Here is a 223,663-nt window from a genome sequence, read left to right as displayed (position 1 = left end):
GTGGCGTTCATGCGGCTGGGGCGCGTCACGTGGGCAGGGCCGCGCTCGGAAGTGGACAGCGAGCGGCTGACCGCCGCCTACCTGGGGGTGCGGTGAACATGCTGGCCGTGGAGGGCGTGTCGGTGGCGTTCGGCGGGGTCAGGGCGCTGGACCAGGTGTCGTTCGAGGTCGCGGCGGGTCAGGTGTGCGGCGTGATCGGGCCGAACGGGGCAGGGAAGACGACGCTGTTCGACGTGGTGTCGGGGCTGCGCCGGCCGAGCGAGGGCCGGGTCAGCGTGGCGGGCCGGGACCTGACCGGGGTGTCCCCGGTCAGGCGGGCCAGGGCCGGGGTGCGGCGCACGTTCCAGCGGACCCAGGTCTTCGGCCGGCTCACCGTGGCCGGCAACGTGCTGGCCGCGCTCGACTGGCACGGCGGGGGTGGCGGGCTCGCCGCCGACCTGGTGGGTTGGCCCGCCCGCCGGCGGCTGGAGCGGGAACGCGGCGAGCGCGTGGCCGAGGTGCTGGAGCTGTGCGGGCTCACCCCGCTGCGCGACGCGTACGCCGCCGCGCTCCCCGTCGGGCAGCGCCGGCTCGTCGAGCTGGCCAGGGCCCTGGCCGACCGGCCCCGCCTCCTGCTGCTGGACGAGCCCACCTCGGGCCTGGACGCCTCCCAGACAGCACGCCTGGGAGAGGTCGTCAAGGCCCTGGACACGACCGTGCTGCTGGTCGAGCACGACATGGGCTTCGTCATGGACACCTGCGACCGGATCGTCGTGCTGGACCTCGGCAAGGTGATCGCCGCCGGCGCGCCGGGCGAGATCCGGGAGGATCCGGTCGTCAGAGCCGCCTACCTAGGCTGAGTGGCGCTCGGTGAACGACAGGATGCGGCGCCAGGAGTCCTGGCACGCGTCCTCCCACTCGGCGTACGTGCGGTCGAAGTACGAGTGCGGCGCGCCCTCGTAGACGACCTTCTCGTGCTCCGTCCCCACCCGGTCGAGCGCCGCCTCGAACGTCTCGAACTGCTCGGGCGTGGTCGCCGTGTCCGCGCCCGCGAGCAGCATCAGGAGGGGCGCGCCGGGCCCGGTCGCCGGCTCGTCGATGGCGCGCAGCGCGCCGTAGAAGCCGATGCCGCCCGCCAGGCCGTTCCCCTCGTACGCCTGCCGCCACGAGTGGGCGCCGCCCATGCAGAAGCCGACCGTGAAGACCGGGCCGTCGAGCTGCTCGGTGGCTGCCCTGGCGTCGGCCCTGACGTGCTCGGCCTTGAGCTGCCCGACGTGCTTCATGTAGTCGAAGTCGTCGTCCCGCTCGCCGAGACCCGCCGTGCGGCCGAAGTAGTCGATCGCGATCGTACGGAAGCCCGCTTCGGCGAAGCGCACCGCGAGGTCGCGGTAGTACGGGTGCAGCCCGCGCACGTCGGGCAGGATCACCACGCTGCGGCCGTTCGGCTCGGCGGGCTCGGCCCGGTAGGCGAGCAATCGGTTGCCGTCGGCGGCCGTCAGCTCTATCTGCTCGTGAGAGGCCACCTCGCCCTGGATCGGCGGTGCGGGCGGCCTGCTGTCGGTGGAATGGCACATGAGGTCAGCATGCCCGCCGTGATTCCGGCTATCCAGGTACTCGGAGTGGCAGGTTCGGCGTGTCCCGGCAGGGCTCTCCACGGGCAGACTTGTACCCATGAACCGGGAACTCGGGGCATTTCTCCAGGCCCGCAGGAACGAGGTCACGCCCGAGGACGTGGGCCTGGCGAGCGGGCCGCGCAGGCGGGTGCGCGGGCTGCGCCGCGAGGAGCTGGCCGAGCTGGCGGGCATCAGCGTCGAATACCTCGTACGCCTCGAACAGGGCCGTACCGCCCAGCCGTCCGCGTCCGTGATGGACTCGCTGGCCAGGGCGCTGGACCTGAGCGAGGCCGAGCGGACGCACCTGTTCGACCTGGCCGCGCCGCGGCCCCGCAGGCCGCGGCCGTCCGGCGGGGTGCGGCGGGAGCTGGTGGAGCTCATCGACCGGATGACGGACATCCCGGCCATGATCTTCGACCACCGCCTCGACCTGCTCGCCTGGAACCGGCTGGCCGACGCGCTCTTCCCCGGCCTCTGCCGTCCCGGCGCCAACCTGGCCAGGTACAACTTCCTCGCCGAGCCCGACCTGTACGCCGACCGCGAGGAGGTGCTCCGGGCCACGGTCGGGCAGCTCCGCCTGGCCACCGGCCGCCACGCCGACGACCCGGCCCTGACCGCCCTGATCGGCGAGCTGTCGGTGCACAGCCATCGGTTCCGCACCCTCTGGGCCGGCCGCGTCGTCAAGGAGCGCACCAACGGGGTCAAGCGCTTCACGCATCCGGTGGTGGGCGAGCTGGCGCTGCGTTACGAAACGTTCGACCTGCCGGGCGGGTCGGGGCAGCGGCTCAGCCTGCTCCACCCCGAGCCGGGCGGCGCCAACGAGGAGTCGCTGCGGCTGCTCGCCTCGTGGTCCGCCTAGCAGGGTCCGCCTAGTACGTGGGGGCGGTGCGGAACGCCTCGATGAGGTGCGCGCGTACCCTGGCCACCGCGGGCTTGGCCAGCGCGCCCGAGCGGACGGCCAGGTAGCCGGTGTTGATCGGGGCCTCGTCGGGCTCGGCGAGCGTGACGAGCGTGCCCGCCGCCAGGTCGCGGCGGCACAGGTAGGCGGGCAGCACGGAGACGCCCATCCCGGCCCGGACGGCGCTGAGCACGCCGCGCAGGTCGGGGATGACGACCTGCGCCGCCATCGCGGGCCGCCTGCCGAACACGGAGCGCCAGTAGCGGCGCACGATGGGCAGGTCCTCGGCGTAGGCCACCAGCGGCACCGCCGCCAGCTCCCTCGGCCCCACCCCGGCGAGCCCCAGGGACGGGGCGGCGATCAGCAGGAACTCCTCGTCGTAGAGGGGGTCCGCCTGGACGCCGCGCACCCGGGGCCGGATCGTGGAGATCACCAGGTCCAGGCGCCCGGCCGCGAGGTCGGCCAGGAGGTCGTCGGACAGCCCGAGCGTCGTGCGGAGCCGCAGCCCGGAGCGCACCAGCGGGGCGAGCATCGGCATCACCTCCTCGCACAGGAACTCGGCGGGCCCGCCCAGGTGCACGGCCGCGTCCGAGGGCAGCTCCGACTCCACCACCCCGTCGAGGGCGTCCAGCGAGGGGGCCACCCGGCGGGCCAGCTCGTCGGCGGCCGGCGTGGGCGCCACCCCGCGCGGCAGCCGGTCGAACAGCGGCCGGTCCAGCACCGACTCCAGCGTCTTGACCTGCGCCGTCACGGCCGGCTGCGACAGGCCGAGGGTCTGCGCGGCGGCCGTGATGGAGCCGGTCCTGTGCACCGCGAGGAACGTCCGCAGCAGGTCGAGCGAGATTGGCGACATATCACTATTCTGATACCTAAGACGATATTTCGTTATTTGTTACTTATGGCGGGACGGGGCGACGATGTGAGGCATGAACAAGCGCATTCTCATCGCCCTGACCAGCCATGACGACCTCGGCGGCGTCGAGCGGACCGGATACTACGTGCCCGAGGCGGCCCACCCCTGGGAGATCTTCCGCAAGGCCGGCTACGAGGTGGACGTCGCCAGCGTGCGGGGCGGGCAGCCGCCCCAGGACGGGTTCGACGCCGGTGACCAGACCCAGGTGGCCTTCCTCGCCGCGATCGGGGAGCGCGACACCGACCGCCTCGCGGACGTCGACGCCTCCCGTTACGACGCCGTGCTCTACGCCGGAGGCCACGGCACCATGTGGGACTTCCCCGACGACCCGGACGTCATCCGCGTCGGGCGCGAGGTGTACGAGCGGGGCGGCGTGGTCGCGGCGGTCTGCCACGGCCCGTCCGCGCTGGTGAACCTGACCCTCTCCGACGGCTCGTACCTGGTGGCGGGCAAGCGGGTGGCGGCCTTCACCAACGAGGAGGAGCGGCTGCGCGGCGTGGCCGACGTGGTGCCGTTCCTGCTGGCTGACAAACTGGTGGAGCGTGGCGCCGAGCACGAGCCGGGCGCCAACTGGCAGGCTCAGGTCGTCGTGGACGGCAGGCTCGCCACCGGCCAGAACCCGGCCAGCGCCGCGCCCCTCGCGGAGCGCGTCCTCGACGTCCTCGCCGAACGGCGGGACTGAGGAGCGGAATCGCCGCCGGATGGCGGTTGTCTGCCACGGCGCGGGCTCTGACCATCGAGGAGTGGCCCCATAGAAGGGATATCAGATGGCATTCCACCCCAACCTCGACCCAGAGATTCGCGCCTTTCTCGAGCAGACTCCGCTCCCGACGTTCGACACGGCGAACCTGACGCCCGAGGAACTGCCCGGGCACCGTGCGCAGATCAACGCGTTCCTCGCCGCCGCGCCGCCGGCCGGCAGCGACGTGGTGATCGAGGACCGGCACGTGCCGGGGCCCGACGGCGCTCCCGACGTCCGGGTACGGATCTACCGCCCCGCGGGCGGCGGTGAGGGACGCCCGGGTCTGTACTGGATCCACGGTGGAGGGATGATCATCGGCACGCCCGAGATCGACGAGGCGATGATGATCGGCTACGTCGAGGAGCTCGGGTGCGTGGCGGTCTCCGTCGACTACCGGCTGGCGCCCGAGAACCCCCATCCCGCGCCGGTCGAGGACTGCTACGCCGGGCTGGTGTGGACCGCCAAGGCGGCGGGCGAGCTGGGCATCGACCCGGCCAGGATCGCGGTCGGCGGCGCCAGCGCGGGCGGCGGGCTCGCCGCCGCCACCGTGCTGCTGGCCCGCGACCGGGGCGGCCCCGAAGTGGCGTTCCAGCTGCTCGTCTGCCCGATGCTGGACGACCGCAACATCACCCCGTCCAGCCACGAGTTCACCGAGGCGGTGGTCTGGGACCGCAGCGCGAACCTCTTCGGCTGGACCGCCCTGCTGGGCGACCGGATCGGCACCGACGACGTGCCCCCGTACGCGGCTCCTGCCCGGGCCACGGACCTGGCCGGGCTGCCGCCGGCGTTCATCGACGTCGGTGAGCTGGAGGTGTTCAGGGACGAGGACGTCGACTACGCGCTGCGGCTGTCGCAGGCGGGCGTGTCCACCGAGCTCCACCTCTACCCGGGGGCCTTCCACGGGTTCGACGGGATGGTCCCGGACGCCGAGCTGTCCAAGCGGGCGCGGGCGGCCCGGCTGGCGGCGCTCAGGCGGGCGTTCACGGTCTGAGGTTGGCGCGCAGCCGTACCAGGGCGAGGGCCAGGTGGGCACGCAGGCGACCGGCCGCGTCGGCGAGCGAGAAGCCCAGCACGGACTCGGCCCTGGCGATGCGCGCGGCCATCGAGCTGTGGTGCAGGTGCACGGTGGCGGCCGCGCCGCGGACCGAGCCCGCCAGGCACAGCGCCCGCACCGCCGCCAGGGACTCCTCGCCGAGCCGCTCCATCGCCCGGACGTCGGCCAGCCCCGCGACCGCCGGCTCCGGCAGGTCGGCGAACAGCGCCAGGGCCCCCAGCTCCGACCAGCGCATCACGCGGTCGTGCGGGCCGGTGAAGCGGAGCGCGGTCCGCGCGCCGGCCCACGACTCGGCCGCCCGCGCGCCCGGCAGCTCGGGCCCGATGCCCACCCGCGACCCCTCCGGAAGGTCGCGGGGCAGGGTGGTCGCCACCAGGACCGCTTCCGTGTCGCCGATCCTGGTGGCGCGCACCTGGTGACCCATGGCGCGCAGGCCGGCGGCGAGTTCCCGGTCCGGCCCCCGGTCCGGCCCCCGGTCCGGCAGGGCGATCGCCAGCGCCTGGAGCGGGGTGGAGGGGGCGAAGCCGAGCAGGCGCAGGGCGCGGGCGCGTTCGGCCTCGCCGGTCTCGGCCGACAGCACCAGCTCCACCAGCGCGGGGTCCTGCCCCGCGCGCGCCAGCGCGGCCGCGCGCTCCAGGGTGACCTCGGCCGCCACCGCGTACCGTTCGAGGACGATCTCGTCGAGCCCGTGCGCCGGCCCCTCGCGCTCCATCCAGACCGCCCCGAGCCCGTCGCTCAGCTCCCTGACCTGGTCCGGGGCCTCGCCGGGCGTGTCCACGGCGCCGCGGGGCGACGTGCGGGTGCGGCGGCCGGTGGCCGCGTCGAGCAGCCCGACCGGGCATTGCGCCAGCCGCGCCGTGGCCGCGAGCAGCGTGGGCACGCTCACGTGGTCGCGAAGCAGCGAGTCGAAGTAGGCGATCACCCGCACCGCGCTCTCCGCGTCGGCGTCGAGCGTGGACAGCTTCAGCAGCAGTCCCTGCATGGCCAACAGACTATGTCCGTAAACCGCTGTTCGGGTTACCAAGCGTGCGCTAGGTTGGTTCTGTGGATCTCGACTTCTCCCCGGCCGAGCAGGGCTTCCGTGCCGAGGTTCGCGACTGGCTGCGCGCGCACGTGCCGGGACCGCTGCCGTCCATGGACACCCCCGAAGGCTTCGCCGCGCACCGCGCCTGGGAGGCGCTGCTGGCGGACGCGCGGCTGTCCGTCGTCTCCTGGCCCGAGGAGTACGGCGGGCGCGGCGCCTCCCTGATCGAGTGGCTGATCTTCGAGGAGGAGTACTGGGCCGCCGGAGCCCCCGCCCGGGTCACCCAGAACGGCATCTTCCTGCTGGGCCCCTCGCTGATGCGTTTCGGCGCGCCCGAGCAGCGCAGACGGTGGCTGACGAGAATGGCCAGAGGCGACGACGTGTGGGCGCAGGCCTGGTCGGAGCCGGAGGCGGGCAGCGACCTGGCCGCCCTCACCTCCCGCGCCGAGCCCGTGCCCGGCGGCTGGCGCCTGTACGGGCACAAGACGTGGAGCTCGCGGGCCGCCTACGCCACGCACGGGTTCGGCCTGTTCCGCACGTCGGGGACGCGGCACAAGGGGCTGACGTACTTCCTCTTCCCCCTCTCCGACGTCGCCGTGCGGCCGATCGCGCAGCTCGACGGGCTGCCGGGGTTCGCGGAGCTGCACTTCGACGGGGTGTTCACGCCCGATTCGATGGTGCTCGGCGAGGCCGGCGAGGGCTGGCGGGTCGCGATGGCCACCACGTCCTCCGAACGCGGCCTCACCCTGCGCAGCCCCGGCCGCTTCCTGGCCACGGCCGACCGGCTGGTCGCGCTGGCCCGATCCTCGGGCGACCCCGTGGCGGCCGACCGGGCCGCCAGGTGCTGGACCGAGGCGGAGGCGTACCGGCTGCACACGTTCGCGACGGCGCGGCGGCTCATGGCGGGGGAGGAGATCGGGTCCGCGGCCAGCATGGGGAAGGTGTTCTGGTCCGAGCTGGACCTGCGCATGCACGCCCTGGCCATGGAACTGCTCGGGGACCGGGCGGGGGAGGAGGGCTGGCTGGACGGGTTCCTGTTCTCGCTGGCCGGGCCCATCTACGCGGGTACGAACGAGATCCAGCGCAACATCATCGCCGAACGGGTCCTGGGGCTGCCGAGATGAACTTCGGATTCACGGACGAGCAGCTCGCGCTGGCCGCCACTGTGCGGGACGTGCTGCGGGCGCACTGCCCACCGGCCGCGCTGCGGTCCGAGCGGCGGCCGGCGTGGGAGCGGCTGGCCGCGCTGGGGTTCTTCGGCCTGCTGGCGCCTCCCGAGTCCGACGGGCTGGGGCTCGGACTGGCCGACGTCCTGCCCGCGCTGGAGGAGACCGGGCGGGCGTGCCTTCCTGGGCCGGTCGTCGAGACCGCCGTGGTGGCGCCGTACCTGCTGCCGGACAACCCCAAGCTGGCCTCCGGCGCGCTGTGCGTCGCCGTGCTGCCGCCGGGGCAGGCGTACGCGCCGGACGCCGACCTGGCCGACCTGCTGCTGGTGGCGGGGGACGGCGGGTGGCGCCTGGTCGCCAGGGAGTCGGTACGCCTGGTGCCCAGGACCGGGGCGGACCCGTGCCGTCCCGTGTTCGAGGTGGCCTTCGACGAGTCCGAGGAACTGGGCGGCCCGGCCGCGCCGGCGCTGCGGCGGGCCGCGGTGGCGACGGCGGCGCAGCTCATCGGGGTCGCCAGGGAGCTGCTCGCGGTCACCGTCGCGTACGCGCGGGTGCGGACGCAGTTCGGTGCGGCGATCGGGTCGTTCCAGGCGGTCAAGCACCAGCTCGCCGACGCGGCCGTGGCGGTGGAGTTCGCCGCGCCGCTGGTGCACCGGGCGGCCCTGTCGGTGGACCGGGCCGCCGAGAGCGCCGACCGGGATGTGAGCGCCGCCAAGGCCGCCGCGGGTGAGGCCGCCGTGCTGGCGGCCCGGGTGGCGCTGCAGGTGCACGGCGCGATCGGCTACACCGAGGAGCTGGACCTGCGGTTCTGGCTCGCGCGGGCCTGGTCGCTGTCGGCCGCGTACGGCACCACGGCGGCGCACCGGGAACGCGTCCGAACCGCTCTCCTGGGCGGCGACCTGCGGAGGTGGCCATGAAGTTCGGAGTGCCGCTCGGACTGGTGCACCCGGACGCGTGGAAGGACGTGGCGGTGGCGGCGGACGAGCTGGGGTTCGAGTCGGTGTGGCTGCCCGAGCACCTCGTCTTCGCCACCGACCTGTCGCTCGCCCATTACCCGGGCACGTCCGACCCGGGGATCAAGCCCGGCACGCCGCTGTTCGACGCGCCCGCGTACCTGTGCTGGCTCGCCGCCTTGACCTCCCGCGTCCGGCTCGGTACGGCGGTGCAGCTCCTCGCGCTGCGCCACCCCTTCGTGTCCGCCCGCGCGTTCGCCACCCTGGACGTGGTCTCGTCGGGACGGGCGATCTGCGGGGTCGGCGCCGGCTGGTACCGGGGCGAGTGGGAGGCGGCCGGCGTCGAGTTCCGCACCCGGGGAGCCCGGCTGGACGAGGCGATCGAGGTGGTCAGGCGGCTCTGGAGCGAGCCGGTGGTCACCCATTCCGGGAGGTTCTACTCGTTCCCCGAGGTCGCGTTCGAGCCCAAGCCGGTGCAGCGGCGGCTGCCGGTGCTCGCGGGCGGCGAGTCGGCCGCCGCGCTGCGCCGGGCCGCCCGGCTCTGCGACGGGTGGATCAGCATGCCGCACACCCTCGAGTCCATCAAGCCGCAGCTCGACCGGCTGGGGGCGGGGGTGCCGGTGACCGCGCACGCGTACGCGCTGGCCTCGCCCGACGAGGTGCCCGCCTGGGCGGCGCTGGGCGTGGAGCGGCTGATCGTACGGCCCTGGAGCCGCAGCCGGGACGCGGTGTCCCGGCTGGCCGCCTTCGCCGCCGACTACGGGGTGGGGGCCGCCCCGTAAAGGTCGCTTCGTGAGGGTCGCCCCGTAAGGGTCGCTCACGCGCGGTGGCGGCCCCGCCTCCGGGGCTGACCGGGCGTGCTCCGGCCGGGCTGGCCGGGGGCGCTCCTGCCAGGCTGACTCGGGGCGCTCCTGGCCGGGTGGCTGGAGGCGCCCCTGCCGGTGCCGCCCGCGCCGACCAGCTGGCGCTCGTCCTCGCGCCGGTGCGGCTGCGGTGACCCGGCGGAGGCGTGGCGGCGGCCCGCCAGCGGGGCGTCCTGCGCGAACGGCTGCGCGCCGCCGATGTGCACGCCCTGGGTGGGCGCCGGACGGCGGTGCCGGCGGCCGCGCAGCGGGAGGTCGGTCGTTCCTGGCTCGTCGGAGGGGCGCCCGAGGCGGCGGCGACGTCCCTGGTACGTGGCGCCGATGTCGAAAACGTCGTCGCTCCTGCCGTCGGTCGGGCTGAAGGCGTCGAACGCGCTGGTCGCCTGGGGGATGACGATGCGCTCGAACGGCCCGGTGTCCACGAAGCGCTCCAGCGGCCCGGTGTCCACCAGGATCTCGACCGGCCCGCTCCGGGCGGGCTCGGCCGGCCGGGAGGCGAAGAAGGCGTCGAAGGGGTCGGCGTCCGTGGCGAGGTCGAAGGGACGCGTGTCGAGCGGGCGCCTGCGGCGTCCGGTGGCCCGGGCGGCGGGCTGGACGGCTTCCAGGGCCGTAACCGGCTGGAGGGCTTCCAGGGCGGCGGTGTCCAGGGTCGCGGTCGGCTGGAGTGCGGCCGTTCGGCGGCTCGTACGGACCGGCTCGACCTCGACCGCGAGCTTGCGGCGGCGACGGCGGCGGTTGGCGGCAGGGCTGGGCGTCGTGGCCCCAGCGGTGACCGGGGCGGCCCGCAGGCGGCGGGTCTTGGCCACGGCGAGCAGGGCCAGGGCCGCCACCAGGGCGGAGCCGACCAGCGTCGGCGAGGAGATGGCCGGCATCGGGCCGGTGGCCGAGGCGTCCGCGTGCGTGGGGATCGGTTCGGCGGTCGCCGCCGTGGTGTCGGCCGTCGCCGGCTTGGCGTGCTTGGCCTTCTTCGGCTGCTTGGGGCTCTCGGCGGTCGTGCCGTCCGAGGCGGAGCCGGTGGCGACCTTGGGGGAAGCGGGCGTGGGAGCGGCCTGAGGCTCCTTCTTCGCGGGGGAGCTTCCGGTCTCAGGGGCCCGGGCGGGCTCCTGGATCTCGCTTTGGGGGATCAGGGAGGTGAGCAGCTCGTTCCCGGAGAGCTGCTGGAGCGCACCGACGTCGGTGCCCGGCCCCGGCTGCAGGGCGGCCTGCTCCTCGGCCTTCTTCTGCGCCTCGCGCTGCTGCCGGGCCGCCTCCTCGTCCAGGCGGGACTTGATGCGCTCCGGGTAGCCGTACCCGACGACCTTGCTTGTGTCACGTTCCTTGCGCTTGGCGACGCCGCCGTCGATGTTGCCCTCGATGGTGAAGATCGTGTCACCCTCGACCCTCGTCACGATGCCGACGTGGTCGATGTTGTCGATGCTGTTCGAGCCGCTCCAGTCGTAGAAGACGAACGCCCCGGGCTTGGGCTTGTGGCCCCACGCCCCCTGCTCCTTGAACCACTCCGCGTGCGACACCGTCCACGCGAACTGCCCGATCCAGTCCTCGTACCCGAGCTTGTGCGCGGCCCACGAGAGGTACATGTCGCACCATGGGGCGGAGCTGTAGTCGGCGTCGAACTCGACGTTCTTGCCGTACCAGTTGCCGAACTTGGTGTACGCCCCTGATTTCTCGGCATACCCGAGCTGGCTCTCCAGCAACTCGATGTACTTCTGCATCTCTGGCGTCATGGAAGTATGGGGACACCTTCCGGGCAAGCCGGTTTGTCCGCATAGATCCCGGGTAAAGGGACACCCTGTGACTACTGGGACAAAACCGGAGGCTTGTCGTCTTCCGTGATGAGCGAGGCTACCGTGCCGTCCCGGCAGGTCAAGCCAGTACCAAGAGACGTTCAAGCTTTCCTAGACCAAGAACCCGCTGGTCAAAGATGCTGCCAGAAATGTCCAAGCTAAGGAGGTTTAATCCAAAAAGATCTACCTTGTCCCAGGTGAGAGGCTTGCCCCGAGTCAGTACCCCGCGCCCGTGAGCAGCCCGCCGTCCACCGTGAACTCGCTGCCCGTGCAGTAGCTGGCCCGATCCGAGGCCAGGAAGGCCACCACGTGGGACACCTCCACCGGCTTGGCGAAGCGCTTGATGACCATGGACTTCACGAAGGCGTCGGCGTCGACCTCGTTCATCATGTCGGGGTCCATCGCCATCGAGGTGTTGATCGCGCCGGGATGCACCGAGTTCACCCGGATCTTGAACCGGGCCAGCTCCCGTGCCGCCGACTTGGTCAGCCCGCGCACCCCGAACTTCGACGCCGAGTACGCCGACAGCCCCTCGGCCCCGACGTAGCCCTCGATCGAGGAGATGTTCACGATGGCGCCCCGTCCGGCCGCCTTCATGGGGTCGATCACCGACTTGATCCCGAGCCAGGTGCCCTTGAGGTTGACGCCGATCACCCGGTCGAAGTCCTCGGGTGACATGTCGCTGATGCGCCGAAATTTCAGGATCCCGGCGTTGTTGACCAGTACGTCCAGCCGGCCGTGCAGCTCGGTGGCCGTCGCCACCGCCCGATCCCAGTCCTCGACGCTCGTCACGTCGTGATGGACGAACGCGGCCCCCGTCTCCTCGGCCAGCGCCTTCCCCTCCTCGTCCAGCACGTCACCGAACACCACCCGAGCCCCCTCCTCAAGGAACAGCCGCACGTGCGCCGCCCCCATCCCGCGAGCGCCACCGGTGATCAACGCGACCTTGCCCTCAAGCAACCCCATAACGCCCTCCAGCCGCGACGGCCACCGCCGCCGACTCCATGGAGCGGTAGACGGGGATCCCCGCCTCCGCCGCGATCCGCCTCACTTCGTCCTCGACCCCCGGGGGCGCGCACTCGCCGTTCCTGGTGACGAGGGTGATCCTGGTGCCCGGCAGCGCGGCCTGCGCCTGCGCCACGGCACGCGTGTAGGCGTACAGGGGCTCCGCCGCGTCCCCGTACGTGAAGAACGCCTGGACGTTCACGTGCAGGACCACGTCGCCGTACGGCCTGCACCGCAGCAGCGCGGAGACCACCTCGGGCACGAGCCCGGCCCGGCCCAGGGGCCCGACCGGCACTTCGAGCGGGTTGCCGGAGGCCACCACCCCGAGCCCGCGCAGCGCCTCCAGCGCGTCCGGGGGCAGCGGGTCCAGCCGTACCCCCGCCAGGTCGAACGCGTCCGCCGCCAGCACGCTCGCGCCCCCGCTCGGCCCCACGACCAGCACGCCGCCGGAGGCGGCGCCTGAGCGCGAGCCGTGCGCCTGGAAGTACGCCAGCACCCCGATCAGATCGTCCTGGCCGGCGACCAGCACCGCCCCCGCCTGCTCGGCCACCGCCTCCCACACCCGCCGGTCGCTCACCATGCCGCCCGTGTGGGACGCGGCCGCCTCCTGCCCCTGCCCGCTCCGCCCGCCGACCAGCAGCACCACCGGCAGCTCCGCGGCGCGCAGCGCCTCGAACAGCTCGCGCCCGTCACGCGGGTCCTCCAGGTACAGCCCGACGGCCCGCGTCTCCTCGTCCCGGGCGAGCCAGCGCAGCAGCTCGGCGGGGGTCACGTCGGCCGAGTTCCCCACGGTGACGACCCGGCTGAACGCCAGCCCGCGCCGCTCCCCGACCTTGATCACCTCGCCCGCGAGCCCGCCGCTCTGCGAGATCAGCGCCACCGTCCCGGCGGGTCCGAGCCCGCCCCCGACGAACGTCTGCCGTCCCCGAGGGCTGTACACGCCCATGCAGTTGGGCCCCAGCAGCCGCGTGCCCGCCGCCCGCGCCGCCTCGACCAGCCCCTCCTCCAGGTCCGGCCGGCCGGTCTCGGCGAACCCGCCGCTCATCACCTGCACGAACGGCACCCCGCGCGCCTCCCGCAGCACGTCGGCGCAGCGTTCGGCGGGCACGGCCACGAGGGCGTAGTCCACGTCCGCCTCGGCGAGGGACGGCACGGCCGGCACCCCCGCCACCTCGGCCGCCGTCGGATGCACGGCCACCAGCGGGACGCCCGCGGCGCGGTAGAAGCCGAGGAACATGTTCCCGAAGTTCGGCCTGGTCGTGGAGGCCCCGACGACGGCCACGGCCTTGGGCTCGAAGAGCGGCAGGAAGTCCGTCGCCGCGCGGGACGCGCCCGCCACGGGTCCCGGGGAAGGCAGGTAGCGGGCGTCGACCGCGATCACCCCGGAAGGGCCGGCGATGACCGGGTTCAGCTCGAACTCGCCCAGTTCGAGCCGTTCCCACAGCCCACCCGGGCCGCCGACCGTCATGAGCAGCTTGACCACCGCGTCCACGTCCACCGGCGGGCCGCCGCGGCTCCCGTACAGGACGGAGGACCCGCGCAGCGACGCCAGCATGCGCCGCGCGTCCTCCTCCGAGATCGGGCAGAGCCGCAGCGCCGTGTCGCGCAGCGCCTCCGTCCACACCCCGCCCAGCCCGGCGAGGAGCACCGGCCCGAACCCGGGGTCCCGCACCAGGCCCACGATCAGCTCCACGCCGGCCTCGGCCTGTTCCTCGACGAGGAAGCCCGCGACCTCCAGCCTGGCCCGCATGGCGGCCGCCGCCGCGGCGAGGTCCTCCCTGGAGAGCCCCAGCGCGACGGCGCCGACGTCCGACTTGTGCACCAGTCCCGGGCCGAACGCCTTCAGCACCAGCGGCTCGGCCAGCTCCCTGGCCCGGTCGAAGTCCAGGTCGTGCACCACCACCCCGCGCGGCACCGGCACCCCGGCCGCGCTGAGCAGCGCCTTGACCTCGTGCTCGTACGCGCTCACCCGAGCAGCTCGCGGATCTTCCCGCGCAGCAGCTTGCCGGGACCGCCGGAGGCGTCCTGCGAGTGCGGCAGCGCGTCGGCCACCACGATGTGGTCGGGCCGTTGATGGGCCGGCAGGGTGTCGGCCAGCGCGAGCGCCAGCTTGGACGCGTCCAGCGTGTGGCCCGCCCGCGGCACGACCGCCAGCAGGACCTCCTGCTCGGAGGCCCCTTCGGGCACTCCCACCGCGCCGGCCTCGGCCACGCCGTCCAGCGCCGAGACCGCCTCCTCGATCACGACCGGCTGCGTCCAGACGCCGCCCTTGAGTATCGAGTCCTCCCGCCTGCCCAGCACGCGCAGCACGCCGTCGGGGGAGAGCGTGCCGAGGTCGCCGCCGACGTACCACTCGCCGCGCAGCACCTCGGCCGTCCGCTCGGGCAGGCCGTCGTAGCCGGTCATGCGGTGCGGTCCGGCCAGGTTGATCTCGCCCACCTCGCCGACCACGCGCTCGCCGTTCGGGTCCGTGATGCGCACCGCGTTGCCGGTGCGGGGACGGCCGGAGGAGCCGAGCGGGATCGTGCCGTCGTCCACGCGGCCCATGCACGTGTACGGGGCCTCGGTCTGGCCGTAGTAGGAGTACACGCCCGCCTGCGGCAGCCTGGCCTTGATCCGTTCGAGCATGGTCGCGGTCAGCGGCTCGCCGCCCAGCATGATCACCTGGATGGACGACAGGTCCACGTCCTCGTGCTCGGGGGACGCGAGCAGCGCCGCGTAGAACGAGGGGATCTGCGAGAGATGCGTGACCCGTTCGCGGGGGACGACACGCAGGAAGTTCGCCGGGCCCCAGTCCTGCTCCAGGACCAGCCGCATCCCGGCGTACAGGGCGGGCCCGACGATGGCCGGGAAGCCGATGCCCCAGATGATCGCGCCCGTCCCGAACACCGAGTCGGGGCCGCGCGGCACGTCCAGCCAGATCTGCGCCGTGGCCAGCGACGACGCGTGCGTGTGCACGACCGCCTTCGGCAATCCCGTCGTGCCCGAGGTGTAGTAGAGGGCCAGCGGGTCGTCGTACCAGCCGCTGATCGGCGGCTCCTCGTCGGAGGCGCCTTCGAGCTCCCGCACGTCGATCCACGTGGTCACGCCGGGCAGCGAGTCCCTGATCTGCGCGACCACGCCCTCGACCGTCGCGTCGTACACGAACGCCGTGCACCCCGAGGCCGCCACCACGTCACGCAGCGTCTCCACCGGCCAGTACGGGTTCAGCGCCGCCGTCACCGCCCCGATCTTGGCCTGCGCGAGGTAGACCTCGGCCACCCGCAGCGTCTCGTTGAGCAGCGCCGCCACCCGCCGGCCCGGCCCGACCCCCTTCTCCAGGAGGGCGTGGGCGCGGCGGTTGACGTTCCTGTTGAGCTGGTCGTAGGTGAAGCTCTGCTCGCCGCAGTACGTGAGCGCGACCTGGTCGGGCGTGCGCAGCGCTCCGGCGGTCAGGATCGCGTGGCCGTAGTTGCCGTAAGGTGATCGCGCCATGGGGGAGGCCTCCAGTCAGAGGGGCTGATAGAGCACGAAGACGTTTCCTGAGGGGTCGCGCAGCACCGCCCGGATCTCGTGCGGCCCCTTCTCGGGCTCCCGCACCACCTCGCCGCCGCGTTCCGTCAGCCCCCGCACGGCGTCCGCCACGTCGTCCACCTTGTACGACGGCGCGACCGAGGTCGTGACGTGCTCCGCGGGCCCGGCCAGCGCCACGGTGACCCCGCCGCCGTCGAGCGCCGCGAACCTGTCGCCGTCCCTGAACTTCACCGGCAGCCCGTAGAAGGCGATCGCCTCGTCCAGGTTCGCGACGGGGATGAGCACGTTGCCGAGCTTCACACGGGCCTCCAATGGGGGAGTTCGTCGATGAACGTCACGCGTACCGGCATGCCGACGCGTACCTCGCCGGGGGCGCACCCCACCACGTGCCCGAACGCCCGCACGCCGGCCGGCAGGTCCACCCAGGCCATCACGTACGGCTCCCGGCCCCGGTAGGCGGGGGCGAACGAGCGGTGCACGACGGTGAAGGTGTGCACGACGCCCTCGCCCTCGACCGGCTCGAAGACGAGCTCCCCGCCACCGCACCAGGGGCAGGCCGCCTCGGGGAGGTGGACGCGGCGGTCGCAGGACGTACAGCGCTGGACGACCAGCTCGCCGCGCCTGCAGGCGGCCCAGTACGCAGAGGTGTCACCGCTCATCGCTTGCCAAGCTAGCGCACGCTTGGTTGCCCCACAAGGCCCTCACCCGGCCGCTAAAGGGGTGGCTCCTCCTCGGGCGTCGAGAGGAGCATCATGGGCTCCTCGGAGGGCCGGCCGGTGGGCTCGTCCGACGATCGGGCGAAAGATTCCTCCGACGGCGTAGGCGTCCCGACGGCCGTCCTGCTGTGCTCCTCGCTCGGCGTAGGCGTAGGTGTAGGCGGGTGGGGAGTCGGCGTAGGCGTGGGGCAGGCGGGACCGTCGACGGCGACCTCGCTCACCTGCGGCCCGTTCCCCGCCGCCGGCTCCGTCATCACCACGATCCCGACATACGCCCGCTTCCCGCAGGGAACGCCCCCAGGGTCATGCGTGACGGCACTGGTGTAAGCCGTGCTCCCCCGTAGGGTCCGCGTCTCCTGCCGCACCGTCCGGGCCGCCCCGCCCTCCCCCTCCCGCCGCGTGTACGAGATCCGCAACCGTACGGGCCCCGTGCCGTCCGCCGAGACCGTGATCGCCCCCGCCGTGCCGCTCCACCCCACGATTCCGGCGGCCCGCACCGCGGTCGGACGCGGCACCGAGGTCCCGCCCTGCCGCACAGTGGGAGGAAGGCTGGGAGGAGGGCTGGGGGGAGGGGAGACCGTGCGCGCGGGCGTGCTGCGCCGGGGAGCCGCGGAGGTCCGGGTCCGGGTGGGCGTGGCCGCGTCCACGGGCTCCGGCTCGGTCTGTGCCGTCTTGGGCGGCGGCATCAGGATCGTGCCAGGCCCGGGAGGCATGCGCCCGCCCGACATCATGAGCGAGATCGCCACGGCGGCCACCGTCGCCCCCGCCACCCACAGGTACGGCGGCAGCCGGGGCATCCGCAGCACCCGGTCCCGGAGGGTGGTCGTGACTCCGGAGGCCCGCTCGGTCCTGGCCAGCGGGAAGCGCAGGGCCAGCAGCGTGGCCAGCTCGCCCAGATGCCGCCGCCCGCGCTTCTCCCAGTCCGGGCCGTACCCGGCGACCGCGTCCTCCTCCAGCTCCGCCGCGAACTGCCGGGCCGAGGCGTACCTGGTCGCCGGGTCCTTGGCCATCCCGCGCCTGAGCAGGTCGCGCAGCGAGTCGGGCGCGACCTCCAGCGGCACCGGCTCCACCAAGTGCTTGTCCCGCACGGCCGGGACGTCCAGCGCCCCGTCCTCGCCCTCCCTGACGGCCCGGTACGGCGGACGCCCCCTGACCGCCTCGAACAGCACGCACGCCGCCGCGTACACGTCCGCCGGTGGCCCCGCCCGGTCCTGCGTCCACAGCTCGGGCGACATGTACTCGGGGCTGCCCGCGGGCACGCCCGGCTCCTCCGCGTGCACGACCACGCCGAAGTCGGCCAGCTTGCTGGTGCCGTCGGCCTGGACCAGGATGTTCTCCGGCTTGACGTCGCGGTGCGGCACCCCTCGCTCGTGCGCGGCGGCCAGGGCCAGCAGCGTGCTCTTCAGCACGGTGAGGGCCGCCTCCGGGCTGATCCCGCGGTGCTCGTCCAGCAGCGTACGCAATGACACGCCGTCCACCAGCTCCATGACGACGGCCGCTCTGGTGGGGGTCTCGACGTACTCGTAGAGCCGGACCACGTTGGGGTCGTCGATCTCGACGAGCTCGTGGGTGTCCGACCGGAAGCGGTCCATGAACTCGGTGTCCCTGCGCAGGGTGGCGTTCAGGTACTTGATCGCCACGTAGGCGCCGGTCTGCTGGTAGGTGGCGAGGAACACGCGGCCGGTGCGGCCCGCGCCGAGCTGGCGAACTTCACGGTAACCAGGGACCAAGTCGAACCCCCATCAGCAGCCGTCATCGATTCGACGGTCTCACCCGGGGTTCGGGTTGTCACGACTGGAGATATTTCGCCGGGCGTTAATGCGAAATAACCCTGTGGCGCGGGTGATATGCTGAGGCGTCCCAAGCAAGCGCTCGGCTAAATCGACGGAGGTCGCCTGTGGAGCGCGTGGCCGTGCTGGTGATGGAGATGCAAAGGGGCGTCGTCGGCGATCTCACGAAATTTCCGGATCTGGTGGAGGCCTGCGCGCGGCACGACGTCGTCGCCAACGCCGCCCGCCTCCTCCACACGGCCAGGTCGGCCGGCATCCCGGTGATCCACTGCACGGCGGCCTTCCGCCCCGACCGGTCCGGCTCCCACGCGGACAACTGCCCGTTCATCGTGGCCCTGCTCAAGGACCCCGGCCACATGCTGGAGGGCACGGCCGCCACCGAGGTCCTCCCGGAGCTGTGGGACGGCGGCGACCTGGAGAGCCGCCGCCACCACGGGTTCTCCCCGTTCACCGGCACCTCGCTCGACATGACGCTGCGCTCCCTGGGCGTCTCCCACGTGGTCGCGCTGGGGGTCTCGCTCAACCTCGGCATCCCCGGGCTCGCGCTGGAGGCGGTCAACCTGGGCTACCGGGTGACCGTGGTCAGGGACGCGGTGGCGGGCATCCCGGAGGAGTACGCGCAGGCCGTACTGAAACACACGATCAGCCTCCTCGCCACCCGCGCCACCACCGCCGACCTGGTGGAGATGTGGAAGTGATGGACGGGCTGCGCCTGGACGGGCGCGTCGCGGTGGTCACCGGGGGAGCGGGCGCGATCGGCGCGGCCATCGCCACGGACCTGACCGCGCTGGGCGCGGAGGTCGTCGTCGCCGACGTGGACCTGCCGAACGCGGAGAAGGTGGCCTCCGGCCTGCCCGGCGCGCGGGCGCTGGCCGTCGACCTGACCTCGCCGGCGTCCGTCGCGGAGTTCGGCGGCGCCGTGGGTCCCGTGGACATCCTGGTGCACAACGCCGGGGTGTCGATCGTGGAGCCGTTCACCGAGAGCGACCCGGCGAACTGGGACCTCATGTGGCAGGTCAACCTGCGCGGGCCGATGCTGCTCACCAAGCTGCTGCTGCCGGGGATGGCGGCCAGGGGGCGGGGGCGGCTGGTGTTCATCTCCTCGGACGGGGCCAGGGCGGGGTCGGGCGGCGAGGGCGCGTACGCGGCGACCAAGGCGGGCCTGTTCGGCCTGGCCAAGACGATCGCCCGGGAGGCCGCCAAGGCGCACGTCACCTCCAACGTGGTCTGCCCGGGCCCCACGGACACGCCGATGCTCCGCCGGGTGTCGGCGGCCGAGCCGGGGCTGGTGGACAGGATCGCGCGGGGCATCCCGCTGCGCCGCCTCGGCACGCCCGCCGACGTGGCGGGCCTGGTGTCCTACCTCTGTACGGACCGCGCCGCGTACATCACCGGGCAGACGCTGTCGGTGAGCGGCGGCGTCACGATGCAGTGAGCGATCATGCGGCGGTCAGAGCGAGTCGTAGACGGCCTGCACCAGGCGCAGGCCGCGCAGGTTGCCGGAGACGGCGTTGGCCATCTTGTTCATGACGTAGCCGATGCCCAGCCCGCGCTCCGGGTCGCCGACGCCGAGGGAGCCGCCCAGCCCGGAGTGGCCGAACGCGGTCTCGGACGGCATCGGGAACGTCATCGACGGCCGCATGTAACCGAGGCCGAACGACGTGTCCAGGAAGAGGACCCGGTCGGGGCCGTGCACGCGGGGGCGTACGGCGTCCCGCAGCGTCTCGGGGCGCAGCAGGTCGCCCGCGATCAGCGACCGGTAGAACCCGGCCAGCCCCCTGGCCGTGGTGACGACCCCGGCCGCGGGCCAGCCGGCGCGCAGGATGACGGGGTGGTTCGCGCCGCCTTTGAGCCGGTGCATGCCGGGATTGCCGAGCGCCCGGTTCATGAGGCTGTGCGGATCGAGCGCGGCCTTGGCCATCTCGGCCTGTCCTTCGGTAGGTGCTGGGCCCGCACCCGTTTGGGGGCTTTCGCCTGCTTTGAGGCGGGCCGTACGGGCGATCACCGTGTCCGGCGCGCCCACCCACAGCTCCAGCCCCAGCGGCCCGGCGATCTCGGCGGACACCAGCTCGCCGACCGACTTGCCCGTCACGCGCCTGATCACCTCGCCCACCAGGAACCCGTACGACAGCGCGTGATACCCGTGCGCCGACCCCGGCTCCCACAGCGGCGCCTGATCGGCGAGCCGGGCGGCGATGGCCGCCAGGTCCCCGAACTCCTCCACCGGCACCGGCTCCTCCACCACCGGCAGCCCGCTCTGGTGCGTGAGCAGGTGCTCGACGGTGATCGCCCCTTTGCCCCGGGCCGCGAACTCCGGCCACACGTCCGCGACGGCCCCCGGGACGTCCACCAGCCCCCGCTCGGCGAGCCGCAGCAGCACGGTGGCGGTGATCGCCTTGGTGCAGGAGTAGGCGAAGGCGGGCGTGTCGTGCTCCCACGGCCGGCCCGTGTGCCGGTCGGCGACGCCGCCCCACAGGTCCACGACCAGCTCGCCGTCCAGCTGGACGGCGAAGGCGGCGCCCAGCTCCGCCCCGTCGGCGAGCTGCCGCTCGAACACCTCGCGCACGCGGGAGAACCGCGGATCGCAGTGCATCACACCTCCGTGTGAGACAGGAGAAAGGAAGCGCTTACTTGGTTCACGAGCCTAACAACTGGGGACGATTCGGCCCAGACGATCAGCGTGGCACCCTCAACCTCCTCACCCCGGCCGTGGTGCTCGACGCGCTGCGCAGCGCCACCACGGGCGAGGTGCTGAGCCTGGCCATGCCGATCAGGGGCGCCACCTCCTCGCCCGCCCCCACGACGGTGCCGCACCTGCCGGGCCGCCCGCTGCCGCAGCACTTCATGTCCGTGGACGGCGGCGACTACGCGGCCGGCGCCCGCGCGATCGGGGAGGGCCTGTACGTGGCCGACGACGCGCTGGTCGTCAGCCACCACGGCACCACGACCCACATGGACGCGCTGTGCCACATGTGGTCCGGCGACGAGCTCTACAACGGCCACCCGGCGGCCCGGGTCCGCTCCTACGGGGCGACCAGGTGCGGCATCGAGCAGGTGGGCGGCGTGGTGGCCAGGGGAGTGCTGTTCGACGTGCCCCGGCGACTCGGCCTCGACCACCTGCCGGCCGACTTCCGGATCCCGGCCGAGCTGCTGGCGGAGATCGCCACGCCGCGGCCGGGGGACGCCGCGGTGATCCGTACCGGGTGGCCCGCGGTGTGGGGGCGCTCGCGCGAGGAGTACTGGTCGGGCCAGCCCGGGCTGTCGGCGGAGGCGGGCCGCTGGCTCGCGGCGCACGACGTGTCCGTGGTGGCCTCGGACAACGCCGCCATCGGCGGGCTCAACGCCCGCGGCCTCGCCGACGAGGGCCTCGCCGACGACCTGCACCTCATCCTGCTGCACCGGCACGGCGTCCACCTGATCGAGATGCTGTGGCTGGAGGAGCTGGGGGAGAGGGGGTGTACGGAGTTCGTGTTCGTGGTGGCGCCGCTCAGGATCGAGGGCGGCACGGGCAGCCCGGTGACCCCGCTGGCCATCCTCTGACGTTCCCGCATATTTCCTAGCTCGTTTGGATATTTCGTGATCGACCGTTAACCCCTGACTTCGATGGTCTGTCCCGGTAAAACCCCCTTGCTAGGAGACCCATGCGCCGCCTCGCCCTCGTTGGCCTCGCCGCCACCGCCCTGACCGCGCTCGCGTCCGTACCCGCCGCGGACGCCACCACAGCCGCCACCACGGCCGGACGCGGGAACCTGCGGATCAACCAGATCCAGACCATGGCCACCCACAACAGCTACCACCGCGAGCTGACCGACGCCGAGAAGGACGTGCAGCGCAGGACCGACGCCAACTGGTGGAACCTGCAGTACTCGCACACCGCCCTGCCGAACCAGTTCGGCGCCCAGCACGTGCGCGGCATCGAGCTGGACGTCTTCCCCGACCCGCAGGGCGGCCTCTACGCCAACCCGCTGGTCAGGCGGGACGCCGGGCTGCCACCGCTGAACGACCCCGCGCTCGCCAAGCCCGGCTTCAAGGTGCTGCACTGGGCCGACCACGACTACGGCACCAACTGCTCGGCCCTGGCCACCTGCCTGCGCCAGGTGCGCGAATGGTCCGACGCGCATCCCGGGCACGTGCCGCTGACGATCCTCACCGAGTTCAAGAGCACCGACCCGGCCAAGGAGGCGATGGGTGGCGCCAAGAGCCCGGCGTGGGACACCGCGCTGATGGACGCCCTGGACGCCGAGATCCGGTCGGTGTTCCCCGGCGATCGGCTCATCACGCCCGACGACGTCCGCCGGCCGGGGCTCACCCTCGAACAGTCCGTGCTCAAGCACGGCTGGCCCGAGCTGTCCTCCTCGCGGGGCAAGGTCATGTTCTTCATGGACAACCAGGGCGAGAACATCCAGACGCCCTACAAGGCGGGCCGGCCGAGCCTGGAGGGGCGGGTGCTGTTCACGAACTCGCGTCCGGGCCGCCCCGACGCCGCCTTCGTCGGCTGGAACGAGCCGCAGGGCGCCAACACCGCGCAGATCCAGGACCTCGTACGGAAGGGGTACTACGTCCGCACCCGGTCCGACGTGCCCTTCACCGAGGCCAGGTCGGGCGACACGAGCAGGCTGAAGGCGGCGCTGGACAGTGGCGCGCAGATGGTCAGCACCGACTTCCCTGTGATCGGCCTGTCCGCCAGGAACGGCAGCGACTACGTGGCGGAGCTGCCCGGCGGCGCCACGGCCCGCTGCAACCCGGTGAACGCCCCCTCCGGCTGCCGCGACCAGACCCTGGAGCACCTCAGCCGATAGCCGGCCAGGTCACCTTTCAGTCAGCAGTCGGCCAGGTCACAGGTAGGCATCTCACCCCGTACACCGAGGCGTCGTGCTTCAGCGGCACCTCGGTGGCGGGGACGGCCAGCCGCAGGCCGGGGAAGCGCTCGAAGAGCGCCCGGTAGCCGATGCGCAGCTCGTTCCTGGCGAGCTGCTGCCCCAGGCACTGGTGCACGCCATGGCCGAACGCCAGGTGCCGCCGCGCGTCCGGCCGGTCCAGCCTGAGCGCGTCCGGATCCTCGAACACCGCGCCGTCACGGTTGATCACGGGCAGGGACAGTGCGACCGTCTCCCCCTTCCTGACCAGCTCGCCCGCCACCTCCACGTCCTCGAGCGCCGCCCTGGACGGCGCTCCCTGGTGCAGGATCGACAGCCAGCGAAGCAACTCCTCCACGGCTCCCTCCACTGGGCCCTCTTCGAAGGGCAGTCCCTCCTTCAGCAGCGCGAACACGCCCAGGGCCAGCATGTTCGCGGTCGTCTCGTGGCCCGCCACGAGCAGGATCAGCGCGACGTAGGTCAGCTCCTCGTCCGTCAGCTCGCCGGTCAGGCCGCTGATCAGGTCGTCGCCCGGCTCGACCCGCTTGCGGCGTACCAGCTCGCCGAGATACGCGGTGAGGTCGGCCGTCGCCTGCGCGCCGTCCCTGTCGGGGGTGACGAGGGCGGCGCTGCGGTCCTGGAAGAAGTCGTGGTCGCTGTACGGCACACCGAGCAGCTCGCAGATGACCAGAGACGGGATCGGCAGGGCGTAGGCCGTCACCAGATCGACCGGCGGGCCCGCCTTCGCCATGGCGTCGAGATGGTCGGCCGCGATCTGCTCGATGCGCGGCTCCAGCAGGCGCATCCTGCGCACCGTGAACTGCCCGGTGAGCAGGCGGCGGTAGCGGGTGTGCTCGGGCGGGTCGGTGGCGGCGAAGAACCCCGGCGGGGCGGGCCGGGCGGCACCGCCGGGGCGCACCACGTGCACGGCGGTGTGCTTGAGCTCCTGCCTGGCGCTGAACCTGGGGTCGCCCAGCACGGTGCGGGCCGCCGCCATCGTCGTGGCCAGCCAGCCCTGATGCCCGTCGGCCATCTCCAGCCGGGCCATCGGCGGCAGGTCGCGCAGCCGCGCGGGCGGGTCGAAGGGGCACTCCTGGTTGCGTTCGATGGGAAGTTTCATAATTTTGAGAGTAGACTCTCAGTTAAGAGTTGTATAGCAAATCGTCGTCTTCTCCTGCGATTGGACTCGGGAGGCCGTACACCGGAGAATGCGGAGTCTTGGCTTTCCCCTTGTGGATGAGGGGTTTCTACGGTCACCCGTGGAAGTTCCTGTTTCATCGCCGGTCGCCCGCCTGAGAGGACTCTCGTTGAGGTCTTACACCAGCTCCGCAGGCGTTTTACTTGTCCGCCAGCCCGGCGGCCAAGAGGTTGCGGGCCGCGTTCACGTCCCGGTCATGGATCGCGCCACACACGCAGACCCATTGCCGGACGTTCAGCGGCATCTCGGTTTGCGTGCCCCCGCACGCCGAACACAGCTTGGAGGAGGGGAACCAGCGATCCACCACGACCACCATCCGCCCATACCAGGCGGCCTTGTACTCCAGCATGCCCCGCAACTCCCGCCACGAGGCATCGGAGATCGCGCGGGCGAGCTTGCCGTTCTTCACCATGTTGCGGACGGAGAGGTCCTCGATCACGACCGTTTGGTTCTCACGGACGAGCCGAGTGGTGAGCTTGTGCAGGAAATCCCGGCGACGGTCGGCGATCCGGGCGTGGACGCGAGCGACCTTGAGCCGGGCCTTGACCCGATTGGCGCTCCCCTTGGCCTTGCGCGCAAGCGCCCGCTGTGCTCTGGCCAGCTTGCGCCGGTCGCGGCGTTTGTGGCGGGGATTGACGATCTTCTCCCCGGTGGACAGCGTGGCCAGAGCGGTGATGCCCGCATCCACCCCCACCGCCTGCTCCACCGGCGGGAGGGGAGTGAACGTTTCTTCCACGAGCAGGGAGACGAACCAACGGCCCGCCGCATCGCGCGAGACGGTCACCGTGGACGGGGCGACGCCCTCCGGCAGCGGACGCGATCAGCGAATGTCGAGCGGCGCGTCCATCTTGGCCAGCCACAGTCGGCCTTCGCGCCAGCGGAAGGCCGAGCGGGTGTATTCGGCCGACACTCGCGACTTCTTGCGCGATTTGAACGTCGGGTACTTGGCCCGCTTGGCGAAGAAGTTCGCGAACGCGGCCTGCAGGTGGCGAAGCGCCTGCTGCAACGGCACGGAGGAGACCTGCGACAGAAAGTCGTGATCGCCGCTGCGTTTCCATGCTGTGAGGACCGCCGATGACTCCCCGTAGGAGACGCGACGCCCTTCGATGGCGTAGGCGCGAGTGCGCTCCTCCAGCGCCTTGTTGTAGACGAGGCGGACACAACCGAACGTCCGGGCAAGCTCGTCAGCCTGCTCGGGGGTCGGGTAGAAGCGGTATCGGTAGGCCCGCTTCACGATCTGCGCCACAGTTAAAATTCTAGTACGCGATCAGTTACGCGCTGTGCATATGTTAGATGCCGCTGCATTGTTTCCACGTACCCCCGCCCTGAAGGACGGGCTTCCTTGCTCAAGGAGATTTGATGAGCGATCGTCCGGGCCTGCGCGAGCGGAAGAAGGCCAAGACCAGGGCGCTGATCCAGAAGGAGGCGCTGCGGCTCTTCCGGGAGCAGGGGTACGCCGCGACGACGGTCGAGCAGATCGCGGAGGCGGCGGAGGTGGCGCCGAGCACCGTCTTCCGCTACTTCGCCACCAAAGAGGACCTGGTGCTGGTCGACCAGTTCCCGCCCTTCATGCAAGCGCTCCAGTCCGTCCCCGCCCACCTCAAGCCCGTCCCGGCGATACGGGCCGCGATGCGGGTGATGCTGGCCGGGCAGACGGCGGAGGAGTTCGCGGAGAGCATGGAGCGGGAGAAGCTCATGTTCACGGTGCCCGAGCTGTGGGCGGCCAGCCTGGACAACATCAGCGGCGTGGTCAGGACCATGCACGAGCAACTGGCAGCCCGGGAGGGCCGGCCGGCCGACGACCCGGAGCTGCGTAATGTCACGGGGGCGATCGTGGGGGTGCTCATGGCGGTCTGGCTTGACTTGGTAAAGGACCCGGCTCTGGACGCCTCGGTCGAACTCGACAAAGCCCTAGCTCATCTAGAAGCGGGCCTCCCCCTGTAACCACCACCCACCTGGCCCCAATCCGCCCCGCCCAAGCCCACCCGGAGGCCCACCCGGCCACGCCTGCCCTCACGCGCGCATGCCCGCTCGCAGGCGCTGGCCGACGGGCACTCCGCCTGGCTGTGCCCTCCCATCCGCCCGAGCCCGTCCCCCTGCCCTCACCCGTAACCGTCCGGGCATCGCTTGCCCGCTCGCGACCGCCCGCTTAACGACGCCCGTCCACCCGCGCCCGTGCGGCCGTTGGCCGGTAGCGGCAGCCTGGGGTCAGGTGCCCGGGTAGTTGCCGCCGCCGTGTGCCGAGTCCAGGGCGTCGTAGTCGGGCGTGAAGCCGCGCTTCGGTATCGCGTCCACGAACGCCACGTGGCCCGGCTTCTTGTACGACGCCAGCCGCGTCCTGACGTGCTCGACGAGCTCGTCCGCCGTGGCGGTGGCGTCGGGTTTGAGCGCGACGACGGCCTTGACCGCCTGATGCCACGTGGGGTCGGGGACGCCGATGACGGCGGCGTCGGCCACGGCCGGGTGGGATTTGAGGGCGCGTTCCACCTCGGCCGGGTAGATGTTCTCGGCACCCGATTTGATCATCCGGAGCTTGGGGCCGATGAAGGTGATGGTGCCGTCGGGTTCGCGGCGACCGAGGTCGCCGGTGTGGTGCCAGCCGTACGCGGACTTAGCCGTATTTAAGTCGGGCCGGGCGAAATATCCGGAAAAGAGGGTCTTGCCGCGGGCGCAGATCTCGCCCACCTCGCCGGGCGGCAGCTCGGTCCCGTCCGGGGCCAGGATGCGTACCTGGACCAGCGGAGAGGGGCGTCCCGCGAACCCCGAGCCCCCATCGGCCAGCCCGAGGAACGTGAGCATCCCGCCGACCTCGGTCTGCCCGTACCCGCCCATCTTGGACCGGCACCAGGGAGAGTCGTCCACCGTGATCATGCTGTCCCACTCGGCCGAATGGGAGACGAACCTCAGCGACGACAGGTCGTACTTGCCTCCGGCGTTCGCGGACGTCACCGCGTCGATCATCGGCCCGAACAGGAACGCCTGCGTCACCCGCTCGGCGTCGATCAGGCGGCAGACCTCTTCGGGGTCGAAAGCGGGCGTGAACACGTTCGTGCCGCCGATCTGGAACGTGGCCAGGCAGAACATCATCGTGCCCACGTGGAAGAGGGGGCCGTTGTTGAGGAACGTGAAGCCGGGCTCCATCTGGCGTACGACGAGGAGTGAGGCGCTGTGGGCGACCAGGGCGGCGCTGCTGAGCAGGGCCGCGTTGGGGCGTCCGTCGAAGGCGGCGGTGTAGAGGGCGAGGACCGGCTCGCCGTCGTCCACCTGCGGGAAGTCCCTCGGGGATCCGCCGGCCACCAGCTCCTCGTACTCGTCCCCGGCCCGCACCCACGTGCTCTCGGACACGGCCGTGGTGGCGTCCGAAGGCTCCCATACGACGATCTTTGGGGTCATATCGGACAGTACGAACCGCAGCTCGTCCTCCGACTGCCGCCAGTTGGCCGGGCAGAGGATCGCGCCCAGCCGAGAGCAGGCCAGCAGCAGCTCCAGCACGGCGTGGGAGTTCTGGCCGAGCCACACCACCCGCTCCCCGGCCGCCACACCCCGCCCCGCCAAGGCGTCAGCGAGCCGGGTCACCCGGGCGTCGAGCTCGGGGTACGTACGCCGTACATCCCCGTCCACCACCGCCGTGACCTGGGGACGGCTGCGGGCGTGATCGGCGAGGAGGTCCGACAGGGACAGGCTGTGGATCATCTGAGCCTCCCGAGGGGTTACCGGAACGCGGGCATGACTTCGGCGGCGAAGAAGCGCATGATCCGCTTCATGTCCTCCAGCGGCATCGGGCGGGTGCTGCCGAAGTCGCACAGGAGGTTCGAGAAGCCGGAGTCCCGCAGGAGGGAGATCTGCTGGATCACCCGCTCCGGGTCCCCGATCACGTCCAGTTGCTCCCACCGGAAGTCGGTCGACAGCGTGCCGCCCTTGAGGTAGCGGTCCTGGTAGTACTCGAAGCCCTGCGCGGCCCGGCCGGTTTTCGGGTCGATGGGGGCGCTGCGCTCGTTGAAGATCCGCGAGCGGTCGAACGACGCCTCGAACCGCGCCTGGTCCTCGCGTGCCTGTTCCAGTGTCGGCGCCACGTACACGCTGCGCGCCACCACCAGCTCCGCGCCCTCGGGGTGGCCCGCCTGCGCGGCCGTCTCCCGCCAGGTCTCCGCCGCCTTGACGACCTTGCGGAACGGCGCCGCCGGGTCGGCGAGAATGGGCAGCCCGCGCTCGGCGTACATGGTCACGGTCTCGGGAGAGACGGCCGCCACGTGCAGCGGCGGGTGCGGCGACTGCAGCGGCCTCGGGACGAGGCTCACCTCGGAGCCGGTTTTGTAGAACTTCCCCTCATGCTGGTACGAGTCCTGCGTCCAGAGCCCGAGGATCACCTCCAGCGCCTCGTTGAACCGGTCGCGCGCCTCCGCCAGGTCTATCCCGAACCCCTCGAACTCGAAGCTCTGATACCCCCGCCCGATCCCCAGGTCCAGCCGCCCTCCGGAGAGCACGTCCACCATCGCGGCCTCCTCGGCCACGTGAACCGGATTGTGCAGGGGCAGTACCACGATGCCCGTGCCGAGCCGGATGCGGGAGGTGCGGGCGGCGGCGTGGGCCAGCATCGTGAACAGGTTGGGGACGACGCCGTAGTCCCGGAAGTGGTGCTCGGCCAGCCGTACCCCGTCGAACCCCAGTTCCTCGGCCAGCTCGACGAGCTCCAGATGGTAGTCATAGACGTCCTTGAAGCCATGGCCGTCGAAGCGGTGGAAGAGGTGGAAGGTCGAGAACTTCATGCGGCGACCTCTCGGCAGGCAACTAAACCAAGCGCTCGCTTGGGAGCGTACCACGCCACCCAGGGTTGCCCTAGGGAGTACCGGGCGAAACGCAAGCTCCTCCGCCAATGGGCGCGCTCCGCGCGACGGGAGCTCCAGGCAGCGCCTCCCAGGAGGGGTTCCACCCCCCTTCGACCCGCTCGCTTCGCTCGCCACCCGACCGCCCGTTGCGTGGTTACCGGATGGGCCCGCTGGAGCCCTCTCCCGCCCGCGAGAGGACGGTCAGCCTGCAGGGCGTTGAGGCGCAGTGCCTCCTCGGCGTACTCCTGGGCAGGTGTAAGGCCCCCAAGCCGCCGCAGCGCCTCGGCGTGTCGCCCACGATCGGCCAGCGGGCGATGTCGGATTCGCTGTTGGCGGTGCCGGCGGGGGCGCGGGTCTCGGAGCTGGACCGGTTGAGGTGCGGGCCGGTGCGGGTGTCCTTGAGCCGCTGAAGGCCGGCGTTCTGCGGGTATCTTCGATGGTGCTGCTCACCTTGCCGCCACACTTTGCAGTCGAGCCGGTCAAGGGGCCGATATGCGCCAAGGGGGTCGATCGATGAGGGCGGGATATCCGAAGGGGCGACGGCGACGTGCTGAGATCGTCGAGGCCGCGTTCGCCAAGTTCGCCTCGGTCGGATACCGCAACGCGAGCATGGTGCAGATCGCCGCGGACTGCGGAGTATCGCGGATGGGCCTGGCGCATCACTTCCCGACGAAGGAAGCTCTCCTCGCCGCCGTGCTGGAAGAGCGGGATCGGGTCAACGGCGAGTTGTTCTTCGCCGAATTCGACGCGACGGCGGATGGCTTGGACTATTTCTCCCGGCTGGCGCGACTGGTGGAATGCAACGCGACAGTGCCGGAGCTCGTGCGACTGTACGCCATGCTGTCGGTCGAGGCCGCTGATCCGGCGCATCCCGCGCATGCGTACTTCGTCAACCGGTATACGAATATCCGCCGGGATATTCGCGATGCGCTTGAGGAACTCCACGCCCGAGGGCTCGTGCGGCCGGGAGTGAGCATCGCGGGCGCCGAGTCGGATCTCATGGCGTTGCTCGACGGCCTGCAGGTGCAGTGGCTCCTCGACCCGACCAGCGTGGACATGGGTGCCCGCTTCCGGCAGCGGCTCAGCGAGATGCTCCTGGTCGAGGTGCCCTGATGACCGCTACGCGGCGGCTCGCGCCCCTGGGATCGCAGGTTTGCCGAACCTCCACAGCAGGCCGGCGGCGACCACGACCGAGATCGCTTCACCGATCGGCAGGCTGATCCAGATCCCTCCCGGCCCGCGCATCCCGAGCGCCAGGACAAGCGGCGCCTTGATGATCACCAGCGTGCCGATCGAGATCAGATACGACGGCATGGCTCTGCCGAGGGACTGGAAGTAGGCGGAGATCAGAGGCGGGACGCCGGCGAAGACGAATCCGATCGCGATGATGCGCAGCGCATCGACCGTGACGGCCGTGGTTGCCGGATCGCCGATGAACAATCCCACGAGCGGCTGCGCGAGCAGGGCGATGAGCGCCGCTGTCATCGACCCGTAGATGACGGTGGCTCGCATGGCCAGCGTGAGAGTCCGGTCGACACGGCCGGTCAACCCGCGGCCGGCGTTGTAGCCGACGATCGGCTGAATACCCTGGGTGATGCCGATCTGCGGCGTGAACACGAAGGTCTGCAGCCGCGCGCACACCGCGTAGGCGGCCAGAGCGACCGCGCCGGTCGCGGCGAGAGTCGTGTTGATCAGTGCTGACAGCAGCGTGGCGCCGAAGCCGGCGAGGAAGGAGGGGGCGCCCACCGCGAGCACGGCCCCGATCGTCGCCGGGTGCGGGCGCAGGTCAGCCAGCCGGATCCGGTACGGCCGCCCGCGCTGAACGAAGAAGAACCACACCGCCATGCCCGCCGACACGGCCTGGCCACCGACCGTGCCGAGCGCCGCGCCGGCGACACCCAGGCCGCAGACGAAGATCAGCAGCGGATCGAGGACGATCTGCACCAGCACGGGTACGACCCACAGCATCGTCGAGAACCGCAGCCGCCCTTCCGCGCGCACCAGAGCCGAGAACCCGGTCGAGAAGATCGACCCGCCGATGATCACTGCCGCGTAGGGCCGCGCGTATGCGATCGTCGGACCGGATCCACCCAGCAGGGTCAGCAGCGGATCGAGCGCGAGAAGACCGGCCACGGTGACGGACAACGCCACGAGCCAGAACACGACGAACGCGTTTCCCGCGGCGCGTGCGGCCTGATCGGGCCGGCCGGCACCGAGGCTGCGCGAGACCACGGACGCGCCGCCGACGCCGACGGTCGTCGAGACCGCACCCAGCATCAAGATGACCGGTGCGACGAGGTTGACCGCTGCCAGCGCTGTCTCGCCGACGCCTCGGGCGACGAACCAAGCGTTGGTGAGTGCGTAGATCCCGTAAACGCCCACCGAGAGCGTCGTCTGCGAGCAGGTCCACCACAGCAGCCGCCCGATCGGGCGGCTGCCCAGCGATTGCGTGTGATCGCGCACCGCCGGTCCGCGCCGGCCCATCAGCGTGTCACCGGGTACGGCCGAACTGCGCCATCAGCAGATCAAGCTGCTCACGGCCGAAGTCGTAGGTCGTGGCGTCGGTGTGACCGCGGTACTTCGTCTCAACGATCATGATGACGGCCAGGTACAGCGAGTACAGCCGACGGCGCACGCGTTGCGCCTCGGACAATTCGCCGAGCCCGTATCCCTGCATGAAGTCGGTGGGATCTCCGAAGACCGGCAGGTCGATCCCGGTGAGTCCGGCCTCCATGAGCGGATCGCCGTAGACGGCACGCTCGTGGTCGAGGATGGACACGATCTGACCGTCGCGGATCATCGAGTTCTTCGTCCAGAGATCGACCTCGATGAAACGGGGCTCGGTCACGGCATCGAGCGCGCTCGCGTTCTTGGCGAGCACAGCGCGGATCTCGTCGTAGTCCCAGCCGATGTCGACCTGGACGTGGGCGCCATCGGTGAGCGTGTCCTCGATCATCGCGGTGAACGCTTCTCGCCAGGTTGCCGATCCCGGGCCTTCCAGCGGCCCGAAGTGCGGCCCCACGATGGAGTTCAGCTCCCGGTTGAGCGCGCCGAGTTGTCGTCCGCCTGCAGTGATGACCTCGGCTGTCAGGCGACCATCTGCCGCCGCGAGGCCGAAGTTGTCGGCATCGACGTACTCCATGAAGAAGTAGTCCGCGTCGATCAGCTCCCGCGACAGATCCGCGTGATCGACCCGCGGCACCGGAACCCCGGTGCGGTCCCGGACCAGCGCCATCGCGGCAAGCTCGTTGCGCATCATGTTCTGCTCACGGGTCAGCACTGCCACATCCCCAGGAGGGGCGATTTTCAGCACCACCTGCTGCCCGTCGCGGAGCCGGATGTGGTAGATCACGTTGAACCAGCCGTGCGTGATCTCCTCGGCGAATTCGTCGCTGTCGGGCACCCGGGCTGCCCCGTAGGCTCGCTCGATCATCGCCCGAAGCGTCTTCAGCGGCTGCCGGTTCTTCGTAATGCTCTCCATCGGAACTCCCATCCGGCCGCCATTGTCGAGCCTCAGCTCGATTGCCTGCCGAGGGATACTACAAGAAACCGGCAGGAGTGACGGGATTTGCCTTGCGCGCACCGGTGGAGGGTCCGGCCCCAGCTCAAAACCCAAATGGAGCGGTGAGCCGGGTGGGGCCGACGATTCGGCATGGTTCGCCGCTGGGAACTGGCGCCCCGTTTCAGCCCTCAGTGTCGGCATCGCCACCCTGTTCCGCCGCTTTTCCCGCCAAGGAAGACCTGGTCGCCGCCGTCTTCGCCGACTGCATCGACGTAGGCGTCCATGCGGTCGCCACCGCCCTGGCCGACTCCGACTCCTGGCACGGCTTCACCGGCTACCTCCACACGGTGTGCGCCATGCAAGCCGCCGACCGTGGCTTCGCCGACGTACTGACCATGACCTTCCCCACCGCCAAGGCCCTGGAGGGCCGCCGCAGCCAGGCCTACGACGGCGTGGTGAGCCTCATCGACCGCGCCAAAGCCGCAGGCCACCTGCGCGACGACTTCACCCCGCAAGACGTGGCCCTGCTGCTCATGGCCACCGTCGGTGTCATCACCGCCACCGCCGACGCCGCCCTCGACGCCTGGCGCCGCATCCTCGCCCTGATGATCCAGTCCTTTCAGACCCCGGCCCGTGGCCCGCTCCCTGCCCCGCCCGCGCACACCGCCCTGTACCGGGCAATGATCAACCTCGGACGCGCAGACTCCCCTTCCCGCGCATCGACCAGAAGCTGATCTCGGTCGGGCGCTCTCGCAAGGCCGCCATGCCCTGGCTCGGCGGATCTTCCACGGCGCTCTCGCTGCTTGCGCCCGCGGTCATCCCGCCGCTCGTGCGTGCCGTGTCGTGGCCGGTCCGGAGTGGAGCGATCGGCATGCTGGTGCGCCAGGGCGCATTGACCGCTGTGCGGCGCACCGCCTCGACAGCGGCGCCGGTGCAGGTCACGGTCGGTTTCGCAGTGCTGGTCACCGGGATGGTGGAAACCAACGTCGGGGCCAACGGGCTGCGCCGCATCGCGGCCGTCCAGGCCGACTGGGTGCTCGCGCCGCAGGACACACCGGGGCCTCACCGACGCCGTAGTCTCGGCCGTGCAGGGCTCCTCCACCTTGCCGACCACTGTCTACACAGGCGACAGACCCTTCAGCGCGATCGGCGTGGCGGGCCGGACCAGGGGGTGGGATGTGATCGCCGGTGACCTGCAGGACCGGACCTGCGAGGCGGCCAGACGATGGCCGTGGCCGAGTGGGCCGCTCACGAACGGACCGGCGGACACCCTGATACGCGGGTGAAGAATTTGCTACCCGGGTGGAAGATCCTCCGCTCTGGATGCAGAACACCATACCCGCGCCAGGCCAATCGCTTTGTGCCGCGAGCCATTTCCGGGTTTCGGCCACACGACCGCATGCTCCGAAGGCTGACTGGTCGGCACGTCCCCGCCACACGTTGAGGCGGGAAGTGGCGGGGCGGTTTCTAGAGCCGTCCTTTCGGCGCGGCGCCGCAGCTTGCCATAGCCGTTCATCCAGGCATGAGGCCGTTCCGCCACCCATCTTCGCCCGGCGGCGCCATTCAGCGCGCCGGATCATTTGTCGGATCCAGGCGATAAGGTCCTCGCGTCCGGAACGGAACGTCATCGGAGACGTGAATGATGGCCCGCCATACTCCGCCTCGGCCGGTAGCTGTGGAGGAACTCTTTCCCGAGCTGAAGCCGCTCGGCAGGAACGCGCTCCGGCTGCATCCGCGTGCGGGAAACCCGTCGTACCAGGACAGTTCTGTCGGAGGGCCGCTGAGGTGGCCGGCCGACGAGCCCTGGCCGTGGTGCGCCGAGAACCACTACTTCGACGACGGTCTGGAGGACGCCACCCGCCACGAGGCCGTGGTGCCCATGGTGCCGGTCGTGCAGCTCTACGCGGCGGACGCGCCCGGTGTGCCGTTCCCGCAGGGAAGCGATCTGCTCCAGGTGCTGTGGTGCCCGTTCAACCACGGGGAGGAGCCCGCCGAGCGCTGCCCCCTTCCGCAGGTGCACTGGAGGAACGCGGCTGACGTCCGCCGTGTGCTCGTCACACCCCCGGCACCCGCTGACGCTCCCGAGGGCCACGTTCCCATCCCCTGCGTGGTGCACCCGGAGCAGGTGACGGAGTACCCCGACTGGGACGACATATCGCAGGAAGTGCACAACGAGATCGACGACCGGCTGCGCCGGTTCGAGGAGACTGCCGGGTGGTCGTACTTCTACCACCTCAGTGCGGCCCCCGGAACCAAAGTCGGCGGTCATCCGCACGGATGGAACGGCCCGACGACCTGGTTCAGCTGCGAGAGGTGCGGGCAACCCATCCAGCATCTTCTGACCGTGGCCTGTGATGAGTTCGACGGGGAGTCCTGGCGGACCTGGCTCCCGGTGGAGGACCGGCCCGACGACGACAGCGGGCCGGAGATCTACCTTTCGAGGTCCGAACGAGCCGAGGCCGCGCACAATCCGCCCGGCCTGATGGTGTCGGGCGGGGGCAGTGTCTACCTCTTCGAGTGTCGTTCCTGCCCCGATCGCCCAGTTGAGCACCTTTTCTTTCTCGACTGAGCAAGGCGAACAGGACGACGGAGTGATGGCCGATGGCTCCTGTCTGGGGTCGCATCGAGGTCCGGCCGCCGGGACGCCGCCTCGCCCTTGACCAGCTGCGGGAAGTCCGAATGCTGCCGGTCGGCGCTGAACCGCCGGTCGTTCAACACGGTTCGCACGTCTTCGTGGCGGCTGACCCCCCAGGCCCACCCGCCGTCGGGCAGACGAACCCGCGAGACCGGCTCTCCTTCGCGGATCTCTTCGTACGCCGGCGGCGGCGTGAACGGGCACGTACGGGCCATGGGGAACCGGTAGTCATGACTTTTCCACGACGTCACGGACAGGCGCTAGAGGCTGGACAGCGAAAAGCCGTGTGTGAACGGCAGTTGCTCGACCGGTGCGACCGGGTTTGGCTCTGGGATGCGGCGGACCAAGGAGCCGCAATGAACCACCGGGACCGACGACATCGGTAAATTCAGACTCGACCCGTCCCCTCGCGGGCGAAGTTCGGTTCCGCCGCTTCCAGTCGCGGTACCGAGATGCCCAACCGTCGTGCTTCGGCCAGGGTGTCCCGGCAGACCTCACGCGGCTCCTCGGCGTCGGGGTCGGAGTGCGCCGTGAGGCTCACGCGCGCGGGCGCGACATGAGCAGTCAGCCAGGCGAGCACGGGTGCTGTCAGCCAGGTGGGCGCCCGGAACAGCAGCACACCGCCCCGGTGCCGTCGCAGGTCGAGGCCGCGCGCCTGGAGGAGCGGCAGCAGTTCGCGGCCGGCCAGCAGCGCCTCGCGCAGGTCGCCCGTTGCCCCGGCCAGTTGGGACAGGGATCCCAGCCGCAGGCCCTGCGAGAACATGCCGGCATCCGACGCGAAATGGACCCACAACCAGCCGCGGAAGTCAGGCCGCTCCTTGATCCGGAGCCCGGCCTCGCGAAACGCCTGGCGCGCGGCCCGTTCCCGGTCGGTCGGGGGCTGGCCGAGTGTGCCGAAGATGACCGACGGCAGCAGTGCCCCGTGGAGCACGCCGTCCGCGCCGAAACCGCCACCGGCCTGGGGAAAGCCCCAGGCGATCTGGTCGGCGGGGAGTGCGCCGATCGCGGCGAGCGGCTCGGTCCAGAGGTTGCCGAAGATCAGCACCGTGGCCTGGCCGACACGCGGGGCCAGGAAGGCCGTCGCCTCCGCGAGGCGGTGGTGGGGCACGCTGAGCACGATCAGGTCGAAGTCGTGGTCAGGCTCCAGCGCCTCGCGGTAGCGCACCGGCCACTTCTCGGCGACGCGCTGCCCCCACACTCGCCGCCGCATATCGAACAGGTCGAGGTCCACCGCGTCCCCGTACGTCGCCGCGCGACCCGGTCGGACGTAGAACTCGACGTCATGCCCCGCCTGTTGCAGGGCCCAGCCGTAGACAGTGGCGATCACGCCTCGGCCGAACATCAGGATCTTCACGCTGCACCTCGTGGGGTACGATCGATTTGGAGGCCATCTCCACTTTTCAAAATATGGAGGTCATCTCCACTTGTCAACGCGAGGTAGCGCATGACCACCGACAAGCCGCTGCGGGCCGACGCCCAGCGCAACCGCGAGGCCCTGCTCGCCAAGGCCCGGGAGGTCTTCGACGCCGGAGACTTCTTCGACCTGCGCTTCGACGACTTCGCCCGCCTGGCCGGGGTGGGCACCGGCACGCTGTACCGCCACTTCCCCACCCGGGAGGCACTGGCCGAGGCGGTCTACCACGGGGAAGTTGCCACGCTGTGCGACCGCGCCCGCCGGCTACAGGCCACGCTGCCCGCAGCGGAGGCTTTGGCGACCTTCCTACGCGGCATGGTCGACCACATAGATGCCCACGAGGGTCTGGCCCGGACGCTGGCCACGCTCATGACCGATCGCTCGGGTGTCCTCGCCGAGGGCAGCCGGGCGCTGGAGCAGGCTGTCACCGACCTGGTGGCCGCCGCCGTGCGGGACGGCACTGTTCGCGACGACGTGGATGCCGGGGCCGTGATGATGGCGCTGCACGGCATCGGTGCGGCCCATGACCGCCCCGACTGGCGGGCCGAAGCCGACGGCGTCATCACCCTCGTGCTGGACGGGCTGCGCCGCCCGCTATGACAAGGTGCGACACGAGGTCGCATGCTGCGAGCGAAGGATCCGGTTAGTGGTAAGGCGGCGAAGATGCGGTCCGGGTGGTCACCCGGCTGATGCCGGCTACGCCTGTGAAGTTTCAGGATGTGTGCGAGAGCGATGAGGGCGCGGCCCTGCCAGTTCTGACGCTCTTGTCGAAATCCGCCTACGTCGCCGAAGGTGAGACTGGTCTAACCCTGTGTAGCGAGCTGTGGTGCGACAGCTTTGTGTCTGCGACACCCTGCCTGTTGACATAACCACGGGCTCCTTCTGAAGGAGGAGTGCGAGCAAGGTCGGCAGGTTGTCAGGGTTGGGCGTCGACACGGACGGCTCTTTCCGGGGGAGAGGTGCGGGAAGGGCGCAGGACAGGGGCGAGCAACGTCAGCAGCACGACCACGCACGTGATCAGCGCGAACGCGGCGGGGTAGCTGAGCGCGCCCGCGACCCAGCCCGTCACGGCCGGGGCGATCAGGCCCGACAGGTACGTGATCGTCGCGACGCCCGCCACGCCCTCGCCGGGAGTCGTTCCCGCGTTGCCCGCCGCCGCGATCACGAGCGGCACGATCACCGCGATCCCCAGTCCGACCAGGGCGAACCCGGCGATGCCGAGCGCGGGCGTGCGGGCCGCGACCACCAGGACGCCGCCGGCCGCCGCCACGGCACCGCCCGCCCTGACCGTCGCCGCCGGACCGAGCCGGCGGATGACGTGGTCGCCCAGCAGCCGCGCGCTCGCCATGCAGAGCATGAAGACGGTGTATCCGGCGGCGGCCAGCCCGGGGCCGGCGTCGGTGACGGCGGTGAGGTAGACGGCGGACCAGTTCGAGCTGGCGCCCTCCGCGAACGTCGCGCAGAACCCGACCAGCCCGATCACCAGGATCCCTCGCGTGGGGAGCGCGAAGCGCCGCGGCGCAGGCGCGTCGCGTACGGAACCCGTCATCCCGCTGTCGGGGAGGAGGCCGCGCCCGGCCGCCGCCCCGAGGCCGAGTAACGCGAGCGACATGACCCCGAGGTGGATCCGGGCGTCAATGCCCGCGTGCGCGGCCAGGGCGCCGAGCCCGCCGGCGGCCAGGCTGCCGACGGACCACATGCCATGCAGTCCCGACATGATCGAGCGGCCCAGATGCCGTTCGAGGAGGACGGCGTGCGCGTTCATGGCGACGTCGCACATGCCCGCCGACGCCCCGAACAGCAGGAACGCCCCGAACAGCCACACGGGCGACGGCGAGAGCGCGGGGAGGGCCAGGCCCGCGCACCACAGCGCGAGGAGGACGCGTGTGGCGGCGCGGTTGCCGAAGCGGTAGGCGAGGCGGCTGGCCATCGGCATGCCCACGAAGGCGCCGATCGACGGGCACAGCAGCGCGAGGCCGAGGGCGCCTGGGCTGAGGTGCAGGTGCTCCTGGATCCAGGGGATGCGCGTGGACAGGCTGCCGGCTACGGCGCCGTGCGCGGCGAAGACGGCCGCGATGGCACGGTGGTGGCTCATGACCTGAAAATTATCAGGCAGGGTTCCTGATGAAAAGAGGTTTCAGGCAGGGTCCCTGATTATTATGAGGACCGTGAAGACCGCCACCCCCGCCCTGGCCCGAGCGATCAACGACCGGCTGGCCCTCGACCTGCTGCTGGAGCACGGTCCGCTGACCGCGCCGCAGCTCCGCACGCTGACCGGGTTGTCCAGGCCCACCGTGTCCGACCTGATCGAACGGCTCATGGCAGGCGGCCTCGTCGAGGTCACCGGCGAGAGCGGCGAGGACCGGCGGGGCCCGAACGCTCGCCTGTACGGACTCGTGGCGGACCGGGCTCACGTGGCCGGGGTGGACGTACGGCGCGACGCCGTCAACGTCACGGTCGCCGACATCACCGGGCGAGTGGTCAGCGAGGCCAGCACGACGATCGGCGCGAGAGCCGACCTGGCGGCCCTCATCGCGAAGGTGGTCGGGGGCGCGGTGGGGCGGCGCGCGCTGGACACAGTCGTGGTCGGGGCACCGGGGCTGGTCGATCCGCGTGACGGGGAGCTGGTGTCGCCCAACGACGTGCCGGGGTGGCGGCCCGGCATGATGGCGTCCGTACGCGAGCGCCTGGGCGTGCCCGTGATCCTGGAGAACGAGGTCAACCTGGCCGCCATCGCCGAGCTCCGCACCGGAGCCGCCGCCGGGAGCGAGGACTTCGTGCTCCTCTGGCTGGACGACGGGGTGGGAGCGGCGGTCGTTCTCGAGGGCCGGCTGCGCCGGGGTGCGTCGGGCGGCGCGGGGGAGATCGGGTTCCTGGAGGTCGGGGGCGTGGCGTTCTGCGAGCTGTTGAACGCCGAGATCATACGGAGGTTCGACCGGGACGAGCTCGCCCGGCGGATCGCCCAGGGTGCCTTCGCCTACGCCACCCTCCTCGACCCCGGCCTCGTCGTCCTCGGCGGGACGACGGGGCATGAGGGCGGGGACGGGCTGGCCGAGCTGGTGGCCGACCACCTGCGCGCCCTGGCCCCGGCGCCGACCGAGGTCCGCGCCAGCACGGTCACGGGCAACGCAGTGCTCCAGGGCGCCGTGCTGACCGCCCTCGACCTGGCCCGCGACCGCGTCTTCGGCTGACGCCACCCACTGCCACGTCGCGCCTGACGGTCAGAGCGTGGATCGTGTCTTCGGCTGACGCCTCTGCCACGTCCCGCCTGATGGCCGGACTGCGGCCGCGTCTTTGGCTGACGAGGCCACATCCCGCCTGATGGTCAGCCCGCGACCGCGTCGTCGGCTGACGCCTCGTGTCCCGCCTGATGGTCAGAGCGCGGGCGCAGGATCGGGCCGCGTTTGCCGCGCGGGCCGTTGACGCACCGCGCCCCGCCCGGAAGGGCTGCCCCACCCCGAGGCGCAGGACAAGGCGGGCGCTGGCGGTCCGGGCGGAGACCCCGGTCGAGGGCGCGCGTGGCAGTGGATCAGCGACCCATTGAACAGGCGGCTGTCAGGCGAGGGCGGTGATCAGGCCCATGGTCAGTGCCGTGCGCTCCGCGATGTGCTCCACCAGCACGTGCTCGTGCCGCGCATGCGCCCCGTCCCCCACCGCGCCCATCCCGTCCAGCACCGGCCGGCCCAGTGCCGAGACGAAGTTCCCGTCGCTGGCGCCCCCCACCGACACCTCGTCCAGCAGCCATCCGAACCCGGCCGCCACCTCCCGCGCCTCCTTGAACAGCCGCTGGGAGGCCGCGTTCGGCGTCATGGGCGGGCGGTTCCACTCCCCGGTGGCCGAGATGGTCACCCGGGGGTCCGACGCCTTCAGGCCGGCGAAGACGTCGTCGATGCGTCCCATCTCCGCCGGATCCGTGACGCGTACGTCGATTCCGCAGCTCGCGTCCCCGGCCGTCACGTTCCGCCCGGTGCCGCCGCTGATCAGGCCGACGTTCACGGTGGTGCCGCGCTCGCGGGAGCCGGCCCGGGCCAGGGTGGTGACGATCTCGGCCAGGGCGTGGATGGCGCTCGCCCCCGCGTACGGGTCGAGCCCCGCGTGCGCCTCCACCCCGGTCACGCTCACGTTGAACAGCCCCACGCCCTTCCTGGCGGTCTTGAGCGCTCCCTCCTGGGAGGCCTCGAAGACCAGGGTCGCCAGCGTGTCCTCGCTGGCCGCCTCGATGTGCGCGCGGGAGGCGGGGCTGCCGATCTCCTCGTCCCCGTTGAAGAGGTAGCGCACGCTCGGATGCGGCAGCCCGAGTTCGCGCAGCCCGCGCAGGGCCCAGATCGACTGGACGAGGCCCGTCTTCATGTCGAACACGCCGGGCCCCGTCGCCTTGCCGTCCACCACCGCGAACGGCCAGGCTGCCAGCGTCCCAGTCGGCCAGACGGTGTCGTAGTGGCTGAGCATGAGCACGGTGCCGGGCGCGGTGCCCCGGTAGGTCAGCTCCAGGATGTCGCCGTAGGACCCGCCGTCGTGCAGGACCTCCTCGTCCGGCGTCCCGAGGCGTTCGACGGCCCGGCCGCGGATCTCGCGCAGCCCCTTGACCAGCATGGCCTTGTCGTAGCTGTGGGTTTCCAGCTCCACCGTGGCCTTGAGGTCGTCGAGCATGGCCGGGAGGGCCTGCCGGGCCCAGTCGGTGATCAACACGAGGTCCTTTCTAAGGAATCGGCGCTCCGGGGCCGAGCGGGATGCCGAGCCACCAGAATGCGAAGAACAGCAGCGTCCAGACGACGAGCAGGGTGAACGAGAGCGGGATGGTCATCGAGGCCAGTGTGCCGATCCCGGCCGAGCGCCGGTAGCGCTGGAGGAAGCCGAGCGCCATCACGAAGTACGGGCTCATCGGCGTGATCGCGTTGGTGCACGAGTCGGCGATGCGGTAGAGGGCCTGGGTGTATTCGGGCGGGATGTTCAGCAGCATCAGCATCGGCACGAAGACAGGGCCGACGAGCGCCCACTGCGCGGACCCGCTGGTCACCACCAGGTTGATCAGGGTGACCACGACCAGGATGCCCAGGAACACCACGGGCCCGCTCACCCCGGCCGACTTCAGCAGGCCGGCTCCGTCGATCGCGATGATCTCGCCGATGCCGGTCCACTTGAAGTACGCCAGGAACTGCGAGATCGCGAAGAACAGCACCAGGATCGGCGCCATCTCGCGGAACCCGTGGGCCATGAAACCGGGGATGTCCCGGCTGCCGGTGATCGTCCCGGCGGCCTTCCCGTACGCCCACCCGACGGCCAGGAACGCCAGCGCGAGGAAGATCGCGATGGAGGTGAGCAGCGGCGACTGCACGATGCCGCCGTCCTTGCCGCGCAGCGGCGACCCGGCGGGCAGCACGGCCGCCACCACGGCGGCCACGTACACCACGAGCGCGATCAACGCGGCCCGCAGCCCCTTCCGCTCCGAGGCGCTGAGCGCCAGCGCGCCCAGATCCTCGTCGAAGGAGGTGGAGGAGCCGGTGGAGGTGGAGGAGGCGGTGGAGGAGCCGGGGGAGGGCTCCGGGTCGATGGGCATCGACTCGACCCGGCGCGCCAGCACGCGCTCGGTGACCAGGGTGATCGTGGCGGCCAGCACCAGGGAGGAGGCCAGCGAGAAGAAGTAGTTGGCCAGCGGCGTGACCGTGTAGGCGGGATCGACGGTGTGCGCGGCGGCCGTGGTGAGCCCCGACAGGATGGCGTCGGTCGGCGTGATCAGTGGGCTGGCGTCGTAGCCCGCCGAGATCGACACGAACGCCACCACGATGCCCAGGATCGGGCTGCGCCCCACCGCGCGGAAGGCCAGCGCGCCGAGCGGGATGAGCACGACGTACGCGGCGTCGGAGGCCACGTGCGCCACCATGCCGGTGAACGCCAGCGCGAATGTCACCCACTTCGGCGACACCCTCGACACCCCGGAGCGCAGCACGGCGGCCAGCAGCCCCGAGCGCTCGGCGACCGCGACGCCGAGCATGACGACCAGGATCGTGCCGAGCGGCGGGAACGAGGTGTAGTTCGTGACCGCGTCGCCGACCATCATCCGGACGCCGTCGGCGGACAGCAGGTTCTTGGCCACGACGGTCTTGCCCGTCGCCGGGTTGACCGCCGACACCCCTGCCGCCGCCAGACCCCAGCTGACCAGCGCCAGTAACGCGGCCAGGATGACGAACAGCCAGAACGGATGGGGCAGCCTGTTGCCCAGCCGCTCGATCCCGCCCAGCACCCGGAGGAGGCCGTTCAGGGACCGCGAACCTGTCACCGTCTCGGACGCGCTCACGGGCACGCCTCCTTCCCGCATTTCGGTCAACCATTACACGCGGTAAGGAAGCGTCCTGACAAGAGTAAGGTCAAGAGACGGCGACAACCGGCTCCCGGAGCGGCAGCCGTACCTCGAACCAGGTCTCGCCCGGGACCGAGCGCACCTTGATCTCCCCGCCGTGCCGCCCGGCCACGATCCGGTACGAGATGTCCAGGCCGAGACCGGTGCCCTGACCCACGCTCTTCGTCGTGAAGAACGGCTCGAAGATCCGGTCCTTGATCGCCTCGGGCACGCCGGGGCCGGTGTCGCCGATCTCGACGATGGCCTCGTCCTCGTCGTGCGCCGTGCGGATCGTGAGCGTGCCCCCGTCGCCCATCGCGTCGAGCGCGTTGTGGATGAGGTTCGTCCAGACCTGGTTGAGCTCGCCCGCGTAGCAGGGGATGGGTGGCAGCGTGCGGTCGTAGTCGGTGGCCACCGTGATGCCCGGGGGGATCTTGCCGCGGAAGATCGCGACCGTGCTGTCGAGCAGATCGTGCACGTCGGCCTGCTGGAACGGCGCCCGGTCCATCTGCGAGTACTGCTTGGCCGAGCCGATCAGCGACGTGATGCGCTCGGTGGCCTCGGTCACCTCGTTGAGCATCTGGGAGATCTCGATCGCCTTGGCCAGCCACTGGACCGCCGAGGGAGCGCGCTCCTCACCCACCTTGGTGCGGATCTTCTCCAGCGCCTCGGGCGTGAACCCGGCGATGACCAGCGCGGGAGCCAGGTCCCACGCGTCCTCGACGCCCAGCTCGTCCAGCGCGTCGCCCAGCTCGTCCTCGGCGTCGGACATCTCCAGCGGGCTGCGCTGGGGCAGCTTGCCCAGGTTGTCCGTGCAGGACTCCTGCCACTCGATCATCATGCGCAGCTTCTCCGGCGGGATGCCCTCCTCGGCGAGCTGGGCGAGCTGCAGCCGCGAGGTCTTGATCAGCGAGCGCAGCTCGCTCGCGGCGCGCACCGCCGCGGCGGCCGGGTTGTTCAGCTCGTGCGTGAGCCCGGCCGTGATCGTGCCGAGCGCCGTCAGCCGCTGCCGCCGGTCGATGACCTCCCTCTGCATCCGCCCGCCCGACAGCATGCCGTCGAGCAGGTGCATCGCCATCGGGAACCACTCGGCCACGATGTAGGCGAACTTCTTGGCCGGCAGCATGAACATCCGCGTCGGCGCGGTGGTCCGCAGCGTGTGCTGGTACGTCTGCGGCGCCCGGTCGCCGAGGTAGGCGCTGGTGGCGCCCCCGTAGACGCCGGGCTGCGACGCACGCGGCATCGCCACGGTCCCGGCGCTGACCGTCTCGCTGATCATCTGGATCTCGCCCTCGAGCAGCACCGCGAAGCACTCGGCCGGGTCGCCCTGCTGGAGGATCACCTCGTCCTGGCCGAACGTAAGCACCTGGCCGCTGTTGGCCAGCTTGGTGAGCTGCTCGTCGTTCAGCCGCTCGAAGAGGAAGAGTTTGCGCAGTTCATCGATGTCGATGTTGGTCATTGCTTCTCCAGGTAGCGATGCACGAGCGCGACGGCCATCGCGCCCTCGCCGACGGCGGAGGCCACTCTCTTGATCGAGTCGGCGCGTACGTCACCCGCGGCCAGCACCCCGGGCACGTTCGTCTCCAGGAAGTACGGCTCGCGCCGCAGCGGCCAGTTGCGCGGCCGCTTCCCGCCCTGCACCAGGTCGGGCCCGGTCAGCACGAACCCCTTCTCGTCGCGTTCGACCGTCTCGCCCAACCACGACGTGTACGGCTCCGCCCCGATGAACACGAACAGCCACTGCGCGTCGACCGTGCGCTGCTCGCCCTTGGTCGAGAGCGTCAGCCGCTCCAGGTGGTCGTCGCCTTCACCGCCGACGACCTCCGTCTGGAGGTGCACCTCGATGTTGGGGATCGCGGCGATCTGCTCGATGAGGTAGTGCGACATGGACTTCTCCAAACCGTCACCCCTCACCAACAAATTGACCTTGCTCGCGAATCCCGACAGGTAGACGGCCGCCTGCCCGGCCGAATTGGCCGCGCCCACGATGTACACGTCGGTGTCCTGGCAGGACGGCGCCTCGGTCAGGGCGGCGCCGTAGAAGACGCCCCGGCCGGTGAACTCGTCGAGCCCCGGCGCGTCCAGCCGGCGGTAGGTGACGCCGGTCGCCAGGATCACCGCGTGCGCGGCGATCTCCCCGCCGTCCTTGAACCCGACCACCCGCGCCTGCCCGCGCGGCTCCAGGGAGACCACCTTGCGCGCGGTCAGCAGCTCCGCCCCGAACTTCAGCGCCTGCCTGCGCGCCCGGTCCGCGAGCTGCTGGCCGGAGACGCCGTCGGGGAAGCCCAGATAGTTCTCGATCCTGGAGCTCTGCCCCGCCTGGCCGCCCGAGGAGTAGGCCTCGACCAGCACGGTCCGCAGCCCCTCCGAGGCGCCGTAGACGGCCGCGCCGAGCCCGGCCGGCCCGCCGCCGACCACGATCAGGTCGTAGAAGTCGGTGGCCGGCGTGGTCGACAGGCCCACCGCCGCCGCCAGCGTGGCCTGGTCGGGCGACTCCAGGGTGGTGCCCTCGGCGGTCACCACGAGCGGCAGGTGGCAGCCCTCGCCGGCCGCCTTCACCAGCTGCTCGCCCTCCGGGTCCTCCGACAGCATCCACCGGTACGGCACGTGGTTGCGGGCCAGGAAATCACGCACCTTGTACGACTGAGCCGACCACCGGTCGCCCACCACCCGCAGCTCGGACCGCTCGATCCGGTCCGTGCGCATCCAGGCGTCGAGCTGGCCGTCGATCACCGGGTAGAACTTCTCCTCCGGCGGATCCCACGGCTTGAGCAGGTAATGGTCCAGGTCCACCACGTTGATCGCCTGGATCGCGGCGTCGGTGTCGGCGTAGGCGGTCAGCAACACCCTGCGCGCGTACGGATACAAGTCCATGGCGGCCTCGAGGAACTCCACGCCGTTCATCTGCGGCATGCGGTAGTCGGCCAGGATGGCCGCCACCTCGTCACCCCGCAGCCGCATCTCCCGGACGGCCTCGATGCCGTCCCGGGCCGCCTCGGCGCGGACAATCCGGTATTCCTGGCCGTAGCGGCGTCTCAGGTCGCGGGCCACCGCCCGTGAGACGCCCGGATCGTCATCAACGGTAACGATGACCGGCTTGTCCATGTCTTCTCCCCACTCGTCCCTACTGGAAGCATGTCATGTGCGGGGGAGTCGGTAGGCACTCGCTCATATCATGGTCGGATGCGTACACGCGATCGCATCATCGACGCCGCCGAGCAGGCGATTAGGGAGTTCGGCATCGCGGGTGCCACCACCAAGCGTATCGCCCAGCAGGCAGGCTGCTCCGAGGCGTTGCTCTACAAGCACTTCGCCGGCAAGGAGGCGCTGTTCCTCGCCGTCCTGCTGGAGCGGCTGCCCGCGCTCGGCCCCGCGCTGGAGCGGCTGCGGGAGAGCACCGGGCAGGGCGACCTGGCCGGCAACCTGGCCGAGTTCGCGCTGATGGCGCTGGAGTTCTACACCAAGGCGGCGGCCATCGCCTCCGGCCTGCTGGCCGACCCGTCGCTCATGGCGGGGTTCAGGGGCATGCTGGCCGCCAGCGACATGGGCCCGCACCTGCCGATCCGGGCGCTGGCCGAGATCCTCCGGGCCGAGCAGCGCGGCGGCCGGCTCGACGAGGGGATCGACGCCGACGCCGCCGCGTCGATGCTGATGGGTGCCTGCTTCCACCGGGCGAACCTGACGTACTACGTCGAGCTCCCGGAGGCGGACGAGCCCTGGGCCGCCGCGATCGCGCGCACGCTGGTGCGGAAGTGACGCCCGTTACGCGATGACGCGGCTCTCGCCGCCGTCCACGAGCATCGAGATCCCGTTCACGAACGAGGCCCGCTCGCTGGCCAGGAACGCCACCACGTCACCGACCTCCTCCGGGTTGCCGACGCGCCCGATCGGCACCGCCTCGCCCCGCCGGGCCAGCCCCTCCTCGTCGCCCGCCAGCGTCCGCAGCCGATCGGTGTCGATCGGGCCCGGCATCACGTTGTTGACCAGCACGCCGTCGCGGGCCACCTCGCGGGCCAGCGTGCGCACGACGCCGGCCACGGCCGAGCGGGTGGCGTTGGACAGCGCCAGGCCGTCCAGCGCCTCGCGGGCCGACCTGCTGGTGATCGTGACGATGCGGCCCCAGCCGCGCGAGCGCATCTCGGGCAGGACCGCGTACATCAGGCGTACGGTGCCGAGCAGGTTGCGCTGGACGGCGACGTCCCAGTCGGCCAGGCTCGTCTCGTCGAAGCGGCCGGACGGCGGCCCGCCGGAGCTGGCCACCAGGATGTCGATCGGGCCGAGCACGTCACGCGTCTCCTCGACCACCCGCCGGGCCGCGGCCGGGTCCTCCACGTCGGCCAGCACGGCGTGCACGACCTTGCCGTACTCCTGCAACTGCACGACCGCCTCCGCGAGCCGCTCCGGGTTGCGGGCGGCGACGCAGACGTCGCAGCCCTCCCGAGCCAGGCTCTTGGCGGCGGCGAGCCCGATGCCCGCGCTGCCTCCGGTGACGAGGGCGACCTTGCCCGAGATGCCGAGATCCATAGGGGCGACTATAGATCGTGCGGGAGTGCCGCGACCTCTGCGTCGGGGGTGACGCGGGTGAGCTTGTCGGGGTTGAGCAGGCCGTAGATGCGCGTGATGAGGCCGTCGTGGACGTCGATCAGCACGACCTGGCGGTGGCCCGCGACCCGGGTCCAGAGGGCCGGCTGGCCGTTGAGCTCGATCAGCCGGGAGTCGGCGAAGTCGTAGCGGCTGAGCAGGCCGTTGAGGAAGGCCACCACCTTGCGGCGCCCGAGGATCGGCCGCAGCGCGGCCCTGACCTTGCCGCCGCCGTCGTTGTAGGACACGACGTCCTCGTGCAGCAGCTCCGTGAGCGCCGCGAGGTCGCCGCCCGCCGCCGCGTCCATGAACTTCGTCAGCAGCTCGGTGTGGTCCTCGGCCGACGGGTGGAACCGGTCGCGCCCCTCGGCGAGCCGGACGGAGGCCCGGCGGTGCAGCTGCCTGGCGTTGGCCACGGAGATGCCGACGATCTCCGCGATCTCGTCGTACGGGAGCTCGAACGCCTCCCGCAGCACGAACACCGCCCGCTCCGGCGGCGACAGCCGCTCCATCATGTGCAGGGTCGCGTACGAGACGGTGTCCCGCAGCTCGGCCGTGTCCAGCGGCCCCGCCTGCGCCGTCATCACCGGCTCGGGCAGCCACGGCCCCGTGTACGCCTCGCGCTTGACCCGCGCCGAGCGCAGCTGGTCGAGCGCCAGCCGCGAGACCACGGTCACCAGGAAGGCGCGCGGCTCCTTGATCTCGCTCCGGTCGGTGCCCTGCCAGCGCAGCCAGGCCTCCTGTACGACGTCCTCGGCGTCCCACATGCTGCCGAGCAGGCGGTAGGCCAGCCCGAGCAGCATGGGGCGGTGCTCCTCGAAGTCCACGGTTGGCATCATGCCCGGTCACCGGCGAGGGTGCAGAAGTGGGGCCAGCCGACGCTCCATGGGTGGAAAAGCCGCGGTAAGCATGATGAGCTTGGCGGGTGGCGAGAAATCTGATCCTGTCAGGAGGCCCGTTCCACGACTTCGCCGCCACGTCGGCAGCGCTCGCGGGAGTGCTGGCCGAGGTGGGGGTCGAGTCGGAGATCACCGAGGACATCGCGGGCGCGCTGAGCGAGCCGTCGGAGGTCCAGCTCATCACCGTCAACGCGCTGCGCTGGCAGATGGACCACGACCGCTTCGCCGACCTGCGTGACGAGTGGCGCTTCGCCTTACCGGCGCAGGCCCGCACCACGCTCCTCGATCACCTCGACCGGGGCGGCGGGCTGCTGTGCATGCACTCGGCGTCGATCTGCTTCGACGACTGGCAGGGCTGGCCGCGCGTCCTGGGCGGCTGCTGGACCTGGCCCAAGTCCCACCATCCCCCGCTGGGGTGGACCGGCGTGCGGGTGCACGGCGATCACCCGGTGGTCGAGGGACTGCGGGACTTCGACGTGGTGGACGAGGTCTACAGCGACCTCGACATCCTGCCGGACGTCGAGCCGCTGGCGTCCTCGAACGGCCAGCCGCTGGTCTGGGCGCGGCCGGTGCGGCGCGGCCGGGTGTTCTATGACGCGCTGGGCCACGACACCAGGTCGTACGACAACGAGGTGCACCGCGCGATGCTCCAGCGGGCCGCGCTGTGGCTGCTGAAGCGGCCCGTCACCATCACGGAGTGAACGACCAGCCGCTCCAGCGGGTCACGTCCACGAGGATCACGGGGCCGCCGGGCCGGTGCTCGCGATACTGGCCGTACTTGGCCGCCAGCGCGTCGAGCGCCGGCTCGCGCTCCGGCCCCTCCTCGACGACTGTGGCCAGGCCGTCGGCGCGGGCCCACCACAGCCGGGCCCAGTCGTCCTCGTAGTGGTCGGCCAGCAGGCTGACCCGCGGGTTCTCCCGGATGTTGCGCACCCGTCTCAGGTCGGTGGTGGTCTTCGGCTTGTGATCGATCGCGGTCACCACCCGGTCCGCGACCACGGCGAAGGTGACGGGCACCAGGTGGGGTGTCCCGTCGCCGCTCGCCGTGGCCAGCCGCGCCACCCGCTCGCCCCGGAACCTCGCGCGGGCCCGCTCGCCGTCCATGCGCCCATTCTCACCGCCGGCGGATCGGTCCGGAACTTACAAGACCGCATGTCGCCGACGTGGGCACGATGAGTTCATGAACGTGAACCTTTCCGCGATCCCCGGCTTCCTCGCCGGGCACGCACGAGTACTGGACCGCCGCCGCTACGACCTGCTCATGGGCGACGGCGACGCCGCCTCCGCGCTGGGCGCGCTGGAGGCCTACCGCAACCCCGACGGCGGCTACGGCTGGGGCCTGGAGCCGGACCTGCGCTCACCCGAGAGCCAGCCGGGGGCCGCGCTGCACGCCTTCGAGGTGTTCGCGGACGTCGCCCCCGTGACCTCGCCCCGGGCCGCGGCGCTGTGCGACTGGCTGGACTCGGTCACGCTGCCGGACGGCGGGGTGCCGTTCTCGCTGCCGCTCACCGTCGGCGAGGCCACCGCGCCCTGGTGGGCGGGCGGCGACGCGGACACCTCGTCCCTGCAGATCACCTCGATCTCGGCGGCCGCCGCCCACCGCGTCGCGGCCCACGACCCGGCCGTCGCCGCGCATCCGTGGCTGGAGCGGGCCACGCGCTACTGCCTCGACGCGATCCAGGAGCTCGACAAGGCGCCGCACGCGTACGTGCTGGCGTTCGCGGTGCGCTTCCTCGACGCCGTGTACGACACCCAGCCCAGGGCGGCCGACCTGCTCAAGCGGCTGGCCGCGCACATCCCCGCGGACGGGCGGGTGCCGGTCGAGGGCGGCACCGAGTTCGAGACGCTGCGGCCGCTGGACTTCGCGCCCCACCCGGGCGGGCCGGCCCGCGACCTCTTCGAGCCGGACGTGATCGCGGCGGACCTCGTACGGCTGGCGGGGCAGCAGAAGGACGACGGCGGATGGGAAGTGGACTACGCGCGCATCTCCCCGGCCGGTGCGCTCGACTGGCGCGGGGCCGTCACCGTGAACAACCTCGCACTGCTGCGCGAGAACGGCCTCGTCTAGGGGGACAGGCGGCGGGCCGACTCCGACTCCTGGGCCATGCGGCGCAGCGCCTCGAAAGCCTTGCCGTACAGGACGGTGCCGAGCACCAGGGCCTCCACTGCGGCGTCGCGCGGGCCGTCGAAGGGGATGGTGTTCATCTCGACCTCGGAGACGAGCTTCTGCGCGATCTCGACGTACGGCTTCAGGTCGACGGGCAGGCCGAGCTGGCGCATCCGGACGATCGTCTGGGCCAGCTCGTCCCGGGCGGGGGCGGTCGGCGTGACGTCCCAGCCCTGGCCGGCGACGAGGCGGTCCACCTCGTCGCGGGCGATCTGCCACTCCTCGCCGGGCTCGGGCTCGACCGTGGCGCTCAGGGCATAGTGGGCGGTGCCGAGGAGCAGGTGCACGGGGAGCGACTCGTCCTCGACGGCCTCGATGATCTTCTTGATCGAGGCGACGGGGAGCCGGCCCACTTCGAGCAGGGCTCGGATCAGGCGGAGTCTGCGCAGGTGGGACTCGTCGTACTCGGCTCTGGTCGCGGCTGTCTGCTCGCCCGGGTGCAGCAGGCACTCGCGGAGGTAGTACTTGATCGTCGGGATGGCCACACCGGACTTGGCACTGAGTTCGGAGATGCGCATCGCTAGATAATAGCGCTATCCAGAGCGGGCGAGGTGCCGGGCGGCGCTGAGGAGCTCGTGGACGTCCGTCTGGCGGTTCCAGAGGAAGACCACCTCCAGCGGCGGCACGTCTTCTTTTATAGGGACAAATGCGAGTGTGTCGGGGATGGTGGTGCCCTCGTGGACGCACAGCGCGTAGCCCGCGCCTTCCTCCACCATGTTGATGACCAGGTCGTGCGTGGCCGCGGCCGGGCCGAGGCGGGGGTGGAGGCGGTGCCGTACGAACCCCTCCAGGAAGCGGCGGGCCCCGGCGACCGCGTCGGACTCCGGCATCACCAGCGGCTCGCCCGCCAGGTCCGCCAGCGACAGTGCCTCGTACGACGCCAGGGGGTGATCGCGGTGGAGCAGCGCGCGCACCGGGAAACGGTGGACCAGCATGCGGGCCACGCCCCTGGGCAGCGAGCCCGGCGCGTAGCCGAGCCCGGCCTGCAGGGTGCCGTCCGCGATGGAGACGATCTGCTCGGCCGTCCCCATGGGGGCCACGCGCAGGTTGGAGGTCTGGAGCTGGGAGAGCAGCCGGGCCACCACGTCCGCCAGCCCGTCGGCCACGCCCAGGCGCGCGGTCGTGACCCTGTTCCTGGCGGCGGCCACGGCGCGGTCGAAGGCGTCGACCGCCACGGTGGCCTGGGCCAGGAAGGCCTCGCCCGCCTCGGTCAACTGCACGCCGCTGGACGACCGGCTGAACAGCTCGACGCCGATCTCCTTCTCCAGGGCTCTGAGCTGCTCCGACAGCGTGGGCTGTGCGATGTGCAGCGCGGTGGCGGCGCGGCGGAGACTGCCCGCGCGGGCGATCGCCATCGCGTACCGGACGTAACGTAGATCCATCCCTCACCTCAGCGTGATGATGGGCTTATCGGTTGATCACTCCTCCGTATTACAAGAGGACCTGCCTCCCGTGAAGATATTCAGTTATCCACTGGTGGCGACATTTCCGGATTGGATGTGGTTGCCGAGCAAGCGCTTGTCTCGGCCGTCGGCGCGGGCTAGCGTGCGTCCTACAGAGCGGGCCGACGGCGAGGGAGCGCCGTCGCCTGGACTGAGGAGCGCCGGGAGCGGAGCGACCAGAGCGACGAGGGAAGGCGACGGCTTGAAGCGACCGAGCCCGCCTCACGGAGTGAGGCCATCAACACAGCAGCCGTTCGGGGGGTTGGCGGCGGTGGCCGGGGTCGGGATGACGGCGCTGACCAGGGAGTCCGGGCGGAGCGAGCTGGAGCTGGCGGTCGAGGCGTGCCGGGCGGCGTGCGCGGACGCGGGCATCGGGCCGCGTGACGTGGACGCGGTGCTCAGCTACCACCTGAACGACTCCGCCCCCGTCGTCCAGGTCGCGCGGGCCCTGGGCATCGAGCGGCTCGGGTGGCACAACGACATCGCCGGGGGAGGCACGCAGGCGGCGTCGATCCTGGGCGACGCGGCGATGCTCATACACGCCGGGTTGGCGCGAAATATCGTGGTCTATCGGGCGCTCAACGGCCGCTCCGGCAAGCGCATGAACACCGTCTCCACCGGCCCTCAGGAGGGTTTCACGTACGGGCTGGCGGGCCCGATCCCGCTGTTCGCTCTGGCCGCGACCCGCTACCTGCACGACACGGGCCTCACGGAGGAGCACCTGCACGCGGTCGTCGCCCAGTCCAGGGAGAACGCCAAGGCCAACCCCCGGGCCCTGCGCCGCGAACCCCTGGAGCTCGCCGACTACCTCGCCCGGCCGTACGTGAGCACCCCCCTCCGCACGGTCGACTGCTGCCAGGAGACCGACGGGGCCTGCGCCCTCGTGGTCAGCGGCGTGCTCGAGGGGCCGCGCGTGCGGGCGGTCGTCCGCGGGGGAGGCCCCGGCTGCTCGTCGATGGACCGCGCCCCGGACGTCACCGCGATCTTCTCGGCGTACGTGGCGCCCATGCTCTGGGAGGCGTCCGGGCTGCGGCCGTCGGACGTGGACGTGGCACTGCCGTACGACGCCTACTCGTGGCTCGTGCCCCGGCAGCTGGAGGACTTCGGGCTGGTCGAGCGCGCGGATCTGGGGCCGTACCTGCTGGAGCGCCGGCACGCCTGGGTGAACCCGCACGGCGGGCTGCTCTCGGAGGGCTACGTGCACGGCCTGAACAACGTGGCCCAGGCCGTCAGGGAGCTGCGTGAGGGGCGTGAGGTGGCCCTCGTGACGGGGTTCGGGGGCAGCTACGGGAGCGCCGCCCTGCTCGTACGGTGAAAAATCGGCTGAAATGCTGATGAGGCCTCCGACATGTACGGGGTGATCCGATCCCGACGACCGAGGAGGCCGACCATGGGGACCGCCCGTGGATGACGACCGGAAAACCCGGTTCGAGGCCGTTTACCAGCAGACGTACGAGCACATACTCGGCTACGCCATGCGCCGCTGCGACTCGCCGGAGGACGCGGCGGACGTGGTCGCCGAGACGTTCGCGATCGCCTGGCGCCGCATGGACGCGCTGCCGCCGGGCGGCGCGTCCAGATTGTGGCTGTACGGGGTGGCCAGGAACGTGCTGGCCAACCACCGCCGCGGCCAGGCCAGGCACCGCAACCACAGCATGGAGCTCGACGCCGACCTCGCCGACCTGTACGCGCACTCGCCCGAGACCAGCGTCGAGCTGGGCGCGATCGCGCGGGCGTTCGAGCAGTTGTCCGAGGAAGACCGGGAGCTGATCTCGCTGGTGGCCTGGGAGGGCCTGGACCGGGCCCAGATCGCCACCGTGCTCGGCTGCTCGCGCAACGCCGTCCGCATCCGCCTCCACCGGGCGCGCAAGCGCTTCTCCAAGGCGCTGGCCGCGGCGGGCGTGACCGTCAACTACCTGATCATGGAGTCCGCGTGAACGAGTTGCAGCACCTCGCCAGGGTCCGCGACGAGGATCTGGCGGCCCAGGCGTCCGGCGCGGGGGCGCGGGCGCTCCTCTCCTCGATCACCTCCGAGGCGCCCGCCGCCGAGCCCGCCCGCCGCCGGACCCCTCGGTGGCGTACCCGCCTGGCCGTGGGCGCCGTGGCCGTCACCGGGCTCGCCGCGGCCGCCGTGATCGCCCCCGCCGTCCTCGGCGCGCGCGGCCCCGCCACCTCCTACGCCAGCTCCGCCATCGACATCGAGCTGCGCGGCGACATGTACGTGGCCACCATCAAGGACCCGTTCGCCGACTACGCCAAGTACACCGAGGGCTTCAAGGCCGTGGGCCTGAATGTGAACCTGGAGGTCGTGCCGGTGTCTCCCACCCAGGTGGGCCAGATCACGGGCATGCGGCTGAGCGGTCGGCTGGCGCCCAACGGCGAGTCCATCACCAACGGCACGTCGCCCGAGGGCTGCGCGTTCGGCAGTGCGGGCTGCGCGATGACCGTCGAGGTGGCCCGCGGCTGGACCGGCTGGGCCTCGGTCCGGCTGGGGCGGGCGGCGCGGCCGGGGGAGAGGTACCAGAACTGGCGCTCGGCCATGAAGAAGGGCGAGATGCTGGCGGGCTACCGCGCTGACGGGAAGACCGTGGGCGAGGTCATGGCCGAGGTTCGCCGGCGCGGCCTCGAGGCGGTCTTCCAGATCATCACCCCCGCGCCGGACAACGACGGCTACGGGGTGGACCCGAAGCAGCAGTCGGCCAGGGTCGGCGACGACTGGATGGTCTGGGAGGTCCAGTCGGAGAAGGCCGGAGTCGTGCGCCTGATGGTGACCAAGGAACGGCTGCCGAAGAACCCCGTCTACGGCGACACGAAGATCCTGGACGAGTAGCCGGGATCAGGTGGTGAAGGCGGCGTGCCGGGCCCGTGCCTCGGCCTCCGGGAGCAGGTCCCGGGCCGCCAGCCAGGCCGCCGCCCCCGCCGGGTCCCCCGCCGTGACGGCGTCTGCCAGGAGGTCGTGGACCGCTCGCTGGACCGGGCCCTCCGACGTGAGCACGCCGCCTGCGAGCACGATGGGCAGGCCCGGCTCGTGCACCTGGGCCGCGGTGCCCGCCAGCCGGGCCGCGGCCTCGGCGACGAGGGCCCGCGCTTCCGGGTCGCCCGCCTCGGCGGCCCGGCTGACGAGGGGCGCCAGCTCGGCGAGCGCCAGCGGCGGCCGGGCGTGCACCGCCGCCGCGAGCTGCGCGACCGGATCCTCGCCCACGCCTTCGGGCAGCAACTGCCGGACGACGAGCTCCACCAGCAACCCGCCCCCGGCGCTTCGAGCGGTGAGGGCGGTGAGGGCGGTGAGGGCGCGGACGGTGGCGCGGGCGGCGGCGTGGCCGAGCCAGAAGCCCGAGCCCTCGTCCCCGAGCAGCCACCCGTACCCGTCGGCGGTCGCCGTCTGCTCGTGATCGGTAATTTTTGCCGCGATCGCCCCCGTCCCCGAAATCAGGACGGTGCCCGACGGCGAGGAGGTGCCGGCCGCGAACGCGGTCACGGTGTCACCGACGACCCGTACCGGCAGGCCCTGGGGGAGGAGCGGGCGCAGGACGCGCCCGGCCAGCTCCCGGCACGCCCCGGGATTCCCCGCCAGCCCCAGCACCACTGCGCTGACGTGCGCTAACGAGGATGATGCCGCCTCCTGGACGGCGGCGGTCAGGTGCGCGCAGGCCCGGTCCATGCCGAGCGTCACCGGGTTGGCGCCGGGCGCGTGCCCTCGTCCCACCGGCGCCCCGTCCACCGTGAACAGCGCGGCCCGCGACGAGGTGCCGCCCGCGTCGACCCCGAGTACCAGCATGTCAAAAATTATTGCCCAAATGCCTTGACGGCGCCAGATCCTGGTCATAATTTTCATCGCGTGGAACTACTCAACCGCATCGAGGCCGAGCAGCGCGACATGCCCGAGGCGCTGCGCAAGGTGGCCGAGGTGATCCTGGCCGCGCCCGCCGAGGCCGCCCGGCTGACCATCGTCGACCTGGCCGAGCGGAGCGGGACGTCCACGGCGACCATCACGCGCTTCTGCCGCGCCCTCGGCTTCACCGGGTACGCCGAGCTGCGCGTGGCCGTCGCCACCGAGACCGGCCGCAAGGCCCAGCAGACCTGGCACACCGACATCGGCCAGGAGATCCTCCCCGACGACAGCCTCGACAAGGTGCTCGGCGTCGTGTCCGGCAACGACATCCGCCTGATCCAGGAGACCGCCGACCAGCTCGACCTGGCCGTGGTGGACAAGGCCGCCCAGGCGGTGGCCAGGGCCGGGCGGGTGCTGCTGTTCGGCGTGTCGAGCAGCGCGGCGGTGGCCAGCGAGATGGAGTACCGGCTGCAGCGCATGCGCGTACCGACCTGGAGCAGGTCCGACGCGCACAGCGCGCTGACGGACGCCGCGCTGCTCGGACAGGGCGACGTGGCGATCGGGATCTCGCACAGCGGCCGGACGCGCGAGGTCATCGAGGTGCTCGCGGAGGCGAGCAGCCACGGCGCGATCACCGTGGCCGTCACCTCGCAGCCGCGCTCCCCGCTGGCCGAGGTGGCCGAGCTGGTGCTGACCACGGCCAGCCGCGCGACGAGCTTCAGGTCGGAGGGGTTCGCCGCGATCCACTCGCAACTCCTGGTGCTCGACGTCGTGTACGTGTCGGTGGCCCAACGCACGTACGAGCGCACCAGGCAGGCATTCGACGTGACTGTCCGGGCGGTGGCCGGACATCGGCTCCCGGAAGGGGATTTATGACAGTAGATCCAGCAAAGTTCGCTCAGCACATCGCCGACCTCGTCCGGACGATCCCGGAAGATCCGGAGATCGCCCGAGCCGCCGGCCTCTTCACCAAGGCGGTGAGCGCGGGCGGCGTCATCCAGGCGTTCGGCTCCGGCCACTCGGAGGCCGTCGCGATGGAGATCGCCGGCCGCGCCGGCGGCCTCGTGCCCACCAGCAAGCTCGCGCTCAGGGACCTCGTCCTGTACGGCGACGCCCCCCGCTCCGAGCTGGACCGCTACGACCTCGAACGCGACCCGTCCGTCGCCCGCGCCATTCTCGACCTGGCGCCCGTCCACCCCGGCGACCTGTTCGTCATCATCTCCAACTCGGGCGTCAACGGCGTGGTCGTCGAGCTGGCCACGCTCGTCAAGCAGCGCGGTCACGACCTGATCGCGATCACCTCGCGCGCCCACGGCGAAGCCGTCGCGTCCCGCCACCCCTCGGGCCGCAAGCTCCTCGACCTGGCCGACGTCGTCCTGGACAACCGGGCGCCCTACGGCGACGCCGTGCTCCCCCTGCCCGACGCGGGCGCCTCCGTCGGAGCCGTCTCCACCATCACCTCGGCGCTGCTGGCCCAGCTCGTCGTGGCCCAGACCGTACGCAACCTGCTCGAAGCGGGCGAGGTGCCGCCGGTCTACCTGTCGGCCAACGTCCCCGAGGGTGACGCCCACAACCTCAAGCTGGAGGCGCTGTACGCCGGTCGCATCCGGCGCGGCGCCTGAGTCCTCCGCAAGCTGTCACGAGCTCTGTTCGGCATGCCCGGAATCCGGGGCCGGACCTCGCAAGGAGAACCCCCCATGTACCGAAATATCGGAAAAGTTGTCCTCTCCTTAGCTCTCCCTCTCGTCCTCGTCGTCGTGGCCCTGGTCACCCCGGCCAGCGCCCAGCAGTCCGTACGCCTCCAGTACCGCACCAGCGCCCCTGGAGCCACCACCGCCCAGGCCGAGCCCTGGCTCCAGCTCTTCAACGACGGCACCACCACGATCCCGCTCAACCAGGTCAAGATCCGCTACTACCTGACCGGTGCGGAGACCTACCGCTTCGCCTGCTCCTGGGCCGTGGTGGGCTGCTCGACGGTGACCGGGCAGTTCGTCCGCCAGTCGGGCGCCGACCAGTACCTGGAGGTCGGCTTCACCTCCGGCAGCCTGGCCCCCGGCGCGAACACCGGCGACCTGCAACTGCGCTTCTACCGCGCGGACTGGCAGACGTTCACGCAGAGCGACGACTACTCCTACGGATCCAACACCGCCTACACGAACTGGGACAAGGTCACCGTCCACGTCAACGGCCAGCTCGCGTGGGGGCGGCCGAACGGCACCGAGCCCACCCCCACTCCCACGCCCACGGTCCCCCCGACGGGCTCGGCGGGGGTGCTGTTCGACGACTTCACGTACACGGGGTCGAGCGACCCGCGCCTCGCCCAGCGCGGCTGGACGGTGCGCTCCAGCTCCGGCGGCCCCGGCGTGCCCGGCGCCACCTGGTCGCCCTCGGCGGTCTCGTTCCCCGGCGGCCTGCTGACACTCGACTCCGCCACGGACGGCACCGCCGCCGGCACCGTCCAGACCGAGCTGTCCACCGCGAACCGCAAGTTCTTCGAGGGCACCTACGCCGCCCGCGTCCGCTTCAGCGACGCCCCGGCCAGTGGCCCCGACGGCGAGCACGTGGTGCAGACGTTCTTCACCATCACCCCGCTGCGCTACAACCTGGACCCCGACTACGGCGAGCTCGACTTCGAGTACCTGCCGAACGGCGGCTGGGGCGAGCCGTCCAACATCCTCTACACCACCAGCTGGGAGACCTACCAGGCCGACCCGTGGCAGGCCGTCAACACCCACACCGAGGAGCGCGCGAGCTTCGCCGGCTGGCACGACCTCGTGATCCAGGTCTCCGGCGGCCGGATCAGGTACTACGTGGACGGCCGCCTGTTCGCCGACCACGGTGACATCTACTATCCCGAGACGCCCATGTGGATCATGTTCAACCAGTGGTTCATCGATCTTCAGGCCGCCACGGGGACGCGTACGTACCGGCAGCAGGTGGACTGGCTCTACTACAGCAAGAACGAGGTCGTCCCGCCCGCCGACGTCACCGGCCGCGTCGCCTCCCTGCGCGCCGTCGGCACCGCCTTCACGGACACCGTCCCCAACCCGTGACAAGGATCGCCATGAAGAACCGCATCCTGGCCCTGGCGGCCGTGTTCGCGGTGGCCGCGTGCGGCGCCGCCGAGGAGCCCAAGACGTCCACGGGCCCCGCCAGGCTGACCGTCTGGATCATGGACGGCAGCGTCACGCAGGACCTGCTGAAGAAGTTCGAGACCGAGTACGAGGCGGCGCACAAGGGCGTGGACCTCGACATCCAGATCCAGGCGTGGGACGGCATCGGCGAGCGCGTCACCGCGGCACTGGCCAGCACCGACGCCCCCGACGTGATCGAGGTGGGCAACACCCAGGTCGCCCAGTACTCGGCCAGCGGCGGCGTCACGGACCTGACCGGCAAGGTCGCCGAGCTCAAGGGCGAGGACTGGCTGCCGGGCCTGGCCCAGCCGGGCAAGGTCGACGGCAAGCAGTACGGGATCCCCTGGTACGCCGCCAACCGCGTGGTCGTCTACAACAAGGACCTGTTCGCCGGGGCCGGCATCAAGGAGCCGCCGAAAACGCGGGATGAATGGCTAAATATCACCGCAAAACTAAATAAAAACGGAAATCAGGGCATTTATCTGACCGGGCAGACCTGGTACGCCCTGGCCGGCTTCATCTGGGACGAGGGCGGCGACCTGGCCGTCCAGGAGGGCGGCAAGTGGAAGGGCGCCCTCGACACCCCGCAGGCCCTGGCCGGCATGGACTTCTACCAGCGCCTCCAGGCCCTCGGCAAGGGCCCCAAGGACGCCGACGAGGCCAACCCGCCCCAGCACGAGGTCTTCGCCCAGGGCAAGGTGGCCCAGATCATCGCCGTCCCCGGCATCGCCGCCCGCGTCCTGGAGGTGGACCCCAAGCTGAAGGACAAGATGGGCTTCTTCACCATCCCGGGCAAGACGGCCGACAGGCCCGGCACCGTCTTCACGGGCGGCTCCGACCTGATCGTCCCGGCCGCGTCCAAGCGCCAGGAGGCGGCGTACGAGCTGGTCAGAGCCCTGTCCGGGGAGCAGTTCCAGACCGAGCTGGCCAAGACGATGAGCTTCGTGCCCAACCGCACCTCGCTGGCCGGCGTGCTGGACGGCGACGAGGGCACCGCGGCCATGGCGAAGGGCGCCGCGGGCGGCCGCGCCACCCCGAACACCCCCAACTGGGCCGCCGTCGAGGCCACCTCCGTGATCAAGCAGTACATGACCGCCGTGCTCACCGGCGCCGACCCCGCGACGGAGGCGAAGAAGGTCTCGGAGTCCATCACCACGACCCTGAACAGCGGGTCCTGAATGCGCGGCACCAGGAGCCCGTGGCCCTACCTGCTCATCGCGCCCACGGTGGCGGGCGGGGCCTTCCTCCTGCTCTACCCGATGCTCAAGGCCGCGGTGATCTCCTTCCAGCACTTCCGCATGGGGGAGCTGATCAGGGGCGGCGCGGCCTTCGCCGGTCTGGACAACTACGCCGAGCTGCTGGCCGGCGAGGAGTTCTGGCGGGTGCTGTGGCGCACGCTGGGGTGGACCGCGATCAACGTGGTGCTGATCGTGGTCCTGTCCACCGGCGTGGCGCTGATGCTCGCCCGCCTGCGCCGCGGGCTGCGCCTGGCCCTGATGAGCGCCCTCGCCCTGGCCTGGGCCACCCCGATCATCGCCGCCACGACGGTGTTCCAGTGGCTGTTCCAGTCGGAGCTCGGCGTGGTGAACTGGCTGCTGGTCGCGCTCGGGTTCGACTCCTTCCGCGGCTACCCGTGGTTCGCCGACGGCACGGCCACGTTCGCCGTGCTCGTGGTCCTCGTCGTGTGGCAGTCGGTGCCGTTCGCCGCGCTCACCCTCTACGCCGGGCTGACCACCATCCCGGTGGAGCTGTACGAGTCCGCCCGGATCGACGGCGGCACCGGCCGGCAGGTCTTCTGGAAGGTCACCCTGCCGATGCTGCGGCAGCTGTTCGCCCTGGTCGCCTCGCTGGAGGTGATCTGGGTGGCCAAGTGCTTCCCGCAGATCTGGGTGCTCAGCCAGGGCGGCCCGGACGGCGCCACGACCACCCTTCCGGTGTACGCGTTCAAGATCGCCCGGGTGCTGCACCGGTACGACCTGGGCTCGGCGGTCGCCATGCTCACCGTCGTCATCCTCGCCGTCGCCCTGGTCAGCAACCTGCGAAGGATGGTCCGCCAGTGAAGAGGCTGACGCTCAACGTGGCCGCGGTCGTCGTGCTCGTGATGACGATCTTCCCGGTCTACTGGATGTTCCTGACCGCGTTCAAGCCGACCGGGGAGATCCAGGCGGCCACGCCGACGTTCTGGCCGGCGCACCCGACCCTGGAGCACTTCGTGACGGCGGTGAACGCGCCGGGGTTCTGGACCTACTGGCGCAACAGCCTCGTCGTCACCGTGGTCGCGGTGCTGGTCGCGCTGGTGACGGCGCTGCTGGCGGCGTTCGCGGTGGCCAGGATGCGCTGGCGGGGGAGAGGGGCGTTCGTGATCGCGGTGTTCGCGGCGCAGATGGCGCCGTGGGAGGCGCTGCTGGTGCCGGTGTTCATCATCGCCAGGGACACCGAGTTGCTGGACTCGCTGGCGATGCTGACCGGCGTCTACTTCATGATCACGTTGCCGTTCACGATCGTGACGCTGCGCGGGTTCCTGGCCGCGATCCCGCCGGAGCTGGAGGAGGCGGCGCAGGTGGACGGGTGCGGCCGCCTGGCCGCCTTCCGCCGGGTGGTGTTCCCGCTGCTGGCGCCCGGGCTGATGGCGACGTCGCTGTTCGGGTTCATCACGGCGTGGAACGAGTTCGCGTTCGTGAACGTGCTGATCATCAAGGACCAGGACAAGCGCACGCTGCCGGTGTGGCTGTCGTCGTTCCGCGACGTCTTCGGCACGGACTGGGGCGCCACGATGGCCGCCGCCAGCCTGTTCGCGCTGCCCGCGCTGCTGCTCTTCCTGTTCCTGCAGCGCCGGGTGGGCACCGGGATGACGGCGGGGGCCGTCAAGGGCTGACGGCGGTGAACGCGGCGTGCAGGGCCTTCGCGTCCGCCTCCGGGAGCAGGTCCCGGGCCGCCAGCCAGGCCGCCGCGCCCGCCGCGTCCCCCGCGGTCGTGACGTTCTTGCCCGCCAGGAGCTTCACCACCGCCTGGCGTACCGGACCCTCGCTGGTGAGCACGCTTCCGGCGAGCACCACCGGACCGGACACGTGTACACGTCCGAGCGTGGCGACCAGGCGCTCGGCGGCCTCCCGCGTGACCTTGAGCGCCGCCTCGTCGCCTGCCTCGGCCGCCTGGCTGACCAGCGAGGACAGCGCGGCCAGGCGCATGTGGTCGGCCTGCGCCAGCCGTACGATGCGATCGGCGACGGCACGCGGCGCGGCGGGCCGCTCGTCGCCGAGGAAGTGCTCGACCACGAGCTCGGCCAACGCGCCGGTGGGCGGCGCGCCGCGGTCGAGGGCGCCGACCACCTCCTTGACGGCCTGGCGGCCGATCCAGAAGCCCGACCCCTCATCACCCAGCAGCCAGCCCAGCCCGTCGGCGATGGCGTCGAGCCGGAAGTCCACGATCCTGGCCGCCACCGCCCCCGTGCCCGACAGCAGCAGCGAGCCGTCGGGCTCCGGCGAGCCCGCGGTGTAGGCGATCGGCGTGTCGCCCATGTAGCGCGGCCCCTCCGCGATGCCGTGCCCGGCCCAGACCTTCGCCAGCTCGGGCACCATCTCCGCCACGTGCCCCGCCACCCCGGTCAGCGACGCCACGACCCGCCGGCCGTCATGCGCCCCCAGCGCCTCATCGAGCGCGGCGGCCACGTTGGCCACCGCCTTGCCCAGCCCGTGAGCAGTGGGATTGCCCGCGCCGGCCCGGGCGTAGCCGACCCTGGTGCCGTCGAGCGCGTGGACGGCGACCCGCGTGGACGTGGCCCCGGCGTCGACACCGACCACTAGCGATTCAGTCACGGTCCGAGTCTGGGGGTTGACGCGGACCGGAAGCAAGAATAATTTTCGCCAGAAGACCGGGTATTCGGAAGGAATATTCGTGACTTCAGGAGCGCTTGGGCGCGTCGAAACAGAACTACCCGGTTTGCCGGAAGCTTTGCGCAGAGTCGGCGAGGTGATTCTCGGCGATCCTGCGGAGGCGGCGCGTTCGACCATCATCGCGCTCGCCGAGCGGGCCGGCAGCTCGCCGGCGACCGTGACGAGGTTCTGCCGGGCGTTCGGCTTCTCGGGGTACGCCGAGCTGCGCGTCGCGCTCGCCACCGAGACCGGCCGGGCCGCGCAGGCGGGGTGGGGAGCGGGCGTCGGCCACGAGATCGGCCCCGACGACCCGCTCGACTCGGCCATCGAGGTGATGGCCGCCGCCGACGCCAGGCTCATCCAGGACACCGCCGCGCAGCTCGACCTCGACGTCGTCGCCAAGGTGGCCGACGCGATCGTGGCCGCGCCGCGCGTGCTCCTGGTCGGCGTCTCCACCAGCGGCAACGTCGCCGCCATGTTCGAGGGCCGGCTGCGCCGCATCGGCGTCCCCGGCTGGAGCGCCGGCGACGCGCACGTGGCCCTGTCGGAGGCGGCCCTGCTCAAGGAGGGTGACGTGGCCATCGGCATCAGCCACCGGGGCCGCACCCGCGAGGTCATGGAGGCGCTGGCCGAGGCCGGCAGCCACGGCGCGCTGACGGTCGCGGTCACCTCCTTCGCCCGCTCGCCGCTGGCCGAGCTGGCAGACCTGGTGCTGACCACGGCCAGCAGGGAGACCACGTTCCGGCTCGGCGGGCTGGCCGCCGTCCATTCGCAGCTGTTCGTGCTGGACGCCGTGTACGTGGCGGTGGCCCAGCGCACCTACGAACGCACCAACGAGGCGTTCGAGCGCACGATCAGCGCCGTGGAGAGCCATCGGGTGGAGAGAGGCTGAATGACGTACGCAACCGAGGTCCTCGATCTGGCACGCCAGGTCACGGAGAGCCAGGCCGAGCCGGTTCGGGAGGCGGCCGCGCTGATCGTGGCCTCGATCCGGGCGGGCGGCGTGGTCAACGCGTTCGGCTCGGGGCACTCCGAGGCCATCGCCATGGAGATCGCCGGACGGGCCGGCGGCCTCGTCCCCAGCAACCGCCTCTCACCCAGGGACCTCGTCCTGTACGGAGGCCACGCGCCCGGCGTGCTGACCTCCGAGCTGGAGCGCGACCCGGCCATCGCGCACGAGATCTACGACCTGGCGCCGGTGGCGCCGCAGGACGTGTTCGTGCTGATCTCCAGCTCCGGCGTGAACGGCACGGTCGTCGAGCTGGCCACGCTCGTCAAGGAGCGCGGGCACCCGCTGATCGCGCTCACCTCGGTCAAGCACAGCACTCAGATGACCTCGCGCCACCCGTCGGGCCGCAAGCTGCTCGACCTGGCCGACGTCGTGCTGGACAACGGGGCGCCGTACGGCGACGCCATCCTCGAGCTGCCCGGCGGCGGCACGTACGGAGCCGTGTCCACGGTCACCTCCGCGCTGCTCGCGCAGATGGTGGTCACCCGGGCGGTGGACGAGCTCGTGGCCATGGGCGAGACGCCCCCGATCTACATGTCGGTCAACGTGACCGGCGGCGACGAGCACAACAAGGCGCTGGAGAGCCGCTACGCAGGCCGTATCCGACGCGGATCATAGACAAGTCAGGAGCAGTCATATGCCCAACACCCCCCATATCAGCCGGCGTGAACTCCTTCGCGGCGCCGCACTCGTACCCGTGGCGGGAGCGCTGGCCGCCTGCGCCACGCCGGCCGCCAAGCCCACCGCGTCGTCCTCGGCGGCGCCGGTCGCGACCAGCGCGGCCAACCCGTTCGGCATGGCGGACAACAAGCCGCTGGAGGTGTGGATCTTCGACGGCGGCTTCGGCCAGGACTACGCCAAGAACATCCACCAGCCGCTCTTCAAGAGCAAGCACCCGAACATCGAGATCAAGCACAACGCGACCAAGGAGATCACCAAGGTCCTCCAGCCGCGCTTCGCCGGCGGCAACCCGCCGGACGTGATCGACAACTCCGGCGCCAACGCCATGGACTTCGGCGCGCTCGCCCAGGACGGCCAGCTCCAGGACCTCACCCCGCTGCTCGACGCGCCCAGCTGGGACGACCCTAACACCAAGGTCCGCGACACCATCGACCAGGCCGTCATCGACCTCGGCACGTACGACGGCACCTTCAGCGTGCTCGGCTACGTGAACTACATCTTCGGCATCTGGTACTCGCAGAAAGCCTTCCGCGACAACGGCTGGGAGGCCCCGAAGACCTGGGACGAGTTCCTCAAGCTCTGCGAGACCATCAAGAAGTCCGGCAAGATGGCGCCCTTCACCTACGCCGGGAAGTTCCCGCAGTACCTGTACGAGCCGCTGCTCACCATGGCCGCCAAGATCGGCGGCGCCGAGGTGCTCGTCAACATCGACAACCTCGAGGACGGCGCCTGGAAGAGCGACGCCATGAAGACCTCGGCCACCGCCTGGGCGGAGATCGGCGCGAAGTACCTCATGGAGGGCACCGCCGGCCTCGACCACGTGCAGACCCAGACGGCCCAGAACAAGTACAAGGTCGCCATGCTGCCCTCCGGCTCCTGGCTGGAGAACGAGCAGAAGACGACCACCCCGGCCGACTTCGAGTACGGGATGTTCCCGATCCCCGACTTCGGCAGCTCCGACAAGCTGCCGTCCGGCACCCTGCACAGCCAGCCGAGCGAGAACTTCATCGTGCCCTCCAAGTCCCCCAACCCGCAGGGCGGCATGGAGTACCTGCGGGCCATGCTGTCGAAGAAGGCGGCGGGCGACTTCAGCGAGATGGTCAAGACGGTCTCCGTGGTCAAGGGCGCGGGCGAGGGACGGCAGCTGTCGCCGGGCGCCGAGAGCGCGACCAAGGCGTTCGCCGCCGCGGGCACGAACGTCGTCTACTACCGCTGGCAGACCTGGTACGCCCAGCTCAAGGACGAGGCCATCGCCGCCACCGGCGAGCTGATGACCGGCGGGCTCAAGCCGGACGCCTACCTCGAGCGCCTGCAGAAGAAGGCCGACGAGATCAAGAACGACTCCTCGATCAAGAAGTACAAGCGCTGATGATGTTCAACAGGTATCGCCGCGGGCTGTTCATCACGTCGTTCCTGGCAGCCCCGGTGATCCTCTACCTGGTCTACGTGATCTCGCCGTACATCCAGGCGTTCTACATCGCGATGACCGACTGGCGCGGCGTGACGGCCACGCCCAGGTTCATCGGCCTGGACAACTTCAAGCGGCTCTTCGGCGACGGCACGTTCTGGAAGGCCGTCACGCACAACGGCGCGCTGCTCGTGCTGCTGCCGCTGATCACGATCGTCATCGCCCTGTTCTTCGCCTTCCTCCTCAACGTGGGCGGCGCGCAGGGCACGTCGGGGATCCGCGGGTCGAAGTTCTACCGCGTGGTGTTCTTCTTCCCGCAGGTCCTGGCCGTCACGGTGGTGGCGGTGCTGTTCCAGCAGGTGTTCCGGCCGGACGGCAGCGGCATGCTGAACGGCCCTCTGATGGCGCTCGGGGTCAGGCCGATCGGCTTCCTGTCCGATCCCGATGTGGCGTTCTGGTCGGTGCTGGGCGTCATGGTGTGGCAGGCGGTCGGTTTCTACGTGGTGCTCTTCTCCGCCGGCCTGGCCTCCATCCCCAGGGACATGTTCGAGGCCGCGCAGATCGACGGGGCCGGCCGGGTGAGCCTGTTCTTCCGCATCACGCTGCCGCTGCTCTGGGACACCGTCCAGGTGGCCTGGGTCTATCTGGGGATCGTGGCGCTGGACGTGTTCGCGATCGTCTGGGTGATGACCGACCAGCACGGCGGCCCCGACTGGTCGACCACGGTCATGGCCGCCGAGATCTACCGCAACGCGTTCCAGTACTTCCGCTTCGGCTACGCCTCCGCGCTGGGCGTGATCATGTTCCTCTTCACCGTCGGCTTCGCGATCCTCTCGCTGCGCCTCTCGCGGCGCGAACGAATCGAGTACTGATGACAACGACGATCTCGTGGACGGCGGCGAACTCCCGCAAGCTCGCCCGCCAGGAGCGCAGGCGCCGGCTCGGCCCGCTGGGCGTGCTGACGCATGTCGCGCTGCTGGTCTGGGCGCTGCTGGTGATCGTGCCGATCCTGTGGACGTTCCTGGCCTCGGTCAAGAGCGAGGACGAGATCTTCGGTGACGCCTGGTCGCTGCCGGCCACGCTGCACTGGGACAACTTCGCCAGGGCCTGGGAACAGGCGCACATCGGGCAGTACATGCTCAACAGCGTCATCGTCGTGGCGTTCAGCACGTTCGGGACGATGCTCATCGGGTCGATGGCGGCGTACGTGCTGGCGCGTTATCCCTTTCGCGGCAACCGGGCGATCTACCTGCTCTTCGTCTCGGGTCTGGCCTTTCCCGTCTACCTGGCCCTGACCCCGCTCTTCTTCGTCGTCCAGAACATGGGCAACGTGCCGCTCATCGGCCCCTTCATCGGCCTGAACACGCACGCGGGCCTGGTCCTGGTCTACATCGCGTACTCGATGCCGTTCACGGTCTTCTTCCTGTCGGCGTTCTTCCGCACGCTGCCCACGGCGGTGGGGGAGGCGGCGATGGTGGACGGCGCGTCGCACACCCGCGTCTTCTTCCAGATCATGCTGCCGATGGCCAAGCCGGGCATCATCAGCATCACGATCTTCAACATCCTGGGCCAGTGGAACCAGTACCAGCTGCCCCTGGTGCTGCTGCAGGAGCGCGACAAGTGGGTCCTCCCCATGGGCATCGCCGACATCTCCACCGCCGCCGGATACGACCAGGACTGGTCGGCCCTCTTCGCCGCCCTGACCCTGGCGATCCTGCCGATGCTGGCGGTCTACACGGTCTTCCAACGTCAGATCCAGAGCGGCCTGACCTCTGGAGCCCTCAAGTAGCGGGGGCTTAGGCTGCGGGGTGTGACTGGCGAAATCCGCGCGCTGCTGGCCCGCCATCTCCCCGACTATCGGGTGCGCTCCATCGATCGGCTGGGCCAGGGCCTCGACAACACGGTGTACGAGGTCAACAACGAATTACTGGTACGGCGTAACAAGGCGACGACCCCCGAGGAGAACCGCCAGGAGGTCGCCCGCCTGGCGGCCGTCAGGGAGCTGTCCCCGCTACCGGTCCCCGAGGTGGTCTTCGCCGACGACGAGTCGGGGGCGATCGCGTACAGCAAGCTCCCGGGCGAGCCCCTCAACCGGCACCCCGCCGCCGACCCCCGCCTCCTGGCCCAGCCCCTGGCCGAGTTCCTCAGCGCCCTGCACGGCGCCTCTCCTGACAGGATGCGCGACCTCGCACCGCTGGACACCTACCCGGCGCTGACCCTCCTCCAGGACGCCGAGCTCGACTACCGCGACGTCGAGGCCCACGTCCCGGAGGAACAGCGCCACCTGGTGGAGCGCTTCCTCCGGGAACCGCCGCCGGACGAGGCCGGCGAGCTCCGCTTCTGCCACAACGACCTGGGCACCGAGCACCTGCTGGCGGACGCGGCCACCAGCACGATCACCGGCGTCATCGACTGGACCGACGCCGCCCTCACCGACCCGGCCCACGACTTCGCCCTGATCTACCGCGACCTGGGGCCGGAGATCTTCGAGCTGACGGTGTCGCACTACGCCTTCGCCCTGGACGAGGCGGACCGCGCCCGGGTCCTCTTCTACGCGAGATGCGCACTCATCGAGGACCTGGCGTACGGCCTGAGCACGGGCCCCCACCACTACGCCGAAGCCGCCCTGACCCACCTGGCCTGGACCTTCGGCTAGGTCAAGCAAGCGCCACCCACCCGTCGCCCGATTCCGGGGTGGGCCTGCTGGAGCCCGCCCCGAGCGGTCCTCGCTTCGCTCGTCCCGGGACGCGCGCCTGGCGGCGCGCACGGTCTTCGCCTGGGGCGCTTCGCGCTCAGAGAGCTCAGGCGTTGCCCCCCAGTCGGGCCTGGTCCCGACTCCTGGAGGCCTTCGCTCCGCGAAGACGTCCTTATCCAGGCGCAGGCTTCGCCCGCGCCTGCCTTCAGAAATCCTTGGAAGAGCAGCCCTGAAGACGCGGATGCCGAAGAGCGGCATCTCGCTGGGCGCCGGGTGAGCAGGAGCTCCCTGCGGAGATTCAAGGGCACCGGCTTGCCAAGGTGACAGCGGAGGGTAAAATCTCAGACACCAAGAGCTACGATCGCGGTGTGAGGAGCTGCCGGTCATGGTGCGCCCGATGCCTACACTGGACGTCGTGTCGGCCCCCGTGCCTCTTCGCGGCTCTGCGGCGGCAGTCGCCTATCTGCTGGCGACCGCCCGGGCGACCGGCACGCGTGTGAGCCGCACCAAGCTCTCCCATCTCCTCTATCTGGCTGACCTCCGCGCAGTCGAGCGGGGATTGCCCGCCGGCTCCGGCCTCGAATGGCGTTGGAACCCCAGCGGTCCTCACAGCTTCCGTCTGGTCGAGGTCGAGCGTGACCTTCGTGAGGCGGGCGTGATCATCCTTGATGAGAGTGCGGATCCTTACGCCGGTCGTCGTGAGTGGACCATTCACCTGGTCGATGTTCCTTGGACGGTGGTGAGCGTCGAGTTCGCCATGATCATGCAGGCCGTTCTGGCCGACTACGGGCGACTTTCACCAGGCCAGTTGTGTGACCTCACGTGCCAGACGCTTCCCATGAGGGAGGCGAGTAGACAGCGTCGGGCCGACGCGCGACTTGACCTTGCTGGAGGGCCACCTCTGCCCGACCTGGGCTCCGGACTGGCTTCGCTCCGCCGGTGGGCCGAGCGCAATCCGCTGCCCGAAGACGAGCCTGGTGGTATCGAGGATCTCGCGGAAGAGATCCGGCACCTCGCAGAGCATCGGGCGGAGGCGATCAGCCGCCTCTTGGAGGAGTAGGTGCCGGGGCCCTACATCGTCGGAGGCGTCTATCTCGTCACCGACAAGACGCTTCGTCTCATCCCTGAAGAAGCACGAGTGGTCCACGACGAGCGACGTCCCGTGGTGGTCGTCACCGGAGCTCAGTCCAACAGCGATCCTGAATGGCCGTTCATTCTCGCTTGTCCCATCTCTGGCTCCACGTCGCGCCGGACGCGGTTCGACGTGCAACTCGCCAAAGGCCAGGGTGGAGCTGTCAAGAAATGCTGGATCAGGATCCCCGCCGTGCAGCCCTTACCGAAGTACGCCCTCGAAGACCGCACCGGCGTGCTGGACGAAGACCTGTTGACCCAGGTTCAAGGCCGGCTCGCTCAGTATCTTGGCCTGCTCAACTGACACATCGGCACGTGGCCGAAGACGGCGCCTTGCGGCGCGCACGGTCTTCGCCTGGGGCGCTTCGCGCTCAGAGAGCTCAGGCGTCTCCCCCCAGTCGGGCCTGGTCCCGACCCCTGGAGGTTTTCGCTCCGCGAAGAGGGCCTTATCCAGGCGCAGGCTTCGCCCGCGCGTTCCAGTCGTCCAGCGCGTCCTCGGCTCACATGGACCTGGCCACCACATCAGGGTCAATAGCCTCAGGCGCGGCGCGGAAGGACAGGTACGTCGTTCGGAAAACCAGCATCAGAATGTGTTCTGATTTATTCTGGCGGTGTGAGTACCAGCCCTGCCGACGCTGTCACCTTCTCCGACCTGTCCAGGAATCCTCGCGCCGTCGCTGAACGTGCGGCGCGGCTGGGTCGTGTGCGCGTCACCCACCGTGACGCCCCGGACTTCTATCTGACCACAGCCGACCGTGCGGAGCAGCGGGAGCAGACTCTGGCTACGGCGTCACGTCTGTTCCTCGCCTTGATCAAGCACGACCCCACCGCGCGCACACTGGTCATCGCCATGCCCGAGGTCTTTCCCTGGGTTCGCCACCTCACGGTGGACGAACTGCGCGCCTTCACCCTCGAACTGGTCGAGGCGCTTTCCGACGCTGCTGAGCTGGAAGTCGACACCACGACGCAGGAGGTCATCGCCGGGTGGCGGGCAACAGCCCGCATCAAGGCGGACCCCGTCTGCTACGCCGAGGCCCGCAAGGCCACCAAGGGTGATTTCGGGCCGGTTGAGGTTTCGGCGTGAGCCCGAAGCGCGGCGACCGAGTAACGGTGCCGCCCACGGATGATGAATGGGACGTGCGGTTCGGTGCAGGCGAAGCCGTCAGAGGCTGGGAAGAGTTGTGCCGGCACGCCCTCGCCAACACCCGCCGATGCTTCGAGACATTGCGAAGTGACCCACGCTCACGCGCTAATTACGAGCGTCAACACCGCCTGCGCGGCGACCTCGCGACTCATCGCCACAATGGCCAGGACCTAGAGCTATGGGAATTCGAAGTCACTAGTGGCGGGCGTGTCCGCTATGCCATAGATGACGTCACCCGCACTGTCTGGATCGTGTATGCGTCCCCCCGGCACCCCAAAGACACAGACACCTGACCAGTTCCAAGCGGCAGCGGCTGGGCTGGGAACGTCGGTCTGCGTCGCTTGGGGCGCGAAAACAGTTCGCGATGAGCCCTGCGTCGGCTCATTCCACTTCCTCCAGGTGGCGCTCGGCAGGCGGCACCCCCGCCGTGGACAAGGACGGCGCCGACCTGCTGGATGAGCAGATCGGGGGAGTGCATAGGGGCCTTGGCCAGGGCCAAGCGCTGAAAGCGCGCTCCCCGTCCGTCGATGGTGGTGACTTTGGCCTCCTGGAGCGCGATCAGCCCGACGCGGCCGTTCGGCATGCCTCGCAGGGATGGTGAAAGCATTCCGGCACATCGGGCAATCAGAGGTGACCGCCTTCTCGAACTGGACGGAGAGCAGTGCGTGACCCAATCACGAATGCCGACGGTGCCGCTCGCATGAGCGTCCCCACCCACCTGGGACTGGACCTTGATCAGATCTTCGACGCGTACTTCGCCGAGATCCACCGCTACATCGCTCAGCGGCTTTCCAGAGACGACGCAGACGACCTGGCGGGCGAGGTCTTTCTCATCGCTGCCGGAGGCGGATACGAACCCTCGCGCGGCGAGGTCAGGCCTTGGCTGTACGGCATCGCCACCAAGCTCATCTCGAGACACCGCCGTAGCGAGATCCGCAGATGGAGAGCACTCAGCCGGACATCCGAACGCGAGGCGCAAAGCCACGAGGACACGACGCTCACGCGTGTCACGGCTGGAAGGCTCACTGGCAGGCTCGCGGGGGCGCTTGCCGCTCTGAACAGCGGTGACCGGGACGTGGTGCTGCTGGTGGCGCTGGCCGAATTCACCCACCGGGAAGTCGCAGCCGCCCTGAAAATCCCCTATGGCACCGTCGCGTCCCGGCTCAACCGGGCACGCAAGCAACTTCGCAAGGCACTAGGCGACGTCAACCCGCTAAAGGAGGCGCACGATGGATGAAATTACGCTGCTCGCCCAGGCGATCCCGGATGAACCGCCGCCTTCGGCCGAGACCGTGGCCAGGGCCCGTGCGCGGCTGATCGCCCGCCAGGCTCCGGTACGTCAGCCCCGCCCGCGCCGGCAATGGGGATGGGGCTGGACGGCGGGCGCCGCCGTCGTCACCGCGTCGGTCGTCATGACAGTGGTCATGTTGGTGTCGAACCTGACCGGCGTTCCCGAGCCCGCGCCGCTGGCCCCGCCCGCGGCCCCGCCGGCCTTCGAAGAGCCACCACACGCCTATGAAGGGCTGAAGCGTCTGTCGGCAACGACGGTGCCGCAGTCGGCGACGAAAGAGCGCCTCCGCTTCCGTCCCACAAGCGAAAACATCAAGATCGTGATTTTCTGCCAGAAGCCGGGCTCGATCTTCTTCACCAATGAGGGAACGAGCAGTGCCAGCGGCAAATGCGGCCCAGACGGCGGGCTCAGCATGCTCGCCGACAAGGCGCACGAGCCGGGCTGGCTCGGCCGCGATCACCAAATCACTGTCTGGGTCTTCCCCCCTGATGCCCCCGTCGCGCGCGGAGGCGGTTCGTGCTCACCCAAGGATGCGTGCAAGGGGAGGTACGACCTTTCCGACCCGAAGACAGCCGACCGGCTGGCCGCCGAACTCGGCAAGCGCCCTGGGGCCTGGTCGATCGCGGCGTACGACACCCCGGCCGCGCCAACGGTTTCATCCGTGGATTGAGAGCTGTTTCTCAGGACCTTCCGGCCCAGGCGCCGAAACGACCTTGCCGATGCTCATGTCAGCAATGTTCACGACCACCTCGATGATCGGGCGTCCAGTGATCGGTGCTGCCGGGCACTCCATTGACGCTTAGCGATCTTGAAGGGTGGGGGTCACATGGCGACGGCCACCGCGTGATCGTTCGGGGTTTGTGAAGACAACCGAAGATCGTGTGGTGGCCGCGAGCCACGCCGCACCGCCCGCGCTTGGGGAGACGAGGCGTTCCAGGGAGGCGCCGGCCAGGCAGTGTCAGTCCCAGCGTTGGGCGTTCTGGTCGTTCAGGGAGCCCGGAGGCTGGGGGATGACGCAGAAGGGCAGTCCGGCGGGGTCCTCCATGACGCACCAATGATCGTTGACCAGCCGCAACCGTCGGGCCCCGAGGGCCTCCAGGCGTGCGGTCTCCGCCTCCAGGTCGTCGGTGTGGATGTCGAGATGCACGCGCGCGGGGCCCGTCCCGAGTCGTTGCACGAGCAGGGCGAACACGTCACCAGGTAAGAAAGCGCCGTGGTACTCCGGGTACCGCTCGAACCGGGTCAGCGTCTGACCGGTCGCCTCCTGCCAGAACGTCATCTCCTTGTCGTGATCACCCTCCGGGACGTCGATCACAACCTTGTAGAGCCTGCTGTAGTGCGTCATGTCCCCATCCTCCTGGATGGGGGTCCGGGTTCCTGCCGAGCGGCGGCATGGCAGGCCGGCGCATATGGCTGCGGGTTCGGCGAAGGGCGATTCGTGCAGGGAGTTCGGACGTGCTCCCAGTCGGGCGGCACGGCCAGACCCCTGGGCGTCAGTAGCCGAGGAGGGCGAGTACTCCGGCGCCCAGCGGGCCGAGCCACTGGGCGATGCGGCCCAGGGCGTCGATCAACGTGGCGCCGGCGTCGGCGAGAGCTCCGGCGCGCTCCAGCCCGGAGGTGAGCTCCTGGAGGTGCCGGCCGGCCTGCTCCCTGTCAGGTGTCTCTCCGCCCACCGCGTCCTCGACCGCGGACAGTTCGCGCTCCGCGCTCTGGCGTTCGGCCGCGGACAGCCTCAGCTCGTCCAGGGCGCTCCTGATGGCGTCCAGGTCGGAGTGGAGGCCCTGGCCGGCGAGCTGGTGTCCCGCGACGCCGTGGATGTTCCGCCCGGCGGTCTGGTGATGTCCGCCCACGTACTGTGTGCCGCTCCCGGCGTTCACCGGCCCGCTGACGTTCCCGAAACGGAAGGTCTCCCCCATAACCGTCACCTCTCCCTAGGTCCGCGGCCCGCGCCGCCGCCGTCTGCGCTGCTCCGCGCGCTTGCGCGCGGCCTTGGACATGGACGAGCCGATCCCCGCGAGCACCCCACCGGCCACGAAAAGACCGAAACCCGCAGGTGCCTGGGGAATGCCGGGAATCAACTCCTGCGTCATCGGGTTCGAGAAATCGTTGGAGGTCATGGCGCCGAAGATGAGGGACGACCAAATAGCGAACCCGGCGAGCGCGATCATCGTGCCGAGGACCAAGAGCACGCGCCCGAACCCTTTTCCCTGGAAGACTTCGTCGAACGGCTCGTAATCGGCGTTGACTTGAACGTCATAATTGTCGCCATAAATGTCCCGGCCGGCGTTCTGGTGGTGCCCGCCCACGTACTGGACGCCGCTTCCCGCGTTCACCGGCCCGCGTACGTCCCCGAACTCGTAACCTGCTGACGGACCCGTCCCGGCAGGCTGGACGAACCGCAGCTCCGCGTACCCCATCCGCAACTGGTCCCCGTCATGGAGCACTTGACCACCGGCGATCTTGTGACCGTTGAGCCAGGTGCCGTTTCGCGACCCGAGATCGTTGATGACCACGTGGTCGCCGTTCCGGTCGAGCGACGCGTGCCGCCGGCTGACCCCGTCGACCTCCAGCAGGATCCCCGAACCCCGCATGCTTCCGATCTCGGTGTGCCCGCCGGGAATGTCGAACCTGATCCCGGCCATTCCCCTGCTGACGACGAGCAGCTGGGGCTGAGAACCCATGCGCACCTCCCCATGGCGCCGGCCCCCGAATGGCGAACAGCACAATCAAAGCAAATAATAAAGCTGGATTCGGCGGGTTTTTATAAGGGCCGCCGAATCCCCGCAATAGGACGGTTCCGAAATGCGGCGCATCGGTGAGGGTCCCTTGACCCGGGTGGGCCACTCTCCGGCGGGAAAACCGTTCGCGGCGGTGTGCGGGGGCGTGGTTTGCTGCCGGGCATGACGTCGGCATGGGTAGGTCAGCTCGTCCGGTTGCGCGCCATCGAGCCCGAGGACTGGGAGGCGTTCCACTCCTTCGACGAATACTCCGACGCGGTCAGGAGCGGAGAGCACCTCCACCCGCCGCAGTCGGCGGCGCGGGCCAGGAAGTGGGCCGCCGAGCTGGCCGAGCGGACCCAGGGCCTGGACGAGGTGCGCCTGGTGATCGCCACCCGGGACGGGAACACCCCGGTCGGCATGATGAACACGCACAGCGTCGACCGGGTGCACGGCACCTTCGCGTACGGGATCGGCATCGGGACGCCCCACCACCGCAAGGGGTACGCCGGTGAGGCCGTCGTCCTGCTCCTGAGGTACATGTTCTTCGAGCGCCGCTTCCAGAAGGCCGAGGCGGGGGTCTACGGCTCCAACGAGGCGTCGCTGGCGCTGCACCGGCGGCTGGGGTTCGTCGAGGAGGGCCGCCGGCGCAGGTGCCACTACGCCAACGGCCGTTACGACGACGAGGTCCTGTTCGGGATGACGATCGAGGAGTTCGCCGAACGCTACGCCTCCTGAAGAGCGTCAAGGTCCGCACGGACCCGGCGGGTGGCCGTGACCACATTCGCCAGTGACGCCTCCACCTGCTCGTACGTCCGGGTCTTCAGCCCGCAGTCCGGGTTGACCCAGACCCGCTCCACCGGCAGCGCCGCCAGCGTCCGGCGCAGCAGGTCCTCGATCTCCGAGGCCGCGGGCACCCGCGGCGAGTGGATGTCGTAGACGCCGGGCCCGAGCCCTCGCCCGAAGGTCCCGACCGTGCCCAGGATGCGCGCGCCTGATCGGGCCGACTCGATGGTGGTCACGTCGGCGTCCAGGCCGTCGATGGCGGCCAGGATCTGGTCGGCGTCCGAGTAGCACAGGTGGGTGTGGATCTGCGTGCGGTCGCCGGCCCCCGACGTGGCCCGGCGGTACGCGGCCACCGCCCACTCCAGGTAGTCGGCCTGCGCGGCCCGCCGCAGCGGGAGCAGCTCGCGAAGGGCGGGTTCGTCCACCTGGATGACCGACACCCCGGCCGCCTCCAGGTCGCGGACCTCCTCGCGGACGGCGTCCGCCACCTGGAACACGACGTCGCGCAGCGGCAGGTCGTCGCGGACGAAGGACCAGGCCACGATGGTGACGGGGCCGGTGAGCATGCCCTTGACCGGCTTGTCCGTGAGCGACTGCGCGTACGTGGCCCACCGCACCGTGATCGGCGACGGGCGGCCGACGTCCCCGTGCAGGATCGGCGGCCGGGTGCAGCGGGAGCCGTACGACTGGACCCAGCCGTTCCTGGTGACGGCGAACCCGTCGAGGTGCTCGGCGAAGTACTGCACCATGTCGTTGCGCTCCGGCTCCCCGTGTACGAGGACGTCGAGCCCGAGGCGTTCCTGGACCCGGATGACGCGCTCGATCTCGGCCTCGACCTGCCGCTCGTAGCCGGCCTGCGAGAGCGTGCCCGAAGCGAGCGCGGCCCGGGCGGCGCGCAGCGAGCCGGTCTGCGGGAACGAGCCGATCGTGGTGATCGGCAGCGCGGGCAGCCGCAGGTGCTCGGCCTGCGCCGCCGCCCGGACCGCGTACGGGCTGCGCTCCTCCGGCACCACGGGCGCGGGCAGCGCCACGGAGGGCGCGGTGTGCGGCGCGTCCCGCAGCGGGGACCGCGCGAGCGCCACCACCTCCGCCACCTTCTGCTCGGCGAACGCCAGCCGCCCCTTCAGCGCGGGGTCCAGCTCCGACTCGGCCTCCACGTCGTAGGGGACGTGCAGCAGCGAGCACGACGTGCTGACCACCACCTCCGAGGCGCGTACGGCGCCCAGGGCGGCCAGGGCGCGACCGGGCGAGGTGCGCCACACGTCGCGCCCGGACACCACGCCCGCCACCACGGTCTTGCCGGTCAGGTCGAGCGCGGGCACGGCGCCGCGGACGAGGTCGATCCCGATGGCCTCCACCGGGGTCTCGGCCAGGACCGGGAGGGCCTCACCGAGGTCACCGAAGTAGGAGGCCACGAAGAGCCCGGGTCGGGTGGTGAGGGAGCCGAGCCGCGAGTAGGCGGCGCGCACGGCGGCCAGCTCTTCGGCGGTCCGGTCGCCGACCAGCGCGGGCTCGTCGAGCTGGACCCACGACACCCCCTCGGCGGCCAGCGCGGACAGCAGCTCCTCGTAGCAGGCCAGCACGTCGTCCAGCCGGTCCAGCGCCGAGCCCAGCAGCAGGAACGTCACCGGCCCCACCACCACGGGCCGCGTCTCGTACCCGAGGGCCCGCGCCTCGCGCACCTCGGAGAGCGGCTTGGCCGCGTCCAGCTTGAACACGGTGTCGGGGCCGATCTCCGGCACGATGTAGTGGTAGTTCGTGTCGAACCACTTCGTCATCCGCAGCGGCGCCAGCCCCTCGGTGCCCCTGGCCATCGCGAAGTAGGGGTCGCCGGCCTCGCGGTAGCGCGCGGGCACCGCGCCCAGCAGCACCGCCGTGTCCAGCACCTGGTCGTACAGCGAGAACGTGTTGGACGGCAGCCCTTCCAGCCCCAGCTCGGCGAGCCTGCGCCAGGTGCGCTCCCTGATCTCGGCCCCCACCCGCTCGAGCTCCGCCCGGCTCGACCGCCCGTCCCAGTACGACTCCAGCGCCCGCTTCAGCTCCCGCCGCGGCCCGATCCTCGGATACCCGAGGACGGTGGACTTGGGGAATGGGGACATGTCTGGCTCCCTTGATCTCGTTCGGCTGATCGCAGGCATCCTGCCGAGCACTCGGGAGTTCGTGCATCATGGATTGGTGCTGCTTATGCTCAAGGAGATGCACTGCTTCGCCAGGGTCGCGGAGCGGCTCAGCTTCTCCAGGGCCGCCGCCGACCTGGGGATGTCCCAGCCCGCCATGAGCCAGGCCATCACCCGGCTCGAGCGCGCCGCCGGGGTAAGGCTCTTCGAGCGGACGGCCCGCGACGTGCGGCTCACGGCGGAGGGCAAGGCGCTGCTGCCGTACGCGGAGCGGGTGATCGAGTCGGTCGGCGCCTTCGAGGCCGAGTCGGCCCGGCTGGCCAGGACGACCATTCATCTCGCTTATCCACCGCTCGTCGGGACGCTGGCGGCGCGGATCGTCAGGCGGCTGGCCGGTCGCACTCCGGCGATCGGCGTGGAGCTGCGGGCGGCGGGCCGGGGCGCGGCGGTGCGGGCGCTGGCGGACGGTGAGGTCTCGGCCGCGATCCTGGCCACCCCGGCGCCGGCGCAGTTCGTGACGGCGGCCAGGTTTCACGTGACGGTCGACCACCTGGCCGTGCCCGCGGGTCACCGGCTGGCCTCCAGGACCAAGGTGACCCCTGGCGAGCTGGGCGGGCAGGTGCTGCTCACGCCGGGCAGCCGCCCGTGGCCGGGGCTGCCGGGGCGTTCGCGCATGGCGGCCGACGACGACTTCGCGGCCGCGCTCGACCTCGTGGCCGCGGGCGCCGGGTTGCTGCCGATCCCGCAGCTCCTGGTCAGGACCATCAGGAGGGACGACGTGAGCTTCGTGCCGCTCGACGCCGGCGACCTGCGCATCACGTACGCGCTGGCCTGGTCGAAGGAGCGGGTGACGCCGGAGCTGATGGCTCTGGTGCAGGCCGTCCAGGACGCCCTGTGGACTAGGTGAGGGGGAGGTTCTTGAGCGCCTCGCGGCGGCTCAGGCCCGTGATGCCCTTGGCGTTGACGTAGCGGAGCACTTCGTCGGGGTTGGTCTTGGCGTATTCGCGTAACGCCCAGCCGATCGCCTTGCGTGCGAAGAAGTCGTTGTCCGACAGGCTCGGATCGATGCACGCGTACAGCAGAGCCGTGTCGGTGCGCTCCTTGAACCGGTTCTGGCTGAGGATCGCGGTGCGCCGCTTCCACAGGTCGCGGTCGTGCGCCCACTCCAGCATGAGCGGCCGCATGGAGTCGGGGTAGGTGGTCAGCAGCCCGCCGACGCGGTGGGTGGCCAGCTCGTCGACGAGGTCCCACCAGGCTCCGGTGACGATCATCTCCTCGTACATCGGCACCGTGTAGAGGGTCTGGTAGTCGCGGTAGAGGTGGTAGCCGGACAGCTCGACGGCGGCGTAGCGCTCCTCGCGGTATTCGGCCTCGCGCCACAGCGCCAGCACGGCCCGCCGCCACTCCGGCGCGGTGTCCAGCCGGTGCTCGGCGAACACCCGCCGCAGCGCCGCCCGCCTGCGCACCGCCTGGACACCGAGGAACGGCATCGTCGACTTCATGTACGTGCGCATCGCCTCGGCCTTGCCGGGCTCCGCCGCCTCCTGCAGTGCCAGCCGCACTGCCTTGCCGAGGCTCATCCCTTTTGCGTGGTGCGCTCGCCGGTGGCGAGGCCGTCGAAGAGCACGGTGATGTAGTGCTCGGCCAGCCCGGCCGTGTTGAGCCTGCCGCCGGGACGGAACCAGCGCACCGCGACCCAGATCGTGTCGCGGATCATGCGGTACGTCAGCTTCGGATCGACGTCGGACCGGAACAGCCCGGCCGCCTGGCCCGCCTTGATCTGCGTCACCCAGATCTGCTCGACCTCGTCCTCGGCCTTGACCAGGTAGTTGAACCGCTCGAACTGCCGCAGGTAGTTCCAGTCGTTCTGCATGACGGTGATCGCGGCGCGGTGCGGCTCCAGCGTGCCGAACCCGATGCGGACCATCTCCGACAGCACCGTGCGGGCGTCGGCGCTCGTGTCGACCGCCGCGCGGTAGCGGGCGATGAGGTCGTCGAGGAAGGTGGAGAGCACCTCGTCGACGATCGTCTCCTTGGAGTCGAAGTGGTGGTAGAGACTTCCGGAGAGGATGCCTGCCTCGTCGGCTATCTCACGTACTGTCGTGGCCTGGAAGCCCTTGCGTGCGAAGAGCTCCGCGGCGAGCTTGACGAGGTGGTCGCGGCGCTCGGAGGCGGACCCCGAGCTCGCGCGCTGACGCTTGGCCGGGGTGGTCGTGCTGCCGGAGTTCTTACGCGTGGTCACGACACCATTATGAGCCCTCGCACAATCGCTTGTTCACCTAACTGACGCAGCTCATGCGGCATTCCGTGCTCTACCAAGCGCTTGCTACGATGCGATGATGGTGAACGAGGCGTACATCGTCGGAGCCGTCCGCACCCCCGTCGCGCGCAGGAACGGCGGCCTGGCCGCGGCCCACCCCGCCGACCTCGGCGCGCACGTGCTCAGGGAGTTGATGCAGCGGGCGGACGCCGACCCGGCGGCCGTCGACGACGTGATCTTCGGCTGCGTGGACACGATCGGCCCGCAGGCCGGGGACGTCGCCCGCACCTGCTGGCTCGCGGCCGGGCTCCCCGAGGAGGTGCCCGGCGTCACGGTGGACCGCCAGTGCGGCTCGTCCCAGCAGGCGCTGCACTTCGCCGCCCAGGCCGTGCTGTCCGGCACGAGCGACCTGGTGGTGGCCGGCGGCGTGCAGAACATGAGCATGATCCCCATCTCGGCCGCGATGCTCGCGGGCCGTGCCTTCGGCCACGAGACGCCGTTCGGGGGGTCCAAGGGCTGGGCCGGGCGGTACGGCACGCAGGAGGTCTCCCAGTTCGCGGGGGCCGAGCAGATGGCCGCCACCTGGGACCTGTCGCGCGAGGAGATGGAGCGGTACGCGTACGAGTCGCACCGCCGGGCCCTGCACGCCATCGACGCCGGGCGCTTCGTGCGCGAGATCGCCCCTTACGAGGGCGTGACCACGGATGAGTGCCCGCGCCGGGACACCACGATCGAGCGGATGGCCGGGCTCAAGCCCCTGGTCGAGGGCGGCCGGCTCACCGCGGCCCTGGCGTCCCAGATCTCCGACGGCGCGGCGGCCCTGCTCGTCGCCTCACCCAGAGCCGTACGGGAGCACGGCCTGACCCCGCGCGCCCGCGTGCACCACCTGTCGGCCCGCGGCGCCGACCCGATCGTGATGCTCTCCGCCCCCATCCCGGCCACCGCCCGCGCCCTCGGCATGACGGGCCTGTCCATCGGCGACTTCGACGCGATCGAGATCAACGAGGCGTTCGCGCCGGTCGTGCTGGCCTGGATCAAGGAGACCGGCGCGGACCCCGCCAAGGTGAACCCGAACGGCGGCGCCATCGCGCTCGGCCACCCCCTCGGCGCGACCGGCGCCGTGCTGGCGGTGAAGCTGCTGCACGAGCTGGAGCGCACGGGCGGACGGTACGGCCTGCAGACCATGTGCGAAGGAGGAGGACAGGCGAACGTCACCGTCATCGAGCGCCTGCCTTCCTGAAAGAAGGTGCTGACGTCAGAAAATGACTCTAGCAAATAGGAAACTTTCCTATTAGATTTCGGGTCATGCCCTTGAGCGGTGACCTGCTTCGCCTTGCCGACGCCGTCCTCTTTCCCGGTTTCGCCGGGCACACGCCTCCCGACTGGCTGCGCCACCGGCTCGGCCAGGGGTTGGCCGGCGTGGCGCTGTTCTCGCGCAACATCGCCGACCCGGCTCAGGTGGCCCGGCTGACCGCCGCGCTGCGCGCGGAGAACCCCTCGGTGCTCGTCGGCATCGACGAGGAGTCGGGGGAGGTCACGCGACTGGAGGTGGCCACGGGGAGCAGCCGCCCCGGAGGGTACGCGCTGGGCGTCGTGGACGACGTGGCCCTGACCGAGGCCCTGGCCAGGGATCTCGGCGGCGACCTGGCGGCGGCGGGCATCACGCTCGACTTCGCCCCCTCGGCCGACGTGAACTCCAACCCGGACAACCCGGTCATCGGCCTGCGGGCTTTCGGCGCGGACCCGGTCCTGGTCTCCCGGCACACCAGGGCGTTCGTCCGCGGCCTGCAGTCGGCGGGCGTGGCCGCGTGCGCCAAGCACTTCCCCGGGCACGGGGACACCTCGGTCGACTCGCATCACGGCGTGCCCGTGGTGGCCGACGGGATCGAGGACGCGCTGCTCCCTTTCCGGGAGGCGATCAAGGAGGGCGTCAAGGCCGTCATGACCGGCCACCTCCTCGTGCCCTCGTACGACGCCGAGCTGCCCGCCACGCTCAGCCCGAAGGTGCTCACCGGGCTGCTGCGGGAGGAGCTCGGGTTCGAAGGAATGATCATCACTGACGGCATCGAGATGGCCGCGGTGGCGGGGGTGTACGGGATCGGGGGCGCCTCCGCCCGTGCCATCGCCGCCGGGGCCGACGCGATCTGCGTCGGCGGCGAACGGGCCGACGAGGCCACCGCCGCCGGTATCCGCGACGCGATCGCCACGGCGGTGACCCAGGGACTGCTGCCCGAGGAACGGCTGGCCGACGCCGCTCGAAGGGTCCGCGAGCTGGCCTCGTGGGCCGCCTCCTCGGGCAGCCAGGCGTCCCGCGACGGCTCCGTGGACGGCTCCGTGGACGGCTCCGTGGGCCTGGCCGCCGCGCGCCGGGCGATCCGGATCACCCGCCGGTCCACCGCCCCCGTGCTGCCGCTGACCTCGGCCGCGTCCGTGGTGGAGCTGGCCCCCGCGATGAACCTGGCCATCGACAGGAACACGCCGTGGGGCGTCGGGCAGCCGCTGGCCCGCCTGCTGCCGGGCACCGTGGTGACCCGGCTGGAGGTGGGGGACTCGACGGGTTCGGCGCTGGAGCGCCTGCTCGGGGAGTCCACCGGGCGGCCGCTGGTGATCGTGGTCCGGGACGTGCACCGGCACGCCTGGCAGGAGCAGGCGCTGCGGCACCTGCTCAGTGCCCGGCCCGACGCCGTGGTGGTGGAGATGGGGCTGCCCGAGCGCTCGGACCTGGGCGCCGTGCACATCGCCACGTACGGCTCGGCCCGGGTCTGCGGGCAGGCGGCCGCGGAGGTGCTCACCGGTAGGCTCTGATCCCGTGAACTTCGACGGCGAGGATCTTTCCCGCAAGGCGCTGGCCGATCGGCTCCCGGCGGACGAGACACATGTCTTCCGCGAGTGCGATCTGACGGAGACCGACCTGTGGGGCGCCCCGCTGGCGGGGGCCAGGTTCGAGTCGTGCGTGCTGGACCAGACCGACTTCCGCAAGGCCGACCTCGACGGGGCCTCGTTCACGGGCGGGGGCGGGATGCGGACCCGCTTCAACGACGCCGACCTCATCGACGTGACGTTCACCGACGTGGACCTGTCCTCGGCGCAGTTCGGCGGCGCGCTCCTCACGGACGTCTCGTTCACGGGGTGCCGCATGATCGGCGCCGCGCTGACGGGCTCGCGCGGCACCGGCTTCAAGATCGCCCGCTCCAACCTGACCCTGGCCAACCTCGGCGGGTGCTCCCTGCGCGCGGAGGTCATCGAGGGAGTCCGCTTCGACGACGCCGACCTGTCGGGGTGCGACTTCACGGAGGCCACGTTCAGCGACTGCCGGTTCATCGGGTCGCGCCTGCTCCAGACCAAGTTCAACAAGGCCGATCTACGCGGCGCGGACCTGGGCGAGCCGGACGACGCGAAGCTGCGGGCGTTCGCGGGCGCGATCATCAACCAGACCCAGGCCAACGCCATCCTGGCCGCCCGCGGCATCACCGTGCTCTAGCCTCGGGCGCTCCGAACGTCGCCCATTCGGCTGCCGATAGTCAGATCATCGATATATATTGATCATATGAAATCCATGCAGGAGCCCACGTTCCTGATCCTGACCGCGCTGGCGGCCGGGCCGCAGCACGGGTACGGCGTCATCACCGACGTGGAGCGCATCTCTGACGGACAGGTCCGCCTGCGCGCCGGCACCCTGTACGCCGCCTTCGACCGCCTCCAGGCGGAGGGCCTCATCGAGGCCGACCGGGAGGAGATCGTGGACGGGCGGGTGCGCCGCTACTACAGGCTCACCGGCGACGGCGCGGCCAGGCTGGCGGCGGAGGCCGAGCGGATGCGCAGGCACGCCCGGGCGGCCACCGCGCGCCTGCGCGCCGCGGGGGCGGGAGGCCTGGCATGAGCCCGCTCGAAGCTGATGGCATGAGCCCGCTCGAAGCCCGCTACCGCCGCCTCCTGGCCTGCTACCCGCGCGATCATCGGGAGCGGCACGAGGAGGAGATGATCGGCGTGCTGCTGGCCGGTGCGCGGCCCGGCCAACTCCGCCCGCATCCCGCCGACGCGGCCGACCTGCTGTGGGGGGCGCTGCGCGTGCACGTTCGGCGGGCGTTCGGGCCCGTCTCGGGGCCCGTCTGGCGCGAGGGCCTGACCGTGGCCGTGGCGCTGTGGCCGCTGCTGATGCTGACCGCCGCCCTCGCGATGGCGCTGCTGATGGCGGTCGAGATCGTGGAGTCCGCGCGGACCTTCGGCGCCGACCTGTTCCGGGAACCGGTCTGGCTCCTGCACTTCGTCGAGCCTGTCGCCGTCGCGGCCCTGCCCGCGCTGGCGGTGCTGCTCGGCCGCCGGTGGATCGCCGTGCTCGGCGCGGTAGCGCTCGCGTATCACCTGGCGGACCCCTGGAGCGGGCTGGACCTGTACGTCCTGTCGTCGCCGGACGGTGTGCGGGTCCTGCTGGCGGATCTGGCGCAGCCGAACACGGGCCTGATCCTGCTGGCGCAGGTGGCGGCGGCCGTCATCGCCTTCCTGCCCGGGGCGCACCGGGCGCTCGCGATCGTCCCCCGGAGGTCCCTCCTGCTGTGGGCGCCGCTCGCGCTGGCGGGGCTGACCGCCAGCAAGGCCATCGTGCGCTGGGTGGACGTGATCGACCATCACGACGTCGTGGCCTGGAAACCCGTGCCCTGGCTCGTCGTGGTCTCGCTGGCCGCCGGGTACGCGTGCCGGTCGGCGCTGGGGAGGCGGGTGGCGCTGGTGCTGTTCCTGCCCGCGGCGGCCCTCGGTGACCTCGGCGACCTGCTGCGGATACCCACCTCCATGGTCCTGGCCCAGCTCGGCTGCGCGGCCCTGGCCTTCGCCGCCGGCGCAACCCTGAGCCGCCGCCGCAGCGGCCTGGTCACCGGCGGCATCACCGCGGTCTGAGCCCGGCCGGGCGCGTCAACGCTCCTCGCTCTCCGGAGCGCGGGCGGTCAGGACACCTCCATCGTGCGGCCCAGGTGGGTCAGGGCGGTCTCGGCCTCGGCCATGATGCGCTCGATCAGCTCGCGGCAGGACGGCAGGTCGTCGATCACGCCCACCACCTGGCCCGACGCCATCACCCCGAGGTCCGCCCGGCCCTCCACCATCGCGGCCCGCAGCAGCACCGGCGTGTTGGCCGCCTGCAGCACCTGGGCCCAGGTCAGGTCGCGCGCCTGCCTCATCCGGCGGCCCTCGCGCAGCATCTCGCCCCACGACAGCCCCGACAGCCGCTTGAACCTGGCCCCGTTCACCACCGCCCTGACCAGGCGCGAGCGCTCCAGCGACGCCACGAACGGGGTCAGCAGGACCCGATGGGGCACCCCGTCCACCCTGGTCGTGACGACCGTGTCCCGCGTCGCCAGATAGAGCTTCTTCACCTCGTCGGGCACGGGGGAGTCGCTCGTCAGCAGGAACCTGGTCCCCATGGCGATCCCACAGGCCCCGTACGCCAGCGCCGCCACCAGCCCCCGCCCGTCGAAGAAGCCCCCGGCCGCGATCACCGGGATGTCCACCGCGTCCACGACCTGGGGCAGCAGCAACGTCGTGGCGACGGAGCCGGTGTGGCCGCCGCCCTCGCCGCCCTGGACGATCACCGCGTCCACGCCCCAGCCCGCCACCTTCTCCGCGTGCCGGCGCGCCCCGACCGACGGGATCGTGACCACGCCCGCGTCCTTGAGCCGGGCGATCAGGTCCCGCTTGGGCGCCATCGCGAACGACGCCACGCGCACGCCCTCCCTGATCAGCACCCCGATCCGCTCGGCGGCGTCGTCGGCGTCGGATCGGAGGTTCACCCCGAACGGCGCGTCCGTGCGCTCCTTCACCCGCCTGATCGCGGCGGTCATCTCGGCCACGGACATCGTCGCGGCGCCGATCACGCCGAGCCCGCCGGCCTGGGAGGTGGCCGCCGCCAGCCGGGCGCCCGCGACGTACCCCATGCCGGTCTGCACGATCGGGTGGCGGCACCCGACCAGGGACGTCAGCGCGGTCCTCACGCCGGCTCCCGGTCCCGCAGACGCTCGGGGTCGAGCCGGTCCAGGACCTCCAGCTCCTCGACGGTCGGCCCGCGCGTCCGGGGCACGTTGTCGGGAATGTCCAGCTCGAAGCCGGTCGCCGCCACGACATCGTTCACCTCGACCCCCGGGTGCACCGACACCAGGCGCATGGTCCCGCCGGGGGTGCGGAAGTCCAGGACGGCCAGGTTCGTCACGACGCGGCGCAGGTCGAAGGCGCCCCTGTCGGTCCCGACCCCGCTGACCATGTCCACCGAGGGCACGAACACCCGGGGGGAGTGGCGGGGGATCCAGTAGCTGGTGGGGTCGCAGCGGGTGTTCCCCGGGGCGCCCCGCACGCCCAGCAGCTGCGCCTTGGGGCGGGCCCAGTCGCCGATGCAGGAGATGTTCGTGTTGCCGTACCGGTCGATCTGGCTCGCCCCGAGCATGACGTGCCGGCGCCCGTTCAGCACCAGCCACAGGTGCTCGCGGAACGGCAGCCACCCCTCCACCACCCCGGGCGCCTCGCCCAGCGCGGGCACGTCGCCGGTGAGCAGGCAGGTGCCGTCGTGCGTGAGCAGCTCCGGCTCGAACGTCAGCCGCGCCAGCCGCGCCGCCAGCACCGTGACCGGCCCGCCGATGCCCGCCGCCAGGATCTCGCCGTCGCCCCGGAACGCCTCCGCGCACGCCACCACGCACACGTCAGCCCTGCTGCTCATCGAACTCCTCCCAAGGCGTCTCCACGTAGCGCCGCTGCAGCGCCTCGTCGCGCCCGTAGTCGGGCTCGCACGAGGTGAACCCCGCCCCGCCCGGCGCCTCCACCACCCCCGCCACCATCGACCGGCTGATCAGCAGCGACTGCACGGGCCCTTCCTTCAGCAGGTTCTCCACGACCCGCTCGCACGAGACGTAGCACCGCCGCGCCGCCTTGGCGTAGAGGTCGTCGAAGTACGGGTCGGGCCCCAGGTACTGGGCGTTGCCCCGCGCGTCGGCCCGGTTCAGGTGGACGAGGGCCACGTCCATGGTCAGCGCGGGCACCGCGACCAGCTCCTCCCCGTCCGCGTACGGCGACCGCACCGTCCGCAGCCCGGGGTTGACGCGCAGCACGTCCGACCCCAGCCCCGCCCGCGTCGGCAGGAACGGCAGCCGGTGCGCCGCCGCGAGCAGCCCGAACATGAACATCCCCTCGTCGTACTCCACGAACTCGATCTCCCCGGCCTGCCTGGCCCGCCGGAAATGGGGCTCCAGGGGGATGGAGTCGAGCGTCACGAACGGGGCCACGACCCTGCGCACCTTCTTCGCCGCGCACAGCATGCCCACGTCCGGGCCGCCGTACGAGACGATCGTGAGGTCGGTGGCGGGGGAGCGCAGGAGGGCGCGGACGAGGGCCATCGGCTTGCGCCGCGAGCCCCAGCCGCCGATCCCGATCGTCATCCCGCTCTCGACCGTGCCCGCGACCTCCTCGGCCGACATCAGCTTGGTCACGTGAATCGCTCCCTGTGCCGGTCTCCGGCGCCCATCAGGTTCAGCTCGAAGGTGAAGCCCTGCTCGAAGCGGTAGCTGCGCTTGACGTCCACGGGGTCGATGCCGTTGAGGGACTCCTTGGCGCGGCGGATCACGTACGGGTCCTTCGCGGCGATCTGCCCCGCCACCTCCAGCGCCGCGTCACGCAGCTTGTCGCGCGGCGCCACCTCCAGCACCGACCCGAACGCGTGCAGCTCGGCGGCCGTCACGTTCCTGCACGTGTAGACCATGGCCCGCATCAGGTGCTGCGGCACCAGCCTGGCCAGGTGCGTGGCCGCGCCCAGCGCGCCCCTGTCCACCTCGGGCAGCCCGAAGTACGCGTCCTCGCCGGCCACCACGATGTCGGCGTTCCCCACCAGGCCGACGCCGCCGCCCAGGCAGTGGCCGTGCACCGCCGCGATCACCGGCACCGCGCACTCGTAGACCGCCGCGAACGCGGCGTAACACGCCCGGTTGACCCCGACCAGCGCCTCGTACCCCTCGGCGTCCCGCAGCTCCTTGATGTCGACCCCGGCGTTGAACCCGCGCCCCTCGGCCCGCAGCACCACCACCCTGGTCTCCGGGTCCTCCCCGGCCCGCCGGAGGGTCCAGGCCAGCTCCTCCCAGCCGCGCACGGTCAACGCGTTCACCGGCGGCACGTCCATGACCACCTCGGCGATCGGCCCGGCCCGCAGAGTGATCCCCATGAGACTCCCTGGTTGCACCTAACGCTTGCTTGGTACGGTAGCACCCGTGACCGTGACTTACGACTACGCGGGCAGGGCCGTCCTGGTGACCGGCGGCACCCAGGGCATCGGCGCGGGGATCGCCCGCGCCTTCCGGGAGGCGGGCGCCGACGTGACGGTCTGCGCCCGGCGCGAGCCGGCCGCCCCGGCGCCGGGGATCCGGTTCGCGCGGGCCGACGTGCGGGTGGCCGAGGACGTTGAGCGGCTGATGTCCGGGTTCGACCGGCTGGACGTGGTGGTCAACAACGCCGGCGGCTCGCCGTACGCGCCGCTCGACGGCACCTCGCCGCGCCTGCACGCCCGGGTCGTCGAGCTCAACCTGACGGCCCCGCTGCTGGTCTCGCAGTTCGCGTACCCGCTGCTCGCCGCCGCCGGCGGGGCGATCGTGATGATCGGCAGCGCCAGCGGCGCCCGCCCCTCGCCCGGCACCTCCGCGTACGGCGCCGCCAAGGCCGGGCTGCACCACCTGGCCCGCTGCCTGGCCGCCGAGTGGGCCCCGGAGGTGCGCGTCAACACGGTCGTCGTCGGCCTCGCCGCGACCGGGAACACCACCGGGAACGCCGCCTCCCACTACGGCGGGCAGGAGGACGGGATGGGAGCGGCCATCCCGTCGGGCCGGATGGCGACGCCCGCCGACGTGGCCGCGGCCTGCCTGTGGCTGGCCGCGCCCGGCTATGTCACGGGCGCGGAGGTACGAGTGGACGGCGGCGGCGAGATCCCCGCCTGGCGACACCTGGCCTCCAGCGACATTTCCTGATATCTCTGCATGATCCTTCTGGGAGGTCTGTGTGGGAATCTGTGCTGGCCGCGTGGTGATCGTGACGGGCGCCGGACGGGGGATCGGGAGGGAGCACGCGCTGGAGTTCGCCCGTCAGGGCGCCCGCGTCGTGGTGAACGACCTAGGCACGGGCCCCGGCGGCGAGGGCGCCTCGGGAGGCCCCGCGCTGGAGGTGGTCGCGGAGATCGAGGCGTTCGGCGGCCAGGCGGTGGCCAACTGCGACGACGTGTCCGACTGGGGCGGCGCGGCCCGGCTGGTCAAGACCGCCGTCAGCGCGTACGGCCGCCTCGATGTCCTGGTGAACAACGCGGGCTTCGTCAGGGACCGGATGCTCGTCTCCATGACCGAGCAGGAGTGGGACGACGTCGTCCGCGTCCATCTCAAGGGTCACTTCCTGCCGCTGCGCCACGCGGCGGCGTACTGGCGGGAGAGCGCCAAGGCGGGCGAGCGCGTCACGGGCCGGGTGATCAACACCTCGTCCGGCGCGGGCCTGCTGGGCAGCGTCGGCCAGGCCAACTACTCGGCCGCCAAGGCGGGCATCGCCGCCCTGACCCAGGTCGCCGCGGCCGAGCTGGGCAGGTACGGCGTGACGGTGAACGCCGTCGCCCCCGCCGCCCGCACCCGCATGACCGAGGAGGTGTTCGCCGCGACCATGGCCAGGCCGGAGTCGGGCTTCGACCCCATGGACCCGGCCAACATCGCCCCGCTCGTCGTCTGGCTCGGCTCCGAGGAGTCGGGTCATGTGACGGGGCGGGTGTTCGAGGTGGAGGGCGGCTCGATCGCCCTGGCCACGGGCTGGCGCCACGGCGAGCGGGCCGAGCGCGGCGCCCGCTGGGACCCCGCGGCCGTCGGCGACGCGGTCGCCGGGCTCCTGGCCGCCGCCCCGTCGCCGGAGCCCGTGTACGGGACGTGAGCCGGACGGGTCAGCGCATGGCCGAGCGGGCGGTCGGGCGGAGCAGGATGCGCTCGGGGGCGGCCGTCAGGCGGGGCTTCAGCATCGGGAGGTCCACCTCCCGCTCCTCCTCGGCCGGGTCGAAGCGGGCGAGCCACACGAACACGTTCTCCCCGGTCCGGATCGGAAGACGGGGGAAGTTGTTCTCCGAGTGCTCCGTCTCCAGGCACGCGACGGGCGGCACCCCGGCCTCGGCCAGCACGGGCGCGACCTCACGGGCGAAGAAGGCGGAGAAGCCGTCCTCGACGTGGTAGATCGTGGCGGCGTACAAGGACTTCGGCAGCTCGGTCGCGCCCGCGGGCGGCCGCTCCCAGGCGGGCGGCTCGGCCCCCACGGAGTGCAGGAGGAGCACGTCGTCGCTGTCGATCATGGTGGCGTTGGCGGCGTCCCGGTGGGCCTGCCACACGGGACCGCCGTAGAAGGCCTCCAGCGCGTCCTTGCGCGCCGCCATGGACGGGAACGCGCGGAGCCAGGCGAACCGGTCGGGCGCGCCCTCGTCGCGGAAGGTGCCGGTGACCCGCATGCCCGTCGCCTCCTGGGTCTCCACGAATTCGCGCTCGAACAGCTCGATCAAGGTGTCCCGCTGCCCGGGCAGCAGCGTGTACTGGCGTAGTTCGAAGATCATGCGGCGGACGTTAGGTCCCGGTCACTGACATCCTCTGTCAGCGTATTGGGCGAATAATATTCTGGTAACTCATAGCTACCGATCGACAACTCACGGTTATATGCTCGCTGTGACCTTGATCTCCTGCGGTCAAGGAAGGTCAAAGGGGCGGCGCGCCCGTGCTCGCCGGCCCTGAACCCTACCGGCGAAGGAGCAGAAGTTGATCAAAAGAGTGTGCGCCGCCGCAGCCGTGCTGGCCGCGGCCGTCGGCGGCGCACTCCTGGCTGCCCCGGCTCACGCTGACGACGACTGGTTGGGGCCGCTGAGCGGCGACACCCGCGCCGGCAACTGGAGCGGCAACAGCGACTCGTCCCAGTCCGGAAACAACTTCGGGAACGTCGCCGGCGTCAACCGCGGCAGAGAGTTCTCGACCAACGTCAACAACGTCAACGGCATCGCGCCGACCGCCACCAACGGCGGCATCACGGTGACCTACATCTTCTACTGACCGGCTGACGTCCAAAGCCAACACGATCTGAAAGGACCATGATCATGGTGAAGAAGCTCTGCGTGACCGGTCTCGTCGCCGCCGCCGCTGCCGGGGTGACCCTGCTGGCGGCCCCCGCGTACGCGGACGTCAACGCGGGTAACTCCAGCTCCAACCGCAGCTCCTCGCAGTCGGGCAACAACTTCGGCAATGTCGTCAGCAGCAATGTGAGCGGCCGCGGCGCGACCAGCGTCAACAACGTCAACGGCAACGCCGCGACCGCCGCCAACCGCAGCATCGTGGGCATCGAGGACATGGTCGAGATCGACTAGCCGAGAGGCGCACACCAGCCCCGGACCAGGTCGATCTCGTGGAGAAGGCGCTCGCCGCCGTACCTCAGCCCCTTCTCCACGCCAGGGTCGACCTGGTCCGGCTACCCGGGGCGAGCCTGTGGTCATCGAGGTGGAGCTGACGGAGCCGTATCTCTACCTGCGGTGCGAGCCGCAAGCGTTGGCGAACTTCGCCAAGGCGCTACGCGAGCTGCTCTGAAGTCCTTCTGTCTGACCCCTGCGCGGTCGCGGGGGTTCGGAGCTCTTGGTGTTTGAGTGTGGGTGAAGGTGCATGCTGTAACTCTGCTCACGTCATCGCCAGAGTGCCGACTCGACGGCATGTGCACGCGCAGCGGGTAGTCCCCTCCCACGGCGCTGTCGCGCCGGTGCGCACTCTGCTCGGATTCCGGCTTCATCATCCAGCAGGGTAAACTCTTGGTATCGTTACGGACGCGCAACGTGAAATTCGGGAGGGGCTCGTGCCAGTCACGTCAGCGTGCCCGTTCGGCCTCGATCCACAAGCGCTGACCGTCCGTGTCCCCCGGTCGGCCCCGGACCGCGCCGGCATCGCGCTGGATGGCCTCCAGCGTGGCTGAGCTGTGCCCGATCGCCCCCGCCTTCGTGGTGCCGGGCCCGTCCGGTGTCGCCGTGCGCGACCGGCTCAAGCACCTCACCCCGGTAGACGAGCAGGTGCTGCGTCTGGTCGGTGCGCATCTGGGCGCGCTGGCCTCCTCGGACCTGAAGACCAGGTGCGCCGATGGGCTGGAGCACTGCGCCGGCACTTGGGCGTCGCGCAAGCGCGAGTTGACCGTGCAGTCGTCGGCGCGCTGGGCCGGGGCCATTACCAAGGCGTCCCATGATCAGTGGGCGCTGGCCCGCCGCGGTCAGGCCGATCACATCCGCGATCTCCAGGCCGCCATCGCCATGATCACCCGCCGGTTGTCGCTGCCCATCGGGAAGAAGGGCACCCGCAAGGAACCGGGCGGCTACCGCTCGGCGCGGGAGTGGTTCGCCAAGTCCCGCCGCCTGCACGTCCTGCAAGATCGGCTGAAGCGGCGGAAGGCCGACCAGCAGGCCGGGCGGGTGCGTGTGGTGCGAGGCGGTAAACGGCTGGCCCGTACCCGGCACCACCTGAGGGCCGCCGGGCTGACCGAGGCCGAGTGGCGGCAGACGTGGGAAGCCGAGCGGTGGTTTCTGGCCGCTGATGGCGAGTCCGGCAAACGCTACGGCAACGAGACCATCCGCATCACCCCTGACGGCCAGGTGTCGATCCGGCTGCCCGCGCCGCTGGCGCATCACGCGAACGCGCCGCACGGCCGCTACGTGTTGGCCTGCCGGGTGGCCTTCGCCCACCGGGGCACGGAGTGGCGGGATCGTATCGAGGTCAACCGGGCCGTGGCCTACCGCATCCACTTGGACGCGGCGCGCGGGCGCTGGTATATCACCGCCTCCTGGCAGATTCCCGCGGCCCCGGCCGTGCCCATGGCTGCCGCGCTCGCCGCAGGGGTGATCGGGGTGGACACCAACGCCGACCACCTGGCCGCCTGGCGCCTGGACACCCACGGCAACCCGATCGGCAACCCCCGCCGCTTCATCTTCGATCTGTCCGGCAACGCCGAGCATCGCGACGCCCAGGTCCGCCACGCCCTGACCCGGCTGCTGCACTGGGCAAGAGCCTGCGGTGTGAACGCCATCGCCATCGAGGACCTCGACTTCGCCACGGAGAAGACCCGGGAGAAGCACGGCCGCCGCAAACGCTTCCGCCAGGTGATCTCCGGCATGCCCACGAGCAGGCTGCGCGCTCGGCTGGCCTCGATGGCCAACCAGAGTGGGATCGCGATCATCGCCGCCGACCCGGCCTACACCTCCAAGTGGGGCGCCCAGCACTGGCAGGCCCCGCTGACCTCCACGAAACGCACGACCACCCGCCACGACGCAGCCGCCGTGGCGATCGGAAGACGCGCCCAAGGGCACCCGATCCGGCGACGGACGACACCGCCCCCTGCCCACCGGAGCGATGAGCAGGGGCATCGGACCATCCAGGCCGGACCGGACGTCCGCAGGCGTGAGGGACCCCGCCCCCATATCCCCGGACCACGGACACGATCCGTGCCGCCCGGACACGGCACGAACGCGGGCGACCAGAACGCTCAACACCGTTCGGAGCGTTCGGCTGAGCACGTGCACCTCATGCTCAGTCCATAGGAACGGTCAGACGCCAGGGAGCCGGCCGTTGCGGAACAGGTCGACGAACCGTTGATGGTCTTCCCGGGCCTGTGCCCCGTACCGATGGGCGAAATCCACCAGCATCCCGATAAATCCGGGTTTGTCGTTGCCGATGACCGTCACGATCGCCTCCTCCGTCGAGAAGTCGACCAGGTCGTGACTGGACTCGTCGTCGGCGACCGAGTGCATGCGCGCCACCGCCCGCCCCAGGTCCTGCACGATCGAGCGCAGCTCGGCCGGCTCGTTCACGTCGTCCCAGCCCAGGTCCGCCGAGTACGGGGACACCTCGGCCACGAGCTGCCCCACCCCGTTGAGCGTCGTGTATCCCAGCCAGGGATCGGCGTACGCCTGCAGCGCCCGCTGCGACTCCGCCGTGCGATGCCCCTGGTGCAGGAAGTACGAGGCCACCTTCTCGTCGGTGACGTGACGGGCCACCGCGGGCACGGCCGCCTGCTTCATGTAGAGGATGACGTCGTTCTCCAGCGCCTGCGAGCGCCCTTCGAGCAGCAGGTTGTACGAGGGCAGCCCCGCCGACCCGATGCCCACGCCCTTGCGCAGCGCCACGTCCTTGATCACGTGCTCGACCGGGTTGGCCTGCACGGGCAGCGTGGTCAGGTACTCCTCGAACGCGGCCAGCACCGCCTTCCTGGTCGCCGCGTCCACCGGCTCCCGCCCCTCCATGAGCGCGAACCGCCGGTCGTAGTCGTCGATCACGGTCTCGACGTCCAGCAGCGCCACCCGCGTGCTGAGCCGCGCCGTCTGGAGCACCCGGTGCAGCACGCCGCTGGTGGTCTCCAGGGTGAGCGAGCCGATCGCGTCGTCCCCGCCCGCGGCGAGGGCGCCCAGCTCGACCAGGTACGCGGCGGCGAAGTCGGTGACGAGCACGCTGATCGAGTCGTCGGACAGCGCCTTGGCGTAGCCGATGAGCGCCACGCTGGCGGCGAAGCGCTTGAGGTCCCAGACGTACGGGCCCACGTAGGCCTCGTCGAAGTCGTTGACGTTGAAGACGAGGACGCCGGAGGCGTTCATGTACGTGCCGAAGTTCTCGGCGTGCAGGTCGCCGTGGATCCAGACCCGGCTGGTGGGTTCGTCCAGGTAGGAACGGTCCGCGTAGGACTCGGCCATGTCCGCGTAGAACAGGCAGGCACTGCCCCGGTAGAACGCGAACGGAGAGGCCGCCATTTTCCGAAATTTCCGCCTAAAAGCGGCGGGGTCTCGCTTGATCGACTCGCCGAACTCTGCCATGAGGACATCGAGCAGGAAGGAGGAGCGTGCGCCCATGCCTCGGACACTAGATCCCCTGGACCCTGCCGACCACCCTGATCTTTCCCTGACAGGCCCGCGTCAGGGTAGGCGCGGCGTCCCTCGTCAGGGGTGCTGCGAGGAGACCGAGACCACCTCGCCCGTCATGTACGACGAGTAGTCGCTGGCCAGGAAGACGATCACGTTCGCCACCTCCCACGGCTCCGCCGAACGCCCGAACGCCTCCTTGGCCGCCAGCTCCGCCAGCAGCTCCTCGCTGGTCACCTTCGCCAGGAACGGGTGCACCGCCAGCGAGGGCGCCACCGCGTTCACCCGCACGCCGTGCTCGGCGGCCTCCAGCGCGACGCACCTGGTCAGCGCCATCACCCCGGCCTTGGCGGCGGCGTAGTGCGACTGCCCGCGCTGGGCCCGCCAGCCGATCACCGAGGCGTTGTTCACGATGACGCCGGAGCCCTGGGCGATCATCTGCCTGAGCGCGGCCCTGGTGCAGCGCATGGTGCCGTTGAGGGTGACGTCGATGACCGTGTGCCACTGCTCGTCGGACATCTCCGCCAGCGACGCCGTACCGCCGAGACCGGCGTTGTTGACCACCACGTCGAGCCTGCCGTGCGCCTCCACCACCGCGTCGAACAGCGCCAGCACCTGCGCCTCTGACGTCACGTCGCACGGCACGGCCAGCGGTTTGACGCCGGTGAGCTCGGTCAGCGCGTCGGCGGCGGCGGCCAGGCGGCGCTCGTGCCGGTCCGAGACGACGATCGTGGCGCCTTCCTCGGCACAGCGCCTCGCGGTCGCGTAGCCGATGCCCGCCCCTGCGGCGGCCGTCACGAGCGTCACCTTGCCGTCGAGCAGTCCGTGCGCCTTCGGGTACGGGGGCATCCGTGCTCCAATCAGCGGGGGAGTCCCAGGGTGCGCTCGGCGATGATGTTCCGCTGGATCTCGCTGGATCCGGCATAGATCGTGTCGGCGCGGCTGAACAGGTAGAGCCGCTGCAACTCATTGAACTCGCCCTGCCCGGCCTCACCGGCCCGGCCGTCCTGGGCGTCTTGGGTGGGCTCGGTCACCAGCCCTGCCTTCCCCTGCACGGCCTGTGCCAACTCGCCCAGCCTCCGGTGCCACTCCGACCAGTAGAGCTTGGCGATCGACACCTCGGGCCCCGGGTTCGGCCGCCGCAGCATCCGGAGCGCGTTCAGCCGCATGATCTCCAGCTCCAGCCACGACTGGACGAGCCTGTCACGCAGCACCGGATCGTCGATCGCGCCCGTCCGTCCGGCGGTCTCGACGACCTTGGCCAGCTCCCGCCTGAACCCGATCTGCTGCCCGAGCGTGGAGGCACCCCGCTCGTAGCCGAGCGTGGCCATCGCGACCCGCCAGCCGTCGCCCGGCGCTCCGAGGATGTTCCCCGCCGCCGTGCGCGCGCCGTCGAAGAACACCTCGTTGAACTCCGACGTACCGGTGAGCTGCACGATCGGCCGCACGTCCACGCCCGCCCGGTCCATGGGGACGAGCAGGTACGACAGCCCCTTGTGCCGCTGCGAGCCGGGCTCGGTACGGCACAGCACGAAGCACCAGTCGGCCACGTGCGCCAGCGACGTCCACACCTTCTGCCCGGTGACGACCCACTCGCCGCCTTCCAGGTGCGCCTTCGTCTGCACATTGGCCAGGTCTGAGCCCGCCTCGGGCTCGGAGTAGCCCTGGCACCAGAGCTCGTCGCCGCGCTGGATCGGCGGCAGGAAGCGGTCCTTCTGCTCGTCGGTGCCGAATTCGAGAATGGTCGGGCCGATCAGCCCTTCGCCGATGTGGCCCACCCTGGCGGGGGCGTCGGCCCTGGCGTACTCCTCGTAGAAGGCGACCTGGTCCTCCAGGGACGCGGCGCGGCCGCCGTACCGCTCGGGCCAGCCCAGGCAGGTCCAGCCGGCCTTGCCGAGGTGGCGCTCCCACGCCTGCCGCAGTTCGTGGCCCTCGTGCTCGCGCCCGGGCCCGCCAAGCCCTCTGACGTGCGCGAACTCGCCGCTCAGCGCCTCCTCCAACCAGGCCCGCGCCTCTCCCCGCAGCCCCGGCACCGCACTCTCAGGCCCCATCGCGCCCGTCGAGCTCATAGCGCCCGTCATGCCAGGGGGAACGTGCTCGCTGTGTCCTGACGGTGACGATCCTGCGCGCCCGTCAGAGACGCTCAACGAAGCCTCCGTAGCCCCCGCGGAAGAACAGCAGCGGGCCACCTTCGGAGTGGGTGTCAAGCTGGAGCACCCGGGCCACCACGATCATGTGGTCACCCGCCGGGTGCTCGGCCTCGATCGCGCAGTCGATCCAGGCCAGCGCGCCTTCGAGCACTGGGTTGCCACCGGGGGAGCCGGTCCACTCCAGGCCCGCGAACTTGTCGCCGCCCTTGGTCGCCATCTGGGCGCACACCGCCTGCTGATCCTCGGCCAGCACGTTCACGGTGATGACCTTCGCGCCGCGCACCTTGGGCCAGCTGGTGCTGGTGTAGGCGACGCAGAACGCCACCAGGGGCGGGTCGAGCGAGACCGAGGTGAAGGAGTTGGCCGCCAGGCCGGACGGGAGGCCGTTCATCGGATCGACCGCCGTGATCGCCACCACGCCGGTCGCGAACCTCCCGAGCACCTGCCGGAAGCGGAGGCTGTCGAGGTGACCGTTCGCGCTGTGGGGTGAAGGGCCGGTCGGCATGGCGGCTCCGTTGCGAATCCTGCGCTGAGGGGGCGTCGGAAGGCCGCGACAGCCGTCCGGCGCGACGAGCCGGGCAGCGTGTGTGCTCATGGTCCGCCTCCTAGTCCACCGTCTGCGCTCTATCATACCAAGCGCTTGCTTGGACGGTAGGGCGAACCAGGAAACCATGTCAAGTTCGCATGCCCCACGGGGTGTGACGAACCGCTGGCGCCCGGTCGCGTACCTCACCCGTCCGGTGGGTGGGTGCGTTGACATGGGGGAAATTTCAGGCCTAACGTGACGTTTGTGCCCAAGCGCTTGCTTGACATCCGAGACCGCACTGCGATAGCCGGGGTCGGCTACACCCCCTTCACGAAGGACTCGGGCGTCAGCACCCTCACGCTGGCCTGCCGTGCCGTGCTGGCCGCGCTGGAGGACGCGGGGCTGTCGGTGGACGAGGTGGACGGGCTGGCCACGCACCGCGTCGGTGACTCCGCCGCCCCCACGCTGGTGGCCCCCGCGCTGGGACTGACCGACCTCGCCTGGCATCTCGACCAGTTCGGCGGCGGCAGTGTCTCGCACGCGGTCGTCGGTCAGGCGGTGCTGGCGGTGGCGGCCGGGGTGGCCGAGACGGTGGTGTGCTACCGGGCCATCAACGCCCGTTCCGAGTTCCGCATGGGCGGCACCGGCCGGGGCGTGCCGGCGAGCCCGGAGGTGCAATATCAAGCGCCGTACGGGTACGTGGCGCCGCCGCAGCAGTACGCCATGTACGCCCGAGCGCACATGCTGAAATATGGCACTCAAGCGGAGCATTTCGGGCAAATAGCCGTCACCCAGCGCGCCAACGCGGCCAAGAACCCGCGTGCCCTGATGCGCACCCCCATCACACTGGACGACTACCTGGCGAGCAGGTGGATCGCGGAGCCGTTCCGGCTGCTGGACTGCTGCCTGGAGACGGACGGAGCCTGCGCCGTGGTCGTCACCACGGCCGAACGCGCCCGCGCTCTCCGCCGCCCCCCGGTGCTGATCTCGGCCGCGGCCTGGGGCGGCGGCACGTCCCACCTCTCGGGCCCGTCCGCCGACCCCACGGTGACCGCGGCCGCCGCACTGGCCCCGCGCCTCTACGCGCAGGCCGGGCTGGGGCCGGCGGACATCGACGTGGCCGAGCTGTACGACTGCTTCACGTACTCGGTGATCGTCCAGCTCGAGGACTACGGCTTCTGCGAGAAGGGCGAGGGCGGCCCGTACGTGGCCTCGGGCGCGACGGCGCCGGACGGTCCGCTCCCGGTCAACACCCACGGCGGCTTCCTGTCCGAGGGCTACGTCCACGGCATCAACCACATCGCCGAGGCGGTATCCCAGCTCAGAGGCGACGCCGGGGACCGCCAGGTGCCCGGAGCCGAGGTCGCGCTGTCCACGGCCCAGCCCGGCTACATCCTGCCGGCCACCTCCGCCCTGATCCTGAGGAGATCATGATGACGGCCTACCGGCCCGAACCCGACCGGGACTCCAGGCAGTGGTGGGAGCGGGTCGCCGGGCAGGAGTTCGCCGTGCAGGAGTGCGACGGGTGCGGGGCGGTGCGCTTCCCGGCGCGGGCGTTCTGTCCTGAGTGCCGTACGGAGGCGTGGCACTGGCGGGACGTGGAGCCCGAGGGGGTGGTCGAGAGCTGGATCGTCAACCACCAGCCGTTCATGCCGGGGTTCGGGGTGCCGTACGTGGTGGTGATGGTCCGGCTGGCGGCGGTGCCGGGGTGCTTCGTGTACGGGAACTGGTGCGGCGACGGCTCTCCGGAGCGCGGACGGCGGGTGCGGGCCGCCTACCGCCGGGTCGACGAGCGGTTGACCCTGGTGGACTGGGCGCCGGTGGAGGATGACGGGAATCTGGATGATCATCCGGTCCAGCGCAAATCCTCCCGCTAGTTGACCTTGTTCCGGAAATTGGATTGGTACCGGAAAATCCCACCAGTCCCACCATCACGAAGGGGCCCACAGGTTCGGCTCCGAGGGTTGATGATGATGTCAGAAGGCGTCGACGCGGACGGCTCGGACTGGCGGCGAACGATGACTGATGGGATCTCGGTGACACGCGTGACCTGCGGGTCACGAGTCGCGATCCCGCCTGCCCGCCGGTCCTCGACGGAACCACCCAGCCGGTCGTGCCGTGCCGTGACGGCGCCCGGCCCCGCACACCGGAGAAGCGTCTCCCTGGACGGGGCCCGGCCGTGGTCGGCGGGTGGGGTCGCCCGTGGCGACCGTAAAAGATGGGGTGCGCCGTTCTGGGCGGCGGCGAGTGCTTCGGGGTCGGCGAGGAACCTTGGTGACGTGCGCATCCGGAGGGCGGCGGGCACCTGGGGATCGGCGAGGACCCGAAGGCCGGCGAGCGCCCGGGATTCGGCGCGGACGGCGGTCACCCACGCGCCTGGGGCGCGGGATCCGCCTGGAAGGGCGCGGCCCCCGCCCATGGCGGGAAGGCGCGAGGCCCTGCGTTGGTCCCTTGGAGGAAAACGCGCCCTGGCGGGCGTGGGGGACCCGCCAGGACGCGCTTCCTGTCCCGTGCGCGACGGCGCCAGGACTCCGGCGAGGGATGGAGTCCTAGACCGTTGGTTCGCGCACGGAGTCGATGGGGGAGTGTGAAAGCTCCCGTTGCCGGTAACGTGCGGCGATGCGTTGAGCTGCACCAACCGGGTCATCAATGGGGTGCGTGACGGGGGCGCCACCCTCCTCATTCCAGACAAAGGATCCGTCATTGCACCACACGGTCAGCTCAGTCAACACCGATAGCTCGCGCACACCGATGCCCATGCTCTGGTAGGTGTGGGTGAACCCCTGGCGACGCAACCCGTAACGCAGTAAACGTGTTGCTTCGCAAGGAGAATGCCAGGGCAGGTACGGCGTACCCGTGCGGACCGGCAACACTGGCCTTCACCCCCTCACCGGCCTTTAGATGGATTTGTACCAACGAATGGATGATGGGCCGGTGGAGGCGGTTCGGTCAAGGGGTTGTGGCCTGCTAGAACCAGATCGTCTAAATTGTTGGAACAAAAGGGGTGAAAGTGGCAAGGTCGGTGCTGTATCAGCAGGTGGCTGCGGAGTTGCGTCGGGCCATCTACTCGGGCGTCCTCGGCCCGGGATCACAGCTGCCGACCGAGGCGCAGCTCATGGAAGACCATGGGGTGAGCAGGAACACCGTAAGGCTGGCCCTGGGAGAGCTCGTCAATGAGGGGCTCGTTACGCGCACGCCGCGGCGCGGAACCGTGGTCAGAGACCGCCGACCGCTGCTGATCTATCCGCAGCGGGAGCTGGAGCCACAACCTTCTGGGGAACTGCGGGAAGCCTTCGCCTATGCCGTGGCGCAGGAAGGCCGCGAGCCAAGCCAGTACATCGAGGTGCTGACGGTTTCTCCCGTCGAGGAGATCGCCAGCAGGCTGGAGCTGGCGGACGGGGAATTGGCGGTGGTGCGACGCCGGCTGCGTTTCGTGGACGGCCAGCCGTACAACACCAACGATTCCTACTTCCCTCGTGACATGGTTGCCGACTCCGAGATCGCCAGACCCGGAGACATCGCGCGTGGGGCGAACCGGGTGCTGGAGGAGCTGGGGCATGCGCAGGTGCGCGTCACCGACGACATCTGGGCCCGTATGCCCAACCAGGAGGAGGCCGAGCGCCTCCAGCTCGAGCTCGGCACACCAGTCATGGTGTATGTCCGAGTTGGATACGACGGGGCCGACATGCCAGTGCGTGTCGCGGTGTCGGTGCTGCCCGCCGACAAACATTTGATCAGATACGAGCTCGATGGCCGCTAACGAGCTCGATTGAAGGGGTGATCCCGCCGGCTGGGGCCGGGCGCAGCGAGAAATTAGCCGCCTCGCTGGCCTAGGGGAGTCGTGCATACTCCCCTAAATCGCCATTTATCCATATATATCGGGTTGAGGCCCCATTTTCGGCTACGCGCACCATTGCTTCATCACGCTTTGCGTATGCGCGTAAACCCTACGCAACGGGAGTTGTATTATGCACACCAACACGCTTCTTCACCCGCTCGCGCTCCGCAGAGCTGAGCCCGAGGACCTTCCCGGCGTGCTCACGCTGCTCGCGGACGCCTCCGAGTGGCTCTACTCGCAAGGAGTGCGGCAGTGGCCGCGCGGGGGCTTCGGCCCCGAGCGCATCGTGCCGCTCATCGAGGAGCGGGTGCTGTTCCTGCTCGAAGACGAGCTCAGATACCTGGACCCCGACGAATCGGCCCCGCCGGTGGCCACGATAGCCGTCGACGACAACGCCGACCCCGAGTTCTGGACACTCGACGACGACCCCGGGGCTGCCCTTTACGTCCACAAGCTCGCCGTGGCCCGTCCCTGGTCCGGCAGCGGCCTCGGGGACGCCCTCCTGGACTGGGCCTGCACCTACGCCCACGCGGCCGGCCTGCCGTGGCTGCGCCTGGACTGCGCCAAGGGGAACTGGCGGCTGCAGGAGTACTACCGCAGGCGCGGGTTCCGCCACGTCCGTACGGTGGACCTTCCCCACCGCGCGTCCGGCGCCCTCTTCGAGCGCCCGTCGCGGGACCAGACCACACCGGCCTTCCGTGACCTGACCATGGCCGAACTCATCTCCGCCTGACACCCCGCACTCATGGCCCCGGTCCCACCGGGATCGGGGCCAAGCGCCCGGGGGCGGCCCACAGGGCACGTGGCGGGCTGCGGGCTTGTCCGGTCGGGCCTGGCAGGGGGTTCCGGTTGCGCGTGCGCTGTGGGAGCGTTTGGGGGCCTGGAACGGGCCCTGCGGCGGTGGGGGAGGCCGTTGGCGGGGACTTTTTGGTGTGATCGGCGGCGGAACGGTGCAGAGCACCATATAACCTCTCCTCCATGACCGGATCCCTGCTCGAGGTGATCGCCCTCAACGTGCGTGACGCCGTGGCAGCTGAACAGGGTGGAGCCGACCGGCTGGAGGTCGTCGCCGACATGGCGGCCGACGGGCTGACCCCCTCCCCGGACACGGTTGCCGCGATCGCCGCGGAGTGCCCCCTCCCTCAGATGGTGATGCTCCGCTGTGACGCCAACTTCATCGCCGACCCCGACGTGCTCGACCGCCTGAGGCGGGACGCCAAGGCGTTGGCGCAGGCGGGGGCGGCGGGGTTCGTGTTCGGGTTCCTCGACGGCTCGGGGAAGGTCGACCTCACGGCGACCGAGGCGCTCATCCACGCCGTCTCGCCGCTCCCGTGGACGTTCCACCGGGCGGTCGATCACGCCGCCGACGTCCAGGCGTCCTGGCGGGCCGTGCGACTGCTGCCCAACCTGGCCACCGTGCTCACCTCGGGCTCGCCCAACGGGGTGGGGGAGGGGCTGCCGGTGCTGAGGGCGCGCGCCGACGCCGGTGACGGCTCGATCATCCTGGCCGGGGGCGGGCTGAAGCCGGCGCACGTGCCGGCGCTGCTCGACTACGGCATCCGCGCCTTCCACGTGGGCTCCGCCGTGCGGGCGAGCTGGTCCGACCCGGTGGAGTGGCGCCTGGTACGCCAGTGGCGGTCCCTGGTCGAACGCGACTGACCCCGCCCCTCACGTCAGGGCAGGGCCGCGTCCGCGCGCCTGAGAGCGGCCACCAGCGTGCGGATCGTGGCGGGCTCGTCCATGAGGCCGCCCTCCGCCTCCCGCTGCTCCTCCCACGCTCTCACCCGCTCCTGGTACGCGTCATAGCGCTCCAGATGGAAGGCGTAAACGGTGGCGAACCGGCTCACCAGATGGGAAGGATGCATGTCCCACCCCTGGTAGAAGCCGTGCCCCAGCGAATGCCTGACCAGCTCGGCGTGCCGCCGCCACAGCGCGTGCACGTCACGGGTGAGCCCGGAGGCCGGAGAGGCGGCCAGCGACCCGTCCGACAGCTCCACCCTCGTGCCTGCGAACGCCGTCTGCATCACGTGCCGGGCATGATCGCACGCCGGATGGTCCAGCCGCTGCTCGTGCGGCGGCAGCCCGATCGCGGCCGTGTAGTCGAAGACCCCGAAATGCGCCGCCGCGAGCCGCTCTCCCAGCGACTCCGCCAGGTCCCCGCGCAGGAAGTGCAGCGTCTGCGGCGCCTCCACCTGCATCTCGAACCGCAGCCGCACCTCCAGCTCGTCCTCCAGCCGGGCCAGCACCTCCGTGAACTGACCGAGGTAGGCCTCCATGAGGATCTTGGGAAAGGTCACCGTGAAGCCCGGCGGCAGCTCGCCGGCCCGCCCCATCAGCCCCGAGAGGAACAGGTCGAGCGTGCGCACCGACCGCGCGGGATCCCCGTCGGCGAACGACTTCACCCGAGGCCCCCACCGCCGCGGCAGCGTGCCCGCCGCGTGCATCGTGGCCACCGCCTCGACGGCCTGCCCCACGTGATCGTCCTCCACCAGGTCGGGACGTACGCCGTACCCGTCCTCGAAGTCGATGCGCAGGTCCTCGATCGGCTCCGAGGAGAGCTTCTGGATCACCTTGGGGTGCACGGCGGCGGCCAGCCCGCCGGGCACCCCGAAGACCTCCGCCAGCGCTGCGGGATCGGGCAGATGCGCCTTGACCAGGGACAACGCCTGATCGCGCCACTCGGAGAGTGTGCGGATCGAGAAGCCGTCGGCCGGGACGTAGACGGTGTGGACCGGCTGCCGGTCCGCGCCGGCGGAGGGATAGCGGGCCTGCTGGACCCGGTAGGCCTCGTCGAACCCCTCAGGAACGGAACGCACGGAGCATTGCCTCCAGGCCGACCAGCTTGACGCGTTCGCCCCGGCCCAGCGACCTGGCCAGCTCGGCCTCGGCCGCCTCGATCGCCAGCCAGTCCTCGTACGTCACGGGACGCACCCCGCGCGCGGTCAGCAGCGCGTCGATGGCCCCGCCGCTCACCCGCGGGCGATCCGAGAGGTCGGCGAGGAGCGTGCGGACCGTTTCCGCCGCGTCGGACTTGTTGGTGCCGATCACCCCGGTGGGACCGCGTTTGAGCCAGCCTGCCACGTATTCGCGGTCGCGCACCCGCCCGGCCTCGTTCGGCACGGTCATGGTCTTCTCCGAGAACGGCACCCCGGGCAGCGGCACGCTCTGGTAGCCCACCGAACGCAGCACCATGCCGACCGGCAGCGTCTCGAACTCGCCCGTGCCGACCACGCGCCCCTCCTCCGACAGGCGGGTGCGTTCGAGCTTGAGGCCCTCCACCCGCTCGGTGCCGAGGATCTCCACGGGCCGCAGCCAGAAGCGCACGTCGAGGCGGCGCGGGCGGCCCACCGGGTTGCGGGCGGCCCACGACTGCAGGACCTTGATGTTGCCCTGGACCTGGCGCGGGAAGTCGACGCCCAGGACGACGGCCTCGTCGGGGCGGACGCAGACGTCGGCGTTGGCCAGCTCGCCCAGCTCGCGCAGCTCCTTCAGGGTGAACTTGGCGTGCTCGGGGCCGCGGCGGCCGATCATGTGGATGGCCTTGACCTGGCTCGCCTCGAGGCGTTCGAGCACGTCGTGCGGCACGTCCGTGGAGCGCAGCTCCTCGTGGGTCTTGGCCAGGACGCGTACGACGTCGACCGCCACGTTGCCGACGCCGATCACCGCGACCTCGGAGCTGTCGAGCGTGAACCGCCCAGGATCGACGTCGGGGTGCCCGCAGTACCAGTTGACGAAGTCGGTCGCCGCCACGCTGCCGGGCAGGTCCTCGCCGGGGATGCCGAGCTTCCTGTCGACCATCGCGCCCGTGCAGTAGACGACCGCGTCGTAGGCGCCCAGCAGGTCCTCGACGGAGACGTGCTCGCCCAGCGTGACGCCGCCGAGGAAGCGGACCTCGGGCAGTTCGAGCACTTTCCGCAGGTAGTTCGCGATCGACTTGATCGACGTGTGGTCGGGCGCGACGCCGTACCTGACCAGCCCGTACGGGGTCGGCAGGCGTTCGAGGACATCGACCTCGACGGGCTCGGCCGACTGCTTCACCAGAGCCTCGGCCGTGTAGATCCCGGCGGGGCCCGACCCGATGACCGCCACGTGCAACGCCACGCTGCCTCCTAAGACTCGGTTACACGCGTCCCACCAGATGTAACCGGCCGGTGTGATCCAGGTATCCCCGATCGCCGGTCCGGATGAACCCGTCTCTCGCGAACACCGCATGATCGGTGTTCTTGCCAACGTAGCCGCTCATCACAGCCTCGGAGCGGAGGAGTACCTCGCCTTCGTCCTCATCTGACAGTACGCGTCCGTCGGCGCTTCTGATCGACACGTCCACACCGCCCCGTGGCCTGCCGACACAGACCTCGGCGTCCTCGGGCGGGTCGTCGGGCCGGGTGCCGAGCCCCAGCCCGGCTTCGGGGCAGATGTAGCGGTTGCATACGGGCACGCGGTATCTGTCCCGCAACGCCCGGATCAGCTTGGGCGGGGCGGGCGCGCCGGCGGACAGGACGAGGGCCAGGTCCGGCAGGTCCCCGCCGCAGGCCAGGATGCGCGAGAGCTGGTACGGAGTGCCGTGGAGCACCTCGATCCCGTGCTCGCGGATCACCTTGATCGCGGCGTCCGGGCTCCATTCGGGCAGGACGTGACAGGTCCGCCCGGTCTGCAGGAACATCGGCAGCCGCGTGGCGAACCCGAGCCGGCCCAGCGGATGCGGCACCAGCCGCGCGTCGCCCGTCCCCCAGCGCGTCCCCGCCCCGTGGGCTCGGATCGCCTCCAGCTGCTTGTTGCCGAACACGACCCCTTTGGGCGGTCCCGTCCTGCCCGAGGTGAACGTGATCACGACCGGTCGTGCGGGGTCCGGCGGGAACGGCGGCGGGGGCGGCTCCCGCCTGCACAGGCTCCCGAGCCGGACGGGGCCGCCGCGCTCGATGGGCAGCGTCACCACGTCGAGCCCGGGCAGCGGCGGGAGCACCCCGGGGGCGGTGATGACGATGGCCGGGTCCAGCCGGGCCAGCAGTTCCGGCCGCTCGGTCCCGATGCCGGCCGTCACCGCGTCGATCTTCGCGGCCGCCACGTAACAGATCACGAACTCGGGCCCGTCGGGGAGGGCCAGCGCCACGACGTCGCCGACGCGCGTCCCCCGATGGGCCAGCCCGGCGGCCATCTGGTCGGAGAGCCGGTCCAGGTCGGCGAAGGTCAGGACGGCGGAGCCGGTGACGACAGCGGCGCGCCCCCCGAATCTACGTGCGGCCTCCCCGGCCAACAGGCGCAACATGGCAGCTCCTGGGGCAGATGGCGCTAATTTGACCCTACCCGCCCTGGAGCCCCGGCAGACGTTCTCACCTTGCCGGAGATGGAGTTCACTCCCTCAAGAGAGCCTCGGCCGACGTGCGGAGCGTCAGCTTGTCCACCTTGCCGTTCACGTTCACCGGCAGCGAGTCCACCACCACGACCCGCCTGGGCACCTTGTAGTTGGACATGTTGTCCCTGGCCCAGCCGATCAGCCCCGCCGGATCGACGGCGGCCCCGGGCCGCGGGACGACGTACGCCACCCCCGCCTCCCCCCTGGCCGGGTCCGGCACGCCCACGACCGCCGCCTGCGCCAGCGAACCCTCCCGCAGCAGCAGCGACTCCACCTCGGCCGGCGAGACGTTGAACCCGTTGACGATGTAGAGCTCCTTCTTGCGGTCCACGATGGCCAGGTTGCCCGACGGGTCCAGCACCCCCACGTCCCCCGTGTGCAGCCACCCGTCGCCGTCCACGACCTCCGCCGTCCGCGCGGGCTCGCCCCAGTACCCCCGCATCACGCCGTAGCCCCGCTGCAGGATCTCCCCGCGCTCCCCGGCCGCGACCTCCTTGCCGTCGTCGTCCACGATCCGCACCTCGATCCCGGGCACGGTCCTGCCGGTGGTGTTGGCGATGACGTCGATGGGGTCCCCGGCGCGGGTCATGGAGACGACCGTGCCCTCCATCAGCCCGTACGCGTTGATCATCCGCTCCAGCCCGACCCGTTCCACCAGCCGCGTGATCAGGCGGGCGGGGACGGCGGCGGCGCCGCAGATGGCCACGCGCAGCGAGGACACGTCCCAGGGCCCGCGGTCCAGCTCGTCCAGTATCCGGTGGAAGAGCGTCGGCGGGCCGGCCAGCACCGTGATCCGCTCGGAGGAGATCAGCGACATCACGGCGTCGGGCGTGAAGACGGGGATCGGCATCATCGTGGCCCGGCGCAGGACGCAGGCGATGAGCCCCGCGTTCAGCCCGAACCCGTGGCTGAACGGGGCGACGATCGGATAGCGGTCGCGCTCGTCGAGGGTGACGATCTCGGACCAGTCCCAGTAGCCGCGCAGGACCTGGGCGTGGTCGATCATGACGCCCTTGGGCACGCCCGTGGTGCCCGACGTGGACATGATCTCGCACAGGTCGTCAGGGCGTACGGCGAGCGCCCGTCCCTCGGCCTCTTGAGCGGAGACCCGCGTGCCCAGGGCGCGTAAGTCGTCCGGGCGGTGCAGGCCGGAAAGGGGCGGCAGCAGGTCGGCGAGGGGGGCGGCCGACGGGCCCGCTCCGGTGATGAGCACCTTGGCGCCGGTCTTCTCGATCAGCTGGGCGGCCTCGATGCCCTTGAAACGGGACGAGAGCGGCACGATGACCGCCCCCGCGTCCCAGATCCCGAACGCGTGCCGCACCCAGAACGCCGAGTTCGCCCCCCACATCGCCACCCGGTCGCCGGGTCCGACGCCGAGGGCGATGAGGCCGCGGGCGATCTCGGCCGCCGAGGCCCGCAGCTCGGACAGTGTCGTCCGCGTGCCGCCCTCGGCGACCACGACGGCGCCGGGGTGGTTCTCTGCCTGGTCGCGAAGCATGCGGGGGAGCGTTCCCCAGTCCGGCATCGGTGCCATGTTGCCCCTAGGTGATGAGAGCGCGGTCCCTTCCGAGGTGCTGGCCGCGCAGGTCGTTCACCGTGCCCAGTGTCGGCGTCTCGGAGACGTCCTGGGCGATCTCCACGGTGATCGAGATGGGCGTCAGCGCCTGGACGGCCTGCTGGATCCGCGACTTCCACATGGGGTTGCGGACCAGGCTCTCCCGGCTGAACGTGACCGTGAGCACGGCCGCGTCCAGCGTCCCCTGGCGGCTGATCGACAGGTCCCAGCCGGACACGCCGTCGACCTTGGACAGCGCCTTCTCGATGCGTGGCAGCGCCAGCCACACGCCTCTGACCAGCACGTGGTCGCCCACCGTGTGGGCCGGTGCGGGTATGCCCGCACTGCCCAGCCGGGCGACCTGGCCGGTCCTGAACACGGTGTCGCCGGCCGCGGAGGTGACGACCAGCTCGGCGAGCTCGGCCGCGGGGTCGGGGAAGTCGTCCTTGGTCAGCGCCGCCAGGCCCAGCACGTCGTCGGCGAGCGGGGTGAGCGGCTCGTCCTCCGACGTCCGCCACGCCAGGGCGCCGCCGGTGAACGGGCTCGCGAACACCTCCGTCACCCTGGCCTCGAACTCTCCCGCCAGGTGGGCGATCGTCCGTTTGGAGGCGATCTCGCCGGTGAGGACGATGTTCCTGATCCCGAGGTCCAGCGGGTCCAGCAGGAACTCCAGATGCAGGCGGGCCAGGAAGTCCATCGCGCCCGTCGGGGTGCTGACCAGGGTGGAGGCCTTGAGGGCGGTCAGCGCATGGTGCAGGCGCATCCGGCCGCGCGGGCCCACGTCGGCGGCGGCCTCGGCCACGTCGGCCGCGGCGGCCGTCCAGAGCGCGCCGGCGGGTTCGGCGAGTGCCACCACGACGCGCTCGCGCTCGCCGACCCCGCACTCACGCAGGGCCTTCGCGGTCAGTACGTGGTCGCGGGGGTCCAGCGGGACGGCGCTCGACAGGTCAGGGGAGACGAGCAGGAGTCCGGTGGCGGACCGCGCGGCGGCGCCGAGGTCGTCACGGGTGAGCCAGCGGGCCATCAAAGCACCATCTCCGTACGGTCGGGCGTCCGGGGCGTGGGGCGGGCCGTCAACGTGCCACCTCGGTCATGAACAGCGTCATGGAGTCGCAGACCCGGTCATGCGCCAGCCCGCCCACCTGCGCCTGGATGATGAGGTCCGTCGCGCCCGCCTCGGCGATCCTGGCCAGAGCCTTGCGCGAGCCCTCCACGTCGTCGACCACCACCATCAGGTGCTCGCGCAGCGTGGCCATGGACTCGTCGGGCGGCATCCCGGCCGCGAGCTGCCCCAGCACCCGGTGGGTGGCGTGGCGGGCGTCGTAGTAGTCGGGCGGGGTGACGAGGTTGACCTGGCGGCGGATGTACCACAGGACGGCGTCGGCGGCCGAGGCGGTCGCCTCGTCGCGGGTGGGGGCGACGTACCAGGGGATCATCAGGGCGACGCGGCGGCTCGCGGGGTCGAAGCCGTGCTCCGCCAGACATTCCCGATATTTCGTGATGTCGGAGGCCACGTCGTCGATGCCCTTGAGCATCGTCATGCCGAGCAGGTTGTACCCGTGCCTGGCCGCCGCCAGATAGCCCTCCAGCGAGGTCGACGCCACCCACACCGGCGGGTGCGGCCGCTGGGCCGGGCGCGGGTAGACGGCCACGTCGGGGATCTCGAAGAACTCGTTCGACCGGCTGATCGGCTCGCCGTCGGCCTGCCAGATGGCCAGCGTCGCCTCCAGCGAGTCCTCCCAGATCTGCCGCGACTTCTCGAACGGCCGCTGGAACGCCTGGTACTCCAGGGGCGAGGCCCCCCGTCCCGTGCCGAACTCCACCCGGCCGCCGCTCAGCACGTCCAGCGTGGCGACGCGCTCCGCCGTGCGGATCGGGGACTGGAAGGGCAGCAGCACCACGCCGAGCCCCAGGTGGATGCGCTCGGTGCGCTGCGAAATGGCGGCCAGGACCAGGTCGGGTGCGGAGGAGTGGGAGAAGCCCCTGGTGAAGTGGTGCTCCACGAACCAGGCCGTGTCGAACCCCAGCCGGTCGCCCAGCACGACCTGGTCGACCACGTTCTGGAAGGTCTGCTGCTCCACTTCGCGGGTGCGACCGCGAACCTCCAGCTCATACCCCAGGCTGATCCGTAGGGACGTCATCGCGCCTCCGAAGTAGTGAACCAAGCGCTCGCTTGGTAGAGCGTATCAGCAGCGAAGACTTGCGGGAAGGGCGCGTGCCCGATCAGAGTGGATGGCTGTGAAGCGAAAGCGCGCGCTGCGGCGGCCCGGCCCGTACCCCGATTCCGCCGACGACGACCTCTCGCTCACCAGCGCCCGCAGGTATGAGGCGTTCGGCCGGGTGATGGCCGCGCTGGCGACCGAGGCCGACTTCATCGAGTCGTGCCGCGACCTGACGTGGTGGCGAGGGGCCGATCACAGCTGGCACATCGAGTGGCGCGACGGGCCGTACGCGTCCGAGGTGGCCTCACTGCTGGTCCAGCAGGTGCGCGACCCCGACTACGACGGCCCGCTCGTCGCCGAGGCCGGTCCGGGGAGCAGCGGTTCGGCCGTGCTCGACGTGATGGGCGTGCGGTTCGAGCTGCGCGCCATCGACCCGATCGGGCGGGCCACCGTACGGGAGCGGCCCGGCTTCTGGCGCCTGGCCGAAGCCCTCGACACCACCCGCCGCACCAACACCCGCCACCCCTGGGAAGAACTGCTCGGCGGCTGACCCCGCCCCCGACGGCACTTTTTTGGAGGACCCGCGCCCGGCACCGCCGCCGCCGTGTCCCTCCTCCTACGGGACCCCCGCAACCCCGCTTCCCTCCTCCACCAAAGGGACCTCCGCCGGAGTGCGGCGGGATGCGGGAGCGCTAACCGAGGGCGTGGGCCGCCAAGCGGGCGCGATGGGTTTGCGGCGGCCCGAAAAGCTGAGCATCCGAGGTGGCCCGCTTGAGGTAGCGGTGCGCAGGATGCTCCCAGGTGATCCCGATCCCGCCGTGCACCTGGATGTTCTCGCCCGCCGCCGCCAGATACGCCTCCGTGCAGTACGACCCCGCGATCGCCGCGTACACCTCGTCGGCCGCCGCCGCCCCCGCCGCCGACCTGGCCGACTCCACCACCAGCAGCAGATCGGCGAGCTTGTGCTTGATCGCCTGGAACGACCCGATCGGCCGCCCGAACTGCCGCCGCCGCTTCGCGTGCTCCACCGCCATCTCCAGGCACCGCTGAGCCCCGCCCACCTGCTCGGCGGCCAGCGCCGCGATCCCGAGGTCGCGTACGCGGGGCCACGAAGAGCCGTCGCCGAGCCGCCGTACCGGGGTGTCCTGGAAGGAGAGCTCCTGCAGCGGCCGGCTCTCGTCCATGGTCCGATACGTCCTCGCCCGGGTGGGCACGGCCGCCACCAGCAGCCCGTCCACGTAGACCAGCGCCAGCTCGCCCGCCGGCGCGTACGGGACCACGCCCGTGAGCAGGCCGGACTCCAGCCGGAGGGCACCCTCGCCCGGCGGCACCACGGTCGCGGTCGTGGCGCCGTCGGCCAGCGCCGGGAGGAGGTCGTACGCCCCGCTCGCCGTGAGCGCCTCGACGGCCATCACCGCCGTCTGCAGGAAGGGGTGGGGCGACAGCGCCCGGCCCAGTTCCTCGCTCACGGCAGCCATTTCGGCCGGACCGCATCCCGCGCCGCCGTGTTCCTCGGGGACGAGCAGCCCCGCGATCCCCACGTCGTGCGCGAAAGCCTGCCACGGTGCGTCCGGCCGGTCGGCGAGGTAGTCGCGGACGACGGCGCGGAGCTCATCGGGGAGTGCCATGGGCCAATATTAACCAAGCGATTGTTTGTTTGACATTCGGGTGACCTAAATTTGCCTTTTTTGTACAGTCACATAATCTGGCACTGGTCATCCCAAGGGTTACCCGGGGGAGGGTTGACCAGGGAAATGGATATGGACGACACCAGCATCGACTACGCCGACCTCGCCGAGTACGACCGGCGACAGCGCGGCATCGAACGTCACCTTCTGTCGGCTTTCTTCGGAGGACTCGCCGTCGGGCTCGTCGGCATGCTCCTCGCCGGCAAGGGTCCCGCGTGGGTCGGTCAGATCTATGACCCGTACGTCTACCTCGGCCTGTCGCTGGCCGTGGGCGCCACGGCGTCGGGGTTCGGGTGGGCGTTGCTGACGACGTTCCTGGCCGTGGCGTCGACGCTGGTCGCGGCCATGGGTACGAGCGCGCTGAGCGGCAGTATGGCCTTCGACGTCGTCGGAGGCAGCGCCGCCGGGCTCAACTGGACGCTCGCCCTGCTCGTCGCCTTGGGCCTGCTGGCGTTCACCACCCGCAGGGAGGACGTCTGGGGCGACCTCGCGGCGGGCGCGGTCGGCGCGGCGCTGATCGCGGACGTGGTGGACCGGGCGACGCCGGGGTTCATCGACAGTGAGCGGTCCTTCTGGCCGGTCCCGGCGCTGTTGATCGGGTTGCTGTCCGTCGCGCTGGTGTTCATGCTGCGCAGGAACGCCTGGGGCCGGGTACGCGCGCTGGCGCTGTCGGCGGTGTTCTCCGCTCTGTTCACGGCGTTTCTGGCCGCCTTCGTGTCCGGCTGGTTCCCGTTGACGGTCTGAGTCCTGCGGGACCTGTGGATAAGCTCGCGCGCGACGCCACCCGGAGTCGATAGCCTGTAATCCTTCACATCCAGGTTCGAGCAAGGAGTAGCCGTGTTGCTGCGCATGTCGTCGTTGTTTCTTCGCACCCTGCGGGACGACCCGGCAGACGCGGAAGTGCCGAGCCACAAGCTCCTGGTCCGCGCCGGCTACGTTCGCCGGGTGGCACCCGGCATCTACTCCTGGCTGCCCCTCGGCAAGATGGTGCTGGAGAACGTCGCCAGGATCGTCCGCGAGGAGATGAACCGGATGGGCGGCCAGGAGGTGCTCTTCCCCGCCCTGCTGCCCCGCGAATACTACGAGGCCACCGGCCGGTGGACCGAATACGGTGACACGCTCTTCCGGCTCCAGGACCGCAAGGGCGCCGACTACCTCCTCGGTCCCACGCACGAGGAGCTCTTCGCCGACATGGTCAAGAGCGAATACTCCTCGTACAAGGACTATCCGGTCATCCTCTACCAGATCCAGACCAAATACCGCGACGAGGCCCGGCCCAGGGCGGGCATCCTGCGCGGGCGCGAGTTCCTGATGAAGGACTCGTACTCGTTCGACCTCGACGACGACGGACTCAAGCACGCCTACGAGCAGCACCGCGAGACCTACATCCGCCTTTTCGACCGGCTCGGCATCGACTACAAGATCGTGTTCGCCCAGTCGGGGGCGATGGGCGGGTCGGCGTCGGAGGAGTTCCTGGCTCCCACGCCCACCGGTGAGGACACGTTCGTGGCCTGCCACTCGTGCGGCTACGCGGCCAACGCCGAGGCCGTCGTCACGACCGCGCCCGCGGCCCGTCCGGTCGAGGACGCGGCGCCGCTGCAGGTCATGGACACGCCCGACACCCCGACCATCGAGACGCTCGTGTCGTACGTCAACGAGCACCACGGCCTGTCCGTCACCGCCGCCGACACGCTCAAGAACGTGGTGGTCAAGGTCACCACGCCGGGCTCCGACAAGGTCGAGACCCTGATCATCGGCGTGCCCGGAGACCGCGAGGTCGACTTCAAGCGCCTGGAGGCGGCGCTGGCGCCCGGCGAGCCCGCCATCTTCGAGGCCGCCGACTTCGCCAAGCACCCCGGGCTCGTACGCGGCTACATCGGGCCGCAGGTCTTGAGCTCGCTCGGCATCCGCTACCTCGTCGACCCCCGGGTCGTCACCGGCACGTCCTGGGTGACCGGCGCCAACGAGCCGGGCAAGCACGCCGCCAACGTGGTGGCCGGGCGCGACTTCACCCCCGACGGCACGATCGAGGCCGCCGAGGTACGCGCCGGCGACCCCTGCCCCCGGTGCGGCTCCGGCCTGTCCATCGACCGCGGCATCGAGATCGGCCACATCTTCCAGCTCGGCCGCAAGTACGCCGACGCCGCCGGCCTCGACGCCCTGGGTCCCGACGGCAAGCCGATCCGCATCACGATGGGCTCCTACGGCATCGGCGTCTCCCGGGCCGTGGCGGTCATCGCCGAGCAGGCCCACGACGCGCTCGGGCTCGTGTGGCCCCGCGAGGTCGCTCCCGCGGACGTGCACATCGTCGGGACCGGCAAGGAAAACCAGGTGGAGGCGGCCCTGGAGCTGGGAGCCGAGCTGGAGTCGCGCGGGGTGCGGGTGCTCGTGGACGACCGGCCTTCGGTTTCGCCGGGGGTGAAGTTCAAGGACGCCGAGCTGCTGGGACTGCCGACCATCGTGGTGGTCGGGCGCGGGCTGTCGCAGGGGGTCGTGGAGCTTCGGGACCGGGTCTCCGGGGAGAAGTCGGAGATCCCCCTGTCCGAGGCCGCCGACCGCATCATCGCCGCCCTCGCCTGACCAACGCCTTCGCGCCGGGCCCCACGGGGCTCGGCGCGTCGACCCGCCTCCGGGGGTAACGCGCCCTTGGAGGCCAGGCATCCTCGAACACGGCGATGCGCCCTCGGATGGGGTCGTGCGCCGGGTAGGGATGCGCCCTCGGGAGCCGATGCGCCCGGGCGGTGATGTGTCTCCGGAGACGTCGGGCTCCGGCTCGTGGGGCTTCGGGGCCCGGGAGGCGATGTCGCTTCTTGGGGGCGACGCTGCGCCCACCTCCCGCCACCACGACGTGCCGGGCGCTTGAGCACCGCTCACGTGGTTGGCCGCCGTGCATGTGCGCCGGGCTCCGCCGCACGTCGTCCCGCCGACGCGGCGCGTTCGGGGGGTCTCCCCACGGTTGTGGCGATTGGGGACGTCTCCCACTGCGATGCCGCGTAGCGTCGTACCGACCACCGCCACATCCCGACGCCGCCACCGCGCCGCCGCCACCGCCGTCGCGCCCCGTTGCGCCGTCCCGCTCCGCTTCCGGTGGACGGCGCTTCCCTTGAACGGCGCTGGGGTCGGACGTCGTCGCGTGCCGTTCCGACCGGGTGATGCGGGAAGGCACGCGAGTGACGGGCTCGAAGCGTCAGGCAGCGGGAACGGGGGTTTTGGTGCGGCGGCGGAGCAGGGGTGGGCCGATGAGGCAGGCGGCTGCGATGAGCAGGATGGCCAGGGAGACCGGGCGGGTGACGAAGATCGAGGGGTCGCCCTCGCTGAAGGCCAGGGCGCGGCGGAACTGGACCTCCATCAGCGGCCCCAGCACCGCTCCCAGGATCAGCGGCGCCACCGGGTACCGGGCCCGGTGCAGGATCCAGCCCAGCAGCCCGAACCCGTACGCCACCAGCACCTCGAAGACGCTCTGGGAGATCGAGTAGACCCCCAGCGTGGCGAAGGTCAGGATGGCGGCCGTGAGGAGGGCGGCGGGGACGGTGAGGAGCTTCACCCAGACCCGGATCAGCGGCAGGTTGAGCACCAGCAGCATCACGTTCCCGATGTAGAGGCTGGCGATCAGCGTCCACACCAGCACCGGTTGCTGGTCGAAGAGCTGCGGCCCGGGCTGCACGTTGTAGATCTGGAACGCGATCAGCAGCATGCTCGCCGTGGCCGACGTCGGGATGCCCAGTGTCAGCAGCGGCACCAGGACCCCGGAGAACGCCGCGTTGTTGGCCGCCTCGGGCCCGGCCACGCCCTCGATCGCACCCTGGCCGAACTCCTCCTTGTGCTTGGACAGCCGCTTCTCGACGTTGTAGCTCAGGAACGTGGGAAGCTCGGCGCCTCCGGCGGGCAGCGACCCGATCGGCAGGCCGAACAGGGTCCCGCGCAGCCAGGGCTTCCACGACCTGCGCCAGTCCTCGCGGGTCATCCCCACTTTCCCGGAGACCGTGACCGGAGGTTGCGCCGGCTGGTGCCGGGAGGCGGCCGTGGAGATCGCCTCCGCCACCGCGAACAGCCCCACGGCGACCGCCACCACCGACAGCCCCTCGTAGAGGTCCGGAACGCCGAACGCGAACCGCGGCTGCCCGGTCATCTGGTCGATCCCCACCATCCCGATCGTCAGGCCGAGGAACAGGCTCGACAACCCCCGTACGATCGAGTCCCCCATGAGCGAGGTCACCGTCACGAACGCGAGCACCATGATCGAGAAGTACTCGGCCGGCTGGATCAGCTTGGCGATGTTCGACATGCCGGGGGCCAGGAACGTGATGACGACCGTCGAGATCGTGCCCGCCACGAACGACCCGATCGCCGCCGTGGCCAGAGCCGCCCCCGCCCGGCCGCGCCTGGCCATCGGATAACCCTCGAGCGTCGTGGGGATCGAGGCCGTCTCGCCCGGGATGTTGAGCAGGATCGCGGTCGTCGAGCCGCCGTACATGCCGCCGTAGTAGATCCCGGCGAACATCACGAACGCCCCCACCGGATCGAACACGAACGTCAGCGGCAGCAGCAACGCGATCGTCGTGGCGGGCCCGAGCCCGGGAAGCACGCCGACCAGCGTGCCGACCGTGACGCCGAGCATGGCGAGCAGCAGGTTCTGCAGGCTCAGCGCGTGGCCGAAGCCGTCCAGCAGGTTGCCGAGCACGTCCATCTCAGATCGCCAATCTGACCAGGCCCGGCGGCAGCGAGATGCCGAGGAGCCGGTCGAACAGGAAGTACGTGGCCAGCGCCAGCGCCAGCCCCACGAGCATGTCGCGCACCAGCCTTCTGCTGCCCAGCACCCTGGCGACGGCGACGAAGAAGGCGGTGGTCGCCTGCCAGTAGCCGGCCGGGACCAGGAGGATCGCGTACGCGGCCAGGCTGCCGATCAGGAGGAGGACGGAGGGCCAGTGCGGCTTCTCCGCCACCTCGCCACCGGCATCGGTGGTGGCGGGGGCCGGCTCCCGCGTGCCCGGTCTGAAGGCCTGGACGACCCCGATGACCGACACCACCGCCAGCCCGACCCCCACCAGCAGCGGGAACGCGCGCGGCCCCACCGCCTGGTAGCCCTCGCCCTGCGGGATCGCGAACGCCTGGGCCAGCACCACCACGGCCGCCGCCAGGAAGCCGAGCGAGACGATCCGCTGGGTCACTTGCCGAGCCCCAGTTCGCCCAGGATGGTGGTGACCTGGGTTCGCTGCTGGGCCAGCACCTGGCCGAACTGGTCGCCCGGCTGCCAGTCCTCGACCCAGTTGTTGCGCTCGAGCACCTTCTTCCAGCAGGGGGTCTGGCGCACCTTGTCCAGCAGTCCGATGACGTCCTGCTGCTGCTCCTTGGTCAGCCCGGCGGGAGCGAGCACGCCGGCCAGCGTGGAGATCGCCGCGTTGGCCAGGCCGAGCTCCTTCATCGTGGGCGCGTCGATGCCCGCGACCCGCTGCTCGGAGTCCACCGACAGCACCCGCAGCTCGCCCGCGGAGATCTGCGCGCGCAGCTCGGCGACGGTGTCGATGCCGGCCGTGGCGGCGCCGCTGAGCAGCAGGTTCAGGGACTCGCCGCCGCCCGCCGTGGGCACGAAGTTGACGTCCTTGGCGGCGACGTTCCGCTCCTTGGCGAGGCCCGCCACCGTCATCTGGCCGGGCCCGCCGAGCGAGCCGCCCGTCCACTTGACGCTGTGGGGCTTGGCCTCCATGGCGTCCAGCAGCGACTTCAGGTCCTTGTACGGCGACTTCGCCGCCACCACGATCGCGGTCGGCCCCCGGCTCAGCCCGGCCACGGGGGTGAGGGTGGCCAGGTCGACCGGCGACTTGTTGTTCACGATGCCGCCCAGCATGGTCACGCTGTCCATGACCATGAGCTGGTACGGGTCGCCCTTCTTCTTGGCGAACTGGGCCAGCCCGATGGTGCCGCCCGCGCCGGGCACGTTCGTGACCGTGGTGTCCACGTCGGCCACCTTGCACTCGCTGAGCGTGCTGGCGATGCCGCGCGCCCGCGTGTCCCAGCCGCCGCCGGGGCTGCCCGGCGCCATGATCGACAGGGGCTTGCTGGGATAGCCGCCACCCGAGTCGGTGGCCTCGCCCACGGCGCAGCCGCTGAGCGTCACGGCCACCGCGGCGGCGGCCAACAGCTTGATCTTCATGATGACTCCCGGGGGGTGAGGATCGATGCGAAGAAGTCCTTGACCGGTTCGAGCACCGACATCGGGTCGTGACCCACGCCCGGCACGACGTCGAACCGCACGTCGATGCCATGGGCCTCGAAGTTGTCGCGCAGCGCCTTGAGCCGTTCGATGCGGGTGACCCCGTGGGCGTCGGCGCCGTCCATCCAGTTGGAGTCGCCCTGGTTGTTGATCTCCCAGGTCTCCACGTCCGCACTGCCCACGACCATCTGCACCGGCACGTCACGAAGCTCCTCGAATCTGGGAGCGCTGCCGAACTCCTCCTCGAACCCCTCCAGCCCGATCCACCACGGGCTGCTGTGATCGATGTACGTTATCCGCCCTGGTGCACCGATTGACAATCCGGTGAGCCGGTCGGGGTGCAGGTAGGCGAAGCGGTGCACGAACTGGCCGCCGCCTGAGAACCCGTGCAGGAGGAACCGATCGGTCCGTACGTTGAAGCGCTCGCCGATCTCCTCGACCATGGCCAGCAGCGCGTGGTCGAAGCGGATGTCGCCGTACTTGAGGAACTTGAAGCTGTGCAGGTCGTAGGGGTCGTCGCCGATGCCGGCGGGGAAGAGGGGGGCCAGGACGAGGCAGCCGTGCTTCTCGGCCCACTCGGCGAAGTTGTCCCGGTACTGCGGGCCGCGCCGTCCCGTGCCGTGCTGCAGAACCGCCAGCGGCAGGGGAGCGCCGTCCTGGTCGTGCGCCGACGGGACGTACAAGCAGTAGGAGAGCCTCTGGTCGTACCTCGACGCGAATACGGTCGTCGCACCCGCCGAATAGAAGCCGGTCGGATGCTTGACCACGTGCAGTTCCTCAGCCATGACGCCACAGCCTGGGCAAACGCCGGGTGACTCTCAAGCAGATTGTCGTCAACGCGGTAATGTGCAGGGTGGCCGTCACGCTCCTCCTCGACTCCCCCGGCACCGGATCCGTCGCCGTCCAGCGCTCGCCGCTGGCCGAGCTGTGCGCCTGCCTCCACGTCCTCGACGAGCCTGGCCACCACCCCGGCAGCGCGAGCTGGGTGGCCAGGGCGCACGCCGGGCTCGACAGCGAACTGCTGGCCACGGCCGCCGCCTGGGCACCGCTCTGGAGCGCCTTCCGCGCCCGCTACCTGCTGCCGCTGTCGGCGGGGCCGGCGCGTACGCTGGCCGGCGAGCTGCGGGAGGTGGCCGGGCTGCCCATCGGCGACTTCGTGGCGATGACCGTGCAGGCCCTCATCGGCAAGAACGACACCGAGCTGGCGCCCAGGCTCAGCGACGAGGTGCTGCAGCGGCTGCGGCTGATCTCCACCAGCCGCATGGAGATCGGCGCCCGGCTGCGCGCCGACCCCGAGGCGTTCCGCGGTGAGCTGCTCGGCTTCCTCGCCGACTTCGCCGCCGCGGCCTTCGACGCCGAATGGCCGTCGCTGCGGCCGGCCCTCGATCGCGACCGCGCCGAACGCGTACGCGACCTGCACCGGCGTGGCGCCCTGGTCCTGGCCGACCTCCCGACCGCGTCCACGTCGTCCGGCGCGCGAAGGCCGCTGCGCATCGTGTTCGACAAGCTCTACAACGCCACCGCCCGCGTGGACGAGGGGCGGCCCTGCCTGCTCGTCCCGACCGTGCACGGCCGGCCGCACTTCGTGATCAAGCACTATCCCGGCTACCCGGTCGTCATCCAGTACAGCGCCGACGGCGCCACCACGCCGACGCTGGAGACGGCCAGGCGCCGGCTCGCCGCGCTCCAGGATCCGACCAGGCTGCGGCTGGCGTACGCGATCCTGCGCAACCCCGTCGCCACCTCCGAGCTGGCCATCCAGCTCGGCATGACCGCGCCCCAGGTCTCCAGGCACCTGCGCAGGCTCAGGGAGGCCCAGCTCGTGCACACCCACCGGCGCGGCTCGGTCGTCTACTACCAGCTCGACGCCGACGCCGTCGAACGCCTCGGCCCCGACCTGCTCTCCGTCCTGTACCGATGAAGAGCCCGCGCAGTGCGCAGGGTCAGCCGCCCTCCTGCGACGCCGAGGGCGACGAGGGCGGGGACGGGGGCGGCGCCGCCGCGGGCATGCCGGGGAAGGCCGGGGGCTGGGCGGGGCGGAAGGCGTACGAGCGGGTCGTCGCCTCCTGCATGGCCTGCGCGGCGTAGCGGCGCAGCGAGACGTCCTGCGCGGCGGCCAGCTCGAGGTAGGCGGCCGTGACGCCGGTCTCCAGGTGCACCGCCAGCTTGACCGCCAGCGCCGGCCCGGAGGGGAAGAACGGCAGCGCGTAGGACGCGTCGGGCTCGGCCGGCCGCCCGCCCCGCGCCGTGATCAACGTGCGGAGCTGGTCGCGCTGCGTCCGGTGGGCGTCGAAGGCCGCGCTCATCCTGGCCCGCAGCGACCCCGACGTCCGCGCCCCCAGCAGCCCGTACGCGAACAGCACGGCATGCTCGGCGGCCAGCGCCTTGCGGAGTCTCTCGACGTCGTCGGGGTTCACAGCGACCTCGGCAGGGCGAGTACGTGGGCGGCCTCGCAGGCCCCGATGCTGGCGAGGAGCTGGGCCACGCCCGGTGAGACGCGGTCGAGCTGGCGGATCCGCAGGGCTGCCGCCTTGCGCTCCAGATCGCGCAGGCGCGACAGGGACGGCTTGGGGGCGGAGGTCGGGGCGGAGGTGACAGGCGGGGCCGAGGCCACGGTGACGTATTTGCGAAGCTCGTTCACGTGGGCCTGGTGACGATCACGGAACGGCACCAGTTTCTGCGCCCCGCCGGAGATCAGCGCCGAATAGAGCGCGATCGTCCGCTCCTTCTCCGCGATCAGGTCCTTCAGCAGCGTGGTCTCAGGGGAGTCGGAGGCCCGGACGGACGGCTGCGGCGGGCCGGTGGCGCTGCAGGCGGTGAGAGCGGCCGCTCCGCCCGCCAGCAAGGCTCGCCGGGAGAGGTGACGCGGGCGCACGGGCTAGAACCTCCAGTGACGGTGGAGCCGACCGACGGGAAAGCCGCCCATGGGCAGGCGCACCCGATCGACGCCGCGGCGGCGGGCCCTTCGGGGGCTTTCTCGTCGGTAGCATCGTACGGGCTGGTGCCCGCGATCGCTGTCAGGCGACGCTCCGCCATTCGACCATGACGAGTGGCGCTCTTTCCGTGCCCCCATACAGATAGGGTGTCAACTGTCGTCGCTGGCTGAGCGGCCAGACGGCGGAGAGCCAGAGGCGAGGTCCGCCCGGCTGAGACATGACAATAGGGGAGGTCGATATGGGCAGCGCATCACCCCGCGACCACCTGATGAAGCTCCTTGAGCCTGTGGTCAGCGCGGAGGGCCTCGATCTTGAGGACATCACGGTCACCCAGGCCGGCAAGAGACGGCTGCTGCGCGTGATCGTCGATCGCGACGGCGGCGTGAGCCTCGACGACGTGGCCGACGTGAGCCAGGCGGTCTCCACGGCCCTCGACGACGACGACTCGATGGGCCAGGCGGCCTACACGCTGGAAGTCTCCTCGCCGGGCGTCGACCGCCCGCTCACCGAGCCACGCCACTGGCGCCGCGCCGCGAAACGCCTGGTGAAGGCCGAGATGCGAGACGGCACCGTGGTGGAGGGCCGCATTCTGGCCGCGGACGAGGCCGGTGTCGACCTCGACGTCGAGGGCGGCGCACGCAGACTTGATTACGAGGACCTGACCCGGGGACGGGTACAGGTGGAGTTCCGCCGGATCGACGACGTCGACGTCGACGGCGACGAAGGCTAAGGGGGAGCCGTCGTGGACATCGACATGAGCGTCCTGCGCAGCCTCGAGCGAGAAAAGGACATCTCCTTCGACCTGGTCGTCAAGGCGATCGAGGACGCGCTGCTGATCGCCTACTTCCGCACCGACGGCGCCGCCTCCAAGGCGCGCGCCGAGCTCGACCGCAGCAGCGGTCACGTCACGATCTGGGCCGCCGAGCTGGACGAGGACGGCGAGGTCGTCAGGGAGTACGACGACACGCCCAGCAACTTCAGCCGGATCGCCGCCACCACCGCCAAGCAGGTCATCCTGCAGCAGCTGCGCGACGCCGAGGACGAGATCAACTTCGGCGAGTTCGCCAGCCGCGAGGGCGAGCTGGTCTCCGGCGTCATCCAGCAGGGCAAGGACCCGCGGGTGGTGCTGGTCGACCTCGGCAAGATCGAGGCCGTGCTGCCGCACCCCGAGCAGGTCCCCGGCGAGGACTACGTGCACGGAGAGCGCATCCGCGTCTACGTCGTGCAGGTGAAGAAGGGTCACAAGGGCCCCTCCGTCACCTTGTCGCGCACGCATCCCGGGCTGGTGAAGAAGCTGTTCGCGCTGGAGGTGCCCGAGATCGCCGACGGCACCGTGGAGATCGCCGCGGTGGCGCGCGAGGCGGGCCACCGGACGAAGATCGCGGTCAGGTCGCGCAAGCCCGGCGTCAACGCCAAGGGCGCCTGCATCGGGCCGATGGGCTCGCGGGTGCGCAACGTGATGACCGAGCTGCACGGCGAGAAGATCGACATCATCGACTGGTCGGAAGATCCGGCCGAGTTCGTGGGGAATGCCCTGTCACCAGCGCGCGTTTCCCATGTCGAGGTGCTCGATCTCGAGGGGCGCGTCGCACGGGTGACCGTGCCCGACTACCAGCTTTCGCTGGCCATCGGGAAAGAGGGCCAGAACGCCCGGCTTGCCGCGAGACTCACCGGATGGCGGATCGACATCCGGCCGGATACTCAGGCCGAAGATGCCGCCGGTTCCGTAGATGCGTCGACACGGTAAGCTGGAATATGGTGGCCAAGCGACCCCACAGCGCACCTGTGTGGGCTGCAGGGTTCGTACGGCTAAGTCCGAGCTGCTCCGTCTGGTGCGGGTCGAGGACCATGTGGTCCCTGACCTGCGAGGACGGCTTCCTGGCCGCGGTGCATCGCTGCATCCGTCCTTGAGCTGTCTGGAGCTTGCCGAGCGTCGCCGAGCGTTTCCGCGCGCTTTCCGCGTGGCGGGGCCGCTTGACGTCTCGCGCGTGCGGGCGCAACTGGAGGGAGACCACTCAAATGTCATGTAGGACGCCGAGTTGATGGGCGGAGTCAGATTGCTATGAGCGCCTGATGAGCACGCGGCGATGAAGACGTCAAGTTAGCGACGGTCCGGACGGCATAGCCAGCCTCCCGGGCCGAGTAAGGGAGTGCAGTGGCGAAGGTCCGGGTATACGAGCTCGCTAAGGAGTTCGGCGTAGAGAGCAAGGTCGTCATGGCCAAGCTCCAGGAGATGGGAGAGTTCGTCCGCTCGGCGTCCTCGACCATCGAGGCGCCGGTGGTCCGCAGGCTCACCGAAGCTCTGGGCGCATCGAAGGGTGGGCCCTCCAGAGGCGGCGGACAGCCGTCCAACAGGCCGCAGCCGCCCAAGGCTGCTCCCCGGCCGGCAGAAGGCCAGGCCGGTAACGGCGCCGCACAGGCGCCGGTCCCCTCAGCCCCGCGTCCGGGGCCGGGCCCCAGGCCCGGTCCGGGTCCGCGTCCGGGCCCCGCGGGCGGCGGTCAGCCGCGCCCGCCGGTGCCCATGCCTCACCAGCAGCCGCAGCAGCCCGAGGCTGCTCGCGGTGAGACGTCCGGGGCTCCTCAGGCACGGTTCGAGAGCGGCGCGCCCGCGCGCCCGACTCCGGGTCCGCGTCCCGGCCCTGGTGGCGGTGGCGGTGGCGGTGGCGGTGGCGGTGGCGGCGGTGGCCGTCCCGGCCCCAAGCCGGGCCCCGCGCCCCGTCCGGGGCCCAGGGAAAGGGACGGTGGCGGCGACCGGGGCGAGCGGCAGGCGCCGCGTCCAGGCGCGCCCACCGGTGGCGGTCCCCGCCCCGGTCCGGGTCCCAAGCCGGGCCCGCGTGGTCCGCGTCCCGGTAACAACCCGTTCTCCTCGACCGCCAGCGGCATGGGCCAGTCCCGTCCGCCCCGTCCCGGCGGCCAGCGCGACGGCGGCGGTCCCGACCGCCGCGAGCGCCGCGACGGCCCGCCGCGCGACGGCGCGATGCCGCGCCCGCCGCAGGGCCGCGGTGGCACCGGTGACGCCGGTCCCCGTCCCGGTCCGCGTCCGGGCCCGCCCGGTGCGGGCGGTCCGCGTCCGGGTCCCGGTGCGGGCGGTCCCCGTCCCGGCGGTCCGCGTCCCAACCCGATGATGATGCCGCAGGGTCGTCCTGCCGGTCCCGGCGGTGGCGGCGGTGGCGGTCGTCCCGGCGGTGGCGGCGGTGGCGGTCGTCCCGGTGGTGGCGGCGGTGGCCGTCCCGGCGGTGGCGGCGGCGGTCGTCCCGGTGGTGGCGGCGGCTTCGCCGGTCGTCCCGGCGGCGGCGGTGGCACCGGCCAGCGCACCGGCACCGGTGGTCCCGGTGGTGGCGGCGGCGGTTTCGCCGGTCGTCCCGGTGGCGGCGGTCGCGGTCGCGGCGGCGGCACCGCGGGAGCCTTCGGGCGTCCCGGCGGCCGTCCGGCCCGCGGGCGCAAGTCGAAGCGGCAGAGGCGCCAGGAGTTCGACAACATGTCGGCGCCGGCGATCGGCGGTGTGCAGGTCGCTCGCGGCAACGGCGCGACGATCCGCCTTCCGCGCGGCGCGTCGCTGTCCGACTTCGCCGACCGCATCGGCGCGAACCCCGCCTCGCTCGTGCAGATCATGCTGCACCTCGGCGAGATGGTGACCGCGACGCAGTCGGTGAGCGAGGACACGCTGCAGATCCTCGGCACCGAGCTCGACTACAACATCCAGGTCGTCAGCCCGGAGGAGGAGGACCGCGAGCTTCTCGAGGCCTTCGACATCGAGTTCGGCGAGGACGAGGGCGACGAGGACGACCTCGCCGCGCGTCCGCCGGTCGTGACCGTCATGGGTCACGTCGACCACGGTAAGACCAAGCTGCTCGACGCCATCCGCAAGACCAACGTGGTGGCGCGCGAGGCGGGTGGCATCACCCAGCACATCGGTGCTTACCAGGTCGCCGCCGAGCACGAGGGCATCGACCGGAAGATCACCTTCATCGACACCCCGGGTCACGAGGCGTTCACCGCCATGCGTGCCCGAGGCGCCAAGTCCACCGACATCGCGGTGCTGGTGGTCGCGGCCGACGACGGTGTGAAGCCGCAGACGATCGAGGCTCTCAACCACGCCCAGGCGGCCGACGTGCCGATCGTGGTCGCGGTCAACAAGATCGACAAGGAGGGCGCCGACCCCAACAAGGTGCGGGCCCAGCTCACCGAGTACGGTCTGGTGGCGGAGGAGTACGGCGGTTCCACGCTGTTCGTCGACATCTCGGCGAAGAACGGCACGGGCATCGACAACCTCCTCGAGGCCATCCTGCTGACCGCGGACGCCGAGCTCGACCTGCGGGCCAACCCGACGATGGACGCCCAGGGCATCGCGATCGAGGCTCACCTCGACCGTGGCCGCGGCCCCGTCGCGACCGTCCTGGTCCAGCGCGGCACGCTGCGCGTCGGCGACTCGATCGTCTGTGGCGAGGCCTTCGGCCGCGTCCGGGCGCTGCTCGACGACAACGGCGAGCCGGTCGATGAGGCCACGCCGTCCCGTCCCGTCCTGGTGATGGGTCTGACGGCCGTGCCGAGCGCCGGTGACAACTTCATCGTCGTCACCGACGACCGGATGGCCCGCCAGATCGCCCAGCAGCGCGCGGCGCGCAAGCGCAGCGCCGACATGGCGAAGTCGAGCCGTCGCCGCAGCCTCGAGGACATCTTCAAGGACCTCGAGAAGGGCAGCGTCGACGAGCTCAAGCTCATCATCAAGGGTGACGTGTCCGGTTCGGTCGAGGCCCTGGAAGACGCCCTGCTCAAGATCGATGTCGGCGACGAGGTCAGGCTCCGTGTCCTGCACCGCGCGGTCGGCGCGATCACCGAGTACGACGTCAACCTGGCCGTGGCCGACGACAACGCGGTCATCATCGGCTTCAACGTCCGCCCCGAGCCCCGGGCGCGCGACCTGGCCGAGCGCGAGGGCGTCGACATCCGCTACTACTCGGTCATCTACCAGGCGATCGAGGAAATCGAAGCGGCGCTCAAGGGCATGCTCAAGCCCGAGTTCGAAGAGGTCCAGCTGGGCACGGCGGAGATCCGCGCGATCTTCAAGGTGCCGAAGATCGGCAACATCGCCGGTTCGCTGGTCCGCTCGGGCCGGATCGTGCGCAACAGCAAGGCCCGCCTCATCCGCGACGGTGTCGTCGTGACCGACAACCTCACCGTCTCCTCGCTGCGGCGGGAGAAGGACGATGTCACCGAGGTCCGCGAGGGCTTCGAGTGCGGTATCGGCATCGGCTACAACGATCTCAAGGAAGGCGACGTCATCGAAACCTTCGAGATGCGGGAGAAGCCGCGAGACTAACGCGCGGCGCGGCGCCCGGCGGGAGATCCGCCGGGCGCCTCTCGCACGTCCTGGCCTGGTCCCCACCGCAGCAGGCCGGGCGTGCGTTCACCACACCAGATCAAGCGGTGGTTACCAACGATGTATGTGGGTGCTCTGACCCTGGACATCCTGCTCGGCGACGTCAGGTCGCTGAAGCAGAAGCGCTCTGTCGTACGGCCGCTGATCGCCGAGCTGCAGCGCCGTTATCCCAGCATCGCGGTGGCCGAGGTCGGCCATCTCGACCTGCACCGCAGGGCCGAGGTCGGCGTCGCGGTGGTCTCCTCCTCCGCGGGTAACTGCAACGAGATCATGGACGCCTGCGAGCGGATGGTGGCCTTCCGCCCGGAGATCGAGCTGCTGTCGGCCAGGCACCGGCTCTACAACGACGAAGATTGAACGACTGCACGGCCAGATCGTGCGTGAGGGGGAGCGAACATGGTGGATGCCGCACGAGCGCGGAAGCTCGCCGACCGCATCCAGCAGATCGTCGCCGAGATGCTGGAGCGTCGGATCAAGGACCCGCGCCTGGGCTTCGTCACCGTGACCGACACGCGCGTCACCGCCGACCTGCGCGAGGCGACCGTGTTCTACACCGTGTACGGCTCCGAGGCCGAGCGGTCCGACAGCGCGGCCGCCCTCGAGAGCGCCAAGGGGATCATCCGCTCCGAGGTGGGCCGCCAGACCGGCGTGCGCTTCGCCCCGACGCTGACGTTCAAGCACGACCCGCTGCCCGACTCCGCGCGTCACCTCGACGACCTGATCACCGCCGCCCGGTCCCGGGACGCGGAGGTGGCGCGCCGGGCCGAGAACGCCTCCTACGCCGGCGAGTCCGACCCCTACCGCAAGCCCGAGGAGGGCGAAGCGGACCTGAGCGAGGACGACCAGGCGTGACGCCCGACGTGCGCGACAGGGCGGATCGCCCGTTCCGTGCGGACTCCCGTACGGTCACCGGCGGCGCGATCCCCGAGGCCGCATGGGACCGGGCCCTGCGGCTGATCGGCCGGGCCGACGAGATCGCGCTGGCCTGTCATGTGACGCCCGACGGCGACGCCCTCGGGTCGATGCTGGCCGTGGGGTTCGTGCTGCGGTCGCTGGGCAAGCGGGTCGTCGCGTCGTTCGGCGACCACCACTTCGTGGTGCCGCGGCTGCTGCGCTTCCTGCCCGGCCAGGACATGCTGGTGCCGCCGGCGGACTATCCCGCGGCGCCGGACCTGATGATCACCTTCGACGTCTCGACGTTCGAACGCCTCGGGCTCCTGCGCGAGAACACCGCCAGGGCCCGAGAGGTCATCGTCGTCGACCACCACCCCTCGAACGAGGGGTTCGGCACGCTCAGCCTCATCGACTCCACGGCAGCCGCGACGGCCGTGCTGGCCGAGCAGCTGATGTACCGGCTCGGCGGAGGGCTCGACCGCGACATCGCCGTCTGCCTCTACACCGGGCTGGTGACCGACACGGGGTCGTTCCGGCACTCCTCGACCACGCCCGCCGTGCACCAGATGGCGGCCAGGCTCGTGGCGACCGGGCTGCGCACCGACGAGATCGCCCGTGAGCTGTGGGACCGTTCCCCGTTCGGCTACCTCAAGGTGCTGGCCGCCGCCCTCGACCGGGCGGCGCTGGAGGACGGGCTGGTCTGGACGTACGTGACGCGGGTCGACCGGGCCGCGCACGGGCTCCCGTACGCGGAGCTGGAAGGCATCATCGACATCGTCCGGCGCACGGACGAGGCCGAGGTCGCGGTCGTGCTCAAGGAGGACGACCAGGGCGACTGGCAGGTGTCCACCCGATCCAAGGGCAAGGCCGACGTCGGGGCCGCGTGCGCGGCCCTGGGCGGCGGCGGGCACCACAACGCGGCCGGTTACACCTCGCACGAGACCGTGGAGGCGACCATGGACGCCTTCCGGCGCGAACTTGGGAAGGTTGGATGGTCGAGAGCGGGCTGATCATCGTCGACAAGCCGGGCGAGTGGACGTCCCACGACGTGGTGGCCAAGATGCGGCGCATCGCGGGCACCCGCCGTGTGGGACACGCGGGCACGCTCGACCCGATGGCGACGGGCGTGCTGGTGGTCGGCGTGGAGAAGGCCACCAGGCTGCTCGGCCACCTGACGCTGACCGAGAAGGTGTACGAGGCCACGATCAGGCTCGGCGTGAGCACGAACACCGACGACGCCGAGGGCGAGGTCATCGCCACGGCCCCGGCGTCCGGCGTCACGGCGGCCGAGATCCACAAGGGCGTCGCGGCGCTCACCGGGGAGATCATGCAGATCCCGCCGCAGGTGAGCGCCATCAAGGTGAACGGGCAGCGCGCCTACAAGATGGCCCGCGCGGGCGAAGAGGTCGAGCTGCGGGCCCGGCCCGTCACCGTGCGGACGTTCGACGTGCTCGACATCCGGGCGCACGACGACGTCGTGGACGTGGACGCGGTCGTGACCTGCTCCAGCGGCACCTACATCCGCGCGCTGGCCCGCGATCTGGGCGCGGCGCTCGGGGTCGGAGGGCATCTGACGGCGCTGCGGCGCACCCGCGTGGGGCCCTACGGCCTGTCGCTGGCCAGGACCATCGACCAGCTCACCGAGGAGTGCGTGATCCTGCCCATCGGCGAGGCGGTGGCGGCGGCGTTCCCGCGCCGGGACGTGACGGCCGAGGAGGCACGCGTCATCGGGCACGGGGGACGGCTGGCGGCCACCGGGCTGGGCAAGGGGCCGATCGGCGTCTTCGGGCCTGAGGGCGAGCTGCTGGCGCTGGTGGAGGAGCAGGGCCGGGTGGCCAAACCCCTCGCCGTCTTCGTCTCCTAGACCCCTCTGAGGGCTTCGTAAGGGGTTATGCGGGTTTGCGGGCGACGATGATGTCGCGGACGATCGCCTGGTCGACCCAGTGCTCGAAGTCGGGGTAGTCCATCACCTGGAGCCCCGCCCCCTCGAGGATCTGGGCCAGCTCCGAGCTCTTGCCGCCGTAGGTGTTCCACGAGATCCCCATGGCCCCGCCGGGCCGCAGCAGCTCAGCCCAGCCGGGCACGGCCTGTCGCAGCAGCTCCATCGGGCTGCGCGACAGCCCGCCGCCGCCCTTGCTGCCGTGCTGGACCCCGTACGGGGTGTCGGTCACCAGGGCGTCGAACGAACGCGGCTTGAAGAAGTCCCTGCTCTTGAGGGTGTCGGCGTTGACCACGGCCAGGTGCTGCACGTCGCCGGCCTTGACCGCCTCCTTCGACAGCCCGAAGGTGACGTTGAGCCGCCGCCCGACCAGGGCCCGCTCGCGCCGCACCGGCACGGTCTCGGCGGTGTGCTTGAGCCGCTTGTTGCGCAGCCAGGTCTTGATGAACCCGGAGTACGCCTCGAAGTCCTTGCCGTCGACGTCGAGCCCGTACGCGTCGTAGCCGTACATGAGGGCCTGGTTGAGCGTCGTGCCGCGCCCGCACAGCGGGTCGAAGACCGAGAGCCGCTCGCCCAGCCCCTTGGACCCGGCCAGCAGGGTGACGTTGAGCAGCAGCTTGGTGAAGTGCTCGTTGGTCTTGCCGGCGTATTTCTGGATGGTGATCAGGTCGCTGCTCAGCCGGTCGAGCGACGACATGGAGAGCGGCCGGAGCAGCTCCCCTTCAACCCCGAAAATCGCATAAACAGAGGAAAGATTCGACAAAAGAGAAATATCCGGCTGCGTCAACGGCTCGGATGTCTCGAAAGTCACATACGGCACACCGCCGACGGTGGTCTCCTCGCTGGCGAGGACCTTCCCGTCCAAGCCGTACCTGCTGAAGACCGCCAGCTCACTCCTGGTCAGCCGGATGGAGCTCTCCCCGTAGACCCGGTTGAAGGCAGGCAGGATCAGAAGCGCGTAACGAGGCATGATGCCCGATCCTATCGCCCTCGATTGGAGCGAACGGTGACGCGCGTGGCAGGCTTGTGGGGGATTGATCCGCCACAAGCGAATGGGGCCTAGCGTGCAGGGTTCGGGAAGGTCTGTCGTCACCATCGGCGTGTACGACGGGGTCCACCGCGGGCACCGGCGGGTGGTCGAACGCGCTGTCGCCATCGCCCGCGAGCGGGGGCTGCGCAGCGTGGCCGTCACGTTCGAGCCGCACCCCGACGAGGTCGTGCGGCCCGGGACGCATCCGCTGCGGCTCACCAGCCCGCGGCGCAGGGCCGAACTGCTGGCCGGGCTGGGGGTGGACGAGATCGACGTGGTGGAGTTCACGCTCGACCTGTCTCGGACGAGCCCGGACGACTTCGTCCAGGCCGTGCTGGCCGAGCGGCTGGCGGCGGCCGTCGTCGTGGTGGGCGAGGACTTCCTGTTCGGCCACGAGGCCAGCGGGGACGTCGAGACTTTGCGGACGCTGGGCGACAAGTACGACTTCGAGGTGGAGGCTGTGCCCCTGCTCGACGCCGTCTCCTCGGCCTCGATCCGCGCGCGGATCGTCACGGGCGACGTCGAGGGCGCCAGTGAGCAGCTCGGGCGGCCGCACCGGGTGGAAGGCGTCGTCGTACGCGGCTACCAGCGCGGACGCCAGCTCGGCTTCCCGACGGCGAACGTCGAGACCGCCCAGCACACCGCCATCCCGGCCGACGGGGTCTACGCGGGGTGGCTGGAGTGCGTGCCGATGGCCAATCTGCCCGCGCTCTACCAGGGGGAGCGGTGGCCGGCGGCGATCTCGGTCGGCACGAATCCGACGTTCGAGGGAGTGCCTCGGACGGTCGAGGCTTATGCGCTTGATCGGGATGATCTAGAGCTTTACGGGGTGCATGTGGCGGTCGAATTCCACGCCCGGCTACGTGGCAACACGCGATTCGACTCCATCGACGCGTTGATCGAGCAGATTCACGCCGATGTCGACGCCGCCCGCCGCCTCACGAGCTGAAATCCGCGAAATCGCGACGCGGTTAAAGCCCGGGAAAGGAGCGCCCGAGCACTGCGCGTGAAGTGGTAACCTTGCATGTCGGCTCAGTAGCGGCGCCGCTGCGCGCTGCCCATGACGGCCTTCACGCGGCGACTGTAGGCACGCACGGTCGTTCGCATCTTTCATCATCGTTCACGCGTGCCCGTAGCTCAAAGGAGAGCCGTGTCCCTCGACACCGCTGCCAAGAAGTCCATCATCGGCGAATACGCGACGGCCGAAGGCGACACCGGGTCGCCCGAGGTGCAGATCGCACTGCTGAGCAAGCGCATCAGCGAGCTCACCGAGCACCTGAAGACGCACAAGCACGACCACCACAGCCGTCGTGGCCTGCTTCTGCTCGTCGGTCGCCGGCGCCGCCTGCTGAAGTACCTGCAGAAGGTCGACATCCAGCGCTACCGCTCGCTCATCGAGCGGCTGGGCCTGCGCCGATAGCATGAAAGGGAGCGGCGAACGCGCCGCTCCCTTCTCATATGGGTAGAGCCATATGGTCGGATATGTGGCGATGTGGATACGTTGTCACATCTGACCTACAACTGAAGATCCGAGACACACAGCCCCCGCGTCCGTTCAGCACCATGCGACCCGCGACGCCTGCGGGCCGGTCCTCGGTAGTGGCTTCCGGTAGGAATTTGACAGTGAGACCGGGCGCTTCGATCGAAGACCGGCGCTGCACCTAACGAGGGTGCCGGTGAGAAAAAGGGCGCGGGAGACCGACCACAAGGAGGTCCCCCGTGGAGGGTGTCCACACCGCTGAAGCCGTCATAGACAACGGCTCATTCGGCACGCGCACGATCCGGTTCGAAACCGGTCGTCTCGCGCGCCAGGCGGCTGGCTCCGCCGTCGCCTACCTCGACAACGACACGATGGTGCTCTCAGCCACCACCGCGTCGAAGTCCCCGAAGGAGAACTTCGACTTCTTCCCGCTCACCGTCGACGTCGAAGAGCGCATGTACGCCGCGGGCCGCATCCCCGGTTCGTTCTTCCGGCGTGAGGGCCGTCCCTCCGAGGACGCGATCCTCACCTGCCGCCTGATCGACCGGCCGCTGCGCCCGTCGTTCGTCAAGGGTCTGCGCAACGAGATCCAGGTCGTCGCCACGGTGATGGCGCTCAACCCCGACCACCTCTACGACGTGGTGGCGATCAACGCCGCGTCGCTGTCCACCCAGCTCGCCGGGCTGCCGTTCTCCGGCCCGATCGGTGGCGTGCGCGTCGCCCTGATCGACGGCCAGTGGGTGGCGTTCCCGACGCACCACGAGCTGGAGCGGGCCACGTTCGACATGGTCGTCGCGGGCCGCGTGCTCGAGGACGGCGACGTCGCGATCATGATGGTCGAGGCCGAGTCCACCAAGGACACGCTGAAGCTGGTCGCCGACGGGGCCGTCGCGCCCACCGAGGAGACCGTCGCCCAGGGCCTGGACGCCGCCAAGCCGTTCATCAAGGTGCTGTGCGAGGCCCAGTCGCGCATCGCGCAGGTCGCGGCCAAGGAGACGGCCGAATACCCGGTCTTCCTCGACTACCAGGAGGACGTCTACGCCGCGGTCGAGGCCGCGGTGAAGACCGAGCTGACCGCCGCGCTGACCATCGCGGGCAAGCAGGAGCGCGAGAACGAGCTGGACAAGGTCAAGGCGCTGGCCGCCGAGAAGCTCCTGCCCGAGTTCGAGGGGCGCGAGAAGGAGATCTCCGCCGCGTTCCGCTCGGTGATGAAGAAGCTCATGCGCGAGCGGGTCGTCAAGGAGGGCATCCGCATCGACGGCCGCGGCACCAAGGACATCCGCGCCCTTTCTGCCGAGGTCCACGTGGTGCCCCGGGTGCACGGCTCGGCGCTGTTCGAGCGCGGCGAGACCCAGATCCTGGGCATCACCACGCTCAACATGCTGCGCATGGAGCAGGTCATCGACACGCTCAACCCTGAGCGGACCAAGCGCTACATGCACAACTACAACTTCCCGCCCTACTCCACCGGTGAGACCGGCCGGGTGGGCTCGCCCAAGCGCCGCGAGATCGGTCACGGCGCGCTGGCCGAGCGGGCGCTGATCCCGGTGCTCCCGACCCGCGAGGAGTTCCCGTACGCCATCCGCCAGGTCTCCGAGGCGCTCGGCTCCAACGGCTCCACCTCGATGGGCTCGGTCTGCGCGTCCACGATGGCGCTGCTGGACGCGGGTGTGCCGCTCAAGGAGATGGTCGCGGGCATCGCGATGGGCCTGATCGGTGAGGGCGACACGTACGTCACCCTGACCGACATCCTCGGCGCCGAGGACGCCATGGGCGACATGGACTTCAAGGTCGCCGGCACCAAGGACGTCATCACCGCCCTGCAGCTCGACACCAAGCTCGACGGCATCCCCGCGAGCGTGCTCGCGGCCGCCCTCAAGCAGGCCAAGGGCGCGCGCCTGGCGATCCTCGACGTGATGCAGGAGGCGATCGACTCTCCGGCGGAGATGAACCCGACCGCGCCGCGCATCATCACCATCAAGGTCCCGGTCGACAAGATCGGCGAGGTCATCGGCCCGAAGGGCAAGATGATCAACCAGATCCAGGACGACACGGGCGCCGAGATCACCATCGAGGACGACGGCACGATCTACATCGGCGCCACCGACGGCCCGTCGGCCGAGGCGGCCCGTTCGGCGATCAACGCCATCGCCAACCCGCACATGCCGGAGGTCGGTGAGCGCTACATCGGCACGGTCGTCAAGATCGCGGCCTTCGGCGCGTTCATCTCGCTCCTGCCCGGCAAGGACGGCCTGCTGCACGTCTCCCAGATCCGCAAGCTGCACGGCGGCAAGCGCATCGAGAACGTCGAGGACGTCATGAGCGTCGGCGAGAAGATCCAGGTCGAGATCGCCGAGATCGACGCCCGGGGCAAGCTCTCGCTGGTGCCCGTCGAGGTCATCGAGAAGGAGGCCGCGGAGAAGGAGGCGAAGGCCGCCGCCGCGCCCGCCGAGGGCGACGACGACACCACCGAGGCCCCGCAGGCCGAGGAGGCCGCCGCCGCGCCCGCCGAGGACAAGGCGGAGCGGCCCCGCCGCACCCGCACCCGCGTCCGCACGCGCGGCACCAGCGCCGACGGGGACGACCGGAACTCGTGACCACAACCACGTTGCACCCCGGCCGGGACGGAGCCGGGGTGGTGAGGCGCACCGTCCTCCCAGGTGGGCTGCGCGTGGTGACCGAGACCATGCCGACCGTGCGTAGCGTCGCGGTCGGCATGTGGGTCGGCATCGGCTCGCGTGACGAGGCCCCCGAGCACACGGGGGCCACCCACTTCCTCGAACACCTGCTGTTCAAGGGCACCCCGACGCGCGACGCCATGGAGATCTCCGCCTCCATCGAGGGCATCGGCGGTGAGATCAACGCCTTCACAGCCAAGGAGTACACGTGCTACTACGCACGCGTGCTCGACGAGGATCTGCCGGTCGCGGTCGACGTGCTGGCCGACGTGGTGACCAGCTCGCTGGTGACCGAGGAGGACGTCGAGTCCGAGCGCGGCGTGATCCTCGAAGAGATCGCCATGCACGACGACGACCCCTCTGACGTGGTGCACGAGCAGTTCGCCGCCGCGCTCTACGGCGACTCGGCCATCGGCCGGCCCATCCTGGGCACGGTCGAGTCGATCAACGCCCTCGGGCGCGAGCGGATCGCCGAGTACTACCACCGCTACTACCGGCCCCGCCGCACGGTCGTGTCCGTCGCGGGCAACATCCGGCACGAAGAGGTCGTCGAGCTGGTCACCAGGGCGTACGAGCGGGCGGGCGCGCTGGGCGGGCCGGCCGAGTTCGCGGCCCCGCGCACCAGCGGTCCCGGGGCCGAGATGCGTTCCGGCGTGCGGGTGCTCGACCGGCCGACCGAGCAGGCCAACCTGGTGCTCGGCACGACCGGCCTGTCCCGTACGGACGACCGCAGGTTCGCGCTGGGCGTGCTCAACGCGGCACTGGGCGGCGGCATGTCGTCCAGGCTCTTCCAGGAGATCAGGGAGAAGCGCGGCCTGGCCTACTCCGCCTACAGCTACACCTCCGCCTACGCCGACACCGGCCAGTTCGGGATCTACGTGGGCTGCCTGCCGTCGAAGATCGACGACGTGCTCAAGATCTGCCGGGACGAGGTGTCCAGGGTGGTGGCCGACGGCCTGAGCGCCGACGAGATCATGCGCGGCAAGGGCCAGATGCGCGGCGGGCTCGTGCTCGGCCTGGAGGACACCGGCTCGCGCATGTCGCGCATCGGCAAGAACGAGCTCGTCTACGACGAGCTGATGTCGGTGGACGAGGTGCTGGCACGCATCGAGGCGGTCACTCCCGACGAGATCGACGAGGTGGCGCGGGACGTGCTCAAGCGTCCGCTCACGCTCGCCGTGATCGGCCCGTACGGTGACAAGGACTTCACCGAGGCCGTCCGCCCGTAAGGACGAACCCGCCACATGGGTCCTGAACGGCCACGACAGTGAGCCGGCGGTCCCATGGGCGGGTTTTCCCGCTGGTATAGGGTTGGCCTGTGATCAGGGTAGGTGTGCTGGGCGCCCGCGGGCGCGTCGGCGTCGAAGTGTGCAAGGCGGTCGAGGCGGCTTCCGACATGGAGCTGGTGGCCGCGATCGACAAGGACGACCCCATCGAGGGCCTCGAAGGCGCCGAGGTGGTGGTCGACTTCACCCATCCCGATGTCGTCATGGGCAACCTCGAATGGGCGATCCGGCACGGCATCCACCCGGTGGTGGGCACGACCGGGTTCGACGAGGGGCGGCTGGAGACCGTGCGCGGCTGGCTGGCCGAGTCGCCGGGCACCCACTGCCTGATTGCGCCCAACTTCGGCATCGCGGCCGTGCTCATGATGCACTTCGCGCAGCAGGCGGCCCGCTACTTCGAGTCGGTCGAGATCGTCGAGCTGCACCACCCCAACAAGGCCGACGCGCCGTCCGGCACGGCCCGCCGCACAGCGGAGCTGGTGTCCGAGGCGCGCGCCAAGGCGGGGCTCGGCCAGATGCCCGACGCCACGAGCACGGCGCTCGACGGCGCCCGAGGGGCCGACGTCGGCGGTGTCCCCGTGCACTCCGTGCGGCTGTCCGGGCTCATCGCGCACCAGGAGGTGCTGCTGGGCGGTGAGGGCGAGATCCTCACGATCCGGCACGACTCGATGACCAGGGCGTCGTTCACGCCGGGCGTGCTGCTCGGGGTGCGCCGCGTACGCGAGCTCCCAGGCCTCACCGTGGGCCTCGAGCCGCTCCTCGACCTCTGACCTTCCTGGCCTCGGCAGCGACCTCGGCAGGGGCCGCACACGACGTGCCCACAACCGTACGGTCGCGGGCACGTCGTGAGGAGAGGGTTCCGGCTCCGCACAGCCGGGCCTTACGATCATCAACATTAAAATATGAGCGGCGGGATCCGGCTCCACCATGAGATCGTGTCGGCATGGTGCGATGGGCCGAAGCGGGTGAGCTCCCCGGACTGACCGCGATCGAGCTGGCGGCGGACAAGCTCTTCGAGCAGGTTGACATTGTTTTCCCGCCCGGTACCACCATGATCGAAGAGGTGGACGACCCCCTCAGGGTCCTGGTCGAGGGGACACCTCCCACGGGGTTCGCGCTGATCGGGTGGGTGGACGGCAACCTGCACCTGGAGCAGCTGGCCGTGGATCCCGGTCACATGCGCCAGGGCATCGGCGGGCGGCTGGTCGCGGCGGTGCTCGACCATGCGCGGGCCGCCGGAGCGCCTGCCGTGACGCTGACGACCTACCGCGACGTGCCCTGGAACGCGCCGTGGTACACGCGGCACGGTTTCGCGGTGCTGCCCGAGGAGGAGTGGGGCCCGGAGCTGCGCGCGCTGGTGGAGCACGAGCGGGAGCTGGGCATCGAGATCGCGCCCCGCGTGGTGATGCGCCACTAGGCAGGCTACGGGCGCCGTCCGTGGTCGGGGGTGCGGTTGGCGGCGAACCAGGCGGCGGCGTAGTCGACGGCGGCGGCCAGCGGGAACAACCGGGCCCGCGCCGCGCCGACCGCCCCACACCGTACGTCAACGGCCCGCTCGAAGTCGGCCCCCAGGCGCGCGAAGTCGCTGTCGTCCACCCGCACGTCCTCGAACTCGCACCACGCCCGCCCCTCCCCGTCGTCCACCACGGCGCGGTAGCTGCGGCGCGGCGGGTCCGGGTGGTAGCGGTATTCGGCCAGATGGAACGCGGTGCACCTGTCGTAGCCGACGCCGAGCAGCAGGACGAGGGCGCCGGCCTCGTAGAGCCTGGCCAGCGGGGATCGCTCGCCCAGGAGGCAGTCGCGGGCGTGATCCCCGATGATGTGCGCTGCCCGCGGGCCCACGGCGGCGAAGGACGTCTGCGGGTGCGCGCTGCGGCGGGCGTCCGGTGCGGTGCGGACGCACTCGGGGATCCGGCCCATCCGTACGGACGGGGTGGAGCCGGGGTCGTAGGCGGGCATCCTCGACCGGAAGGCCTCGATCTCCTCCGTCGTCATCCCGGCCACGGCGGCGCGGTAGACCGGGGAGGTGTCGGAGTTGGCCGAGGTGCCGGTGGGCACCGTGAGCGTGCCGTCCGGACCCAGCGACTCCCTGAGCGCCGCGACCACCGTGTGTTCCCCGCCCTCGACCCGGCCGATGCTGCTGAGTGAGGAATGCAGCAGCACGACCTGCCCCGGCTTAACACCCAGAGCGGAGAAATCCCGACTTATGCGGGCATAATTCACCATGACATTCCCTTTTGGGGAGCACACTGACCGGGCACCGCGTCAGCTTAACTTTCGTGCGGCGTGACCATTTCCCGCTTTCCTGCTTTCCCGATTGAGGATGGGTCAGCCGGTCGCGGCGACGTACGCGTCCACCTCGGCCAGATAGGCGTCCTTGAGGTGCCGGGGGAGCCAGGTGATCTCGAAGGCGTTCCGTTCGAGCTGGGCCAGCTCCTCGCGGTTGAGCTGGAGCGCGCCCTGCAGCGCCTCGAGGTTTTCCCCCACGTAACCGGCGAAATAGGCGGGATCGTCGGAGTTGATCGTCACGCGCACGCCCAGGTCCATCAGCTTGCGGATGCCCTCGGCCTTCATCGAGTCGGTGACGTAGCCGTTGGAGATCGGGCAGCAGGTCAGCCCCATGCCCCGCTCCAGGACGACCTCCACGAGCCGCTGGTCCTCCAGGATGTTGACGCCGTGGTCGATGCGGTTGACGCCGATGTCCTCGACGGCCTGGCGGATGTGCTCGATCGAGTTTTCCTGGTCGACGTCGCAGTGCATGGTCAGGAGGTAGCCCTCCTGCCTGGCGCGCTCGTACACGGCCGCGAACTTGACCGGCGGGTTGCCCTTCTCGTCGGAGTCGAGCCCCACGCCCGCGATCCACTCCTTGTACGGCAGCGACTCCAGCAGCGTCGCCATCGCGTATTCGGCCTGGAAGTCACGCAGGAAGCACATGATGAGCTGCGCCCGCACCCCGAGACGCGCCTCCGCGTCCATCAGCGCCCGCCGCAGCCCGCGGATCACCACGTCGAACGGCACGCCGCGCGAGGTGTGGGCCTGCGGATCGAAGAAGATCTCGGCGTAGCGGACGTTCTGCTCGGCGGCCTTGCGCAGGTAGGCCATGGCCAGGTCGTAGAAGTCGGGCTCGGTCCGCAGGACCTGCATGCCCTCGTAGTAGACCGTGAGGAAGGACGGCAGGCTGTCGAAGGCGTAGGCGGCCCGCATCTCCTCGACGGACGAGTACGGCAGCTCCAGGCCGTTGCGCCCGGCCAGCTCGAACTTGAGCTCGGGCTCCAGTGTGCCCTCGATGTGCAGATGCAGCTCGCACTTGGGCAGTCCCGCGATGAAGTCCTTCACACGCCCAAGCTTAGAAGACGATCGCCAGCCCCACGGCGAACAGGAGCCCGTACGCCATCTGCAGCTTGCCCGTCTGCTGCAGCACCGCGATCAGCGCGGGGCCGACGGCCTTGCCCAGCACGGTCCTGATCGGGGGGATCGCCAGCGGCGCGGCCAGCAGCACGAGCGCGGCCCACGGCGTCACCGGGACCATCGCCAGCGCCACCACGAACGGCACCACCTGGCAGGCCACATAGAGCGCCCGGGTGCGCTCGGCCCCCAGCACCACGGCCAGCGTGCGCTTGCCGGCCTGGCCGTCCGTGCCGACGTCGCGCAGGTTGTTGACCACGAGCATCGAGCACGAGAGCAGCCCCACCGGGATCGAGGCGAAGAACGCCGGCCAGCTCAGCGACTCGGTCTGCACGTATGCCGTGCCCATCACAGGCACGATCCCGAAGAACACGAACACGGCTATCTCGCCGAGCCCGCGGTAGCCGTACGGGCGCTTGCCGCCGGTGTAGAACCAGGCGGCCGCGATGCACGCCGCTCCCACCAGCAGGATCCACCACGCCCGCGTGACGACGACCAGGATCAGCCCCAGCACCGCCGCGACCGCGAAGCAGCCCAGCGCGGCGACCAGCACGTCACGCGGGCTCGCCGCCCGCGAGCCCACCAGCCGCATCGGGCCGACCCGCTGGTCGTCGGTGCCGCGGACGCCGTCGCTGTAGTCGTTGGCGTAGTTGACGCCGATCTGCAGCGACAGCGCCACGAACAGCGCCAGGACCGCCCGCCACCACACGAAGCCGCCCTCGCCGATCGCCACGCCCGTGCCCACCATGACGGGCACGACGGCGTTCGGGAGGGTGCGCGGGCGGGCGCCCGCGATCCACTGGCCAGGGGTTGCCATGTCTGTCGTTCGTCCTCTAGCTGATGTCCGTCGTGAGCCTGATCATCCGGATCGGACGGCCCATGTCGAGCACGCGTTCGGCCATGTCCTCGCCCCAGCCGGCCGACTCCAGGAAGCCCAGCACCGCGTAGTTGTCGGCGAACACCCAGGTGACGATCTGCCGGAAGCCGTCCTCACGCAGGTAGTCGACGGTCGCGTTGAGCAGCCGGCTGCCGTGGCCCCGGCGTACGAAATCGGGGTCGACCAGCAGCGTCAGCATCTCGGCCACCACGGTGGGATCCAGGTCGGGATCCTCGGCGGGAGCGTGTGAGGCCAGCCCGACCACGCGTTCGCCACCCCGGGGGGTGGTCAGGGCGGCGCTGCCGCCCGCGCCCAGGGCGGGGAAGCCCTCGGTGTCGAGGATGGTCTCCACCGCCACCAGCACCCGGTGCCTGGGGGTGGGCGGGGCCACGATCGCCTCGTCCCACTGGCGCAGCCACATCTTCTCGGCCGCCGCGCCTGTCATCTGCTCGAGTGGCCCCTCGGGAAGGAAATCCCGATAGCCATAGCGCCAGGCGCGGATCTGACAATTCGCAACCTGGAGCACATCCTCGCGCCGGGCCGCCCGGACGCCTACGTCTGCCATCTCGGCCCGCTCCTTCGCCTGCCGTCCATGCCACAAGGCACGAGTTACACCGTATCGGTGTTTGACCCTTGGAGACGACGCGAACCCCTCTTCGCCGCCGATCTCGCCCAGAGCTTCCTCAGCCGGTTCGAGTCACCTCAGCCAACGCCCCGGCGAGTCGCCGCACCCCCTCGTGCAACTCGGCCAGATGGGCGGCGGCGATGTGCGTCACTCGGATCCTCGGCCCCGGCGGCTCCGACGGGTAGTACAGCCTGCCCGGACTCACCAGCGCGCCGTTCCGCCTGGCGGCCTCGACCAGCGCGTTCTCGTCGACCTCGGCGGGCAGGCGCACCCACAGGTGCATCCCGCCGATGGGCAGCAGGTGCACCTCCGCCCGTGGCATGTGGGTGGCGAGCGCGGCCGCGAGGGCGTCGCGCCTGGTCCTGATCTCGCTGTGCACGGCCGCCAGATGCCGCTGCCAGGCCGGCGACCCCACGAACTCCAGCGCCGTCTCCTGCAGCGGCCGCGCCACGAAGAACGACTCCACGAGCTGGCTGGCCCGCAGCCGGCGCGCGGCCGGCCCCCTGGCGATCACGGCCGCCACCCGCATGCTCGGCGACAGGATCTTCGTCAGCGATCTCACGTGGACGACGGTGCCGTGCTGGTCCATGGAGGCCAGGGACGCCGGCGCCTGCTCGGTCAGGTACCGCGCGAAGTCGTCCTCGACCACGAACGCCCCCGCCGCCCTGGCCACCTGCAACACCTGCTCCCTGCGCTCCACCGGCAGGGTGGCCCCCGTCGGGTTCTGCAGGGTGGGCTGGCAGAAGAAGACCCTCGCGCCCGTGACGGCGAACGCCTCGGCCAGCAGCTCAGGACGTACGCCGTCCCGGTCGACGGGCACGGCCGTGGGCCGCAGCCCGGCCGCCCTGGCCGCTGCGAGCGCGCCCGGGTAGGTGGGCGTCTCGACCAGCACCGGCGTGCCCGGAGCCGCCAGCGCCCGGAACGCATGGGTGAGCGCCGCCTGCCCCCCGCTCACGATCAGCGCGTCGGCGGCGGTCACGTCGCCCCCGGTCTGCCTCGCGAACCACCTGCGCAGCTCCTGAAGGCCCGCCAGGGGCGGCATGGCCCACGCGTCCGGCCTGCGTACCGCCCGCGCCGCCGCGGCCCCCAGCTGCCTGTCCGGCCGCAGGCCCGCCGGCAGATACCCGCCGGTGAGGGGTACGACCCCTTCGGCCGCCGCCCCCAGCAGCGTCGCCACGGGCTCCTCGTCGACCACCCGGTCCCCGAGCGCCACGGTCTGCCACGAGAGATCGACCGGCTCCTGCGCGGCGGCCACCTGAGGGGTCACGAACACCCCGCTGCCGGGCCGCGCGACCACCCTGCCCTCGGCGGCCAGCTGCCCGATGGCCCTGGACACGGTGACGGGGGAGACGTTGTGCCGCCGCATGATCTCCCGGCTGGACGGCAGCCGCGCCCCGGGTCCCGCCCGGCCGGCCTCTTCGCGCAGTATCGCGGCGATCTGGGCGATACTGCTATCGTTGTCCATGAAGAGACAGAATAGCGCTACTGCTCCTGATGGAGTAGCACTCCCTCCCGTTCTGGATCGCGCCGCGCAGGGCACCTCGCTGGCTTTCCTGGGCGTTCTGGCCTTCTCCGGCTCCTTCCCCGCCACCGTTTTTGCCATGGAGGGCTTCCATCCGTGGCTGGTGGCGATCGGCCGCGCAGGCGTAGCCGGATTTATCGCGCTGATTTGCCTTAAATTTGCAAAAATCCCGATAATTCCGCAAAAGCGTGATTGGCCGTCGTACGCGCTCATCTCGCTGGGTGTGGTCTTCGGCTTCCCCGTCTTCAGCGGCCTGGCCCTGGCCCTGGGCGCCAGCACGTCGCACGCCGCCGTCGTGATAGCCCTCCTCCCGGCCGCCACCGCCGCCTGCGCCGTCGTCAGGGCGGCGGAACGCCCCCGTCCGCTCTTCTGGGTGGCCTGCGCGGCGGGCGCCCTGGCCATCACGGCCTTCACCCTCACCCAGCACCAGGGCACGCCCACCTGGCCCGACCTGCTCCTGGTGGGCGCGCTGCTGTCGGCCGCGATCGGCTACACGGAGGGCGGGCGGCTGTCCAGGCGGACCCCGGGCTGGCAGGTCATCTCCCACACCCTCGTCCTCTCGCTCCCCCTCACCGTCCCCGTGACCGTGGCGCTGGCCCTCCTCACCCCCATCACGCCGACTCCCCACGCGATAGCGGGCTTCGCGTACGTGTCCCTGATCTCGATGTTCCTCGGCTTCATCCCCTGGTACGCGGGTCTGGCGCGGGGCGGCATCGCCCGGGCCGGGCAGACGCAGCTCACCCAGCCCCTCCTCACCCTGCTCTGGGCCTGGTTCCTGATGGGGGAGCGGTTCGGCCCGGCCACGGTGGCCACCGCGCTGGCCGTGCTCGTGTGCGTGGCCGTCACCCAGCGTGCCCGTACTTGAAAGGCGTGACGCCTGCACGCAGGATGGGAGAGGAGGTGTCACAACAATGGCGGACCTCACGATCCCAGAGGGCGGCTTCTGGCCCGCGCCGGAGATCCCGCAGCCCAACATCTATCCCATGGAGTGGCGGGTAGAGACCGAGAAACTCGCCGCGATCTACGAGAAGTCCAAGCGCGTGGTCTGGAACCCGGCCGACCTGCCCTGGGACGGCCTGGACCCGGACGACTTCACCCGGGAGCAGCGGCTGGGAATCATGTACTGGTTCGCGGTCCTGGCGAACTTCGACGCTTCGGGGCCGGCGGTGTTCGCCCGCGCCACGATCCAGGCCTTCGAAAAGCACGAAGAGGACCCGGTCAGGAAGTGCTTCTTCTCGATCACCCGTGACGAGATGAACCACGAGGAATGCTGCCAGCGCACCATCGCCAAACTGTGGCCCGGCGGCCCGCTCGACTGGACCCCGTCGGACGATCTCGAAAGGGCCGCCCACAACAACATCGGCTGGCTCTACCACAATGGCGGCCGCTACTGGACCGGCTACACCTCCGCCGTCGGGAAATATTCGCTGCCGGTCCTCTTCACCAGCTTCATGATGGGGGAAATGGCCGCCTCGACGCTGTTCAGAGGAATGTCGTCGGGCACGCAGCATCCGGTCTTCAGCGAGATGTTCCAGCGAATAGGCAGGGACGAGTCCCGCCATCTGCAAATCTGCATGACCATTCTGGAGAACGAATGGCCGGGGCTCACCGACGAGACCCGCACCCTCATCACCCGCCAGCTCAGAGCGGGCTTCGTGTTTCTCAGCATGATTCTGTGGGAGCCGCCCGGGGGTTTCTGGGAGTTGCCGCCGTACTTCCTGCCCAACCACCGCGTTCTCATGGACCACGCCAGGCAGGCGGGCCTGGGCGTGCTGTCGTACGAGGAACAGGCGGAGAACTGGCGCGTGGCCATGGCCAGGATCCGCGCGATCGTGGAACGCTGGGGCATCGCCTTCCCCGCCATTCCCGAGCTGGACCTGGAAGGCGTAGAAGTGGACTTCATCGATCCGGAGGACATCATCCCGGTCTTCTAATATGCGTCCTATGTGGCCACGCATCGACGGACTCAGGGTTCTGGAGTTGGGCACGCCCGGCGAGTTCCGTACCCAGTTGACCGACCTTACTTTGGCGGGCGAGAAAACGGCCACGGCCGGTCTGCTGCCCCTCGACTACCACGCCGAGGGGGAGGAGGTGGAGCACGTCGGCGAGCGCCTGGTCCTCGTGGACGACGCGGGTGCGCAAGTGGCCGAGATAGAGATGACGCGGGTGGAGCTGACCCCGTTCGCGGCGGTCACCTGGGAGTTCGCCCAGGCCGAAGGCGAGGGCTTCCGCTCGGTGGAGCACTGGCGCGAGGGGCACCGCCGCTACTGGAAGAGCCAGGGGTACGAGGTGGACGACTCGACCATGGTGGTGTGCCTGTGGTTTCGCGTCGTGGATCAGGAAGGCGGCCGGCGCTCCTCGGGCGCGACGTAACTGCCGCGGTGCGGGACGGTGAACACCCATCCCTGCTCCCGCAGCAGCGCAATGGCCCGCCGTACGGTCTCGCGGGCGGCGCCGTACTGGCGCACCAGCGTCACCTCGCGCGGCAGCGGCCGGTGCGCGACCAGCTCGCCGGCCTTGATGCGGTTCCTGATTTCGTCGGCGATCTGCTGGTAGAGCGGAATCTGCTCGGCCCCTTCGCCGGGGGAGCTGACGAATGTGCCCTCGCCTTGGCGAGTGTGGACCAGCCCTTGGTTGCGCAGCACCCGAATCGCCCGGCGCGCCGTGGTCCGGGCCACCCGGAACTCCCGCTGGATCCCCGCCTCGCTGATCACGAGATCCCCTGGGGAGAGCTTGCCGGTTATGCGTGACTTGAGGACTTCGCTGATCTGAAGATAGAGGTACGTGTCCCCCGAGCGATCCAGCACGTCTCAATGATATACAAGCGGCCTGACATGGGAGGGGGATTAAGAATCCCTATTCCTGGGCCACTTTTCCGGCTCATTCACAAAAGTGCCCCTATAAGGGACGGTGAACACCCATCCCTGCTCCCTGAGATGCGCGACCGCCTGCCGCACCGTCACCTTGGCTACGCCGTATTGCCGCATCATCACTTTCTCGCCGGGAATAGCCCGGTTCGGCGAGAGCTCGCCCTGGACGATACGCGTGGACACCTCCGTGGAGATCTGCTGATACAGCGGCACCTTCCTGGGTGAACGCGGCGTCCCCGGCCGGCCGACGAACGTCCCCTCACCCTGAATGGTGTGCGCGAGCCCCTGCTCCCGCAGCTCACGAGCCACCCGCCGGGCTGTGGTGCGCGCGATGTCGTAGTCCTTCTCGAGCGTCGCCTCACTGGGCACCGGATCGCCGGCTTTGAGCTCACCCCGCTCGATCTGATCGCGGACCAGGTCAGCGACCTGCTTGTAGATAGGCACGGGACCTTCGCGATCTAACACGGTACGGATCGTAGACGAAACCGTACATACCTGCACAAGGAAAACGTCTAGTGGAAGGGTGGATACGTGCTCTAAACATACGGACCCTGCATGACGCGAGAACCGACGGCTATCCGGGAAGCGCTATCGGTGACTCCGGCCGGTGCCTCCTCGATCGCCACGCCCGGCCTTACCACCAAGCAACAGAAAACCGGTGACTCCGGATCGCGCATCACGAAATCGGAGCAACTCGGCTGGGTGACGACTCGCCGACACCGGGCATTCGCTGGCAGTGGGCACTCGCCGGCAGTAGGCACTCACGGGACGTGGGCACTCACGGGGGCGTGGGCACTCACGGGGGCGTGGGCACTCACGGGGGCGTGGGCGCTCACCGGACGCAGGCACCTGCTGGACATGAGCACTCGTCGGACTCGGGCACTCGTCGGACTCGGGCACTCATCGTCAGTGGGGAGTTGCTGGCAGTGTGGGCTTGCCGCCAGGGGACATGCCGCCGGAGGACTTGCCGGCAGGGGACTTGCCGGCAGGGGGACTTATCGACAGCGGGGGTTTGCTGGCAGTTGCGGCGACTCGCTGGGCATCCACGGCGACCCGCTGGGCCCGCCGCAACGCGACCCTCTTCCATCCCGTCGGCAACGCGCCCCCGGTGACTCGCTGGGCCAGCCGCGGCGAAGATCCCTTCCCACGTCCACTGTCGTATGAGCGGAGATCGGTTTCCTCGCTCGCCGCCGTATGAGCCCATCCCCCGTCCCCGACATCGCTCACTGGGTCCAGTCACAAGGCGCCCCTCCTCCATGACGCCGGCAACATGCCCCCGGCGACCTCCCTCGCCTAGTGAGGCGCCGCACTTACCCAAGGACGCAGCGAGGCACAAGGCGCAGTAGGGCACAAGGCGCAGTAGGGCACAAGGCGCAGTAGGGCTATCGGACGCTCTCGTGCGAGGGCCACTTTCCGGGCTCATTCACATAAGTCCCTCTATAAGGAACAGTGAACACCCAACCCTGCTCCCTGAGATGCGCAATGGCCTTCCGGACCGTGACCCTGGCAACCCCATGCCGCAGCATCAAGGTCGCATCACTCGCTATCGAACAGTTCGGCCGGAGCTTACCGCGCCTGATTTTCGCAGCGATATCATGAGCGATATCCAGATAGAGGGCCCTCTTCGCCCTTATCCGAGGAATACCGATAGGCCCAACAAAGGTGCCTTGGCCTTGCACGGTGTGGACAAGACGACGCTCGCGCAGCTCCCGAACCACGTTGCGTGCGGTCGATCGCGCGACACCGAACCTCGCCTCCAACGCCGCCTCACTCGGCACGGCCTCGCCGGCTCGCAACCGCCCGCCGACGATCTGCTGCTGGATCGCGTCGGCAATCTGTACGTAGATCGGGACCGGCCCGTCGCGGTCGAGCATGATCACAGCGTAGACGTCTGGATACAAGCAGGCGAGCACAGTCAGTCCTGGGGCCACGACTCCTTCGGCGACACGTAACTGCCGCGCTGCGCAACGGTATAGATCCACCCTTGCTCCCGCAGGAGCGCCATCGCGCGCCGCACAGTCTCCCGAGCCACGTCGTACTGCTCCACCAACGCCGACTCACCCGGTATGGAGCGCCGAGGCAAGAAATGTCCCTCCTTGATCTGCTCGGCGATGTCCGTCGCGATCTGTTGGTATAGAGGGACTTTCCGCTGCTTACGAGGCGCTTCGTCTGGCCCGCCGACAAAGGTCCCTTCGCCCTGAACGGTGTAGATGAGCCCTTCCTCGCGAAGTACGTGCACCGCCCGCCTGGCAGTGGTCCTGGCGACGCCGAACTCCTGCTGGATGTCCGCCTCGCTCGGCACCGGGTGTCCGGACGCGAGCCCGGAGACTCGTCGCCGAAGGATCTCGGCGATCTGGAGGTAGATGTGGGTGTCCCCGTCATAGTCGAGCACGCCTGCAACTTAGACCAACAGGTGCAAGACCTCCCATATTGTGCTGTCTATATAGACAGAGCATCCCTACTCACTAGACAAGAGGAGACGACCAGACGTACTGTTCAACCGTGCCCAAGCCCCTCGACTGGCCCTGCTGCCAGATTGCGGCCCACGTGCCGGACCCACAGCCCGATCACGCCGTCATCAAGTGGTATCCCTCGTCGCCGCGCGCCGTACGTGTGAGAGTCCGGGATTACACGTGCGCTTGTAAGCCGACGTTCTACGAGCTGTGCCAGAGCGGCGGCCAGTACTTCATCCGCAGAACTCGTCGCTTTCGTCAAAAGGTGCTGATCGAGGAAAGTCTCTGGAACACCCAGGCAAGCGTGCTGGCTATCTGGACCAGCCTGCTGGACGGCACGGGACGGTAAGAACAACGGTTCTGTCCCGTAATCGGTGGTGGCGCTGGGTGATCCATTGCAGCAGGACGCGGTGGCGCAGAAGGTCGAACCCGCCACGGCCGTGCATCTGTCACATGATGCTCTTGGTCTTGGTGTTCACACTCTCGGGCGCACCGTTGTGAAAGGGCAAGGTGACGGCATCGTGGTCCTGGTCAAGGCCGCGGATGAAGGAGTGCAGGTGAGGCAGATGGGTGGCGTCGGCTGCGGGGATCCACGCATCGAGACGATCAGCATTGCCTTCGCGTGGCCGGAGCAGGTCGGCGAAGCTGCGGATGAGTCCCGCCAGGTCGATCATCTCCGGGCAGGCGACGGTGGGGTCGTCCAGCAGGCTCCGGTGCTCTTCGCTGAGGATGCCGGGCCGGGTGAGCAGCAGTCGGGCAAAGCGGCGCGGGGAGATGGGCAGGCGGTCGACTTCGACGCTGCGGCCTTGGGCGAATGCAGCGGTAGAGAGGTGCTTACCCGTTCTGCAGGGGCGGTCCGGTTTTGGCCGCAGCAGGCGCTTTGGGCGGTGACTTCTTTCAGAACCGCCTCGGCCGAAGTTGTGCCGCAGGGTACTGGTGGGCCGCTGACGAGGTGCCTGCTGAGCAGGTCCTGTTCCAGCGGCCCCCAGCCCGAACGACGCATGCGACTTATCACCGCACGTCGCTCTCCAGTGACTACTCCGTGAGTGCTGGGGCAGGGTTCTTGCCGTGGATGTCCGCGTGACAGTTTCCGCAGACCACGAGGGTTTTGCGGTGACGCGCGGCCATGAGATCTGCCCATGGCGGCCGCTCTCCCGCTCGTCCGAGATCAGCGAGTCTGGCGACGTGGTGGACTTCCACCTGGTCGACATGTCCGCATGCCTCGCATCGTCCGGCCAAGAGCCGGGTGACCAGCTCCTTGCGTTTGATGTTGACCGGGGGCAGCCGACGGTCGGTGATGACCGTCTTCTTGTTCTGTCTCAGCAGGATCCCGCCGAATCGTCCGACCAGTGGCTTCCTGCCGACGCGTTCGACGCGGGCCTCGAAGCACTTGCGCAGCCCGTGCGGTGTGGCGATGGTGGCCGCGTACTTGCGGGCCATCTTCGACACCGTCGAGCGGTGCTTGTTGGCCAACGTCATCAGCATCGAGGTCTCCATGACCCATTGCAGCCGGGCGAGTCGGAAGACGTCGCCGGCCAGCAGGTAGCACTGGACGATGCCGCGGTATTCGGACCCGAAGGTGCTGATGATGACATGGTCGTCTTGGTTCAGCAGTTCGGGCCGACGCGCGGGTTTTCCGCGCTGCATATACTGGGCCTGCTTGGCCACCACCACCGAGCGAGGGACACGCAGACCGATCGTCCCGTTGAGGGATCGCCGTCTGCCGGAGACCTTGCGGTCGTTGTGGTGCACGGTGATGTCGTAGCCGAGGAACCTCGCCGCCCCGGTGCGGGCGTGCGTGATGAGCGTCTTGTCCGGTGACAGTTCCAGCTTGAGGTCGTCACGCAGGAACTGCGCCAGGCGCTGTTTGATTTCCTCTGCTTCTGCCTTTGGTCCGGCGAACCCGAGGAGGGTGTCGTCGGCATAGCGCACATACCGCAGCCGCCGATAGCCGGGATCCTGCGGATCCAGACTGGGCATGCTATGGAGTTGTCTACGCAGCTCGCGCACTGCCGTGCGGTCACCGCGCTTGCTCGCGCGCTGCATCGCGCCCCATATTCGATAGAAGGCGCGATTGCTTTTCCTGACCTTTCCTCGGGTGTATTGAGGGATCAGAGTCTGCTCGACAAATTCATCCAACTTATGCAGGTAGATGTTGGACAAGATAGGAGAAACAACCCCGCCTTGCGGGCTCCCGCTGTGCGTGGCGTTCCATGCCCAATCCTCCATGTATCCGGCTTTCAGCATGTTCCGCATCAGCCGCAGAAACCGGTTATCGTGAATCTTCTCACCCAGGGTTCGGAGCATGACCTCGTGGTCAAGCCGGTCGAAGCACTGAGCGATATCTCCCTCGATGAACCACGTCGACCCCGTCCAGGTATGTGCCACATCGCGTAAGGCGGTGTGGCAGCCTCGGCGGGGACGGAAACCTGGACGCGGCGGTGTCGTGGTCAGCGCCAACGTCGACCTGGCCGCTGCCGGAGGTCAGGTCGTAAATGCCGTACGGGATGGCCTTGCCCGTCACGCCACACCCAGCGGATAGGGCTCTCACCGCTTGCCGCGGGCCTGGAGAGGATGGACAGGTGTCCGGTTCGCGCTTTGGCCGCCGAGCGCGCGAACCGGACACCCTAGGTGATGGCACAACGCAGGTGCCATCGGGGGCGCACCTTGCGATCCCAGGCGACGCGCCTGCCCGAACGCCCGCCGAAGAGCGCCGGGCTTCGCCTGGGATCGGTGCGAGTGTCGGGCATGGTCCCGAGCCCTCCGGAGGCAAGGGACCATGCCGCTGCGAGTAATGGCCGGCTGACGTCCGTAACGGCCTACCCGCGGTATTAGATTCTCATGGCCGTCCCTTGGAAAACTGCAGTTCGGCGCTATACACAGGATGATTCCCTTTGGTGTTCGGTGGGTTCATGGTCCCTAGAGGAATTGATTTATGTAGGGATTCGCCGCCAGGCGGCATCCGTGATGATCAGGTGGTCGAGGAGCCGTAGCCCCACCGTCTCGGCGGCTCGGATGAGTTGGGCGGTGGCCTCGAGGTCGGATTGGCTCGGTTCGAGGGAGCCGGCCGGGTGGTTGTGGGCGAGGCCGAACAGGGCCCCGCTCGCGGTGAGCACCTCCGTGATCACCTCCCGGATCGGCACCGCCGTGTGGTCGGACGCGCCTTCGGTCAGGATCGAATGCTTCAGCACCCTGCCACGGGTGTCGCACACCACAAGGACGAGCCGCTCCTGCTTGCGGCCCCGGAGCAGCGGGGCGCAGTGGTTGGCGAGGTCGGATGTGCTGGTGATCCGCTCGCGCTCCGGCCACGCGTCCGCACGGCGTACGAGATGGAAGGCCGCAGCGACTCGCGCGGCCTTGGCGGGGCCCACTCCGGGCACGGCGAGTAACCGATGCGGGTCCGAACGGCGGAGGCCATCGAGATCTCCGCAGTGCTTGATCACCTGGCTGGCGAGATCCAGGGCACTCGACCCGCGAAATCCCGAGCCGAGCAGCACGGCCAGCAGCTCGCGGTCCGCCAGCGCGGCGGCGCCGCTGGACATGAGCCGTTCGCGTGGCCGGTCGCTCTTGGACAGGTCTTTGACTCGCATCGGCAACCTCCGCGTCCGTTGTATCAGCGCGCACCGACAATCTCTGACCTGCACTTTTGCCGGGAATCCAGCGTTCGTCGCCGGATGGGAAAGATGTGTCAGCCCGGCGCGCGGTCGACCTCGATGATCAAGGTGGAGGCGAGATCGCCCCGCCTGCGTGGCGATCTCGTACGGTGACATCGGCCACCCGTTCTCCGGCCACCACGTGATCGCCTGTACGAAGATCCCGCCGGCCAGCGTCGAGACCAGGCCGCTCGATGTGGGGAGCGGGTCCGCGTGCCGGGCGACCATGTTCGAGAGCGAGGACCGCTTCTTCGCCGCGAACCACGGGCCGTCTTTTTTTACCGAACAATGCGCCGCACAAAGGCTGATATTCGGCGACATATTCAAAGAACGCGGCCCAGTGCTCGATCGAGGGCCGCTCGCCGTCATCGCCCATACTGCCCAGCAGCGCCGCAATGGCCTCGTCGAAGATTTGCTCCATGAGGTGGTATTTACCGCGACAATTCCGATAAAAAGCGACACGGCTCGCCATCGCTCGCTCGGTGATCTCGCCCACGGTGAGACGTTCGAACCCGCGTTCCTCGATGAGATCGACCAGCGCGTCCCGTAGCAGCGGGCACCGCCGCCCCGACTACGTCACTGTCATCCCAGCGAGGCCTCCGCCATGGATTGGTCTCATCCTGGTCGGCGCCGTCCAGCCCACCGTTGCCGTGGGCGCATCAGCGCCGTACGCCTGCGGTCCGCTGCTCGTCGGCGACGGTGTGGGCAGCCTCCGGCTCCAACTCGGCCAGGCCACGGGCACCAAGGTCACTGCCGGCGCCGTAAATGCGCAGTGCCGCCGCGATCTCGGCGCCGCCTACCTGGGTGACGATGCGGCTCGCGGCAGGCCCGGACGAGGACTTCGATGCGATCCTCAACGCTTTCGGCGGTTCGCTGGGTGCGTACCGTCGTCACTTGCTCCCTCGCGGAGGCCGGAGCGTGACCAGGTCTGCGGATGGGATGAGGTTCGAGCTGCCGACGGACCCAGCGTGTGCGCCCGCTCTCACCGTGCTCGCGGAATTCATAGATCAGGGCAGATGCGCCCGATTGTGGGCCAGATTGACCCGCTGGCGAGCCTCGAGGAGGCTCACCGCCCCATCGGAACCGGCCTGTCCGTCCGAAAGGAGGTGATATCCGCTATGCCCGGGCTGAGGGGCTCCGGGCGAGAAGGGGCTTCGCCCGGAGACGCCCGCGTCCGAGAGCTCAGACGGGCATGCTGTACGTGACTCTGAACCGGTCGCCTGGAACGACGATGTCGCTCGTCTCGACGGGACGGTCACCTGCCCAGTGGGTACGCTCGATGTGCAGCACGTGGACGCCAGCCGCCAGATCGAGCGCGTCGCTCTCCGCGGGGCGCGGAACCCGGGTGTGCACGCTCTCGACGACTTCAGTGATCTTTATGCCGTGCGCGTACATCCTGGCGACCAGGCTCCGCCGCTCCTCCTCGGAGTGGGGGGTGAACTCCAGCGGCTCGTACGACGTGGCGAGCTGCAGCGGTTTGCCCTCGCCGCGAAAGATGTAGTGCGTTCTGGTCAGCGTGGTCGACTCGCTGAGGCGCAGGCGTTTGGCGATGTCGGGCCCCGCTTCGGTTGGTTCGCTGTGCCAGTCCCATGTCACGCGTCTGCCCTGTGACTGCAGATCGGCCGCGAACGGGGCGGGGTGATCGAGAAAGCGCCATCGATAGAGCGGGGTGAGGTCGGGGCGATCCCTGACGTAATGGCCCGAGCCCACGCGGCCGATGATGAGGCCTTCACCCGCGAGCACGCGTAGCGCGTGCCGGGCGGCGGTCTCTCCGACCTGATATTTACGGGTCAGCTGCGCTCGTGATGGGATCGGCGCGCCGGGGGGAAGGGTGCCGTCGGTGATCTGCCGCCGAATGTCTTCGACGACACGCAGGTAGACCGGATCTGAGGTGGCCACTAGTCCATCCCTGGGGGTTCGTGTGAGGCGTTGCCCCATGTTGCCGTATTCGGCAGGTAACCGACCGTCATCGATGGTCGTTGGAGCCCCAACTTTGCGATGGCAGAAAATTATCGGAGAAACCCTGTAACGCCGGTGTAAGAGGGGCCGATTCTCCGATAGAGGTCGTCGATGTGTGTACCCCCGAGCACATATCGGCGACCTCTTCCAATTCGCGTACTTGGGGCTGCAGCAGCGCCCTGACCAGTGGGTTGACCTGGCCGAACGCGGCTGCTGGCCCGGTCCCTTGGACGCATCCGCACCGTCCGGCGTCTGCGATGGGCACAGACCTCGGAAGTCCGGTGAGTGCGCTGGCCCTTGAGCGGTCCTGATCAGTGAGACTCCTGGTCGCACGTTACCTCGTGGGGCCCGTGATGGGCGCGGGATTTCGAAACGAGCGGGGCCTGCGCTGTCGCTTGGGTACGCAGTCGGTTGAGTCCGGCGGTGGATGCGGCCTTGGAGCTGCGGTGGCTGCGTTGCGTGCGTGAAACGGCCTGGCCGGTCGGCAGCTGAGTCGGCTGGAAGGCTCTCATGTGAGGCATGCGATGGGCGGGCTGTCGAGGTCCACGGTGGCCGCGATGCCTCTCAAGGCAGCCTTGCTAGTGAGGTGGAGGCTGGTCGGCGCGCTGCCGCGCGAGGCTTGCGGTCAACGTGAGCTTTGGAGGCGGGATGGCCGCGTTGCCTGGTTGAGGCGGCCTTGCTGGCCACGATGTTTTGCAGAGGCCTGATAGCGGCGTGGTCTTTGAGAGCGGGTGGCTGCGTCGCCGTTCGGGACGTGCACTGACCCTTCACCTTGTAGGCGTGCAACAGGCGCCTTGCCGTTCGAGCCGTGCAGTGGACTGCAGTTTTCGACCGGCCGCGTGCGATGGGTGCGCTGCCATTCGAGGCGCGCGACGGATGCACTGCCGTTCGCTGCGGTGCGATGGGGCGCACTGTTGTACCGCGCATTGCCATCCACGTCAGTGCGCGTGGCGACCAACCATCAGGCGCAAGTGGTCTTCTGATATCACCGCCGAGTGGCCGTACCTCACTGGGCCACTTTTCCCTAAGTTGGTGGCACTGACTCCGACATCAATCACTCTCCAGGACATATCCCGCACTGCCCCACCAAGCCACAGCAGACCTGTGCTCCTCGGAGATGTCCAAGCAAGAGGAAGCTTCATGATCGACATAGGCAAGCTCCTTCCATCCGACCGGGATGTCTGGGAGGACTTGTTCCGCGCGTACATCGACTTCTACCAGCGTGTCGAACCGGACAAGATGTACGACCGCGCATGGCAGGAGTTCCAGGCGGACACCCGTCTGCACGCCTTCGGCGCGAGGCTGGACGGCAGGCTCGTCGGCATCACGCATTTCTTCACCCACGCGAACACCTCGGCGCCTGACACCGATGTCTGCTACCTGCAGGATCTGTTCACCGCTCCAGAAGCCCGAGGCAGAGGCGTGGCTCGCGCGCTGATCGAGGCTGTGACCGCTTGGGCCCGGGAGCGCGGCTGCTCCCGCGTGTACTGGAACACGCATGAGTCAAACGCGACAGCACGCCGCTTGTACGACAAGGTGGCTGAGAATCGAGGTTTCATCAGATACCAGATTGACCTGTCCTAGTAGAAGCCTTGCAACATGACCGGGGCAACCGTGCGCAGCCGGGCTCACCTTTGGAAGCTGGGCGAGCGTAACGGCCGCCGCACTCCTCTGGGGTGGCCGCCAGGGCAGGAAAGTCGCTCGCAATTTCCACCTGCGGCTTCCCTCCGGACGAGGGTCGTGGGCGGACGGGGGATACGCGTCGGGATCACCGAAGCCGGCGGCCGCTCAGCCAGCTGGGTACTGCGGACCCAACGTTCACATGCCCGCCGCGGCCTGGTGTGGCTTCGGCCGTCGGATGCGGCACGCTATGCGGCCTGACAGGTGCTCTGGCCGCGGTGGGAAGGTCGAGTACCCGGTGCTGCTGTCGGCTGCGGCGGGGTGCGGAACGCTATACGGCCTGACGGGCGCCTTGGCCGCGCTGGGGAGGTCGGATAGCCGTCGCTCTTCTACGACGCCACGCCCATGACCAGGCCAAACTCGTACACCGCTCTCGTGGACGCAACCGGATGCGGCGCACTAGGCGATCCGACGGGCGTTTCGGCTGCCGCGGAAAGATCGAGTAGCCGGCGCTGCTGTCGGCTATGGCGATGGGACGGCACGCTATGCGGCCCGATGGGTGTTTCGGTTGCAGTGGGAAGATCCGGTAGGCCGTACTGATTTCGGCGGCGACGGTCAGACGTAGCGCTCTTTGCGGCCTGACGGGTGCTTTGGATACTGCGGCCAGGTCCGGCGCTCCGCCTGGCCGCCAGACGGGCGTGCTGGCCAGGCATGGTGCCCCGCCTGGCGGGTGTGGTGGGCAGGTGTGGTGTGTAGCGTGGCCTGCCGGGTGCATCGCTGTGACTTGATGACCAGTGGACGGGTTCCGATGTCAGGTGAGATGGTTGTCGTCGTCAGGGAAGCCTCTGAGATGCCCGCGAAAGGGGGCAAAAAGCGGCTCCAGGCAGGCAAAGCGGGGTGGCGGCGTCCAATGGATTTCTGAATCCAGGTAGCGTTCGCACTATGGCATCGCCAACTGGAACCACAGACGCGCCCTTCGGCCGCATGCTGACCGCCATGGTCACGCCGTTCACTCCTGACGGCGAGGTCGATTATGTGGCTGTGCGACGTCTTGCCACCTATCTGGTGGACGAGCAGCGCAACGATGGCTTGATCGTCAACGGGACGACCGGTGAGTCGCCCACCACGTCGGACGAGGAGAAGCAGCGCATCGTCAGCGCCGTCCTCGAGGCGGTCGGCGATCGCGCGACTGTGGTCGCAGGGGCGGGCACCAACGACACCCGCCACAGTGTCGAGCTCGCGAAGCAGGCGGCACGTGCGGGCGCGCACGGTCTGCTGGTGGTGACGCCTTACTACAACAAGCCCCCTCAAGAGGGGCTGTACCAGCACTTCACCGCCGTCGCCGACGCGACCGACCTTCCGGTGATGTTGTACGACATTCCGGGGCGCAGTGGCGTGCCGATCAAGACCGAAACTCTGCTGAGGCTGGCGCAGCACGAACGCATCGTGGCCGTCAAGGACGCCAAGGGCGATCTGTTCGCCGCCAGCCAGGTGATGAGCGCGACCGAGCTGGCCTTCTACTCCGGCGACGACCTGCTCAACCTGGCCTGGCTCTCCCTGGGGGCGGCCGGGTTCGTCAGCGTCGTCGGGCATGTAGTGGGCGCCGAGCTGGCGCGCATGATCCACCTGCACAAGAACGGTGAGGTCTCCCAGGCCCTGGCCGTACACAGCCAGGTGACCCCCGTGGTAGACGGGATCATGCTGCGCGCCGGTGGCGCGATCATGGCAAAGGCGGCACTGAGCATGGTGGGCGTACCGGTGGGTTCGGTACGACTGCCGCTCGTGGACGCGACAGAGACGCAAATCGCCGAGCTGCGTGCTTGCCTGGTAGCCGGCGGGGTGAAGTTGACAGACGCATAGGAACGGGGAGGAACCGGGAGTTTTGAGAACACGAACTGACCGTGGGGGCCAGGCATGAGCCATCCGCATCCTGAGCTTGGTCCCCCGCCGGTGCTGCCTGACGGCGGCTTGCGCATCGTCGCGCTCGGCGGGTTGGGGGAGATCGGCCGGAACATGGCCGTCTTCGAATATGACGGCCGTCTGCTGATCGTCGACTGCGGGGTACTCTTCCCCGAGCCCGATCAGCCGGGTGTCGACCTCATCCTGCCCGACTTCGAATACATCAGAGACCGGCTCGACGACGTCGAAGCCGTGGTGCTCACGCACGCTCACGAAGACCACATCGGGGCGGTGCCGTACCTGCTGCGCGAGCGGCGCGATATCCCGCTCATCGGATCGAGGCTCACGCTTGCCCTGATCGAGGCCAAGCTCACCGAGCACAGGATCCAACCGACCAAGCTCGAGGTCGTCGAGGGCGAACGGCACGTCTTCGGGCCGTTCGACTGCGAGTTCCTCGCGGTCAACCACTCGATCCCCGACGCACTGGCCGTCGCCATCAGGACGCCTGCGGGCATAGTCCTGCACACCGGCGACTTCCGCATGGACCAGTTGCCAAGCGACGGCCGCCTCACCGACCTCGGCGGTTTCGCCAGGCTCGGCACCGAGGGCGTCGACCTGCTGATGTCCGACTCCACCAACGCCGAAGTGCCAGGGTTCGTCACCAGCGAGCGCGAGATCGGGCCGGTCATCGACGAGGTGATCCGCACCTCCGAACAGCGGGTCATCGTGGCCAGCTTCGCCTCGCACGTGCACCGCATTCAGCAGGTGATGGACGCCGCCGCCAAGCACCGCCGCAAGGTGGCCCTGGTCGGACGTTCGATGGTGCGCAACATGGGCGTGGCCCGCGACCTGGGATATCTCAAGGTGCCGCCGGAGTTGATCGTCGACTCGCGCGACATCGAAGAGTGGCCGCCGCAGGACGTGGTGCTCATCTGCACCGGCTCTCAAGGCGAGCCCATGGCCGCGCTGTCCAGGATGGCCAACCGCGATCATCCGATCCGCATCGCCGAGGGCGACACCGTACTCCTGGCCTCGTCGCTGGTTCCGGGGAACGAGACCGCGGTCAACAAGGTCATCAACGGACTGACCAGGTGGGGCGCCCGCGTCGTGCACAAGGGCAACGCCAAGGTGCACGTCTCCGGCCACGCGGCCGCCGGCGAGCTCCTGTACGTGCTCAACCTGACCCGCCCGTCGAACTTCATGCCCGTTCACGGTGAGTGGCGTCATTTGCGTGCGCACGCCAGGCTGGCCGCTCTCACGGGCGTGCCCGAGGACCACATCGTGATCGCCGAGGACGGCGTCGTGGTGGACCTGGTCGACGGCCGAGCGAAGATCGTCGGTGCGGTTCACGCCGGGTACGTCTACGTCGACGGCTCGTCGGTGGGCGAGATCACCGACACCTCGCTGAAGGACCGCAGGATTCTCGGCGACGAGGGGTTCATCTCGGTGGTCGTCGTGGTCGACTCCAACACGGGCAAGCTCACCGCCGGCCCCGAGATCCACGCGCGTGGTTCCGGCATCGACCCTGCCCAGTTCGAGGAGTTCATCCCGCAGATCGAGCGAGCCCTCGCGGAGAAGGCCGCAGACGGGGTGGTCGACATGCAGGAGATCCGACGGGTGGTCCGCCGTACGGTGGGACGCTGGGTAAGCGACACCTACCGCCGCCGCCCCATGATCATCCCTGTGATCCTCGAGGTCTGAGCTTTCCCACGGTACGGCAGACGCGTTCGTCTGCCGTACCCCCGGGGGAGCAGGCGTGGGACGGGCATCCGACCACATCGCCTGCTCCTTCGGGGGGCCGACCGAAGGCCAGGCGATTCGCTGCCTTCGCCCCTCCGGGCTAGCGGCACTATCGGCCCGGACGATGCGGTGCTGCTGCCTCTTCGGGGCGCTGGCGGTCTGCGGGTTCCAGCGACCTTTCCCTTCGACGTGGGTGCTGGTTGTTACGGGTGTTTGGTGGTCTCGTCCTTCGAGGTGGGTGCTGGTCGTTACCGGTGTTTGGCGGTCTTGTCCTGCGGGGCGGGGCCCGCTCATCACTGGTGCTTGGTGCTCTCGCCCTCCAGGGTGGATGCCGGGCATCTGAGGTGCTTGGTGGTCTCGCCTTCCGGAACGGCCTCTAGCGATTCGGGGGACTTGGCGCCGATGCCCTTTGAGCAGCCGCAGTCGGTGTTGATGGTTCGATGCCATCGCCGGTCCAGATGGCCGCTGAGGGCTGAGGGGTTTGTTGTCCTCGCTGTCCATTGAGTGGGCGCAGGTGCTTTGGATGGTGTGGCGTCGTTCGCCGTTCTGGGTGGCTGCTGAGGGCTGAGGCATTTGCTGTCCCTGTAGCCCCTGCTGCTCCCAGCTGTCCCTGCTGTTCCGGCCGTCCTTGCCACTCGTGAGTGCGACTGGTGGCTTTGGCGCTGATGGGCGCCCCAAGGGGTGGCAGGAACCTTGGCTGCAAAGGGTCGGCGGTGTTGTGAGCGACCCGATTCGTTGGGCGTTCGTCGAAGACGGTTGAGCTCTTCTGGCGCTTTCGTGCGCGGCAGACCGATGGTGCGCTGGTCGGATCGGATGTTGCGGACGACTGGTCTTTCTCGCCTTGCCAGGAAACGGGGAGCCCATGGATCCCGTCGGCGCCTCCGTGCCTGGTGAACGGGCACGCTTGCTTGTCCTGTGGGTCTCGCTGCGACGGTGTTACGGCGTGTTCTTGGGAGACCGATGATGCGGCGGACGAGTTGCCAGGCGCGTCTGAGGAGAGAAGTGGCGCTCGGCCTGACGTGGTGATGGAGTGGTCGCATCAAAGGCCCCAGGGTGGACATCTCAGGCGTCCCTCCGGCCTACCAGCCACATGGCCACTGCCAACGGGCACGCGGCGTACGCGACCAGCACTGCGGCGGCCGCTACGGGAGACAGGAGGGAGCCGTATACCGATGTGGTGATCAGCTCGCCCGTGATTTCGCGGGGAAGTGCGCCGATCATCACAGAGCCGAGGCGTTCACTCCATGGCTCCGGGATGTTGCCGATGATTATGGGGATCACGTAGACGAGGCCGGCCAAGGTGGCGATCGAGGCGGCGGTCGAACGGAAGAGCGCGCCCAAGCCCAAGCCGAGCAACGCGAACGTAGGCACTGTGAGGCTGATGGCAGTGAGGAGTGGCAGTCGGTCCATGAAGGCGTCGGTGTATGCGCCGGAGAAGCGGTCGCCTATCACCCATCGGGTGACGAAGTAGGTGCCGAAGACTGTCACCAAGCCGATGATCAGGCCCAGCGTGCCGACAATGGCGGATTTGGCGACGAGGACGGGCCAACGACGCGGGACGATGGTCAAGCTCGTTCTGATCAAGCCGGTCACGTATTCGGAAGTGATGGCAAGCGTGCCCAGGATGCCCGTGCACAGTTGGGGCACGATCACGATCACCTCCTCCAGATCCGCGATCCGAGCGCCGGGTCGCCGGGCGGCGGGGGCGGTGTCGTACATGTTGGCGGCCATCATGGCGAGCCCGAACCCCAAGGCAACCGTGCCTAGGCTGAGGCTGAGAATCAGGTGCGTGGAGCGGAGGGAACGTACCTTCAGCCATTCCGAGGTAAGAACGCTCATGCTTCCGTCCGCTCCGAGCTGAGGATGCCGATGCGGGTACCCATTCTTCGGATGAGTGTGGTCATGTGGGGTTGGTCCGTTCGTGAGGGAAATGCTCCGTTATGCCTGTTCCTGGGGCAGGAGCGTTCGTGTGGCCTTGCGTTCCAGAGCCATTGCTGTGGTGTGGGAACGTTCGGTCAGGTGATGGTGAGGAAGCTCGTGCGGCCGTCGTTATAGCGCTTACTGAAGAACTTTGAGCGAGAGCGTGCCGCGGCTCCGCCGGGAAACGCTTACGCAAGTGGCTCTTCCTGCTGCTGGGAGATGCTCATATGAGCGTCCCTTCGTAGGGCGAAAGCGTGCTCGGTCGCGTTGTTGCCGCGGTTGGGGCGTTCATGGTCGTTGGTTCTTGGTGGGGGATGCTCGAACGCTCGTGCGTCCTTCGGGCGAGAGCGTTCGTTTCACTGGCTGCTCATTTGGTGAGAGCGGGCTTTGGTGTCCTTGCTCCAGTGCTTAGAGTGGGCTTCGCCGTTCGCGCGCCAGCGGTGAGGGCGGCTTCGCGGCCCGCGCTTCCGTGGTGAGAGTGCGTCTGCGGTTGCTCGATCGTGGCGTAGGGGATGCTCGTGTCACTTCTGGCGCCGCATGCTCCTACGGGTATTTCGGTTCGCGTGGGAGCGCGCCTGCATGGGTGCTCGTTTCGGGGCTGATGGCGCTCTGTCGGAGCTTGTCTCGTTTGTGTGGCGGCGTCTGTGGTGTTCGTCCTGGAAAGGGAAGCGAGGACTCAGACGTCTCTGCGGCTGAGTTGGTAGTAGCCGATGGCGAGGGCGACGAGGGGATAGGCGAGGAGGGCGGCAAGTGCGGCCCAGGGAGGCAGAAGACCGTCGCCCAAGCGCGAGGAGAGGCGCTGGTCGGCTATTTGGGGGACGAGGTTCGGTAGGAGGAGCGTGGCCACGCGGGTGTTCCAGGGCGGGGGCAAGTAGTTGACGACACCTGGGAGCACGAACAGCAATGCCACGATCGAGCCGATTGCTCCCGCTGTTGAGCGGATCGCGGTGCCGAGGCCGAGGCCTACCAGTGCCAGGGCGGTCACCGACAGGCCGGAAGCGAGCAGCATGGGCAGGTCGTCGGTGATCGAGGTGTTGTTGAAGCCCAGCTCGTGACCGCTCGCTATCAAGCGGCTCGCCGAATATGTGACCAGGAGGACCGCGTTCGCGGCTGTCAACGTGGCCAGGCCGACGATGCCGGCCTTGGCCAGAAGTAATGTGCCGCGTTTCGGGACGGCGATCAGACTGGTGCTGATCGTCCCCGTGGCGTACTCGGAAGTGATCGCGAGCACGCCCAGCACCGCCAGGCTGATCTGGACGAGCGGAAGGAAGCCCTGCTCTGGGGCCGCTGCCCGCAGCTCGCCTCGCTCGTCGGCCAGGCCGCTCACATAGAGGGTCCAGGCCACGCCCAGGAGAGCTGTGAGGGCCGCCGTACCCAGGGTCTGGTAGGTGGAGGTCACTGAGCGCAGCTTCAGCCATTCGGCGGAGAGGACCGCTTTCATCGGGACGCTCCGTACTGCACGCTTCCGGCGGTCAGGGCCATGTAGGCGTCTTCTAGCGAGGGGTAGCGCGCTGTCAGCTCCGCGACGGTGGCCTCGGCGATCAGCCTGCCGCGGCCCACGATGATGATGCACTCGGCGGTGAGGGCCATCTCGCTCATCAGATGGCTGGAGAGCAGGATCGTGCGACCTTCGGCGGCCAGAGAACGCATGAGGTCGCGGATCCAGCGCACACCATCTGGATCCAGGCCGTTCACTGGCTCGTCGAACATCAACACGGCCGGATCGCCGAGCAGCGCCGACGCTATGCCGAGCCGCTGTTTCATGCCGAGTGAGAACCCGCCCACCCGTTTTCGGGCCACGCCTGCCAGGCCGACCTGGTCGAGCACCTCGGCCACTCGTGTAGGGCCGATGTCATTGGTGCGGGCCAGGGACAGCAGGTGGTTGTAGGCGCTGCGACCGCCGTGGACGGCACTGGCATCGAGGAGGGCGCCCACCTCGTGCATCGGCTTGGCGATCGACGTGTATCGGCGCCCGTTGACCAGTGCTTGGCCGGAGGTCGGGGCGTCGAGGCCGAGGATCAGGCGCATCGTGGTGGACTTGCCCGCGCCGTTGGGGCCGAGGAAGCCGGTTACGTGACCCGGCTCGACCCTGAACGACAGGTCGTCCACGGCGAGGGTGCCGCCGTAGCGCTTCGTGAGGTGCTGGAGTTCGATCACGCGGTAAAGGATGCGGGACGGCGGGCCGCCCGCGCGTCGGACCACGGTTCGAATCTCAAGGTCAGACCCTGGGTTGACGTGAGGAGACCGCCGCAGCGGCTACCGTTCAACGCGTGGACGACACCCATCCCTTCTTCGCCAGGCGATTGAGCCGTGGCCAGCTGATCATGCTCGATCTGGCGGCGGGGATGTGCTTTGCCTTTGTCTCTTTCACGGTGGCGGTGAACGCCACCGCGCTGCCGCCCTGGATGAGGATCGCCATCCCCTGCTGGCTGGGGCTGCCGCTGGGGCTGCGAAGACTGTGGCCCCTGCCCGTCTTCTGCTTCACGCTTGTGGTCGCCGTCTTCGCCGCGCTGGTCGACGCCGTGGGGTTCGCCTACCTCGCGCCTGCGTACGCGCTTTATATAGTCGCCCTCTCCGACAGGTTCGGGGCCGTGGTCCCGACATCGGCCATCGGCGGGTTGAGCCTGGTCACAGTCCTTGGCTTGGCTCTAGCGGGTGCGCCGCGTGACACCGCTCCGGGATGGCTGTTGCATCTCGACCAGCCACTCATGGGGATCGCAGCGCTGGGCGGCGCTTGGACGGTCGGCCGGGCCGTGCAGGAGCGCCGGCTCTACGCGGCCCGCGACGCTGAGCGGTTGGCGGCGCAGGCGGTGACGGAGGAGCGTTTACGGATCGCTCGCGAGCTGCACGATGTGGTCACACACAGCGTGGGATTGATCGCCGTCAAGGCTGGCGTGGCCAATCACGTGATGGCGACCAGGCCGGATGAGGCGCACGACGCGCTGCGTGTGATCGAGACGGCCAGCCGGAGTGCGCTGGTTGAGATGCGCTATTTGCTCGGTGTGCTTCGATCTTCATCCAAGCCCGACCTTGTCCCCGCGCCTGGTCTGGCGGGGATCGAAGGGCTGGTGGCGCAGGCTCGGCTGGCCGGGGTCGAGGTCAGGCTCGAGGTACGGATCGGGAACGGCGATGGAGACGGAGAAGGGGAGCCCGGCAGGCGAGGGCGGATGCCTGAGGGCGTGGGGCTGTCGGTTTATCGCATCGTGCAGGAAGCGCTGACGAATGTCATCAAGCACGCCGCGCGCGCTCGCTGCCGGGTTTCCGTGGTCGCTGATGGCAAGAAAGTACGGATCGAGGTGGTGGATGACGGGACTGGCAGTCGTACGTCGTCTGCTGCCGGCACCGGGCATGGTCTGATCGGAATGCGGGAGCGGGTCATGATGTACGGCGGGACGTTTGAAGCCGGGCGCCTTTCTGGCCGAGGGTTTCGTGTTTTCGCCGAACTGCCTTATGAGGAGGTCTCGTGATCCGGGTCGTTATCGCCGACGATCAGGCGTTGCTCAGGGGAAGTTTTCGCGTGCTTGTGGACTCCGAGCCGGATCTGGCTGTTGTCGGTGAGGCGGCCACTGGGGTGGAGGCTGTTACCGTTGCTTTGGAGCAGCGGCCGGATGTCGTGCTTATGGATGTTCGAATGCCCGAAATGGATGGGATCGAGGCCACTCGGCGTCTCCGGGATGTTTCCCGAGTGCTTGTCGTGACGATGTTCGACCTCGATTCTTATGTCTATGACGCATTGAGGGCTGGGGCTAGCGGATTCCTGCTGAAGGACACGCCGCCTGCGGATCTGCTCGCCGCTATCCGCGTGGTCGCGAGTGGGGAAGCTTTGTTGGCGCCTACGGTTACGCGCAGGCTGATTGAGGAGTTCACGCGTACACCGGTTCTGCCTCGGGTAAAGGGGTTGGACGGGGTAACGGAGCGGGAGCGCGAGGTTCTGATGTTGATCGCGCGCGGCTTGTCCAATGGGGAGATCGCGGAATATCTTCAGGTGAGCTTGGCTACGGTGAAGACTCATATCACTCGGTTGCTGGCCAAATTGGAGGCTCGGGATCGGGCACAGCTTGTTATCGCGGCATATGAGAGTGGGCTCGTTTCCGCTGCGGGCTAAATTCGCGCGCGCCGGCGCCGAGTCCCGGAGCTGATGTTGGAGCTGTCAGCGCTTGCTAGGGCGATATTGGCGGCCTTGTTTGAGGAATTGGCCGAGGTCTCGAGGGCCAGGGTCTCGGGTGACGTCATAGCGAGATGCGGCGTGGTGGTGAAGTGCGGCGTGATGGTGGGATGCGGCGCGGTGGTGAGTGCCGGGCGGTGGTGCGGTGGGGCGCGGTGGTGGGATGCGGCGCGGTGGTGAGTTGCCGGGCGGTGGTGAGTGCCGGGCGGTGGTGAGGCTTTTCATCCTGGGTCTATTTGAGGCAGTTGCTGGTCCTCAGCTGAGGCGCAGCTTCGACTCGAGTCGTGCGTCGGCTGCCGATGTCGCCGACCGACTGCTGGGGATCTTCGAGGACCGTGACCTCGTTGGTCCGGAAGGCGACGCGCTTCAGGAGATGGCCCGCTTGATGCGGCAGAACGGCACTCGTAGCCGTCGGGCTCGTGGCGCCTTACAGCCGGGATCTCAGGACGTCGACCTCGCAGCCTGGCGAGGACGGGTCGAAGCCGTGCTCGACCAGCCAGCGGATCGCCAGCAGGCTTCGCAGCGACCACCACGCGCGGATCACGTCGAGGTCGACGTCGGTGCCGTAGCCGGCGACGACGTCGCCAAGGTGCTCCTCGTGTCCGAGCGTCAAGGTGGCGAGGTCGAACAGGGCATCGCCCCGGCTCGCCTCGGACCAGTCGATCACGCCGGTGATCTCGTCACCGTCGACGAACACGTGGGTGATCTGCAGGTCGCCGTGCGTGAACACCGGTGTCCACGGCCGGAGCGCAGCCTCGGCGACCTGGCGATTGCGCGTGACCAGGTCGGTGGGAAGGACGCCGTTCGTGATGAGCCACTCGCATTCGACGTCGAGGTGCGATGCGACCTCGTCGAGGCTCCGACCAGGCCATGGCGGCAGTGGCGCGTCATGCAGCATCCGTGCGGCGGCACCCGCCGCGGCCCACGCCGCCGGCGACGCGGTCGACGGCTCGCCGAGGCGGCCGAGTGCCGTGCCTGGGAGGGCGGCGAGCGCGAGCACGGGCGGTTTCCGCCACAGGACCTCCGGCGTCGGGATCGGCGCCATCGCCATCGCCTCGACCTCGACGTCGGTGCGCGTCTGATCGGAGTCGATCTTCAGAAACACGTCACCGACACGCAGGGTTGCGCGCTCGTTATGGGCGACGATGACCTGGACCTCGCCCTCGACCTGGACCTCGCCCTCGACCTCGACCTCGACCTCGACCTCGACCTCTTCCACCTTGGCGATTATCGCGGGGATGACCATCGATGTCACCGGGTTTATCGTGTGCGACTGCGCGGCTGATCCACTCCGGCGCCGGCGGCGTGGGCCTGCCCGGCGGCCTTGTGCACGCCACTGACCGCTGACGGATCGAGCAGCCTGGTATTTCTCATCTGAATGCGCAGGTCATGACCCGATTGCGGATCACCCGGCTTGATCACAAATAGCGAAGCCCCTGGTAGATGGGTTGTCGACCAAGAGCAACGCCATTTCAGGAGCTTCGTGTGCTGTTCTACCGCGCCGCAGTACCGGTGTCACGCCGCTCCCTGGCCCACCTCGCCGGCATCATCCGCCGCCGCCACCGCACCGCCGGCGGCTCACGATGGCGCAAGCTCACCTCTGGCCAGCAGGCATTACTGGTGCCGGCCCACCTGCGCAACGGCGACACTTACGCCCAGGGCGGCTGCGTCCACGCCAAGCTCCGCGGTCTCGACGAGCGCGCGAAAGGCCCAGGTTGTAGAGGCTTCGCTGTAGCCCGTTCAAGGTTGAGCATCTCTGCAAGGTCGTCGCTGGGCTTCACGGTCGGCGCGTTGCCCGTGCCGTATAGAGATGAAAAGGGGTTGTTGGTGGATATTTTGGTGTGGTTTTTCTCGGTGGTTGTAAGGCGTGGCGGTGCGGGTTCTTTTAGTTGGTGGTGAGTTGGTCAGGTGGTTCTGGTGAGCCATTCGAGGTGGGCGCCGCCGAATGGGCCCTTTCTGTGGCCTACTGCGTCGAGTAGCCAGCGGGCAGTGGCTTCTGCCTGGGTGATGAGCTCGGGGGGATAGCCCAGGAGGACCTGATGTTCGGCGAACTCGTCTTCGTCGTCGAGGATGAGCCGGCCGTCTCGCATCCTGATCACGTCGAGGTCGAGGTCGAGCATCGTCACCTCGCCGTCTCTCCACTCGGGAACGGTCGTGACGTCGACGTAGATCTCGCTTCGGTGGGGTGGTGCGTTGAAGGACGCAGTCCACCAGGCGTTTCGAGGGAACAGCATGATCGCAGTGGTCTCCCACGTGACCGGTGGGCCCTCGCCCTTGCGGGCGACCGTTCCGCCGGGGACTTCGGCCCAGACTCCGTGTTCGTCCTCGCCCAGCAGTTGGCCGGGGTGGTTCCAGTGCAGCGCTCCGCCGTACTTTCGGTACACAATTCGCACATTGGTCACGTATGGCAACTTATCTACGGTGCGAGGGCTTCAGCGTTCAGGGCCCTGCGTATTGCGCAGGACCCTGGAGTTCGGTTCTCGGCGGGAGTTCGGGTGGCTGGGTTTGTCGCGTTAGGCGTGCTGACGTAGGGCCTCTGTGATGGCGGCCAGGCGCTGTGGGGAGGCCAGACCGGCGTGGTACAGGTGAAACTCGGTCGCGCCTGCCTTGGCGTACGTACGGAGTTGGTCGGCCAGGGCGGCGGCGTCGGCTGGACGAGGGGGCAGGGCCAGGACGTAGGCGCCGATTCGCTGGCCAGGGGTGGACAGGTCCTTGAGCTGGGCGAGGCGGGTGGCGTCCGTGGCGGGGTCGCCCCAGCAGTTGGCCACCAGCACGTCTGCTCCCGGTTCGCCTGACGGCAGTGGCGCGAAGGCGCCTGCTGCCCAGGGGTTCGGGTTGGCGTGCAGGGTGATGGGGGTGTTGGGGGCGGTGCTACGGGCGACGGCGATCAGGCGGTGGCGGAGAGAGTCGGACAGGTCTACGCGGATGGCGCGGACCTCGTCGGTCAGCTCGCCGAGAGCCTGTTCGATCGTGAGTGGGTGAGTGCTGGGAGTCGTGGTGCCGGCCGTGGTGCTGGTGCCGGCTGTTGTGGCGCTGGCCGTGGTGGCACCGGCCGTGGTGGCGCCGGCCATGGTGTTGCCCGCCGTGGTGGTGCCGATCGTGGTGCCGATCGTGGTGCTGGTGCTGGCGGTGGTGCCGGCCGTGGGGGCTGGGGTGGGTTGTGCGGGGTGGGTGCGGTCGATGGTGGCGCGGACTCTGTCTCGGGTGTCTGCGGGGTAGCGGTCGGCGCAGGCAGTGCAGAAGCACAGGGAGAGGAGGTCCGAGTCGGCGGGTGTCCAGTCCGCACCGGAGGTCTTCTCGTGGACGCTCTGGTGGCCGAAGCCCATGGGGCCGCAGGCCTCCAGGATGAGGCCGTCCGGCTCGCCCACCGTGAGGATCTCCTTGACCAGGAGCTCGCAGTACTCCAGGACGTCCTCGTGGGCGGGGCAGAGCGCGTACGGGTACGGGTCGCCGAAGGCGTTGCGTACGACCAGGTCGGGATTCGCGGTGCCCAGGTGGGAGTTGTGAGTCAGGACGGTCCAGGCGTGCACCTGGAGGCCGACCGCCTTCAGAGCGTCTCGGGCCTGGAGGTACGCGTCCTCCGGGGTCCAGGTGGGGGTCGCGGGGACCAGGCGGGACCAGGACGCCGGGCGGATCGGCAGGTAGAAGGCCGGATAGGGAACGTCGAGTACGCGATGGGACGGGTGGTAAGGCGTGGCCGCTCTCGTCGAGTGGTAGCTCGCTGCCAGAGCCACCGCCTCCACCCCGAGGCCGGCCAGGCGGTCGGGGGCGGAGGGGTCGCCGACGATGTCCCAGGGGTAGACGTAGGCCACGTTCACCAGCGCGGTCTCCTTGCGGAAAAGGTGGGCTCGAAGCGTTGCATGTAACTCGTGTCGTCGCGGGCGGAGATCCCGCACTTCTCGTACTGCTCGTTCATGACGGCCAGCGCGTCACGGTCGAGCTCGACGCCGAGGCCGGGGCCGGTGGGCACGGGGACGGCGCCGTTCACGAAGCGCAGGACGCCGGGCGCCACCACGTCCTGGCCGTCCTGCCAGGGGGTGTGCGTGTCGCACGCGAACGTGAGGTTCGGTGTGGCGGCGGCCAAATGGGTCATGGCGGCCAGGCTGATCCCGAGATGGGAGTTGGAGTGCATGGACAGCGCCAGGCCGAATGTGTCGCACAAGGTGGCGACGTGCGCGGAACGTACGAGACCGCCCCAGTAGTGGTGGTCCAGGAGGAGTACGCCGATCGCGCGGGATGCGATGGCGGGAGGGAGGTGTTCATGGGTGACCACGCACATGTTCGTGGCGAGCGGCATGGGGACGGCGGCGGCCACTTCCGCCATGCCGGAAATGCCGGGAGTGGGGTCCTCCAGGTATTGGAGGGTGCCTTCCAGTTCCTGGCCCACGCGGATCGAGGTCTCGACCGTCCAGGCGGCGTTCGGGTCCAGGCGGAGGGGAACCCCGGGGAATGCCTCGTGAAGCGCGCGGGTTGCGGCTATTTCCTGGTCGGGAGGGAAAACGCCGCCTTTGAGCTTGATGGACTCGAAGCCGTATTCCTTGATGAGGAGGGACGCTTGTTCTACGAGACCCGATTCGTCCAAGGCTGCGCCGAACCGGTCGGGGTCCTGGCCGTGGTGGCCCGCCCACTTGTAGAAGAGGTACGCGCTGTACGGCACCGCATCCCGGACACGGCCGCCCAACAGGTCGCTCACCGGGACACCGGCCGCCTTGCCCCGGATGTCGAGGCAGGTCACCTCGAAGGGGGAGAAGACCCGGTCGATGCTCTTCTCCTTGGTGGCGGCACCGGTCAGTCCGTGCAGGTCGGTCACCGTGTGACCGACGATCGCGCTGATCCGGGCGTACATCGTGTTCGTGGCGTGCACGTCGAGGCCGATCAGGGCCTGCGCGCACTCGCGTATCTTGCCCAGGTGCCCGAGGTCCCCATAGGTCTCTCCCAACCCGGTCAGGCCCTCATCGGTGACGACCTCGACAATGGTACGGAGGGCCCACGGTTCGTGGACTCCGGCGGCGTTCAGAAGCGGCGGATCCCGGAAGGCGACAGGGGTGACGTGGATCTGTCTGATGATCATTTAGACCGCCGTCCAGATATGTGAACAATAGCCAGATTTGTGGACAAGTTGCCGCAACTGTAAGAATCAAGCTGAAGAAGTGTCAAGCTCGGAAGGGCCTTTCGATGATCTACGGACACGACCCCAGGACCGGCGGGACCGTTGGCGCCGCACTGCCGGAGACCGACAGTGCCGGGGTCGACTTGATCGTTTCCGCCGCGGCCGCCGTCGGCGCTGCCTGGCGGGCGACTCCGGCGCCTGAGCGGGCGCTCGCGCTCGAGGCCGTCGCCGACGCGCTCACCGCGCACGTGGACGAGCTGTGGCAGCTCGCCGACCAGGAGACCGCGCTCGGCGAGGTACGGCTGCGCGGCGAGGTCGCGCGTACGGCGGGACAGTTCCGGCTCTTCGCCCAGGTCCTCAGGGACGGCGGTTACGTCGAGGCCATCATCGATCATGCGGATGCCTCGCTCGCGCCGCCGCGGCCCGACGTGCGGCGGATGAAGCACGCGCTGCCCGGCGTCGTCGCCGTGTTCGCGGCCAGCAACTTCCCGTTCGCGTTCTCGGTGGCCGGTGGTGACACGGCGTCCGCGCTGGCAGCGGGATGTCCGGTGGTCGTCAAGGCGCACCCCGGGCACCCGAACACCTCCGAGCGGGTGGCGAAGATCGTTCGTGACGCGCTCCCGTACCCCGACCTGCTGGGTCTGGTGCAGGGCATGCAGGCGGGGATCGATCTGGTGCAGCACCCCGGAGTGGTCGCGGCCGGGTTCACCGGGTCCGTGGCCGGGGGCAAGGCGATCCAGCGCCTGATCGACGAGCGGGAGGTGCCGATCCCGTTCTATGGCGAGCTGGGCAGCGTCAACCCCGTCGTCGTGCTGCCCTCCGCGCCGGCCAAGGACGTGGCCACGGGGTTCGCCGGGTCGCTGACGCTGGGGGTCGGGCAGTTCTGCACGAACCCCGGGCTCATGTTCGTGCCCGAGGGTGACCAGCTGCGCAAGGCCCTGGCCGAGGCGGTCGAGGGGACCAGCGGTGGCCCCATGCTGGCCGAGCGGATCAGGGATGGGTACGTCGGCGGTGTCGAGCGGCTGGGCGAGCTGCAGCTGCTGGCCGAGGGCAAGCCTGGGGAGGGGAGCTGGGCGGTCACGCCCAAGGTGTTCACCGCCGATCTCGACACGTTCGAGGAGAAGCTGCCGCGGATCGCCGAGGAGTGCTTCGGGCCGGCGTCGATCGTGGTGACGTATCGGGAAATTTCCGATTTGCGGCCCGTGCTTGAGCGGCTGGAAGGGTCGCTGACCGCGACCGTCCACGGCACCGATCCTGAGGAGGCCGGCGAGGTCGTCGAGGTGCTCGGGAGGAAGGCCGGCCGGCTCATCTGGAACGGGTGGCCGACCGGGGTGGCCGTGTGCTGGGCGATGCAGCACGGTGGTCCTTGGCCTGCCGCGACCACGACGTCCACCTCTGTCGGGGCGACGGCGATCGATCGGTGGCTGGCGCCTACGGCGTACCAGGACTGGCCGGAGGCGCTGCTGCCGGACGAGCTCAAGGACGACAACCCGCTGTCCGTTCCGCGGAGGGTTGACGGTCGTCTGGAGGTGTGAGCGGGTCACTCCCGAAGCGGGGGTGATGGTGGTCGCGGGCTGACAGGGCTCGTGGCGATGGTTTCGTGCGGCTGACTGGCCGGCTGTGAGGCTGGCTGGTCGGTCGTGGGCCGAGAGGCGGCCATGGGCGACGGCGTGGCAATGGCGACGGCGTGGCAATGGCGACGGCGTGGCAATGGCGACGGCGTGCCAATGGCGACGGCGTGGCAATGGGGCTGGGTCCGGTTGCCCGGGGGCGGGGGTCGGGTGTCGGCTTCGGGATGAGGTGGGGGTGGGGCTGGGCGCCGGCCCTGGGTGGGGTTGAGCGTCGGTGCTGGAGTGAAGGTCAGGCGTTGGCATGGGGCGGGCGCTGCGTCCCGACGCGGTCATACTGCGATCCGTGACCCTTGAAGAGGTACGTGTCCACCACCGCACTGGGCAATGGTGCTCCGGCGTCCGAACAGGCGACAACATCGTGGCCTACGACGTCGAGATCCTTCCCCCGTGGCGGGTTCCCGGCCGCCCCACGACCGATCGCTGCTTCGTCATCGCCGACGAAGGGATACAGCTCCGAAGGCCGGTCACCTTCGTCGACGCACTCGAAGGCGGTTGGTACGTCGACCTGGTCGAACTGGAGGAGGCGGCCCCGAAGCGGCTGGTGGTCCACGACCTCTACGTGGACATCGTCGTGCCCCCGTTCAGCCGGCGCTACGAAGTCCTGGACCTCGACGAGCTCGCTGAAGCGCTGCAGGACGGCGCCATCGACGCCGCCACCGCGGTCAGGGTTCTGCGCAATGCCCAGCGCTTCATCGACAAGCACCTGCGCAACCTGGACCAAGACCCGCCGAGCTCGTGGCCGGACTTCCCGCCGGCAGCCATTCTGAACCTGGCTGAGCTGCCGCCCTTCGACGTCGGCTGAGGCCGGATCAAGGGCCGGTGGGTCAGGCACCGGCTATGGCCAGGCCGGTGGTGATGATGCGCTCCAGGGAGGCCGTGTGCTCGGGGGTCGGGTCCAGCAGGGGAGGGCGTACGCCTCCGACCTCCGCCCCCCGCAACCGCGCCCCCGCCTTCACCAGCGAGACCGCGTAGCCGGGCACGAGATCGCGGAGCTCCACCAGCGGGAGGTAGAAGTCGGTCAGCAGCCGCTGCGTCAGCACCTCGTCCCCACCCGTCACCGCCTTGTAGAAGGCCAGGGAGATCTCGGGCGCGAAGGCGAACACCGCGCTCGAGTACAGGTTGACGCCGAGGCCGCGGTAGGCGGGGACGGTCAGTTCGGCGGTGGGGAGGCCGTTGAAGAAGGTGAAATCCTTGCCGGTGGATCGGCGGACGGTGAGGATGATCCGTTGCAGCAGGTCGAAGTCGCCCAGGCCGTCCTTGAAGCCGATGATGTTGGGCAGCTCGGCGAGTTCGGCGACGGCTGCGGGGGTGAAGCGGGCGGTGCCGCGCTGGTAGATGATGATCGGCAGGTCGACGGTCGCGGCCACCTCGCGTACGTACCGCACCAGGCCCGCGGGCGGGCCGCTGACCAGGTACGGAGGCATGAGCAGCAGCCCGTCGGCGCCCTGGGCGGCGGCCGCGCGGGCGATGGCCCTGGCGGCGGGCAGCGGGCCGCCGGCGCCGGCGAAGACGGGGACGCGGCCCGCGGTGGAGGCGACGGAGACGCCCACCACCCGGGTGTACTCGTCGAGGTCGAGGGCGTTGAACTCACCGGTGCCGCACGCGGCGAACACTCCTCCCGCTCCTGCCGCGACTCCGTCGGCGACGTGCCGGGCCAGCGCGGGTTCGGCGAGGTCGCCATCGGATTCGAAGGGGGTCACCGGGAAGAAGAGAACACCATCCAGCCGCATCGACGGTCCTTTCTAGCGGATGCCCTCCCTGCGCAGGGTGGCAGCCAGCTTGCGGGTGTGTTTGATCGCCGCCTCGGTGATCCGCTCGACCTCGGCGGGCGCCAGCCTCGCGGGCATCGAGCAGCTGATCGCGTCCGTGGCCGGGATGCGGTAGTCGACAGCCACGGCCACGCAGGCCAGGCCGGGGGTGCCCTGCTCGCGTTCGTACGCCCAGCCGCGGGTGCGGACCTGGTCGAGCTCGCCGGTCAGTTTGTTCAGGTCGGTGATGGTGCGGTCGGTGAGCGGGGACAGCGGGTCGGGCAGGATGGCCATGACCTCGTCGTCGGTGAGCTGGGCGAGCAGCACCTGGCCGAGCGCCGTGACGTGGGCGGGCAGGCGCCGGCCCACCCTGGGGATCACGTGGTCGGCCTCGCGTGACTCGCGGGTGGCCAGGTAGAGCACGTGCGCGCCGTCCCGGCGGGCGAAATGGGCGGTCTGGCCGATCTCTGCCCGCAGGTCCTCCAAGGTCTCCTGCGCGAACGGCAGCGCGGGATCCTTGTCGAGGTACGCGGTGCCGGTGAGCAGCGCGTGCGGCCCGATCCCGAACGCGGACCTGGCCGAGTCGGTCTCGACCCAGTTGAGCTCGACCAGCGTCCGCATGAGGGCATGGAGGCTGCTGCGCGGGAACCCGGTGCGCTGCTGGAGCTCCGACAGCGTCAGGCTGTCGTGCGAATCGGCCAGGGCCTCCAGGATGCGCACCGTCCGCTCCGCGGACTTGACCAGCTGAGGCTCCATACTCAATCCCCTCTACTGCTGCGGGTTGACATCCAGGATATGGGATAGCGTCCAGATACATGGACACTTAACCCTTGATGGCGCCGCTTGTCAGACCGCGCATGAACTGCCGCTGGAAGGCCAGGAACGCGATGATCGACGGCAGCAGCGCCAGCAGCGAGGCGGCCAGCAGCACGCCGATCCCGACCTCCTCGTCGGAGCGGAGCGAACGCAGCGCGATGGGCAGCGTCCACATGCTCGACTCGGGCGCGACGATCAGGGGCAGCAGGTACTGGTCCCAGATCATCGTGAAGCCGAACACCCCGATCACGCCGAGCGCGGGACGGCACAGCGGCAGGATGATGGTGGCGAAGATCCGCATTTCCCCCGCGCCGTCGATGCGCGCGGCCTCCTCCAGTTCGACCGGCACCTCCTTCATGAACTCGGTCATGACCAGGATGGAGAAGCCCCAGGCGCCGACCGGCAGGATCATGCCCGCGTACGTGCCGATGAGGTTCACGTGCAGCAGCGGCATGTCGGCCAGGACCAGCGAGAGGGGGATCGCGATGATCTCCTCGGGGAGCATCATCGTGGTGAGCATGAGCAGCAGCACGAACGTCATGCCGCGAAACTTCTTGCGGGCCAGCGAGTACGCGGCGAAGACGCTCACCAGCATCTGCAGCAGCAGGCCGAAGCCCACGACGATGAAGGAGTTCAGCAGGTAGAGGTAGACGTTCTTCTCCTTGGCCTGGACGAAGTTCTCCAGCGTGAACTCGTCCGGCCACAGGGAGAAGGCGGTGGGGTCGAGCGTCTTGCTGAAGGCGCTGACGAGCAGCCCGACCAGCGGCCCGGTGAAAACCACCACCATAAAGCTATAAATCAGGACTTTTCCGCCGACGGCCAGAGGTCCCTTGCGCGACTCCAGCCCCAGCGCGCTGTCGAACCTCATGTCGCCTGCCTCCTGCGCAACATCTGCGCGACCAGGGTGAGCACCAGCGTGGCCAGGAACAGCACGATCCCGCCCGCCGAGGCCACGCCCAGGTCGTTCTTCTGGAACCCGAGCTTGTAGATCAGCGTCATCAGCACCTCGGACGACCCGTTCGGACCGCCGTTCGTCAGGACGTACACCTCGACGAAGACCCGCAGCCCGCGGATGGCGGCCAGCGTGAACAGGATCCAGAACACCGGCCGCAGGGCGGGCAGCGTGATGTGCCGCAGCCGGTGCCAGGTGGAGGCGCCGTCGACGGCCGCGGCCTCGTAAAGCGTGCGGTCGACGCCGACCAGCCCGGCCAGGAAGATCATCATGTCGTACGGGGTGCCGCGCCAGATGCTCATCAGCATGATCGACCACAGGGAGGAGTGCTCGCTGGCCAGCCACGGCTGGGGATCGATGCCGGCCCAGCCGATGATGACGTTCAGCATCCCGCTGTCGGCCGGGTGGAACATGATCCGCCACACCTCGGCCACGGCCGCCATCGTGGTGACGACGGGCAGGAAGGCCGCGGTGCGCACGAACCACAGGTAGCGCGCCGGCCCCTCGATGAGCAGCGCGAACCCCAGACCCAGGACGAGCGAGCCGACCGTGGTGCCCAGCGCCAGCAGGATGCTGTGCCAGATGGCCGCGGCGAAGTCGGCGTCGCTGATGATCGTCTGATAGTTCTGCAGGCCCAGCCACTCGTCACCGAGGAACGTCTGGACCTTGAAGAAGCTCTTCCACAGGCCCACGAACATCGGGATGAACTTGAAGTACAGGAACAGCAGCAGCGCGGGCGCCAGGAACAGCCAGGTGATCAGCGGCCCCCGCCACCGCACCCGCTTGGTGCGGCGGTGGGGGGTCGCCGTACGGCTGCGCGCCTCGGTCAGTGTCGAGGTCATGACGCTTTCTGGCTCTGGAGTTCCTGGGTGAGCTTGGTGTTCAGCTGGTCCATGGCCGCCTTGACGTTGGAGGAGCAGTCGGCCCAGACCGCGTTGATGGAGTCGGCCGAGTCCTGGCGGATGGGCGCCCAGTTCGGCACGGGCGGGGCGTAGACGGCGTTCGCGTAGGCGTCCTGGAACACCTTCCAGCGCGGATCCTGCCGCTCGGCGGCCATGTCGACCTGCGTGTTGACGGGCAGGCGGACGATGGCGCCGTTGGCGTCCTTGTTCATGCCGACCCTCTGGCCGTCAGGGGAGATCGCGAACTCGGCGAACTTCTTCTGCGCGTCCTGCTGGTCGGAGCCGGCCATCAGGTAGACGTTCTCGCCCTCGCCGAGGGTGCCGGGACCGCCGGACGGGCCCTTGGGCAGGGGCAGGACCTCGATCTTGTCGGTGCCGACGCTCTTGACGAACCTGGCCAGCACGTACGGACCGACCAGGTAGATGCCGCCCTGGCCCTTCTCGAACACCTCGTGCGTGACGGTCGTGTCGTTGCTGACGGCTCCGGGGTTGACGGTCTTGGACTTGCAGAACTGGTCCTGCAGATACTGGACGGCCTCGACGGTCTTGGGGTCGCTGACCGTGGACTGGAAGTGGCCGCCACCGGTGCTCTTGATGAAGTCTCCGCCGTTGGCGTAGATGAGGGACGAGGCGTACCAGGAGGCGTAGCCGCGTTTGGTGCCCGCCGGGATGACGAAGCCCGCCGTGTCGGCCTGGCCGTTGCCGTCGGGGTCCTTCTCGGTGAACGCCTGCGCCAGCTTGGCCAGGTCGTCCCAGGTCTTCGGCGGCTCCATGCCGACCTTCTCGCGCCAGTCCTTCCGTACGATCAGCGCGAAGGCCTGGGCGGAGAACGGGGCGGCGTAGAACTTGCCGTCGCTGCCCGTCGCGGCCACCCACGCGCGGTCGGACAGCTTGTCGCCGCCGGCCAGCGTGGCCTTGTCGATCTCGCGCAGCCAGCCCTGCGAGTGCATGTTTCCGAGCTGGGCGGTGTCGTTGATCACAATGTCGGGAAGCTTCTTCTGGGCGGCCTGCTGGTTGAGCTTGGTCTCGAAGTCGTCGAATAGCGCGACGACTTTCGTCTTCACCCCGCTGGCCTTCGTGAATGCGTCGGCGAGTTTCACCGCCGTCTTGGCGGAGTCCGAATCGGGCGCCTGCCTGATCCAGATCTCCAGAGCGTTGTCTGAGCTTGATCCCCCGGAACCGCAGCCTGTCAGCGTTACGGCCAGGGTCGCTGTCATCGCGACCCCGAGCAGACGACGTGACATCAGACCGCCTCCCGTTCACATACGTGGACTTGAGTCGTGGACTTGAACTCGTGGCTGTGAACGTAACTAGTTGCATGGTTCACGGTCAATATTCAAGGATGTGAATTTCGGCCAGAATCGTGTACACCATGAGACATGCGCATTCTTATGACCGGAGCCGCTGGAAAAGTTGGCACGCTGCTCCGCCCACGGCTCGCCCGTGACGGCCGCACCCTGCGGCTTTCCGACCTTCACCCGATCGAGCCGGGCCCCGGCGAGGAGTGGGTGACTGCCGACCTCGCCGACCCGGCCGCGGTGGCCGAGGCGATGAAGGGCGTGGACGCGGTGATCCACCTTGGCGGCCAGAGCCGGGAACATCCCTGGGCGGACATCGTGCAGGCCAACATCAACGGCACGCAAGTGCTGTTGGAGGCGGCGCGCGAGGAGGGCGTCCAGCAGTTGGTGCTCATGGGCAGCCATCACGCGGCCGGTTACCACACCCGCCCCGCTGACGGCTCCGATTTGCCCGACTACGCCTTTCCCCGGCCTGACACCTTCTACGGAGTGAGCAAGGTCGTCATGGAGGCGCTCGGGAGCCTGTACCACGACCGGTTCGGCATGAACGTCACCGTGGTCCGGCTCGGCACCTGCAACGAGGCCTCCGGCGACACGCGCGGGCTGGCCACGTGGATCTCACCTGACGACCTGACCCGGCTGATCGAGGCGGCGCTGACCGCGCCCGGGTACCACGTGGTCTGGGGGGTCTCGGACAACGCGCGGCGGTGGTGGTCGCTGGAGGAGGCCAAGGCCATCGGGTACGAGTCCCGCGACTCCTCCGACTCCCAGGCGGCGGCGCTCATCGCCGAGCTGGGGGAGCCGGATCTTTCTGAGCCGCTCCACAACCGCGCCGGAGGGGTGTTCACCCTCAACGAGCTGGGGGGTCGCTGGTAACCCTGGTTGATCGGCGGCCGCTGCCGTACCGGGCCGGCCGCATCAGCGGAGGGGCCGGCAACCGGTTGCAAGAACCTTGACGACGGGAGGCGCGAAGGTCAAGGTTTATTCTGGCAACCGTTTGCAAGGGAGAACGACGATGGCGGCGACGATCAAGGACGTGGCCCGCGCCTGCGGCGTGCACGTCTCCACCGTGTCCCGCACCTTCTCCGCCCCCCACCTGGTCAATCCTGCCACCAGAAGCCGTGTGCTGGCCGCCGCCGACGACCTCGGTTACCGGCCCAACCGCGCCGCCAGGGCGCTCACGACCGGCCGCACGTTCAACATGGGCCTGATCGTGGCGGACATCGCCAACCCGTTCTTCCCGCCGCTCATCAAGGCCGCCCAGGCGCAGGCCAGGGGCCGCGACTACCACGTGTTCGTGGCCGACACCGACGAGGATCCGCGCGTCGAGGAGGAGCTGATCAGGACGTTCACCAAGCAGGTGGACGGCGTCCTGCTGTGCAGCCCCCGCCTGTCGAACAAGATGATCGAACGGCTGGCCGAGGACGTGCCGTTCGTGGTGGTCAACCGGCGCATCCGGGGCATGCCCGCCGTGCTGATGAACGTCGCCCAGGGCGCCAAGCTGGCACTGGAGCACCTGGTCGGGCTGGGGCATCGCAGGATCGCGCTCGTGTCGGGCCCGATCGGCTCGTGGACCAGCAACGAGATGCAGGGTGCCGCGGCCGAGGCGCCCGGGCTCGACCTCGTCTTCTTCGGCCCCAACCAGCCCACGGAGTCGGGCGGCCTGGCGGTGGCCGCCGACGTGGCGGCCTGCGGGGCCACGGCGGTGCTGGCGTACAACGATCTCGTCGCGCTTGGCCTCATTGAGGGGCTGTCGGAGATGGGGATAGGGGTACCAGACCAGATAAGTGTGATCGGGTTCGACGACATCCTGCCGGGACGGCTCAACCGGCCCAAGCTCACCACGGTGGCCATGCCGGCGGTGGCCGCCGGGAGGATGGCCGTCGACCTGCTGCTCCAGTCGGGGGGCGAGGGCGCGACAGTGACCCTCGACACCGCCCTCATTGTCAGAGAGTCCACGGGAAGGGCCCAATCATGAACTTCGGAACGCTGCCGTCAGGGGAGAGCGTCGAGCTGGTGGAGCTGTCGTCGGGACGGCTGCGCGCCGAGGTGCTCACGTACGGCGCCATCGTGCGCTCGCTGGAGGTGTCCGGCCGCAACGTGGTCCTCGGCCTGGACACGCTGGAGGACTACCTGACCCGCAGCCGCTACTTCGGCGCGGTCGTCGGCAGGTACGGCAACCGCATCGCGAACGGCCGCTTCACCCTGGACGGCGTCGAGTACGAGCTGGCCGTCAACAACGGCACCGCCCACCTGCACGGCGGCATCGTGGGCTTCGACAAGCAGGTGTGGTCCATCGAGTCCAACGACGCCACGTCGGTGACGCTCAGGCTGATCAGCTCCGACGGCGACGAGGGCTACCCCGGCACGCTGACCGCCCGGGTGACGTACACGCTCGAGGACGACGCGCTCCGCATCGACTACGAGACGGAGACCGAGGCCCCGACCGTGGTCAACCTGACCAACCACTCCTACTTCGACCTCTCGGGCGAGGGCGACGTGCGCGACCACGTCGTGCGGATCGACGCCGACCACTACCTGCCGGTGGACGACGCCAAGATCCCTACGGGAGAGCTCGCGCCGGTCAAGGGCACGGCGTTCGACTTCACCGAGCCGCACGCGGTGGGGGAGCGCAACGACGGCGCCTACGACCACTGCTACGTGCTCGGCGGTGGCGGTGCCACGGTGACGGCCGGCGACCTGACCATGGAGGTCACGACGACCGAGCCGGGCGTGCAGTTCTACACCGGCCACATGCTGGACGGGGACGCGACGCCGTACGGGCCCTTCGGCGGGCTGTGCCTGGAGACGCAGCACTTCCCCGACTCGCCCAACAAGCCCCAGTTCCCTTCCACGGTGCTCCGCCCGGGCACGCGCCGCACCTCGACGACCACGTACCGGTTCACGTCCTGACCCTGCTCATGGCCTCACTCCGTGAGGCGGCTCGGTCGCTGGAGCGCCGTCGCCTTCCCTCGTCGCTCTGGTCGCTGCGCTCCCGGCGCTCCTCAGTCCAGGCGACGGCGCTCCCTCGCGGTGCAGGGCGGCGGAGGCCTTGATCACCAACAGGGCCACGTCGTCCTGCGACGGCTCATCGGCGAACGTCTCGACCGCGTGCCGCACGCGTTCGGCCACCGCGTGGGCGCTCAGCCCCGTGCAGCCGGACAGCAGCTCGGCCAGCCCGTCGCCGTCGTCGAGCAGCCGGCCGCCGTTGCGCCGCTCGGTCACCCCGTCGGTGACGCACAGCAGCAGCTCCTCCGGCGCCAGCTCGAACGTCTCGACGTAGAACCTGGCGCCGGACTCGATGCCCAGCAGGAGCTGCGGGCTCGCCATGGGCTCGACCTTGCCGTCCCGCCGCAGCAGGAGTGGGGGAGGGTGGCCCGCGGAGGCGATCGTGCAGAGCGCGCCGCCCTGCGGCAGCGGGGTCAGCTCGCCGCACAGCAGGCTGAGGAACCTGCCCTCCTCACCCTCCTCCAGCAGCGCGTGGTTGAGCCGGTCGAAGATGTCGGCCACCGTGTAGTGCTCCTTGGCCAGCAGGCGTACGGCGTGGCGGGCGAGCCCGGTGACGGCCGCCGCCTCGGGCCCGCTGCCGCAGACGTCGCCCAGCGCGAAGCACCAGTGGTCGGCCACCGTGAACAGGTCGTAGAAGTCGCCCCCGACGTGCGCCCCCTCCTCGGCCGGCTCGTAGACGACCGCGGACTCCAGGCCGGGCATGGGCGCCACGCGCATGGGCAGCAGGCTGCGCTGCAGCACCCGGGAGGTGGTCGCCTGCCTGGCGTACAGCATGGCGGTGTGCAGGTTGAGCGCCACCAGGCGGCACAGGTCCGACAGCAGGTCGGCCAGCTCCAGCGGCAGGGTCGGCTCGGTGCGGCCGATCACCAGCGCCCCGTGCGACCTGCCCTGCGTGAGCAGCGGGAACGACAGCACGGTCTCGGGGCCGACCGGCCAGCTCACCTCGCTGAGGGCGGTGCGCGGGATGGCGGGCAGCGACTTGCGCAGGTCGGCGTTGTGGCGCTCCTCGCTGTGCCAGACGTGGGCGAGCCTGGTCATGCCCGCGAGGTCGGTCAGGTAGACGGCCGCCCAGGTGGCGATCTTGGGTACGACGAGCTGCGCGGTCAGCGCCGCGATCAGCTCCTCGTCGTGCACGCCCGCGAGCAGCTCGCCCGCCTCCGCCAGGAACGACAGCCGCCCCCGGTGCGCGCGGTCCTGCTCGGCCAGCCGCTCGCGCTGCACGGGCACGGCCACCTGGCCGGCGATGTGCTGGAGGCTGACCGTGAGCTCCTGGTCGAAGCGGTCCGGCTGGGCGGCCGTCACCACGATGTAGCCGGCCAGCTCGCCGCCGACCAGCAGCGGCGCGCACGCCAGCGACCTGGCGCGCAACTGCTGGGCCAGCTCGACGTCCACGGCGAGCAGGTCCTCGATCATCGTGGGGGTCGTGCGCTCCGCGCCGAACACGCCGGTGGCCAGCACCCCCACCAGCCCCGCCGTCGCGCCCGCGCCCGCCGCCACGCCGAACCTGTTGCCGCCTTCCGCGGCGAGCAGCACGTACGCGGCGTCGCCCCCGCTGGAGATCTGCACGATCCGGGCGATCGTGTCGAGCAGCTCGGCGAACGGCATGTCCTGGCCGAGCAGGTCCTTGATGCGCCGGCCTGCCCCGCCCAGCTGCGGCGCCGGCGGCGGCGTCAGCACGTAGCCGTGGTCGGCGGCCACCACCATCCAGATCGAGCAGCGCTGCCGCCGGGAGCGCAGGTGGGAGACGTAGACGGGGACGAGCCGGCCGTCCTGGTGCCGCATGCGCGCCTCGCCCCGCCACCGGCCCAGGCCGAGGGTGTCGGCCAGCGACAGCGCGTACGGCCCGTGGCCGCGCCAGGCCACTAACCGCTCCAGGGATCGGCCGACCGCCTGGTCGGCCCGCCAGCCGAGCAGCTTCTCGGCCTCCGGGTTCCACGACCGCACGACCCCGTCGCGGTCGGCGACGATCACGCCGACGTGCAGGGTCTCGATGGGCGCCGCGGTGGGCGGCGGCGGCGCGGGCTCCTGGACGTCGCAGCCGTCCGAGATCTCCATGCGCACCCAGACGCGCTTGGCGGTCCTCGTGTACGTGACGCCCCAGGCGTCGGCCAGCATGCCCGCGAGCGCGAGGCCGCGCCCGGACGCGCGCGTCGGCTCGGGCGCGGGCCCGGCCGCCAGGATCGTCCGCGTGGGGTGGCGGTCGTCGACCTCGATCTCCAGCTTCGGAGGGCTGGCCGTCACGTCCAGGCGGCAGGTGAGCTCGACGCCGGTGCCCGCGTGCACGACGGCGTTCGTGACGAGTTCGCTGGTCAGCAGCACGGCGTCCTCCGCCAGATGGCTCAGGCGCCATTCGCCGAGCACCTGGCGGACGAACTTGCGCGCCTGAGCCGGGGCATGGGGAGTCCCGTCGAAGGCCGTGCTCGACACCCTGGTCGTGTCCACTCTGCGTCCTAGAACATCACTCGATGTGGCAGTACGGTCACTCTCAGAGTGTCAGAATGGTGCCGTTGATACCTCCTGTTGTGAAGAAGGTGGGCCGGACCGGCGCGCTCAGGGCACGAGGGCGGCCCTGAGGCGGTCCACGTGCGCCTTGGTGAGGCCGTTGGCCAGCAGGAGCCGCTCCGCGCCGCCGAGTTCGCCCAGCGCGACCAGGAACGTCCGCATCGCGCTCTCCGGCGCCTCCAGCAGCGCGGCGGGCGCGTCCCGCGACGGCGTCATGTCGAGCATCACCATGACGTCGGGCAGCGCCTTCGCGGTGAGTGCGTAGTCGCGGACGATGGCCTCGTGCTCCACGCCGAGCAGGTCGAGGATCAGCGCGACGACGATGCCGGTGCGGTCCTTGCCGGCGGCGCAGTGGACGAGGGCGGGCAGGCCGTCGGCGATCTCGGCGACGACGCCGGCGAACCAGGTCGTCCTGTGCCGCAGGAGGCCGACGTACAGGTCGCCGAGGGTCAGGTCGGGCGGCAGCGCCGCGAGCTGGGCGGGCGAGGCGTCGGAGGAGCCCGCGCCGAGCAGCGCGTGCCGGACGGCGCCGCCGAGGACGGGCGCCCAGTCGCCGGGGCCCCGCTCGTTGTCGCCGCGCAGGTCGGCGATGAGCCGCAGCCCGGCCACCAGCTTCGCGTCCTCGGCCGTGAGGGTGTGCGGCTGCGCGGAGCGGTAGAGCACACCGGGGCGCAGCGCGGTCTCCGTCGCGATGTCCCGGAGGTTGAGGAGTGGCATAGGACCATTCAGGAAGGAGTTGTCTGCGGCCGTACGGCTTTTACGTGGACATCGGGTGAACCTTCCCGGGATCTTCGTGCCCGTTTGGCGGGGTCGTCGGCGAGCCTCCGCGCGATCCACGGTGTCTCCGACGTACCTTTGGCATCATGGCCACCCGTACGCCGAAAAGCGCATCGAAGGGGCCGGCGAAGCGGTCGACCTCGTCTCGCTCGACCCCCGCCAAGCGCGGGGCCTCGTCGACGGGACGTCCCCGGGCGGCCTCCGGTCGCAAGCCTTCGATGACCCACCCGGACCCGATCAGCTGGGTCTTCACGATGATCGGCAAGCTGATCGTCGGGCTGTGGATGCTGCTCGCCAACGGCATCGGCAGCACGGCTCGCGCGCTGGGCAAGAACGCCCGCGAGCTCGATCCCGCGCACCGGCGCGACGGGGTGGGCCTGACGGTGCTCGCGGGAGCGATCGTGCTGGCGGCCATGACGTGGCGCAACGCCGACGGGGCCGTCTCCGGCGTGGTGAACGCGACCGTGCACGGCGTGTTCGGCTCGCTGGCGTGGGCGCTGCCGCTGCTGTTCGGGCTGCTGGCCTGGCGCTACCTGCGCCACCCCGACCAGAACGCCGACACCGGGCGCATGGTGATCGGGTGGGCCGCGCTGATGGTCGGCGTGCTGGGCGTCATCCACGTGGCCAACGGCACCCCCTACCCGGCCGGCGAGGGCCAGGGCATGGACAGGGTGTCGCAGGCCGGGGGCATGGTCGGGTTCATCGTGTCGGCGCCGCCGATGAGCATCCTGCCGCCGTGGATCACGATCCCGCTGCTGCTGCTCCTGTCCGGGTTCGGCGTGCTGGTGATCACCGCGACCCCCGTGCACCGGATCCCGGAGCGGCTGGCCGAGCTGAAGCACATGCTCTTCGAGCGGCATGCCGAGCCCGCGCCGCGGCAGCCGGGCAAGAAGCGGGTCAGGACCTCCAAGAAGTCCGCCGATGAGGGGGGCGAATCGGTCAAGCCGTACGACACCCCGGTCCTGTCGGACAAGACCGACAAGCGGCCCGAGCACTCGCCCGAGATCGTGCCCGGTCTGACGGACGAGGACGAGGCGCCCGCCGCCGAGCCCGAGAAGCGGCCGGAGCCGCCCCAGCCGACGCCCGCGCCCCGCAAGGTGGAGCAGCTCGTGCTGTCGCCGCAGGCGGGCCCGTACAGCCTGCCCGACCTGCAGTTCCTCAAGCAGGGCACGGCCCCCAAGCCGCAGACCAAGGCCAACACCACCGTGGTCAACGCGCTGACCAGCGTGCTGGAGCAGTTCACCATCGACGCGCAGGTGATCGGGTTCACCCGGGGGCCGACGGTGACCCGCTACGAGATCGAGCTGGGGCCCGCGGTCAAGGTGGAGAAGGTCACGGCGCTCACGAAGAACATCGCGTACGCCGTCAAGTCCGCCGACGTCCGGATCCTGTCGCCCATCCCGGGCAAGTCGGCGATCGGGGTCGAGATCCCGAACGCCGACAAGGACCTGGTGGCCCTGGGCGACGTGCTGCGTGCGCAGGTGGCGCAGGCCGACCATCACCCGATGATCGTCGGCCTGGGCAAGGACGTCGAGGGCCGCACCATCGTCGCGAACCTCGCCAAAATGCCCCACCTGCTCATCGCGGGCGCCACCGGCGCCGGTAAGTCGGTCTGCGTCAACGGGCTGATCACCAGCATCCTGATGCGGGCCACGCCCGACGAGGTGCGGATGGTGCTGGTCGACCCGAAGCGGGTCGAGCTCAGCGTGTACGAGGGCATCCCCCACCTGATCACGCCGATCATCACCAGCCCGAAGAAGGCCGCCGAAGCCCTCGAATGGGTCGTGGGCGAGATGGACCGGCGCTACGACGACCTGGCGGCGTCGGGGTTCAGGCACGTCGACGAGTTCAACAAGGCCGTGCGGGCCGGCAAGCTGCAGCCGCCGCCCGGGAGCGAGCGGGTCTACCAGCCGTACCCGTACCTGCTGGTGATCGTGGACGAGCTGGCCGACCTCATGATGGTGGCCCCGCGCGACGTCGAGGACTCGATCGTGCGCATCACGCAGCTCGCCCGCGCGGCCGGCATCCACCTGGTGATCGCCACCCAGCGGCCCTCCGTCGATGTCGTCACCGGCCTGATCAAGGCGAACGTGCCGTCCAGGCTGGCGTTCGCCGTGTCGAGCCTCACCGACTCGCGGGTCATCCTCGACCAGCCGGGCGCCGACAAGCTGGTCGGCCAGGGTGACGCGCTGTTCCTGCCGATGGGCGCGAGCAAGCCCATCCGCATCCAGAACGCGTTCGTCTCCGAGAAGGAGATCGCCGAGATCGTCACGCACTGCAAGGCGCAGATGCAGGCCGAATACCGCGAGGACGTGGCCGCCGCGCCGGTCAAGCGGGAGATCGACGAGGACATCGGCGACGACCTCGACGTGCTGATCCAGGCCGCCGAGCTGATCGTGACCACCCAGTTCGGCTCGACCTCGATGCTGCAGCGCAAGCTGCGGGTCGGGTTCGCCAAGGCGGGACGGCTGATGGACCTCCTGGAGAGCCGGAACGTGGTCGGCCCGAGCGAGGGCTCCAAGGCCCGCGAGGTGCTGGTCAAACCGGACGATCTGCCGGGTTTGCTGGCCGACCTGCGTGGCGAATGACCCCAATGCGTGCCTGCCGGGTAGTAACTGGTTGAATATAAATCACTACCCATTGTGGTAGCAGGTGCAGGTGCCGTGGGGGAGGCGTTCGTTGTGCAGGAGCAGAGCATCGGGGCCATGCTGGCGGCAGCCAGGCATGCTGCCGGGCTGACCGTCGAGCAGGTCAGCGCGGCCACCAGGATCCGCGAGGCGATCATCCATGGCCTGGAGCAGGATGACGGCAGCCAGTGCGGTGGCGACTTCTACACCAGGGGGCACGTCAAGGCCGTGGCCAAGGCGGTGGGGCTCGATCCGGAGGCCACCGTCCATCTCTACGACCAGCAGCACGGCGGGGCGCCCAGGCCGGTCGCGGCCTCGGCCGTGTTCCAGGCCGACAAGAAGATCAACGTTCCGGAGCGGCGGGGGCCCAACTGGACGATGGCGCTCGGGGTGGCGCTGGCGATCGTGGTCGTCTTCGGCATGATGCGGGTGCTGGGCGGCGCGAGCGACCAGGTGCGGACGGCCGACGTGCAGGTGGCCTCGGCCCGGCCCAAGGTCCCGCCGAACATGCCCGTCCAGCCGAAGCCGGCGGCGGGCAAGGCGGTCAAACGCACGGTGACCGTCGAGATCAAGGCGAAGCGGTCGTCGTACGTCCAGGCTCACGACGCGATGGGGCGCAAGCTGTTCTCGGGCACGCTGAAGGCCGGAAAGTCCGACACGTGGAGTGCGGAAGACAAGGTCAGCGTGCTGCTGGCGGATGCGTCGGCCGTTACGCTGCAGGTGAACGGCAAGAAAGTGAAGCTGGACGCAGGCAGGGGGGAGATGCTGCGGCGCTCGTTCGGGCCACCCAAAACGACCGAGCGATAGCCATCTGGCGGGAGCCCGTGCATCGGGTGGTGGCCAACTCCCGATACCGTAGTGTTCACCATGTCATCCCGCCGAACCGCATCGCTGATCACTCTGGGCTGCGCGCGCAACGAGGTCGACTCCGAGGAGCTGGCCGCGCGACTTGAGGCTGCCGGTTGGCAGCTGGGCGACGACGACCCCGATGTCGTCGTCGTCAACACGTGTGGCTTCATCGACTCGGCCAAGAAGGACTCCATCGACACGCTGCTGGCCGCCGCCGACACCGGCGCAAAGGTGGTCGCAGCGGGCTGTATGGCCGAGCGCTACGGCAACGAGCTGGCCGAGGCACTGCCCGAAGCCAGCGCGGTGATCTCCTTCGACGACTACACGGAGATCGGCGGCCGCCTCGACGACGTCCTCGCCGGGCGGCCGCTGAAGCCCCACACGCCACGTGACCGCCGCACCCTGCTACCCATCTCGCCGGTGGACCGTGCCAGTGCCCCCAAGGCCAACATCCCCGGTCACGGCGATCTGCCCGCGGGCCTGGCGCCCGCGAGCGGCCCGCGCGTGCTGCGCAAGCGCCTGGACGAGAGCCCGGTGGCCTCGCTCAAGCTGGCCTCCGGCTGCGACCGGCGCTGCACGTTCTGCGCCATCCCGGCCTTCCGCGGCTCCTACGTCTCGCGCCGGCCCGACGAGCTGCTGGCCGAGGCCGACTGGCTGGCCCACCGTGGCGTGCGCGAGCTCGTCCTGGTCAGCGAGAACTCCACGTCCTACGGCAAGGATCTCGGTGACCTCCGGGCGCTGGAGAAGCTGCTGCCCGACCTGGCGGCCGTCGAGGGCGTCTCCCGGGTGCGGGTCAGCTACCTGCAGCCCGCCGAGCTGCGTCCTGGGCTCATCGACGTGCTCACGGGCACCGAGGGCGTCGCCCCCTACTTCGACCTGTCCTTCCAGCACGCGAGCGGCACCGTGCTGCGCAGGATGCGCCGCTTCGGCGACCCTGAGCGCTTCCTGGGGCTGCTCGAGACCATCCGCGAGCGCGCTCCCGAGGCGGGCGTGCGCTCCAACTTCATCGTGGGCTTCCCCGGCGAGACCGAGGAGGAGTTCGGCGAGCTGGTGGGCTTCCTGGAGGCGGCCAGGCTCGACGTGATCGGCGTGTTCGGCTACTCCGACGAGGACGGCACGGAGGCCGCCGATCTGCCGGGCAAGCTCGACCAGGAGGTCATCGACGAGCGCGTGCGCGTGCTCACCGAGCTGGCCGAGGAGCTGACCGCCCAGCGCGCGGAGGAGCGCATCGGCACCGAGGTCGACGTGCTGATCGACGACGACCTGGGCGACGGGGGCTACGAGGGCCGGGCCGCCCACCAGGGTCCCGAGGTCGACGGTTCCGTCACGGTTCAGGGGATCGGCCTCGTCAGGGGGCAGATCGTGCGCGCGGTCGTGGTCGACTCCGAGGGGGTCGACCTGATCGCGCGTATCAAGGCAAGTCCATGAAAAGGGACGAGCGCCGCGTCGTAAGCCCGTGGAACATCGCCAACGTCCTCACGGTTCTCCGGTTGGTGCTCGTCCCCTTCTTCGTCGTCTGCCTGTTCCTGCCGGGGACGGGCTGGCGGGTGGCCGCGCTGGCGGTCTTCGCGGTGGCCTCGATCACCGACCACCTGGACGGTGAGCTGGCCAGGCGGTACGGCCTGATCACCGACTTCGGCAAGATCGCCGACCCGATAGCGGACAAGGCGCTCACCGGCGCGGCGCTGGTGAGCCTGTCCATACTCAACGAGCTGCCCTGGTGGGTCACGATCCCGATCCTCACCAGGGAGCTCGGCATCACGGCCCTCAGGTTCCTGCTGCTGCGGCGCGCGGTCATCCCGGCCAGCTACGGCGGCAAGGTCAAGACCGTGCTGCAGATCGCCGCGATCGTGCTCTACCTCCTGCCGGGGGTGCCGGGGCCCGTCCGGTGGGTGGTCATGGGGGCGGCGCTGGTGGTCACCGTGGCCACCGGGGTCGACTACGTCATCAGAGCAATGCGGCTGCGCAAGGTCGCGAAGCAGGTGCGCGGGGAGTGATCGATGGCCGACGTGGCCGAGGTTCTGACGATGCTGGTGGGCCGGTCCGCCACGGTGGCGGTGGCCGAGTCGCTGACCGGCGGGCTCATCGGGGCCGCCATCACGTCGGTCTCGGGGTCGTCGAAGGCGTTCAGGGGCGGGGTGATCTCGTACGCCACCGACCTCAAGCAGGAGCTGCTAGGGGTGCCGGGGGAGTTGCTGCGGCGCGAGGGGGCCGTACATCCTGAGGTGGCCGCGGCCATGGCGGCGGGGGTCGCGCGGCTGTGCGGGGCCACGTACGGGCTGGCCGTGACGGGTGTGGCCGGGCCGGAGCCGCAGGACGGCAAGCCCGTCGGCACCGTGTACGCGGCCGTCTGCGGGCCGGGGGGCAGGATTTGGGGGCGTGAATTGAGACTTGGCGGGTCGCGCGAACGTATCAGGGTAGAGACGGTGGACGAGGCAGTCGATCTACTGTCAGGTGTGCTGAAGGCGAACATAGGGGAACATTCCGGGTGATTACCGTGTTACGTCCCGAGCGAACATGCGAAGCACGGTCTGACGCGGTGTCGGTGGATACGGGTACGGTGGAGCTGTGAGTGAGGTCCGTGAGCCAACTGCAAGCACCGAGCGCCCGGCAGGCGGGCCTGAAGCGTCGCGAGCGGCGGTCCAGGGGCGGCCACGCCCCATGATGACGGCGAGGAGTATGTACGAAGCTAAGAAGACCACAGTGCGGCACGATCCGATCGCGCGGGGCGTGGTGAAGTCATCCGCGCCGGGGAGGGAGCGACAGATGATTCTGCTGCGTCAGCTGCTCGGCGACGTGCTGAGGCGGTTGAGGGTGCGGCAGGGACGCACGCTACGCGAGGTGTCCACCCAGGCACGTGTCTCGCTCGGCTACTTGTCCGAGGTCGAGCGCGGCCAGAAGGAAGCCTCGTCGGAGCTGCTGGCGTCCATTTGCGGCGCACTCGAAGTTCCCCTTTCGCAGGTGTTGCGTGAGGTTTCCGACCAGTTCGCGCTGGCGGAGCTCCAGGCTGCCCCTGTGCTGGCCGACGTGCCCGATCGCGAACGGCTGCCCCTTACGGAGACGGTCCCCGGGTCTATTTCCGACTCCGTGTTCCCCGAAGTCAAGGACATGGTGGCTGCCTAACCCAGCTGGCAGCCAGCACACCACAGGATCAGCCGTTCCTGTGGCTGCGCCCCCATCTCCCCACGGCTGATGCGGGTGCCGCATCGGCGACAGGGCCTCCCTGCCCTGCCGTAGACCCACGTCTGGTTCGCCGGGCGGCGATCACCTGTGGTCACCGTGCCCGCATGCCCCTTGTTCGCGTCCAGCAAGCGCTGGGCCAGTGACACGAGCCCGTTGAGATCCTCGATCTCCCCGACCTTCTTCCACGGCCAGACACCGCGCAGGAACAGGGTCTCGGCGCGATAGATCGTGCCGATCCCAGCCAGGTTGCGCTGATCGAGCAGCGCCTCCCCGATGGTCCTGTCGGGCGCCCCTCGCAGCCTTCGCACGGCCTCATCCGGGTCCCAGTCCGGGCCGAGCAGATCCGGCCCCAGATGGCCGACCAGCCGTGCCTCCTCGCCTGTCCTGACGAGATCCACCATTCCCAGCCTGACCCCCACCGCCTGCCATCGCTCGTTGGCCAGGATCAGCCTGACCTGGTCGCCAGGAGCGGTCCGGCGACCGGCCGCCATGACCTGCCAGCTCCCGTCCATGCGCAGATGGGTGTGCACGGTCAGGTCGCCTTCGACGCGGGTGAGCAGGTGCTTGCCCCTGGAGACCGTGGTGATGACCGTACGGCCGGTCAGGTCGGCCGTGGCGTGCCTGGGGACGCGGAAGTCCGACCTGGTGAGCACCTGACCGTCCAGCGCGCCGCGCAGCTTCGCGGCCGTGCGGTAGACGGCGTCTCCTTCGGGCATCCCTCCAGTCTAAGAACGCGCACCCGCCTCGTGCGCGGCCACCCAGCCGTCCACCAGCGCGCACAGCTGGTCCAGCGCCTCCTCCGCACGCTCGCGCTCGCCGGTCGTGAGGAAGTCGATCTGCAGCCCCGAGTACGCCGAGTTGACCAGCGTGGAGATCCGCATCGCCTCCGCCTCCGGGACGCCCCGATCGCGCAGCAGGCCCGCCACGAACTCCGACCGGTCCGCCAGCAGCCGGGGCACGTGCCCCAGGAGCCGGCCACCGGCCGCCAGCCCCTCGATCTCGCGGATCAGGCGGGCGACCGGCAGATTCTCCTCCCGTGCCTGCCAGTCCCAGGTGCGGCGGATGATCGTGCCCACGCTGTCGGAGCCCGACCAGCCCGGCAGCGCGCGCAGCCATTCGCGGTGCCGCTCGTCCAGGCGCTCCATGGTGGCCGAGAGCAGCGCTTCCTTGTCGGCGAAGTGGTGGGTCAGCACACGGGTGGACTTGCCCAGGTGCTCGGCGAGCGGGCGCATCGACAGGGTCGAGAGGCCATGTCCGGCCAGGTAGTCGACGATCTGGTCGAGCAGTTCGGCCCGGCGGTGCGGGTCGGCGGTCCTGGCCATCGGCGAAATCCCTTTGCGGTCATTGGGGTTACGACTGTTACCTTATATGGGAAACGACTGTTACCCTTATCGAGGGGATACCCATGCCCGCGTGGTTGCTCGCCCTGGTCTTCACCATGTTCACCTTCGCCACCGACGACTACGTGATCGCGGGCGTGCTGCCCGAGGTCTCCGCCGATCTCGGGGTCAGCGTGGCGGCGGGCGGGCAGCTCGTCACCGCCTTCTCGCTGGCGTTCGCGCTGGGGGCGCCCGTGGCCTCCGTGGTGAGCGCCACCTGGTCGCGGCGGGGGCTGTTCACCTGGGCCCTGGCACTGTTCACCGCAGCGAACTGGGCGGCCGCGTTCACGACCTCCTACGCCGTCCTCATGGGGCTGCGCGTGCTGGCGGCGCTGGCCGCGGCTGCCGTCGTGCCCGCCGTGTACGCCCTCGCGACCTCGCTGGCCCCCGAAGAGCGCCGGGGACGTTACCTGGCTCTGGTGATGGGCGGGATGACCGGCTCGCTCATGCTCGGCGTTCCCGTCGGCACGTGGGTGGGCGGCGCGTTCGGCTGGCAGGCCACGTTCGGGCTCGGCGGGCTGCTGGGGCTCGTCGCGCTGGTCGCGATCAGGGCGACGCTGCCCGAGTCACCCCCGGCGGCCGCCATGCCGGTCAGGGAGCGGCTGGCGCCGCTGGCCCGGCCGCAGGTGCTGCTCGGCCTGCTCGGGGTCGTGGGGATCGTGCTGGGCAGCATGATGCTGATGACCTATCTCGCGCCGTTCCTGCGGGACCTGGCCGGGGCCGGGCCGGCGGAGCTGGGGTGGGTGTTCGCGCTGGCCGGGCTCGCCGGGCTGGCGGGCGGACAGCTCGGCGGGTGGGCCGCCGACCGGTGGGGCGCCGACCGGGCGCTGATCGTGGGCATCGCCGGGTTCACGGCGGTGATGGGCCTGTTCGCCGTCTGCTGGGCGCTGCGGCCGCTGCCGCTGCCCGCGCTCCTGCCGCTGCTGCTGGTGTGGGCGGCCGTGTCGTGGTGGATCCCGCCGCCCGCGCAGACCCGGCTGCTCGCCCTGGCCGGCCCGGCCGGGCCGCAGGCGCTGGCGCTCAACAGCAGCGCCGTCTACGTCGGGGTCTCGGGCGGTGGCGCGGTGGGCGGGCTCGTTCTGGAGAGCCACGGAAGTGGCCGGCTGCCCTTGGCCGCGGCCGCCGTCGAGCTGGCCGCCCTCGCGCTCTTCTGGGCGGCCGGCAGGGCACGCCCCCCGGCTACCGTCGAGGATCGCGCGGCGCCGCAGGGTGAGGCGGGCGGTTGATGATCGAGAACGGCTGCGTCGGGGCGGTGGGGGGATCATAATGACGGCGAGGAGTAGGCCTGGCGGAAGGCTGATCGCGGCATGCCGGAGATCACAGGTTTACGCGGGGGCGACCCCGCCGAGATCGGCGGATATCGGCTGACCGGCCGCCTGGGCTCCAGCGTGTACGCCGCACGCTCCCGCTCCGGGGAACCCGTGGCCGTCAGGCTGCTGCCGGCCGAGATGGAGCCCGAGCCCTTCCTCCTCGCCATGGAGCGTCAGCAGGCCGTCTCCGCGGTCACCACCGCGCAGATCCTGGCCACCGGCATGCTGGGCGAGCAGGCGTACGTCGTCAGCGAGTACGTCGAAGGGCCCGCGCTCGAAGAGGCCGGAGGCTTCCTCGGCGAGGTGGGGCTCCACCGGCTCGCCGTCGGGACCATCACGGCGCTGGTCGCGATCCATCAGGCAGGGCTCGTGCACGGCGACATCCGGCCCGGCAACGTGCTGCTCGGCCCGGACGGGCCACGGGTGATCAACGCCGGGCTCGAGCAGGCGATGGCGGAGGCGGCCATCTCCACCCGCAAGGTCGCCGTGCCCGCGTACAGCGCGCCCGAGCGGCTGCGGGGCGCGGGGGCCGAGCCGCCCGCGGACGTGTTCTCCTGGGCGGCCACCATGGTGTTCGCCGCGACCGGGTCGGCTCCGTTCGACGGCGGCTCCATGGCCGCGACGGTCGATCGGATCGTCCGCGACGCGCCCACGCTGCCCGGCAATCTGGGTGAGCTGCACGGCCTGATCGTGGCGTGCCTGGACAAGGATCCGGCGGGGCGGCCCAGCGCCAGCGCGGTGTTGTTACGGCTGGTGGGCCAGACGATGTTCCTGACCGGGCAGGCGGAGCCGCCCGCCCCGCAGCCACCGCCGCCCGACCGGCCGAGGCGTGGGGGAAGGGGACCGGCCGCACTGGCCGCGGCGTTCGCGGCCGGGGCGCTGGTCTCAGGAGCCGGGGTGTACGTGCTGGTCGACGAACCGGCACCGGTCAGGCAGGCGGCCGCGACCACCAGTGCCACGCCGAGCACCACGCCCACGGTCACCTCCTCGCTGAACCAGGTGCCGGTGGAGAAGGTGGAGGCGAAGGCCGCCACGGACACCAAGCTCCCGGCGGTCGGCGCGACCCTGCACGAGAACCCCAAGGACCCCGTCAGGCTGACGGCCTACCTGGAGGTCGCCGGCAAGTTCACCAGCTACGTCAGGGACAGGTCGGGTGCCTTCAAGGCCGTCGGCCTGGCCGAGGAGCCGATGGTCTCGCCCGACGGCGACTGGGTCGCGCTCAACCCGTGGCTGAAGTTCCAGAACGCGGAGATGGACCAGGTGAAGTTCACCAGGCTGTCCACCGGCGAGAGCTTCACCGTCGCCACGGTCAAGAAGCCCTTGCGGACCATGATCCCGGCCTGGTCGCGCGACGGGCGCAGGCTGCTGCTCTCGGTCGTCGACGACGGCAAGCCGCAGCGGATCGTGGGCTTCGTGCTGGTCGACGTGGCCGCCAGGAAGGCCGTGCACGTCGAGACGGCCTTCACCGACAACGCCTCGCTCAACTTCACCTTCACCCCCGACGGCAGGATCGCCAAAGCCTACTTCGACGGCAAGACCAACGGGATCGACTTCTACAGCGACTCAGGTGAGGTGACCAGGTCGATGCACTGGGTGGGCCTGCCGCGTGACCGCGACTGGTACTCGCCGTCGGGCAAGCAGTTCGTCACCGTCTGCCCGGGCGGCCGCAAGGACCTGTGCGTCTGGAACGCCGCGACCGGCGTCAGGCTGAAAACGGTGCCCCGCGCCACCTCGGAGGGCAACCTGCTCGGCTGGTTCGGCGAGTCGCACCTGCTGGTGCAGGAGCCGGGCAAGAAGAAGGGCACGGCCCAGGTCAAGGTCATCGATCTGGTCGGTGCCACCGTCCGCGTGCTCGCCGACGTGCTCCCGCTCAAAGCCTCCATGCAGTTCGCCGCCGCGCCGCGATGACGAAAGCGCTGAGCGCCGGTGATCCCGCCCAGGTGGGCGGGTACCGCATCGTGGGCCGGCTCGGCGAGGGCGGCCAGGGGGTGGTCTACCTCGGTGAGGCGCCCGGCGGAAGACGGGTCGCGGTCAAGATGCTGGGGGCCGGGCTGGACGACCCCGACGCGCGGACGCGCTTCCAGCAGGAGATCGGGTACGCGCGCCGGGTCAAGGCGTTCTGCACCGCCCAGGTGCTGGCCAGCGGCGAGCTGAACGGCAGCCCGTACGTGGTGAGCGAGTTCGTCGACGGGCCCTCGCTGGCGGAGATGATCCGCGAACGCGGCGCGCTGCGCGGAGCGGAGCTGCGCAGGCTCGCCAGCGGCACGCTGACCGCGCTGTCGGCCATCCACCAGGCGGGCGTGGTGCACAGGGACTTCAAGCCCGGCAACGTGCTGCTCAGCAGGGACGGGCCACGGGTGATCGACTTCGGCATCTCCAGGGCGCTGGAGGAGTCGGAGCTGGCGGGGGAGCACCTGGTGGGGACGCCGCCGTACATGGCTCCCGAGCAGTTCGGCGGGCGGGCGGCGGGGCCGGCGGCCGACATGTTCGCCTGGGCCTCGACCATGGTGGCCGCCGCCACGGGCACCCCGCCGTTCGGGGCGGGCGACGTGCCCGCGCTGATCAACCGGATCCTGTACGCCGAGCCCGACCTGGGCGGTCTCGACGAGGAGCTGCGGGACCTGGTGGCGCGGTGCCTGGTCAAGGCTCCGGAGGCCCGCCCCACCGCGGCCCGGGCGCTGCTCGGCCTGCTCGGCCACCACGTGCCTGAGCAGCGCCTCCTGGCCGAAGGGCAGCAGTCGGCGGCACCGCCTCCCGGCCGAGCGCCGGGCCGCCGGTGGTGGCTCGTCGCCGGGGCCGTGACCGCCGCCGTGGCTGTGACGGCGGCCGTGCTGCTCACCCGGCCCGCCCCGCCGCCTGTCGGCACGGGCACCCCCACGCTGATCGCCGCGCCCCTGCCCGCCCCGCGCGAGGGCCGGATGGAGCTCACCTCGACGGCGAAGGTGAAGATCCCCGACACCAAGATCACGCTGTACGAGAACCCGGCCGACCCGATCTGGGTCTCGTCGTACCACGACCAGCGCGACGGCAGCGGCTACCCGTCGTACGTGCGGGACCCGTCGAACGGGACCTTCGGCTACTTCGGGGGCTTCGAGGAGCCGATCGTCTCGCCCGGCGGCGGCTACGTGGCCTCGCTCTCGGCCACCCGCTTCCGCACGCCGGACTTCGAGTCCGTCCGGATACGCGACCGCGTCACCGGCCAGGACCGGCAGATCCGTACCGTCGACAAACCCGCCACGCTGTTCCGCCCGAACTGGTCGGCCGACGGGCGCCGGTGGCTGGCCACCGTCATCGAGGATCAGGAACAGGACCGCGTGGTGGGCTTCGCGGTCGTGGACGCTGTCGCGGGCACCGTCAAAATCACCAAGGTCGCCGGCGGGAACGACGTCAGGTTCGGGTGGGGCGCGGACGGCAAGAGCGTGCTGTACGAGATGCCCGGCGGGGCCGTGCGGGTGCTGGATCTCGAAGGCAGGGCGTTGCGGACGTTCATGGGAGTGGGCGAGCTTTATGAAGGCGGCGTGGCCCGCACCACGCTCGGGTCAATCTTTTCCACTAAATGCCCCGATATTTCGGCAAATGTCTGTTTCTGGGATGCGGAGAGCGGCGCCAAAAAGGGCGTGGCCCGGCTGCCGAAGGGCGGCGCCTACCACGGGTGGCTCGACGACGCCCACCTCCTGGCCACCACGCCCGTCGGCAAGAACACCGACGTGGTCCTCGCGGACGCCACCGGCCGCACCGTGCGCAAGCTGGCCGCCGGGCCCAAGACCGAGATCGCCCGGGTGGTGCTCTGGTTCACCCGGAAGTGATCAGTCCCAGGCGGCCGGGTCCGCGGCGAGCTGGCGGACCCGCTCGGGCAACGCCCCGGAGGCGACCTGGTCGAGGGTGACCTCCTCCAGGATGGAACGCTCGGTGGCGCGCAACGCGATCCACACCTGCTGCAACGACTCGGCGGGCCCCCGGTAGCCGACATGCTCGGGCCGCTCGCCGCGTACGTTGGCCAGCGGGCCGTCCACGGCCCTGATCACATCGGCCAGCGAGATTTCGGTGGCGGGCCTGGCCAGCACGTAGCCACCCTCGGGCCCACGCTGCCCGCGCACGAGCCCGGCACGCCGCATCTGCAACAGGATGTTCTCCAGGTATTTGGGCGGCATGTCCTGTTCCTTGGCGAGTTCGCCCACGGTAGTCGGCCCTGCACCGGCTGCGGCGAGTTCGGCGGCGGCACGGAGGGCGTAGTCGACACGAGCGGAAAGGCGCATGTTCTCGATTATCCCCCCTGGTCAACATGGTTGGTGCGCTCGTGTGCTGGTTGTGGGGGCGCACGTTGTGCTTGACCTGCATGCGGACAACGGCCAGCGTCTCAGGGAATCTCAGGACATGTTGCCTCCCGAGGCCGACGAAGCCCCGGCCGGACGGCTCGGGGGACGTCGTCGCCTGCGGACGCTTCCAGGTTCGGGAGGAGATCTGGGATGCTCTGCGGCGTGACTGACTCAGAGCACACCTCCAAGCCCGCAGACGCGCCCGGCCCCTTGAACTTTGACCCACTGCGCGTTGGCACCAACGCCTTGTACGCGGGTGCCGGGCTGGCCGTGCTGGTCTTCATCGCCTTCTTGGGACGGCCGCCGTGGCTGTGGATCGCGGCGGCCTTCGGCATCGCGTTGATCGGGGTGGGCTTGCGCATCGAAGCCGCGATTCGGGCTCAGTCGAAACGCTGATGGGAACAGCGGTTCGCGCCGGGGAGAGGCAGAATCGGGTCATGGTGCGGCAGGAGATCGACTGGAGCAGGCTCAAGGTCACGAGCCGGCAGCAGATCGCGGAGTTACGCGTTGCGCGGGCCCATGAGCGGGAGATGCGCGAGGTGCGCAAAAGGGTGCGGCTTTACCAGAATGTCCGCACGGCCTCGATCTTGATCCTCGTGACGGCGTGGGCTGTGGTGGCGGTTCTGCGTGGGGTCGGTGTACTCCCGCCGCTGGTTCCGTAGTGCGCCGCGGGCACCCGATCCGAATGCGCGCGATGGTGAGAGCGCTAAACTTCCAACAACCTTTTCGATAACAGCGGTTCTCATGAGACGGCGGAATTCAGCGTGGAGCGACGCCCTGGTGTGCCCAGACTGCTCAGGGAGATCAACGACCGGGCCGCGCTGGACCTGTTGCTCGCCACAGGCCCCATGACCCGTGGCCAGATCGGCGATCTGACCGGCCTGTCCAAGGTCACGGCCTCGCAGACGCTGGCCAGGCTGGAGGAGCGCGGCCTGGTCGAGGTGGTCGGCGCCCAGGCCGGCGGGCGGGGGCCCAACGCGGCGCTCTACTCGGTGATCCCCTCCAGCGCGTACGTGGCCGGCCTCGAGGTCGGGCCCGAGTTGATCTCCACCGCGGTGGCCGACATCCACGGTCACACGATCGCCGAGGTCACGGTCGACCCCGGCGGCCACGACGACCCTGTCTCGGTGGTCCACGGCGCGATCGTCAAGGCCTGCCGCAGCGCCAAGATCAGCCTCTCCAAGCTGCGCGGCGTCGTGATCGGCACCCCTGGCGTGGTCGATCCGCGCAGCGGCGACGTACGCTTCTCGTTCGACCTGCCGGGCTGGCACGAGGGCATCCACGAGGCCCTGGCCGGCGACCTGCGGCGCGCGGTCACCATCGAGAACGACGTCAACCTCGCCGCCATCGCCGAGCGGGCCGACGGGGCGGCCAAGGGGCTCGACGACTTCGTCCTGCTGTGGTCCAGCCGTGGCCTGGGCCTGGCGATCATGCTCGGCGGCAAGCTGCACCGGGGCCGCTCCGGCAGCGCGGGCGAGATCGGCTACCTGCCGGTGCCCGGCGTGCCACTGCCCGAGGACATCCGCACCGAGCCCGGGCGGCTGCCCTCGCTGGCCGGCGGCCTGCAGTCGCTGGTCAGCGCCGAGGCGGTGGCGGAGCTGGCCCAGACGTACGGGTTCGCGGCCGGCAGCGCGGGCGAGTGCGTCAAGGTCGCGATGGCGGCGGGCGCCCAGGGCGAGCCGCTGCTCGACGAGATCGCCAACCGGCTCGCCCTGGGCGTCGCCGCCGTGTGCGTGATCCTCGACCCCGGGCTGGTCGTGCTGGCCGGGGAGATCGGCCACGCCGGCGGACCCGCGCTCACGTCCCGGGTGGAGGAGGCGGTGGCCAGGATCTGCCCGGTGCGCCCCCAGGTCGTCACCACGAAGATCACCGACGCCAACCCGGTGCTGCGCGGCGCCGTGCTGGCCGCCCTCGACCAGGCCCGCGAGGAGCTGCTGGCGCCTTAGACAGTGAGCGGCTCGACCGGGCCCGCGAGGAGCTAGGCCGTGAGCAGTTCGATCGCGGCCTGGGCGTTGGCCCGGGCGGCCCCGTACGTGGCGATGTAGGCGGCGCTGTCGGGGCGCCACACGGGCAGCCCCATCTCGATCACCGTCGCGTCCGGACGAGCCGCCACCAGCGCGGAGACCAGTTCCTGGCTCGCCTGGTGGCGGTGCGCGTCCTTGACCACCACGACCAGGGACCGGTTCACGGCCTTGGCCAGCAGGTCAGGAACGTCGGCGGCCGCGGGCTTGACCCGGACGATCTCCGCGTCCGGCAGCCACGGGCCCACGCCCCACGGCACGTCGCCCACGGCGATCGTCGGCGGGGTGTCCACCTCGATCACCAGGGGCTCGACCAGGGGCTCCGTCGCTCCGGTCAGCCGCACGGCGCGGCGCGCGGCGTGCAGGCCGACCACGTTCTGCTCGGCGGCGACAGGCGCGGGCGCCCCGAACCAGGCCCGCAGCGCCGCCACCCGCGCCGCCGCCTCCTCCAGCCGGGAGAGCGGCAGCCGCCCCTCGCGCACCGCGGAGACGATCTCCGCGATGATGGCCTGGACGTCGTCGTAGGTCGGCAGCGGCCCGAGGCACAGCAGGTCGGCCCCGGCCGCGAGCGTCAGCACCGCGCCGCCGGCCAGGCCCACGCTCCTGGTGATCGCCCGCATGTCGAGCGCGTCGGTGATGACCACGCCGTCGTAGCCGAGCTCGCCCCTGAGGAGCCCGGTGAGCGCGGCGCTGGACAGCGTGGCGGGCGTCTCGCCCGTCACTGCGGGCACCGCGACGTGCGCGGTCATCACCGACCTGGCCCCCGCGCCGACCGCCGCGCGGAACGGGGCCAGCTCCCGCTCCCGCAGCACGTCCAGGTCCACGTCCACGACGGGGATCGCCAGGTGGGAGTCCACCCGGGTGGCGCCGTGGCCGGGGAAGTGCTTGACGCAGGCGGCCACGTTCACCGACTGCAGGCCCTCCACGGCCGCCACCGTGTGCCTGGCGACCAGCTCCGGGTCGGGCCCGAAGGACCTGGTGCCGATCACCGGGTTGTCGGCCTCGGTGTTGACGTCGGCGCTGGGCGCCATGTCCAGGTTGATGCCGCAGGCGGCCAGCTCCGAGCCGATCGCGCGGTAGACCCGGCGGGTCAGCTCGACGTCGTCCACCGCGCCCAGTGCCGCGTTCCCCGGGTACGGGCTGCCGACGTGGTACGCCAGCCGCGTCACGTCGCCGCCCTCCTCGTCCAGCGAGATGACGGGCTCACCGGCGCCCCGCAGCGCGGACGTCAGGTCGCTCACCTGGCCGGGATCGGCCACGTTGAAGCCGAAGAGCGTGACGCCGCCCAGGCCCTGCTCCAGCTCGCGCAGCACCCATTCGGGCGCCACGGTGCCCTGGAAGGCGACGAGCAGCGTGCCGGCCGCGAGACGGCGCAGCCCCCGATCACTCTGACTCATAGCTCCTCATCGGATTTCAGGCCCAAAGATGGGCAGGGTCGAATAAGGCATTCGCCCTGCGGATGTCAGCCCTTCACGGCCCCGGCGACCAGGCCGGAGACCATGCGGCGTTGTACGAGAAGGAAGAAGATGACGACCGGGATGGTCATCATCGTGGAGCTGGCCATGATGGCGCCCCAGTCGGTGCCCTTCTGCCCGAAGAAGTACTGCAGGGCCACCGGCATCGTGTACTTGGTCGGGTCGTTGATCAGGTAGAGCGCCATGATCAGCTCGTTCCACGCGGTGATGAACGAGAAGATGCTGGTCGCGACCAGACCCGGGGCCACCAGCGGGAAGAGCACCTTCCAGAAGGTGGTGAACCGGCTCGCGCCGTCGATCCAGGCCGCCTCCTCCAGCGACTTGGGCACGGCGGCCACGAACGTGCGCAGCATCCAGATCCCGAACGGCAGCGTCAGCGCGACCTGCGTCACGATCAGACCGAGCAACTGGTCATAGAGGCCCAGCCGCTTGACGCCGAGGAACAGCGGGATGAGCAGCGCCTCGGCCGGGATCATCTGCGCGACGAGCAGCAGGCTCAGGAACGCCGTGCGCCCCTTGAACCGGAACCGGGCCACCGCGGTGGCCGACAGCAGCGCGAAGACCGCGCCGATCAGGACCGTCCCGAGCGCGACGATGGCGCTGTTGCGCATGTAGAGCCAGATCGAGTGCCCGGCCACGCCGTCGGTGAGCACCCGCGTGACGTGCTCGAAGGTGAAGTGCGTGGGGAACGGGATGAATTCGGTGGTGAAGATCTGGTCGTTCGCCTTGAAGCCGGTGGAGACCATCCAGTAGACGGGGAAGACGGCGACCAGGAAGACCAGCACGCCTGCCGCGTTGAGCGTGGCCTTGCCCAGGCGCCTGCGGGCCTGCGGGCTCTTCACAGCTCCTCCTGCTTGAACATCTGGCGGATGTAGGCCGCGGTGACGATGAGCAGGATCACGGTCAGGACCACCGCGATGGCGGCGCCCGATCCCATCTTCGGCGGGGCCTTGAACGCCTCGGTCACCGCGTACATCGACAGGTTGTAGGCCTCCCGGTTGGTGGTGCCGGCCAGCACGTACAGCTGGGAGAAGACCTTGAAGTCCCAGATGATCGAGAGCACGGTCAGCACCGCGAACACCGGCTTGAGCAGCGGGAAGGTGATCTTCCTGAACGTGCGCCAGGCGCCGGAGCCGTCCACCTTGGCCGCCTCGTACAGCTCGGCCGGGATGCCCTTGAGGCCGGCCAGCACCGAGACCGCGATGAAGGGGAAGCCCGCCCAGACGACGCAGACGATCAGCGCCATGTAGATGGACCAGGCGTCGTTGAGCCACGGCTGACCGGTCCAGTCGGCCCGTCCGAACAGGGCTTTGGAGAGCCCGTCGGGCAGCAGGTTGAGCGCCCAGTTGACGATGCCGGCCTCGGCGTCGAACAGCGAGCGCCAGATCATGCCCTGCGCCACCGGCGGGACCGCCCAGGCGAACATGATGCCGATGATGACGAACAGCGACATCTTCTTGCCGAGCCGGTGCAGCAGGACGCCGACGGCGGTGCCGAGGATCAGCGTGAGCGGCACCGCGATCACCGCGAACACCAGCGTGTTGCGCAGCGAGGACCAGAAGATGTCGTTCTCGAAGACCTTGGTGAAGTTCTCGAGCCCGACCCAGGTGGCCGGCTTCTTGCCCGAGATCTGGACGAGTCCCACCTTCTGGAAGGAGATGATCACCATCTGGATCAGCGGCCACAGCAGCAGCGCGCCGATGACCAGCAGTCCCGGGATCAGCAGGACGTAGGGGATCGACCAGGCGGGCAGGCCGCTGGCCCGCGGTGGCCGGTGTGAGCGGCGCCGCCCCGGGGCGGAGGCGCGGCCTCCGCCCCGGGGGGCGAGCGTTGACGTGTTCGTCACAGGACTCAGGAGGCGTTGAGGATGTCTTCGAGTTCCTTGTTGGCAGCGGCCAGCGCGTCATCCGCGCTCGCCTTGCCCTCGATGACCTTGCGGGCCGCGTTCTGCAGCACCGCCTTGGTCTCGTTGGCCTCCGTCCACTGCGGGTCGGCGGGGAAGGCCTTGGCCTTGGCGAAGGCGGCGGCGAACGGCGCCTGCGCGGGGTCACTGGACAGCGCGGCGAGGGCCTCGGGGTAGACGGGGAGCAGACCGCCGTCGGTGGCGTACTTGACGCCCCACTGCTTGTTGGAGGCCAGCTTCACGAACTCCTTGGCCGCGTCCTTCTCCTTCGCGGAGCCCCACACGGCGATGTCGTTGCCGCCGAGGAAGGACTGCGCCTCGCCGCCCGCCTTGGACGGGAGCGGGAAGAAGGCCAGCTTGTCACCCTTGAGCTTGCCCTTGCTGTCCTCCGCGATCCCCGGCAGGTCCCACGACGCGGTCAGGTACATGCCGACCTTGTTGTTGGCGAAGCGGGTGCGGATCTCGGTGGTGTTCTGGTTGAGCCGCGACTTGCTGGACAGGCCGTCGGTCACCAGGCCGGTGTACTGGGCGAAGCCCTCCTTGAAGCCGGGGTCGGTGAGCTTGCCGACCCACTTGTCGCCGTCCTTGGCGGCGTAGTCGCCGCCGGCGGTCCAGGCGAGGGCGCCGAGCAGGTGGTTGGCGTCGGAGCCGCCGTTGAAGGCGAAGCCGTCCACGTCCTTGCCCTTCTTGGCCTGGATCTTCTTGGCGGCCGCCACGAGCTCGTCCCAGGTCTTGGGGATCTCGATCTTGAGCTCCTTGAACCAGTCGGCGCGGTAGAGCACCGCCCGGCTGCCGCCGCCCCATGGCACGGCGTACGTCTCGCCGTCGATGGTCTCCAGCCCCATGAGGTTCTTGGGGATCTGGGCCTGGTCGCCGCCCGCCACGATGTCGGTGATCGGCTCCAGGGCCTCCTGGCTCTGCCACAGCGGCACCTGGTCGTTGCCGATCTCCGTCACGTCAGGGCCGGTGCCGCCGGCGGCCGCGGCCGTGAACTTGTCGTTGACCTGCGGCCAAGGGATCCACTCGACGTTCACCTTGGCGCCGGTCTCCTTCTCGAACTCGGCGACCAGCTCGTCGGTGTACTTCTGCGCGGCGGGGTTGGTGTCCCCGAGGCGCCAGAACGTCAGCGTCTTGCCGGCGTACTTGGGGCCGCTGCTGGCGGGTGCGGCGGCGCTTGGTGAGGACGAGGGGGTCTCGCTCGAGCCACAGGCGGCCAGACCCAGGGCCAGCGCGGCCGTGCTGACCGTAGCGGCTGTGATCTTCGCGATCCTCACAGGGTTCTCCCTTCCCGGGTGCCGGCCTACGTCCGCACCAGGCTGATCGTCAAATGTCGAACAACGCTGCTAAACTAACAAGAAACTTTCTTAAAAGAAACGCCCGTTAGCCATTCGTGACGAGAGGGGTGCGGTAATGAGTCGAAGCCCGGGAGTCCCCCGGCTGCTGCGCAGGTTGAACGATCGCGCGGCACTCGAACTCCTCCTGATGGACGGCCCGCTCACCCGGGCCGAGCTGGGGGAAAGGACCGGGCTCTCCAAGGTAACCGCAGGTCAGCTGCTCGCTCGCCTGGAGGAGCGGGGGCTGGTCGAGGTCGCGGGGGAGCGCGCCGGGGGCAGGGGGCCGCACGCCGCCCTGTACGCCGTCGTTCCCTCCAGCGCGTACGTGGCCGGGCTCGAGGTCCTGCCCGACAGCCTCAAGGTCGCTGTGGCGGACATCACAGGCAGGGTGGTCGTGGAGATCACGCTCAACCCGTCCGACGGCCGCGACCCGGTCAAGGCGGTCCACGAGGCGGTGCAGCGCGCCTGCGACACGGCGAACGTCAGCCTGTCGCGGTTGCGCGCGTTCGTCATCGGCACCAGGGGCGTGGTCGACCCGATCACGGGTGACGTGCGCTGGTCGTACGACCTGCCGGACTGGCACGTCGGCGTGCTGGCCAGCCTGCGCGAGACGCTCGGCGCGTCCGTCACCATCGAGAACGACGTCAACCTGGTCGCCCTCGCCGAGCACAAGTACGGCGCGGCCGTCGGCCACGACGACTTCGTGGTGATCTGGGCCGGCGTCGGCCAGGGCCTCGGCGTCATGCTGGGCGGCAGGCTGCACCGGGGCATCAGCGGGGGAGCGGGCGAGATCGGCTGGCTGCCGGTCCCCGGCGAGCCGCTGCCGACGGACGTCTCCGAGCCGCAGTCGGGCTCGTTCCAGCGCCTGGTGGGCCACGACGCGCTGCGCGGCCTGGCAGATCGGCACGGCGTGACCGGCAGGACGGTGCCCGACCTGGTGCGCGGCGGCGACGAGGGCTACCTGGACGAGGTGGCGGGACGGCTGGCCGTGGGCGCGGCGGCGGTGACCGTCGTGCTCGATCCCGGGCTGATCGTGCTCAGCGGCGACATCGGCCGGGCAGGCGGCGCGCGGCTGGCCGCCAAGGTGCAGGAGGCGGTGGCCCGCGTCTGTCCCAGCCGGCCGACCGTGGTCACGACCCAGGTCGCGGGCAACCCCGTGCTGCGCGGGGCGCTGGTGGCCGCTCTGGAGCAGGCCCGGGAGCAGGTCTTCTCCGATACTGTGTGAGAATTTCTGCTCATGTGGCTGTCCCCCAACGATGTCGTGCTCATCTCCGACCCCAGGGTGACCGCGCTTCCCGTGCGCGAGTGCGGCGAGCCGCTGGCCGACGTGCGCGGGCGGCTGCGGGTCGACACGCGGCTGGCCGACGACGAGGGCGCGTACGCGCACCTGCGCTCCGGCCTGCTCGACCGGCTGGAGCGGGCCGAGCGTTCGCTGCCCGAGGGGTTCCACCTGCTGATCGTCGAGGGCTACCGGCCCATCGCCACCCAGCGGCGGATCTTCGAGACGTACCGGGCAGAACTCCACACCACATTCCCCGAAATTTCCCCCGACGAGTCATATATCGCGGCGAGTCGGTACGTGTCCCCGGTCGAGGTCGCCCCCCACACCGCCGGCGCCGCCGTGGACCTGACCCTGTGCGACCCCGACGGCGTCGAGTACGACATGGGCACCCAGGTCAACGACAACCCGGAGCAGAGCGACGGCGCCTGCTATACGGCCGCCCCCAATATCACCGCCGACGCGCGCGCCCACCGCAAGCTCCTCGCCGCCGCCCTGGAGCCCACCGGCCTGGTCAACTACCCCACCGAGTGGTGGCACTGGTCGTACGGCGACCGTTATTGGGCCATGTCCACGGGATTTGCCCACGCCCTCTACGGGCCCATCTGAGCAATCGTTTGCTCCAGGGGTTTTCCCCTGGGCGTGCGCCGGGCACAACCTTCAGTCGGAGGTTTGGACTCCCAGCGAGGTGTGGGTATGGTTCCGTTGATCGGGATCGAAGAGGAATACCTCGTAGTCGATCCCCGCACCCGCCACGTGGCTCCCCGAGCGGCCGATGTCCTGGCCGCGGCGACGGATGTGCTCGACGTGGTGCAAGAAATCACGCGTTTCCAGGTGGAGGCTCGCACGCCGCCCTCCGCCGACCTCAGCGAGCTCGGCTCGCAATTGCGTTCCGCGCGGCAGGAGGTGGCGTTCGCCGCCCGTTCGTGCGGACTGGCCGTCGTCGCGAGCGGCATCCCCGTGCTGGGGAACGTCATGCCGCCGCCGCTCGCCGACGACGATCGCTATCACCAAGGGAGGACGCTCTATCGCGCACTTCATGACGAGATCAGCATCTGCGCCCTGCACGTGCACGTGGACGTGCCCGACGAGGAGCACGCTGTCTACGTCGGCAACCACCTGCGTCCCTGGCTGCCCACGCTGATCGCGCTGGCCGCCAACTCGCCGTTCTTCGTGGGCCGCGACACCGGCTACGCGTCCTGGCGGGTGATCAGCTGGGGTCGCTGGCCGGTGTCCGGCGCGCCGCCGTACTTCCCTTCGTTCGGCGACTACGAGCTGGCGGTGCGGGCGCTCACGGACTCGGGCGTGCTGCTCGACGCCAAGACGGTCTACTGGGACGCCAGGCCGTCGTCCCGGCTGCCCACGGTCGAGATCAGGGTGGCCGACGTGCCGCTCGACGTGAGCGACAGTCTCACCCTGATCGGGCTCATCCGCGCGCTGGTGGTGACCGCGCTGGCCGCGGTGGAGCGGGGTGACCGTGGGCTGCCGATCCCGGCGGAGGTGCTGCGCGCCGCCTACTGGCGCGCGGCCCGCTACGGGCTGACGGGCGACAGCATGGACGTGCGGCACGGCGCCCTCGTGCCCGCGCCGGTGATGGCGGGCCGCCTCCTGGAGCACGTACGCCCGGCGCTGGCGGAGGCCGGCGACCTGACGTTCGTCCAGGAGGGGCTGGACCGGCTGCTGCGCAAGGGCTCGGGAGCCATGCGCCAGCGCCGGGTGCACGCCAGGGGCCACGACCTGGCCGACGTGGTGGACGACCTCATCGAGGCCACCGTCGCGTAGCGATACCGCCTAACGCAAGGCAAGCGCCACGGCCACACCCAGGCCGAACGCGACAACGACGCCGCGCAGGACCTTGGCCGACATGAGTTTGGCCAGACGCGTGCCCAGGAACCCGCCGACCAGGCTGGCCGGCGCGATCACCGCCACGGCCTGCCACTGCACGGGACCGAACAGGGAGAACGCCACGACCGACACCGTGCTGATCACCAGCGCGAGCGTGGCCCGCACGGCGTTCACCCGATGCAGGTTGTCGTGCAGGAACATGCCGAGCACCGTCAGGAGCAGGACACCCATTCCGCCGTTGAAGTAGGCGCCGTAACAGCCGCCCAGGAAGACCCCGGCGTACACCAGCTTGCTGGGCGGCCCGTCGGCCTCACCGCCGAAGAGCCTGCGCAGCCACGGCTGGGCCAGCAGCGCCAGGCTGGCGAAGGCCACCAGCCACGGCACCAGCGACTCGAACAGCCGGCCGGGCGTGAGCAGCAGCAACGCGCTGCCCACGCCCGCGCCCAGCACGGTCGTGATCGACAACGCCGCCGCCCGGCGCCGCTGGCCGCGCAGCTCGGCCCGGTAGCCGAGCACGCCGCCCAGGTAGCCGGGCCACAGCGCCACCGCGTTGGTCACGGACGCGGTCAGACTCGGATAACCCAGCGCCAGCAGCGCGGGGAACGAGATGAGCGTCCCGCCGCCCGCCAGCGCGTTCACCACACCGGCCAGTAGACCGGCGCCCAGCATGAACAGGAGATCCGTCATCGGCCGACTGCGTAGCCCTGGGCGCCGCGCGGGTTGGCGGCGGCCTTGAGGAACTCGCCGTCACGGGCGACGGCGCTGAGCCTGCCGAGCGTCCACGGGCCCTGCACCTCGACCTCGTGCCCGCGCCGCCGCAGCTCCGCCGGCACGCCCGCGTCCACCCGGTCCTCGACGTGCAGCACGCCGGGACGGGAGCCGCGCGGGAAGAACGAGCTGGGGAAGTGCTCGGAGTGGAACATGGGGGCGTCGATGGCCTCCTGCAGGTTCAGCCCGCCGTGGACGACCGCGAGGAAGAAGTTCAGGCTCCACTGGTCCTGCTGGTCGCCGCCGGGGGTGCCGAACGCCAGCCACGGCCTGCCGTCCCTGAGCGCGAACGACGGCGTCAGCGTGGTGCGCGGACGCGTGCCGGGACGCAGCGAGGCGGGCAGCCCGTCCTGCAGCCAGAACATCTGAGCCCTGGTGCCCAGGCAGAAGCCCAGCTCGGGGATGGTGGGGGAGCTCTGCAGCCAGCCGCCGCTGGGGGTGGCGGAGACCATGTTGCCGTACCGGTCCACGACGTCGAGGTGGCAGGTGTCACCCTTCACCGTGCCGTCGCGGGCCACGGTCGGCTCGCCGACGCCCTGCGGGGAGCGCGCGCCGGAGATACCGGGGGCGTCGCTCGCCGTGCCGGGCGCGGGGTAGTCGGGCAGCCTGGGCACGCGGCCGCCCGGGGCGCCGGGCCGCAGCTCGAAGCTGGCCTGCGCGCCTATGAGCTTGCGCCGCTCTGCGTTGTAGGCCTCGCTGAGCAGGTCGGACACGGGCACGTCGGTGTCGCCGTACCAGGCCTCGCGGTCGGCGAAGGCGAGCTTGGCGGCCTCCGTCACCGTGTGCACGTAGTCGGCGCCGAGGAACTCCATCCCGTCCAGGTCGAAGCCCTGCAGGAGCGCGAGCTGCTGCAGGAACACCGGCCCCTGCCCCCACGGCCGCGTCTTGTAGACGGTGTGGCCGCGGTAGTCGAAGGCGAGCGGCTCCTCGACCGAGGCCGACCACCGGGCCAGGTCGTCGCCGGTGAGCAGCCCGCCGTGCGCCTCGCCGCTGCTGTCCCGCCAGGCCGTCTTGGCGCAGAACTCGGCGATCGCCTCGGCCACGAACCCCTCGTACCAGGCGCGGCGGGCGGCGTCGAGCTGGCCTTCGCGGGTGCTCGACGCGGCCTCGGCCTCGGCGACCACCCGCCGGTAGGTGGCCGCCAGCACCGGGTTGGCCAGCTTCGACCCGGCCGCCGGGACCCGGCCGCCGGGCAGCCAGGTCGCCGCCGACGTCGGCCAGTCGTCGTTGAACAGCCCTTCGACCGACTCGATCGTGGCCGCGATGCGCTCCAGCACCGGCACCCCGTGCTCGGCGTAGTGGATCGCGGGGGCCAGCACGTCGGCCAGCGACCAGGTGCCCCAGCGCTCCAGCATGAGCATCCAGCCGCCGAACGCTCCCGGCACGGTGGCCGCCAGCAGCCCCGTGCCGGGCACGATGTCCAGGCCCAGCCCGGTGTAGCGCTCGACGGTGGCCGCGGCCGGCGCCACGCCCTGCCCGCACACCACGGACACCTTCTGCTCGTCCTCGCTCCACAGCAGGATCGGCACCTCGCCGCCGGGGCCGTTCAGGTGCGGCTCGGCGACCTGGAGCACGAACCCGGCGGCCACCGCCGCGTCGAAGGCGTTGCCGCCGCGTTCCAGCACGCCCATGCCGGTGGCCGAGGCCAGCCAGTGCGTGCTGGCGACCATGCCGAAGTCGCCCGTCAGCTCGGGCCTGGTGGTGAACAAGATCTCTCCTTCTACAGATTGGCGGCCGCGTCGGGGACGCGGTCCACCGTGACAAGATGACACGCGGCCGGATGGCCGTTGCCGCGAGGATCCCGAAGCAGCGGCTCCTCGGTACGGCAGGCGTCGTACGCCAGCGGGCACCGCGTGTGGAACCGGCACCCGGACGGCGGGTCGACCGGGCTGGGGACGTCCCCGCCGAGCACGATCCTGCGCCGCTCCCGCTGCCGGACCGGATCGGGCACCGGCGCCGCCGACAGCAGGGCCTGCGTGTACGGGTGCCGCGGCGCGGCGAAGATCTCGGCCGTCGGACCGGACTCGACGATCTTGCCCAGGTACATGACGGCGATCCGGTCGGCGAGAAACTCCACCACCGACAAGTCGTGCGTGATGAACAGGCACGAGAACCCCATGTCCCGCTGCAGGTCCGTGATCAGGTTGAGCACCGACGCCTGCACCGACACGTCCAGCGCCGACACCGGCTCGTCCGCCACGACCAGCTTGGGCTCCAGGATCAGCGCCCTGGCCAGCCCGACCCGCTGCCGCTGCCCGCCGGACAGCTCGTGCGGGAACCGGGAACGCATCTCCTGCCGCAGCCCCACCTTCTCCAGCATGGCGGACACGCGTCCGGAGACCTCACGCCGGTCGGCCACCTTGTGCCGCAGCAGCGGCTCGGCGACGATCTGCCCGATCGTGAAACGCGGGTTGAGCGAGGAGTAGGGGTCCTGGAAGACCATGTGGACGTCCCTGCGCAGCGGGCGCATGGCCCGGCGCGACAGGTGGGTGATGTCGCGGCCGTCCAGCTCGATGGCCCCCGAGGTGGGCTCGGTCAGGCGCAGCACGCACTTGCCGACCGTGGACTTGCCGCTGCCCGACTCGCCGACCAGGCCGAGTACCTCGCCCTGGGCGAGCTCCAGCGACAGGCCGTCCACGGCGCGTACCTGGCCGTAGTGCTTGACCAGGTTGTCGATCCGCAGGATCACTGCTTGCCTCCCGGGTGGAAACAGGCCGCCAGATGGCCGTCCGCGTGCCGTTCGAGCGGGGGTCTGGCCGCGCGGCAGTCGCCTTGGGCGCGCGGGCAGCGGGCCTGGAACGCGCACTCGTCGGGATCCGACAGCGGCGAGGGCACCATGCCGGGGATCTCGGCCAGGCGGCCGTTGACCGCCGCGGACGGGAGCGCGTTCATCAGGCCCAGCGTGTACGGGTGCCGCGGGTTCGCGAACAACTCGGCCACCGGGGCCTGCTCGACGGCGCGGCCGGCGTACATGACCACGGCCCGGTCGGCGATGTCGGCCACCACGCCCAGGTCGTGCGTGATGAGGATGATCGCCGTGCCGAGCCGGTCGCGCAGGTCGCGGAAGACGTCCAGCACGCCCGCCTGGATCGTCACGTCGAGCGCCGTGGTGGGCTCGTCGGCGATCAGCACCCGGGGCGAGCAGGCCACCGCGATCGCGATCATCACGCGCTGGCGCATGCCGCCAGAGAGCTGGTGCGGGTACTCCTTCATGCGGCGCTGCGGCGCCGGGATGCCGACCAGCTCCAGCAGCTCGACGGCGCGGCTCCTGGCGGCCTGGCGCGAGAGGCGCTCGTGCCTGCGCAGCACCTCGATGATCTGGTAACCGACGCTGAACGACGGGTTCAGCGAGGTCATCGGCTCCTGGAAGACGACCGAGACGTCCTTGCCGCGTACGTGCCGCAGGTCCGCCTCGGGGAGCGTGGTGAGCTCGCGCCCGTCCAGCTTGACCGAGCCGGACAGCCGGGTCGTCTCGGGCGGCAGCAGCCTGGGCACCGACATCGCGGTGACCGACTTGCCGCAGCCGGACTCGCCGCACAGTGCCAGGATCTCGCCTTCGTCCAGCGTGAGCGAGATGTCCCTGACCGCCTGCACCAGGCCGTCCTCGGTGTCGAAGCCGACCCTCAGGTCGGTGATCTCCAGCAGGCTCATCGGCCGCTCCTCGGGTCCAGAACGTCCCGCAGCCCGTCGCCCAGCAGGTTGAAGCCGAGGGTGGCCAGCGCGATCATGATCCCGGGCCAGACGGCCAGCCAGGGGGCGTCGCTCAGATACTGCTGCGCGGTCGTCAGCATCACGCCCCACGAGGGCGTGGGCGGCTGCACGCCCAGCCCCAGGAACGACAGCGTGGCCTCGCCGATGATCGCCCCCGGGATCGCCACGGTGGCCTGCACGATGAGCGGGTTGAGGCAGTTCGGGAGCACGTAACGGAAGATGAGGTGCCCGTCGCCCGCGCCGTCGGCGACGGCCGCGGCCACGTAGTCCATCTCCCTGACCGCCAGCACCTCGCCACGGGTGATCCTGATGACGGCGGGCAGCTGCGAGAAGCCCAGCGCGAACACCACGCCCTTCAGCGAGGGCCCGATGATCGCCGCCAGGCCCACCGCGAACACCAGGAACGGGAACGCCAGCGTCACGTCCACCAGTCGCATCACGACCGGGTCGAGCCAGCGCCGGTAGAACCCGGCGACCAGGCCGATCGGGATGCCCACGACCATCGCCAGCAGCGTGGAGAGCACGCCGGCCTGCAACGACACCTGAGCGCCGTGCGCGATCCTGGCGAACGCGTCGCGGCCCAGGTCGTCGGTGCCCATCGGGTGCGCGCCCGACGGAGGCGCGAGCGTGGCCAGGTAGTCCTGCGCGGTGGGGTCGCCGGTCACCAGCGGCCCGATCAGCGCCAGCAGCACGAACGCGACCACCAGCACCAGCCCGGCCATCGGCATCGGGCGCCGCTTGAAACGCCGCCACAGCCTAGTCATTCGCGCCCCCCGACAGCCTGATCCGGGGGTTGAGGAACGCGTACACGATGTCGACCAGCAGGTTGACCAGCACGTAGCCGATGACCGTGATCAGCACGACGGCCTGGATGACGGGGTAGTTCCTGGTCAGCACCGCGTCCACGGTCAGCTTGCCGAACCCGGGGATCACGAAGATCTGCTCGGTCACCACCGCGCCGCTGATCAGCGCGCCGAGTTGGAGGCCGAGCACCGTGACCACGGTCGTCAGGCTGTTGCGCAACGCGTGCGCGCCCACGACCTTGATCTCGGACAGGCCCTTCGACCTGGCGGTCCGGACGTAGTCGGCCGAGAGCGCGCCGAGCATGGCCGAGCGGGTCTGCCGCATGAGGATGGCGGCGAAGCCGGTGCCGAGCACGAGGGCGGGCAGGATCATGCGCTGGAGGTTCTGGCCGGGGTCCTGGGTGAAGGGGACGTACCCGGAGGCGGGCAGGACCCGCCAGGTGACCGCGAACAGCAGGATGCCGAGCAGGCCGAGCCAGAAGTGCGGCACCGACAGCCCGGCCAGGCCGAACCCGGTGGCCAGGTAGTCGGCGAGCCGGCCGCGCCGGACGGCCGCGACGATGCCCGCGCCCACCCCGACGACGATCGCGACCAGCATGGCCAGGGCCGACAGCTCCAGCGTCACCGGCAGCCGCTCGGCGATGATGTCGATCACCGGAAGCTGGTCCTGCGTGGAGCGGCCGAGGTTGCCGGTCAGGGTCTGGCCGACGTAGTCGAGGTACTGGGCGGGCAGCGGCTTGTCCAGGCCGAACTCGTGCCGGATGGCCTCGATCACGGCGGGCGAGGCCTCCTCGCCCGCCATGACCGTGGCCGGGTCCCCGGGCAGCGCCCTGATCCCGAGGAAGATCAGGACGCTGGCCAGGAACAGCACGATCACGGCCGATCCGCAGCGCCGGAGGATGAACCAGAGCATTACGCGGTGAACCCGGCGGTGACGAAGCGCGGCAGGCCGTCCTTGAAGTACTGGACGCCGGCCACGTTCTTGCTCATGCCCAGGTAGTACTTGTTGTGGTACAGGTACAGGACGCCTCTCACCTCGGCGGCCTTCTTCAGGGCGCCCGCGTAGAGCTCGGCCCGCTTGACAGGGTCCGACTCGGCGGCGGCCTGCTTGATCGGGTCGTCGATGCCCGGGTCGGACATGCCGCTGTAGTTGTTGCTGCCGCGGCTGGTGATGAGGTTCGTGAGGTTGCCGTCCGGGTCGACGCGGCCCGACCAGCCGTTCAGCAGGACGTCGAACTTGCCGGACTTGCCCTGCTCGAGCGTGCTGACGAACTCGGCGGTCTGCACGTTCACGTTGAAGCCCGCCTCCTTGGTCATCTGCTGGATGACCTGCGCCAGGCGCACGTTGGTGGCGTCGTTCGGGCTGGTGAGCGTGACCGGGATCGGTGTCTGCACGCCGGACGCCTGCACCAGTTGCTTGGCCTTGGCCAGGTCACGCGCCGGGCACTGCAGGTCCTTGGCGCGGTACGGGCTGTCCACCGGCACGGGGAAGCAGTCCACCTCGTGCAGGCCGTTGTAGACGGTCTTGTTGATCACGTCGCGGTCGAGGGCCAGCTCGAACGCCTCGCGCAGCTGCGGGCTCTTGGCCAGCGCCGTGTTCACCGTGCCGGGCTTCTCGGTGGAGCCGCCGGCGTTGCCGGTGTTGATCGTGATGCCGTAGTAGCCGAGGCCGCCACCGGACACGACCTTGAGGTTGGGGTCGCTCTGCACGCCCTTGACCGTGGTGGTGGCGAGGTTGTCGCCCACCTGGACGTCGCCGGACTTCAGGTTCGCGGCCCGTACGTTCGGGTCCACGATGATTTTGTATACGAGCTTGTCGAGCTTGACCTTGGCCGCGTCGTAGTAGTCGGGAGCCTTCTCCAGCACGATCTGGCTGCCGGACGTGCGGCTCGCGAACTTGAACGGCCCGACGCAGACCGGGCTCGCCCCGAAGTTGTCGTTGCCCGCGTCCAGGGCCTTGGGCGACATGATCATGCCGGCGCGGTCGGCGAGCTGCGCGGTCAGCGGCGTGAACGCCTGCGTCAGCGTGAGCTTGACCGTCGTGGGGTCGACCACGGTCACCTTGGACACCGCCGCCAGGTCGGCCTGGCGCGCGGACTTCTCCCAGGTGCGGTGCCGGTCCAGCGACTTCTTGACCGCCTCGGCGTCGAACGCCGTGCCGTCGTTGAACTTCACGCCCTCGCGCAGCTTGATCGTCACCTCCTTGCCGTCGCCGGAGACCTCGGGCAAGGCACTGGCCAGCTGCGGGACCAGGCTCGACTGCGCGTCGATGTCGAAGAGCTTCTCGCACATGTTCGCGAACACCTCGCGACCCACCAGCGTGGTCGAGATGCTCGGGTCGAGCGCGTCGGGGTCGGCGCTGAGCGCCACGTTGAGCGTGCCGCCCGCCTTGACCGGCCGGTTGTCGGCCGAGGCGTCGGCTATGGAGGGAGGGGCTGCGGGGGTGCCGCTCGATCCGCCTCCGCCGCAAGCTGTCAGGGCAAGGGGGAGAACGGCGAGCGCCGCGACGAGCCTGGGGGACGGTCTCATGGGGCCTCCGTTGAAAGGTTTAGGAGACTGTATACAAGACCTCACATTTCACTGGTGTTTCCTGACCCTGTGTTGTTATCTGAGTGTTTTCTAATCGTTCGGGGGATTTGCCCTGCGGATCGCCGCCAGGAACGACCGCCTGGCCGCGGCCACGTGCGCGATGGCCCTGGCCTGCGCCTCATCCTCGTCGCCCGCCGCGATGGCCTCGCACAGACTCAGGTGCTCGGTCCAGGAGTGCGGCCCGCGGGCGGCGGCGGTCTGGCTGAAGACCCACTGCGCCCGCAGGAGCATGGGCTTCATCATCAGACTCAGGTACGAGTTGCCCGCCGCCTCGCCGACGGCCAGGTGGAAGGCCGTGTTGAGATCGGCCACCTCCTCCAGCCGCCCGTTCTCCACGGCCTCCTTGGCCTGCTCCAGCACCTGTCGCAGCCGCTCGGCGGACTCGGGGGTGCGCTTGCGCGCGGCCAGCCGCGCCGCCAGGCCCTCGACCGCCATGCGCACGTCGAAGAGCTCCTCACCCTCCGCCGCCGACAGCCGCGCGACGGTGGCGCCGAACCGGGGCACGACCTCGACGAACCCTTCGGCGGCCAGCACCCGGATGGACTCGCGCACGGGGTTGCGCGAGACGCCGAGCAGCGCGGCCAGCCGGTCCTCGACCAGCCGCTCACCCTGGGAGAGCTCGCCGGAGAGTATGCGTCGCCGCAGCTCCTTGGTGACCTCGTCGCGCAAGGTCGGATGGGCCGCGCCCAGCGTCAAATCAGCCATGAGGCGACAATCGTATACAGCCCGGACCAACTCCCCCACCCAGCCCGCCTCACCCCCAACCCCCGCCCCCACACCACCCCGGCCCCGGCCCTCGACCTCCGGCTCCCACACCGCCAGCCCCACATTTCGGCCCCGGCCCTGCCCTGTCGCCTCCGTGCCTCGGGACCCCGCCACCCCTCCGAGCCCTTCGGTCGTTGCGTCGCAGGGGCTCAGGCGCGTAGGCGCAGCCCCCGGGGGGTGGGGTGGAAACCGGCCGCCTCCAGGGCCGCCGCCAGCGGCGACTCGACGATGGCCGTGCCGTCGGCCCGTTCCACGGTCAGCTTCCCGAGCGCCCCGTCCCGCACGGCCAGCGCGAGGGCGTCGACGGCGGGCTGCAGCCGGTCGTCGTCGGCGAACGACAGCAGCGTCTTGCCGCCCCGTTCGACGTAGAGCACCAGGTGCCCGTCCACGAGCACGACCAGCGAACCGGCCTTCCGGCCAGGCTTGTGCCCGAGTTCGCCGGGGTGCTGCGGCCAGGGGAGCGCGGCCCCGTACGGGCTGGCCGGGTCGGCAGAGGCCAGTACCACGGCCCGCCGCCCACCACCGACCCCCGAACCGGCCCCTGCGCCGGGCCACGGGCCACCGACCCCCGAACCGGCCCCAGGGTCGGGCCCCGGACCGCCGGACGGGGCGAGGCCGGGCGCCATGGCGCGCATCCGGTCGACCGCTCCCGGCAGGGCGAACTGCGCGCCCCCGAGGCCCTCGACGAAGTAGCCCCGGCGGCAGCGCCCGCTCTCCTCGTACGCCCGCAAGACCTGATATACGGGCGTAAATCCCCCAGGAAGTCGTTCCGATGTCACCGCGCCCCGCGTCACCACGCCGTGCCGTTCCAGCAGCACCTCGGCCTGAGCGTGCGCCCGCTGGGTGGAGTCGGCGGCGGGCGCGGGCAGCAGCCACCACCGGCCGCCCACCGTGGGCGGCCCGCTCCTGCTCGGCAGCACGGCCCGGCGCCGCCGCGTGGTGGCGGGCCGGTGCGCGGGACGGCCGGTGCCGAGCGTGGCCCGCAGCGGCGCCAGCGTGTCGCCGGAGATCCGCCCCGCCCACACCAGATCCCACACCGCCGCCGCCAGGGTGGCGTCGTCCAGGGACCCGAGCTGGTCGGAGATGCCGCGGAAGAACAGCGCGCCGCCCCCGCCCAGCAACTCCAGCACGCGCTCGTGCAGAGGGGTCATCGTGATCTCGGCGGGCTCGGGCAGCAGCAGCGGCGCGGTGTCGCCGTAGTAGAGCGACACCCAGCCGTCGCCGCCGGGCAGCGAGCCCTGCCCTGCCCACATCACCTCGCCCGACGAGGTCAGCTCGTCGAGCAGCGCCGGATGGTAGCCGGGCACCCGCGCGGGCAGCACCAGCGTCTCCAGCGCGGACGCGGGCACGGCGGCCCCTTGGAGCTGTTCGATCGAGCGGACCAGCGCGTCCATGGCCCGGGCCGCCTCGCTCGCGCCCCGGCCGCCGGCCGCCCCCGCGGCCCCCGAGCCGGTGATGCCGTGCCAGGCGGGCAGGAAGCGGGCCAGGGTCTCCGGCGCGACCGGCTCGACCTCCTTGCGCAGCCGGGCCAGCGACCTGCGCCGCAGCATCCGCAGCACCCCGGCGTCGCACCACTCCTCGCCCCGTCCGCCGGGCCGGAACTCCCCGTTCACGACCCGCCCGGACGCGGCCAGTCGGCGCAACGCGTCCGTCACCACCGCCACGCCCAGCCCGAACCGGGCCGCGGCCGAGCCCGCATGGAAGGGCCCGCGGGTGCGGGCGTGCCGCGCCACCAGGTCGGCCAGCGGATCGGCGACCGGCTCCAGGAACGCGTGGGGCACCCCGACCGGCAGCGGCACGCCCAGCGCGTCACGCATGCGGGCCGCGTCCTCGATGGCCGCCCAGTGCTCCTCGCCGGCGATGCGTACGTGGATCGCGCGACGCGAGCGTTCGAGCTCCGCCAGCCAGGCCGGGTCGCCGCCGCGCACGCTCACGTCGGGCGCGAGCAGCGGCCCGTGGGAGCGCAGCAGGTCGGCGAGGTCCTCCAGGTCGCGCAGCGGCCGGTCGAGCCTGGCCAGCTCGCGCTCGGTGTCGGAGATCACGTCGGGGTCGAGCAGCTCGCGCAGGTCGGCCTGGCCCAGCAGCTCGGCCAGCAGCGTGGTGTCCAGTGCCAGCGCCTGGGCGCGCCGCTCGGCCAGGGGCGCGTCGCCCTCGTACATGAACGCGCCCACGTAATGGAACAGCAGCGACGCCGCGAACGGCGAGGCCTGCGAGGTCTCCACCTCCACCAGCCGCACCCTGCGCGCGGCGATGTCCCGCATGAGCTGGACGAGCCCCGGCACGTCGAAGACGTCCTGCAGGCACTCGCGCATGGTCTCCAGCACGATCGGGAACGAGGCGTACTGCGAGGCCACGCCCAGCAGGTGGGCGGCGCGCTGGCGCTGCTGCCACAGGGGACTGCGCTTGCCCGGCGTGCGGCGCGGCAGCAGCAGCGCCCGTCCCGCGCACTCCCTGAACCGGGAGGCGAACATGGCCGACCCGCCCAGCTCCTCCGTGACGATCTGCTCGATCTCCTCGGCGTCGAACGCGGCCACGTCGGTCGGCGGCTCGGCCAGCGTGTCGGGGATGCGCAGCACGATGCCGTCGTCGGAGTGGACCGCCTGCACGTCGATGCCGTAGCGCTCGCGCAGGCGCCGGTTGATCGCCAGCGCCCACGGGGCGTGCACCCGCGCGCCGTAGGGGGAGTGGATGACCACGCGCCAGTCGCCGAGCTCGTCGTGGAAACGCTCGACGAGGAGGGTGCGGTCGTCGGGGACGTAGCCGGTGGCCTCGCGCTGTTCGTGGAGGTAGGACAGCAGGTTTCCGGAGGCGAACTCGTCGAGCCCCGCCTCCCGCATGCGCTCGGTCGAGCCGTTCTTGGCCTGCTCACGCAGGAACTGCCCGATCGCCTTGCCCAGCTCGGCCGGGCGCCCTGGCGCGTCGCCGTGCCAGAACGGCAGCTTGCCCGGCTGGCCCGGCGCGGGCGAGACGAGCACCCGGTCGGTCGTGATGTCCTCGATCCGCCAGGACGTCGCACCCAGCACGAACACGTCGCCCACGCGCGACTCGTAGACCATCTCCTCGTCCAGCTCGCCCACCCGGGAGGCCTTCTCACCCACCAGGAAGACGCCGAACAGGCCGCGGTCGGGGATCGTGCCGCCGTTGGTGACCGCCAGCCGCTGCGCGCCCGGACGGCCCTGGAGGGTGCCGGTGACCCGGTCCCACACGATGCGCGGCCGCAGCTCGGCGAACTCCTCGCTCGGATAGCGCCCGGCCAGCATGTCGAGCGTGGCCTCCAGTGCGGTCCTGGGCAGCGTGGCATAGGGGGCGGCCCGCTTGACCACGGACTCCAGCTCGTCGACCGTCCACTCGTCGAGCGCGGTCATCGCCACGATCTGCTGCGCCAGCACGTCGAGCGGGTTACGCGGATAGCGCAGCTCCTCGATCTGGCCGCTCTTCATCCGCTCGGCCACCACGGCCGTCTGCACCAGGTCACCCCGGTACTTCGGGAAGATCACACCCTTGGACACCGCGCCGACCTGGTGGCCGGCCCGGCCGATGCGCTGCAGCCCGCTGGCCACGCTCGGCGGCGCCTCCACGCACGCGACCAGGTCGACCGCGCCCATGTCGATGCCCAGCTCCAGGCTGGAGGTGGCGACCACGGCGGGCAGCCGGCCCGACTTGAGCGCCTCCTCGATCTGCGCCCGCTCCTCCTTGGAGACCGAGCCGTGGTGCGCGCGGACGATCTCGGTCACGACACCCTTGCTCGCCCCGGCCTGCGCCATCATGTCGGCAGGCATCCGCTGGGGCTTCTGCGATGATGGGGGTGTCTCCCAGATGGAGAGGTCGATGGCCTCGACCCCGCCGCCCTCCCGTTCGTACGCGAGCTCGTTGAGGCGGGTGCACAGCCGCTCGGCCAGCCGCCGCGAGTTGGCGAAGACGATCGTCGAGCTGTGCGCCCCGATCAGGTCGAACAGCCGGTCCTCCACATGGGGCCAGATCGACCGGTTGCCCGGCTCGGGGGCGAACTCCTCCCCGCCCTCCGGCTGGGGTCGGCCCTCCATCTCCGTCATGTCCTCGACCGGGACGACGACCTCGACCTCGATCCGCTTCTCCGACGGCGGCTGCACGACCGTGGCCGGTCGCGTGCCGCCCAGGAACGCCGCCACCTCGCTCACCGGCCGCACCGTCGCCGACAGCCCGATCCGCTGCGCCGGCCTGTCGAGCAGCGCGTCGAGCCGTTCCAGGCTGAGCGCCAGATGAGCGCCGCGCTTGGTGGCCGCGACCGCGTGGACCTCGTCCACGATCACCGTCTCCACGCCCCGCAACGCCTCGCGCGCCTGGCTGGTGAGCAGCAGGAACAGCGACTCCGGCGTCGTGATCAGGATGTCGGACGGCTTGGCGGCGTAGCGCCTGCGGTCTTCCGAGGGGGTGTCGCCCGAGCGGATCGCCACCGAGATCTCCGGCACCGGCAGCCCGAGCCGGCGCGCCGTCTGCTTGAGCCCGGCCAGCGGCGCGCGCAGGTTGCGCTCGACGTCCACGGCCAGGGCCTTGAGCGGCGACACGTACAGCACCCGCGTCCCCTTCGGCGCGCCTTTGCGCGCGTCGGCGCCCTCGGACGCGGCGGCGCCTTTACGCACTGCGGCGGCCACGGAGACGGCGGGCCCGGCCTCGGGTGTGGCGGCGGGACCGGTCTGCTCGAACGCCAGCCTGTCGAGCGACCACAGGAAGGCCGCCAGCGTCTTGCCCGACCCGGTGGGAGCGACGACCAGGGTGTTGTCGCCGCGCGAGATCGATTCCCACGCCCCCTCCTGGGCGGCCGTGGGAGCTTGGAAGGCCCCGGCGAACCATTGCCTGGTCACCTGGCTGAACTGGTCTAGCGAGCTCACCAGCACATATTGCCTCGCGCCACCGACAGAAAACGCATTTGGCTCCCGGGCGAGCGGTTGAGCGGGGGCCCTGGCGGACATACAGCGACCGTGACCATTGACTATGCGGCCATCGAAGCCCGCCGAGCGGAGATGAGACGGCGCCACGTCTTAGCGCACCGGCCATCGAGCAGCGCTCGGGGCCTGCACCACATGGCCCTGCTCTCGTCGGACGTGGAACGCACCATCAAGTTCTACCAGGAACTCCTGGAGTTCCCGCTCACGGAGATCATCGAGAACCGCGACTACAAGGGCTCGAACCACTTCTTCTTCGACATCGGCAACGGCAACCTGCTCGCGTTCTTCGACTTCCCCGGCCTCGACCTCGGGCCGTACCAAGAGGTGCTGGGCGGGCTGCACCACGTCGCGATCTCCGTCGACCCCGCCACCTGGGAGCGGTTGCGCGGGAAACTGGAGATGGCCGGCGTGCCGCACCAGATAGAGAGCGGCGCCTCCATCTACTTCAAGGACCCCGATGGCGCCCGGCTGGAGCTGCTCGCCGACCATCTCGGTGAGATGTACGGCTCGCGTGTGCTGTGACCGCGGGTCTAGCGCCGCGACGCCCTGCGCGTACGCGGCTTGCCCGCACGGGGCTCCTGCCTGACGCCCGCGTGCCTTTCTGATCGCTCAGACTTCTCCTTCTGTACGGTGAGGCGCAGCGTGTGCAGTAATCGGCGGCGCCTGGCCCTGTGGGCCTTGGTCTCGGCTGTCTTCGGTGGCGAAGACTTGGGGGTCTTTGGCATGGGGATGTCCTACCCACCCCCCAGGCGATTCCATACTTGAATCCATGCGCCTGACCGAGTTCTGGAGACGGATGAACGCTCACTTCGGCGACACGTACGCCGAGTCGTGGGCCCGCGACTACGTGCTCGCGCCGTTGGGCGGGCGGACCGTCATACAGGCGCTGGCCGACGGGGAGAGCGCCAAGACCGTCTGGCGCGCGGTCTGCCAGGTGGAGAACGTCTCACCCAAGCTCCGCTAGCCGCGGCGGCGTCAGGGCTGTGACATGTCCAGGGCCTGCTGCAACGCGGCGGCCGTGAGCTCCAGCTCGTCCACGCTGCCCTGCCCTCCGGGCGACCACAGGAACGTCCATCCGTGGTGTGACGGGGTGGCGAAAATGATCGTCTGACGGCCCGTACGCGGGTGCCAGACCCACAGCACCGGATCGTCGTTGCCGACCATGCGACTGACCAGACCATGATGGGGGAGCACCTCGGCGAGTGCCTCCAGATGGGTGCGCCGTTCCCTGGTGTAGCCCCTCGACACTCGCCGCCTCCAACCTTCGGCCCTGCAGTGAGTCTCCCCAGCTCACTGCCCGGACAACACATTGGCGGCCAACATCAGCGGGGTGTGTTCATGAGGATGAGCATGCGTCCGAAGTCGAACGTGAGCGCATACGGCTTGAAGAACTCGTGCGTGGGCAGGCCCCCGATGCGGAAGCCGAAACCGTGCTCGAACCAGGAGAGGAACGCGCCGGACAACCCGGGCACCCGGCGGCGGGCGACGGACCCGAGCGTCACCTCGTCCACGGTCACCGGGTGAAAGCCGTCGCCCGGGGGGATCGGGATGCCGGCGGCCTCGAAGGTGGCGCGGGGAGCGGTGAACCCGATGTCGGCGCCCCCGGTGTCGACGAGGAACACCGTCCGGTCCAGGCCGTTCACGGTGCTGTGGGACAGCAGGAAGTGGTCGCCCACGTACCACATGGGCACGCTGTGCTCCGGCCGGACCCGGCCGTTCCTGCGTTCGACGGCAAGGAGGACCTGCTGCCGGCGGTCATGCGGCACCGGCTCGAGAGCGAGTCGCGGACGCAGGCGGATCGCCTGCTCCGTGCCGGGCGGCGGCGACCCGCCATCCCGCCGTCCGTGACCAGCTCGTCGCGCTGTTGTTCCCGCCGGGGCGCCCCGGCCGCCACCCCCTTGCGCCTCCCGGCAGCGGGCTGGGGGAGCTCCCGTACAGGCAGGCCGACGCGATACTGAAGTCGCTGGACATCGGCATGCGCCTGCTCACCCTTCTCGCTCCTGAGCAGTGCACTCCGGAGCTGCTCAGGACGGCGCTCGGGCTCCTCACCACCCCCAGGTGTCCCGTGACAGCGAACCTTCAGTTGTGACAGCGAAGTTTGAGCGGTCAGGCCCCCACCTGGCGTGACCCACTCTTGACTCACGCCTTCGCGTCGCCATCGTCGATCGGCTCACCTTCGGCGGTCGGCGCTTGGTCCCGTGGAACCTGCTCAGGAGTGACGGCGCAGGCCGTCGACGATGACGCGCAGGAGGTGATGGGCGCGGGCGTCCCACTCGGCGGGTTCCAGACGGGTCAGGTAGCCGATCAGCAGGATGATGTCGCGGGCGTCCACGTCGGGGCGGACGACGCCCTCGGCTTTGCCCGCGTCGAGGAGCGTGGTCAGCGTCTCGCCGATCGGGCCGAGGCTGTGCGCGGACAGATCCTCCCACACCCCCGCCTCGACAGCTGCGAACACCTCGCGCTTGACCTTCGCGTACTCGGCCACCCGGTCCAGCCAGCCGACCAGGGCGGGCAGCGGCTCGTGTTCGGCGAGCAGTTTCGGCGCGGCGGCCACGAGGTCGTCCACGTCCTTGCGATAGACCTCGGCGAGCAGGGCCTCCCGCGTCGGGAAGTGGCGGTAGAGGGTGCCCTGACCGACGCCCGCCCGCTTGGCGATCTCATTGAGCTTCACCTCGTTCGCGTTCACGATGACCTCTCGTGCGGCCTTGAGGATCCGTGCGCGGTTCTCGGTGGCGTCGGCTCGGCGGCGGGGGGCGTTCATCGGTCCTCTTCATGGCGAGTTGGCTAAGCGGACACGTGTCCGGTACGGTGGGAGCCCTTAAACGGACACGTGTCCAGTTTACTGTGGAGGAAATCCCCATGTCAGCCATCAGGGGCAAGGTCGTGGCCATCACCGGGGCGAGCAGCGGGATAGGCGAGGCCACCGCGCGCCTGCTCGCCGAGCGGGGCGCCGCCGTCGTGCTCGGCGCGCGGCGGACGGAGCGGCTCGACAAGATCGCCCGTGAGATCCGCGACCGCGGCGGGCGCGCCGTCACCCGAGCCGTGGACGTCACCGCCCGCGAGGACCTCGAACAACTCGTCGGCCTGGCCGTGACGGAGTTCGGGCAGCTCGACGTGTTGGTCGGCAACGCCGGCATCAGCAAGATCGGCCCCGTGGCCGACCTTGACGTGGCCGGCTGGTC

Annotated in this window: 214 protein-coding genes and 5 pseudogenes (2 of these 219 running past the window's edge); 111 read left to right on the top strand and 108 right to left on the bottom strand. The window is 70.1% G+C overall.

Features of this window, described 5'->3' with window-relative positions:
• Together ACWDRB_RS19545 and ACWDRB_RS19540 are read left to right on the top strand one after the other, a co-directional pair.
• Window positions 1–96: the end of an ABC transporter permease subunit gene (locus ACWDRB_RS19545; protein WP_449895565.1), read on the top strand. It extends 2,505 nt beyond the left edge of the window; 96 of the gene's 2,601 nt are visible here — the last part of the coding sequence; its start codon lies beyond the left edge, outside the window; the stop codon is at window positions 94–96.
• A gap of 2 nt (window positions 97–98) precedes the next feature.
• Window positions 99–839, top strand: a complete 741-nt coding sequence (locus ACWDRB_RS19540; RefSeq protein ID WP_364240448.1) for an ABC transporter ATP-binding protein — start codon at window positions 99–101, stop codon at window positions 837–839.
• Here the strand turns inward: ACWDRB_RS19540 and ACWDRB_RS19535 are convergent.
• Window positions 831–1,553: a dienelactone hydrolase family protein gene (locus ACWDRB_RS19535; RefSeq protein ID WP_449895562.1), complete on the bottom strand. Its 723-nt coding sequence runs from the start codon at window positions 1,551–1,553 to the stop codon at window positions 831–833. The two genes, ACWDRB_RS19540 and ACWDRB_RS19535, sit on opposite strands and share 9 nt — an antisense overlap.
• 97 nt (window positions 1,554–1,650) lie before the next feature.
• Between ACWDRB_RS19535 and ACWDRB_RS19530 the strand changes: the two genes are divergently transcribed.
• A complete protein-coding gene (locus ACWDRB_RS19530; protein WP_350724444.1) occupies window positions 1,651–2,451 on the top strand; it encodes a helix-turn-helix domain-containing protein in 801 nt (266 codons plus the stop codon).
• A gap of 10 nt (window positions 2,452–2,461) precedes the next feature.
• Here the strand turns inward: ACWDRB_RS19530 and ACWDRB_RS19525 are convergent, their stop codons facing one another.
• The gene (locus tag ACWDRB_RS19525) at window positions 2,462–3,343 is read right to left on the bottom strand and encodes a LysR family transcriptional regulator (RefSeq protein WP_449895560.1); all 882 of its coding nucleotides are present in this window, start codon (window positions 3,341–3,343) and stop codon (window positions 2,462–2,464) included.
• Between the two features lie 73 nt (window positions 3,344–3,416).
• On the opposite strand from ACWDRB_RS19525, the gene ACWDRB_RS19520 reads away from it, so the two are divergent.
• Window positions 3,417–4,085: a type 1 glutamine amidotransferase domain-containing protein gene (locus tag ACWDRB_RS19520; protein WP_355210735.1), complete on the top strand. Its 669-nt coding sequence runs from the start codon at window positions 3,417–3,419 to the stop codon at window positions 4,083–4,085.
• Between the two features lie 85 nt (window positions 4,086–4,170).
• The gene (locus ACWDRB_RS19515; protein WP_449895557.1) at window positions 4,171–5,136 is read left to right on the top strand and encodes an alpha/beta hydrolase; all 966 of its coding nucleotides are present in this window, start codon (window positions 4,171–4,173) and stop codon (window positions 5,134–5,136) included.
• Here ACWDRB_RS19515 and ACWDRB_RS19510 read toward each other — a convergent pair.
• Entirely contained in the window at window positions 5,126–6,181 is a 1,056-nt protein-coding gene (locus ACWDRB_RS19510) for a helix-turn-helix domain-containing protein (RefSeq protein WP_449895555.1), read from the bottom strand. The genes ACWDRB_RS19515 and ACWDRB_RS19510 overlap by 11 nt on opposite strands.
• Before the next feature lie 62 nt (window positions 6,182–6,243).
• Here ACWDRB_RS19510 and ACWDRB_RS19505 point away from each other — a divergent pair, with 62 nt between their 5' ends.
• The 3 genes from ACWDRB_RS19505 to ACWDRB_RS19495 are packed head-to-tail and all read left to right on the top strand — an operon-like array spanning window position 6,244 to window position 9,124.
• Window positions 6,244–7,347 carry an acyl-CoA dehydrogenase family protein gene (locus ACWDRB_RS19505; RefSeq protein WP_449895553.1) on the top strand — a complete coding sequence of 368 codons (1,104 nt, stop codon included), beginning with the start codon at window positions 6,244–6,246 and terminating at the stop codon, window positions 7,345–7,347.
• On the top strand, window positions 7,344–8,306 hold the full coding sequence (locus ACWDRB_RS19500; RefSeq protein WP_449895551.1) for an acyl-CoA dehydrogenase family protein: 963 nt from the start codon (window positions 7,344–7,346) through the stop codon (window positions 8,304–8,306). Before ACWDRB_RS19505 ends, ACWDRB_RS19500 begins: the two co-directional genes overlap by 4 nt.
• Window positions 8,303–9,124 (top strand): TIGR03619 family F420-dependent LLM class oxidoreductase, encoded by an 822-nt coding sequence (locus ACWDRB_RS19495; RefSeq protein WP_449895549.1) that lies wholly within the window; start codon window positions 8,303–8,305, stop codon window positions 9,122–9,124. Before ACWDRB_RS19500 ends, ACWDRB_RS19495 begins: the two co-directional genes overlap by 4 nt.
• A 35-nt stretch (window positions 9,125–9,159) precedes the next feature.
• Here ACWDRB_RS19495 and ACWDRB_RS19490 read toward each other — a convergent pair whose 3' ends face one another.
• The 7 genes from ACWDRB_RS19490 to ACWDRB_RS19460 all read right to left on the bottom strand — a co-directional run bounded on the left by ACWDRB_RS19490 (window position 9,160) and on the right by ACWDRB_RS19460 (window position 17,953).
• Window positions 9,160–10,929 carry a CHAP domain-containing protein gene (locus tag ACWDRB_RS19490; RefSeq protein ID WP_449895547.1) on the bottom strand — a complete coding sequence of 590 codons (1,770 nt, stop codon included), beginning with the start codon at window positions 10,927–10,929 and terminating at the stop codon, window positions 9,160–9,162.
• 276 nt (window positions 10,930–11,205) lie between these two features.
• Window positions 11,206–11,955, bottom strand: a complete 750-nt coding sequence (locus ACWDRB_RS19485) for a glucose 1-dehydrogenase (RefSeq protein WP_449895545.1) — start codon at window positions 11,953–11,955, stop codon at window positions 11,206–11,208.
• Window positions 11,942–13,963 (bottom strand): acetate--CoA ligase family protein, encoded by a 2,022-nt coding sequence (locus ACWDRB_RS19480; RefSeq protein WP_449895543.1) that lies wholly within the window; start codon window positions 13,961–13,963, stop codon window positions 11,942–11,944. The genes ACWDRB_RS19485 and ACWDRB_RS19480 overlap by 14 nt, the downstream gene beginning before the upstream one ends.
• On the bottom strand, window positions 13,960–15,468 hold the full coding sequence (locus tag ACWDRB_RS19475) for a class I adenylate-forming enzyme family protein (protein WP_350724465.1): 1,509 nt from the start codon (window positions 15,466–15,468) through the stop codon (window positions 13,960–13,962). Before ACWDRB_RS19475 ends, ACWDRB_RS19480 begins: the two co-directional genes overlap by 4 nt.
• Before the next feature lie 15 nt (window positions 15,469–15,483).
• Window positions 15,484–15,807, bottom strand: coding sequence for a VOC family protein (locus tag ACWDRB_RS19470; RefSeq protein ID WP_355210710.1), 324 nt, complete (start codon window positions 15,805–15,807; stop codon window positions 15,484–15,486).
• Window positions 15,804–16,166: a Zn-ribbon domain-containing OB-fold protein gene (locus tag ACWDRB_RS19465; RefSeq protein WP_355210707.1), complete on the bottom strand. Its 363-nt coding sequence runs from the start codon at window positions 16,164–16,166 to the stop codon at window positions 15,804–15,806. Before ACWDRB_RS19465 ends, ACWDRB_RS19470 begins: the two co-directional genes overlap by 4 nt.
• A gap of 53 nt (window positions 16,167–16,219) precedes the next feature.
• Window positions 16,220–17,953 (bottom strand): serine/threonine-protein kinase, encoded by a 1,734-nt coding sequence (locus tag ACWDRB_RS19460; RefSeq protein WP_449895539.1) that lies wholly within the window; start codon window positions 17,951–17,953, stop codon window positions 16,220–16,222.
• Between the two features lie 167 nt (window positions 17,954–18,120).
• Here ACWDRB_RS19460 and ACWDRB_RS19455 point away from each other — a divergent pair, with 167 nt between their 5' ends.
• Together ACWDRB_RS19455 and ACWDRB_RS19450 are read left to right on the top strand one after the other, a co-directional pair.
• On the top strand, window positions 18,121–18,711 hold the full coding sequence (locus tag ACWDRB_RS19455) for an isochorismatase family cysteine hydrolase (protein WP_449895537.1): 591 nt from the start codon (window positions 18,121–18,123) through the stop codon (window positions 18,709–18,711).
• Window positions 18,711–19,448 (top strand): SDR family NAD(P)-dependent oxidoreductase, encoded by a 738-nt coding sequence (locus ACWDRB_RS19450; RefSeq protein WP_350725322.1) that lies wholly within the window; start codon window positions 18,711–18,713, stop codon window positions 19,446–19,448. The genes ACWDRB_RS19455 and ACWDRB_RS19450 overlap by 1 nt, the downstream gene beginning before the upstream one ends.
• A 15-nt stretch (window positions 19,449–19,463) precedes the next feature.
• Here the strand turns inward: ACWDRB_RS19450 and ACWDRB_RS19445 are convergent, their stop codons facing one another.
• The gene (locus tag ACWDRB_RS19445) at window positions 19,464–20,606 is read right to left on the bottom strand and encodes a serine hydrolase domain-containing protein (RefSeq protein WP_449895535.1); all 1,143 of its coding nucleotides are present in this window, start codon (window positions 20,604–20,606) and stop codon (window positions 19,464–19,466) included.
• A 38-nt stretch (window positions 20,607–20,644) separates the two neighbouring features.
• Between ACWDRB_RS19445 and ACWDRB_RS19440 the strand changes: the two genes are divergently transcribed.
• Window positions 20,645–21,553, top strand: a complete 909-nt coding sequence (locus ACWDRB_RS19440; protein ID WP_185071702.1) for a cyclase family protein — start codon at window positions 20,645–20,647, stop codon at window positions 21,551–21,553.
• 101 nt (window positions 21,554–21,654) lie between these two features.
• The gene (locus tag ACWDRB_RS19435) at window positions 21,655–22,812 is read left to right on the top strand and encodes a phosphatidylinositol-specific phospholipase C1-like protein (protein WP_350724477.1); all 1,158 of its coding nucleotides are present in this window, start codon (window positions 21,655–21,657) and stop codon (window positions 22,810–22,812) included.
• Between the two features lie 16 nt (window positions 22,813–22,828).
• Here the strand turns inward: ACWDRB_RS19435 and ACWDRB_RS19430 are convergent, their stop codons facing one another.
• Together ACWDRB_RS19430 and ACWDRB_RS19425 are read right to left on the bottom strand one after the other, a co-directional pair.
• Window positions 22,829–23,989, bottom strand: coding sequence for a cytochrome P450 (locus ACWDRB_RS19430; RefSeq protein WP_449895532.1), 1,161 nt, complete (start codon window positions 23,987–23,989; stop codon window positions 22,829–22,831).
• 131 nt (window positions 23,990–24,120) lie between these two features.
• Window positions 24,121–25,313 (bottom strand): annotated as a pseudogene (locus ACWDRB_RS19425) (RNA-guided endonuclease InsQ/TnpB family protein); the annotation flags it as partial.
• Window positions 25,314–25,426: 113 nt separating this feature from the next.
• Between ACWDRB_RS19425 and ACWDRB_RS19420 the strand changes: the two are divergent.
• Entirely contained in the window at window positions 25,427–26,011 is a 585-nt protein-coding gene (locus tag ACWDRB_RS19420; protein WP_449895531.1) for a TetR/AcrR family transcriptional regulator, read from the top strand.
• A gap of 264 nt (window positions 26,012–26,275) precedes the next feature.
• Here the strand turns inward: ACWDRB_RS19420 and ACWDRB_RS19415 are convergent, their stop codons facing one another.
• The gene (locus tag ACWDRB_RS19415; RefSeq protein ID WP_449895530.1) at window positions 26,276–27,760 is read right to left on the bottom strand and encodes an AMP-binding protein; all 1,485 of its coding nucleotides are present in this window, start codon (window positions 27,758–27,760) and stop codon (window positions 26,276–26,278) included.
• A gap of 17 nt (window positions 27,761–27,777) precedes the next feature.
• Window positions 27,778–28,833: an LLM class flavin-dependent oxidoreductase gene (locus ACWDRB_RS19410; RefSeq protein WP_350724484.1), complete on the bottom strand. Its 1,056-nt coding sequence runs from the start codon at window positions 28,831–28,833 to the stop codon at window positions 27,778–27,780.
• 221 nt (window positions 28,834–29,054) lie between these two features.
• On the opposite strand from ACWDRB_RS19410, the gene ACWDRB_RS19405 reads away from it, so the two are divergent.
• Both ACWDRB_RS19405 and ACWDRB_RS19400 read left to right on the top strand, forming a co-directional pair.
• The gene (locus ACWDRB_RS19405; RefSeq protein WP_449895528.1) at window positions 29,055–29,303 is read left to right on the top strand and encodes a hypothetical protein; all 249 of its coding nucleotides are present in this window, start codon (window positions 29,055–29,057) and stop codon (window positions 29,301–29,303) included.
• A 103-nt stretch (window positions 29,304–29,406) separates the two neighbouring features.
• On the top strand, window positions 29,407–30,006 hold the full coding sequence (locus tag ACWDRB_RS19400; protein ID WP_449895526.1) for a TetR/AcrR family transcriptional regulator: 600 nt from the start codon (window positions 29,407–29,409) through the stop codon (window positions 30,004–30,006).
• Window positions 30,007–30,012: 6 nt separating this feature from the next.
• Here ACWDRB_RS19400 and ACWDRB_RS19395 read toward each other — a convergent pair whose 3' ends face one another.
• Both ACWDRB_RS19395 and ACWDRB_RS19390 read right to left on the bottom strand, forming a co-directional pair.
• The gene (locus ACWDRB_RS19395; RefSeq protein WP_449895524.1) at window positions 30,013–31,356 is read right to left on the bottom strand and encodes an MATE family efflux transporter; all 1,344 of its coding nucleotides are present in this window, start codon (window positions 31,354–31,356) and stop codon (window positions 30,013–30,015) included.
• Window positions 31,357–31,384: 28 nt separating this feature from the next.
• Window positions 31,385–32,374 (bottom strand): phosphotransferase family protein, encoded by a 990-nt coding sequence (locus ACWDRB_RS19390; RefSeq protein ID WP_449895522.1) that lies wholly within the window; start codon window positions 32,372–32,374, stop codon window positions 31,385–31,387.
• Between the two features lie 212 nt (window positions 32,375–32,586).
• Between ACWDRB_RS19390 and ACWDRB_RS19385 the strand changes: the two genes are divergently transcribed.
• From ACWDRB_RS19385 to ACWDRB_RS19375, 3 genes are all read left to right on the top strand, one after another.
• Window positions 32,587–33,129, top strand: a complete 543-nt coding sequence (locus ACWDRB_RS19385) for an SbtR family transcriptional regulator (RefSeq protein WP_449895520.1) — start codon at window positions 32,587–32,589, stop codon at window positions 33,127–33,129.
• Between the two features lie 137 nt (window positions 33,130–33,266).
• A complete protein-coding gene (locus ACWDRB_RS19380) occupies window positions 33,267–33,587 on the top strand; it encodes a hypothetical protein (protein ID WP_449895518.1) in 321 nt (106 codons plus the stop codon).
• A gap of 483 nt (window positions 33,588–34,070) precedes the next feature.
• Window positions 34,071–34,964 (top strand): DUF1963 domain-containing protein, encoded by an 894-nt coding sequence (locus ACWDRB_RS19375; protein WP_449895516.1) that lies wholly within the window; start codon window positions 34,071–34,073, stop codon window positions 34,962–34,964.
• 454 nt (window positions 34,965–35,418) lie between these two features.
• Here the strand turns inward: ACWDRB_RS19375 and ACWDRB_RS19370 are convergent, their stop codons facing one another.
• Window positions 35,419–36,384 carry a ketopantoate reductase family protein gene (locus ACWDRB_RS19370; protein WP_449895514.1) on the bottom strand — a complete coding sequence of 322 codons (966 nt, stop codon included), beginning with the start codon at window positions 36,382–36,384 and terminating at the stop codon, window positions 35,419–35,421.
• A gap of 90 nt (window positions 36,385–36,474) precedes the next feature.
• Between ACWDRB_RS19370 and ACWDRB_RS19365 the strand changes: the two genes are divergently transcribed.
• Entirely contained in the window at window positions 36,475–37,044 is a 570-nt protein-coding gene (locus ACWDRB_RS19365; protein WP_449895512.1) for a TetR/AcrR family transcriptional regulator, read from the top strand.
• 316 nt (window positions 37,045–37,360) lie between these two features.
• Here ACWDRB_RS19365 and ACWDRB_RS19360 read toward each other — a convergent pair whose 3' ends face one another.
• Window positions 37,361–38,539 (bottom strand): MFS transporter, encoded by a 1,179-nt coding sequence (locus ACWDRB_RS19360; RefSeq protein WP_449895510.1) that lies wholly within the window; start codon window positions 38,537–38,539, stop codon window positions 37,361–37,363.
• A gap of 73 nt (window positions 38,540–38,612) precedes the next feature.
• Here ACWDRB_RS19360 and ACWDRB_RS19355 point away from each other — a divergent pair, with 73 nt between their 5' ends.
• A complete protein-coding gene (locus tag ACWDRB_RS19355; protein ID WP_449895508.1) occupies window positions 38,613–39,635 on the top strand; it encodes an ROK family transcriptional regulator in 1,023 nt (340 codons plus the stop codon).
• A gap of 364 nt (window positions 39,636–39,999) precedes the next feature.
• Here the strand turns inward: ACWDRB_RS19355 and ACWDRB_RS19350 are convergent, their stop codons facing one another.
• The 4 genes from ACWDRB_RS19350 to ACWDRB_RS19335 all read right to left on the bottom strand — a co-directional run bounded on the left by ACWDRB_RS19350 (window position 40,000) and on the right by ACWDRB_RS19335 (window position 45,886).
• On the bottom strand, window positions 40,000–41,094 hold the full coding sequence (locus ACWDRB_RS19350) for a M20 family metallopeptidase (protein WP_449895621.1): 1,095 nt from the start codon (window positions 41,092–41,094) through the stop codon (window positions 40,000–40,002).
• A 49-nt stretch (window positions 41,095–41,143) separates the two neighbouring features.
• On the bottom strand, window positions 41,144–42,739 hold the full coding sequence (locus ACWDRB_RS19345; protein ID WP_449895506.1) for an AbgT family transporter: 1,596 nt from the start codon (window positions 42,737–42,739) through the stop codon (window positions 41,144–41,146).
• Window positions 42,740–42,809: 70 nt separating this feature from the next.
• Complete coding sequence (locus tag ACWDRB_RS19340) at window positions 42,810–44,240, bottom strand: ATP-binding protein (protein ID WP_449895504.1); 1,431 nt, start codon at window positions 44,238–44,240, stop codon at window positions 42,810–42,812.
• On the bottom strand, window positions 44,237–45,886 hold the full coding sequence (locus tag ACWDRB_RS19335) for an FAD-dependent oxidoreductase (protein ID WP_364240387.1): 1,650 nt from the start codon (window positions 45,884–45,886) through the stop codon (window positions 44,237–44,239). The genes ACWDRB_RS19340 and ACWDRB_RS19335 overlap by 4 nt, the downstream gene beginning before the upstream one ends.
• Window positions 45,887–45,964: 78 nt before the next feature.
• On the opposite strand from ACWDRB_RS19335, the gene ACWDRB_RS19330 reads away from it, so the two are divergent.
• A complete protein-coding gene (locus ACWDRB_RS19330) occupies window positions 45,965–46,537 on the top strand; it encodes a TetR/AcrR family transcriptional regulator (RefSeq protein ID WP_350724507.1) in 573 nt (190 codons plus the stop codon).
• 6 nt (window positions 46,538–46,543) lie between these two features.
• Here the strand turns inward: ACWDRB_RS19330 and ACWDRB_RS19325 are convergent, their stop codons facing one another.
• Window positions 46,544–47,305 carry an SDR family oxidoreductase gene (locus tag ACWDRB_RS19325; protein WP_364240383.1) on the bottom strand — a complete coding sequence of 254 codons (762 nt, stop codon included), beginning with the start codon at window positions 47,303–47,305 and terminating at the stop codon, window positions 46,544–46,546.
• A gap of 8 nt (window positions 47,306–47,313) precedes the next feature.
• Complete coding sequence (locus ACWDRB_RS19320) at window positions 47,314–48,198, bottom strand: RNA polymerase sigma-70 factor (RefSeq protein ID WP_449895619.1); 885 nt, start codon at window positions 48,196–48,198, stop codon at window positions 47,314–47,316.
• 89 nt (window positions 48,199–48,287) lie between these two features.
• On the opposite strand from ACWDRB_RS19320, the gene ACWDRB_RS19315 reads away from it, so the two are divergent.
• Complete coding sequence (locus ACWDRB_RS19315; RefSeq protein ID WP_363967822.1) at window positions 48,288–48,962, top strand: ThuA domain-containing protein; 675 nt, start codon at window positions 48,288–48,290, stop codon at window positions 48,960–48,962.
• Here the strand turns inward: ACWDRB_RS19315 and ACWDRB_RS19310 are convergent.
• Entirely contained in the window at window positions 48,952–49,365 is a 414-nt protein-coding gene (locus tag ACWDRB_RS19310) for a TIGR03668 family PPOX class F420-dependent oxidoreductase (protein ID WP_449895500.1), read from the bottom strand. The two genes, ACWDRB_RS19315 and ACWDRB_RS19310, sit on opposite strands and share 11 nt — an antisense overlap.
• A gap of 76 nt (window positions 49,366–49,441) precedes the next feature.
• Between ACWDRB_RS19310 and ACWDRB_RS19305 the strand changes: the two genes are divergently transcribed.
• Window positions 49,442–50,329, top strand: a complete 888-nt coding sequence (locus tag ACWDRB_RS19305) for a hypothetical protein (protein ID WP_449895498.1) — start codon at window positions 49,442–49,444, stop codon at window positions 50,327–50,329.
• Here the strand turns inward: ACWDRB_RS19305 and ACWDRB_RS19300 are convergent.
• Together ACWDRB_RS19300 and ACWDRB_RS19295 are read right to left on the bottom strand one after the other, a co-directional pair.
• Window positions 50,326–50,946: a MerR family transcriptional regulator gene (locus ACWDRB_RS19300; protein ID WP_449895496.1), complete on the bottom strand. Its 621-nt coding sequence runs from the start codon at window positions 50,944–50,946 to the stop codon at window positions 50,326–50,328. The two genes, ACWDRB_RS19305 and ACWDRB_RS19300, sit on opposite strands and share 4 nt — an antisense overlap.
• Before the next feature lie 15 nt (window positions 50,947–50,961).
• Window positions 50,962–51,810 (bottom strand): LysR family transcriptional regulator, encoded by an 849-nt coding sequence (locus ACWDRB_RS19295; RefSeq protein WP_363967814.1) that lies wholly within the window; start codon window positions 51,808–51,810, stop codon window positions 50,962–50,964.
• A 346-nt stretch (window positions 51,811–52,156) separates the two neighbouring features.
• Between ACWDRB_RS19295 and ACWDRB_RS19290 the strand changes: the two genes are divergently transcribed.
• The 3 genes from ACWDRB_RS19290 to ACWDRB_RS19280 all read left to right on the top strand — a co-directional run bounded on the left by ACWDRB_RS19290 (window position 52,157) and on the right by ACWDRB_RS19280 (window position 54,700).
• A complete protein-coding gene (locus ACWDRB_RS19290; RefSeq protein WP_449895617.1) occupies window positions 52,157–53,185 on the top strand; it encodes a thiolase C-terminal domain-containing protein in 1,029 nt (342 codons plus the stop codon).
• An 88-nt stretch (window positions 53,186–53,273) separates the two neighbouring features.
• The gene (locus tag ACWDRB_RS19285) at window positions 53,274–53,807 is read left to right on the top strand and encodes an RNA polymerase sigma factor (protein WP_449895494.1); all 534 of its coding nucleotides are present in this window, start codon (window positions 53,274–53,276) and stop codon (window positions 53,805–53,807) included.
• Window positions 53,804–54,700: a hypothetical protein gene (locus ACWDRB_RS19280; protein WP_449895492.1), complete on the top strand. Its 897-nt coding sequence runs from the start codon at window positions 53,804–53,806 to the stop codon at window positions 54,698–54,700. The genes ACWDRB_RS19285 and ACWDRB_RS19280 overlap by 4 nt, the downstream gene beginning before the upstream one ends.
• Before the next feature lie 6 nt (window positions 54,701–54,706).
• Here ACWDRB_RS19280 and ACWDRB_RS19275 read toward each other — a convergent pair whose 3' ends face one another.
• Complete coding sequence (locus ACWDRB_RS19275) at window positions 54,707–55,648, bottom strand: N-acetylglucosamine kinase (protein ID WP_449895490.1); 942 nt, start codon at window positions 55,646–55,648, stop codon at window positions 54,707–54,709.
• Window positions 55,649–55,708: 60 nt separating this feature from the next.
• On the opposite strand from ACWDRB_RS19275, the gene ACWDRB_RS19270 reads away from it, so the two are divergent.
• The 6 genes from ACWDRB_RS19270 to ACWDRB_RS19245 all read left to right on the top strand — a co-directional run bounded on the left by ACWDRB_RS19270 (window position 55,709) and on the right by ACWDRB_RS19245 (window position 61,711).
• Window positions 55,709–56,578, top strand: a complete 870-nt coding sequence (locus ACWDRB_RS19270) for a MurR/RpiR family transcriptional regulator (protein WP_355201494.1) — start codon at window positions 55,709–55,711, stop codon at window positions 56,576–56,578.
• Window positions 56,575–57,324: an SIS domain-containing protein gene (locus tag ACWDRB_RS19265; protein WP_350724531.1), complete on the top strand. Its 750-nt coding sequence runs from the start codon at window positions 56,575–56,577 to the stop codon at window positions 57,322–57,324. The genes ACWDRB_RS19270 and ACWDRB_RS19265 overlap by 4 nt, the downstream gene beginning before the upstream one ends.
• 75 nt (window positions 57,325–57,399) lie before the next feature.
• Window positions 57,400–58,755, top strand: a complete 1,356-nt coding sequence (locus tag ACWDRB_RS19260) for a cellulose binding domain-containing protein (RefSeq protein WP_449895487.1) — start codon at window positions 57,400–57,402, stop codon at window positions 58,753–58,755.
• An 11-nt stretch (window positions 58,756–58,766) separates the two neighbouring features.
• Window positions 58,767–60,014, top strand: a complete 1,248-nt coding sequence (locus tag ACWDRB_RS19255) for an extracellular solute-binding protein (protein WP_449895485.1) — start codon at window positions 58,767–58,769, stop codon at window positions 60,012–60,014.
• The gene (locus tag ACWDRB_RS19250; RefSeq protein ID WP_363967799.1) at window positions 60,015–60,896 is read left to right on the top strand and encodes a carbohydrate ABC transporter permease; all 882 of its coding nucleotides are present in this window, start codon (window positions 60,015–60,017) and stop codon (window positions 60,894–60,896) included.
• The gene (locus ACWDRB_RS19245; protein ID WP_449895483.1) at window positions 60,893–61,711 is read left to right on the top strand and encodes a carbohydrate ABC transporter permease; all 819 of its coding nucleotides are present in this window, start codon (window positions 60,893–60,895) and stop codon (window positions 61,709–61,711) included. The genes ACWDRB_RS19250 and ACWDRB_RS19245 overlap by 4 nt, the downstream gene beginning before the upstream one ends.
• On the opposite strand, the gene ACWDRB_RS19240 is transcribed toward ACWDRB_RS19245, so the two are convergent.
• A complete protein-coding gene (locus ACWDRB_RS19240; protein WP_449895481.1) occupies window positions 61,701–62,651 on the bottom strand; it encodes an N-acetylglucosamine kinase in 951 nt (316 codons plus the stop codon). The two genes, ACWDRB_RS19245 and ACWDRB_RS19240, sit on opposite strands and share 11 nt — an antisense overlap.
• Before the next feature lie 79 nt (window positions 62,652–62,730).
• Between ACWDRB_RS19240 and ACWDRB_RS19235 the strand changes: the two genes are divergently transcribed.
• The 11 genes from ACWDRB_RS19235 to ACWDRB_RS19185 all read left to right on the top strand — a co-directional run bounded on the left by ACWDRB_RS19235 (window position 62,731) and on the right by ACWDRB_RS19185 (window position 72,737).
• The gene (locus tag ACWDRB_RS19235; protein WP_350724541.1) at window positions 62,731–63,600 is read left to right on the top strand and encodes a MurR/RpiR family transcriptional regulator; all 870 of its coding nucleotides are present in this window, start codon (window positions 62,731–62,733) and stop codon (window positions 63,598–63,600) included.
• Window positions 63,601–64,335, top strand: coding sequence for an SIS domain-containing protein (locus tag ACWDRB_RS19230; RefSeq protein ID WP_350724543.1), 735 nt, complete (start codon window positions 63,601–63,603; stop codon window positions 64,333–64,335). It abuts the gene before it with no gap.
• Between the two features lie 19 nt (window positions 64,336–64,354).
• Window positions 64,355–65,767, top strand: a complete 1,413-nt coding sequence (gene ngcE, locus ACWDRB_RS19225; protein WP_449895478.1) for an N-acetylglucosamine/diacetylchitobiose ABC transporter substrate-binding protein — start codon at window positions 64,355–64,357, stop codon at window positions 65,765–65,767.
• Window positions 65,767–66,678 (top strand): carbohydrate ABC transporter permease, encoded by a 912-nt coding sequence (locus tag ACWDRB_RS19220; RefSeq protein ID WP_449895476.1) that lies wholly within the window; start codon window positions 65,767–65,769, stop codon window positions 66,676–66,678. The genes ngcE and ACWDRB_RS19220 overlap by 1 nt, the downstream gene beginning before the upstream one ends.
• Complete coding sequence (locus ACWDRB_RS19215; protein WP_449895474.1) at window positions 66,678–67,595, top strand: carbohydrate ABC transporter permease; 918 nt, start codon at window positions 66,678–66,680, stop codon at window positions 67,593–67,595. Before ACWDRB_RS19220 ends, ACWDRB_RS19215 begins: the two co-directional genes overlap by 1 nt.
• Before the next feature lie 21 nt (window positions 67,596–67,616).
• Window positions 67,617–68,462 (top strand): phosphotransferase family protein, encoded by an 846-nt coding sequence (locus ACWDRB_RS19210; RefSeq protein WP_397367564.1) that lies wholly within the window; start codon window positions 67,617–67,619, stop codon window positions 68,460–68,462.
• Window positions 68,463–68,898: 436 nt separating this feature from the next.
• Window positions 68,899–69,561, top strand: coding sequence for a hypothetical protein (locus ACWDRB_RS19205; RefSeq protein ID WP_449895472.1), 663 nt, complete (start codon window positions 68,899–68,901; stop codon window positions 69,559–69,561).
• Window positions 69,562–69,936 (top strand): type II toxin-antitoxin system PemK/MazF family toxin, encoded by a 375-nt coding sequence (locus ACWDRB_RS19200; protein WP_449895470.1) that lies wholly within the window; start codon window positions 69,562–69,564, stop codon window positions 69,934–69,936. It abuts the gene before it with no gap.
• 309 nt (window positions 69,937–70,245) lie between these two features.
• A complete protein-coding gene (locus ACWDRB_RS19195) occupies window positions 70,246–70,716 on the top strand; it encodes a hypothetical protein (RefSeq protein ID WP_449895468.1) in 471 nt (156 codons plus the stop codon).
• Window positions 70,717–71,476: 760 nt separating this feature from the next.
• On the top strand, window positions 71,477–72,013 hold the full coding sequence (locus ACWDRB_RS19190; protein WP_449895466.1) for an RNA polymerase sigma factor: 537 nt from the start codon (window positions 71,477–71,479) through the stop codon (window positions 72,011–72,013).
• The gene (locus ACWDRB_RS19185) at window positions 72,006–72,737 is read left to right on the top strand and encodes a hypothetical protein (RefSeq protein ID WP_449895464.1); all 732 of its coding nucleotides are present in this window, start codon (window positions 72,006–72,008) and stop codon (window positions 72,735–72,737) included. Before ACWDRB_RS19190 ends, ACWDRB_RS19185 begins: the two co-directional genes overlap by 8 nt.
• Before the next feature lie 288 nt (window positions 72,738–73,025).
• Here the strand turns inward: ACWDRB_RS19185 and ACWDRB_RS19180 are convergent, their stop codons facing one another.
• The 3 genes from ACWDRB_RS19180 to ACWDRB_RS19170 form a co-directional block, all read right to left on the bottom strand.
• Entirely contained in the window at window positions 73,026–73,412 is a 387-nt protein-coding gene (locus ACWDRB_RS19180) for a VOC family protein (RefSeq protein WP_449895462.1), read from the bottom strand.
• Between the two features lie 148 nt (window positions 73,413–73,560).
• Window positions 73,561–73,983 carry a hypothetical protein gene (locus tag ACWDRB_RS19175; RefSeq protein WP_449895460.1) on the bottom strand — a complete coding sequence of 141 codons (423 nt, stop codon included), beginning with the start codon at window positions 73,981–73,983 and terminating at the stop codon, window positions 73,561–73,563.
• Window positions 73,984–73,998: 15 nt separating this feature from the next.
• The gene (locus ACWDRB_RS19170; RefSeq protein ID WP_449895458.1) at window positions 73,999–74,709 is read right to left on the bottom strand and encodes an FHA domain-containing protein; all 711 of its coding nucleotides are present in this window, start codon (window positions 74,707–74,709) and stop codon (window positions 73,999–74,001) included.
• A 258-nt stretch (window positions 74,710–74,967) separates the two neighbouring features.
• On the opposite strand from ACWDRB_RS19170, the gene ACWDRB_RS19165 reads away from it, so the two are divergent.
• Complete coding sequence (locus ACWDRB_RS19165; protein ID WP_449895456.1) at window positions 74,968–75,522, top strand: GNAT family N-acetyltransferase; 555 nt, start codon at window positions 74,968–74,970, stop codon at window positions 75,520–75,522.
• Here the strand turns inward: ACWDRB_RS19165 and metE are convergent.
• Window positions 75,510–77,669: a 5-methyltetrahydropteroyltriglutamate--homocysteine S-methyltransferase gene (metE, locus tag ACWDRB_RS19160; protein WP_449895454.1), complete on the bottom strand. Its 2,160-nt coding sequence runs from the start codon at window positions 77,667–77,669 to the stop codon at window positions 75,510–75,512. The genes ACWDRB_RS19165 and metE overlap by 13 nt on opposite strands.
• 85 nt (window positions 77,670–77,754) lie before the next feature.
• On the opposite strand from metE, the gene ACWDRB_RS19155 reads away from it, so the two are divergent.
• Window positions 77,755–78,594 carry a LysR family transcriptional regulator gene (locus ACWDRB_RS19155; RefSeq protein WP_449895615.1) on the top strand — a complete coding sequence of 280 codons (840 nt, stop codon included), beginning with the start codon at window positions 77,755–77,757 and terminating at the stop codon, window positions 78,592–78,594.
• Here ACWDRB_RS19155 and ACWDRB_RS19150 read toward each other — a convergent pair.
• Window positions 78,587–79,267, bottom strand: coding sequence for a DNA alkylation repair protein (locus ACWDRB_RS19150; protein WP_364240329.1), 681 nt, complete (start codon window positions 79,265–79,267; stop codon window positions 78,587–78,589). The genes ACWDRB_RS19155 and ACWDRB_RS19150 overlap by 8 nt on opposite strands.
• Complete coding sequence (locus ACWDRB_RS19145; protein ID WP_449895452.1) at window positions 79,264–79,929, bottom strand: TetR/AcrR family transcriptional regulator; 666 nt, start codon at window positions 79,927–79,929, stop codon at window positions 79,264–79,266. The genes ACWDRB_RS19150 and ACWDRB_RS19145 overlap by 4 nt, the downstream gene beginning before the upstream one ends.
• Before the next feature lie 100 nt (window positions 79,930–80,029).
• Between ACWDRB_RS19145 and ACWDRB_RS19140 the strand changes: the two genes are divergently transcribed.
• The 5 genes from ACWDRB_RS19140 to ACWDRB_RS19120 all read left to right on the top strand — a co-directional run bounded on the left by ACWDRB_RS19140 (window position 80,030) and on the right by ACWDRB_RS19120 (window position 84,840).
• The gene (locus tag ACWDRB_RS19140) at window positions 80,030–81,187 is read left to right on the top strand and encodes an acetyl-CoA C-acetyltransferase (protein WP_449895613.1); all 1,158 of its coding nucleotides are present in this window, start codon (window positions 80,030–80,032) and stop codon (window positions 81,185–81,187) included.
• Window positions 81,188–81,252: 65 nt separating this feature from the next.
• The gene (locus ACWDRB_RS19135; protein WP_449895450.1) at window positions 81,253–82,752 is read left to right on the top strand and encodes a glycoside hydrolase family 3 protein; all 1,500 of its coding nucleotides are present in this window, start codon (window positions 81,253–81,255) and stop codon (window positions 82,750–82,752) included.
• A 4-nt stretch (window positions 82,753–82,756) separates the two neighbouring features.
• The gene (locus ACWDRB_RS19130; protein WP_350724569.1) at window positions 82,757–83,428 is read left to right on the top strand and encodes a pentapeptide repeat-containing protein; all 672 of its coding nucleotides are present in this window, start codon (window positions 82,757–82,759) and stop codon (window positions 83,426–83,428) included.
• A gap of 66 nt (window positions 83,429–83,494) precedes the next feature.
• The gene (locus ACWDRB_RS19125; protein WP_449895447.1) at window positions 83,495–83,827 is read left to right on the top strand and encodes a PadR family transcriptional regulator; all 333 of its coding nucleotides are present in this window, start codon (window positions 83,495–83,497) and stop codon (window positions 83,825–83,827) included.
• 20 nt (window positions 83,828–83,847) lie between these two features.
• Window positions 83,848–84,840 (top strand): hypothetical protein, encoded by a 993-nt coding sequence (locus tag ACWDRB_RS19120; protein WP_449895445.1) that lies wholly within the window; start codon window positions 83,848–83,850, stop codon window positions 84,838–84,840.
• 47 nt (window positions 84,841–84,887) lie between these two features.
• Here the strand turns inward: ACWDRB_RS19120 and ACWDRB_RS19115 are convergent, their stop codons facing one another.
• From ACWDRB_RS19115 to ACWDRB_RS19100, 4 genes are read right to left on the bottom strand one after another with little or no spacing between them, the layout of a single operon-like run.
• Window positions 84,888–85,928: an NAD(P)H-dependent flavin oxidoreductase gene (locus ACWDRB_RS19115; protein WP_449895443.1), complete on the bottom strand. Its 1,041-nt coding sequence runs from the start codon at window positions 85,926–85,928 to the stop codon at window positions 84,888–84,890.
• Window positions 85,925–86,644 carry a CoA-transferase subunit beta gene (locus ACWDRB_RS19110; RefSeq protein ID WP_449895441.1) on the bottom strand — a complete coding sequence of 240 codons (720 nt, stop codon included), beginning with the start codon at window positions 86,642–86,644 and terminating at the stop codon, window positions 85,925–85,927. Before ACWDRB_RS19110 ends, ACWDRB_RS19115 begins: the two co-directional genes overlap by 4 nt.
• Window positions 86,628–87,398 carry a CoA transferase subunit A gene (locus ACWDRB_RS19105; RefSeq protein ID WP_449895611.1) on the bottom strand — a complete coding sequence of 257 codons (771 nt, stop codon included), beginning with the start codon at window positions 87,396–87,398 and terminating at the stop codon, window positions 86,628–86,630. Before ACWDRB_RS19105 ends, ACWDRB_RS19110 begins: the two co-directional genes overlap by 17 nt.
• Before the next feature lie 8 nt (window positions 87,399–87,406).
• Window positions 87,407–88,135: an enoyl-CoA hydratase family protein gene (locus ACWDRB_RS19100; protein ID WP_355201536.1), complete on the bottom strand. Its 729-nt coding sequence runs from the start codon at window positions 88,133–88,135 to the stop codon at window positions 87,407–87,409.
• A gap of 46 nt (window positions 88,136–88,181) precedes the next feature.
• Between ACWDRB_RS19100 and ACWDRB_RS19095 the strand changes: the two genes are divergently transcribed.
• Both ACWDRB_RS19095 and ACWDRB_RS19090 read left to right on the top strand, forming a co-directional pair.
• Complete coding sequence (locus tag ACWDRB_RS19095; RefSeq protein WP_449895438.1) at window positions 88,182–88,931, top strand: SDR family oxidoreductase; 750 nt, start codon at window positions 88,182–88,184, stop codon at window positions 88,929–88,931.
• A 31-nt stretch (window positions 88,932–88,962) separates the two neighbouring features.
• Complete coding sequence (locus ACWDRB_RS19090; protein WP_449895436.1) at window positions 88,963–89,865, top strand: SDR family oxidoreductase; 903 nt, start codon at window positions 88,963–88,965, stop codon at window positions 89,863–89,865.
• A gap of 10 nt (window positions 89,866–89,875) precedes the next feature.
• On the opposite strand, the gene ACWDRB_RS19085 is transcribed toward ACWDRB_RS19090, so the two are convergent.
• Window positions 89,876–90,529, bottom strand: a complete 654-nt coding sequence (locus tag ACWDRB_RS19085; protein WP_350724583.1) for an NIPSNAP family protein — start codon at window positions 90,527–90,529, stop codon at window positions 89,876–89,878.
• 199 nt (window positions 90,530–90,728) lie between these two features.
• On the opposite strand from ACWDRB_RS19085, the gene ACWDRB_RS19080 reads away from it, so the two are divergent.
• The 3 genes from ACWDRB_RS19080 (at window position 90,729) to ACWDRB_RS19070 (ending at window position 93,529) form a co-directional block, all read left to right on the top strand.
• Window positions 90,729–91,016, top strand: a complete 288-nt coding sequence (locus tag ACWDRB_RS19080) for a hypothetical protein (protein WP_449895434.1) — start codon at window positions 90,729–90,731, stop codon at window positions 91,014–91,016.
• A 44-nt stretch (window positions 91,017–91,060) separates the two neighbouring features.
• The gene (locus ACWDRB_RS19075; protein WP_350724587.1) at window positions 91,061–91,327 is read left to right on the top strand and encodes a hypothetical protein; all 267 of its coding nucleotides are present in this window, start codon (window positions 91,061–91,063) and stop codon (window positions 91,325–91,327) included.
• Window positions 91,328–91,912: 585 nt separating this feature from the next.
• Window positions 91,913–93,529: an IS200/IS605 family accessory protein TnpB-related protein gene (locus ACWDRB_RS19070; RefSeq protein WP_449895431.1), complete on the top strand. Its 1,617-nt coding sequence runs from the start codon at window positions 91,913–91,915 to the stop codon at window positions 93,527–93,529.
• Window positions 93,530–93,535: 6 nt separating this feature from the next.
• Here the strand turns inward: ACWDRB_RS19070 and ACWDRB_RS19065 are convergent, their stop codons facing one another.
• From ACWDRB_RS19065 to ACWDRB_RS19050, 4 genes are all read right to left on the bottom strand, one after another.
• The gene (locus ACWDRB_RS19065) at window positions 93,536–94,831 is read right to left on the bottom strand and encodes a DUF2252 domain-containing protein (protein WP_449895429.1); all 1,296 of its coding nucleotides are present in this window, start codon (window positions 94,829–94,831) and stop codon (window positions 93,536–93,538) included.
• Window positions 94,832–94,918: 87 nt separating this feature from the next.
• A complete protein-coding gene (locus ACWDRB_RS19060) occupies window positions 94,919–95,689 on the bottom strand; it encodes an SDR family oxidoreductase (protein ID WP_350724592.1) in 771 nt (256 codons plus the stop codon).
• Window positions 95,690–95,700: 11 nt separating this feature from the next.
• On the bottom strand, window positions 95,701–96,909 hold the full coding sequence (locus tag ACWDRB_RS19055; RefSeq protein WP_449895427.1) for an acyl-CoA dehydrogenase family protein: 1,209 nt from the start codon (window positions 96,907–96,909) through the stop codon (window positions 95,701–95,703).
• Between the two features lie 64 nt (window positions 96,910–96,973).
• On the bottom strand, window positions 96,974–97,585 hold the full coding sequence (locus ACWDRB_RS19050; RefSeq protein WP_449895425.1) for a flavin reductase family protein: 612 nt from the start codon (window positions 97,583–97,585) through the stop codon (window positions 96,974–96,976).
• Between the two features lie 195 nt (window positions 97,586–97,780).
• Between ACWDRB_RS19050 and ACWDRB_RS19045 the strand changes: the two genes are divergently transcribed.
• From ACWDRB_RS19045 to ACWDRB_RS19025, 5 genes are all read left to right on the top strand, one after another.
• On the top strand, window positions 97,781–98,950 hold the full coding sequence (locus tag ACWDRB_RS19045; RefSeq protein ID WP_449895423.1) for a thiolase C-terminal domain-containing protein: 1,170 nt from the start codon (window positions 97,781–97,783) through the stop codon (window positions 98,948–98,950).
• A complete protein-coding gene (locus ACWDRB_RS19040) occupies window positions 98,947–99,393 on the top strand; it encodes a Zn-ribbon domain-containing OB-fold protein (RefSeq protein WP_449895421.1) in 447 nt (148 codons plus the stop codon). Before ACWDRB_RS19045 ends, ACWDRB_RS19040 begins: the two co-directional genes overlap by 4 nt.
• 1,145 nt (window positions 99,394–100,538) lie before the next feature.
• Window positions 100,539–101,276, top strand: a complete 738-nt coding sequence (locus ACWDRB_RS19035) for a GntR family transcriptional regulator (RefSeq protein WP_350724598.1) — start codon at window positions 100,539–100,541, stop codon at window positions 101,274–101,276.
• A 208-nt stretch (window positions 101,277–101,484) separates the two neighbouring features.
• The gene (locus ACWDRB_RS19030) at window positions 101,485–102,087 is read left to right on the top strand and encodes a GNAT family N-acetyltransferase (RefSeq protein ID WP_449895419.1); all 603 of its coding nucleotides are present in this window, start codon (window positions 101,485–101,487) and stop codon (window positions 102,085–102,087) included.
• A gap of 245 nt (window positions 102,088–102,332) precedes the next feature.
• Window positions 102,333–103,013, top strand: coding sequence for a copper homeostasis protein CutC (locus ACWDRB_RS19025; protein WP_350724601.1), 681 nt, complete (start codon window positions 102,333–102,335; stop codon window positions 103,011–103,013).
• 14 nt (window positions 103,014–103,027) lie between these two features.
• Here ACWDRB_RS19025 and ACWDRB_RS19020 read toward each other — a convergent pair whose 3' ends face one another.
• From ACWDRB_RS19020 to ACWDRB_RS18995, 6 genes are all read right to left on the bottom strand, one after another.
• Complete coding sequence (locus tag ACWDRB_RS19020) at window positions 103,028–104,170, bottom strand: DUF6986 family protein (protein WP_449895417.1); 1,143 nt, start codon at window positions 104,168–104,170, stop codon at window positions 103,028–103,030.
• Complete coding sequence (locus tag ACWDRB_RS19015) at window positions 104,154–105,455, bottom strand: FAD-dependent oxidoreductase (RefSeq protein WP_350724605.1); 1,302 nt, start codon at window positions 105,453–105,455, stop codon at window positions 104,154–104,156. Before ACWDRB_RS19015 ends, ACWDRB_RS19020 begins: the two co-directional genes overlap by 17 nt.
• Window positions 105,456–105,474: 19 nt before the next feature.
• Window positions 105,475–106,620, bottom strand: coding sequence for a class I adenylate-forming enzyme family protein (locus ACWDRB_RS19010; RefSeq protein WP_449895414.1), 1,146 nt, complete (start codon window positions 106,618–106,620; stop codon window positions 105,475–105,477).
• 85 nt (window positions 106,621–106,705) lie between these two features.
• The gene (locus ACWDRB_RS19005; protein WP_449895412.1) at window positions 106,706–108,232 is read right to left on the bottom strand and encodes an AMP-binding protein; all 1,527 of its coding nucleotides are present in this window, start codon (window positions 108,230–108,232) and stop codon (window positions 106,706–106,708) included.
• Window positions 108,233–108,248: 16 nt separating this feature from the next.
• The gene (locus tag ACWDRB_RS19000) at window positions 108,249–109,286 is read right to left on the bottom strand and encodes a hypothetical protein (RefSeq protein WP_449895410.1); all 1,038 of its coding nucleotides are present in this window, start codon (window positions 109,284–109,286) and stop codon (window positions 108,249–108,251) included.
• 49 nt (window positions 109,287–109,335) lie between these two features.
• Entirely contained in the window at window positions 109,336–110,403 is a 1,068-nt protein-coding gene (locus tag ACWDRB_RS18995; RefSeq protein ID WP_449895408.1) for an LLM class flavin-dependent oxidoreductase, read from the bottom strand.
• 91 nt (window positions 110,404–110,494) lie between these two features.
• Between ACWDRB_RS18995 and ACWDRB_RS18990 the strand changes: the two genes are divergently transcribed.
• Window positions 110,495–110,974, top strand: a complete 480-nt coding sequence (locus tag ACWDRB_RS18990; RefSeq protein WP_364240284.1) for a hypothetical protein — start codon at window positions 110,495–110,497, stop codon at window positions 110,972–110,974.
• 142 nt (window positions 110,975–111,116) lie between these two features.
• On the opposite strand, the gene ACWDRB_RS18985 is transcribed toward ACWDRB_RS18990, so the two are convergent.
• Window positions 111,117–112,052, bottom strand: a complete 936-nt coding sequence (locus ACWDRB_RS18985; protein WP_449895406.1) for an acyl-CoA dehydrogenase family protein — start codon at window positions 112,050–112,052, stop codon at window positions 111,117–111,119.
• 132 nt (window positions 112,053–112,184) lie between these two features.
• Between ACWDRB_RS18985 and ACWDRB_RS18980 the strand changes: the two genes are divergently transcribed.
• The gene (locus ACWDRB_RS18980; protein WP_449895404.1) at window positions 112,185–112,856 is read left to right on the top strand and encodes a hypothetical protein; all 672 of its coding nucleotides are present in this window, start codon (window positions 112,185–112,187) and stop codon (window positions 112,854–112,856) included.
• 93 nt (window positions 112,857–112,949) lie between these two features.
• Window positions 112,950–114,692, top strand: a complete 1,743-nt coding sequence (locus ACWDRB_RS18975) for a proline--tRNA ligase (protein ID WP_449895402.1) — start codon at window positions 112,950–112,952, stop codon at window positions 114,690–114,692.
• 607 nt (window positions 114,693–115,299) lie between these two features.
• Here ACWDRB_RS18975 and ACWDRB_RS18970 read toward each other — a convergent pair.
• From ACWDRB_RS18970 to ACWDRB_RS18955, 4 genes are read right to left on the bottom strand one after another with little or no spacing between them, the layout of a single operon-like run.
• Window positions 115,300–116,799 carry a tripartite tricarboxylate transporter permease gene (locus ACWDRB_RS18970; RefSeq protein WP_449895400.1) on the bottom strand — a complete coding sequence of 500 codons (1,500 nt, stop codon included), beginning with the start codon at window positions 116,797–116,799 and terminating at the stop codon, window positions 115,300–115,302.
• A gap of 1 nt (window position 116,800) precedes the next feature.
• Complete coding sequence (locus tag ACWDRB_RS18965) at window positions 116,801–117,280, bottom strand: tripartite tricarboxylate transporter TctB family protein (protein WP_449895398.1); 480 nt, start codon at window positions 117,278–117,280, stop codon at window positions 116,801–116,803.
• Window positions 117,277–118,263 (bottom strand): Bug family tripartite tricarboxylate transporter substrate binding protein, encoded by a 987-nt coding sequence (locus ACWDRB_RS18960; protein ID WP_364240275.1) that lies wholly within the window; start codon window positions 118,261–118,263, stop codon window positions 117,277–117,279. The genes ACWDRB_RS18965 and ACWDRB_RS18960 overlap by 4 nt, the downstream gene beginning before the upstream one ends.
• On the bottom strand, window positions 118,260–119,108 hold the full coding sequence (locus ACWDRB_RS18955) for a hypothetical protein (RefSeq protein WP_449895395.1): 849 nt from the start codon (window positions 119,106–119,108) through the stop codon (window positions 118,260–118,262). Before ACWDRB_RS18955 ends, ACWDRB_RS18960 begins: the two co-directional genes overlap by 4 nt.
• A 68-nt stretch (window positions 119,109–119,176) precedes the next feature.
• Here ACWDRB_RS18955 and ACWDRB_RS18950 point away from each other — a divergent pair, with 68 nt between their 5' ends.
• Complete coding sequence (locus ACWDRB_RS18950) at window positions 119,177–120,244, top strand: ArsR/SmtB family transcription factor (protein WP_355201577.1); 1,068 nt, start codon at window positions 119,177–119,179, stop codon at window positions 120,242–120,244.
• A 22-nt stretch (window positions 120,245–120,266) separates the two neighbouring features.
• On the opposite strand, the gene ACWDRB_RS18945 is transcribed toward ACWDRB_RS18950, so the two are convergent.
• Window positions 120,267–120,740, bottom strand: a complete 474-nt coding sequence (locus tag ACWDRB_RS18945; protein WP_449895393.1) for a ferritin-like domain-containing protein — start codon at window positions 120,738–120,740, stop codon at window positions 120,267–120,269.
• Window positions 120,737–121,198, bottom strand: a complete 462-nt coding sequence (locus tag ACWDRB_RS18940; protein WP_449895391.1) for a hypothetical protein — start codon at window positions 121,196–121,198, stop codon at window positions 120,737–120,739. The genes ACWDRB_RS18945 and ACWDRB_RS18940 overlap by 4 nt, the downstream gene beginning before the upstream one ends.
• 299 nt (window positions 121,199–121,497) lie before the next feature.
• On the opposite strand from ACWDRB_RS18940, the gene rimP reads away from it, so the two are divergent.
• The 8 genes from rimP to truB all read left to right on the top strand — a co-directional run bounded on the left by rimP (window position 121,498) and on the right by truB (window position 129,397).
• On the top strand, window positions 121,498–121,989 hold the full coding sequence (gene rimP, locus ACWDRB_RS18935) for a ribosome maturation factor RimP (protein WP_449895389.1): 492 nt from the start codon (window positions 121,498–121,500) through the stop codon (window positions 121,987–121,989).
• 12 nt (window positions 121,990–122,001) lie between these two features.
• Entirely contained in the window at window positions 122,002–123,006 is a 1,005-nt protein-coding gene (gene nusA, locus ACWDRB_RS18930) for a transcription termination factor NusA (protein WP_355201585.1), read from the top strand.
• Entirely contained in the window at window positions 122,990–123,289 is a 300-nt protein-coding gene (locus ACWDRB_RS18925; RefSeq protein WP_449895387.1) for a YlxR family protein, read from the top strand. The genes nusA and ACWDRB_RS18925 overlap by 17 nt, the downstream gene beginning before the upstream one ends.
• A gap of 125 nt (window positions 123,290–123,414) precedes the next feature.
• Window positions 123,415–126,579: a translation initiation factor IF-2 gene (gene infB, locus ACWDRB_RS18920; protein ID WP_449895385.1), complete on the top strand. Its 3,165-nt coding sequence runs from the start codon at window positions 123,415–123,417 to the stop codon at window positions 126,577–126,579.
• Between the two features lie 120 nt (window positions 126,580–126,699).
• A complete protein-coding gene (locus ACWDRB_RS18915; protein ID WP_350724641.1) occupies window positions 126,700–126,996 on the top strand; it encodes a DUF503 domain-containing protein in 297 nt (98 codons plus the stop codon).
• Between the two features lie 39 nt (window positions 126,997–127,035).
• On the top strand, window positions 127,036–127,491 hold the full coding sequence (gene rbfA, locus ACWDRB_RS18910) for a 30S ribosome-binding factor RbfA (protein WP_350724643.1): 456 nt from the start codon (window positions 127,036–127,038) through the stop codon (window positions 127,489–127,491).
• A complete protein-coding gene (locus tag ACWDRB_RS18905) occupies window positions 127,488–128,543 on the top strand; it encodes a DHH family phosphoesterase (RefSeq protein ID WP_350724645.1) in 1,056 nt (351 codons plus the stop codon). Before rbfA ends, ACWDRB_RS18905 begins: the two co-directional genes overlap by 4 nt.
• Window positions 128,525–129,397 carry a tRNA pseudouridine(55) synthase TruB gene (gene truB, locus ACWDRB_RS18900; RefSeq protein ID WP_449895382.1) on the top strand — a complete coding sequence of 291 codons (873 nt, stop codon included), beginning with the start codon at window positions 128,525–128,527 and terminating at the stop codon, window positions 129,395–129,397. Before ACWDRB_RS18905 ends, truB begins: the two co-directional genes overlap by 19 nt.
• Window positions 129,398–129,422: 25 nt before the next feature.
• Here the strand turns inward: truB and ACWDRB_RS18895 are convergent, their stop codons facing one another.
• The gene (locus ACWDRB_RS18895) at window positions 129,423–130,442 is read right to left on the bottom strand and encodes a TRM11 family SAM-dependent methyltransferase (RefSeq protein ID WP_449895380.1); all 1,020 of its coding nucleotides are present in this window, start codon (window positions 130,440–130,442) and stop codon (window positions 129,423–129,425) included.
• A gap of 82 nt (window positions 130,443–130,524) precedes the next feature.
• Between ACWDRB_RS18895 and ACWDRB_RS18890 the strand changes: the two genes are divergently transcribed.
• From ACWDRB_RS18890 to ACWDRB_RS18865, 6 genes are all read left to right on the top strand, one after another.
• Complete coding sequence (locus ACWDRB_RS18890) at window positions 130,525–131,451, top strand: bifunctional riboflavin kinase/FAD synthetase (RefSeq protein ID WP_449895378.1); 927 nt, start codon at window positions 130,525–130,527, stop codon at window positions 131,449–131,451.
• 201 nt (window positions 131,452–131,652) lie between these two features.
• Window positions 131,653–131,922 carry a 30S ribosomal protein S15 gene (gene rpsO, locus ACWDRB_RS18885; RefSeq protein ID WP_185071789.1) on the top strand — a complete coding sequence of 90 codons (270 nt, stop codon included), beginning with the start codon at window positions 131,653–131,655 and terminating at the stop codon, window positions 131,920–131,922.
• Window positions 131,923–132,221: 299 nt separating this feature from the next.
• Entirely contained in the window at window positions 132,222–134,579 is a 2,358-nt protein-coding gene (locus ACWDRB_RS18880) for a polyribonucleotide nucleotidyltransferase (RefSeq protein ID WP_449895375.1), read from the top strand.
• Window positions 134,576–135,889, top strand: coding sequence for a M16 family metallopeptidase (locus ACWDRB_RS18875; RefSeq protein ID WP_355201599.1), 1,314 nt, complete (start codon window positions 134,576–134,578; stop codon window positions 135,887–135,889). Before ACWDRB_RS18880 ends, ACWDRB_RS18875 begins: the two co-directional genes overlap by 4 nt.
• Window positions 135,890–135,978: 89 nt before the next feature.
• On the top strand, window positions 135,979–136,716 hold the full coding sequence (gene dapB, locus ACWDRB_RS18870) for a 4-hydroxy-tetrahydrodipicolinate reductase (RefSeq protein ID WP_350724657.1): 738 nt from the start codon (window positions 135,979–135,981) through the stop codon (window positions 136,714–136,716).
• A 173-nt stretch (window positions 136,717–136,889) separates the two neighbouring features.
• Window positions 136,890–137,363, top strand: a complete 474-nt coding sequence (locus ACWDRB_RS18865; protein ID WP_449895372.1) for a GNAT family N-acetyltransferase — start codon at window positions 136,890–136,892, stop codon at window positions 137,361–137,363.
• A 5-nt stretch (window positions 137,364–137,368) separates the two neighbouring features.
• Here ACWDRB_RS18865 and ACWDRB_RS18860 read toward each other — a convergent pair whose 3' ends face one another.
• From ACWDRB_RS18860 to ACWDRB_RS18840, 5 genes are all read right to left on the bottom strand, one after another.
• A complete protein-coding gene (locus ACWDRB_RS18860) occupies window positions 137,369–138,109 on the bottom strand; it encodes an aminoglycoside N(3)-acetyltransferase (RefSeq protein WP_449895370.1) in 741 nt (246 codons plus the stop codon).
• 165 nt (window positions 138,110–138,274) lie between these two features.
• The gene (locus tag ACWDRB_RS18855; RefSeq protein WP_350724663.1) at window positions 138,275–139,282 is read right to left on the bottom strand and encodes an adenosine deaminase; all 1,008 of its coding nucleotides are present in this window, start codon (window positions 139,280–139,282) and stop codon (window positions 138,275–138,277) included.
• A 10-nt stretch (window positions 139,283–139,292) separates the two neighbouring features.
• Complete coding sequence (locus tag ACWDRB_RS18850) at window positions 139,293–140,168, bottom strand: 1,4-dihydroxy-2-naphthoate polyprenyltransferase (protein ID WP_449895367.1); 876 nt, start codon at window positions 140,166–140,168, stop codon at window positions 139,293–139,295.
• A 16-nt stretch (window positions 140,169–140,184) separates the two neighbouring features.
• Entirely contained in the window at window positions 140,185–140,673 is a 489-nt protein-coding gene (locus ACWDRB_RS18845) for a GNAT family N-acetyltransferase (protein WP_350724665.1), read from the bottom strand.
• 238 nt (window positions 140,674–140,911) lie between these two features.
• Window positions 140,912–142,318 (bottom strand): aminotransferase-like domain-containing protein, encoded by a 1,407-nt coding sequence (locus ACWDRB_RS18840; protein WP_350724667.1) that lies wholly within the window; start codon window positions 142,316–142,318, stop codon window positions 140,912–140,914.
• On the opposite strand from ACWDRB_RS18840, the gene ACWDRB_RS18835 reads away from it, so the two are divergent.
• Genes ACWDRB_RS18835 through ACWDRB_RS18825 form a run of 3 tightly spaced genes read left to right on the top strand, consistent with a single transcriptional unit; the run spans window position 142,218 to window position 144,748 of the window.
• A complete protein-coding gene (locus tag ACWDRB_RS18835) occupies window positions 142,218–143,240 on the top strand; it encodes a DMT family transporter (RefSeq protein ID WP_449895364.1) in 1,023 nt (340 codons plus the stop codon). The two genes, ACWDRB_RS18840 and ACWDRB_RS18835, sit on opposite strands and share 101 nt — an antisense overlap.
• A 46-nt stretch (window positions 143,241–143,286) precedes the next feature.
• A complete protein-coding gene (locus ACWDRB_RS18830) occupies window positions 143,287–144,309 on the top strand; it encodes a hypothetical protein (protein ID WP_350724671.1) in 1,023 nt (340 codons plus the stop codon).
• 10 nt (window positions 144,310–144,319) lie between these two features.
• Window positions 144,320–144,748, top strand: a complete 429-nt coding sequence (locus ACWDRB_RS18825) for an ASCH domain-containing protein (protein ID WP_449895362.1) — start codon at window positions 144,320–144,322, stop codon at window positions 144,746–144,748.
• Here ACWDRB_RS18825 and ACWDRB_RS18820 read toward each other — a convergent pair.
• From ACWDRB_RS18820 to ACWDRB_RS18805, 4 genes are all read right to left on the bottom strand, one after another.
• Window positions 144,712–145,182 (bottom strand): GntR family transcriptional regulator, encoded by a 471-nt coding sequence (locus tag ACWDRB_RS18820; RefSeq protein WP_449895360.1) that lies wholly within the window; start codon window positions 145,180–145,182, stop codon window positions 144,712–144,714. The two genes, ACWDRB_RS18825 and ACWDRB_RS18820, sit on opposite strands and share 37 nt — an antisense overlap.
• Before the next feature lie 39 nt (window positions 145,183–145,221).
• Window positions 145,222–145,710 (bottom strand): GntR family transcriptional regulator, encoded by a 489-nt coding sequence (locus ACWDRB_RS18815; RefSeq protein ID WP_350724676.1) that lies wholly within the window; start codon window positions 145,708–145,710, stop codon window positions 145,222–145,224.
• Window positions 145,711–146,627: 917 nt separating this feature from the next.
• On the bottom strand, window positions 146,628–147,119 hold the full coding sequence (locus tag ACWDRB_RS18810; RefSeq protein ID WP_449895358.1) for a GntR family transcriptional regulator: 492 nt from the start codon (window positions 147,117–147,119) through the stop codon (window positions 146,628–146,630).
• Window positions 147,120–147,160: 41 nt separating this feature from the next.
• Window positions 147,161–147,637, bottom strand: coding sequence for a GntR family transcriptional regulator (locus ACWDRB_RS18805; RefSeq protein WP_449895356.1), 477 nt, complete (start codon window positions 147,635–147,637; stop codon window positions 147,161–147,163).
• Between the two features lie 110 nt (window positions 147,638–147,747).
• Between ACWDRB_RS18805 and ACWDRB_RS18800 the strand changes: the two genes are divergently transcribed.
• Window positions 147,748–148,047: a hypothetical protein gene (locus ACWDRB_RS18800; protein WP_449895354.1), complete on the top strand. Its 300-nt coding sequence runs from the start codon at window positions 147,748–147,750 to the stop codon at window positions 148,045–148,047.
• A gap of 100 nt (window positions 148,048–148,147) precedes the next feature.
• On the opposite strand, the pseudogene ACWDRB_RS18795 reads toward ACWDRB_RS18800, so the two are convergent.
• From ACWDRB_RS18795 to ACWDRB_RS18765, 7 genes and pseudogenes are all read right to left on the bottom strand, one after another.
• Window positions 148,148–148,507: pseudogene (locus ACWDRB_RS18795) on the bottom strand (ISL3 family transposase); the annotation flags it as partial.
• Between the two features lie 226 nt (window positions 148,508–148,733).
• Entirely contained in the window at window positions 148,734–150,086 is a 1,353-nt protein-coding gene (locus ACWDRB_RS18790) for a reverse transcriptase domain-containing protein (protein WP_449895352.1), read from the bottom strand.
• 49 nt (window positions 150,087–150,135) lie between these two features.
• Window positions 150,136–150,216: pseudogene (locus ACWDRB_RS18785) on the bottom strand (ISAzo13-like element transposase-related protein); the annotation flags it as partial.
• A gap of 415 nt (window positions 150,217–150,631) precedes the next feature.
• Window positions 150,632–151,288: a RadC family protein gene (gene radC, locus ACWDRB_RS18780; protein WP_449895350.1), complete on the bottom strand. Its 657-nt coding sequence runs from the start codon at window positions 151,286–151,288 to the stop codon at window positions 150,632–150,634.
• Window positions 151,289–151,415: 127 nt separating this feature from the next.
• On the bottom strand, window positions 151,416–151,847 hold the full coding sequence (locus tag ACWDRB_RS18775; protein WP_449895348.1) for a hypothetical protein: 432 nt from the start codon (window positions 151,845–151,847) through the stop codon (window positions 151,416–151,418).
• Window positions 151,848–152,010: 163 nt separating this feature from the next.
• Window positions 152,011–152,208: a hypothetical protein gene (locus ACWDRB_RS18770; protein ID WP_449895346.1), complete on the bottom strand. Its 198-nt coding sequence runs from the start codon at window positions 152,206–152,208 to the stop codon at window positions 152,011–152,013.
• Between the two features lie 325 nt (window positions 152,209–152,533).
• Window positions 152,534–153,250: a GntR family transcriptional regulator gene (locus tag ACWDRB_RS18765; protein WP_449895344.1), complete on the bottom strand. Its 717-nt coding sequence runs from the start codon at window positions 153,248–153,250 to the stop codon at window positions 152,534–152,536.
• Between the two features lie 1,200 nt (window positions 153,251–154,450).
• On the opposite strand from ACWDRB_RS18765, the gene ACWDRB_RS18760 reads away from it, so the two are divergent.
• From ACWDRB_RS18760 to ACWDRB_RS18750, 3 genes are all read left to right on the top strand, one after another.
• Entirely contained in the window at window positions 154,451–154,894 is a 444-nt protein-coding gene (locus ACWDRB_RS18760; protein ID WP_449895342.1) for a GNAT family N-acetyltransferase, read from the top strand.
• Window positions 154,895–155,872: 978 nt separating this feature from the next.
• Window positions 155,873–156,790: a 4-hydroxy-tetrahydrodipicolinate synthase gene (dapA, locus tag ACWDRB_RS18755; RefSeq protein WP_397367626.1), complete on the top strand. Its 918-nt coding sequence runs from the start codon at window positions 155,873–155,875 to the stop codon at window positions 156,788–156,790.
• A gap of 54 nt (window positions 156,791–156,844) precedes the next feature.
• Window positions 156,845–158,530 carry a ribonuclease J gene (locus ACWDRB_RS18750; RefSeq protein ID WP_449895339.1) on the top strand — a complete coding sequence of 562 codons (1,686 nt, stop codon included), beginning with the start codon at window positions 156,845–156,847 and terminating at the stop codon, window positions 158,528–158,530.
• A gap of 1,101 nt (window positions 158,531–159,631) precedes the next feature.
• Here the strand turns inward: ACWDRB_RS18750 and ACWDRB_RS18745 are convergent.
• The 3 genes and pseudogenes from ACWDRB_RS18745 to ACWDRB_RS18735 form a co-directional block, all read right to left on the bottom strand.
• Window positions 159,632–160,408 carry an ABC transporter permease subunit gene (locus tag ACWDRB_RS18745; RefSeq protein WP_449895337.1) on the bottom strand — a complete coding sequence of 259 codons (777 nt, stop codon included), beginning with the start codon at window positions 160,406–160,408 and terminating at the stop codon, window positions 159,632–159,634.
• Window positions 160,409–161,165: 757 nt separating this feature from the next.
• Window positions 161,166–161,930 carry an ABC transporter permease subunit gene (locus ACWDRB_RS18740; protein ID WP_449895335.1) on the bottom strand — a complete coding sequence of 255 codons (765 nt, stop codon included), beginning with the start codon at window positions 161,928–161,930 and terminating at the stop codon, window positions 161,166–161,168.
• A 62-nt stretch (window positions 161,931–161,992) separates the two neighbouring features.
• A pseudogene (locus ACWDRB_RS18735) lies at window positions 161,993–162,646 on the bottom strand (ABC transporter ATP-binding protein); the annotation flags it as partial.
• 113 nt (window positions 162,647–162,759) lie between these two features.
• Here ACWDRB_RS18735 and ACWDRB_RS18730 point away from each other — a divergent pair.
• Both ACWDRB_RS18730 and ACWDRB_RS18725 read left to right on the top strand, forming a co-directional pair.
• The gene (locus tag ACWDRB_RS18730) at window positions 162,760–163,956 is read left to right on the top strand and encodes a sensor histidine kinase (RefSeq protein ID WP_449895333.1); all 1,197 of its coding nucleotides are present in this window, start codon (window positions 162,760–162,762) and stop codon (window positions 163,954–163,956) included.
• Entirely contained in the window at window positions 163,953–164,594 is a 642-nt protein-coding gene (locus ACWDRB_RS18725; protein ID WP_449895331.1) for a response regulator, read from the top strand. Before ACWDRB_RS18730 ends, ACWDRB_RS18725 begins: the two co-directional genes overlap by 4 nt.
• Window positions 164,595–165,081: 487 nt before the next feature.
• On the opposite strand, the gene ACWDRB_RS18720 is transcribed toward ACWDRB_RS18725, so the two are convergent.
• Window positions 165,082–165,873, bottom strand: a complete 792-nt coding sequence (locus ACWDRB_RS18720) for an aminoglycoside phosphotransferase family protein (protein WP_449895329.1) — start codon at window positions 165,871–165,873, stop codon at window positions 165,082–165,084.
• Window positions 165,874–166,139: 266 nt separating this feature from the next.
• Between ACWDRB_RS18720 and ACWDRB_RS18715 the strand changes: the two are divergent.
• A pseudogene (locus tag ACWDRB_RS18715) lies at window positions 166,140–166,313 on the top strand (IS5/IS1182 family transposase); the annotation flags it as partial.
• A 245-nt stretch (window positions 166,314–166,558) separates the two neighbouring features.
• On the opposite strand, the gene ACWDRB_RS18710 reads toward ACWDRB_RS18715, so the two are convergent.
• The 3 genes from ACWDRB_RS18710 to ACWDRB_RS18700 form a co-directional block, all read right to left on the bottom strand.
• Window positions 166,559–167,038 (bottom strand): DUF402 domain-containing protein, encoded by a 480-nt coding sequence (locus ACWDRB_RS18710; RefSeq protein WP_350724708.1) that lies wholly within the window; start codon window positions 167,036–167,038, stop codon window positions 166,559–166,561.
• A gap of 129 nt (window positions 167,039–167,167) precedes the next feature.
• Window positions 167,168–168,472 (bottom strand): hypothetical protein, encoded by a 1,305-nt coding sequence (locus ACWDRB_RS18705; RefSeq protein ID WP_449895327.1) that lies wholly within the window; start codon window positions 168,470–168,472, stop codon window positions 167,168–167,170.
• The gene (locus ACWDRB_RS18700; protein ID WP_449895325.1) at window positions 168,469–169,725 is read right to left on the bottom strand and encodes a glucarate dehydratase family protein; all 1,257 of its coding nucleotides are present in this window, start codon (window positions 169,723–169,725) and stop codon (window positions 168,469–168,471) included. Before ACWDRB_RS18700 ends, ACWDRB_RS18705 begins: the two co-directional genes overlap by 4 nt.
• A 104-nt stretch (window positions 169,726–169,829) precedes the next feature.
• On the opposite strand from ACWDRB_RS18700, the gene ACWDRB_RS18695 reads away from it, so the two are divergent.
• Together ACWDRB_RS18695 and ACWDRB_RS18690 are read left to right on the top strand one after the other, a co-directional pair.
• Window positions 169,830–171,299, top strand: coding sequence for an aldehyde dehydrogenase (NADP(+)) (locus tag ACWDRB_RS18695; protein WP_449895323.1), 1,470 nt, complete (start codon window positions 169,830–169,832; stop codon window positions 171,297–171,299).
• Between the two features lie 454 nt (window positions 171,300–171,753).
• Window positions 171,754–172,197 (top strand): DUF402 domain-containing protein, encoded by a 444-nt coding sequence (locus tag ACWDRB_RS18690; RefSeq protein WP_449895321.1) that lies wholly within the window; start codon window positions 171,754–171,756, stop codon window positions 172,195–172,197.
• A 22-nt stretch (window positions 172,198–172,219) separates the two neighbouring features.
• Here ACWDRB_RS18690 and ACWDRB_RS18685 read toward each other — a convergent pair whose 3' ends face one another.
• The 5 genes from ACWDRB_RS18685 to ACWDRB_RS18665 all read right to left on the bottom strand — a co-directional run bounded on the left by ACWDRB_RS18685 (window position 172,220) and on the right by ACWDRB_RS18665 (window position 177,057).
• Window positions 172,220–173,125: a 5-dehydro-4-deoxyglucarate dehydratase gene (locus ACWDRB_RS18685; RefSeq protein WP_449895319.1), complete on the bottom strand. Its 906-nt coding sequence runs from the start codon at window positions 173,123–173,125 to the stop codon at window positions 172,220–172,222.
• Window positions 173,126–173,137: 12 nt separating this feature from the next.
• Window positions 173,138–173,899: an IclR family transcriptional regulator gene (locus tag ACWDRB_RS18680; RefSeq protein ID WP_449895317.1), complete on the bottom strand. Its 762-nt coding sequence runs from the start codon at window positions 173,897–173,899 to the stop codon at window positions 173,138–173,140.
• Between the two features lie 67 nt (window positions 173,900–173,966).
• Window positions 173,967–174,827, bottom strand: a complete 861-nt coding sequence (locus ACWDRB_RS18675; protein WP_363967646.1) for a carbohydrate ABC transporter permease — start codon at window positions 174,825–174,827, stop codon at window positions 173,967–173,969.
• On the bottom strand, window positions 174,824–175,753 hold the full coding sequence (locus ACWDRB_RS18670) for a carbohydrate ABC transporter permease (protein ID WP_350724721.1): 930 nt from the start codon (window positions 175,751–175,753) through the stop codon (window positions 174,824–174,826). The genes ACWDRB_RS18675 and ACWDRB_RS18670 overlap by 4 nt, the downstream gene beginning before the upstream one ends.
• Window positions 175,750–177,057: a sugar ABC transporter substrate-binding protein gene (locus ACWDRB_RS18665; RefSeq protein ID WP_449895315.1), complete on the bottom strand. Its 1,308-nt coding sequence runs from the start codon at window positions 177,055–177,057 to the stop codon at window positions 175,750–175,752. Before ACWDRB_RS18665 ends, ACWDRB_RS18670 begins: the two co-directional genes overlap by 4 nt.
• A 135-nt stretch (window positions 177,058–177,192) precedes the next feature.
• Between ACWDRB_RS18665 and ACWDRB_RS18660 the strand changes: the two genes are divergently transcribed.
• The 3 genes from ACWDRB_RS18660 (at window position 177,193) to ACWDRB_RS18650 (ending at window position 180,024) form a co-directional block, all read left to right on the top strand.
• A complete protein-coding gene (locus ACWDRB_RS18660; protein WP_363967642.1) occupies window positions 177,193–177,987 on the top strand; it encodes an NAD-dependent epimerase/dehydratase family protein in 795 nt (264 codons plus the stop codon).
• Window positions 177,988–178,126: 139 nt separating this feature from the next.
• On the top strand, window positions 178,127–179,089 hold the full coding sequence (locus ACWDRB_RS18655) for a LacI family DNA-binding transcriptional regulator (protein WP_350724727.1): 963 nt from the start codon (window positions 178,127–178,129) through the stop codon (window positions 179,087–179,089).
• On the top strand, window positions 179,086–180,024 hold the full coding sequence (locus ACWDRB_RS18650; RefSeq protein ID WP_449895312.1) for an aldose epimerase family protein: 939 nt from the start codon (window positions 179,086–179,088) through the stop codon (window positions 180,022–180,024). The genes ACWDRB_RS18655 and ACWDRB_RS18650 overlap by 4 nt, the downstream gene beginning before the upstream one ends.
• Before the next feature lie 6 nt (window positions 180,025–180,030).
• On the opposite strand, the gene ACWDRB_RS18645 is transcribed toward ACWDRB_RS18650, so the two are convergent.
• Together ACWDRB_RS18645 and ACWDRB_RS18640 are read right to left on the bottom strand one after the other, a co-directional pair.
• The gene (locus ACWDRB_RS18645; protein ID WP_449895310.1) at window positions 180,031–182,562 is read right to left on the bottom strand and encodes a SpoIIE family protein phosphatase; all 2,532 of its coding nucleotides are present in this window, start codon (window positions 182,560–182,562) and stop codon (window positions 180,031–180,033) included.
• Window positions 182,563–182,670: 108 nt separating this feature from the next.
• Entirely contained in the window at window positions 182,671–183,339 is a 669-nt protein-coding gene (locus ACWDRB_RS18640) for a tyrosine-protein phosphatase (protein ID WP_350724733.1), read from the bottom strand.
• Window positions 183,340–183,485: 146 nt separating this feature from the next.
• Here ACWDRB_RS18640 and ACWDRB_RS18635 point away from each other — a divergent pair, with 146 nt between their 5' ends.
• The 6 genes from ACWDRB_RS18635 to ACWDRB_RS18610 all read left to right on the top strand — a co-directional run bounded on the left by ACWDRB_RS18635 (window position 183,486) and on the right by ACWDRB_RS18610 (window position 189,998).
• On the top strand, window positions 183,486–185,987 hold the full coding sequence (locus ACWDRB_RS18635) for a DNA translocase FtsK (RefSeq protein ID WP_449895307.1): 2,502 nt from the start codon (window positions 183,486–183,488) through the stop codon (window positions 185,985–185,987).
• 75 nt (window positions 185,988–186,062) lie between these two features.
• The gene (locus ACWDRB_RS18630) at window positions 186,063–186,833 is read left to right on the top strand and encodes a helix-turn-helix domain-containing protein (RefSeq protein ID WP_363967632.1); all 771 of its coding nucleotides are present in this window, start codon (window positions 186,063–186,065) and stop codon (window positions 186,831–186,833) included.
• Window positions 186,834–186,893: 60 nt separating this feature from the next.
• Window positions 186,894–188,303: a 30S ribosomal protein S12 methylthiotransferase RimO gene (gene rimO, locus ACWDRB_RS18625; protein ID WP_350724739.1), complete on the top strand. Its 1,410-nt coding sequence runs from the start codon at window positions 186,894–186,896 to the stop codon at window positions 188,301–188,303.
• Complete coding sequence (gene pgsA, locus ACWDRB_RS18620; protein ID WP_449895305.1) at window positions 188,300–188,872, top strand: CDP-diacylglycerol--glycerol-3-phosphate 3-phosphatidyltransferase; 573 nt, start codon at window positions 188,300–188,302, stop codon at window positions 188,870–188,872. The genes rimO and pgsA overlap by 4 nt, the downstream gene beginning before the upstream one ends.
• A gap of 3 nt (window positions 188,873–188,875) precedes the next feature.
• Window positions 188,876–189,367, top strand: coding sequence for a CinA family protein (locus tag ACWDRB_RS18615; RefSeq protein ID WP_355201665.1), 492 nt, complete (start codon window positions 188,876–188,878; stop codon window positions 189,365–189,367).
• A 274-nt stretch (window positions 189,368–189,641) separates the two neighbouring features.
• A complete protein-coding gene (locus tag ACWDRB_RS18610; protein WP_185071833.1) occupies window positions 189,642–189,998 on the top strand; it encodes a helix-turn-helix domain-containing protein in 357 nt (118 codons plus the stop codon).
• On the opposite strand, the gene ACWDRB_RS18605 is transcribed toward ACWDRB_RS18610, so the two are convergent.
• Both ACWDRB_RS18605 and ACWDRB_RS18600 read right to left on the bottom strand, forming a co-directional pair.
• On the bottom strand, window positions 189,995–190,774 hold the full coding sequence (locus ACWDRB_RS18605; RefSeq protein ID WP_350724744.1) for a DNA-formamidopyrimidine glycosylase family protein: 780 nt from the start codon (window positions 190,772–190,774) through the stop codon (window positions 189,995–189,997). The genes ACWDRB_RS18610 and ACWDRB_RS18605 overlap by 4 nt on opposite strands.
• 9 nt (window positions 190,775–190,783) lie before the next feature.
• Window positions 190,784–191,380, bottom strand: coding sequence for a TetR/AcrR family transcriptional regulator (locus tag ACWDRB_RS18600; RefSeq protein WP_449895302.1), 597 nt, complete (start codon window positions 191,378–191,380; stop codon window positions 190,784–190,786).
• Window positions 191,381–191,463: 83 nt separating this feature from the next.
• On the opposite strand from ACWDRB_RS18600, the gene ACWDRB_RS18595 reads away from it, so the two are divergent.
• From ACWDRB_RS18595 to ACWDRB_RS18585, 3 genes are all read left to right on the top strand, one after another.
• The gene (locus tag ACWDRB_RS18595; protein WP_355201669.1) at window positions 191,464–192,663 is read left to right on the top strand and encodes an MFS transporter; all 1,200 of its coding nucleotides are present in this window, start codon (window positions 191,464–191,466) and stop codon (window positions 192,661–192,663) included.
• Between the two features lie 81 nt (window positions 192,664–192,744).
• Complete coding sequence (locus tag ACWDRB_RS18590; protein ID WP_449895300.1) at window positions 192,745–194,655, top strand: protein kinase domain-containing protein; 1,911 nt, start codon at window positions 192,745–192,747, stop codon at window positions 194,653–194,655.
• Window positions 194,652–196,553: a serine/threonine protein kinase gene (locus ACWDRB_RS18585; RefSeq protein ID WP_449895297.1), complete on the top strand. Its 1,902-nt coding sequence runs from the start codon at window positions 194,652–194,654 to the stop codon at window positions 196,551–196,553. The genes ACWDRB_RS18590 and ACWDRB_RS18585 overlap by 4 nt, the downstream gene beginning before the upstream one ends.
• Here the strand turns inward: ACWDRB_RS18585 and ACWDRB_RS18580 are convergent, their stop codons facing one another.
• Window positions 196,554–197,003, bottom strand: coding sequence for an RrF2 family transcriptional regulator (locus tag ACWDRB_RS18580; RefSeq protein ID WP_192791024.1), 450 nt, complete (start codon window positions 197,001–197,003; stop codon window positions 196,554–196,556).
• A gap of 222 nt (window positions 197,004–197,225) precedes the next feature.
• Between ACWDRB_RS18580 and ACWDRB_RS18575 the strand changes: the two genes are divergently transcribed.
• The 3 genes from ACWDRB_RS18575 to ACWDRB_RS18565 all read left to right on the top strand — a co-directional run bounded on the left by ACWDRB_RS18575 (window position 197,226) and on the right by ACWDRB_RS18565 (window position 199,009).
• Window positions 197,226–197,459, top strand: a complete 234-nt coding sequence (locus ACWDRB_RS18575; RefSeq protein WP_449895293.1) for a hypothetical protein — start codon at window positions 197,226–197,228, stop codon at window positions 197,457–197,459.
• A 41-nt stretch (window positions 197,460–197,500) separates the two neighbouring features.
• A complete protein-coding gene (locus tag ACWDRB_RS18570) occupies window positions 197,501–197,725 on the top strand; it encodes a hypothetical protein (RefSeq protein WP_449895291.1) in 225 nt (74 codons plus the stop codon).
• A 102-nt stretch (window positions 197,726–197,827) separates the two neighbouring features.
• Complete coding sequence (locus ACWDRB_RS18565) at window positions 197,828–199,009, top strand: ROK family transcriptional regulator (RefSeq protein ID WP_350724758.1); 1,182 nt, start codon at window positions 197,828–197,830, stop codon at window positions 199,007–199,009.
• 32 nt (window positions 199,010–199,041) lie between these two features.
• Here the strand turns inward: ACWDRB_RS18565 and ACWDRB_RS18560 are convergent, their stop codons facing one another.
• From ACWDRB_RS18560 to ACWDRB_RS18545, 4 genes are all read right to left on the bottom strand, one after another.
• Window positions 199,042–200,481, bottom strand: a complete 1,440-nt coding sequence (locus ACWDRB_RS18560; RefSeq protein WP_449895288.1) for a glycoside hydrolase family 3 protein — start codon at window positions 200,479–200,481, stop codon at window positions 199,042–199,044.
• Between the two features lie 65 nt (window positions 200,482–200,546).
• Window positions 200,547–201,401: a carbohydrate ABC transporter permease gene (locus ACWDRB_RS18555; protein WP_350724762.1), complete on the bottom strand. Its 855-nt coding sequence runs from the start codon at window positions 201,399–201,401 to the stop codon at window positions 200,547–200,549.
• Window positions 201,398–202,405, bottom strand: a complete 1,008-nt coding sequence (locus ACWDRB_RS18550; protein WP_363967610.1) for a carbohydrate ABC transporter permease — start codon at window positions 202,403–202,405, stop codon at window positions 201,398–201,400. Before ACWDRB_RS18550 ends, ACWDRB_RS18555 begins: the two co-directional genes overlap by 4 nt.
• Window positions 202,406–202,410: 5 nt before the next feature.
• Window positions 202,411–203,736, bottom strand: a complete 1,326-nt coding sequence (locus tag ACWDRB_RS18545; RefSeq protein WP_449895283.1) for an extracellular solute-binding protein — start codon at window positions 203,734–203,736, stop codon at window positions 202,411–202,413.
• 136 nt (window positions 203,737–203,872) lie between these two features.
• Between ACWDRB_RS18545 and ACWDRB_RS18540 the strand changes: the two genes are divergently transcribed.
• From ACWDRB_RS18540 to ACWDRB_RS18530, 3 genes are all read left to right on the top strand, one after another.
• Complete coding sequence (locus ACWDRB_RS18540) at window positions 203,873–205,021, top strand: ROK family transcriptional regulator (RefSeq protein WP_397367655.1); 1,149 nt, start codon at window positions 203,873–203,875, stop codon at window positions 205,019–205,021.
• A gap of 12 nt (window positions 205,022–205,033) precedes the next feature.
• Window positions 205,034–205,684 carry a M15 family metallopeptidase gene (locus tag ACWDRB_RS18535; RefSeq protein WP_350724770.1) on the top strand — a complete coding sequence of 217 codons (651 nt, stop codon included), beginning with the start codon at window positions 205,034–205,036 and terminating at the stop codon, window positions 205,682–205,684.
• Window positions 205,685–205,771: 87 nt separating this feature from the next.
• Window positions 205,772–206,857, top strand: coding sequence for a carboxylate-amine ligase (locus ACWDRB_RS18530; protein WP_350724771.1), 1,086 nt, complete (start codon window positions 205,772–205,774; stop codon window positions 206,855–206,857).
• A gap of 9 nt (window positions 206,858–206,866) precedes the next feature.
• On the opposite strand, the gene ACWDRB_RS18525 is transcribed toward ACWDRB_RS18530, so the two are convergent.
• From ACWDRB_RS18525 to ACWDRB_RS18485, 9 genes are all read right to left on the bottom strand, one after another.
• Complete coding sequence (locus tag ACWDRB_RS18525; protein WP_350724773.1) at window positions 206,867–207,607, bottom strand: sulfite exporter TauE/SafE family protein; 741 nt, start codon at window positions 207,605–207,607, stop codon at window positions 206,867–206,869.
• Complete coding sequence (locus tag ACWDRB_RS18520; protein ID WP_449895609.1) at window positions 207,604–209,358, bottom strand: gamma-glutamyltransferase family protein; 1,755 nt, start codon at window positions 209,356–209,358, stop codon at window positions 207,604–207,606. Before ACWDRB_RS18520 ends, ACWDRB_RS18525 begins: the two co-directional genes overlap by 4 nt.
• 50 nt (window positions 209,359–209,408) lie before the next feature.
• A complete protein-coding gene (locus tag ACWDRB_RS18515) occupies window positions 209,409–210,377 on the bottom strand; it encodes an ABC transporter ATP-binding protein (RefSeq protein ID WP_449895278.1) in 969 nt (322 codons plus the stop codon).
• Window positions 210,374–211,339 carry an ABC transporter ATP-binding protein gene (locus ACWDRB_RS18510; protein WP_350724779.1) on the bottom strand — a complete coding sequence of 322 codons (966 nt, stop codon included), beginning with the start codon at window positions 211,337–211,339 and terminating at the stop codon, window positions 210,374–210,376. The genes ACWDRB_RS18515 and ACWDRB_RS18510 overlap by 4 nt, the downstream gene beginning before the upstream one ends.
• Complete coding sequence (locus ACWDRB_RS18505; RefSeq protein ID WP_350724781.1) at window positions 211,336–212,163, bottom strand: ABC transporter permease; 828 nt, start codon at window positions 212,161–212,163, stop codon at window positions 211,336–211,338. The genes ACWDRB_RS18510 and ACWDRB_RS18505 overlap by 4 nt, the downstream gene beginning before the upstream one ends.
• Window positions 212,156–213,115 carry an ABC transporter permease gene (locus tag ACWDRB_RS18500; protein ID WP_355201689.1) on the bottom strand — a complete coding sequence of 320 codons (960 nt, stop codon included), beginning with the start codon at window positions 213,113–213,115 and terminating at the stop codon, window positions 212,156–212,158. The genes ACWDRB_RS18505 and ACWDRB_RS18500 overlap by 8 nt, the downstream gene beginning before the upstream one ends.
• Entirely contained in the window at window positions 213,115–214,731 is a 1,617-nt protein-coding gene (locus tag ACWDRB_RS18495) for an ABC transporter substrate-binding protein (protein ID WP_449895274.1), read from the bottom strand. The genes ACWDRB_RS18500 and ACWDRB_RS18495 overlap by 1 nt, the downstream gene beginning before the upstream one ends.
• A 90-nt stretch (window positions 214,732–214,821) precedes the next feature.
• The gene (locus ACWDRB_RS18490) at window positions 214,822–215,496 is read right to left on the bottom strand and encodes a GntR family transcriptional regulator (protein WP_449895271.1); all 675 of its coding nucleotides are present in this window, start codon (window positions 215,494–215,496) and stop codon (window positions 214,822–214,824) included.
• 209 nt (window positions 215,497–215,705) lie between these two features.
• Window positions 215,706–220,427 (bottom strand): ATP-dependent helicase, encoded by a 4,722-nt coding sequence (locus ACWDRB_RS18485; RefSeq protein WP_449895607.1) that lies wholly within the window; start codon window positions 220,425–220,427, stop codon window positions 215,706–215,708.
• 189 nt (window positions 220,428–220,616) lie between these two features.
• On the opposite strand from ACWDRB_RS18485, the gene ACWDRB_RS18480 reads away from it, so the two are divergent.
• Together ACWDRB_RS18480 and ACWDRB_RS18475 are read left to right on the top strand one after the other, a co-directional pair.
• Window positions 220,617–221,003, top strand: a complete 387-nt coding sequence (locus ACWDRB_RS18480; protein ID WP_350724791.1) for a VOC family protein — start codon at window positions 220,617–220,619, stop codon at window positions 221,001–221,003.
• 247 nt (window positions 221,004–221,250) lie between these two features.
• The gene (locus tag ACWDRB_RS18475; RefSeq protein ID WP_449895267.1) at window positions 221,251–221,445 is read left to right on the top strand and encodes a DUF3046 domain-containing protein; all 195 of its coding nucleotides are present in this window, start codon (window positions 221,251–221,253) and stop codon (window positions 221,443–221,445) included.
• Between the two features lie 11 nt (window positions 221,446–221,456).
• Here the strand turns inward: ACWDRB_RS18475 and ACWDRB_RS18470 are convergent, their stop codons facing one another.
• The 3 genes from ACWDRB_RS18470 to ACWDRB_RS18460 all read right to left on the bottom strand — a co-directional run bounded on the left by ACWDRB_RS18470 (window position 221,457) and on the right by ACWDRB_RS18460 (window position 223,242).
• Window positions 221,457–221,729: a hypothetical protein gene (locus tag ACWDRB_RS18470; protein WP_350724795.1), complete on the bottom strand. Its 273-nt coding sequence runs from the start codon at window positions 221,727–221,729 to the stop codon at window positions 221,457–221,459.
• Window positions 221,730–221,803: 74 nt separating this feature from the next.
• Complete coding sequence (locus tag ACWDRB_RS18465; RefSeq protein WP_449895264.1) at window positions 221,804–222,247, bottom strand: hypothetical protein; 444 nt, start codon at window positions 222,245–222,247, stop codon at window positions 221,804–221,806.
• 443 nt (window positions 222,248–222,690) lie between these two features.
• Window positions 222,691–223,242 (bottom strand): TetR/AcrR family transcriptional regulator, encoded by a 552-nt coding sequence (locus tag ACWDRB_RS18460; RefSeq protein ID WP_449895262.1) that lies wholly within the window; start codon window positions 223,240–223,242, stop codon window positions 222,691–222,693.
• A 98-nt stretch (window positions 223,243–223,340) separates the two neighbouring features.
• On the opposite strand from ACWDRB_RS18460, the gene ACWDRB_RS18455 reads away from it, so the two are divergent.
• Window positions 223,341–223,663, top strand: the beginning of a protein-coding gene (locus tag ACWDRB_RS18455) for an SDR family oxidoreductase (RefSeq protein ID WP_449895260.1). 418 nt of this gene lie beyond the right edge of the window; only the first 323 of its 741 coding nucleotides appear in the window; the start codon lies at window positions 223,341–223,343; the stop codon falls past the right edge of the window.

This window comes from Nonomuraea sp. NPDC003707, assembly GCF_053587055.1.
This window is presented reverse-complemented; position numbering and strand designations above follow the sequence as displayed.

What these genes read in the sequence shown, in the direction of transcription:
- ACWDRB_RS19540 (WP_364240448.1), top strand. Translation starts at nt 99, where the DNA reads ATGCTGGCCGTGGAGGGCGTGTCGGTGGCGTTCGGCGGGGTCAGGGCG.
- ACWDRB_RS19535 (WP_449895562.1), bottom strand. Translation starts at nt 1,553, where the DNA reads ATGTGCCATTCCACCGACAGCAGGCCGCCCGCACCGCCGATCCAGGGC.
- ACWDRB_RS19530 (WP_350724444.1), top strand. Translation starts at nt 1,651, where the DNA reads ATGAACCGGGAACTCGGGGCATTTCTCCAGGCCCGCAGGAACGAGGTC.
- ACWDRB_RS19525 (WP_449895560.1), bottom strand. Translation starts at nt 3,343, where the DNA reads ATGTCGCCAATCTCGCTCGACCTGCTGCGGACGTTCCTCGCGGTGCAC.
- ACWDRB_RS19520 (WP_355210735.1), top strand. Translation starts at nt 3,417, where the DNA reads ATGAACAAGCGCATTCTCATCGCCCTGACCAGCCATGACGACCTCGGC.
- ACWDRB_RS19515 (WP_449895557.1), top strand. Translation starts at nt 4,171, where the DNA reads ATGGCATTCCACCCCAACCTCGACCCAGAGATTCGCGCCTTTCTCGAG.
- ACWDRB_RS19510 (WP_449895555.1), bottom strand. Translation starts at nt 6,181, where the DNA reads ATGCAGGGACTGCTGCTGAAGCTGTCCACGCTCGACGCCGACGCGGAG.
- ACWDRB_RS19500 (WP_449895551.1), top strand. Translation starts at nt 7,344, where the DNA reads ATGAACTTCGGATTCACGGACGAGCAGCTCGCGCTGGCCGCCACTGTG.
- ACWDRB_RS19495 (WP_449895549.1), top strand. Translation starts at nt 8,303, where the DNA reads ATGAAGTTCGGAGTGCCGCTCGGACTGGTGCACCCGGACGCGTGGAAG.
- ACWDRB_RS19490 (WP_449895547.1), bottom strand. Translation starts at nt 10,929, where the DNA reads ATGACGCCAGAGATGCAGAAGTACATCGAGTTGCTGGAGAGCCAGCTC.
- ACWDRB_RS19485 (WP_449895545.1), bottom strand. Translation starts at nt 11,955, where the DNA reads ATGGGGTTGCTTGAGGGCAAGGTCGCGTTGATCACCGGTGGCGCTCGC.
- ACWDRB_RS19475 (WP_350724465.1), bottom strand. Translation starts at nt 15,468, where the DNA reads ATGGCGCGATCACCTTACGGCAACTACGGCCACGCGATCCTGACCGCC.
- ACWDRB_RS19465 (WP_355210707.1), bottom strand. Translation starts at nt 16,166, where the DNA reads ATGAGCGGTGACACCTCTGCGTACTGGGCCGCCTGCAGGCGCGGCGAG.
- ACWDRB_RS19450 (WP_350725322.1), top strand. Translation starts at nt 18,711, where the DNA reads ATGGACGGGCTGCGCCTGGACGGGCGCGTCGCGGTGGTCACCGGGGGA.
- ACWDRB_RS19445 (WP_449895535.1), bottom strand. Translation starts at nt 20,606, where the DNA reads ATGCACTGCGATCCGCGGTTCTCCCGCGTGCGCGAGGTGTTCGAGCGG.
- ACWDRB_RS19435 (WP_350724477.1), top strand. Translation starts at nt 21,655, where the DNA reads ATGCGCCGCCTCGCCCTCGTTGGCCTCGCCGCCACCGCCCTGACCGCG.
- ACWDRB_RS19430 (WP_449895532.1), bottom strand. Translation starts at nt 23,989, where the DNA reads ATGAAACTTCCCATCGAACGCAACCAGGAGTGCCCCTTCGACCCGCCC.
- ACWDRB_RS19420 (WP_449895531.1), top strand. Translation starts at nt 25,427, where the DNA reads ATGAGCGATCGTCCGGGCCTGCGCGAGCGGAAGAAGGCCAAGACCAGG.
- ACWDRB_RS19415 (WP_449895530.1), bottom strand. Translation starts at nt 27,760, where the DNA reads ATGATCCACAGCCTGTCCCTGTCGGACCTCCTCGCCGATCACGCCCGC.
- ACWDRB_RS19410 (WP_350724484.1), bottom strand. Translation starts at nt 28,833, where the DNA reads ATGAAGTTCTCGACCTTCCACCTCTTCCACCGCTTCGACGGCCATGGC.
- ACWDRB_RS19405 (WP_449895528.1), top strand. Translation starts at nt 29,055, where the DNA reads ATGGGCCCGCTGGAGCCCTCTCCCGCCCGCGAGAGGACGGTCAGCCTG.
- ACWDRB_RS19400 (WP_449895526.1), top strand. Translation starts at nt 29,407, where the DNA reads ATGAGGGCGGGATATCCGAAGGGGCGACGGCGACGTGCTGAGATCGTC.
- ACWDRB_RS19390 (WP_449895522.1), bottom strand. Translation starts at nt 32,374, where the DNA reads ATGGAGAGCATTACGAAGAACCGGCAGCCGCTGAAGACGCTTCGGGCG.
- ACWDRB_RS19380 (WP_449895518.1), top strand. Translation starts at nt 33,267, where the DNA reads ATGCTGGTGCGCCAGGGCGCATTGACCGCTGTGCGGCGCACCGCCTCG.
- ACWDRB_RS19365 (WP_449895512.1), top strand. Translation starts at nt 36,475, where the DNA reads ATGACCACCGACAAGCCGCTGCGGGCCGACGCCCAGCGCAACCGCGAG.
- ACWDRB_RS19360 (WP_449895510.1), bottom strand. Translation starts at nt 38,539, where the DNA reads ATGAGCCACCACCGTGCCATCGCGGCCGTCTTCGCCGCGCACGGCGCC.
- ACWDRB_RS19350 (WP_449895621.1), bottom strand. Translation starts at nt 41,094, where the DNA reads ATGCTCGACGACCTCAAGGCCACGGTGGAGCTGGAAACCCACAGCTAC.
- ACWDRB_RS19340 (WP_449895504.1), bottom strand. Translation starts at nt 44,240, where the DNA reads ATGACCAACATCGACATCGATGAACTGCGCAAACTCTTCCTCTTCGAG.
- ACWDRB_RS19335 (WP_364240387.1), bottom strand. Translation starts at nt 45,886, where the DNA reads ATGGACAAGCCGGTCATCGTTACCGTTGATGACGATCCGGGCGTCTCA.
- ACWDRB_RS19330 (WP_350724507.1), top strand. Translation starts at nt 45,965, where the DNA reads ATGCGTACACGCGATCGCATCATCGACGCCGCCGAGCAGGCGATTAGG.
- ACWDRB_RS19325 (WP_364240383.1), bottom strand. Translation starts at nt 47,305, where the DNA reads ATGGATCTCGGCATCTCGGGCAAGGTCGCCCTCGTCACCGGAGGCAGC.
- ACWDRB_RS19320 (WP_449895619.1), bottom strand. Translation starts at nt 48,198, where the DNA reads ATGCCAACCGTGGACTTCGAGGAGCACCGCCCCATGCTGCTCGGGCTG.
- ACWDRB_RS19310 (WP_449895500.1), bottom strand. Translation starts at nt 49,365, where the DNA reads ATGGACGGCGAGCGGGCCCGCGCGAGGTTCCGGGGCGAGCGGGTGGCG.
- ACWDRB_RS19305 (WP_449895498.1), top strand. Translation starts at nt 49,442, where the DNA reads ATGAACGTGAACCTTTCCGCGATCCCCGGCTTCCTCGCCGGGCACGCA.
- ACWDRB_RS19300 (WP_449895496.1), bottom strand. Translation starts at nt 50,946, where the DNA reads ATGCGCATCTCCGAACTCAGTGCCAAGTCCGGTGTGGCCATCCCGACG.
- ACWDRB_RS19295 (WP_363967814.1), bottom strand. Translation starts at nt 51,810, where the DNA reads ATGGATCTACGTTACGTCCGGTACGCGATGGCGATCGCCCGCGCGGGC.
- ACWDRB_RS19290 (WP_449895617.1), top strand. Translation starts at nt 52,157, where the DNA reads ATGACGGCGCTGACCAGGGAGTCCGGGCGGAGCGAGCTGGAGCTGGCG.
- ACWDRB_RS19275 (WP_449895490.1), bottom strand. Translation starts at nt 55,648, where the DNA reads ATGCTGGTACTCGGGGTCGACGCGGGCGGCACCTCGTCGCGGGCCGCG.
- ACWDRB_RS19265 (WP_350724531.1), top strand. Translation starts at nt 56,575, where the DNA reads ATGACAGTAGATCCAGCAAAGTTCGCTCAGCACATCGCCGACCTCGTC.
- ACWDRB_RS19260 (WP_449895487.1), top strand. Translation starts at nt 57,400, where the DNA reads ATGTACCGAAATATCGGAAAAGTTGTCCTCTCCTTAGCTCTCCCTCTC.
- ACWDRB_RS19255 (WP_449895485.1), top strand. Translation starts at nt 58,767, where the DNA reads ATGAAGAACCGCATCCTGGCCCTGGCGGCCGTGTTCGCGGTGGCCGCG.
- ACWDRB_RS19250 (WP_363967799.1), top strand. Translation starts at nt 60,015, where the DNA reads ATGCGCGGCACCAGGAGCCCGTGGCCCTACCTGCTCATCGCGCCCACG.
- ACWDRB_RS19230 (WP_350724543.1), top strand. Translation starts at nt 63,601, where the DNA reads ATGACGTACGCAACCGAGGTCCTCGATCTGGCACGCCAGGTCACGGAG.
- ngcE (WP_449895478.1), top strand. Translation starts at nt 64,355, where the DNA reads ATGCCCAACACCCCCCATATCAGCCGGCGTGAACTCCTTCGCGGCGCC.
- ACWDRB_RS19220 (WP_449895476.1), top strand. Translation starts at nt 65,767, where the DNA reads ATGATGTTCAACAGGTATCGCCGCGGGCTGTTCATCACGTCGTTCCTG.
- ACWDRB_RS19215 (WP_449895474.1), top strand. Translation starts at nt 66,678, where the DNA reads ATGACAACGACGATCTCGTGGACGGCGGCGAACTCCCGCAAGCTCGCC.
- ACWDRB_RS19205 (WP_449895472.1), top strand. Translation starts at nt 68,899, where the DNA reads ATGCCTACACTGGACGTCGTGTCGGCCCCCGTGCCTCTTCGCGGCTCT.
- ACWDRB_RS19190 (WP_449895466.1), top strand. Translation starts at nt 71,477, where the DNA reads ATGAGCGTCCCCACCCACCTGGGACTGGACCTTGATCAGATCTTCGAC.
- ACWDRB_RS19185 (WP_449895464.1), top strand. Translation starts at nt 72,006, where the DNA reads ATGGATGAAATTACGCTGCTCGCCCAGGCGATCCCGGATGAACCGCCG.
- ACWDRB_RS19180 (WP_449895462.1), bottom strand. Translation starts at nt 73,412, where the DNA reads ATGACGCACTACAGCAGGCTCTACAAGGTTGTGATCGACGTCCCGGAG.
- ACWDRB_RS19175 (WP_449895460.1), bottom strand. Translation starts at nt 73,983, where the DNA reads ATGGGGGAGACCTTCCGTTTCGGGAACGTCAGCGGGCCGGTGAACGCC.
- ACWDRB_RS19170 (WP_449895458.1), bottom strand. Translation starts at nt 74,709, where the DNA reads ATGGCCGGGATCAGGTTCGACATTCCCGGCGGGCACACCGAGATCGGA.
- ACWDRB_RS19165 (WP_449895456.1), top strand. Translation starts at nt 74,968, where the DNA reads ATGACGTCGGCATGGGTAGGTCAGCTCGTCCGGTTGCGCGCCATCGAG.
- metE (WP_449895454.1), bottom strand. Translation starts at nt 77,669, where the DNA reads ATGTCCCCATTCCCCAAGTCCACCGTCCTCGGGTATCCGAGGATCGGG.
- ACWDRB_RS19155 (WP_449895615.1), top strand. Translation starts at nt 77,755, where the DNA reads ATGCTCAAGGAGATGCACTGCTTCGCCAGGGTCGCGGAGCGGCTCAGC.
- ACWDRB_RS19150 (WP_364240329.1), bottom strand. Translation starts at nt 79,267, where the DNA reads ATGAGCCTCGGCAAGGCAGTGCGGCTGGCACTGCAGGAGGCGGCGGAG.
- ACWDRB_RS19135 (WP_449895450.1), top strand. Translation starts at nt 81,253, where the DNA reads ATGCCCTTGAGCGGTGACCTGCTTCGCCTTGCCGACGCCGTCCTCTTT.
- ACWDRB_RS19125 (WP_449895447.1), top strand. Translation starts at nt 83,495, where the DNA reads ATGAAATCCATGCAGGAGCCCACGTTCCTGATCCTGACCGCGCTGGCG.
- ACWDRB_RS19120 (WP_449895445.1), top strand. Translation starts at nt 83,848, where the DNA reads ATGAGCCCGCTCGAAGCCCGCTACCGCCGCCTCCTGGCCTGCTACCCG.
- ACWDRB_RS19110 (WP_449895441.1), bottom strand. Translation starts at nt 86,644, where the DNA reads ATGAGCAGCAGGGCTGACGTGTGCGTGGTGGCGTGCGCGGAGGCGTTC.
- ACWDRB_RS19105 (WP_449895611.1), bottom strand. Translation starts at nt 87,398, where the DNA reads ATGTCGGCCGAGGAGGTCGCGGGCACGGTCGAGAGCGGGATGACGATC.
- ACWDRB_RS19100 (WP_355201536.1), bottom strand. Translation starts at nt 88,135, where the DNA reads ATGGGGATCACTCTGCGGGCCGGGCCGATCGCCGAGGTGGTCATGGAC.
- ACWDRB_RS19085 (WP_350724583.1), bottom strand. Translation starts at nt 90,529, where the DNA reads ATGATCTTCGAACTACGCCAGTACACGCTGCTGCCCGGGCAGCGGGAC.
- ACWDRB_RS19075 (WP_350724587.1), top strand. Translation starts at nt 91,061, where the DNA reads ATGGTGAAGAAGCTCTGCGTGACCGGTCTCGTCGCCGCCGCCGCTGCC.
- ACWDRB_RS19065 (WP_449895429.1), bottom strand. Translation starts at nt 94,831, where the DNA reads ATGGGCGCACGCTCCTCCTTCCTGCTCGATGTCCTCATGGCAGAGTTC.
- ACWDRB_RS19060 (WP_350724592.1), bottom strand. Translation starts at nt 95,689, where the DNA reads ATGCCCCCGTACCCGAAGGCGCACGGACTGCTCGACGGCAAGGTGACG.
- ACWDRB_RS19055 (WP_449895427.1), bottom strand. Translation starts at nt 96,909, where the DNA reads ATGAGCTCGACGGGCGCGATGGGGCCTGAGAGTGCGGTGCCGGGGCTG.
- ACWDRB_RS19050 (WP_449895425.1), bottom strand. Translation starts at nt 97,585, where the DNA reads ATGAGCACACACGCTGCCCGGCTCGTCGCGCCGGACGGCTGTCGCGGC.
- ACWDRB_RS19040 (WP_449895421.1), top strand. Translation starts at nt 98,947, where the DNA reads ATGATGACGGCCTACCGGCCCGAACCCGACCGGGACTCCAGGCAGTGG.
- ACWDRB_RS19030 (WP_449895419.1), top strand. Translation starts at nt 101,485, where the DNA reads ATGCACACCAACACGCTTCTTCACCCGCTCGCGCTCCGCAGAGCTGAG.
- ACWDRB_RS19025 (WP_350724601.1), top strand. Translation starts at nt 102,333, where the DNA reads ATGACCGGATCCCTGCTCGAGGTGATCGCCCTCAACGTGCGTGACGCC.
- ACWDRB_RS19010 (WP_449895414.1), bottom strand. Translation starts at nt 106,620, where the DNA reads ATGTTGCGCCTGTTGGCCGGGGAGGCCGCACGTAGATTCGGGGGGCGC.
- ACWDRB_RS19005 (WP_449895412.1), bottom strand. Translation starts at nt 108,232, where the DNA reads ATGCCGGACTGGGGAACGCTCCCCCGCATGCTTCGCGACCAGGCAGAG.
- ACWDRB_RS19000 (WP_449895410.1), bottom strand. Translation starts at nt 109,286, where the DNA reads ATGGCCCGCTGGCTCACCCGTGACGACCTCGGCGCCGCCGCGCGGTCC.
- ACWDRB_RS18995 (WP_449895408.1), bottom strand. Translation starts at nt 110,403, where the DNA reads ATGACGTCCCTACGGATCAGCCTGGGGTATGAGCTGGAGGTTCGCGGT.
- ACWDRB_RS18990 (WP_364240284.1), top strand. Translation starts at nt 110,495, where the DNA reads ATGGCTGTGAAGCGAAAGCGCGCGCTGCGGCGGCCCGGCCCGTACCCC.
- ACWDRB_RS18985 (WP_449895406.1), bottom strand. Translation starts at nt 112,052, where the DNA reads ATGGCACTCCCCGATGAGCTCCGCGCCGTCGTCCGCGACTACCTCGCC.
- ACWDRB_RS18980 (WP_449895404.1), top strand. Translation starts at nt 112,185, where the DNA reads ATGGACGACACCAGCATCGACTACGCCGACCTCGCCGAGTACGACCGG.
- ACWDRB_RS18970 (WP_449895400.1), bottom strand. Translation starts at nt 116,799, where the DNA reads ATGGACGTGCTCGGCAACCTGCTGGACGGCTTCGGCCACGCGCTGAGC.
- ACWDRB_RS18960 (WP_364240275.1), bottom strand. Translation starts at nt 118,263, where the DNA reads ATGAAGATCAAGCTGTTGGCCGCCGCCGCGGTGGCCGTGACGCTCAGC.
- ACWDRB_RS18955 (WP_449895395.1), bottom strand. Translation starts at nt 119,108, where the DNA reads ATGGCTGAGGAACTGCACGTGGTCAAGCATCCGACCGGCTTCTATTCG.
- rimP (WP_449895389.1), top strand. Translation starts at nt 121,498, where the DNA reads ATGGGCAGCGCATCACCCCGCGACCACCTGATGAAGCTCCTTGAGCCT.
- ACWDRB_RS18925 (WP_449895387.1), top strand. Translation starts at nt 122,990, where the DNA reads ATGCGTCGACACGGTAAGCTGGAATATGGTGGCCAAGCGACCCCACAG.
- ACWDRB_RS18915 (WP_350724641.1), top strand. Translation starts at nt 126,700, where the DNA reads ATGTATGTGGGTGCTCTGACCCTGGACATCCTGCTCGGCGACGTCAGG.
- rbfA (WP_350724643.1), top strand. Translation starts at nt 127,036, where the DNA reads ATGGTGGATGCCGCACGAGCGCGGAAGCTCGCCGACCGCATCCAGCAG.
- truB (WP_449895382.1), top strand. Translation starts at nt 128,525, where the DNA reads ATGGTCGAGAGCGGGCTGATCATCGTCGACAAGCCGGGCGAGTGGACG.
- ACWDRB_RS18895 (WP_449895380.1), bottom strand. Translation starts at nt 130,442, where the DNA reads ATGCCTCGTTACGCGCTTCTGATCCTGCCTGCCTTCAACCGGGTCTAC.
- ACWDRB_RS18890 (WP_449895378.1), top strand. Translation starts at nt 130,525, where the DNA reads ATGGGGCCTAGCGTGCAGGGTTCGGGAAGGTCTGTCGTCACCATCGGC.
- ACWDRB_RS18865 (WP_449895372.1), top strand. Translation starts at nt 136,890, where the DNA reads ATGGTGCGATGGGCCGAAGCGGGTGAGCTCCCCGGACTGACCGCGATC.
- ACWDRB_RS18850 (WP_449895367.1), bottom strand. Translation starts at nt 140,168, where the DNA reads ATGGCAACCCCTGGCCAGTGGATCGCGGGCGCCCGCCCGCGCACCCTC.
- ACWDRB_RS18845 (WP_350724665.1), bottom strand. Translation starts at nt 140,673, where the DNA reads ATGACAGGCGCGGCGGCCGAGAAGATGTGGCTGCGCCAGTGGGACGAG.
- ACWDRB_RS18835 (WP_449895364.1), top strand. Translation starts at nt 142,218, where the DNA reads ATGATCTCCCGGCTGGACGGCAGCCGCGCCCCGGGTCCCGCCCGGCCG.
- ACWDRB_RS18840 (WP_350724667.1), bottom strand. Translation starts at nt 142,318, where the DNA reads ATGGACAACGATAGCAGTATCGCCCAGATCGCCGCGATACTGCGCGAA.
- ACWDRB_RS18830 (WP_350724671.1), top strand. Translation starts at nt 143,287, where the DNA reads ATGGCGGACCTCACGATCCCAGAGGGCGGCTTCTGGCCCGCGCCGGAG.
- ACWDRB_RS18825 (WP_449895362.1), top strand. Translation starts at nt 144,320, where the DNA reads ATGTGGCCACGCATCGACGGACTCAGGGTTCTGGAGTTGGGCACGCCC.
- ACWDRB_RS18810 (WP_449895358.1), bottom strand. Translation starts at nt 147,119, where the DNA reads ATGCTCGACCGCGACGGGCCGGTCCCGATCTACGTACAGATTGCCGAC.
- radC (WP_449895350.1), bottom strand. Translation starts at nt 151,288, where the DNA reads ATGCGAGTCAAAGACCTGTCCAAGAGCGACCGGCCACGCGAACGGCTC.
- ACWDRB_RS18760 (WP_449895342.1), top strand. Translation starts at nt 154,451, where the DNA reads ATGATCGACATAGGCAAGCTCCTTCCATCCGACCGGGATGTCTGGGAG.
- dapA (WP_397367626.1), top strand. Translation starts at nt 155,873, where the DNA reads ATGGCATCGCCAACTGGAACCACAGACGCGCCCTTCGGCCGCATGCTG.
- ACWDRB_RS18750 (WP_449895339.1), top strand. Translation starts at nt 156,845, where the DNA reads ATGAGCCATCCGCATCCTGAGCTTGGTCCCCCGCCGGTGCTGCCTGAC.
- ACWDRB_RS18745 (WP_449895337.1), bottom strand. Translation starts at nt 160,408, where the DNA reads ATGAGCGTTCTTACCTCGGAATGGCTGAAGGTACGTTCCCTCCGCTCC.
- ACWDRB_RS18740 (WP_449895335.1), bottom strand. Translation starts at nt 161,930, where the DNA reads ATGAAAGCGGTCCTCTCCGCCGAATGGCTGAAGCTGCGCTCAGTGACC.
- ACWDRB_RS18700 (WP_449895325.1), bottom strand. Translation starts at nt 169,725, where the DNA reads ATGATCATCAGACAGATCCACGTCACCCCTGTCGCCTTCCGGGATCCG.
- ACWDRB_RS18695 (WP_449895323.1), top strand. Translation starts at nt 169,830, where the DNA reads ATGATCTACGGACACGACCCCAGGACCGGCGGGACCGTTGGCGCCGCA.
- ACWDRB_RS18685 (WP_449895319.1), bottom strand. Translation starts at nt 173,125, where the DNA reads ATGCGGCTGGATGGTGTTCTCTTCTTCCCGGTGACCCCCTTCGAATCC.
- ACWDRB_RS18680 (WP_449895317.1), bottom strand. Translation starts at nt 173,899, where the DNA reads ATGGAGCCTCAGCTGGTCAAGTCCGCGGAGCGGACGGTGCGCATCCTG.
- ACWDRB_RS18675 (WP_363967646.1), bottom strand. Translation starts at nt 174,827, where the DNA reads ATGAGGTTCGACAGCGCGCTGGGGCTGGAGTCGCGCAAGGGACCTCTG.
- ACWDRB_RS18670 (WP_350724721.1), bottom strand. Translation starts at nt 175,753, where the DNA reads ATGACCTCGACACTGACCGAGGCGCGCAGCCGTACGGCGACCCCCCAC.
- ACWDRB_RS18665 (WP_449895315.1), bottom strand. Translation starts at nt 177,057, where the DNA reads ATGTCACGTCGTCTGCTCGGGGTCGCGATGACAGCGACCCTGGCCGTA.
- ACWDRB_RS18660 (WP_363967642.1), top strand. Translation starts at nt 177,193, where the DNA reads ATGCGCATTCTTATGACCGGAGCCGCTGGAAAAGTTGGCACGCTGCTC.
- ACWDRB_RS18655 (WP_350724727.1), top strand. Translation starts at nt 178,127, where the DNA reads ATGGCGGCGACGATCAAGGACGTGGCCCGCGCCTGCGGCGTGCACGTC.
- ACWDRB_RS18650 (WP_449895312.1), top strand. Translation starts at nt 179,086, where the DNA reads ATGAACTTCGGAACGCTGCCGTCAGGGGAGAGCGTCGAGCTGGTGGAG.
- ACWDRB_RS18640 (WP_350724733.1), bottom strand. Translation starts at nt 183,339, where the DNA reads ATGCCACTCCTCAACCTCCGGGACATCGCGACGGAGACCGCGCTGCGC.
- ACWDRB_RS18635 (WP_449895307.1), top strand. Translation starts at nt 183,486, where the DNA reads ATGGCCACCCGTACGCCGAAAAGCGCATCGAAGGGGCCGGCGAAGCGG.
- rimO (WP_350724739.1), top strand. Translation starts at nt 186,894, where the DNA reads ATGTCATCCCGCCGAACCGCATCGCTGATCACTCTGGGCTGCGCGCGC.
- pgsA (WP_449895305.1), top strand. Translation starts at nt 188,300, where the DNA reads ATGAAAAGGGACGAGCGCCGCGTCGTAAGCCCGTGGAACATCGCCAAC.
- ACWDRB_RS18615 (WP_355201665.1), top strand. Translation starts at nt 188,876, where the DNA reads ATGGCCGACGTGGCCGAGGTTCTGACGATGCTGGTGGGCCGGTCCGCC.
- ACWDRB_RS18610 (WP_185071833.1), top strand. Translation starts at nt 189,642, where the DNA reads ATGATTCTGCTGCGTCAGCTGCTCGGCGACGTGCTGAGGCGGTTGAGG.
- ACWDRB_RS18605 (WP_350724744.1), bottom strand. Translation starts at nt 190,774, where the DNA reads ATGCCCGAAGGAGACGCCGTCTACCGCACGGCCGCGAAGCTGCGCGGC.
- ACWDRB_RS18600 (WP_449895302.1), bottom strand. Translation starts at nt 191,380, where the DNA reads ATGGCCAGGACCGCCGACCCGCACCGCCGGGCCGAACTGCTCGACCAG.
- ACWDRB_RS18595 (WP_355201669.1), top strand. Translation starts at nt 191,464, where the DNA reads ATGCCCGCGTGGTTGCTCGCCCTGGTCTTCACCATGTTCACCTTCGCC.
- ACWDRB_RS18590 (WP_449895300.1), top strand. Translation starts at nt 192,745, where the DNA reads ATGCCGGAGATCACAGGTTTACGCGGGGGCGACCCCGCCGAGATCGGC.
- ACWDRB_RS18585 (WP_449895297.1), top strand. Translation starts at nt 194,652, where the DNA reads ATGACGAAAGCGCTGAGCGCCGGTGATCCCGCCCAGGTGGGCGGGTAC.
- ACWDRB_RS18580 (WP_192791024.1), bottom strand. Translation starts at nt 197,003, where the DNA reads ATGCGCCTTTCCGCTCGTGTCGACTACGCCCTCCGTGCCGCCGCCGAA.
- ACWDRB_RS18570 (WP_449895291.1), top strand. Translation starts at nt 197,501, where the DNA reads ATGGTGCGGCAGGAGATCGACTGGAGCAGGCTCAAGGTCACGAGCCGG.
- ACWDRB_RS18560 (WP_449895288.1), bottom strand. Translation starts at nt 200,481, where the DNA reads ATGAGTCAGAGTGATCGGGGGCTGCGCCGTCTCGCGGCCGGCACGCTG.
- ACWDRB_RS18540 (WP_397367655.1), top strand. Translation starts at nt 203,873, where the DNA reads ATGAGTCGAAGCCCGGGAGTCCCCCGGCTGCTGCGCAGGTTGAACGAT.
- ACWDRB_RS18535 (WP_350724770.1), top strand. Translation starts at nt 205,034, where the DNA reads ATGTGGCTGTCCCCCAACGATGTCGTGCTCATCTCCGACCCCAGGGTG.
- ACWDRB_RS18530 (WP_350724771.1), top strand. Translation starts at nt 205,772, where the DNA reads ATGGTTCCGTTGATCGGGATCGAAGAGGAATACCTCGTAGTCGATCCC.
- ACWDRB_RS18525 (WP_350724773.1), bottom strand. Translation starts at nt 207,607, where the DNA reads ATGACGGATCTCCTGTTCATGCTGGGCGCCGGTCTACTGGCCGGTGTG.
- ACWDRB_RS18520 (WP_449895609.1), bottom strand. Translation starts at nt 209,358, where the DNA reads ATGGTCGCCAGCACGCACTGGCTGGCCTCGGCCACCGGCATGGGCGTG.
- ACWDRB_RS18510 (WP_350724779.1), bottom strand. Translation starts at nt 211,339, where the DNA reads ATGAGCCTGCTGGAGATCACCGACCTGAGGGTCGGCTTCGACACCGAG.
- ACWDRB_RS18505 (WP_350724781.1), bottom strand. Translation starts at nt 212,163, where the DNA reads ATGACTAGGCTGTGGCGGCGTTTCAAGCGGCGCCCGATGCCGATGGCC.
- ACWDRB_RS18500 (WP_355201689.1), bottom strand. Translation starts at nt 213,115, where the DNA reads ATGCTCTGGTTCATCCTCCGGCGCTGCGGATCGGCCGTGATCGTGCTG.
- ACWDRB_RS18495 (WP_449895274.1), bottom strand. Translation starts at nt 214,731, where the DNA reads ATGAGACCGTCCCCCAGGCTCGTCGCGGCGCTCGCCGTTCTCCCCCTT.
- ACWDRB_RS18490 (WP_449895271.1), bottom strand. Translation starts at nt 215,496, where the DNA reads ATGGCTGATTTGACGCTGGGCGCGGCCCATCCGACCTTGCGCGACGAG.
- ACWDRB_RS18480 (WP_350724791.1), top strand. Translation starts at nt 220,617, where the DNA reads ATGGCCCTGCTCTCGTCGGACGTGGAACGCACCATCAAGTTCTACCAG.
- ACWDRB_RS18475 (WP_449895267.1), top strand. Translation starts at nt 221,251, where the DNA reads ATGCGCCTGACCGAGTTCTGGAGACGGATGAACGCTCACTTCGGCGAC.
- ACWDRB_RS18460 (WP_449895262.1), bottom strand. Translation starts at nt 223,242, where the DNA reads ATGAACGCCCCCCGCCGCCGAGCCGACGCCACCGAGAACCGCGCACGG.